Raw genomic sequence first — 230686 nt, forward strand, 5'->3', positions numbered from 1 at the left:
CGATCTCCATTCCGTAATCCGAGCCAAATGTCAGCCTTATCCGTTCGGTTATATTGCTGAGTCCAATCCCTTCACCACGCGTCTGTACTTGTCCACTATGTAGACGTTCTAGAAATTCAGCCGTCATTCCCGGTCCGTCATCTTCTACACTGATATAGAGCAGATCTTCTTCATGTCTCACTACAATACGAATATGGCACACGTTAACACTCGGCTCCAACGCATAATGAATCGCATTTTCGATCAGCGGTTGTAGCGTTAATTTGGGAATTAGTGCATCTTTAAGATCGTCAGGAATATCGACTTCAAAATGCAAACGTTCTTCAAAGCGCATCTGCTGAATCGTGACATAGCTATAAACAATATCAAGTTCGCGTCCTAACGGAATCAATTTTTCGCTCATATTGACAGAGCTTCGTAATAAAAAGCCTAACGCTTCGACCATTTCAGAGATTTTGGATTGTTTGTTGACTTTCGCCATCCAGTTAATCGATTCTAGGGTGTTATAGAGAAAATGAGGATTAATCTGTGCTTGTAGCGCTTTGAGTTCAGTTTCGCGAATAATCAATTGTTTGGCATAATTTTCATCAATCAATTCACTGATTCGCAGTAACATTCGGTTAAATGTGCGGTGCAGTAACCCTACTTCAGTCTGTGATCCTTCAAGCACAGGCCCGAGTGTTAATTCTTCCAGACGATCCAGATTGCCAGTCTCTACGGTTCTCATTTTCTGCAACAAGCGTTCCATCGGTCTTGTAATACTGCGCGATAATCGTGTGCCAAATGCCAGCCCTAGTAAAAAGATCGCAATAAATATAATCGTCACCAGACGCTTCATCCATGTTATTCGTTCAAACATCGGATCAAATGGCGTCATATGCAAGTATGTCCATCCGGTATATGGCGATTGAATACGAGCAGAGAAATAACCACCTTCCGGCAAATTCACTACACCATAAGGCTGATTACGACTCAATTCTTGATTGATCTCAGTTTCGCTAAATGACACCTTTTCAGGATAAACAATCTGTTGATGATCTGCGATCACAAGTGTACTTCCAGCAGACTGATGCACCTGTTTATCGACAATCCGGTCTATCCGAATCCGAATAATCACTGTACCTAGATTTTTGAGCGTGAAGGTTGATCCGGTAAAAGCCTTGAATTGACGAACTGCTAACAAAGAAGACTTGCCCCCGACATACCACGAATTGGCTCCATCATTCTGATCTGCTAATGTGGTTAGATCGGTTCGCAATTCAGCCGGTATCCCTTCTCGATTGCCTGCTGACATTACCTCACCTTCTTTGTCGATCACCATCATCGAATAGACAAAAGGCTCCGAACCTGCAAAAGCGATCAACCGATTGGTTAGCTTTTTGCGTAATACATTTTTTTGATACACTGAATTGGTCTGTTCCAGCTCTGTTAAGTAGCGTTGCAATTGTTCGTCGGTAACCACTTTAAATGATAAATGCTCCATATCTTTCAGTTGATTTTCAATACCAACAGAAGACATATTCAGTAATTCAGATGTCTTTTCGTACATTTGGCTATCATACGTTTCATACAGATTGCTTAATACCAATGCGTAAAAAGCAAAACTTCCTAACAACAATGCAGAGATCAGTAGCAACATTTTACGATGAATACCTAAATTATTGTAAGCGCTTTTAATTCTGGTAAACATAAGAATGGTTTCCACCTTTGCTACCCCGACGTATTTACATTTTCAATGATAACGTTTACATTTTTATTAATTAAATTCCAATTACTGTATGTTTATTATAGCGTGAATGATCTAAAATTTCAGTATATGTTTATAAATAGGTTCACAAATCTATTGATAGTATTAGCAAAAAAAGACATCCTTTAAGATAGAATGTCTTCTTTTATTGCTATATTTTCTATTGTCACTTGGTCATTATCATCGTTAATCGTTACTTATATTATGAATTCACTTCAATTATGATCTGACAAAAACAGCTTTCCAGCGGTCTACATATTGTACATCATAATCAAATGCTTGAGTGAGTACAGTTAAAGGTACATAGACTTTGCTTATTCCTTTAGTCGTTTGGACAAAAGCAGCATAATCGACAGACTGCGTAGCACCATTTACTTTTATTTTTGGACTATTTACAGGAATACTGATTTTGTTTTTGCCACTTTGGATCGTAGCTGTTTGTGAAGTATTAGACCAATTTACTGTAGCACCTAGAGCTGTTGTTACATCTCGCAACGTTACATACGTTTTGCCATTTCGAATAATAGGCTTATATGTTGTTGCTAACGGTTGCCCATTCGTTACAATGGCAGGTGTTGCAGAAGAGCTAGATTGTCCTTTGACAAATGGACTCAGGTAGCCTTTGCTTCCCCAGATCGTCTGTATAAATGTACGTGCTATCGCATCATATCCAGTCTGATTCGGATGGATATCTCCCTCAGCGATATGAGTCATCGCTAATTCTTTGCCCGGGAAGTCTTTGGAGATATGAGCTACACGTACATCATATCCTTTGGCTACATACGATTTCGCTGTTTGATCTACAATCTGGCTAAATTGATTTGCGACTGTATTAAGCCCTGCATATAATTTGGTGCCTACTTGAACAGGCATAGGTTGATATTGATCTGCAACCACGATAGTTGCTTTAGGATTGAGTGATGTGACTTGCTTCATAATATTGTCGATATTGATTTTGTACTTTGTTCCTACTTGATCTAGATTAAGACTGGAAATGTCTTGGGGTAATTCATTTAAAGAACCCAGCGCATTCAAAAAATCATTGCCACCAATCGTGACCGTAATTAGATCTGCTTGCGCAATATCTTTTTTCGCTTGAACTGTATCTAACGTATAGACTGCTCCTGGCAAATTGCTTTGGATATCTTTAGTCGTGATCGCTGTTCCTGCGGTGACTGCACTTAGATAATTATCCAGCCCTGTACTGGTAAGTCCAAGTATACTGTGATTATCTGATTGTACGGTTGCACGGAACAATCCTTGCTCTGCTACTCGTGGTGCAAAGCCATCGTAATGAGAAGCTTTTACACCTGGTTCGTATCCTGCTGTAAGCGAATCTCCTAAAAAGACCATATGTGAAAAAGCTCGCTTGGGATCTGGAGTCTGACTTGTGGTCGCTGCATGTACAGCTGAACTTCCTATACCTGCACTACTACTGACCAGAATAAACATAATCATGACAAAATACAGTATGCCTTTAGAATTGCTTTTCATTCACTGCTTCACCCTTTCTGTGTCTGTATATCTCTATCTAATTTGTTGGCGTATGCACACCAAAAAAGCTGTTATCTATTTTCCCTGGAGGGTGATAGATAACAGCTCTGTACCCTGTATCCTATAATCAACGAGACTCTGTATCATCTGTTGACTCTGGGCGCTTGATTTTGTTCATATACTCATCATAACGTCCATCAATTTCTTTTGCCATTTTGCGATACTGCTTAGTTTCTTCAGCGATTGGATCAAGTGTCGTCTGAATCCGAATCTCATACTTTGAAGGGATCATCCGTCGTTCTCTTGCTTCACGATCTTCTTCTTGCATCAGACCTTCTGTCAGACGCTCGGTCAATTCGCGTTCCAATTCTTCTGCTGATTTCTCAAATGAACTCATCGTGACTCACTCCTTTAACGATAATAATAGATTCGCCATAAGGACTTTATGCGTTATAGTATAACTTCTTTCTCTATCTTATGATTACCCAAAAAAGTAGAGATACTAATCGTAAGCTGAGCAATTGGTCGATGATCTATAGATTACTTTTGCGCAGGAATATGTTGTAAGCCTGCCTCATGTAATTCAGTCATTAATTCTTGATGAATATGACCGTTGGTTGCTAATACATTACGTACAGCTAGATGATAATCTTCACCTGAAATATCGCCAATACGTCCGCCGGATTCGGTCACTAACAGTGAACCTGCCGCCAGATCCCAAGCATTTAATCCAATTTCCCAATAAGCGCTAAGTCGTCCTGCTGCTACATAAGCTAAATGTAGAGCTGCTGAACCTCCATTACGAATACTGCGTACTTTCGGTACAATCGCATTCAGTCCACTCATATTCAGACGTAACGATTCACCACGATCTGCCGGGAATCCAGTAGCCACTAAGCTTTCACCCAGTGTAGCTTCTTGCGAGACTTTCATTAGATTACCATGCACATAAGCGCCTTTGCCTTTTTCAGCTACAAATAATTCATCATGAGAAGGATCATAGATCACACCAATAATCACTTCGCCTTTGTGTGCTAACGCAATCGAAACACAATAGTATGGGAAACCATGCACAAAGTTAGTCGTGCCATCGATAGGATCAACGATCCATACATATTCTGAATCTTTAACCGCATTGATTGCTTGAGCGGAAGCCGCCGCGCCTGCGCCTACACTTTCTTCGCCCAAAAATTCATCGTCCGGGCAGTACGTTAAGATCAATTTGCGAATCATTTGTTCTGCCCCTTTATCGACTTCTGTTACCAAATCTTGTGAAGATACTTTGGTGTTCAACTGTTTATAATCGCCTAGTTTGCTTTTGATCCATTCTCCCGTTTTGGAAGCTGCATTAATAGCTACTGCTACTTTGCTTTTTCCGCTCACTACATAAGGTACTTTTTGTTGTTCTTCCATCATTTCATTCCCCCTGATTTCTGGAATTGACATCTACCTACATTATATCATGAGAACACTTCGATACTTCCACCGTCTATGATCCGTACTCCATCGTTTTCATACATTGTCAAGTCACGCATCAATTGAAATAACGCATGGTCTTTGTGCTTCGCTTCCAGCATCACATCCAGATGAGAAGAAGTACGTGCAGCTACTCTTAGAAAATCAAGTAAAGGGCCCGCTTCTACACCGTCAGCATGACTTCGGCGATCGGTTTCACTTTTTGGACTAGAGGCATGGATTTTGGGTGGTAAATGTACACCTTCAGGCACATCGGTGCGTGCTAATGGAGATTCCCATGTTTTGGCGACTTCTTCCCACCAGTCTGAAGCAGGTTCTCCATGACAATTCACCATATGATGATGGATATCTAGTACCATCGGTAATCCAGTCTGTTGAGCGACTGCAAGCGTCTCACCGGTAGTATACGTTTTGTCATCATTTTCAAGCGTAATCCGGCACTGAATCTCTGCACTCAAGCGACCAAAATGTTCTACAAAACGTGCAGCAGACGTAGGCTTATCCCCATACGCACCGCCGATATGAATATTATTCTTCGAACGAGCATCCAGCCCCATCGCTTTGAGCATATTTACATGATATTGCAGATCACGAATTGACGAGATCAGCACTTCCGGTCTTGGTGTACTGAGCACTGTATAATGATCGGGATGAAACGATACTCGTAGATCATGTTTACGCACATACTCGCCGATCTCTGCAAATGGTTCTGCTAACGCTTCAAACGGATTCCAATCATGCAAATCAGTATGAGTCGCTAGCGGAATCAATTTGGATGAAAAGCGATACATCTGGATACCTTCTGCTACATTATGGCGTAATAAACGCAGTGTATTGTGTAAGTTGGTTGTTGCGATTTGTTCTAACGCACGCAATCCTGCTTCGCGATCTGGCAGTTTGCTAAATCTAGCCATAGTCATTGTTTTGGAAGGTGAAGAATCTGCGATTTCAAGTGACATCGCCACATAGCCGAATCGTACAATCATATATTTCAAGTGCCTCCTCTAGAGTAATATTCACTGGTGTATACAGAAGAAAAGCATTTGATGATGATAGGATTCTGTATGTGTATGATTAAACCGATTCTTGCTCTCCGAAAAACATTTCATGTGCAAGATCGGTCTGCACTCGTGCTTCTTCGTCTGTTAATTTGCGAACTAATTCCAATTCTACTGCGGTTACTTCCCGACCTTGAAAATTGATTTCAGCGATAGATGCTGTGATTTTCACAATTGCGATTGCTACATTTTTCGGTGTATAAGCGATAACTTTTTGTCCGGTTGGATAGACGCGAAATCCACTTTTGAGCATTTTGCCTTTGCCGTATTCTAAAAGTTCGAGCAGTTCTTGTTCGTTTTTGAATTTGCATACAGAGTTAAATTCGGTTTGAAATCCCATGGTCATTGCTCCTTTCGAGTAGGCGGTGGTTGAGGTGAGGTACGGACGCTTCGGGGATAGATGTTCTTCCCATCGCTGTTAAGATCGGATATCTAAATTAGACTACAAGCAGTCGATGTCCGAGTCTTAAATGCGACTTTCAGAACATTCTATCTCCTCCGCTAAAGGTACCTACACTTTTTCCACGCGGGTTTGTACATTTAATACCTTGAACACCTTTAGCACATTGATGATTGAAATGCTTTAATGTTTTGTTGTTTAGTATTTATGGTGTAGAGATAGTAAGGCTGGTGGAGATTTTAGAGATTTTCAAGACTTTAGAGAACTTAGGGACAAATTCATGATTTACTGGGGTAAATTAATGAATTTTTTGTAGGGTGTTTTATGATTAGTAATATAACGACAATATAAAAATGATTGAAATATATATCATTAGAGATAGGGCTTGGAGAATAATGTGATGAATAGTAAAAAGAATACTCTTTTATCTACATTATTCTATGTGTGAATCGCACTATCCATCTGGTCTAATGAGAATCGTTCTAGTCTAGACTATTCTCTTCCGTATTTCAGTTCATGGCGCTGGTTATAGCGATCTATACCTAAAGTGATCAATTGATCCAATAAATCTGGATAGGCTGTACCAGTTTCGCGCCATAGTAATGGGTACATGCTATATGCGGTAAAGCCTGGCATTGTGTTCACTTCGTTAATAAAGATTTCACCATCGCTACGACGTACAAAGAAGTCGGCACGACATAAGCCGTTTCCGTCTATTGCGCGGAATGCGCGGATAGCCAGTTCACGTAAGTTTTCAGCAAGTTCGCTATCAATTTCAGCAGGGATCACCATTTGAGATGTGCCGTCGATGTATTTTGCTTCATAGTCATAATAATCACTATTAGATACGACTTCGCCAGGAACCGAAGCTTGTGGTAATTCGTTACCAAGTACACCGACTTCGATTTCGCGTGCGTCTACAGCTTCTTCTACAACAACTTTCAAGTCATAGCGTAGTGCATAAGCAATCGCTGTTTCTAATTCAGCACGATCTTTAGCTTTGGAAATACCTACGCTTGAGCCCAAGTTAGCGGGTTTGACGAAACAAGGGTACCCTAAATTCGTTTCGATCGTTGTCAAAATATCGTATTGTTGTGTTTCCCATTCTTTTGAAATAAAAGTCTCATATTTGCATTGTGGCAAATGAGCTTGAGCGAATAACTTTTTCATAATCGCTTTATCCATACCTGTAGAAGAAGCAAGTACACCTGCACCAACATAAGGCATATCCATCATTTCAAAAAGTCCTTGAATCGTGCCATCTTCACCATATGTACCATGAAGAAGCGGGAACAATACGTCAATTTCACTAGTTTGTCCGCTTAATTTTTTCCAAAGAATACTCATCGCTTGTGAAGTAGCTTCTCCACCACCACGGATCTGTAGATCGCTTAATTGAGCAGGTGCTGCATGGTACGCGTCCCCCATATTCCAGCGTCCCTGAGGATCGATATAGATCGGTACTACGTTATATTTGTTATAATCGATTGCATTTAATACAGAAAATCCAGTCTGTAAAGAAACTTCGTGTTCACCAGATTTACCACCGTAAATCAAACCTACTGTTAATTTTGTTGCTGTCATGTCAGAACCCCCGTTAGTCATTGTACATATGAAAACATATTGATACATGCTATTGTAAATGATCGTTATTGTATAACCTGTATTCAGTATAAAGCTTGTACAAAAACACTGCAAAAAAACTTTGTCTGCTTATCTAATTTTGTAGTAAAGGACTGACTTCACTTTCTATTTGTATTAGAAAAAGGTAGTCGATAACAACTACCTTAAGTATAGTTATTTTCTTTGTGATGATCTTCTTTATTGAGATGACGGTGGTGTTGACTGAATCCGCTGATGCTCTTGTAGCTCATCTTCAATAAAACTAGCAATCATCGCTCGATATACATTTTCCGCAATAGTAGGATTTAGTTGGTGCTCTGTTGCCAGTTGGCGAACTTTGGTAATTATGGCTTCTACTCTAGCGGGTGCTTTCACTGCATCTATATCTTTTTTAAAAGAAGCGGCTTGGTTGACGTATTGACTACGCTCACTGATTAACTGGATGATCTGTTCATCTAATTGATCGATACTTTCTCTAACCTCAGCTAAATTCTGACACTCTCTCATCTCTGCTCAGCTCCTCTATTATGTACTTGATTGATTACTGTCTTCTATTATAAAGGTATTGCTCCTAATCCCCAATGTCTAAATAACAAAAAAACAGCTCAAACACTCAGCTGTTTTTTCGTATTTTATTGTAGACTTCATTAATGATTGATGACTGAATCTATTATTGGTAAATACCTGCTTTTTTCGAAGTCGCTTTGATTCCATTAGGATCATTCACAATAATATTTCCAGCAGTTGTTAAGCTACCTGCGGGGCCATTATTGAGATCAAGGTAAGACAGATCAGAGCTATTACCATACCATGACCATGCTAACCAACCGACTCCTTTTTGCTGACCGTATTTCATAATAGCATACTCATCTACATCTTCCCCTTGATGGAATCCACCAAATTCGCCGATGATCAGAGCAAGACCTTTATTGAGTACATTCTCCATATTGGCTTTTACAGTAGCATCGTCTTTACCTGCATACTGATACATGTGAATAGAGAATACGGTATTCTTTTTAGAATCGGCTGCTAAAACAGCTTGTCCGTAATCTACAATCGATTGTGGATATTGTCCCCAACCCGCAGCATCTACGATTAGTGTGTGATTAAGTCCTGCATTTCTCAATTTAGGAATAGCTTGTTTGTAGCCATTCGCCCAACCTTCACTGTTCCATGAGCCGTACCATTCATTAGCAATATTGATGATTACTCGGTCTTCTTTACCAATTAAAGCATCTTTGATACTGATCCAATAGTTCACAGCATTATTTAATTTGGCTACATCGTCGCTTCCTGTTGCATCATGCACTTCAAGGACAGCGATCATTTTATATTGATTGACTAGCGCCAGAATATTTTTTACAGAGTTGATATCGTCTTTGGTATATTGAGTTCCATCGGATAATACAATACGTACGGTGTTTGCACCTGTTTTGGCGATAGCTGGAATAGCGGCATTCAAATCATTTTTGAACCACGTATGAGAATGGTTAACCCCTCTCATGACAAAAGGCTTTCCTGTCGAATCATATAATTTGGTACCGCTTACATAAAATCCAGTAGCAGCAGACGATTTGGATACCCCAACTGTCACGAATACCATTATCATTGCTAGTACCATCATCAGGCTTTTTCTCAACACCATATTATTATTCCTCCTTTGTCATTTGAAAATCAGCTAACTGTTCGACATGTCCCTTGTAAATTATCATCAAACGTATTCAATTACAATATTTGTTTTAAATGTAAAAATAAAATTATTCATATAATACGTTCTTAATCTGATACCACCCTACTATCATCTAATAAAAAGGAAGTGAATTTTGTCATTTCACTCTTTATCAAAAGTAAATATTTAGTATTCATATAACTATATAGAAAAAAATTGAGTGTATAAAGTAACTCATTATGTTTATACGATTTGGATCAAATTTCTACTATTTAAGGAAGGATACAATTCAGAAAATTATTGCTTTACTTAAAAAGATATTATCGAACCACAATCAACTCCTTTTTAAGATTGTAATTGAATCAAATTTCTTCCAAAAAAATCTTTACTACCTATCATGTAAACGGTATACTTAATACAAGAGTTACTTTTTGAAATTGTGTTTCACTGTATGAAACTATAAAACTTTTTACCTTTCTTCATTTTGAATAATTCGATTTTAGTTGCTTAATAGTATAGAATAGTAATGAATTGAACCGTTTTCATTTCTAATTTTATCCAGCAAGCGTGTCAAGATCATTTGCCAAAATGTAGAGGATTTTTCCCTGTAACGCAAAATCCAAAAAGTAAGCCGTATTTTATTTGAGGAGGGGCATCTATGTCACCAAAAGATTCATTTTCTGTTGGCCGAGAACTGAAAGTGAGAGACCAGTCTTACCGTTATTACAGCCTTAATGCTTTAGCTGAAAAAGGTTATGAGCACATTTCCAAACTTCCTTTCTCGATTCGTGTGCTTCTTGAAGCTGCTGTTCGTCAATATGATGGACGTGCGATCACTGAAGAACATGTTAATCAACTTGCGAACTGGAGTGAAGGTCGCGAAGAGAAAGAAATTCCTTTTATCCCTGCACGTATCGTGCTTCAGGATTTTACCGGTGTACCTGTAGTTGTTGATTTAGCTGCTATGCGTGATTTTGTTAAAAAATCCGGTGGCGATCCAAAACAAATCAATCCGCTTGTACCGGTTGACCTTGTTATTGACCACTCCGTTATGGTAGACGCATTCGGTACGCCTGATGCACTTGAATATAATATGAATATTGAATTTGAACGTAACGAAGAGCGTTACCGTTTCTTGCGCTGGGCACAAACAGCATTTGATAATTTCCGTGCTGTTCCACCAGCTACAGGTATTGTTCACCAAGTTAACTTGGAGTATCTTGCTTCTGTAGCAGCTACTCGTACTGTTGATGGCGAACTACAAGTATTCCCTGATTCCTTAGTAGGTACAGATTCACATACTACAATGATCAACGGTCTTGGTGTTGTTGGTTGGGGTGTTGGTGGTATTGAAGCTGAAGCAGGTATGCTTGGACAACCGCTATACTTCGTTATGCCAGAAGTCGTTGGTTTCAAATTAACAGGTAGCTTGAGTGAAGGCGCAACAGCAACAGACTTAGCGCTTACGGTTACTCAAATGCTTCGTAAAAAAGGCGTAGTTGGTAAATTCGTAGAATTCTACGGTCCAGGCCTAAGCAATATCAGTCTAGCTGACCGTGCAACTGTAGCTAATATGGCTCCTGAGTACGGTGCAACTATCGGTTTCTTCCCTGTCGATGATGAGACGTTGTTCTATCTTCGCAATACAGGACGTGCTGATGAGCAAGTTGAATTGGTAGAAGCTTACTACAAAGCACAAAACATGTTCCGTACTGCAGAAACACCTGATCCAGTATTCTCTGATACGATTGAATTGGATCTAGCTTCTGTTGTACCGAGTCTTGCTGGACCAAAACGTCCACAGGATCGCATCGAACTGACTAATATGCAATCCAGCTATCAAAATGCAATACGTACTCCTGTAGATGCAGGTGGTTACGGATTGTCTGATGAGAAAATTGCTGAAAAAATCACAGTCAGTCATCCAAACGGTAAAACGACTCAAATGGGTGCAGGTGCAGTCGTTATCGCTGCAATTACCAGTTGTACAAATACATCTAACCCTAGCGTTATGCTTGGTGCTGGATTACTTGCGCAAAAAGCGGTTGCTCGTGGCTTGAAAGTACCTAGCTATGTGAAAACAAGCTTAACACCTGGTTCATTGATCGTTACCGAATATTTGCAAAAAGCTGGCGTAGACAAAGATCTTGAAGCGCTTGGTTTCTACTTAGCAGGCTATGGTTGTGCAACATGTATCGGTAACTCCGGTCCATTGCCAGACGAAGTAGGACAAGCTATTGCAGATAATGACTTAACCGTTGCTTCTGTATTGTCAGGTAACCGTAACTTTGAAGGACGTATTCATGCTCAAGTGAAAATGAACTATCTGGCTTCTCCTCCACTTGTTGTCGCTTACGCTCTTGCAGGAACGGTTGATATCGATCTACAAAATGATCCAATCGGTTATGATCCTACAGGCGAAGCAGTTTACTTGAAAGATATCTGGCCTACAGCGAAAGAAATTCGTGACGCTATCGGCTTATCCATTTCTCCAGAAATGTTCCGTAGCCGTTATGAGCATGTATTTACAGCGAACAAACGTTGGAATGAAATTCCTGTTCCAGAAGGTGAATTGTATGAGTGGGATGACAAATCAACTTATATCCAAAATCCACCATTCTTTGAAAAACTGGCTGATGGTATCAAAGATATCGAAGATATTCGCAGTGCACGCGTTCTTGCATTGCTTGGCGATTCGGTAACAACCGATCATATCTCACCAGCAGGTAACATTTCTCCTTCTTCACCAGCAGGCGAATACTTGAAAGAAAACGGTGTTGAGCGTAAAGACTTCAACTCTTATGGTTCCCGTCGTGGTAATCACCAAGTGATGATGCGCGGTACGTTCGCTAATATCCGTATTCGTAATCAGGTCGCTCCAGGTACAGAAGGTGGCGTAACCACATACCTTCCTACCAATGAAGTGATGTCGATTTATGATGCATCGATGCGTTATCAAGAAGAAGGCCAAAACTTGATCGTTATCGCAGGTAAAGAATACGGTACAGGTAGTTCTCGTGACTGGGCAGCAAAAGGTACATTCTTGCTAGGCGTCAAAGCGGTTATCGCTGAAAGCTTTGAACGTATTCACCGTAGTAACTTGGTAGGTATGGGCGTATTGCCACTACAATTCCAAGAAGGTTACGGTTGGAGCAGTATGGGACTTAAAGGTACCGAGACATTTGATATTGTAGGATTGAGCAACGATGTCAAACCTGGTCAACAAGTTACTGTCAAAGGTACTCGTGAAGATGGTACAACATTTGAATTCCAAGTAACCGCTCGTCTGGATAGTGCTGTAGACGTAGATTACTACCATAACAGTGGTATCTTGCAAACTGTACTTCGTCAAATGATGCAAAACACTAACAAAGGTGAAACAGTATAATTGATTAACCATTTCGCTTAGATCATAAAGTCATACAAAAAGAGGCTTCCCTAATGTGGGAGCCTCTTTTTTGTGTTATAAAAAACAGTGAACACCTTAGCAATCGGGCATTCACTGTTGGTTTAGTTAGATCATATCTTGGTCACGCTGTATATACTTTTAATATGAATAATTGAACGGTATATATCATTTGACCCAGTGTTAGATTTGTTATTTCTACGTTCTTACTGCTCTATTTATATCTATTTACTGCTCTATCTATCCATTATCTCAATTTAAAGCCCATCTCTTGCGCCGCTTGAATCAATACAGGCGCATACTCATGTAACTTGTCCATCGACAGACGGCTAACAGGGCCTGATAACGATAATGAAGCTCGCAATGCTCCTGTTCGATCAAAAATCGGTACAGCGACTGCTGCTGCTCCGGGTTCGCGTTCTTCATAACTGGTCGAATATCCGTTACGTTGTACCTCTGCGATCTGTTCACGATAATGTGTCACATCGACAGTTTTCGGCCAATCCGGACTATTCAACAACTCTTCTTGCTGTTCGCTACTGGAAAAAGCAACAAGGACTTTACTCGATGCGCCCACTGTCAAAGGCAATCTTGCTCCTACAGGCGCAACACGTCGCACAGCTTGGTTACTTTGCACCGCTTGAATCCGTAAGCGCTCGTCGCCATCTCGCAAGTATAGACTGATCGTTTCTCCCAATTGCTCGCGTAATTCTTCCATATCTGCAAGCAACAATAATCCAGGATCATCGTTTTGGGAAAGGTGGGTCGATAACTCCCAGATTTTGATACCCAGACGGTATTTATCTGTACTGCTATTGCGAATCACAAATCCTTTTTCTTCTAAAGTCGCTAACAACCGATGTACTGTACTTTTGTGTAATCCAATCTCGGTTGCAATCTCGGTGAGTCCAAGATCGCTCGTTCGGGTAAAACACAGTAATATGTCTAACGCACGTTCTACTGCTCGTACAGTTAACTTGCGATCTTCCATTGTTGTCGCCTCCGCATTTGAATCTATTCATACGCACACTGTCTAATTTTGTAAGTTTCATTGGATGAAACTTGGTTACATAAATTATATCGAAGCTAGCTCTAATCGTAAAGAGAAATACGTCGATAATAATGAAGAAGACATTGAGCTGACATTGACTTTGCTGTCATAGACTTTTACCATAAGTAGATAATGTCGAATCAAATCGGTTCATGGAACAATGGATGCTAGAACGAACAATACATTTTCACTTCTAGGAGGAGCAAGATGTCCACTACTTTGCAAGAAAATGCAAAGCCCCATTCATCTGAGCTAGAAGAGACACCTCCTGTAGTTTCACCAAGACAGATTCGAATAAAGCATGTTGTGGTAGCTTTCCTGTTATCCATAGTGTTTTTTTTCCTGTTTTGCTTTGTGGCACTGCATGCCTATATTGCTTGGGTGCTGTCTAATCCGACAGTAGCAAGTGTCTATTCTAATCCGATGCAGGCAAAAGGAATGGCGTACGAAGATATTACATTTCCAGCAGCAGATGATAGCCGGATGATGCAGGGCTGGTATATTCCAGCAGAACAAAAGTCGTCCAAAACGATTATTTTTAGTCATGGATATGGTGCGAATCGAGAAGAAACATGGATTCCTATGTACGATCTCGCTCACTACGCACACAAACTTAATTTTAATGTAGTCATGTTCGATTATGGATTTGCCGCCAAAACGAATAAAGAAGTCGCCACCGGTGGTAAAAAAGAATCTCAACAATTACTTGGAGCGATTCAACTTGCCAAGCAAAAAGGATCTCAAGAAATTGTAGTCTGGGGCTTTTCGATGGGAGCAGGTACAGCCTTACAAGCTGGACTCAAAACCAAAGATGTGACTGCAATGATTTTAGATAGTACATTCTTGTTAGAACCGGATACACTTTATTACAATATTCAGCAGCAGTTGGATCTTCCACGACATCCATCACTGGAAATTTTGGAGTTTCTACTGCCGATCGTTAATGGTACTAGCTTGAATCAGATTCCATATCAACAGGTGAAAAAGGAAGATTATCCGTTCCCTATTTTCTTTATTCATGGAACCAATGATGATAAAGCACCTTACCAGATTGCAGAACAACTTGCCGCAAATCAGACCAATCCGAATTCAGGAAGCTGGGTAATACAAGGAGCTCACCATGAGCTTGAATTCCGCGAACATCCGCGAGAATATTTGCGGAAAGTTTCAGATTTTCTGAGTAGTCTTAATCTAGCTGAAGAAGATGATGTCAATAATGAGCCTCTGTTAAATGATGGAGCCACAGATAACACTTCTTCGACTTCCAGTTCATCCACTTCTACTGGAAAGACTGCAACATCTTCTTCCAGTAGCAAAAGTACATCTGGTACAACATCTACTTCTAACGAGACTACAAGTAAATAATGGATCGGTATATCACAAACAGCACAATTCACCTTTAGCTAAGGGATGAATGGTGCTGTTTTTTATTATTGGTGCGGAGTGTGGTTTTACTTTAAGATTTCAAAGCCCGTCCTATCACCCATTCAAGCACACGCCACGGTACCCATTTGCGAGCCCAGATCATAATGTGAGAACCTTCACCAATAGCATACCTCAACTTAGGAGAACGTTTCTCTACAATACGGCCCACTAGATCAGCGACTTCTTGTGGATCAGGAGCCGATGATGCGGATTTGCGAGAGTAGCGTAATACAGCTTCTAAGCGAGATTGATAAGGTGAGTTAGGAACCGTATGGATATCTGCCAGCCCTTTTTCCCAAATAGAGGTGCGATAAGAACCAGGCTCGACCAGAACCACTTTCACATTAAAATCAGCCATCTCATGGCGCAAACTTTCACTGAATCCTTCGATCGCAAATTTGGAAGTGGCATAAGGGGCATATCCGGGAAAAGCAGACAGTCCGCTGACACTGCTCATATTAATAATATAGCCATCCTTTTGCTCACGCATGACAGGCAGAACAGCGCGGGTAACAGCAATCAGTCCAAATACATTCGTTTCCAGTTGCGCTCGCCAGGTCTCTATCGGGACATGCTCGATAAATCCGCCAACAGCATAACCTGCATTATTGACCAGAATATCGATCGTTCCGTATTGCGCCTGAATGTTCTCTATCGCTGTAGATATCGACACTGTATCAGTCACATCTAATTGCAAATAATGAATCCGGTCAGCAATTCCTTTTTGTTCTGCAATACGTGCCAGCTCTACGTTGCGTGTCAGATCACGCATAGTCGCAATAACGGTTATTCCTTTTTCCGCTAAGGATACCGCAATTAACAATCCAAATCCGCTAGATGTCCCTGTCACCAAAGCGATACGTTTGTGTTCCGATGACGCTTTTACTTGGTTGGACATGATACCCTCCTTTATCTACTCAAGCCTGAATACATATGACTTTATTCTAGAATGATCTTTTTTCGATATAGAAAAGGTTGTAGCGCTACTGACCTGCTACTCACAACTTCCACTTTCGCTCCACTCGCCGTAACTTTACGATCCCGGGCGTGAACTCATATGCTGTAAATGTAATCACTGGCGTGACGGCTTGTAAAGTATCGCAAATATGCTGAATACGATCGATTATTTGTGCTTCGACAGCTTCATCGTGTGCTACATAATCTTTGTTTCCAGTAAGACGATAACTTATTTCCAGTTGATGGCTGTCATACTGGATCACACGGTAATGTTCTATTGCTGGCGATGCGCCTATAATTGCTCTCGTAACAAGATCAGGAAATAGCGGTACTAATTCTTTGGTTGTCTGATGAGCAACGTAGATAATATCATCGTAACGTCCTTCTATTCGTTCGATTCGGAGCATTGGCGATCCACAAGGACAAGGCTCTACAGATTCGGTCAAAATATCATTTAAGCGATACCGAATAATCGGTTGCGATCTACGCGAGAAATCAGTCACAATCGGTACAAAGCGTCGGCTCTGCTCATCTAATATCTCCTTTTGAATATGTACAATATCTTCATTCAGATGCAGATGACCATACGCACAAGTCGCCGCTAGAAACCCTTCGGTACATTGATAGACCTGATGTACAGTCTGTGCGAATACAGACTCTATATATTCACGATCTAATGGATCAAGTACTTCTGCTACTGAAATTATTTTTTGTGGTTGGATCGTTAATAGACCAGCTGTCTTCTGCTCGGCTAACAAACGCAACATCGAAGCAGGTGCAATTAACAGACTTGGATGATAACTTTCCAGTTGCTGAATATGTTCTGATAGAGGCACCAATAGATCGAAATAGCGAAATTGCAGTTTGCCTTTTTGTACCGATTCATACAGATTGCTATTCGCTCTTAAAAAGAAAGCTATCTTTTGTTGTTGCCGAATACTACCGGGTAACAACTTGGCAAGCACTGTTCCTGTCCATTGTGCTTGTTCTTGTGGACTGACTAGAAATAACCCCCGATTACCGGATGTACCCGAGGACAGACCGATTGTCACCCCTTGTATAGTAGGCTCAAAATCTCGCGTCTGCTCAGCTTGATCGGCAATCTGCATCGCTTCCTCTTTTGTAATTCCAAGTGTATTCAATTGATTGAAATGTTCCATCATTATCGACTTATCAATCAGCGGAAAGTCTCTCCATTGATGATCAGGTACTCCCTGCCACCATTGACGATAAAAAGGAGATTGGTTACGGATATGGCGAATATGCTGGATGATTTTCTTTTCTTGCCAGTTCATCAACTTGGGTCTACTTGTCCACCCAGCTAAGCGGCGAGTGCGCCAATAATGATACAGTATCCGAAGCGTGTAGAGCAGTTCGCTCAGTCTTTTCATAACCATTGTCCTCCCCAATGCTGTAATACTTGATTACAGTGGCTAGGTACTATTCGAATAGATGGATATTCATTATGAAGCTGACGTAATTTGTTCAGATTGAGCATATAGTGCTGACGATCAGACATAATAATACTTGCTAACCTATGCGGTGGACGATTTTCGGTAAATGCTCTACTTGACCATACGGTATCTGCACAGAGCAAGTAATCTGCTGTCCCTGTCGATAACAGAATCCCGATCATTCCTTCTGCATGACCTGACAATTCAATCGCAATCAGACTTCTATCTCCCAGTAGATCATAACCTTGTTGCCAGGGGAAATTTGTCAAAGAAGGTGCTGTAGCCAAAGATGAATCGTTATGTAGGAGCGACGTTACAGGTAATGCTTCTGAGCGATGTAATATATGCGAGCGCTGAGCTAGATCATCCGGTAATAATCCCGCTAGAAAGCCTGCTTTGACAGCACGTATCTCACTCAAGTCTTTGACTGCTTGATACGATTCAGAAAGGTAGATAAATGTCGCTTGCGGAAAGTCTTTTGCTCCAGCAATATGATCTCCATGAAAATGCGACAAGATCACATACGCAATCTGATCACTACGTATGCCTTGTAGTTCTAACTGAGTTACTACTGAATCTGCTTGTTGGTATACGACAGGCGTAATATAACGATATAACGATTGCGGTAAGGTAGCTGTCTCTTCAAAAAAGCGCTCACTATATCCTGTATCGAACAAAATATAACCATGCTCTGGATGATGAATACAAGCAAACCCTGCTGGAAATGATACGGATCGTAACGAACCGCCACGCAACGTCAACCATTCAGGATGTGTACAATATCCTGCCGCCCCTATCCATAATCGAACTGCTGTCGAAGTGATCACTGTTTACACCACCAATCTGCAAATCGTTCTAACCCTTCATCTACACTGATATGTGGTACATAACCCAGTTGTTGCTGTGCTAACGAAATATCCAACGTATGCGGTACAGCTATAGAACCGACACTATAGCGAGTTAATGGAGGCTCACCCAATGCAGGGATAATTCGGTACACCATTTCCATCGTTCCAGCTACCGCATGAGCAACAGGATAAGGCACGCGACGAGTATGTAAAGGAATATCCAACCGTTGAAATAAACGGGTCAACAATTCGATAAAAGGAATCGGCTCCCCGTTGGATATATTATAAGCTTGACCCAGGGCACTTTCAGGAGCTTGTACACCTAATAACATCGCATCCACTACATTATCCACATATGTAAGATCAATCGGAGCACGTCCACCCTGCAACAAAGGTACACCGGATTGACGATTAGCTTCTAACAGACGTGGAAATAATGTCTGATCCATCGGTCCAAAAATAGCACGTGGACGAATCATCATCGATGGTAATCCTTGCTTCTGATACACCGTTTGTACAATCTGTTCCGCTAATAATTTGGTACTTGCATAATGATTTACTGCTTTTCGAGGGAGCGGATCAGACTCTCTAATCCCGTAATGAGCTTTGCCATCAAAATAGACACTTGGTGTAGAGACATGAATCAATCGCTCGACATCATGCTCAATACAACCATCTACAATATGTTGAGTCGCTTCTACATTACTTCGATAAAAAGAGGAATACGTGCCCCAGGGCGAAGACAGTGCTGCACAATGAAATACTACATGTTGCCCTTTACAAGCTTGTCTCGTCTGTTCTGCATCGCCTAGATCATAATAGTTCATCTGTACGCCCAGATGCTCTAAAGCTTGACCACGACTGCGATCTCGTCCTGTTCCGGTCACATCCCAGCCTAACTCTACCAATCGTCTTGCCATATGCCCGCCTAGAAATCCTGTAGCGCCGGTAATCAATGCTTTAGTCATAGGTTCTCCTTTCCGTTCCATTCGATATCATACGTTAAAGCTTCTGTAAGCGATATTCGCTGTGCGCGACTGGTAAGATATGCTTGCATAACGAGCCGAAATTGTTCCCCAAATGGCTTACGATCCTCTTTTTGATACACAACATCAGTCGCTTGTTGCAGACTTTTCCACCAATAGCGCCAGTCTTGTGTACTGCGATTGTATTTGAACCCTGCTACCCACATCGGTAATGTGAGAACTCTAGCTGTTCCAACATTCGGCATAATCACTTGTCCACGTTGTACACAAGAATCGGGATCGATGACTGCTTGTACCAATTGATCTTGTTGCTGAAATAGATGAATACCGCTTGTTGCTCGTGGATTACATTCAATTGGATATAATATACCTGTAGAATCTTCTTCTATAAAATCAAAGCTAATCTGACCGCTAAATGCTGAATTAGATGTCTGCTGATGATCGACGTGTAGATGATGCACAAATTGACAGACCCATATGTATGCTTGATCATGCTCTATCGCTTCGAAGTATACACTTGCTCCTGTACGTGATGTTCTATAGTCGCTTGTATAGGTTGCATGAGCGATAACGACTCCTTGATGAACGATGCTATACGTACAAATCGCTTTGCCTTTAATATACTGTTGAGCAATCCAGCGAGGTGAATCAACCTTTGTGTTTGTTTCTTTTATGTGTGTTGTTGTAGACAAGGTTGGTGCAGTAGATTGTTTATTTTGAGCGAAAATGCGTCTAGATTCCCACGGCATAATAACGTTAGATGCAAATCGTGAATAAACCGGCTTACGTACAAACGTATTGCCTGCTTGATCAGGTACAGCATAATCATAAGAATCTATAGATGGATCTTCTACTGAAAAAGTAATAGGCACAGCGAGATTACTAGACATCACCTGCTCGATAAATGTCCCTTTGTGATGCAGATGATGAAGTGTATCTATATTCGGTGTCAGTACAAGACAATAAGGCTGTAACCCTTCTAATCCTTCCGCAATATAGAAAATCTCCTCACACGTAGGTATAAGAAGATCGATCTGATACTGTATAATTAACTGCTTCAATGCAGTGAGATAAGCTTGCGGTTGTTGACGTGGTGGTGGCACTTGAAAGCTGGCTAGAACAGCCTCAGATACACGACACAGATGATAACGACTACTTTCAGCTACATAGACCTGATGACCGTTACGATGTAAAAGACGCGCCCATTCAAGCGCTACAGGAGCACGTCCACCTGTTATCAGTATCCGTTGTGGTGCTTGAGCTGACTCAGTATCAGTAATCAAGAACCATTCCTCCCAGTGATAGACCCGCGGCTGTTCCCATTAGTAATATACGATCTCCTCGCTGAATCCTGCCTTGCACAATCGCTTCATGAATCCCCATTGGAATCGAAGCAGCTATCGTATTACCATGATTGGGGGTAATATCGAGAAATTGCTGTTCATGGATGCCTAACTTTTTGCGTATCAGACGCATCGCCATAGCACTCCCCTGATGAGGAATCACCAATTTGAAATCTTCCATTTTGGTCTGGGATTGCTCCAAAATTTGATCGATAAAATCAGGCAATAAGCGTGATGCCATGCGGAATATTTTCTGTCCATCCATAAAAAATAAAAAAGGGTCTGCTAACTCCTTTTGCATATGAGCAGGTAATCGAGTTCCTCCGCCTTGAATTTCAGAATAACGTGCACCTTTGCTATACGTTTGAAGCGATGTATGTATAATCCCGGCAGACTCTTCTGACGTAGATGCACCAATAATGACTGCTGCTGCACCATCTCCGAATAACGCCGCACTTTCTTTTTCATTCCAATTAAGCCCTGCTGAAGCAATCTCTGTAGATACTAACAAAACATAACGATACCGTCCGGCGGCAACCAGATAGGACATAGTATCTAACCCTACTACAAAGCTAAGACATGTCGCATCAATATCAAAAGCAGGCACACCTGAATCTTCTTGTCCCATTGCTTGCTGAATAAATACCGCTGTACTCGGTAACGGTTGTTCTTTCGTTCCGCTTGTGCACACCAGACAATCGATATCTGCAAAAGTAAGACCAGCGGCATCCAGAGCATCTTGCGCTGCCTGTGCGCCCATCGTTGAAGCTGTCTCGCCTTCACTTACATAATGTCGCACGCCCACACCTGTAGCTTTATGAGTCCATCCTGCTTGTACGCCTAACTTCTGATCCAATTCCTCATCGGTTACTGTACGCTTGGGTAGATATTTTCCAGTACCTACTATTTTCACTTTACGAAGTTGCATTATAAACCTCTTTTCTAGTCCAACCTGTTGCTTGTTTGAGATTGTACTATCTTTGATTAGTTATCATATCTCTCTATCAAGTAAGCTTCCATCTGCTGAATCTCTTCTTTGGTAAATAGCTCTTGCTCATCTATCGTCTGAATCGACTGACCTTGACTTAATATATATTGTAATTGCTTTGTATACGATGCCACATCCGGTACCTGTGCTAATTCAGCCAGACTTCCCATCGTACCTTGCTGTACTACAGGATATCCTTTATCTTGCTCTCCGACTGCCTGATCATAAAAGCTTCGAATACCCGCTGATAATTCGTTTCCACTGCCTTCTACAATAATAAAAGCCGTAATAATATACGCTTTGGCTTGTCTACGCTGAGCAATTCCGCAGAATTTGCGTCCAGCAATACTGACATCATAATCTCCCGGGCAAAAAGCTCCTTCAATCTCTCCTACATACGACTGATCGTTCCATGGATCAACTGCTCTACTGATCCAATCCGCCATAAAGCGAAAATCACGATGAATACTAATATCACGCTTCGGATTAGGCAAAATAATTGATAAATTCACAATCCCTGGATGTAGTGGCACAGCCGCTCCACCGGAAGGACGTACACAGACCGATGTCCCTTTTTGACGGAATTGCTCCATCGCTTGGGTCGCATAGGTCAATCGCCGATCCCGTAGACCGATTGCCATTCCATCGGTATGTCTCCAGATATGAACTACAGGAGCATGCCCTTGTCCCACTTGACGACACATCAATTCTTCCCATGCTAACGGTGCTAATATTGACTCTCCTTGCTCTACCAATGGTCGCTCTACCCATACCGCATGTTCTAAACCTATCGGGCGATCTACTAATGTAGGGATAGCAAGTCGATGATGATTTTCTGCTGACACCATAATTCCTCCGCTTCATTTCGTCGATCCTGATGATTATATTATAACAGTTTATGTATGCTCTCCACATAAAAAAATGGCAGGAACGATGCCATTTGGCATAATCCCCACCATTTTTGAATGATCATTTAGTCTTTAATCAACGATAAAAACTCAGCACGTAATGGAGCGTCTGTACGGAATCCACCACGAACTGCGGAAGTGATTGTTTTGCTGCCCGGCTTTTTGACACCTCGTGCACACATGCATAGATGTTCGCCTTCAACCACAACCATAACGCCTGTAGGGTCAAGTACTTCAACCAATATATCAGCGATTTGCGAAGTAATACGTTCTTGTACTTGGAGACGACGACTTACTGCTTCGACCAGACGAGCGAATTTGCTCAAGCCAGCGATCTTGCCACTTGGCACATAACCAATATGAACTTTGCCGAAAAAAGGAGCCATATGATGTTCGCATTGGCTGTAGTACACAATGTCTTTTACGATAACCATTTCTTCATGATTTTCGTTAAACGTCACACCAAGCGCTTCTCTAGGATCTACGCTATAACCGGCAAAAATTTCTTCATACATACGAGTGACACGTGCAGGTGTATCAAGCAACCCTTCACGTTCTGTATCTTCTCCGATCAATTTCAAAATCTGACGGATATGGTCTTCAATCTGTGCGCGGTTCTCACCGACTTCAAGATTGGTATAATCTTTGATACCAGCCATAGTGACCTCCTTTTTCCATTACAAGGTCTTTATGGACCTAATCCCTGTGATACGGCTTACTATCTTCTACGTTTACCTGTATTGCCGCGACCCATAGGAGGCATTTTAGCTTTAGGCGCTTTGCCACCTTGTGTATTGTTTTTCATCATTTGTTGTGCTTGTTGCATCTGCTTACCATTCAGGTTGTAACCCATTTGCTTCGCCATTTTTTGCAAAGCTGCTGGATCGTTTTGCATTTTTTCCATCTGTTTGCGCAAATAATATGCACCAATAAAAAAGCCGCCAATCAGACCGACAATTAAAGTCACGATTGGAATGACCCAGTTTAACCACGTCATAACTGCCACCCCTGTAGATGAATTATAGTGTAAAGTTCCTTCTCAAAGGGTACACTACTCCCTTTACCATAAAAGGCAGGAACAGCATTTATCATAACATTTCCGTTATCGGCTTAGCAAACATTTTCAATCGTTATTTGCTACATCATTACAGCTTCAATAAATGTTGTTGTAGCATTGGCTAGATCAATTTCTTTCACATCCAGATCGCTGCCACTACCACTAACAATGCGTACAACCGGACGACCCGGTAATCCGCGATGCTGTCTTACAATCACACCGGTTTCTTTATTGGATAAGCGGACACCTGTACCATTAGGATATACCGAGATAATACGTGTAAATTCGACTAGCACATCATGATCCAACATCCGATCAGATTGAGCCATCATTTCTTCACATGCTTGATGTGGTAGCAATCCCTGCCCGCCATTTTCTTTGGACGTGATCAGATTATCATATATATTTGCTGTCGCTACGATTCGAGCATACATATGAATCTCTTCTTCATTCAGTCCGCGTGGCTTGCCTGTACCATCGATTCGTTCATGATGTTGAAGTGCAATATGAGCGATCATCAGATTGAATTCCCGTTTGGTTTTGATCCATTCGAATCCGCGCCAGGTATGATGATTTTTAGAATCGATATTCAGATCATCTTCAGCTACATTGGAAAATTTGCCTACATCATGCAATAGTGCACCTGTTGCCAAATCTTTCAATTGATGCTGATTCAATCCCATATTCATACCGATCATTGCTGATAATAAGCAGACATTCATCGCATGAACATACTGCACATTATCACGTGTTTTGATATCGGTTAATTGAATCTGGACTTCACGCATCCCGGTAATATCTTCAAGCAATTGTTCTATACTAAATCTAACTTTGTTAGGGCTCCATTCTTTGCCAGAACGAACAGCATCGAACGTATCACTCATTTCACGAATCATCATCTGTTTGGTTGCTTCACTGAGTACTTCTTCCATTTCTACATCTGCAAAGTTCTCATCTTGAATATACAACATAGTGACTCCGATACGATTGAGCGTATTGATCATATAGACGGTCAGTTGTACGCCAGCAGACAACAGAATCGCTCCATTGCCTGAATAGATCGCTTTCCCTAAATATTGCCCTGTCTCTACTTTATCGATGTTTACGTACCTCATGGGAAGTCTCCTTTACCGATATTAGGATATGAGCTCTATTTCATTAGAATAGTACAGGTTCAATATGATATCCTTCCAGACTGAGCAACCATTCTTTAAGTGGCAGACCACTACCATAGCCGACCATTTGTCCGTTCATTCCAATCACACGATGACATGGAATAATCAGCGGAATCGGATTGCGATTGTTAGCTCCGCCTACTGCTCGCACTGCTGTAGGATGACCGATCTGCTCTGCTATCCATTTATAAGAAACAACCTTTCCATAAGGGATAGTTAACAATCCTTCCCATACTGAACGTTGAAACGCTGTACCTTGTAAATCAAACGACAGATCAAACACCTGTCGCTTTTCAGCGAAATATTCGTTCAACTGCTCAACTGCTGTCTGTAAATGAAAAGGCGAGTGAATATACTGATGTTCTCCATACCAACGATTTGCCCAGACTTTCATCTTATCTTTATTATCGGCATAAGATTTAAAATCTAAACGACAGATCCCTTTTAGTGATGTAGTGATCGTAATTACACCTGTAGGCGCTTGAATTTCATCGTAGTATAAAGACAACACTAGACCATCTCTCCTTCCAATATTTCTTTAGCAGTAATCAAGCGTTCTGTCACTTCCGGGTCTACTTCTTTGATTAGCGCATGAGTAACAGCTTGTAACGCATCTTCGCCACCAATTCGGCTGAGTGCCCATGCGATAGTTCCTCTAAGCTCCGGTCTAGGATCACGATGCAGTAATTCTGTTAATTTGGGAACAGAGGATTTGTCACGGAAATTACCAAGTGCAATTACAACATTCCGTTGAATCGGCTTTTTGCCACGCCATGCGGCTGAGGTATCACCAAATTGTTCTTTGAATTCACGATTGCTCAGATCAAGCATCGGTAATAATAACGGTTTGGCTTTTTCTGGATCAGGACGAAGTTCTTCTTGATGGTTCCAGTTCTTGCCTTTATTTTTGGGACAAACGATCTGACAGGTATCACACCCGTACAATCGGTTGCCAATTTTGCGCATATGTTCATCCGACAACATTCCTTTGGTCTGTGTTAAAAAAGAAACGCAGATTTGTGAGTTCAATTGTCCGGGCCCCACCAGTGCTCCTGTTGGACAAGCATCGATACATTTGGTGCATGTACCACAATCTTCGGTTACCGGGGTATCCGGTGGAAAAGGAATATCGGTAATCATATCACCGAGGAATATCCATGAGCCCAATGTAGGCGAGATCACCGCACAATTTTTACCGTAAAAGCCGATCCCTGCACGCTGAGCGACTGCTCGATCTGATAGCACACCGGTGTCCACCATACTTTCGATGCGAGCTTCCGGTACTTTTTCACGAATAAAATCTTCTAACCGCTGCATCCGATCACGAAGCACATAATGGTAATCTTTTCCCCAAGCCGAACGTGCCATAATACCTCGATATTTTCCAGGTTCTGACTTTGGTGGATTTTCCATTTTGGAATGGTATGTGACAGAGATCGCTATAATCGACTTCGCTCCATCTAATGCTAAGCTGGGGTTAATGCGTTTCTCGATATCCGGTTCTTCAAATCCAGACTCATGCCCTTTACGACGATGCTCTTCCAGAACTCCTTTTAGATACAAAAAAGGATCGGCGGTCGTAAAGCCTACATCATCTATGCCCAGCGATGGCGCAGCCTGCTTGATTTCAAGCTTGAGCTGTTCCCATCTAGTTGTTGATTGTTGTAATACTTCTTGCTGCGTCATACACTGTCACCTCCTCTAGTACTCTCTATAACAGTGCCGTTTTGGATAACGGCCATATTACAAAATCTGCCCTTCCGACAATTTGCTTCAATGATATCGTACCAAAAATACGACTATCTTTGCTCATTCCTTGATGACGATTATCGCCCATAACATAATATTGCCCTTCCGGCACAATGATAGGTGCCCGATCTACATCGCCTATGACTGTATCAATATAAGGCTCCTGTTGCTTGATCTGATTGATATAGACTTCATGATTACGTATCTCAATACGATCTCCACCGATCGCTATTACTCGTTTCACTAATAATTTCGATGTAGGCTGTGCACTGAGTACCGGATCATGCAAAATAATCACATCTCCACGCGCAGGTGGATGAAATTTATAAATAAATTTATTGATAAACAACCGTTCTTGCTGAACAAGTGTAGGTTGCATCGATTGTCCTTTGACTGTTGAAATATTGAATACCCACATATTTAACATTCCGAGTATGATTAATGCCCAGACCATCGTCTTGAGCCATTCCCGCCAATACATAATACACCTCATTTAAAATCTTATCTTGTTCTATGTTTATTATACCTTACATTTTCCCTAAATATAGAAAAGCACATCTTTATTCCCATCCGTGTTTCGGAGGGCAAGATGTGCTCATATGTGGATATTACATAAAATTCTTCTCTCTAAGCTTTACGCATGAACAGCAACGATACTGAGTTTGTCAAAAGTCTTCAAGACTTTATTTTCTCCATATCCCATTGCTTCGTAAAGTGGTAATACAGCATTGTTGTGCTCATCGCCAGCGACCATAATTCCACTGACATTGCGTTGCTCAAAACGTTGTTCCATAGCTTTGACAAGTGCTGTACCTACACCTCTGCGTCTAACATCAGGATGTACAGCGATGCGGTAATAACAACCAAAATTCCGATCGATTGTACCGATTAACAGACCTACAATTTCTTCGCCTTGTTCCGCTACTACGATTAGCTCGGAATCCCATGATAATTGTGTGGCGAATGGTCCCATCGTGTTCTCGTAACATTCTTCAGATAAAGCTACCTTCAAAAGTTCTGTAACGAGACTCAAATCACTTAATTTAAAGGAACGAACATTCATACTCCAAACTCCCTTTTCATCAGCTTGATTAAGTACACCCTTATAAAAAAACAAAAAGAAGCACACTCGCTTATAGAAGCGATGCGTCCAACAGTAAAGGATTGTATAAAATCCTAATAATGCAAATAGACCAAAAGACAACAAAAAACTGCAAAAATGTGCAGAATATAACCTCACCGATAATTAAACCACATTTTTCGCCAGATTACACCATTTTTCTTTTGAAAGCGCTTAATTACTCTGTATTTCACCTATCGATTCCAACTTAAACATAATTTGGTAATCAAAGGATGTACAAACATATTTATAGATAAACGCTTATAAATATTCATACAAATTATTATCTCTCAAATTCAAGTTATATGCAGCACAAGATCTAGTATACCACTACCTAAGCAACCTAACTATACTTTTTGTCATATTTCGTGTATTTTCGACTCTTTTATAGATCATGATTGTAGGTTAGCAAAATAAAATAAATCGCTCTCAACCCGCTCCACATCAACTTTCTAAACATAAAAGTTGATTTAATCAAAAATATACGGTTTAATAAAGAGTGTAATATGTTTATTTACATAGGGAACGGTTTTTAGCAGTGATCAGTAAGTTGAATTATTTTTTCTTATTCTATCTGCTATCTTTCGTTTCTGAATTCTAAATTCTGGGAGGTATTTTACAATGGCATTCGAATTACCAGCATTACCGTACCCTAACAACGCTCTGGAACCACACATCGACGAACAAACGATGATGATTCACCATGACCGTCATCACAACACATATGTAACTAGTCTGAATACCGCTTTGGAAAGTGCTCCTGAATTGCAAGGCAAAAGCTTGGAAGAATTGATCAGCAACCTGGACAGCGTACCTGAAGGTATTCGTACAGCAGTTCGTAACCACGGTGGCGGACACTACAACCACAGTCTTTTCTGGGAAATTATCGGACCTGACGCTGGCGGCGCACCTACTGGTGATATCGCAGCAGCAATCGATAGCGAACTAGGTGGCTTTGAGAAATTCAAAGAAGACTTCGCTAAAGCAGCAACTACTCGTTTTGGTAGCGGTTGGGCTTGGCTAGTTGTTAAAGATGGCAAATTGGCAGTAACAAGTACTCCTAACCAAGATAGCCCGGTTATGGAAGGTGCTACTCCATTGCTTGGTATTGATGTATGGGAACATGCATACTACCTTAAATATCAAAACAAACGCCCTGACTACATTGCAGCTTTCTGGAATGTAATCAACTGGGATGCAGTTAACAAACGTTACGCTGCTGCAAAATAAGAATTTATCTTTTGACAATATAAGCATTTCAAAAAAAGACCTCTTGATTAGTATTAATCAATGAGGTCTTTTTTGATTTATATGATTTTCTTCTGCTTTTGAATACCGTTCATTAAAATAATACCTGCCAAAATCACCAGCAATCCTATAATCGTTCCTACTGTTATCTGTTCATTTAATAACAATACGCCCCATAAAATACCGAATAATGGCACTAAGAACGTCACACTCACCGTTTTGGTCGGACCTACACGTTCTACTAGATAAAAGTATAATAAATATCCTATCGAAGTTGATAATACCGCCAATCCCAATACCGCTAGTATCACGGTCAAAGAAATAGGCGCTGTCGGTACACTAACTACGCTAAACGGAATTAAAATAAGCCCTGCACTCAATTGCTGTCCAATTGATAAAGCAAGCGGAGGTGTACCGGTAAAAGTACGCTTAGTATAGACTCCACCAATACCATAAAATAAAGCCGCCATTAACGAAGCTCCAATAGATAACCAGACTTCTACAGTGAATGGAACTGAACTCCAACCCATCAGAATACATACACCTGTAAGCCCGACTAGAATACCGATTACTTTGCGAACTGATAACAATTCACCGAGCCAAAAGCGAGCAACAATTGCTGTAAATAGAGGTGTAGTGGCATTCAAGATCGCTGTTAATGACGCATTGAGATGAATCGCTGAATACGCGATCAAGACAAATGGAATCAATGCATTCAGTAAGCCTAACATCAGATATGATTTCCATTGGCTTTTGAAATGAGGAAGTTTGCGTACTATTAGTGCATAGATCAGCAATACGATCCCTGCAATCAATACCCGTAGATCAATAAGCCAGATCGGTCCTAATACAGGAGCCGCTACACGAATAAATAAAAAGGATGCTCCCCATAGTGCACCCAATAACAGTAAAGCACCTAACTCTTTGGGATTCATAATCTTGCGCCTCCATCTTCTCCAAAATATCACTTATCTCTCTGAGCACTATGTATTTCTTTTTCTACTTTTTACTCTTTGATAGAGAGATGTCTTTTTACTATAAAAGATCACTCATGATAAAACTTTCAATTTATTGCTATTCTATTCACAACAAAGATAGCGTACATATAGCCACTATATTGTACGCTATCTTTTGTTGTTATATGGATAGTCTACTCAATTCCTAATCATCAAGCTTAATAATAAGGCAGATCTTCTAGCAACTCGGTAAAAGAATCTCGAAAAGCAATAATCGACTTATCTTCTTCTAACCAGACCACAACTTCTCCGTAATGTTGAGGTTCAATGCGTAATAGAAAGCTATTCCCTCCAGGATCCGAAGCAAATGGAATACAGACTTCCTGCAATATATCCCACGCATACTGCATATCGATCATCGATTGCTCAATCGTTAGTGAACCATGTGTAATCGGCATAAATCCATGAATCAACGGAGCGTATTCTTCTCCATCTATAAATAACGTTTCTAAATAACCGCCATTATGTTGTAGATAAAAGTCTTTGAATGACTCTGGTAACGGATATTCTATCTTTTGAGCAAAAGTCTGCCATTCTTGCTCGGTTAACGATTGTTCACTTTCCTCTAACGATATCATGGCTATACCGCTCCTTTTTTTACTTGGCAAAATGCTGTTGCAGAATTTTGAGGAATAGATTGGGAAAAGCATAATTTTTCATATCTTCTGCTGTAATCCAGCGATAATCGTAAGCAAAAGCTTCTCCAACTAAAGTACTTGGAACCGCTTGATACACTTCAGGATGTTCAGCAACTGCATCTTGATGCTCTACAATCAATGTATCATCCAGCTGAAGTTGTTCTTTGATCTTCTGTAAGCTACCCGGTGTAGAACCTGATAATTTGAGTTCTAATGTAGCTTGTTCATATTCCAATGGATCGATATCTTTCAAAGCTCCTTGAGACGCTTCTAACGGCTGTGTCATAGAACTTGTATCATTCTCTGTATCTTGTGAATATTGCCCTGTAGCCTGCACTCCAGCTTCATGACAGCGGAATACACGCATCGTCCAATGGATATGGCTAAATGTATGCTCTTCGGTAATCCATGGTTCTAACGGTTGAATATCTACGCCTTCATTATGAATACCATTAGTCAAACGCTTCATCGCTTCTGCATCTGGCAAATTTGCACCTGCACCTGCTTTTTTGGAATCATCAGCAAGAATATGAGGCAATTCCCACATCCGTGCAAGTAATCCGGTAGCCGGGCGCTGGCGAATCAATACCTGACCTGCACGTTCGCCTGTACCTTCGATCAGAGCAAGCAAACGATGTTCAGGACGTGGTGGTTTGGATTTGGTTTTGATCGGCAAAATAAGTTCCATCCCATTCATTCGACCTTCGCAATGCTTCATAACCGGACAGGTTAGACAGCCAGGTGATTTGGGCGTACATACCATAGCACCTAATTCCATTAATGCCTGATTGAAATCAGAAGCACGTCCACGTGGAATTAACTCTTTGGCTAACACTTCCATTTTGACTCTGGTTGGTCCTTTGGCAATATCATCTTCCAAGCAGAAATATCTGGATAATACACGCATTACATTTCCATCAACTGCTGGAACAGGTACACCGTAAGCAATACTAAGTACTGCACCTGCTGTGTAAGGCCCTATTCCTTTGAGTGAAGATATTTCTTCCGGTGTATTCGGTACAATGCCTTCATGACGCTCTACTACTTGTTGCGCTGCTGCTTGTAGATTGCGTGCGCGCGAGTAATAACCGAGTCCTTCCCAGCTTTTGAGCACTTCTTCTTCCGGTGCAGTTGCTAATGCTTCTACCGTAGGAAATTTTTCAACAAAGCGAGTAAAATAAGGAATAACCGTATCGACACGCGTCTGTTGTAACATAATTTCAGATATCCAGATATGGTAAGGGTTACGGCTTCGTCTCCATGGTAAATCACGCTTATGCTCGTCGTACCATACTAACAATTCACGACTAAAATACGTTTTGGCTTCTTGCTGTAATGCTAGATTAGACATAATACTCTCCTTCAGTGATCGAATATCTTTTCGACCGGATATGATGTAGAATCGTGTTGTTCATCTGATGCAATATATTATTTAATGTATAAATTCTATTTTTTCAATCACCGCAAATGCAGAAGCAAGTTCTGTCTGATGAGAAATACTTACATGCATCTGGTAATATTCAGCTTGGTATTGCAATCCTAATCGCTCCCATGCTTGAGCTGATAAGGTTACAGTAGGCTTGCCTGAAGCATCCGGTACAATCTCGATATCAATAAAACTCAATATTGCGCCAATTCCACAGCCGAATGCTTTAGAAATAGCTTCTTTAAGAGCAAACCGACCAGCTACAAATTCATATAATTTGGCTCCTTTGGTCTGAGCAATCTCACGTTCAGCCGGTGTGAGAATACGATCGATAAATCTTTGCCCGTGTGAGCCATTCATAATCGTAGTCACCCGTTTGATTTCAAGAACATCGTGTCCTATACCATAAATCAAAATACGTACCTCCTGCACATTCTAATTTCGCATACTTCTATTGTACCATTGCTCACACTTTGACTGCCAAGCACTACTGTAAGATATTTTGCGAATACCAATCATTTTTAATCTATAGAGGTCGCGCTTTGAGTATCAAGCACTTTGGGTAAGTAGTATTTAGAAGGAGGTAATGATGATGTCTAATTCATTTACAATCCCCGGAGCAGACGGGGCAGTCATTCGTTGTACTCGCTACCCTGCTAAACATGAAGTACGAGCAGTCATAATCATCGCTCATGGGTATAAAGGATTCAAAGATTGGGGGATGTTCCCTTATGTTGCTCAGCAATTAAGCAGTATCGGCGATGTGATTACATTTAACTTTTCACATAACGGTATTGGCGAACAGCCAGAAGAATTTACCGAGCTTGAATTATTTGCTCATAATACGTATGGTTTTGAACTGGAAGATTTATCGAACGTGACGAATTATATAAAAGAACAACCTGAATATCAAGAATTGCCACTATTTGTGCTAGGACATAGTCGTGGAGGTGGAACCAGCCTTATTCATGCACTGGATCATCCAGATCAGATTGCAGGTGTATTATCATGGAATGGGATCAGTGATCTACCTAGCCTGTTCACTACTGAACAGAAAAAAGAAATGGTGACGACCGGTAGAAGCTATATTACGAATGCACGCACAGGTCAGCAGATGCCTCTGGATCGTAGCATTATTGATGATATCGAGCAACATCGTGAACAATACGATCTACTTCATCGTATCACTGAAGCGGCTTTGCCGATTATGCTCGTGCAAGGCACAGAAGATCATCCGCATCTTCTTGAAGGATCACAAGCTTTATTGAATGCCAATCCTTCGATTAATTATGTTGCTATTGAAGGTGGCAACCATATGTTTAATACGGTTCATCCTTTTGTTGATTCTTCTCCTCAACTGGATCAAGCCATCGAAGCAAGCAGTACATTTATTCGTAGCGTGATCGGTAGTCGGTTGGATTAATCTATATGAAACATCTGTATTTTCTATAATAAATCAAAATATAAACAGCGCTCTTTCAACCTTTTGCTACGGTTAAAAGAACGCTGTTTTTCGTGTGTATAAAAAAATTCGTAATTATGTTCGGGCTTGATAGTGTACCGATAGTGATTTAGATACCTGGAATCGGATCACGTTTGTGTGCAGTGCGTTTGTAATAACTTTCAAGACGCTCTGCTGCTACTGGGTCTATTGTTTTGCCTTCTAGATAGTCGCTGTTATCGTTATACGTAATACCTAATTCGTCTTCATCTGTCTGATCTTCCCATAATCCAGCAGAAGGAGCTTTATCCAGAATCGATTGTGGAACAGCCATATGTGTAGCTAACTGACGAACTTGACGTTTGTTTAGTGTACTTAGCGGCGTAATATCTACAGCGCCATCACCATATTTAGTGAAAAAGCCTGTGATTGCTTCAGAAGCATGATCGGTTCCTACTACTAACAAATTCAATTCATTTGCCAGTGCATATTGAGTGACCATACGTGTTCTTGCTTTGATATTTCCTTTAGCTTGTGGAGTGATTGGATCTTGGATATCGATACTAGGCAATACTTTATTCACTAGATCTGTAATCGCATCTACACCACTTTGTACATCAGTTTCGACAGTGTGCTCAAGCTTGAATGCTTCAGCAACTGCATAACTATCAGCGATATCTGATTGTTGTCCATAAGGTTGATATACACCAAGTGTCATGTATTTTTTACCTGTAGACTCGCTCAGTTCATCAGTCGCTTGTTTGCACAGACCCGCCGCAACAGCACTGTCAATTCCACCACTAATCGCAATCAGTAGACCTTGTGTACCTGATTTTTGAATATAGGATTTGAGAAAATCAACACGCTTGCGAATCTCTGCATCCGGTTCAATCGTTGGTTGAACGCGTAAATCATCAATAATTTGCTGTTGTATACTCATCTTCATTTCCACTCCTTTATTTATTCTGTACTACATGTTTACCCATTCCATTCTATTCATATCAGCGAAAAAAAACAAACGTCCCGCAATTTTCAGCTTTGCCGAAAAAAGCAGGACATTTGATGATGTTTATATAAACCATGCGGTTAGATTACAGGCAATATTTTTCAAATGCATCATTCAATGCATAAGCAATATCTTCTGCCGAGTTGTTTTCAATCTGGTGACGCTCGATAAAGTGGACTAATTCTCCATCTTTCATCAAAGCAATCGAAGGCGAAGACGGTGGGAACGGTGCGAAATATTCGCGTGCTTTAGCTGTTGCTTCTTTATCTTGTCCTGCAAATACCGTATACAAATGATCCGGTTTCAATTCATTTTGTAGGGCTTGAGCAACGCCTGGACGACATTGACCTGCTGCGCATCCGCATACTGAGTTCACGACAACCAGTGTTGTTCCTTTTTGATCAGGAAGATGTGCTTCTACTTCTTCTGGAGTACGAAGCTCCGTAATACCTAGTGTAGTAAGTTCATCCCGCATCGGTTGAACCATATCTCTCATATATTGATCAAAAGACATTGACATTGTTATTCACTCCTTACTTTTAATAAGCGTTAAGTTATATTATACAGTCATGTGTGATGAAAGCAAGAGACAGAATCGAATACTTGTTAAGACAATACTGTAAAGAAAGTTTTAAATAGGCTTTAATCGATCTGATCGTATGCAGAATCAAATGTAACGATAAAGGTTGTTTTGATCCCTTGTTGCGATTCCACCTGAATCCGTCCATGATGACGTTCGACAATACTCAAGCACAGCGATAATCCCAGACCAGTTCCTTTTGATTTGGTAGTATAAAAAGGCTCAAATAGCTTTTCTAACTTATCTGGAGAAATACCTGGCCCTGTGTCTTGAATACTCATCGTGACTTCATTGCCGTTACTGTGAGTCTCTATCGTTAACTCACCTTTATCCTCCATCGCTTCCATCCCATTACGTGCTAAATTCAGAATCAGTTGCTTGATTTCTTTTGAATTCAAATTCAATTCCGGAATATTAGCACCCTGTACGAATACAATACTTTGTCCGCGTAGATTCGCATCTGCCCATAATAACGGAAGCAACTCTTCTATAATAGAATGTAAATGAATCCTTTGCTTCTCTACTACACGATTTTGGGCTAATGATAAAAAATCGTTAATAATACTATTCGCTCGATCCAGTTCATCCATCACAATCACATAATAATGATCTAGAGAAGGAGGACTCTTTTCTTGCATCAACTGCAAAAATCCTCGAACGACCGCCATAGGATTGCGAATTTCATGTGTAATACTAGCCGCCATTTTGCCGACTAGACTTAATTGCTCTACATGATTCAGTTCATTGCGTAATTGCTCGATCTCTGTTGTATCCTGACTCAATATCACCACACCGGATAACTCTTCTGAAGGCGTAAATAGCGGTACAATATTGACATAAAATGAACCATACCCTAGACGAAGTAATTTGTTAATCGTTTCTTGTCCGGATTGTGCTGCCTTGATTAGTATAATGATCTCGTACAGACCTGGGGTAATATCTTCTTTTTTTAAATCTGTAAGATGTAAGCCAATCGCAGACTCTAATGTAAGATCAGGAATTGAACGTTTTATCAATTGCAGAGCACTTGCATTAATAGCCGTGATTCGTCCATCTTCATCTAAAGATGTAATAATTAAAGGAGCTACATTCATAATCTGACGTAACTTTTCAGCTTCAGTAATAAATTTATTCGATAAACGAAGCATTTGTCGGTTCAATTGCTTCTTCTCTATAATACGTTCAATCGCTTGCACGCAATAATCGCCTGCACCCAATGCTGCCAAAACAATCATCAATACCATAATCCAAAGTTCGGTATTCATTGGTTGTGTATTTTGATTTAACAACGAAACAATCATAGACATTACAGCACTCAACAAAATCAAGATCGCAACAAACAATCGTTTCGATTTTAAAGTAGCTGTGCGGAATCGTAGTGAAAAGATGCAGATAAAAGGAAACAACAATAAGCCTGTATCAATAAGTAACCCCGACCAATTCCAACGGTCATTAAATAAAAAATACATAATAATACCCAGACCTAGCAATACCATCCCTCGAAGAGGCCCTATATACATCACTCCTACAATCAATGAAACAACGCCCATATGAAGAGCGTACGGAGATGCACTATATATTGAGAAAAACCAACAGATCATTATACTGATGGCGAAAGAAAACACGACAACAGGAGAATACCCACGCCATGCTAATCGCCCATTATGCAAGGAATCGTAACCACTGCGTTCAATTACTCCCAAAAAGAAAAAAACAGCAGATCCTACAGCCAACATTTGCAGCAGAATTTCCTTGACGACAATGATAATGACGTGTCCCTCCTCTACAACTGTCCTATTTCGATTAAAGTATATCAGATACCATATTACAATATATAGTACCTTACTCTAAGATTTTGAAATCCTATACTCAATACCCTTGATGTCTACTATTATAAACAATAGTGCTACGTTAATTATTTTTGAATACTATTTATGAATTGTACCCCTTTCCTACACCCATTAGTGGTATATTGAAAAAGAACGATTCTTTTAGATTCAAAGGGTCGATTCCTATTTTTAATACAAAGGAAAGATATATGTTGATATACGATATTATAGTTATTGGTGGCGGTTCAGCCGGGTTGATGGCAAGCGTCGCAGCAAGTGAAGATGGTGCTCGGGTATTACTGGTTGATAAAGGAAATAAATTAGGACGCAAACTCGGTATTTCTGGTGGTGGACGTTGTAATGTCACTAACGCTAAAGAAATCGACGACTTGATCAAATACATTCCGGGTAACGGACGTTTTTTATACAGTGCTCTCGCTAATTTTAGCAACCGTGATATTATGAGCTTTTTTGAAAATATGGGTATTCAACTTAAAGAAGAAGATAACGGCAGAATGTTTCCCGTATCTGATAAAGCCAAAACTGTTGTTGATGCTCTGGTCAACAAAGTTCGTTCACAAGGAGTCGATATTCGCACCAATAGCCCTGTGGATGAAGTGCTATATGATCAAGGGCAAGTGGTTGGCGTACGGCTTCGTTCTGGTGAAGTATTTAAAAGTAAAGCAGTTATTATTGCAGTCGGTGGTAAGTCTGTACCTCAGACCGGTTCTGAAGGCGATGGTTATGCCTGGGCAGAACAAGCAGGTCATACGATTACTGACCTCTATCCTACTGAAGTTCCGATGACTTCACCAGAACCTTTTATTCAGAGCAAAGAATTACAAGGATTATCTTTACGTGATATCGGCTTAACCGTCTGGAATCCGAAGGGCAAAAAGTTGATCTATCATGATGGAGATATGATATTTACCCATTTCGGGATATCCGGCCCTACCGCTCTAAGATGTAGTCAATATGTGGTCAAAGCACTCAAAAAATTCCCGGTAACTTCGATTATGGTGACACTGGATTTATTTCCTGCTAAATCGGTAGATGAAGTATATCAAGAAACATTGGCGTTAGCAGAGACCGATTCCAAAAAAGCGATCAAAAATGTGCTCAAAGGCTATCTACCCGAGCGGATGATTCCTATTATTTTGAGCAAATCAGGATTAGCTGACGATATTACATTCTATAATATTCCTCGTCAATTATGGTTGGAGATGGCTAAATTAATCAAAGCATTTCCAATCGCTATGCATGGTACACTATCGATCAAAGAAGCTTTTGTAACAGGTGGCGGTGTCAATCTAAAAGAAGTTGATCCCAAAACGATGGAATCCAAACTGATGAATGGGCTATATTTTTGCGGTGAAGTGCTAGATATTCACGGCTATACCGGTGGATATAATATTACCGCTGCTTTTACAACAGGTTATAACGCAGGCAAAAGTGCAGCGCTTCAAGCTAGCTTTGTATAATCATTATATACTGCATTTGTAGATACACAAAAAGAAGCTTTTCCTATCATCAGGGAAAGCTTCTTTTCGATATTACGATAGCTATCTATTCATTCAGATAAGCATACAATCCTTCGGGATCATCCGTCTGAATCATATTAACACCGCGACCAATATGCCAACCCCATCCTTCAGATACGTCTACTCTCGAAATAATATCGGAATGCCCGCCACAGATCGAATCCCACATCGTATTCGTCCAGATTCGGCAACCATTTTGCTTGATTCGTTCTAGTACTTCTATAGAGATACGCTCATACTCTTCATATTCAAAACAAATCTCAAACGCTTGCGGATGTACCATAGCACAAATATAATCAATCTCATTGACCATCTCAGGGTTAGAATCATCAAGAATCTGCATATACAATGGCTGTTCTATTTTATTGTTTAGAAATGCGTATACTTCTTCTGGACTAGCTGTGCTTTTGAATAATGCTTGCGATACAGTACCTGTACGTTGTAACACTTCATATACTTGTTCACGATAATCCCAACATTTATCCAAATTAATCATGACTTTATTTTTGGTCAAAATTAAAATTTCTTCTAATGTAGGAATACTGTAATTGGTTAAAGGTTGATTAGTTCCACCTTGATACCGACGTAAGCGTAATTCGCGTAACTGTCGAAAAGTCATTTCACGAATAGCACCTGTTCCATTGGTCATTCGATCTACAGTCTCATCATGCATCAAAATTAAGACACCGTCTGATGTCTGTTGAACATCGATCTCTATCATATCTGCTCCAGCTACGATTGAATATTGAATCGCTGCTAATGAATTTTCAGGCGCTTGCTTCCAATTTCCTCGATGCACTGTCATCATCACACGACCATTATGATCCCAAAAACTAGACAAAATCTCTGTTAACGAAGATTCGAAAGGTTGTTTTCTCGGCGTAGCTGTATGATTTCCCATTTATTATCATTCCTCTATTGTTTTATTCGGTATGATGAATTACATCTGATCAAAATTGATGTCTGCGTTATAACTGATCTTTATACTGTAATCAATAAGAGTCAAAATCAGTAGATAATTGATCTCTTTTTGTGTAAATTCATTTTTTTGATTATAAACAGCTTATACACAAATTAGTACCAGATATTAAGGTTTTACACACAAGTTATCAACAGGTTGTGAACAGATTGAGGATAGATTTCAGTAAAATAATTCCACACTATACATCGAAAAATATAATTATGCAGATAAAATAGGGGATAGATTGTGGAAAACTACTGATTTAGAGCACTTTTGCTATATATTCTATTCTGATTTTGCATATATTGTCCGTAAATAACCTTTTTCTTTATTTATACACATAGTTATCAACAGTATTTATCCACTTATACACAGTTAACACACAGCAAACAATTCATAAAAAAATCACTTTTTACGTAAAATCAATGTTTCAAAAATCGTTATCCACAATTTATACCATCATTGCTCGTTTGATTGGAATTTAATATTTAAATTTAATATTTAAAAAGTCTACCATTGTGACAAATCGCATGTTTTTTCAAAAAAATTACACGTAAAATAGATTTATATCCAATCCATTAATTCATTTGATGAATATATTCCACATTAAAATGCCTAGAAAGGGTGAATTTATCATGATTAATATGTCCATGAATGATACTGAACAATCGATGCATCTTTACCGCGTTTTTGCTAAAGCTTTTAAAAGTTTGAGTGAACATGCTGTAGCAGGAAGCAAAATTGAAGGCTTCAACTCTACTGCTTTTGCTGTAATGGAAGTTCTTTATTTTAAAAGCGCCCAACCGATCCAACAAATTGGTGCTAAATTATTACTACAAAGTGGTAATGTTACTTATGTGATCGACAAGTTAGAACACAGCGGCTTGTTGCGTCGTCATCCTTGCCCTACCGATCGTCGCGTGATCTATGCTGAATTGACTGATGTAGGACGCGCTGTAATGGATGATATTTATCCAAAATACGAAGAACGTCTGAACTATGCGCTAAGCGGTCTGAATTTCCAAGAGAAAGAACAAATGATTTTCTTACTTAAAAAATTAGGTATGGAAGCAGAACGTTTGTCTCCTGCTATGCGTAAATAAGTAGCTTGTACGTGAGCGTACGAATTGCAAAAAGGATCATTCCCTATTTTCTCCATCTTGTTTTAGGAGAGAATGCGAAATGATCCTTTTTTGGGTTTTGTTTTTGGAAATGGGGGAGGGTGGGGTGGCGCTATGGAGAATTATCGTTCTTGTCGTCGCTGTTGTAAGCTGATCCCTTGAATAACCGCTTTGCGGTAGGGATTAGCTTACAAAGGCGAGCGCTTCGCTCTTTCAGAACGATAATTCCCCTCCGCTTCACATCGTGGGTAGTGGCATTTCAAGAAAAACATAGACCTTTGGGGCGGTGGGTACTGTAAAAAGATTTAAATATAATGCCTTTAAAGATTATGTTAGTTTTCTATACAATTAGAGATGCATATATCATCATATTTCAAATGATTATGTTGACCACTTTTGGCGGATGTCTTGGGCTTCTTGGGTCATTCGTTGGATGAGTTCAGAGACGGTGGGGATGTCTTTGATTAGGCCGATGACTTGTCCTGCCCAGGCGAATCCTTGTTCAGGTTGGTCGTCGTAGATCCAGCGTTTGTTGGCTTCTCCGCTGATATAGGATTTTAACGCTTCGTAGGTTGGTGTGACTTGTTCAACCTGTAGAATTTGATTGGTATAGTCAGTGCGTAATACTCTGGCTGGTGCTTTGATAGAGCGTTTGATAATAACGGTATCGGATGCGGCGCTATCGACCAGTGCTTTTTTGTATGAAGGTGAGGCATGGATACATTCGACTGTAGCGATAAAGCGTGTGCCCATTTCAATACCTTCTGCACCCAGCGCATGAGCTGCCATCCAGCCACGTCCGTCTCCGATTCCTCCTGAAGCAACTACCGGAATCTTCACAGCATCAACCACCTGAGGCACCAGTACCATAGTGCCGACATCATCAATACCTAGATGTCCGCCTCCTTCTTGTCCCACGACAATGACAGCGTCAGCGCCCAGTTGCTCGGCTTTTTGAGCTTGTCTAGGTGAAGAGACTAGCACTAATGTTTTGATGTCTGTTGGTCGTAACATCTCAAGCACCGGTGCCGGGTTACCCCCTGTAATGGTCACTACCGGTACTTGTTCATCAATAGCGACCTGCACTCGATCTTCATAGCCGAATCCATATTGTCCTATCGCAAAATTTACACCAAACGGCTTATCTGTTAAGGTGCGCAGACGACGAATATCTTCGCGTAACGCTTCGGCATCTGGCAGGCTCATCGCTGTGATCTGTCCTAGTCCTCCTGCATTGCAGACCGCAGCAGCTAGATCAGAATAACCTAGATACGCAAGTCCTCCTTCGATAATCGGATATTCGATTTGCAATAACTCTGTGATTCTTGTTTTCCAGTTCATGATAATCATCCTTTACAGTATGCGTCTATCTATTCATTATATTTAATAATAACAGACTTACCGCAAATACGATGGCGATACCGATCACTATATAATCAATAGATTGCAAGTGAAGTTGTCGATACGATGTTCTTCCTTTGCCATTTCCATAAGCACGTGCATCGATTGCATCGCTTAGATGTTCAGCACGTTGAACAATAGTAAATAGAAGCGGAACTAGAATAGGAATATACGCTAGTATGCGTTGTGGGAATCGCAGTGTTGTTATATCGTATCCTCTTGCTTTTTGAGCTAGCAAAATACGTTCCAATTCTTCTAGAATAGTCGGGATAAATCGAATAGCAATCACAATCATAAGCGAAAATTGCTCAACAGGTACGTTTAGCTTAGACAGTGGCGACATTAATTTCTGCAGACCATATGCCAGCGTCAAAGGTTGGGTAGTCAGCGTCAATATAGCCGCAAGTAAGATCAGTAAGACTATTCGCCATACAAACCGTCCTCCATTCTGTAACCCTTCTGTCGTAATCTCAAGCCATCCCCATGACCAGATGATATGCCCTTGTGTGAATAACAGATGATATGCAAACGTAAATAATAAAATGATCCATAACGGCTTCAATCCACGCCAAAACACCACAACCGGAATACGAGTTAAATATACTAATCCGATAACAAATACACTAGCAATCAGATAGCTAATCCCTGTATGCAGACTGATAAAACTCAGCATCAGTATCAACAAACTGATTAATTTGATTCGTGGATCTAAGCGATGAAATACCGAATGCGTCTCTATATATTGACCGATAAGCACCTGATTAGTCATAACTCTGTTCCTTTCGATGCCAGATCGGTAAGATGCGGGCGAAAATATCTTCTTCCCGACAACTATCTACCTCAATCTTCTGTCCATAACATTGTTCGATCAACTGAAGTAGCTGAATCGATTCTGGCAATATCAGTCCATGTTGTTCTAATAGATGCGACTGCTCAATCAACAAAGTAACCGGATCATACTGACCTATCAATACACCTTGATGCATCAATATAATCTCATCTGAATATTGAGCCACATCGTCCATATGATGCGATACCAGAATAAGTGTACGATTATTTTGCTGTTGCCATTGGTGCAAATACTGTAGCAACGTTGCTCGACCTATCGGATCAAGACCTGCGGTAGGTTCATCGACAATCAGCACTTGCGGATCCATCATCAAAATCGAAGCAAGCGCTACACGTCTTTTTTGACCGCCACTTAATTGAAAAGGAGCTAGCTCCAGAACATCTTCAGACAGACCGACTTGAGGCAAAATCTCTGCGATCTTTTGCTGAATATGCGAAGTCGACCATCCTTGCTGTCTTGGTGCAAAAGCTAATTCCCTAGCTACAGTAGTCTCAAATAATTGATGCTCCGGATATTGAAACACATAACCAATCTCTGGTCGGACTTGTAATCGTCCTCTGGCATCTCTTGATACCGATTGATAATCTATCAGATATTCTCCTTGAATAACAGGAATTAATCCTTTCAATACTTGCACCAGTGTGGACTTTCCTGCGCCTGTCTGTCCAATCACTGAAATCCATTTGCCCGCTTCAATCGTACAATGAATATCTCGTAGCGCATCCTGTTCCTGATAACGTACACTTACGTGTTGGAGTTGATAGACCATTGTCTACGAATCGCCTCTTTCCAATCTGTTGCCACAGGAGTTGTGAGTTGTAATTGACGGTGAACCTGGACAGCAAATGGAAGCTGTAATTGATAATCATTTACAGGTATCTCGTCAAAAAAAGAAACAGGTGCTCCATCAAATACCAATCGACCTTGATCGATCAGCAATACTCGCTGTGCTGTCAGTACTTCATCCATATGATGTGTAATATGAATAATCGTAATTCCTTGTTGATGGAGCTGATGCATAATCGCAAGTATCTGCTCTCTCCCCTGCGGATCAAGCATTGACGTTGCTTCATCGAAAATAATCATCTGTGGACGCATCGCTAATATCGCGGCGATCGCTACCCGTTGCTTTTGCCCTCCAGATAATTGATGAGGTTGTGCATCGATATAAGATTCCATCTGTACCGCTTGTAATGCTTCTTGTACACGAGGTTGCATCTCAGCGCGTGGTAACGCTATATTTTCTAAGCCAAATAACACTTCATCCATCACAGTTGTGGTGATAAATTGATCTTCTGGATTTTGAAAAATATAGCCGATCTGTTGCCTGATCTCTGCTAGTTCATCTGGCTTGGACGTATCCCATTCATTCCAATGTACAGTTCCCTGTTTTGGTACAACCAAGCCATCGATTAACTTGGCAATAGTCGACTTGCCACAGCCATTAGCCCCCACGATTGCTACAAATTCACCTTGCTGAATAGTCAAACTTATATCGTCGAGAACAGGTCGACCTTTTTTATAATAAAAATGAACATGATTCAATCTGAGCATAATTTCACTTCCTTAACGATTCGCCCTTGCTTCGATAGGACTAATTGCTTTTAATTGCCATACAATGATAGCGGCAATTACAGCTTTGATACAATCTCCTGGTAAAAAGGCTACACCTCCTACAAGCCCTGCCCATACAGAAGTATTCGTTATGAACGCCATAAAAGGAGCACCAATTACATTGATTAACAACACGCCAAAAACGATATGAATCACAATCATTTTCCATACTTTTAAACTTCCCCATACCTTTTCTGTTGCATAGCCGATACAAAAAGCCGCAATCGGCCAGCTTAATAGATAGCCACCCGTAGGCCCTACTAATACAGATAATCCTGCACGACCGCCCGGTAATACAGGTAGTCCGATAGCAACCAATACAAGAAATAGGATTAAACTAATACCGCTAATCTTTTTACCTAGAAATGCTCCAGCAATCATCACTCCAAGAGTCTGTACAGTAATTGGCACCGGAATAAATCCTAAAGGAATCGGTGGAACCAATGCTAATACGCTAATTAGTGCAGCAAATAAAGCCGCATATACCATTTCTTTTGTTGTCATTGTCTTACCTCCATCAATTGTTAACCACTTTATATAATTTAGGTTAACAATAAAAAGAAGTCAATTTCTTTTTTCTCCACATACTAAAAAGAGCGCTGGTATTCGCTTATATAGCGAAGATCAGCGCTCTTCTCAATATCATCATTTTATCGAATTGTATTACATGACTACAGAAGGTTCTTTATACGATTTGCGGCTACTGCTTTGCTTGGAAGAACCCGGAACGACTTCTCCGCACAATAACGATAACCGTTTACGAATCGCTTTTAACTCTTGAATCCCTGTACCTGTAATTATATATTCATCGCTACTGGAGGTCAGCATATTTTCCTGCACCAGATATTCTAGTTCTTGCTTAATCTCACGTTCGCCTACACGATAACCCCGATCTTCCAGAAACGGTTGCATATCATTGACTGTTAATTTTTCTTCATTGGAATGGTGAAGTAGATGAATACGAATAAACAAATTCTGTACTTCAGCGTGCATAAATTCCTCTCCTTCCGGTTAATAGATTCACGCTGTAATTACCCGTCGCCCTAGAAGCGGAAACAATTTCTGGGTTATTTATTTATCATTTACCTAATTGTTGTCATTAGGCACAATTTCGACTTTACTATTTGCAAATAAATACACCAGTTGTATACTGTTCTATAGGCTTTATGGTTGTAATCTATCGGAAAAAAGGTGAAACTTATGTTTGAAAATATAGCGTATAGCGGTACACGTGAAGAACAATATCAGACCGCTTTGAGTCAATTGCAAAGTCTTATTGCGGATGAGCCAGATCGTGTAGCTAACTTGGCAAATGCTTCTGCATTGTTAAAACAATGCTTAAATGATACCAACTGGGCAGGCTTTTATTTATATGATGGTACTGAATTAGTATTAGGGCCTTTTCAAGGATTGCCTGCTTGTATCCGCATCCCTTTAGGTAAAGGCGTATGTGGTACATCTGCTTCCGAACGTCGTACATTGCGTATAGCAGATGTTCATGAATTCCCTGGACATATTGCTTGCGATGCCGCTTCCAATAGTGAAATCGTGGTGCCTTTAGTAAAAGGCGATACTTTGATTGGTGTACTTGATATCGATAGCCCGCTTAAAGAACGCTTTGATGCACAAGACCAAGCATTTTTAGAACAATTTGCTGAAATATTGGTCAAAGCGCTATAATTCTATAGCATTTATGTTCGATGTTGTAAAAGATTAAAAAGTAGCTACTTTGATCTGATCAAGTAGCTACTTTTTTATGCGTTGTATCCATAATGTATATGAAAGGACGAATATTCATCTGATGAAATTTCTAATAGCTCTTCTTGTGATTGTAGCAGGTGTAAGTGCAGGATTGTATGCACAGCATCTTAATAAACAATCATCTGTATCTTATTCATACAGTGACAATGACTCAACGTTCGGTTACACTGAACCCCAAAAAGTATCTCACGAAGAAGAAGCACCTTTTTATCTCAAAAATAAAAATTTCACTTCTCTCTATACATACAAAAAGTTAAAAAACACCGATTTATTAATCGGTACTTCTCATATGCTGTCTACTTCTTTACCAGATGGCACAGGCACTGCTCAATTTCGAGGAGCTTTAATTACTTTGTTTGGTGTACCTATTTTGCAATCACAAAATGCTGAACAAGCCTACGATTATATTATTCAAGCTCAAGATGACAATGGACATCAATGGATACTTACCGCATATGAAGGGCCAAGTGGTCCTGCTATTGGTGGCGATTCAACAGATCGTACAATTTATCCTGTCGCTAAAGACTTATTACAAAAAATCGAATCTACACAACCTTCTTCTTTTGAAGAAAAAGTATATTATGAAGACTTTGGTAATACGATTGTGTATGGTTGTACACAAAACAAATGTTATTACAGCGAACATTCACAGAATAAATAATTGTATCCACATGTGGATAACTTTTTTCGAAAAGTTATCCCTATTTATCTTAATATTAAGATTATTTTCTTTTTTCTCTTGATTTATAACAAATATGTAGTATCATTATAAAAGTAAGTAACAAACATTTAGATATTCCAAGGAGGAACCACATTATGGCTTTAGACTTTTTCCAAGCACTTGAAAACAGACGTTCTATCTATGTAATCAGCAAAGAATCTCCAATCGCAGATAACCGAATTCAAGAAATCGTTGAAGAAGCAGTAAAATACACTCCATCTTCTTTTAACTCACAAAGCGCACGCGTAGTTGTATTGCTAGGCGAGCAACATGATAAATTATGGGATATCACAACAGAAACATTGCGTGGTATTGTAAATAACGAAGAAGCATTCCAAGGAACTGCTGACAAAATGAGCATGTTCAAAAACGGCTATGGTACAGTATTGTTCTTCGAAGATACAGATATTATCACTAATCTTCAAAATCAATTTGAAGCATACAAAGACAACTTCCCACTTTGGGGACATCATGCTAACGGTATGTTGCAATTGGTGATCTGGACAGCTCTTGAAGCAGAAGGTCTAGGCGCTACACTACAACATTACAATCCAGTAATTGATGAAGAAGTCAAATCTACTTGGAATATTCCAGCACAATGGCAATTAGTTGCACAAATGCCTTTCGGTAAACCTGCGGCTCCTGCTGGCGAGAAAACATTCCAACCGGTTGAAGAACGCGTTAAAGTATACAAATAAGATTGGCACTCTCACATAAAGTTAGGCGTAGATCTAACAGGCTAAATGTAAGTGCTAGCTTCTCAAAGCCCGGATTATTGGTTATGTACTTCTCAAAGCCATCCAGTAAGGGCATCTTACTTTCAGTGAAGTTCAATTATTAGTTACATGGATTTTTAAGATTAAAACTTTCGAAAACAAGAGTAAATCAGCAAAAAATGGTAGAATTAAATGTGCATATAAAATTATTAATTTTTCCGAAAGATTTAGTAGTCTCTTTTTCAATTGAAGTTTTATTACTTTATTGAATGGTGAAAATAACAAAAGCCCTAGATTTGCCTTTATTCTGGCGAACCTAGGGCTTTTTTCAAGGTATAAAAGATATAGTTATACTTCAATGAAAAAACTTAAACTATATTTTAATTTTTAATAAGACTATATTAAATTATCTATAAATTCATTGATTACACATGAATTTCTGCAACACAGTCATTACAGGAGACAGATTGTGTGAATTGATTGCCTTCCTCTTCAATAAAGCAGATACTCCCAAAAAATCAACGAGTTCCTCCTTCATCTTTGTGATAGAGTAAAGAAGCGTATGACCTAGAATTTTCACGCTTCAGAAAAGTTCATCGTTCCCGCGATCGTTTTTTTGTTGTACATAATAGCGTTGTTTCTTTTTTAATTAATTGAGCAAATTTCTACTTCTCGACAAGAGTGCGTCAAAAATGCCGAAAACCAAAACAATTAGTGAGGCAATTAAGACATAAAACGAAGGAAATATGGAATTAAATAGATACAGCGCAACCGCGATAACAACAAAACTTATTAAGATGATCCATGATTTTTCAGTGAAGAATCTGATTATTGTGGAGATGACGCCACCACCAATTAATATAAAGCAGTAGTTAACGGCTGCTATTATGAGGGTGTATATGATTGTCTCCTGAAGATTAAAGGGAACATCTGGATTTCTATTCATGGACATTAAAATCGCGACACTTACTACAGAAGAACAAAGAGTGACCAATAAGTAATGAACTACTAATCGATGCAAGAATAAAACCCCTTTAACAAAATTAAATGCAGTGCATTGTGTCATATCGATAGCTAACAAGAGTAAGATCCGCTACGTTTCAAATGAACTCTTATAAACAAATCGTCATTACTTAGATTGGTTTGAATCAAGAAGAGAAAAGCAGGCTAATGTTGCAACTGCGAAAAATGAATTATAGAAAATATCATCAAATGTAGACTGAATCTTTTCCAATTTGTCACCTCATTATCTTTACTGTATCATCTGGTACAAGGTATGAGCAATACTACTACTCTAGCTTTCATCCATAGTAATACGAGTCACCAAACAACATTGCTATGGCATAAGATTTCCCGAATCATAATCATTACATGTATCGTAAAAATTTACTTTTCCAATTAAATTTATATATTTAAATAGCGATGTGCTTTTGTTAATGTTATGCAAAATTGTTCTAAGAACAACAGCCATACGTTTAATTTCAGCATATTTTCCTTCATCGTATGAAAGTATAAAGTGTCCGTATAACTCTTCTTCTGACATCTCATGTTTAATTCAATCGAGTGATGAAACCTTTCGCAAAGCTGTTAGATCATCACGATCCATATGTATAACAAAAGCACCTCTTATCCGAAAACATTCCCAGTGACTTAGGGAAGGTTTTCACCGATAAGAGGTGCTTTTTAATTAGCGTTTATCTTCTACATAGATGCAATCAAGAGCAGTCCAATGAATAAATGAATTAACCTGAACTTGTATCTTGATATTGCAAGCTAACGCGCTTAACATTACCATCTGCATCCAGTTCCAATTGAACGGTTTTACCTGTCATATCCGCTGCACCAGCTTCTACATTTTCCTGGAAATCAGCCGCTTTGTTATAAGATACTTCTTTTTCACCTTTTTTGATCATAACGGTCTTCGTATCTTCACTTACATACGTTCCGATTGGATCTTTAGTAGTGTTGTCTGCATCGTTAGCTGCTGTAGCTAATTCTGCACTAACAGCGGATTGACTTTGATTATCAATTTTCACACTGATATCTTTGCCATCCATATTGTCTGGCAACGAATCGCCTTTTTCAAATGAACTTTTCTTCGGAATTACAACTTCATTACCGCTTACTTTGATCGTCAAATTATCTTCATTTTGACTGACAAATGTACCTACTACGTTAAAGTCAGCGTTCATATCTGATTTGTTTGGATCAGACGAATACTGTCTTAGATCCGCTAGATCAGATTGTTCGCTTGCATTTTTTTGGTCAGTAGTGCTGCTATCGGTCTGACCTGTATTTGGACCTTTATTTTCGGTCTGGTCTTGTGCAGCAGGTGTTGCATCCGGGTTGGAACATCCGGTTACTGCTCCTGCAATCAATAGACTGCCTAGTACAGTAAGTGTCGTATACTTAAATGATGTCATTGGAATGATGCCCCTCTCTTTGAGAACAATAGAATAACGATTCTGTATGCATCTTGCATTAGATGCTTTCGTTATCCTTTACCCCAAATACACAGGGTTCCAAACTATCAATCATTTACAATATTAAGCCTGCTATCATATCATGTCGAAATTGATCATACAACCTCTTTTTGTAACCCTTTTCATTTTTTCGATTTACCCTTTTCTAAAATCCAAATCGTAGCATAATGGTGATGGTTAATAGCATTATTGTGCAATAGAAAACGCAAAGAACCCCTTACAATAAAAAGAACAACAACACACTTAGCAAAATGTAAGCGCTACAAAAAAGAAACCGTTTAAAGCACAAAGGAGGAATATCACTTGGATACAGCCAAATCGATCCCTGCTGTACGTGTCAAAAATTCCAAACGTAAGCAATTCCGCAATAGCCGTGTGCTCCTGCTGATGTGCTTGCCAGCTATTGTATTCTTTTGTATTTTTGCTTACTTGCCGATGCCTGGATTATATCTGGCTTTTGTCAAATATAATTACACCGATGGAATATTCAGCAGTCCATTTGTCGGATGGGACAACTTTAAGTTTCTGATTATTACTGGCGATTTATGGCGACTTACTTTTAACACAGTGGCATACAATATAGCGTTTATTGTACTTGGTAATATTGCCCAGATCACCGTAGCTATTTTACTTAATGAAATTCGCAAAAAATGGTTCAAAAAGATATCGCAAACGCTGATGTTTTTACCTTATTTTATCTCGGCGGTTCTGATCGGGTTGCTAGCTTACAATATTTTGAGCTATGACTATGGACTATTAAATGGAATTTTGCGGTCTCTTCATCTTGATCCTGTCAAAGCATACTCTGAACCTCATCTATGGCCTTTTATTATTGTGATCACTTACTTATGGCAGACGACTGGATATGGCTCTATCGTTTATTTTGCCGCTATTATGGGGCTTGATAGTGAGATTGTAGAAGCTTCAGAGATTGACGGAGCGAATGCATTTCAACGGATTATCTATATTGTACTTCCATGGCTCAAACCTACCTTTATTATTCTTTTGCTGTTCTCACTAGGCGGCATTTTGAAAGGAAACTTCGGACTATTCTTCAACCTGGTTGGTGCGAACAATACTGCACTGTATGCAAGTACAGATATTATCGAAACGTATGTTTTCCGTTCGTTAATGACTAACTTCAACTTCTCTATGGGTAGTGCAGTTAGTCTGTATCAATCGGTATTTGGATTTGTGGTGGTAATAACTGCGAACTGGATTGTCAAAAAAGTATCGCCTGAAAATTCACTATTCTAGGAGGTGAACATCTATGGATATTCGTAATGAACCTAATCTAATCGGCGGTAATACGCCAAGACCTGCACGTATTCGTACTGACTACACCGAGATTATTATGAGTTGGTTTGGTTATATTTTTATCGGCTTATTTGCCATCTCGTGCCTACTTCCATTTTTACTCATTTTGGGAACCTCATTTACCAGTGAAGAAGCGGTGAAGAAGTTCGGCTTTAATATATGGCCTCATGAATTTAGTACATTTGCTTACCAGATCGTTTTTGAAAATCCCAAGCTGATTATCGGCTCTTATTTGGTCACAATGGGGATCACGATTGTTGGTACTGTAGTTGGTTTATTTATCGTAGCAATGACCGGTTATGCGCTACAGCGACCGGATTTCACATATCGTAATAAGATTTCATTTTTTATCTATTTTACGACGTTATTCTCCGGTGGATTGGTTCCATTTTATCTACTAATCACCCAATACTTAGATCTCAAAGACAGCTATCTTGCTGTACTCTTGCCTGGATTATTAACACCATTTCTAATCATTATGATGAAAAGTTTTGTCCGTTCGATTCCCCATGCGATTACAGAGTCTGCCAAGATTGATGGCGCTGGCGACTTTACAATCTTTTTACGTCTGATCTTGCCGATGACTACTCCGGCACTAGCGACGATTGGACTGTTTATTGCACTGGGTTACTGGAATGAATGGTACAACGCGATGTTATTCCTTTCGCCGGATATGGATTATCGTCCGCTGCAATTATTCCTGTATAACGTAGTGACCAGTGCTGACTTTATTCGTAACTCTGCGGCTTCTTCTAACGTAGCGATGAGCGATGTTCCACTGGAAACGATGAAAATGGCAACGGCTGTGGTAGCTACAGGGCCTGTGATTTTGTTTTACCCATTTGTGCAACGTTATTTTATCAAAGGGATTACCGTTGGTGCAGTCAAAGGCTGAGCGTATTCTACCCTTGATATCGCACAAGCAAGATACGCTTTTATTCTAAGGAGGTTAGCAGATGTCCAGATTTCGTAAATTAACGATTTCAGTATTGATTGCTGTTATGGTCATTAGTCTCGCAGCGTGTGGTGGAAAAAAAGAAAGCAGTAGTGCAGGCGGTGATACCTCTCAATTTGTAACGATCAGCTTCGTCGTACTTGGCGATAAGCCGAAGAACGGGCAATTTGAAAAAGTCATGGAAAAAGTCAATGCGATTATGAAAGAAAAGATCAATGCAGAACTGCAATGGAAATGGGTCGAATGGGCAGATTGGCAGACCAAATATAATCTGTTACTTGCATCCGGTGAACCTGTCGATCTTGTCACGATCGGAACGGACTGGTTAGATACATGGTCGAATGCACAACGGGGTGCTTTTTTACCATTAGATGATCTTCTTCCTAAATATGCTCCTCAGACATGGAAAGAGATTCCTCAAGAAGACTGGGCACAAAGTAAATATAATGGCAAAATCGTTCTGATTCCTGAAAACGATTACACACAATGGATCAATCATGGATTCTTCTATCGTGGGGACTGGGCGAAGCAAGCAGGAATTACAGAACCGATCAAAGATTGGAATACGATTGGCAAATACCTGCAATGGATCAAAGACAACAAACCAGATGTGATTCCTTATGATGTACAAGCAAGTACAAGTAACTTTGGTGGCTGGGTACAATCGTATACGCCGCATTTAGAGTTACCGATTTCTACAGGATATATGCCTATTTTCAATACCGAATCGTATGATGATCGCTATAAAGTCGTTAGCCCTGTATTTGAAGATACGTTCCTCGACTTTGCTAAAATGATGAAAGATTGGGCTGATAAAGGATACTGGCGTGAAGATGTACTGAATAACAAAAATGATGCACGTAACGCACTACGTGCAGGTCAGAACGGGATGGACAGTCATCATACACAGACATTCTCTGGACTCCGCGTGCAAATGGATAAAGATCAACCGGGTTCTGAATTGATGATGTATCCTTTCTCCCGTACAAGTAATAACTTACTGGAAATGCCGATCACGCATGGTGGTGTATCTCTAGGTGCACATAGCAAAAATCCTGAACGTGCATTGATGGCTTACGATCTGATTCGCAATAACAAAGAAATTTATCAGTTGATTAACTACGGTATGGAAGGCGTTCAATACGATATCAAAGACGGCAAACGTGTTCTTCCTGCCAACTACAACGAGACGAATGATTCGTTCTACTCTGACTTCTGGGCAGGACGTATGGACAAATTCGAGATTCCTAGTGATACCACATGGGACAAAATCGATACGATGTATAAAGAATACGACAAAATTAAAAAACCGTATCCATACGGACAATTCGTATTCGACAAAACAGCGATTGAGTCTGAATTAACAGCGATCTCTCAAGTTACAGGTGAAATGGGCCCTGCAATTTCTTACGGTAAAGCTGGCGACCCTACGCAAGCTGTACAAGAGTACCGCGATAAGCTCAAATTGGCGGGCTACGATAAAGTGATGGCTGAACTACAACGTCAATTAGATGCTTACAAAGCCCAGATGGATAGTACAGCTAATAAATAAAAATAAAACTAATTTGAAAACCAATATAAAAAAGCAGAAAACTCTAAATGATGTGTGTTAGAGTTTCCTGCTTTTTTTTCATTTTCGACAAGGTGTTACAAAACTTTATTCCTGGTTTATAAACTATCAGTGACTTATTATAGTACTAGCGACTTATTTTAAGAATAGATATCATTTATTCATGCGTTATTGTCGGCTTGTATGATATAAATAATGAGTCAGTTTTAATTTCTAGTATTTGGCTTTGCTTCAATTCATTGCTTTGCGTTGATGACTTGTCCGAAAGTTCCTGCCCAATTGCTAAAAGTTGTTGAGAAATTGTTCAGAAACAGCATGTATACTGTCAAAGCAGGTATTTACAAAAATGAAAGGAGCAACTCACACAAATAGCTTAATTTTAAAACTTACAGTAAGTCAACTATTGTGTCGTCAGACTCGCACGTTATTCATCATTAGATTGCAAGGGGATATTAGATGAAAAAAGCAAAACAAATAAGTGCATTTGTACTGTCACTGATACTTATGGTACACCTTCTTGTCGGTGCCACCAGTACAATCTATGCTGCCGATACGTCATCGTCATCAAGTACGGAATCTACAGATTCCTCACAAGTCGCTAATTCGGGTTCAACAGATACTACAAGTACCAATGATCAATCTACTGTACAGTCGGATACATACGCCCCGACGGATGGAAGTGGATCTGGTAATAGTGGATCGACAGGAGATCCAAGTACAACTCCACCCACTGACCCTACAACCCCTACTACACCGGAGCCTGCTCCAGTAGCTAACTCACAGAGTATCTTAACGAATGTCACTATTGTTGATGCTAACAATAACGTGATTGATATGGTCAAAAACCCTGATTATCAGATCGAAGCAGGCGCACCTGTAAGTCTGATCTATCAATGGGCTTTACCGGATGACGGATCGTACAAAGCAGGTTCTACGTATGAATTTGATATTCCTGCTGCTTTCAAATTGTACAACGATATCAATAATGTACCGTTAAGTTTTGATGGAGATTCTGTAGGTAGCTTCAATGTAACCAGTAAAGGTCATGTTACTATGACATTTAACAAATTCGTTGAAGAACATTCTCAAATTGGCGGTATGCTTCAGATCAATACAGAATTTAGCAAAGAGATTCTAAAAGGTAGTACAGAAATAGAGATTCCGTTCCCGATCAATGGTTCTGATAAAGTGATCGTTATAGTGATCAAACCTGAAAAAGGTGCGGCAATCAGTAAAAAAGGCGACGTTCAAAAAAATCAACAAGTCAACTGGACAGTTGATGTGAACACGAACCTCAAGCATATTCAAAATGGTGTATTAACTGACCCGATTCCTACAGGTCTTACACTTGATCCTAATTCTATTCATGTCTATAACTTAGATGTCAATGTAGACGGTAGTACAAAAGTCGGTCAAGAAATCACGTCTGGTTATCAATTAACAACCAATCCAGCGGATTTCAAAATTACATTTGCTCAAGATATTCGTTCTGCTTATCGTGTGACATACTCTACAGCAGTAGACAAAGGAACACAGACTAGCTACACGAATACAGCTACTTTGACAAGCAGTGTTGAATCAGTAAAAGCTAGCGCAACAGTTAGTGTAAAACGCGGTGAATTTTTGTCTAAAAATGTAGTTGGTTATGACGATAAGACTCGTACGATCTCATGGTCTATCAATTACAATATGAATGAACAGCCGATTACAAAAGCTAAAGCATTGCTTAAAGATCGCTTTAATGGCACACAACAGTTCCTTCAGAATACATTTAAAGTCGTTAATGTAACTACAGGTACTACAATGGTCGAAGGTACAGACTATACGTTAACTCCTGTAACGAACGACAAAGGAACCAATGGTTTTGATCTTCAATTTAATTCTGATATTACTTCTGGTTACACGATCACTTATCAGACACAAGCGACTGGACGTGTCTATACGGATGAGAAAGTAATCAACAAAGTAACTTCAGATGGAACAGGCGTACAAGCAGGTCAAAACTTGCAAAGTACGATTTTTGTTAAAACATTATCAGATGCAAATTATATTAGTAAAATTGCAACATGGAAATTAGTCGTCAATCGTGATGGATATACAATGTCTGATGTAGCGATCAACGATTATTTTACAAACGGTGGCTTAGAATTTTTACCATCTACACTGGTTGTTCGTACAGCTGATGGTGCTAAACTTCCAAAATCTGCGTATACCGTAACCACAAGCAATGCCAAGTCTGGTTTTGATATCAAATTTGCTCAAGACGTTAAGGAACAGTTAACGATCCAATATGGGACAACGTTCAATAACGATTGGAAAATAGATAAAACAAAACCTGAGTTCTACAATGGTGCTAAATTAACTTGGACAGAAAACGGTACACCTCGTTCTCAAACAACAGAAGCACGTTTCTGGCCAGATAATATGACTGTCAACAATGGCTCTAAAGAAGGCGTTTATAACGCAACAACGAAAGAGATCACTTGGACAATCAAAGCAAACTACAACAAAAAAGAACTACCTAATGCTGTGATTACAGATACACTTGAATCCGGTCAAACGTATGTACCTGGATCGCTAGAAGTGAATAATCTGAATTTGTTAGGCTGGTGGAATGGTACTTCTAAAGGATCGACTGTAGATTCTTCAGCATATACATTCACTGCTCCTACAGCACAGAATACGAATCAACTAAAAATTGCTTTTAATGACACAATCAACACACCTTACTGGATTACATTCAAAACAACGCTTGAGAATCAAGTGATTGATTCCAATATTCATAATGAAGCTGTACTTCGTAGCGGTAATGATTATTATCCGTGGGCAGCTGTTGTAGAGATTCCTAAAGGTGGCGAATATGTCTCCAAAACAGGTACACAAGATGGAGACAAAATCAATTGGACGGTTTACATTAACCGCGGTCAATCTTATGTAGAAAATGCCAAGATTGTAGATACTCCTACACCGAATCAAGTGTTATCCAGCAGTTCTTTCCATTTGTTTGCAGCGAATGTAGCTAGCAATGGTGGATTGTCTAAAGGAACTGAAATGGTAAAAGGAACCGACTACAAATTAGCATTCTTTGCAGGCGAAGCACCTCGTTTTGAATTAACGTTCATCAAACCGATCCGTTCTGCTTTTATTCTTGAATACTCAAGTATGATTACAGCAGCGGATAGAGAAGCAGTCAGCAACAGCGTAGCCTTTTCCGGTAACGGTATTACAAAAGGAACGGTTGCGACAGAACAAGAAATTGAAGTACGTACTTCTTCTGGTTCAGGTACAGGTTCAGGCGTAGTCGGCAAATTAGCAGTACAAAAAGTCGATAAAGACGATAAGAGCTTACCGCTAGAAGATGCTACGTTCAAATTACAAGATGTAGCTCAAAGCAAACCAGCAATCGAGTTAACAACAGATGCACAAGGACAAGTAATGTACACGAACCTGCTTTATGGTAAATATACATTACAAGAAATCAAAGCACCTGCTGGATATGTACTTGATCCTACAGTACATGATGTAACTATTGATTCTAGTACTTTGAAAAAAGGCAATATGTTGTCACTGACGATCACGAATGAGAAACAACCGGTCGTGATTCCACCAGTAACACAGCCACCAGTGGTAACACCACCGGGCGGCGGAGGTGGCGGAACACCGGAGACGCCTCCTACTACACCGACAACGCCTACAACACCAGATGGTACAACGCCAACGAATCCTGGGCAACCATCTAATAATGACGATGATGACGTGCCAGGTGGACGTGTAGAGCCTACACCGGATGACCCATTTGCTAATGTTCCAGTAAATGATGATCCGATTCCACAAGGTTCTGGAGAGCCTACACCAGATACACCGACACAACCATCACAACCAGGAAATGAACCATCGACTCCGGTAAGCAACAATCCAACACCGGATTCACCATCAGACCCAGAGGTTCCGATCAATGATGATCCGATCCCTCAAGGGAATGTACCGGTAACGCCGGACAAAGATATTCCGGTAAATGATGATCCAATTCCTAAAGGAACTGTACCATCGAATCCGTCTACTCCAACAAATACACCTGATGTGGATCGTTTGCCACAAACAGGCGAGTCTAGCAATATGCCTTTCTGGTTAGCTGGATCAGCATTGTTATTGTTTGGATTGATTATGAGACGTGTTCACCATAACAAACAGGCTCGTTCTAAATAAAAACGGATAGCCTTTGTTAGATAGATACACCAAAGCCCCTGTGCTAGAGCAGATCGATAATTACTATCGTCTCTGTTCTAAGCCACAGGGGCTTTTTTGTTGATTACGAAGTCAATATAATCGGTTGAAGTGTATGTCCCTGACGAAATGTCGAAGGATTGACACCAAAGTGCTCAGCAAATTTACGAGAAAAATAAGTCTGTGAATTAAAGCCTACTTCATAAGCGATTTCGTTAATATACTGCGGGGTAAAGCGCAACAAATATTCAGCTTGTTCTAGCCTCATACGAGTCACTGTATCGACGATCGTCTCTCCTGTCTCTGCTTTGTATAAATGTAGCAATCGTGATGGAGAAAGGCAGACACGCTGTGCCAGGTGCTCTATACGCAAGTCTTCTTTGTAGTGTTCCTGCAAGTATTGGATAATCTCTGTAATTCTCGAATCTGTACGATCTTCTTGAGGCTCATAATAGACTGTAATAGAAAGTAGAATTTCGCTAAGGGTGTGAAAAGAAAGTTCTTTATCGTATCTGCTTATAGGCTCTGTACAATATTCCAGTAGACGTTCAAAAGCATGTTGAACACGTGAAGCTAAAATAGAATGATCCATGTGGATATGTAGGCTAGGACAGAAATCTTGAATACTTTTGAGTAAAATAGACCATTGTGGATGAGCGGTAAAAGAGCAACAAATGCCTTCTAGTCGATGATTGGAAGGTTGACATACACTTTTTTGCATACCAGGCGGAATAATATCAATACTGCCTGCACGACATTCGAGACGGTGATCTTGATCATGGATCATCCCCTGACCGGACAATGTATAAAGAATAACCCATTTCTGTTGTACCTGTGGACGGTAGCAAGGCGATGGTCCAGCTAATAAATAACGATCAGCCGTTAATTCTGCATACATAGTGATACCCCTTTCCTTTGAATAATGAAGGAATACGTACCTGTCTTTTCATAAAATGTAAGCGCTTTATTTCGATGATATCTGAATTACTGTAGTCTGACAAGAGGGAAATTACGCATTCGGATATAAAAAAAGCGCAATCCTCTATATTAGGATTGCACTCTTTTACAAAGATATAGCTGCATTTACTCTTCCAAAAAATACGAAAGATCCGACATCGCAGTTGGATAACCGTAGATTGTTTTTTTCCACTCATCAATATTAAGATCGAATTGAATCGCTGTCGCAAAATGGTTAATCAAATCATCTGCTTCGCCGCTTAAAATATGAGCACCCAGCACTTTTCTAGCTTTCGTATCTATAATCACTTTGATACGGGTGTGCTTTTCGTTTGTTCGTTTGTAGGTGTACCATGATGAGGTGTCCATATCGTTAATTTTGATATGATCTCCTAACTTTTGCGCTTCTTCAGCCGTCAGACCGACCGATGCCAATTTGGGAATAGTAAATACAATACTTGGCATCACTTTGTAATCCGGTATTTGTACATTATGTTGAAGCAAATTCGTACGTACAGCTTGAGATTCCATACTTGCTATTGGTGTTAATGGTAATCCTTTGGTCGCAGCGACATCTCCGGCGGCATAGACACGTGGATTACTGGTACTTTGCAAATATTCGTTGACTGTAATCCCTTGTTTCTCTGAGGCGATATTGGCTTGATCTAGCTGAAGCTGATCGATATTCGCTACACGACCCGCACCATGCACCACCAATCCACATTCTATCTCTATAGATTGCTTTTGTTGATCCGAGTTCTGCGTCGCTTTTACTTTATACTGTTGATCTGCTAGTTGTGTGATAGATTCAATCTCGGTATTCAGATGAAATTGAATGCCTAATTCACGTGAACGCTCGACCAATTCATCGACCAGATCAGGATCGAATTTGCCCAACGGCTGATCTCCATGATGGACAATATGTACTTTTGCCCCTGCTCTCACAGCGATATGCGCAAATTCCATCGATATATAACCTCCACCTACAAATACAATAGTAGATGGCAATTGTTCTAAATTAAGAAAATCATCGCTATTGGCTAAATATTGCTCGCCTTCGATCGATAATGGAGCAGGCTTTGCCCCTGTAGCAATCAGAATATGTTTACCTGTAAGCTGCTCGTCTCCGACTTGAACTGTATCCTCGCTCACAAATGAAGCGAATCCATGAAAAGTATCTACTCCTGCTTCTTGTAACTTTTTCTCATGTGCTGGTGGAATCTCTTCTACAAATGTTTCTTTAAATGCCATCAGATCTGCCCAGTTAATCGTAGGCTGGTGTTGTATGCCTTTCCCTTGCATCCGTTCATTCCAATCAATAATCTCGGCCGCACCCACCAATACTTTCTTCGGATCACATCCACGAAGCGCACACGTGCCACCGTAAGCTCTAGAATCGATAATTGCTACCTTCCAGTCCTCCTTGCTACAAGCGGTGGCTACACCCGCTCCTGCGCTACCTGTGCCGATGACAATAAGATCGTATTGTTTGTTCATTTGTATTTCCTCCTTCATTCTATTGGTATATCCATATTCTTATACTCATTCTTATAGTCGATTAATGGAGTAGGTTCTCTTTACTACTTAAACCTTAATAGAAGATAGCAATCTACCATACGTTGTTAACGTTAATTATTATTTTTAAAATTTGACTAATTTGGTATTGGTTTTTTTTAATTTACGTGGTAAATTTTCAACATAATCATTTTATATACTGCCAGATGCTAAAAGAGATATTTTGCTTGGCAAAAATCATTTTTCATTAGACTGGTCGCGTTTTTACTGCCAAACGCTAAGGTAGATATTTTGCTTGGCAAAAATCATTTTTCATTAGACTGGTCGCGTTTTTGTTGCCAAACGCTAGAAAAAGGGGATTATTACAGATGAAGAGAAAACTCATGCTTACACTGGTGTTAACCGCTGTTTTGACAGGTTCCAATGTGATGTTTGCAAACGCTACCTTTGCGGCTACGGATGATGTTTTACCGGATGGCACGTATACGATGGATCTGGAAACGATGGCTTCTTCTTTTTCCGCTTCTTCATTAGAGGATCCTCCTGTAGCGGTAGATCAAGATACTTATGACGAGAGCGAAAGTGTAGAGAATCTTGACCCTGCTTTGGTGGAGGAAGCGACTCAATTTCTAGAGTATAGTGATCAGATGGCGCCATTACTGGAGTATGAGAAAAAAGCGTGGACAGCCTATTACAAAAATGATTATGTTAACAATACCAATCGCAAACAAGAATATGCACTGGTTACAAATACGATTATTCCAAACTATAAAAAATTCTTAACAGGTATCAAACAAATCAAACCGACTCATCCTGAATTAGCTAAAATGCATGCTAAGTATATCAAAGGCGCTACCCTTGAAATGGAAGGCTTCCTTTTGTTTCAAAAATATGTATCCAAAACCAAATTAAATGATGATATACTGGACAAGTCCAATGCTAAATTAGACGTAGGCGGCGATTTGTTACTTCAATTTGATAAAGAAATGGAAGCATATATTTCCAAATTTCTACCTGCACAATAAACCTTAGCATGTGACTATTCTAAAAATCGTACGCTATACACACTAAGGGGCTTTTATTACTCATGAACAAAAAGATTCTTGCTACCGCATTACTTGCTTTTCTACTGATTGGTACTTCTTTGATCCCTACAGCTTCTGTTTTTGCAGCAGAAGATACCGCTACTTCAACAGACAGTGAATGGATCACCGAGGACGATAATACCAATGTAGACGAAGATACGTATACAGATGAAGATATCGATCCTGCTCTATTAGAAGAATACGAGCAATTGTTGGATTATACAGATGATATCTCGGTATTAGCTGATTATGAGAACAAATCGGTAGACAAATTAAATACGTTTGATGGATTCGGTACTTCTAACCGTAAGCAAGCATACACTGCCCTTACTAATACTATTATTCCGAACTATACTTTGTTTTTAAAAGGTATGAAAAAGATCAAAACAAAAAATAAAGAACTCGCTTCAATGCAAAAAGTGTATACCAAAGGTGCTTCTCTAAACCTGCAAGGGATGAAGTTGGTCAAAAAAGGATTGTCTACTTCCAAAGTTAATTACACCTCTGTTCAAAAAGGAATTAACTTGATCGGACAAGGTGGCGATTTGGTTGAACAATTCAATGATAGATTTGCAAAGTATATTACTAAGTTTCAATAAATAAAAATAAAGCCTTCCTCTGAATCGATGAGGAGGGCTTTATTTTTATTCTACTTATACAGTAGGATTGTCTTTATTTAACTGAATAATCACTTCATACACTTGTCCCATACGTTGCCATTCTTCATCATCAGTAATATGATTCAAGAAAAATTCGTCTTCTTCCTCATCATACTCCACTCGTAAAATCGTACCATCTAACGGCGAAGGTTCTTTATGTAACAAAAGAGCATACGGAATCTGATCATACGTAAATGTTTTGACGATCATCATATCATGTTCATTACCTTGGTCATCCAAAATGAGAAACCCTTTTTGAAATGCTTCGTCTTCTAGCAATCCAAGATCATCGCGGAATTGCCCTAGTTCGATCGGAAAGTTGTTGTGGTTACTCATCATTATTCTCTCCTCAAATATACAGATATTGTAATGTCACACCGCCATGTTAGCATCAACCAGACTCAGCGTCAATCCAACAGATTAGATTACAATTCCATTTGTTGCAAAATCATCACAGCAGCACCCACAGCCACTGCTCTTTCTTGCAATACTCCTTTAGAAAAGATCGGCTGGTAACTGTTATCATACCCTACTTTTTTGCGAGCAACTGCTATCGCCTGTTCATAATAAGAAGGATCGGCATTGATCAATGCACCACCGAGAATTACTTTCTCGGGCAATAAAATATTAATCAGATTAGCAAGCCCGATCCCCATATAACTAGCAGACCTCGCAAACAATTCTTGTAAAAACACATTGCCTTGATTCAGACCTGTAATTAAGGTATCAAAATGAATCTGCTCCGGTGTTAACTCTTGCGCCGCTTCCCAGATATCCATACCTAACTTCACCCGTTGTCTGACTTGCTGTTCCAGCGCTTGTACCGAAGCAAAAGCTTCCAGTGCGCCATAATTTCCTTGATCGTGTAATTTTTCTCCATCAGTCTGAATAATCATCTGGCCAATCGAGCCTTCACGATCAACAGCACCTCGCACTAATTGTCCGCCAGACATCATCGCAGAACGAATCCCTGCGCCCACATTTACAAATAACATATGTTGCATATTCTCATCTCGCACTGCCCAATGTTCGCCTATAAGTGCTGTATTGGCTCCATTTTCAAGCACTGCTGTTAATCCAGTACGCTCGTTAATCATCTGGCAGATCGCTACATCTTTCCAACCTGTCGCTGGAAAATAAACAGGATTCAAGATCATTCCTTTTGCTCGATCTAAAGGCCCTACTGCTCCTATCCCTATACCAATCATCTGACTTAACGTTAACTGATAATCATTGAGCATCCAATCGATTCGTTCTTCTACATAATCCACCAGACGCTCGGGAGTCATCTGTTCATCCATAAACCAGCGATACGACACAATCGTATTCATTTGCAGATCATATAATCCCAATACCGAATAGACTCGTGAAATCTCCAATCCTATAATATAGCGGTGCGTAGGATTGATACGATACAATGTAGGTCGTCGTCCGCCTGTAGATTGCCCTTGTCCGGATTCACTGATCCACCCTTCTCGTGTCAGTTCATCTAGAATACGATTCAGACTACTACTCGTAATATCCATTTCTTGCAGCAACTCTGTTTTGGAAATATGATCTTGTGTAGCTATCCGGTCATAGACTTGCCGTTTGACCACTTTCATCGGAAATTGAAATGTATTCATACGTTCTTCCTTTCTCTAGCATATAGCAGTATACATGCGACAACATTGGATCATAAAGAAGTTGCAAAGCACACCGTTTATACCGCTCTGACTCCGCTTCAAGGTTAAAATCTGCCTTCATTGTAACGTGTAACGACCACCTTGACCACTTTTTATCAATGAGAAAAAAAGAAGATGAATACACTTATTTCATAGCTTATTTTTCATTTATAAGCAAACGTTTTAAGGATGATCAGAAACATTTACAAGATCAGCTTCCAAAGTTTATTTCAAAATGATTAAAAGATGATATACTGGTAACTAAGAGTGGAGTGAACGTGATGAAAACTTATTGGACTGAAACCCTTCAGTTAAAAATACATTTACTATGGAATTTGTTTTGGATCTTTTTCAAAATTGGCCCTGCTACATTTGGCGGAGGCTATGCGATGATTCCAATATTAGAACGAGAAGTTGTACAGAAACGAAAATGGATAGATGGTCAGGAAATGAGCGATTTATTATCGATTGCAGGTTCTGCACCCGGCGGTGTAGGGGTGAATGCTTCAACTTTTCTCGGATATCGGATGGGGAAAATTCCTGGTGCTATCGCTGCTGTACTCGGTATTACATTACCTACCTTTTTTATCGTATTTGCACTCAGTGCTTTTTATTCTGTGTTTCAGGATCAACCGAAAGTGCAAGCTGCTTTTCAAGGAATACATGGTGCTGTAATCGGGTTGATTGCTGTTGCCGCTTATCGGATGGGGAAAAATGCATTATTTGATCGCTCTACGATTGTAGTAGCTACAGGAGCATTGATTACTCTTTTGATTACAGGCTTGAATCCGATCTTTATGATTTTATTTGGACTAGGTATCGGTATCTTAATTATTCAAGCCAAAAAGAAATTAGGATTAACTGCCCGTACTGAAAAAGCAACTCATGATCATATCCCACCTACGATTGAATATTATATCTAAGGGGGAGATATCATGATATTATGGCAATTATTTTTAAGCTTTTTGAAAATCGGCTTTAGCTCATTTGGCGGAGGTTATGCAGTTATTCCGATGATCCAGTATGAATGTAGTCGATATGGATGGCTAACTGACGAACAATTTCAAAGCACTGTTTCACTCGCAGGCATGTCCCCGGGGCCGATTGCTACTAATAGTGCGACCTTAATCGGTTATGAGACTGCTGGCTTAACAGGTGCTATTGTCGCTACAAGCGGGATTGTGCTTCCTTCGCTGATTGTAGTGATTATATTAGCAGCATTCTTTTACCGAATTCATTCGAATATATGGGTACAATCGTCTTTCTACGGATTACGCCCGATTATTACCGGATTGATTGCTTATGCAGCGATCCATTTTGGTCTGTCTAACCATGCAGATGTGATTATGAGCTGGACTACAATTGCTACATTATTGATCGGTATTGCAGCATTCTGGGCGATTGTCCGATACAAGCTTCATCCATTAATGGTGATAGCCGGTTCAGCCGTCATAGGCATTGTGTTATTTTAGTGTTACCTCTTTGTGCTTTATTTCTGGTATGATACCTTTATAAATGGATTTTTATAGAAAAAAAGGTACAAAGGAGACTTTATTGTCTATGAAAAAGCAATCGTTGTTGGTGATCATGATGATAGTGTTATTTACGTGTATTCCTGTGTTTCACTCGCCAGCGACGATACATGCAGCAACCAATACAACTATAACGAATGGTAGCCCTTCTGCACCTGAACCTGGTTATGTAGAAGATGATACGTATAATGAAGTTGCACCTGAATTACAGCAGGCTTTTGACGATTATGTAGATTACTATAATCAATATAAAGAATGGGTTCCTTACGAGACCAAAGCTGCTACTATTCTAAATAAGTACAAAAAAGTACTCGCATCTACGCGCAAACAAGCTTATAGCGAAATGACGACTATTGCGATCCCGAGTTACAAAAAATTTCTAAGTGGAATCAAACAAATCAAGCCTAACAATACAGACCTTGCCGCTATGCACGCCCAATTTATTAAAGGAACAACTCTTCAATTAGAAGGAATGATCCTTTTTCAAAAATACGTTTCCAAACTAAATCCAGACCCCACTATTATCAAAAAAGCGAATGTAAAATTCACTCAAGGTCAGCTATTGATTAGTGAATTTAATGAAAAAATCGCTTTGTACAATGCTCAATTTTCACAATAAATCGCTTCGTTCAGCAAAATATCATTTAGCATTTTAGATAATGAACGATAGCAAAAAAGGGTGTAGCTACGATCAGCCGCACCCTTTTTATTATATTTTGTATAGTAATTCTATTCGGTATCTACATAAGATCTCCAATAATGTTGTTGTTCAAATCCAAGTAGTCTTTTTACTTTGGTATTGCTCACTAAAGTCTCATATTCATCCAGTTCTTTTTTCAAAGGCACATTCGGATAATAAGCAGCTAGCAACTCTTTGGTTGGTTTGTCAGAAGAAACATCATTTGCGGCAATATTCATTACCTGAAATCCTAATCCATCGGTTTCAACAGCCAACCTACATGCTAGCGCTAGATCACGAGTATCAATATAGCTCCAAGTAATCCGTTTACGCTGAATAGGCTCGGCGAAATAAGCAGGGAAATCAGCATATTTGGAAGGATCTATTACATTGGCTATCCGAAAACAATAGATATCTATACCTGTGCGGGTCTGAAAAGCTTTGGCTGTGACTTCATTCACCACTTTGGATGTAGCATAGCTATCCATCGGATTAATATTGTAATCTTCATCGAGCGGGAAATAATCAGGATCACGATGCTCGTCTGCAAAACAAGTTCCGTACGTCGTTTCGCTGGAAGCTAAAATGACTTTAGGAATATTGTATTTGGTTGCGGCATCCAATATATTGTACGTACTCATCACATTGATACGATACACTTCGTTGTCTGGATATGTGTGAATTTGAGGAATTGCTGCTAGATGCACAATGGCATCGATCGGTTGCGGTGCTATCGATTCATGGTAACTTTTATCAATCGTAGGACTGGCTAGCGCATTGAATACTTGCCCTGCATCTGTAAGGTCTGTAATCAGTGTCCGTACATGCGGATGATCCAAAGGAACTTTGTCTAAATTGAGTACTTCGTATCCTTGCTCAAATAATTCTTGTACTACCCATTTACCAGCGAGTCCACTACCACCTGTGACAATTACTCTTTTGACCATGTGTACACTTCCTTTTCCTTAACAAGATAGCCAAGCACGATATCGAACACTTTAACTTGTTACAATGTTTAGCAGTGCGCTAAATGTTCATTCTTTATATGTTAACCGTTTCCAATGTATACCAAGCAATTAAATTTGCTTATATTCACTATATACACTAGAATATGCTTGCTAACTTTCTAAAAGAAAGAGTGCAAAGTGACGATACAAATAGTAACAGGAACTGACAAAATCAACCTATGTTATAATGAGTCTTCTCAAATATATTAGCGAAAGGGGATTATATAGTAACGTGAAAGCTCGATTGTTATGGATAGTAACGCTCACCTTTTTGATCGTACAAAGTATGGTATTGGTTGTACCTCTTCCATCTACTCATGCAGCCACTTCTTCTGAATATGGTTATGATGATAGCCAAGTTCCTGCCAAATACAAGCAGGCGTATCATGACTACGTGGATTATGACGATCAATTGGAACCACTGCAAGAATATGAACAAATTGCTCTAACTATTTTTAAAGAAAATAAAAAATTCAAAGCTTCAGATCATCGTTCTTCTTATGTAGAGATTACAGGTATTGCTCTTCCAAACTATAAAAAGTTTGTTAAAGGGGTACAAAAAGTCTATACACCCAACAAAGACTTGGCTCGTATGCACAAAATATATGTAAAAGGTGCTAACTATCAACTACAAGGTATGCTTCTTTTCCAAAAATATTTATCCACCAAGAAATTAGATCCTAGCATATCCAAAAAAGCAAATACTCAATTAGCGATTGCCAACAAATTACTTACACAGTTCCATAAAGAAATGAATGCGTACACTGCGAAATTTTCATATTGATTGAATGCTATTCTAGTCCAAAGACCACTTAATCTATAAGTGGTCTTTTGGTCATAATCAAATCGGTTTGCTGTTCATCCCCCATATAGAACGAATGTTGACCGGTTAGCTCGAAACCTAGCTTTTGATAAAATAAGATGGCATTGTCGTTCTTTTCCCATACTCCTAGCCACATCTGCTGTTTGTTCATCTCCTTCGCAATCTGAAGGGCTTGCTGAAAAAGATGCTTCCCTACTCCATGCTTTTGAAATGATTGCTTGATATAAATGCGTTCGATCTCCAGACTGTCCTCGCTCATCTTTTCAGACTGTGCTTGATCGGTATTGATCTTGAGATAACCAGCAAGTTCATTATTCACATAAGCGAAAAAGAACTGTGAATACGGATTGTTTAATTCTGTTTCTAACTGTAGACGATTGAATGCTTTCTCCAAATAATGATCTATATGTTCAGGTGAATTCTGTTCTCGAAATGTTTCATTAAAGGTGTCATAGCTGATTTCCTGTAATTGTTGTACATCTTCTAACGTACACTGTCTTATTATAATATTCATATCGTTTGTGTACTCCTTTCACCATGATTCATAATTTCGTTTATTGCCTTTTTTGACAAAAGTCCAATCTTTTTCTACATTTTTTCTTACCTTTTGTAGAAGCTCGAATAGTAGGTCATTCTCTTGCTCTGATAATCCTTCCAATGCCATTAGATTAGAATAATCATTTTCTTTTTTGATCACAGGATAAATCTGTTCTCCTTTCACTGTAGGAAAAAGCTTTTTGATTTTTTTGTTATGCGGATCTTCTTTTTTTTGCACAAATCCATTCTCTTCTAAATTTTTGATTGCACGCGCAGCAGTGGTACGATCGACTTTGATCATTTCAGCTAATTTTTCTTGAATAATCCCAGGATTTTCATAGATACGCACCAGATACAAATATTGACCTTTGGTGAGTGCATACTCTTTAAATTCAATATTGCTAATGCTATCTAACGCTCTAGCGATCATTCCGATTTCTCGAAGAATTTCTTTCATAATAATCTCCTTTTATTTTTTGTTGTAAATGCAACAATTATTCTTTTTTAAATATATATTATTCATGTTGTATTTGCAACAAAAAACCACTCCATTCACTATAGAATGAGGTGGTTTTTTGGAGCACGTTTATGTTTTGGATATTGTTGAATCTAAGATCATACTTATATTTACGCTAACTATACTGTTATTTTCTGGTGACGGTATATCCTTTTTTCTCAAGCAAGTGAATAATACCATCGTTACCTAGATAATGAGCCGCACCGACAACGATAAAGTATTTCTGGTTACCACCACTTTTTAAATAGCCATCAATTTTTTGCGCCATTCCAATATTGCGATCAACCAGCATTGCTTTATTATATTCTTCATTACCAGCTGTACTGTTTGTTAATTCTAGCAATTTTTTCTCATCGCCTGTTTTCCACATTTCTGCGGCTTCATCTGTATTTTCATTCAGATCGGCTTGATTAGGATTGTCCAGATCATACAGTGTCGAATATAACATTTGTTCTTGTAATTCATCAGAGAAGTTATTGAGCATCATAAGCTGAGAATCTTGTGATTCCAATTCCATCACTGTGATTTTGCGTTCTACAGCTTTTTGGATAAAGTGTAGATCAATCCCATCTGCTGATTTGTATTCTGGATCGCTTGGAGCAAAAGAACTTACAATCATTTCTGCAACCCATGGTTTGAAATGATCTAATGCATCGCGTTTCCAATCATTCGCTAGAAGTGCTTTACCTAATTTGGCATACGTATACGTAGATAGATGATCTTGCAGTCTGCTTCCATCTTTGTACTCACCGATTTCCAAAACACGTTGTTGCATCGCTTCATCCGATATCTGTGTAATGTCTACTTCTACGCCAAGATAATTAGCTTCTGCGAAAGCTTGCTCATATTCTTTGCGTAGCGGATAAAAACTTTCATTGGCAATATGTATCGAACCGACCAAGTACACGGTATTTCCGTTATTTTGTACTTCCCACATAAATCCACGACCACCTGTATCGGCAGTTTCTGTAGATGGTGCAGGTGTTGGTGTTATCGTACTGCTAGGGTCTGGAGTCACTACTGGTGGTGCTGTATTCTCTGTAGGAGCAACCGTTGTATCTACTGGAGGAGTATTTTCTTCTACAGGAAGAGTAGGTGTAGCAGGAGGTGAAGTCAACTGAATCGTACGTGTTTTGGCATTCCAAATCACAGTATATCCAGTTAATTCAGCAAAGGTACGAATAGGCACATATGCAGTACCATTGATTTTAGCCAGTTTGCTTTTAACAGTTACACTTTTACCATTGGCTACAACGGTAATGCTATCTTTGGATACGTTGGACAATTGAATCTTCATCGCTTGCAATGTTGAACGAAGTGGAACCATTGTCACTTTCTGCTGAACTGTAGGCGCTATTCCTTTACTGTACTGAACCTTCTGATCGTTCACTTTCAAGATTAATGGCTGTGAAGCTGTCGCTGCCATCGCAGGTGAAGCTGTCGCAAGTAATCCTGCTGCCAAAACAAGCGAAAGCATTTTTTTGTGCCAATTTTTCATTATATAACTCCCTCTGAATGTGTAATGTTCATCCAAAGCCAAACGTGTCCTTTTAAATATTGCATAATCCTCTTTCAAGTACAATACATTATTTCTTTATATTTATACTTTATTACAAATAAAGGGATACCTATAGCAAAAGCACCCATACAAGATGGGATAATCATCTTATACGAGTGCTTCTTTATATACATATCAGTTCATCTATCCGTTAACTTTGGAAGGTGCAAATACATGCTTAATCTCAGGGAATTTGGCATATAATATTAAACTACGTGTAGCGAAAATAACAGCAATGCCGACCCACAATATCCACTGAATACGATGATACCCTGTTGCGAACTCTCCGAAAGCAAATCCTAATGCGATTCGAGTCAATATAAAGCTTGCCCATGTGATCAATGTAATCGTAGTGCCTTGAACATACACAATATGATTCTGAATATATACTTTGCTGTGCCATGCCTGAATCGTTCCAGCGATCAAAGCGGCTACGACCACTAAGATACACTCGATCCACTGGGTTACAGGCACCTGTTGCCGGGGAAATGTCTGATACACTTCATACAAAGCAATCAATGGTAACACAATAAAAAATAATTTTTTGACCGGTTTGGGACGCAATTGATGTAAAACAATCCAGACGATCATCCCAATCACAAGTAATGTTGTAACTATATTAGAATACATATATTGACCTCCTTAGAATGTGGTTATACCTTTATTCTAAAGATTCAACAGTATGTATACGTCTACTTGCAGATTGATCTTTGAGCATCCATTGATCTATCTAGCGATATACATCAACATCAATTACTTGACCAATCCTTGGCGTATCGCTAGCACAACAGCTTGTGTCCGATCTTCCACATTTAACTTTTGAAAAATACGATGAGCATGCGTTTTGACAGTGCCATGTGAAATGTGTAGCGCCAGTGCAATCTCTGAATTACGCTTGCCATACGCCATTTGTTGTAACACAATTAACTCCTGATCGGTTAACGGTTCGATCAGTTCATACTTCGCGGGAGTTGATAGCGGTGCTGGTTCTGCCTTTTTAAGTGCTTCAGCGAGTGCTTTGCTTGCTAGCGGTGTTTTGTACAATGCTTCTCCTTTATACACTGCACGAATCCCTGCCAGTAATTCTTGAGTATCTGCGTCTTTGAGTAGAAATCCGGTAGCCCCTGCGCGAATGCCTTCCTTAATATAATCTTGTACATCAAAAGTAGTCAACAATACAATTTTCATATCAGGCAATACACGTAAAATCTGTTCTGTTGCTTCTAGACCAGAGCATTCAGGCATCTGAATATCCATCAATACCATATCAGGCTGTTGCTCTAATGTAACTTCTAACGCTTGATGTCCATTACTGGCTTCACCAACACATTCCATATCCGATTGAGCATTAATAATATACTGTAATCCTTGACGTACAATCGGCTGATCATCGACAAGCACGATTCGAATGTTAGATGGAACACTCATGATTATTTCTCCTTATGATGGGGTTGGATTTCCGATAGGGATTACAGCTTGAATAGACAAACCATGAGGTAACACAGGCTCAAACTGACAGGTTCCACCCTGTTGCTCACAGCGTTCTTTCATATTTTTTAATCCATAGCCTATCTTCAATGAATCTGTAGCGGTATAGACACCATTATCTGAAATACGCAAATACACGTTATGGTCTTTCTCCTGAATATGTACAGAAGCGGTATCTGCTTGTGCATGACGAAGCACATTGGTTAATGATTCTTGGAGCACCCGGTACAAGACAATACTGGTCTGAATCGACCATTCGGTAATTGGAGAATCTTCTACAAAGGTAAGCTTGAGTGCCGAGCGTTGCCCCGTCTGCGTGATCAATCCTTTCAAAGCGACCAATCCTAAGCCCATCTCATCATTCGACCATTCTTTGACGGCTATACGTACTTCTGTCAGCGCCTGACGAGCAATCGAGATCAGTTGCTTGATACGCTCTGGCATATGCTCTGGTTCTGTCGATTGCATAATCTCCAAAGCCTGTAATTGAATAATCAGCGATGTCAGTTGATGCCCTAATCCATCATGTATTTCTCGTGCCAGACGGGTTCGTTCTTCCAATGCCGCATAACGTACTGAATGCGCGCTTGCTTCTTGCAGTTCTAGATGAGCTTCTTGTAGCTCTCGATGAGCTTGATCCAATTGATCGAGATGTGATTTTGTTAAAGCATGTGCATTTTGACGTATCTGAGAACTACGTACGACTAGAAAAATACCAATAATCGCTAGCAAACTACCAAAAGAAAAAGCGTATACTAATGCAATCACAGTAATCGTTACTAGACTAACGATGATAGTCACATACCGATAATCTCGATTAATAAATATACTCAAAAACAACAATGGCCATAATAGGCTTGAATTCACAGACCCGTATTGATAATGAAGATATAACGCTGTGCTGATAATAATGATCGAAAGAATAATATAGATCGTTCGACTACGCCATATTTTCGGAACCCAAATAATCATTATATACAGAAATAAGATCAATAATGTGCCATACTGATTCACTGCTCCATAACTTACATATTCGTTATAACTGGTAATCATCAGTGAGATCGTTCCAAATATACGGATCAGATATCTATACGTTTTTTCCTGTTCAATACCCATATGTCTCCCCCACTGCTCTGTACGATTTTATTTATTGTAGAACAATAGGCAAAGATATACATCTACTTGACGGTCGATATTGAGGAAAAGCTGTATATCTGTAGATAGATGCTAATCAACTCAACAATCTACTATCTATTCATTCTGTTATACCCATGTTATAACATGAGATGATTTTTACATTGTTTATTCTTGTTCTGCCTCTTCTTGTGTTAATAGATATTCAAAAAAGTTACCAAATGTATCCCACGTATCCGGTGCTATCTGAAAAGAGCGATCATGTAGTTGATGTACATCTATACTATCGCACCAGATCACTGCTGGAGTCTGTGCTGTATCCAGCACGATCATACTTCCCGCAGGCTCTGCTAGAAATAGCAAAGAATGAGGAAACTGAATATCTTTTCGCAATCGAAGCGTTTCTTCTATTATATTGGGTGTATAGTGATCATAACTAAATATAGAAATACCTCCAATCAATCCTCCATTAAAAAATGAAGCGATCTTTTTAAAATCGTCAGGTAATTGCAACTGTAATTGCTGTTCCATCTTAGCTATTACTTGTGGTGTGATCACATCATCTGGAAATAGTAGATCATACCGTTTTTTGATCGACTGTATAGTGTTCATCTCTGCATCGCTCCTTGCTATGTAAATCTACAATTATTGTATTCTATGTATTCATCCAAATGATACAAATTTCACTCTCTCACCTAGCTAATTGGAGCCATACCGATGAAATAGCACTCTTTTCTATTTTGTTGTTGATTCTCGCTATCATTTAAGCAATACTAAACTCATTATCATTCTAGGGGGCGTTGCTATTGGTAACTATAATGATCTGGACAGAAACGAGAAGGATAACGTCTATTCGTCCATAAACTACGTATTTCCGACTCTTAGAGGATAAACAAAGTTATGCCAACGTATACGATTAGTAAAATGACTGATTTTTCAGATCAGCAAATTGATCAAATTCGATTATTAGAACAAATATGTGCACTTTCTGACGCATCAGACTTACGGGTTGGTGTAGAAAGTTTGAAAGCAATACATGGAGACGAGGCTTTTCTGTGCTATAACGAAGATCAGCTTATCGGTTTTCTAAGCTGGTATACTTCAGACAGGATTGAAGCTAATATCAATGCTATGGTTCATCCAGAGTTCCGTCGTAATGGTATTTTTAGAAATCTATTGAACCATGCAGTTGCAGATATGCATCTTGTAAATATACAACATTGTCTTTTTAGAGTTCCTTCTAACTCACAATCAGGTATCGATTGTATAGGGCATATTGACGCTGATTTTAGTCATTCTCAATTCTCGATGACTTTTAATTCTATACAAGATAGGATGCCCTACTACAATCATCTTACTATAAGAGTTGCCAACAAAAAGGATACTGCCTTTCTTATCTACTGTTTTGCGCAAGCTTTTGAAGATTCAGAGTCCTGGACTAAGGAGTATCTGGAGAGCACAAGTCAAGAGCCTAGCCGATTAACTTATCTGGTTCTACACCAATCCAATCCTGTCGGAATGATTCGAGTCAATACCATTCAAGCTCATACCGCGGTTATACATGATTTCTGTGTACTTCCTACAGAGCAAGGTAAAGGCTATGGTCGAGATATTCTTGCTCAACTGATTACTTTATTACAAGATCAACAATACACTCAGATTCGCTTAAGTGTAGTCACAGCAAATCGACATGTATTACGTCTTTACACGTCTGTCGGATTTGAAATTTCCGCTGAATTTCATTATTATTCACTGCCACTTCTTTCAATAAATCATTAAAAATAAGCAGATCTATATATTAAAAAGCTCTTTAGTCTATAAAGTACTAAAGAGCTTTTTGATGATCTATTTTAAAGTAATAAGACAGTCCAACGACTTTGAGTATAAGACAAATCTTTCCTTGTTATCACTAAAACTTAAGAATGTGTGGGCGTTGCAGATATCGCTTTATCTTTTCCCCATGTACGAGGATTAGTGGTATCAGCAATACCCTCCGTAAGAATAGCCTGATATTGAATCGTTTTTTGTTCCAAATGGGCTACTCGCTTTTGTGCTTCTTGTAGTTGGATCAAAGCCACTTCTTTGTATTCCATCATCATTTCATTGCGCTGAGGAATAGTCGCATCTCCTTCTAAGCAAAGGTCAACGTATAATTTGATCGTTTCAATCGGCATTCCTGTCTGCTTGAGACATCTTGCTCCATACAACCAGTTAATCGATTCTTCATCAAATAACCGAATATTATTTTTGTTACGTTGGACACTAGGCACTAATCCTTTATCCGTGTAAAAGCGTACAGCATGTTCGGTAAGTCCTGTCATCAGAGCAGCTTCTTTTACAGTAAGCATCGCCATATCCACCTTTCCAAATTCATTATAGAGAATCGCTTGACTTCGTGTAGCACGAAGGGAATAAGCTCATTATACTGCAAACACATCACAAGCAGAATCTATATTCACGCGTTATGTATATAGAAGTGATCATTTGCTATTTCAAATACAAAACCAGTACAGGAGGAATAATTATGCAAACTGTCACATTGAATAATGGTGTTACTATGCCCATCTTAGGCTTTGGTGTCTATCAGATTCCAGATGCAGAAGAATGTGAAAATGCTGTCTATGAAGCATTACAGATTGGATATCGTTTGATTGATACAGCGGCTGGCTATATGAACGAAGAAGCAGTAGGACGTGCTATCAAGCGTAGTAGTGTGCCCCGCGAAGAAATATTTATTACGACCAAGCTGTGGATTCAAGATGCTGGCTACGAGAGTGCCAAAGCCGCTTTTGCCAAGTCTTTACACAAACTTCAAGTCGACTATCTAGATCTATATCTAATTCATCAGCCATTTGGTGATTATTATGGAGCTTGGCGAGCGATGGAAGAACTCTATAAAGAAGGGAAAATCAAAGCGATCGGTGTTAGCAACTTTTTGCCTGATCGCTTAATGGATCTGATCGTGCATAATGATATCGTACCTGCGATCAATCAAGTGGAAACCCATCCTTTTCATCAACAGATCGATAACGCTACTTTTATGCAAGAACAAGGTGTACAGATCCAATCGTGGGGGCCTTTTGCAGAAGGACGTAACCAGATGTTTAGTAACGAATTGCTAACTTCTATTGCTGACAAACATAACAAATCAGTCGCCCAAGTCATATTACGCTGGCTTGTTCAACGCGATGTTGTCGTAATTCCCAAGTCTGTACGTCGAGAACGTCTTGCTGAGAACTTTGATATTTTCGACTTTGAGCTAAGTGTAGAAGATATGGAGCAGATTGCTACTCTGGATACAGAAGAAAGTCTTTTCTTATCCTATCTTGATCCCGAAACCGCTAAGATGCTCGGTAACTTGAGAGTGGAATTGTAATGTAAATAAAATATAGCTATACTTTTACAACAATATAGACTTCGATTACTTTTACCTAGAAAAGAACACCAGCATAGCAGTCTGGTGTTCTTTTTTTCGCTTTGGTTATTCTATTTTTTTAGTAGGATGTATGACATTTATAGTATCAAAATTCCTATTACAATTAACGATTAACCTAATGATCTGGCATGCTTTATTTAGATATTATACTTTCTGCTGGATACTCAATAACTGTTCAAAAGCTTTTATATTTGTATCAAATGTAGGCACTGTTTGAGATTCTTCGGCAGATTTGACTTGTGCTATAACCAAATCGTTAAAAGGTGTTGGGATGCCAGTGCCTTCTGCCATTGTTGGAACAACGCCATTAATATAATCGATTTCTGTTTTACGTTTTTTCTCCAGATCCTGAAGCATACTTGCTCTTAGCAATCTGGATGGTTCCATCACTACTCTAAAGGTTTGGATACGTTCAGGGATATCATTTTCGCTGTTTAATTCCAAAGATTCTATATCAAATCCACCCATTTTAGCAAAAGCGACACCATTGGCGTGTCCAACTTTTATCGTCTCATCGGCGATATGAACGGCACTAACAATACCAACTTCATGATCAAGAATAGATCCATATTCTCCGTTTAATGCTGCCGATAAACCACTGAATGCATTGTTAATCAGTAATTTGGACCACTTTGTTCCAACTAAGTTATCGGAAATATGTGTTCCGCCTACAAGATCTAACACAGATTTGATCTGTTGGATTCTTTCTGTCGTTTCACCGTTTAATTCTCCAATTTGAAAAGCGTACTCTTTAAACTGGTTATACTCGGTGGTAAGTTGAGATACGCCGGGTTCGATAAAAGTAGCTCCAAATTCAACAGAACCTGCTATAACACGTTTTTCCCCAACGATAGAAGCCACGTTGTTTTCAGGTATACCATTTTGCAAAGAACAGACAACACTATCTTCTTTTAAAAAAGGAAGCAACTCTTGCAGAACAGCGTCGTTATATAATTGTTTGGTTAACAGTAAGACTAAATCGTACTTCCCTGACTTGTTTTCAGGGATGATAGCTTTCACTTTAGCCTGAAATTCTGTCGTTCCGATGACTTTAGCACCTACTTGATTGAGAGTATCTACATGTTCTTGATATGAATCAATTAACTCAACATCTATTCCTCCAGCAGCAAGATATGCTCCAACGATAGTTCCTAATGAACCTGCTCCTAAAACTGCAATTCTCATTTCAAAATCTCCCTTATTTTTCTTCTAGGTAATTATATACAGGTTGTGCAGCATTCAACGTTAAATCCGTCAGAATATGAGATGCTGAAACAACTTCTAATACAGGCAAGTCTGCAAGTGGGGCTAGTGCATGTTCAAATAATTGCAGTCTAGCCGGCCCACTCCAAGCCCCTTTCACATCTATATTCGTTATCTGTGTTCGTACCAAATCGCAAATCTTCAAATCTCCATTGTAATCTGTAGCAATCTTAACCATAAAAGTAGGTCGACAAATTTCATTTTTAGCAATTTCTTTATCCATCTCAACATGCTTATATCCCATCGTAGCAGTAGCTACACGAAGTGAACCGTAATCCAACGTACCTACTAACGTATCTGAATCGACATAAAGCTTCGGTGCACCTAACTTCTTAGGATACGCAGTCAGTTCTCGACCACTTGCAATCGCTGGAAAGTTGTCGACGTACATCGAATGCGTATAATCTCCATCTTCCCCATTAAATCGGACAGGAATCACTTGTCCAGCTTCAGTATAAGCCCCTAATCCCGATACGTCTGGCATCCACATCACTTCGAATTTGACCAGAGGATCGCCGATCATTTCAAGAGGTTCTGGTACTGCTGCTCGTAAAGCTTTTGCATCTGTGCGGTAAACAATATTCAGATATTCACGATTAACAAATTTATAAGGTGGCATAGGGTAAGCGGGTGCGGTTAATGGTGTGTTAAGATTTTGGGCAATATTATTTATATCTATTCTCATAATGCACCTTCCTTTTACTCATATTTTTTATATTTGTTTGCTTATCGTTAGTCTTTGATCATCTATCTTCTATAATCTTCTATAATCATCTTACATCTATATTTACATATAATCTAATATATAATAATGTATATATACATTTATCCCAATAAATAAGCGAGGTGTATCTATGGAATTGCTCCAGCTCAAATACTTTCAGACTGTTGCTTATACAGAACACATTTCTAAAGCAGCCCAACAATTAAATATCGCACAGCCTTCTTTAAGCCTTACGATCAAAAGACTTGAAGACGAATTAGGAACTAATCTATTTGATCGGAAAGGCAGAAATATTCAACTAAGTTCATCTGGGAAAATTCTTCTAAAGCATGTAAACCGGATTTTTATAGAGATTGAAAATGCACAAATAGAAATTCTATCTCAGGAACATCACATTGCTAACACTATCAAAATATCTATTTCCAATCCAAGATTCCTAACTGGTCTAATCAGTGAACATATTAACCACTTTCCTACATCAAAAATTCTTCAGTCAATTGGAGTGAAAAGCGAAATATTAACAAGTTTAAAAAAAGGAGAGATAGATTTAGGAATAACCGGACATCCAATTCAAGATGAGGAGCTAGAAAGTTGTTTACTGGTCGATGAAGATATTGTTCTTGTGCTACCTTCCAACCACCGATTGACAGGCAAACATGAAATTTCGTTAAGTCATGTCGCCGATGAACCGTTTATCACTTTAGCTAATAATGTAGAGTATAGTGATTTCACGACTTCTCTTTGTGAGCAAGCTGGCTTTATCCCCAATATTGCATTTGAGGTAGACTCCCATTTGCTGGTCGAAATTATCAAGCTTGATCAAGGTGTCGCTTTACTTCCTATTTCCGTGTGTAGAACACTGGGGTTAAATTATGTACAAGTGACAGATGATTCTACGACCTATCCAGTAAGCTTATCTTGGGTAAAACATAAAACGTTATCCTCTTCAGCAAGAGACTTTCGCGACTTTATTATGTCGTACTATGAAGATAATTATAAAATGTTTAAAGTTTATTAAAGATTTGCATATTTGTTACTAATCATACGAATCACTACTGATACTTCAATACTTTCATTTTGCGACAATGATTGATAATACACTTTGCGAAAATTATAATGGGACTTAAAGTTAACTTTAAGTCTGGAGGAAGATCAATGTATACTATTGGAGAAGTTCAAGCATTATTTGGTATCAACGCCTCTACTATTCGCTATTATGAAAAAGAAGGAATTTTGCTTGCTATAGCACGCAATGATATAGGACGACGCATATATTCTAAAGAACAAATCGAGTGGTTAAAGCTTGTTATTGCGATGAAAGAAACTGGTATGAGTCTAAAAGATATAAAAAGCTATATTGATTTAATTGTGGTTGGAGATGATACGCTACTTGAAAGACGCGAATTTTTAGTAGACCACAAACAAAAAGTAGAAGAACATCTCAAGCAAATTCATCAAAACTTAGAAAAAATCATTCAAAAAATAACGTATTATGATCTTAAAGTACTTAATAAAGATTATTTTCAATAACGATTTGACATAAAGCTTCCTTTAAGATGTATTCTCAATCTATACCACTTAAAGGAGTGAAGGAAATTGATATCTAGTCAAAAAGTTATTTTTATTACAGGAAGTTCAAGTGGTTTTGGACGTTCTATTACTGAAAAAGCATTAGCTGAAGGCTATAATGTTGTCGCAACAGCTAGAAATACAGATACACTAAAAAGCTTAGCAGAACAATATACATCTAACATTCTTGTTCTTGAATTGGACGTAACGAACCCGGAACAAATCAAACAAGCTGTAGCTACTGCTGTAGACCATTTTGGAAAAATTGATGTGTTAATTAATAATGCAGGTATCGGCTATTTTGCTTCTGTGGAAGAAAGTATCGAAGAACAAACACGTAAAATGTTCGAAATTAACTTCTGGGGACTTATGAACGCTACAAATGCGGTACTCCCTTTTATGCGGAACCAACAATCAGGTCATATCATTAATTTATCTTCGATCGGTGGGCTCACTTCGTTCCCAACTCTTGGTTACTATCATGCTACTAAGTATGCTGTTGAAGGGATCTCAGAAAGTCTTGCTCAAGAAGTTAGTCCATTTCATATTCATGTTACACTTATCGAGCCCAGTTCTTTCCGAACAGACTGGGGTGGTCGCTCCTCGGTCAAAACCAAACCAACTATTTCGGCTTATCAAGAAACCCTGAGTCCGATGTTGGATCATATGGAACAAGCAAACGGTCAAGAACCCGGTGATCCTGAAAAAGCAGCAATAGCTATTTTAAAAGTAATTGAGTCGGATAATCCTCCACTTCGCCTTCTCTTAGGAAAAGCAGCATATCAAGCAGCTACTCATAAATTCACTAATTTACTTCAAACGATTGAAGATTGGAAAGAGACAACGATAAATGCAGATTTTGCAGAATAAATAATTATTAATATTAGAGTATCAATGTAGGATAGAAAACAAAAAGGGATAGTCATGATGACTATCCCTTTTTTGGCATATTTGATTTATTTGGCTGTAATCGTCTCACCCTGTACAGGTTTACTTCCATCTTGCCACTTGATCTGAATCGCTTTGGACTTGAACAGATCAGCCCCATCAGACACCTGATAATGTAAATGCGCTTCGCTGGAATTACCCGAGTTCCCAACCAATCCTAGCTTATCGCCAGTCTTGACCATATCCCCAACTTTCACCAATGCCGATCCTTTTTTCATATGACCGATTACGCTGTATTCACCATTGCTATGCGCAATAACTATCTCGTTACCCGCAGGCACTTTCGGGTTCATTTTACCTACAGGCTCGTTATCTGGAATATTACTTAATACCGATACCACTTTACCGTCAGCAGGTGCATATAGCGGTTGTCCAAAAGCATAATAGCTTTCATTTTTGAGTGGATCACCTTTGTAAGAGTATCCATCTTTGCGCTGGATAAAGTCATACGCATAACGCTGACTTTCGTACTCATAATGGTAATTGATCAACGCATTATTCCCACCCCAGAACACAAACCAGTCGCCTTTGAATGGAAACGCATATTCATTTTTGGTGGTAACTTTATCGGTTGTAGGTGTAGGCGTTAAAGCTTTGGCTTGTAGCCCTAGAATTGTCCCCTGCTGGTCTATTGTTAGGTTAAGCCCTATATTTCCTGAATCACTAACCCATGAACGCACATCTGCATCGTTGATCTCCATATCTGCGGCTTTATTAAATGCTTTGACAGATTGAAGAGATGCTTCAGCTGAACTAACAAAATCTTTTTCAGAGATTTGCTTTTTGAAATTATCGCTAAATTGAGCATATACTTCTTTATAGTGGCCTTCTAGCAAGGCAGTTGGAACTTCTTCTGCTGTAAGCTTAGCTGTTGGCGTAGTCGGTTGCTCTGTAGCTGTAGTTGGAGTCGTTGTATCCACTGTTGTGGCTGGTTGAGCTGTATTTGTACCATTACAAGCTGTAATCGCCACTGTGAGTGCTCCAAGCGCTAATGCCCATTTACTGTAATGCATCCATGTTACGTTATTGTTTTTTTTCATATTATTGCACCTCTTACTTACTAAATTTTATAAGATTTCATTGCTTTGCGTAGTTCTTTCAAGCTTGGACGTTTTCCATACATCAATACACCAGTGCGATAGATTTTGGCAGATAACCAGCCGAAGAACAGGATAGATACCAGTAAAATACCAATAGATATCGCGATTTCCCAGATTGGCATTGAGCCAAGCCCAATTCGTACAATAGATGTTGTCGGCGAGAAAAACGGAATATAAGAAGAGATACGCATTAATAACGAATCTGAATTGGAGATACTAAATATTCCGATATAAAATGCAGCCAATGTTAACATCGTAATCGGAGAGATCGCTTGTCCCAAATCTTCTGTACGACTTACGATCGATCCAATCGCCGCGAACAATGTCGCATACAAGAAGTAACCTAACACATAATACAACAATCCAAATCCAACAATATTCAAAGATAGATTACTAACATGCAGATCAAATTTAGCCAGCACTTCTTGATAATAGGGTAGAGATAAGTTAACTGCGATCACGATACCGTATGAAGCAATCTGCGTGAGTCCAACTAAAAAAACACCGATAATCTTACCGAACATCTGGGTCAGTGGAGATAGACTGGAAATTAATATTTCCATTACCCGCGAACTTTTCTCTGCTGTAATCTCGGATGCAATCATATTGCCTGTAATCGTCAATGAGAAGAAGAACAGCACCATAAGTAAATAGACCAGAATATAATTCTCAGTGTTAGACTTGATTGGATTTTCTTTTTTAGAATCGGCATTGCCATTAAGATCATCTGGAGAAGTATGATTTACTGTGACCGGTGTACCGATCTGTTCTAACTGTGTATTAGTCAACTTCCCTGCGGCAATATATTGTACTTTGGCTGTTTGTGTAGCCGTCTGTAATAGACTTTGAATAACAACATCATTTTTTTCACTCACATACGTAACGGCAGGGAACGCTGGATCGCCTTGAGACGGCTTTTGTAATAATAAATATCCGCCAATCTTGCCATCTTCTACTTGCTTCCGCAAAGTGGCTTCGGATTCCAATTGATCTTGCCATTGTAGCTTTGTATCCTGCAAGTCACTACTTGCATTCATCATTGGATTGTCTGTAGAAGACTTGGCTTGTTGTTGCTTTTGCGCAGCTTGCTGAATCTGAGTAGCAATCTCATCATAATTACTGCTTGCGATAGCAATCTTCAGATTATCTTCCCCGTTGTTACCTGAAAATAACTGAATAAAATACGGAATATTGAGTCCAATTAGTAATAACACAGCAAGTGATAATGTCGTCCAACGAAATGATTTGTTTTTGACTTTATTACGATAGGTAAAGCTAATTACATGCCCTAGCTTATTCATTATTGCCCACCACCTTAATAAAGATTTCGTTTAATGTTGGTTCTTTGATCTCGAACTGTTCTACACTTCCCTGTTGCATCGCTAATTGTAAAATCTGTTGTGTCGCTTCTTCTTCATTGATATGAATCAGATAACGACCATTTTCATCTTGTGGTTCTACATTGGTAACGCCTGTTATCTCTTGTAGACCGACAAGTGGATGTGCTGTACGCAAAACAACTTTTTCGCGCGGATACGTATGTTTAATTTCTCTTAAATTGCCTTGTAGTACCGGCTTGGAGCGACGTAGTATCGTCATATTACGGCATAGTTCTTCTACATGTTCCATCCGGTGAGTTGAAAATAAGATTGCTGTTCCTTCATCTCGCAATTCTTGAATGACTTCTTTGAGCATTTCCACATTCACCGGATCAAGTCCACTAAATGCTTCATCTAAAATAAGAATACTGGGATGATGAATAACCGCAGCGATAAAGCCCATTTTCTGCTGATTCCCTTTGGAAAGTTCTTCGATCCGTTTATCCAAATATTCCATCGCATCAAAACGTTCCAACCACTTTTTAAGACTTTGTACTGCATCTTTGTGAGTCATACCACGTAATTGTCCGAGATAGACTAACTGATCACTAATTTTAATTTTAGGATACAATCCACGTTCTTCTGGAAGATAGCCCATTTTGTGTTGTAACTCTGTCCGGTAGGGCCTGCCATCATACAAAATTTCACCTTCGTCTGGATAAATCAGTCCGAGTACCATGCGCATTGTTGTCGTTTTACCCGCTCCATTTGCTCCTAGTAAGCCGTAAATCTCTCCTGCTTCTACTTCTAAGGACAAGTTGTCTACCGCTGTTGTCCCTGCATAATGTTTGATAATTTGATTCAATACCAATGGTTTCATCGCTTGATCGCTCCTTTAAGATATTTTGCTGACGCAAAATCATTTTTTCTTTGGACTTGGGTCGCGCTTTTGGTTCCAAGCGCTTATCGTAAGATATTTTGCTAAAGCAAAAATCATTTTTTTATTTTACTTTGGTCGCGCTTTTGGTTCCAAGCGCTACGCCAATAGTATAACAAGTCTTCCCATTCTAGCCCTCTGGTCTGGGTAGGGATTCCGTTTTCAGCGGCGGTAGCTTCTAGTTGTAGAGCATCTGTGGTGATGATGCGTACAGATAGATCGGATTGTACTTCCCATGCGATAATACCATCGCAGTCGCGCAAGTTATGGATTACGTCGGTATCGCCTGCGCCGGCATTGATCCATATTTCTTTCCATTGTTGATAAAGTGTATCTTTTTCTTCAATTCCGTAGATAATACCGTCATTCATCAGCATGACATAATCGGCAAGTCGTTCTACTTCTTCCATCCGGTGAGTTGTAATGAGGATACTAAGATCACTGGTATCCATAAGTTGGTGCAATGTACGGATCATATCTTTCCAGGCAAACGGGTCTAGCCCGGAAGAAGGTTCATCCATCAGTAGCAAGTCCGGTGTAGTCGCAATAGCTGCGGCAAATTCAAACTTTTGTCGTTGCCCTTTGGAGACTTTGCTTAGATGGGTATTGGATGGTACTTGAAATTCAATCAACAACTGTTCAAACTTTTTTTGATTCCATTTAGGATACCAATGAGAACGGAAGCGAGCGGCTTCTAACGCTGTCATTCGATTTTCTTCAATCGACGAATGTTCTGATACATAAGCGATCCGCTGCCGAATATGAAGAGGTAACTCATCTTTCTCGGATTGACCGAACCATGTCATCCATCCTTGATCTGGATAAATCGTCTGCATCATCAGATTTAATAAGGTACTTTTTCCTGCTCCATTTTCACCGACAAGAACAGTAATATATCCTTGAGGTAATTCAAAATTAATCGGGCCAATCGTATGTTGACCTCGTGTTTTGTAGACTTCGTGTAATGAAATGACTGATTGTTCCTGCATAGCTGTTTCCTCCTTAGCTATATAATAGGCTTATCATTCAATAGTGTTGTTATGTTGTAAAATGTTGTTGTAATAACTCTGCAAACAATTGTTGCAATTGCTGTTGATCCCAGCCTAGAGCAGCACTTTTCTGAATAGCTTCATTCATAATTTTACGTACATTCTCTTCACTCATCTGAGTAAGTTGCCCTTGTTCGACTTTCATCACAAATGTTCCTGTTCCTTGACGTGTGCGTAACCATCCTTCGTTCTCCAAGTCTTGATAGACGCGTCGAATCGTAATCACACTACATTTCAGATCGGCGGCAAATTCACGAATAGAGGGTAATAATGTACCTTCTTGTAATGTTCCTCCAATAATGAGAGAACGTAATTGATTCTCCACCTGCCGATATAATGGCTCAGCACTATCTTCATTGATCTGCACAGGTATCTTCATACCTCTACCCCTCCTAACCGTTCCACTCTCAAATACATTATCTTAGACCAAATCTCTATGCCGTAATGTACGCCGAATGCCATAAATAGATAACGTCATACACACTATACCGACTCCAATAGCACTCCACATCAGCGGTGACGCTAATCTATATTTCATCGCTACTAATAAAAAGTTATTTGTGATATTCCAATCTAACCAGACACTCCCGATCGACAAGAGAATCAGTACAAAAATAGTGACAAACGTAAATTTGATATACTTTTTACCGGAAAGACTAAATTCAAAATATAAATAAAAACTCATTAATGCTACACAAAAGCCAGCCCAAGTGAGCGCAAAAGCAATATAAGAAACAAATGAAATATCTACTTCAAAACGAATTCTCATAATATACAAAATAGAGAAAAACAATGTCCAATTATATAAAAAGATAAGCGCCATCTGCTGAACTCTTCCCCATATAATCGCTGTTGAAGAAACAGGTAAAATACGAAGATAGACTAAATTTTTGGTGTAAGTATCTTCTTTTTGCAAATTAAACGCTCGTCTAGAAAAATCAGTTCCTAACAACGGTGCACAGATCAGCATAATAAAATCAGTTGTACTGGATTGTAAAAAGTGATTTTTCCCAGCCAGTGTACCTGTATAAAAAAGTAAACCTAATACTCCGCCCATATAAAGTACAAAGATCGTAGACCAGACAAACATCATCCGATTGTTCGAAAAATCTTTACGAGCTAATATCCAGCCAGACTTGAAATTCTCGCTCATCAATATACCCTCCATTCAGTGTGTATACTGTATATATCTATATACACAGTATACATTGTATATATACACTGTCAATAGATTTGGAGATATTCCTTTTTTTATTTTGGAGAGATGATGATTTATGTTATTAAAAAATCATCGATTTACGTTGTTATACGATTTTAAATATAAATTCCATCTCACAAAAGCACAAAAAAAGTCCTCTGGCGGTCAGTCGCCAAAGGACGGTATGTCTTGCTTTCATTAAATTACGAAAATAATCATCACATTCATTGTTCAGTTGTTACATAAAATTATAATCATTACATTTTCAATAATCGTCGCATGTGCTTACATACGTAATCAAGAGACGGACGAATCTAACTTAACAAGTTCATCCTCGACAAGAAGCGTGAGTTCTTCTTCGTATCCCCCGGTTATGTGATACTTGCGAACATATTCCTTAACAAATTTCTTTGGATCCTTAGGCCGAAAAATGCGTGTCATTTCCCGTAGACTTTCCTTGACTTCGTTGTGTCCTTTAGTTGCCATGGAATTCCCTCCCAAAACGTGCCTTGTTTTTGAGAACGCCGAAAAGATCCTTTGGTGTGTTTGTAGTTAGATATGAAGTTGTATCTCATCTGTGATCTTTTAGCACTTTCTGCGGGCATCTGACATATTACATACCCTTTAAGAGAAATGCTGAATCAATCCGGCTGAATGCTCTTATCTTCTTAGTACAAGGCTGATGTACCCGCATATGGTATATCCCTGCGCATGTGAGCGCCTCTCTAGTGTGTTGGTCGCTGTTAGCAACGTGTTCAACGCCAACCCTTATCTAAGCACCTTATTATTTTATAATATCATACTTTTTAAGATTATAGCACTTTTGTTTGTTAAAAAAAGGTACGAAATAGGTTAATTTTTTGGCGAATCTTTGTTGGATATATTGCGTATATGATATGTAATTCCGTTGCTTGGTCACTGTAGTCAAAAAGGTTGTCTCTAAAAGGATTGTACAGGGTAAACAATAAGAGAACGTTGCTTTTTCTTTTCTATTTGCTATAGTCATCCAGCCCATATTGGATTATCTATAACCGCTCGTGCTATGCTCAAGTTCAGGCAACCTATAGAAGCAGCTTTTTATGGAAATAGAATACATTTGGCTTAGAAAGGAATTTTCGTATGCCGCACAATTCGTCTTCGATTCTAATCGTATATGCAAGCTATGGTCATGGACATTATCAAGCTGCCAAATCGTTGCAAGCTAGTCTGTTAGAACGTGGTGTTCCACATGTAACATTACTGGATGTGATGGCTGAATCTCATCCATGGATCAACAAAATAACCCAGTTTATTTATATGCAAAGCTTCACTACGATTCCTCATTTATATGGATGGGTGTATTATAATACCCGCAAAATGAAAGCCACTTCGTTATTTGGCAAAGCACTTCATTCATTGGGAATACGAAGCTTGCAAGCTGTGTTGGAGCAGGAACAACCTGATCTGGTGATTCATACGTTTCCACAATTGGTGTTGCCTACTATGAAAAAGCGCTGGCAACTAACGATGCCACTTGTCAATATACTAACCGATTATGATCTACATGGACGCTGGCTTCATCCTCATATCGATCATTACTATGTATCTTCTACCGATATGAAGCAAGATATGTTAGCTCAGGGTGTACCACCAGAGCGGATTAGCGTTTCAGGTATTCCTTTACGTGCTGACTTCGATCGGAATCTATTCACAGCCCAGCATCCAGTAACAGACGTACCTGATCGCAAGCAACTTCGTATTCAAGCTGGATTAATACCTGAACACAAAACAGTTCTATTGCTTGCCGGTGCTTATGGGGTACTCAAAAATGTTCGTGAAGTGTGTGACCAACTTGCTGAGCGTACAGATACACAAGTGATAGTAATTTGCGGTAAAAATGAATCTTTGTTACAAGAGTTAGCTAGTCACTATAGCGAACATCCTGCGTTTACGATTATAGGTTTTACAGATCGGATGAGTGAATGGATGATGATGAGTGATTGTGTAATCACCAAGCCTGGCGGGGTGACGGTGGCTGAATGTATTCATTGTGAATTACCTCTTTTTCTACTCAAGCCTGTACCGGGACAAGAATTAGCCAATGCGCTGTATTTGCAATCGTATCAAGCTGCTGAAGTATGCGACTCTTCTTCTGCTCTAGCTAAACGGCTTATGACAGCACTGGATCAACCAGAAATTCTACAACATATGCAGACACAGCTACGAACTCTTCAGACTCCTCAAGCCGCAAGCTATATTGCAGATGATCTGATTGAACGCTATCTGTCTCAAGCACACGCTGCTCAGTTACGATCTGTATCGCTCAAGCCTAATTTACAAACCACTATAAATTAGACTTCAATGGAGCGATCCAGCGCACTGTAGAGCTAACACATAATACAAACTATCTATTTCTATTCCATAAAGCAATACCATCATGACTGTGAATCTATCAAGGTGTGTCTACAAATTGAACCTGTCCGTTATCTAATGAGCGGATTCGCACCAGCGATTCTAACCGATATCCTTCATCGATCAACAATTGCGCTCCTGGTTGGAACGACTTTTCGATCACGATGCCGATTCCTACTACTTCTGCTCCTGCTTGTTTGACTATACGGGCAAGTCCAGAAGCGGCTTCTCCGTTCGCTAGAAAGTCATCAATAATAAGTACCCGGTCACCTGGCTTGATAAATTTTTTGGAGACGGTGATATCATTGCTCTGCTTTTTGGTATACGAATATACGGTTTCTACAAAGATATCTTCAGTAAGAGTCAGTGACTTTTGTTTACGTGCAAATATCAATGGCACACCAAACTCTAATGCTGTCATAATGCCGGGAGCGATTCCTGAAGACTCAATAGTCAGAATAGTCGTTACACCGGTATCTGCGAATAATTGCGTAAATGCTTTACCGATTTCTTTCATTAATAGCGGATCCATCTGATGATTCAGAAAGGAATCTACTTTCAGAACCTGCCCTTCCAAAACGATACCTTCATTGATTACTTTTTGACGAAGCAATTCCATTATTGTATTCCTCCTTGAGTAAATATAACGAATAGGATCAAGCTAAAGTATCTAAACTATATCATGTCTGCTTCGCTTCTACCTGTAAGATGTTCTTCAATATTAATTAATTTATTTTTAATAATTTATGTTATTTGTCCAAATACCATAGTAAAAAATAATAAAGTAATGGTATAGTAGGACTATATAACTATTATTCATTTATATGTAAAGTAAGTTCATAATATTTTTCTAAATTCCGATATATAAAGTGATCCATACTACCTTATTTTTACGTACATTTTTTATATACAATTTTTGGTTATTGAGTAAATAAATAACTAAGTAGTTAAGTTATATGTTGTATACTTAGATTTTACATAAAACAGCATATGCAATTTTACCTAATCAGTATATATACTAAGATATATATCCCATAGACTCCACTCTTTATAATTTATCTACTAAATTAGTATATAGCCGTATAACAACGCATATCGTCGAAATAGGGAGTATGATTGATATTATAAGCTAGTTAGGAATTGTATTTATATAGGCAATAATAACTTCACATGATATAATATGTATTATTGTCTGCGGCTTTTTTCCTAACTGTAACAGCATCCAAGTCGCACACATTTTAGGTTATTTAGGGGGTTTTTGTATTGTTCGCCAAACGCCTCAAACTACTTCGCAAAAGGCGAAATATGTCGATGAAGGAAGTTGCAGATCATGTAGGAGTAGCCAAAAGCACGTATGCAGGCTACGAGTCCGGATACAGACAACCCACTTTGGAAACGATCCAATCTATCGCTAAAAAATTGAGTACTACTTCTGATTATTTACTCGGTTTGACCGAAGAATTTGATCCTGCTCAACAAAATACGAATGCACGCGAATTTTTAAATTATACTCAACTTCATTGGGACGGTGTTCCTTTAGAAGAAGAAGATCTTCAATTGATTCGTCAATTGTTAGAGCGTGTTGTCAGAGATCGTTCCCATACACAGTGAAATTTCCATTCTATTTCTCTTGATTAGCGCCGATTGAGCGTGCTGATAATCAACTACGATATACACCTGAAGCTCTTTTATTTGCTAGTGATGATCGATAGATGTTCTGATCCTCATATCTGAATACAACAGCAAAAAAACCGACACTGAAGTTGATCTTCAGCGTCGGTTTTTGCTATAGGTTAGAATCTTTGATTATGATTGAGTTGCGATAAAGCTATCACGAAGCAATGCTGGACGACCCATAGAATGGTAATCGAAGCCTGTTTCTTTGACACGTTTAGCGCTATATACATTACGTCCATCAACAAGTACGGATTGGTTCATAACAGCTTCGACTTCTTTAAGATCGATATTGACGAACTCGCCCCACTCGGTTAACAAGCAGACTGCATCGCAACCACGAGCCGCTTCTAGCGCACTCTCTGCAAAAGTAATAGACTCATGATCATATTCACGACGGAAGTTTTCTGCTGCTACTGGATCAAATACTTGTGGTTTGGCACCGAATTCTACTAATTTCGGTACGATCTCCAAGGATGGTGCTTCACGAATATCATCTGTATCTGGTTTGAACGCTAGACCCCAGACAGCGATTTTTTTACCTTGCAATGTACCTAATGCTTCTAACAACTTATCAACGATTCCCCAGCGTTGTGCTTGGTTGACTTCAACTACAGATTTGAGTAATTTAAAGTCATACTCTACATTACCTGCGATTTGGATCAAAGCATGAGTATCTTTCGGGAAGCAAGAACCACCATAACCGATACCCGCATTCAAGAATGAAGGTCCGATACGACGATCTAATCCCATCCCTTTAGCTACTTCGTCAACATCTGCGCCTACTTTGTCACAGATATTAGCAATTTCGTTGATAAATGAAATCTTTGTTGCAAGGAACGCATTCGATGCGTATTTGATCATTTCTGCACTACGGATATCGGTTACAACTAGATTTTCTGTTAATGGACGGTGCAATTCAAGTAGCAAGTCTGCTGCTTGTTGTGTCTGTACACCCAATACCAGACGATCTGGATTAAATGCATCTTTAACCGCAGAACCTTCACGTAAAAATTCTGGAATCGAAGCTGTATCAAAAGGTTGATCTGTCAAAGAAGCAATAATGCTGTTTACGCGCTCATTGGTTCCAACAGGTACTGTACTTTTCACAGCGACAACCGTGTACCCTTTCATAGAAAGAGCAATTTCACGAGCTGCTGCTTCGATATATTGTAGATCGGCTTCACCGGAAGGAAGTGGTGGAGTACCTACTGCAATAATCACGAGATCCGATTCGGATACCGGTCCACTCAAGTCCGTTGTAAATGTTAATCGTCCTGCTTCTACATTCTTCATCATCATTTCTTGAAGACCTGGTTCGTAGATCGGGATGCCACCGCTTTGCAATGTTTCGATCTTAGAAGCAATTTTGTCCACACAACGCACGTTGTTTCCTATTTCTGAAAAGCAGACACCTGATACCAAACCTACATAACCTGTACCTATTACAGTAATATTCATCATTACCACTCCTGTTCCTTATTTGTAATTTTATATTTCAAAACAGATTGAGTATGTTATTCCAAAACCTCTATTCATCTATCCCGTAGTTCAACCGATATAGTATTTATAAGAAATTGATTCATTTGTCAGATTGACAGATTCAATCTAGTACGGATTCAATCTATGATTGGACAAATATTTTTCAATCTCATTCTATATTTGGAGGCTGACCATTATGAGATATCAAACTAATCCAACATTTGCAAAAGGATGCCTATGGGGCACTGCAATTTCACTATTATTATGGGGTGCTATCGTCTGGATCGTTATGCACTAAGTTCAGACTACTTTTACATGATGTAAAAGATTCTGAATATAATCAGCAATCTCTATCAGAGTTGAGCTGGATACATGATGATCAGTGCTTGACACTTTGCTTGGTGGCGAATGCTCAAGCTCATCTATCCGATCCTCAGCCGCAAATGTAAGTTGCTGAATCTCTTCCCATGACATCAAGTACAAAGGATGATCGACAGGAACAGCTGCAATCGTATGACGATCTTCATAAAAGTGACTGCGATTAAGCAAAATGAGTGGCTTTGCTAACTCGATCGCTTCACAGACGGTGCCCCATCCTGGCTTGGTTATCACCAGATTGGCGGCAGCTACATAATTCTGTGATTCGGTATATTGATCAGGAATCTGCAAGACATTGGGATGGTCAATATCCATATTGGAAGATACGATAAATACGCAATCTTCACTATCCCACAGTTCCATCGTTGACCAATGATCTACCTGTATACTACGACCTAAGCCAAAAAAGATAATTTTGCGTTTTCCAGTCGGATCTAATACTGTGCGAATACGTTCGACTTCCTGAAGATCAGGCTGTCTGCAAAAGAATCCAGTATCTATCCGGCATTTGCGTCCCCATTGTGGTTCAGCACAACCGGCTAGACTGATAAAATGATCCATCTGCGCGTATGCTTCGCGTAGCTGATTCAGATCTGACTTGTCCAACATATCTTGATAAGCGGTGTACCATGTAAAGTTGGAAATACCTAACGACTCTACACCTGCACGCTGTGCTGCAACGAATGGAATCGGTGAAATATCACTAATAACCAGTTGTGCTTGCACATTTTCTAAAAATTGCTGTTCTTGGGTAACTCTTTCTTCAAACAACGACATATCGAGGTTATATTGTTGTCTAAGGCCTTGTATATCTGCTGCTATCGAATCATTGTGTAACACATAACCCGTATCCGAGAATATGCTTCTGAATTCGATATGGTGATCTTGATGAATCGATGACATCATTTGTGATTGCAACGAATCTATTAAAAACGGTAATGCTTTGCCACAATTCACGATTAAGCGGATAGGTGCATCTTGATGTCGCTCTAATATCGTGCGGATAATCGCGATACTTCGAGTCGCATGTCCATATCCATAATCTGAAATGTAATAACAAATGGTGATCAAATCTTCATGCAGTTTTGTTCGATCTCTTCCCATGAATGGAATAGCTCCACAATTTGATCGTTCTGCGCATTGAAGCCCGTTTGGACAACGATCACTTCTAGATCCTTCACTGCACGGATACTATGAAGTGCTTTGACTGGAATATGCAGTACGTTCCCTGCTCTTACCCGCATCATGTTACCGTTTAGCACAAATTCACCTTCGCCTTTAACGACTGTCCATACTTCTTCACGATCGGTATGAGACTGATAACTCAGGTTCTTACCTTCTTGCAGACCGATACGCTTCGTTAGTACACAGCGTCCGTCTTCATACTTCTGATCATCCAATACAACAACCCAGCCCCATTGACGCTCTTCATACATAGGACCTTGATCAAAATTCACTAATTCTTTCAGACGTGGACTGGATGCTTTATCTGATACCAGAATACCGTCCGGGCTAACAGCAACAACAACATCTTTCATACCTAAAATCGTGACAGGTACGTTCGTTTCGTTCACCAGATGTGTATTTTCACAATCTTCACTGATAATACCGCGTCCGATTTGTACGCTGCTCATTTCCTCGGTCAATGTATTCCATGTACCTAAGTCTTTCCAGTAGCCGGTATATGGAAGAGCAATAATGTTATTCGCTTGCTCGACAACTTCATAGTCAAAACTGATTTTTGGTAAACGATCATATTGTTTAAGGAATTGCTCGTATTGAATAGGCAATCCTTTTTCTTCAAGTAAGCTAATCAGATAGCCTAGTTTGAAAGCAAACACACCACAGTTCCACAGTGCATTTTCAGCAATTAATTGTTCTGCATATTCTTCGGTCGGTTTTTCTTGGAAACGACTTACTTTGCGTAGACCGGTTTCTGTTGTTTCACCTGACGGAATAATATATCCGTATTTAGAAGAAGGATAGGTTGGTTCTACACCGATTAGTGCGATATCCGCATCAGATTCTTGTAGTGCCATTTCCATACTTTTTACAGTGTCAAAAAACATATTGTCTACATAAGGATCGACCGGCAAAATCGTAATGACTTCATCCAAGCTGACACCTTCCATAGAATATAGATAGGTTGCTGCAAGTGCTATAGCAGGAAACGTATCTCTTCGTTCTGGCTCAATAATAAGGGGTACATCAGCACCGACTTGACTCCGCATAATCTCGACTTGAGATTGACCAGTTGCGATAAGGCTAGACTCGCTTAATCCACAAGCATCCAATTGATTCCATACACGCTGAACCATCGATACCAGTTCACCTTTTTCATTTTCCAGTACTCTCAAAAATTGTTTTGATCTTGCATCGTTAGACAGAGGCCACAAACGCTTACCTGAACCTCCAGATAAAAGGATAAGTTTCACTCCAATCCCTCCCATTTCTTTTTTAGTATGTTACGGATGGTTGGTCGTTCCGACTATATTTATCTTGATTCAGAAACCATAGTTGTTGACGGGGACTGTGTCGCCATGGATAACAATAGCTGACGATATTTTTCCAGCGATACATCGCGGCGTAAATATTTTTCCAGATAATCCCGTCCATTCTGACCGATCGCTTGAATTTCTTCAGCATCCATCTCGTACAGACGACGAAGTTGAATCGCAATATCCTCATAATTTTGAGGTTCTGCTACCAGTCCACAAGCTCCTTCGACAATAAGGCGATGTGCTTCACTACCTGATTCAAGAACACCAAGCACTGCTTTACCAGCCGCCATCACGCCGTAGATTTTACTTGGAACGGAGACCCCTTTGATGCCTTTCTGATTCACGACCAGATGAACATCAGCAGCATTAAGCGAATATTTCAAATCCTCTTTCGGTTGGAAAGGGAGAAAACACACTTGACCGGATTGTTCGAGTCCATGTTGTGCTGCATATTCCTGCATCTTTTTCTTCACCGCACCTTCTCCGATAAAAGCAAAGACCAGATTTTTGCAATCTTTTAGACCCGGTATAATCGTCATTAGATTTTCCAGATCATAATACAGACCCAGATTACCGGAATACATCACCACGAATTTGTCTTGCCAGCCATGATCGGCAATAAACTTGGCAACTCGTGGATGATTTTTGTCCAACGGAACGATTTCTTCTTCATTCGTCCAGTTGTTAATGACGGTATTTTCGATATGCTTGCGTCCACCAAAGCGGTTAACCAACGTCTCCTGCATATCTTTACCAACAGTAATGATATGATCTGCCATCGAGCAATTGATATTATCGATCGCACGAGCCACATTGAAGATCCATTGACGCTTGGTGTACCCAACAGCTTCTGCTTGCTCAGGATTGAAATCTTGAATATTGTAGATATGTTTGGAACGTTTGAATAATTTGCCTATCGTACCGATCAGTCCACCTAATACCGGCGGTGTAGAGATCGTGTAGATAAAGTCTGTATTTTTTTGCTTCAATAACAAGTAAGTCGCATAGAAGAAGTATGTGGAAATATACTTGATCCGGCTGAACTTACTTTGCTTATCGACCTCAGGAAGACGAATACGAATCACTTTAATATTTTCAAGGTGATCGGTAATATAGCGACCTTTCGGTGCGGCTTCGCCTCCATAACCTGGAGGACATTCAGCAATAACTGTAATATCAAAGTCATGTTGTAAGTACAGACATAACTCGGTTAATAATTGTCCCGTTGATGCATAGTCGGGATAAAAGTAGTTAATGACAAAAACTATTTTTGGTTTCACACTCATCCCTCTTTTGTCTATAGGACTCATTTGATTTACTTGATACGGTGTACTTGAGCAATCGAAGCCACTGAATTTTCTTTGGTCACTTCTTCAGGAAAACGATACTTGTGAAAAGCAGCCGGAAAACCGATATGCACTTCATTTGCTGGAATGTCTTTGAAAATCGTACTGCGTGCTCCTGCAACACCTAATTCGTGAATCGTTACGCCTGGATAGACAAATACGTCGCTTGCTACCCATGCGCCATCTTTTATCGTAATCGGCTTTGTAATCAATCCAAACGTTGGATCGTTCAGCTTATGACTTCCTGTACACAGATAGGAATTCTGGGAAATGACACAATGACTACCGATCACAATCTCATCTAGACTGTAAAATTCAACATTGTCTCCGATCCATGAATACTCACCGATCGTAACTTTCCATGGATACGTAAATTTAGCCGATGGACGAACATGAACACCGAGTCCAAGCTTCGCTCCAAAGCTGTTGAGAAGAAATCTTCTCCAGTTGTACATGTTATGCAGGGAGAAGCGGAATAATGTTCCTTGTACAAACCACCAGAGTAGACAATATAGCCCTGATCTTCCGCGCGAATACTCCGCTTGCGAATATTGATCCAGTCTAATATTTACCATCTTCATCCCTCCTTCCCGCTTATTTCATTGAAGTGGATTCTGAATAAACCACTTTTTCTTGCGTACCTCCGTTGATTGCACGATTGAGCACTTTGTCTAACTTGTCAGCAACGACTTTATGCGAACAATCACTGATTAACCATTGCATCGCACGAGCTGGATATAGGCTGTATTGTGCTGGATGACGCAAAATTTCGTTAATCGCTGCGGCTAATTCTTGTGCATTATCATTGCCATAGGTTACAAACATATTCTGATTAATCAGATTGATATCGGATACGCCAGAAGTTAGAACCAATTTGCCATATTTGATATATTCGACCACTTTAGAAGGGAACGAACATTCACTGAATAGAATCTTTTCACGCTGTGTATTTACAAATAAATCTGCTTGCTCCATCAATGCCGCATAGTCGTTATCATCCAGAAAACCATGGAATGTGATATTGATACGTGCATTAGACTGGCTCGCGATAAACTGTTTTACTTTTTCTTCTAACGGACCATAGCCTGTAATATCTAATTGAATCATGCGCTCGGTGTTCACGTGGGGGAGCGCTTCAAGCAGAATTTCAATACCACGGTCGTAATCGAGTCGTCCAGAGTACACCATACGGAATGGCCGATCAGCAGTACCTAGATTCACTTCCTGCACAGGCTTGAGCTTCGCAGGATGAACTGTACCTCCACGAACCACTGTATAGTTGTCGGTGCGAATTCTTTTCTTGAGTACAGAAGTAACAAGTACAGCACCATCTAACAATTTGTTGGCAAATTTCTCTACCATTACGGTTAGCTTTTTGTAGTACTTATTCGTTTCTGTTACAGCGTAGATCCCATCTTCATACTCAACGATAAGCGGCACACGATACAGCATTTTGAACAACATCGCTGGTAACGCTGTTTCTAGACGATAGTTGTAGAAAATCACAGCACGTGATTCTCCTTTATGCGCCCGATTCCAACGAACCAGTTGAAAAAAGGTCGTAAACAGTGTCAAAAACAGACTGATAAATTTCGCATCCACCGTTGCCGGATAAATGACTTCACTTCGATGTCCAATCGAATAACGATCTGCGCTAAAAAAACGAAATGTATTCTTTTTGAGTAGCAATGGTGAGATAACCGTAATCTGGTTATCTCCTTCCTCCAACGCATGCAAGATACAGTCAATTTTTTTATTGCCTGCCGTATGTTTTGAGCTATATCCCCTTTTCTGGTGCAATTGCTCGTCCACGTAAGGGGCTACGTAAGCGATTGACTTCGTTTCCATGGAGTTGTTCACCACTCTTTAATTTTTGTTCTGAAGCTTTTATATCGAAAAACATTAACATAACGAACAATGGCTGAAAGATCATATTTTCAGTAGAAAAGACTATGATCAGTGCAATAAAGATCAGTATGCTTTGAAACACACTGCCGATTGCTCGCTGTAATCTTGAATAATAGTAGATCAACATAATCAGTAGTAATGGTAAGCCAAATTGATAACCAAAGGTCAGTAATGAATTTGAAGAATCACCTATTCCATACCGTTCCATCAGTACGCTATTGTTCTGGAAGCCCCAACCGACGAGCGGTTTCTCGATCATTAGCTCCAGATTCGATGTCGTATCCAGTGATCGGCGATCAAATGATTGATTGCCATCCTGAAACTTATCTGCAATAACACCACTTTGACTTTCAAAATAAATCAGCGGAATTAACAGCAATAACGGAATAATAAGTTGCGTCATTTGCTTGCGTTTACCGCTACGGATAAGATAAGCGAAGTAGATCAATCCGCAGATCATATATCCGGAAGTGGACATCGTTGTGAGTAATGTACCGGTAACGAGAATCAATTTCCATTTGGGCAGCTTCCGGTTGGTGAACAGCATCAGGAAAATGCCCAAATTCAGAAAGACTTGAAAAGCACCAGGTTCCCAGAAGATCCCCTGATTTCGTGACATATTCCAATTCCCATATACATAAAATGGTGTGATTCGATAAACACCATTCCATACATCGACTGTGGGGAATGTCGATCTTACAAATTCAGGGCTAACTACACCCAGAGCATAGAACGGTAAGCTTAGCAAAGCCAACGCGACGATAATCCACTGATAACTTTTACCAGCTTGCTGGATATCCAGACGATTGATAATCATAAAAATCGCTAGAATTTTGAGGATCAATCCACCATAGCCGCCCACATTATCGCGATACAGTAACATGTTGAATAAGATGAAAGCTAAGATCACCATTAAAGTCAAAAAGTGCTTGGGTTCAATCCGCTTCGGAAAGTAGAACACTACCGCTGTTGCGAACAGAATCATAATAAAGAGGGAATAATATAATTTGCCGAATAATACAGAACCCGACGTAATGACAATAAGTACCATCGTAATAAAGATGATGAGCTTATTTTTGACGGTAATATCTATTTTTGGCGACAAACTCTGTGCATTCAGCATATTATTCCACTCCTTCCAAGTGCTTAATGACTTTAGCCGGTACTCCAGCAGCGATGCAATTGGGTGGAATCGAGCTTGCGACAATACTGCCTGCTCCAATCACACTATTGCGACCGATTGTTACTCCTTTGAGTACAGTCGCATTTGCACCAACCCATACATTATCTTCAATGACTATATCGGCTTTGCCCACATCCAGTGGATTTTTGTTGAATCGACGATTTTCCGGCTTGATCGGATGAAAATCGGTATCACTGATCTGTACATTGACACCTAGCATCACTTGATTACCAATACTGACGCGAGACACTGCACAGATACTTGCTCCGCTAATCCCTACATCATCGCCAATTTCAATCACAGCACCTTCTGCAAGGGTACGAATCACTGTACGATGATTGAGTCCGATCGGGTTGCTATAATCGGATGAGCACAAAATAGCGTTATGTCCGATCTGAATCGAGCTTCCCTTTTCTCGATCCACAATCGGCATGCCTACAGCGATCAAGTTGTTGCCAAATGTGATCTGCTGTTCTTTTAGCATTCTCCGGGTGAAGACGGTAGAACACTTTTTAGCTACTTTGCGTTTGAAGCGTATAAAGCTTGTGATCATACGGTTTCTCTAACGAAGAATCGGTTATAGAAATCAAATGTCCGCTTGGTGTTTTTACGCGCATCGAAGTTCTCTTCTGCAAAAGCTAATGCATTTTGAGAAAGCTTCTCGTATAATGCTTTGTCTGTACCGATTTTAACCATATAATCTTCCATCGCTTGATGATTACCATCCTCGAACAGGAATCCTGTTTTGTTATGAAGAATCAGTTCATTCGGTCCACCAATATTGGTAGCGATCGCTGGTTTCTTCATTGAGGCTGCTTCAATAATACTGCGTGAAAAGTGAGGTTCTACAAACGGGCACATCATGACATTACTTGCGGCAATTAACTGCGGTACATCGTCACGGAAAGCCAGTGTAATGATCTGATCATTTCCTTTAGCTTCTGCCATAACTTTGTCTTCGTATGCATTATTTTTATTAAAGTAAAATCCACCAACGATCAACTTGAAGTTCGGATGACCTTTGCTGATTTTGTTAAATGACTTCACCAGATCCAATACTCCATTCCCTGTTACCACACGACCAATGTACAAAAAGACGATATCGTCATCGTCTATACCGAGTTCCCTGCGAACAGGAGTCCCGTTTACATCTGGATTGTAGGTTCCAAAGTCCACGAAGTTGTATACGACTTCTAATTCTTTACCATTGCTATCAACCGTCTCGGAATCGAACTGATCGATCGAGATATACCCATCCACGTATTTGTGATTCATTCGTTTTAAAATATTTCCTGCGAATGAGTTGAGTAGCGGTTCGCGTACATGGCAGACTACTTTAGTATCAGGAGATACTTTTTTGACTGCTTTAGCGACTTGGAACAGACATGTGCTGTTCAAGTGAACGATATCCGGTTTGTATTTACGGATATATTTTTTAGCTTGAAAATACGTAGGTAGTGCTCCAATCAGATTACGAATAAACAGTTTCGGTCTCATTCCTGATACTGTTGATCCGTGGAAAGGAAACATGCCTTTAGCGACTTCTACCGGTAATCCACCGGATTCCAGCAATTTTACAGCCGGGCCGTTGCGAATTGTCAGTACATGACCATCAAATTTTGTCTTATCCAGATGACTAATGAGATAAGTCAGACTTTTCGGTGCTCCGCCCATGAATCCTGAATGATGGACATATAGTACTTTTTTCATCAGCTCTTACCTCCTTATGTCTGTGATTAAAATGCTTTGAAATGATCAGCTTGTAGTGATTACGAGTGACACCGCTACGGTAATTCAATTGTTCTACCGATCGCTGTTAAGATCGGATATTTTGAAATACTGCTTGTCGCAGTTTATATCCGAATCTTAAAGGCGAACGCTTCGCTTCTAACGAACAATTCAATTTCCTTCGCTCTGACGCTCGTTGCTCACTACGCTGCCATTTCAAAAATGATTTGTAAGCAAGATATAATATCGGCCTGCATGGTATAGACAGACCTTGTTAATGTAGAGATTAGTTATTGGTTCTAACTTCACGTTTTTTGCCAGGTCTAAGTTTGTTGAAGATGGCAGTGAATGGAGAGATTAGTGTTTTGGACATCATGATGCCGGATACGCGGGTTTCTTTGAATAAGAAAGTAAAGGCGTAACTGGATACGATAAATGCCACGACTGTTCCCATCGCTGCACCGACTCCACCGAATAGTGGGATCAGAATCAAGTTAATTCCGACTTTGGCGACAGCGCCCATGACCTGACTGATCAGTTCGAAGCGATACAATCCTTCGCTAATGATCCATTTATTCAACGCTGCTCTCATAAAGACGAACAAACATGCCCAGACGTGAATAACTAGAATACTGATAGCGCCTGTGTATTCTTGACCATACAAGATGGAAATTACCGGTTTGGCCATAAATGTCACGACGATACAGATAGCAAGTGCGAACCAGAACAGCATGTTATACAGCTTTTGCAGTTCGGCTTTGTAAATATCAGGGCCGAGTTGCTTATTTTTGATCATACTCGGAAAGTACGATGCCGCGACTACGGTTGGTATGACGTACCATACTTCGGAAAGTCTGGCGGCAACCGCGTATACTCCAACGGCTGTCTCATTGATCATATAATTCAGCATAACCTGATCAATTTTGAGATAGATAATCGTGGATATTCCGGCTACGATCAAAGGCCAGGAACTATTCATCAATCGTTTACCAAGCGGCCAGTTAAATGACCATTTGGTGAACTGGATTTTGTTTCCCTGTGTGAATAGTAGGAAAAGAAATCCAAGAATCAGCTCCAGTGCATAAGAAACAGCGAACCAGATCAATGGTGCATGCATAACCACAAGCAATACTTTCATAATGGTTGTTAAAGCAAACGCAGCACCTTTGGCATAGACAGCATATTTGGCTTCCACGACTGAATCAAACCACTGGGAAATAACATCCAGCGGTTGAAACAGAAGGTTAGCGGCAATAATGACCATACTCCACTGCACGACTGGATCTTGTCCCGGCAGTGTAAAAGCAGCGACAACAGTTATTGCAAAAGCAATCAATCCACTGAACAGTCGTAATAAGGAGACTGTTCCGAGAATTTCGGTTTTATTATCAGGATCTTGCACCAGTTCTTTGACGATAATATTAGCAAGTCCTAACGGAACAACTGCACCAATAATCGTTACAAAAGCAATCGCGAAATTATATTGCCCAAATTGCTCGGGACCCAGATAACGCGCTATCCAGATACTGGTGATCATGTTGATCGCAAGTCGTCCGAACTTGTCCATGATCTGCCAGTTGGTATTGAAAAAGATTTTGCGTTTCTCTGGCGTCATCGAAAATTTCTTTCGCATTTTGGCGATCGGGTTAGCCATGTGGTTATCATCTCACTTCATCATTTTGCAAAAGTCCGTGGCAGTAAGTTACCCCTTAACTGATCTTTTCCTAATGGTGTAGAAGGAATCGATTAATATACAGGTACTTCTACTGGTCTTCCCGCATGACGTTTAAGATCGGCATCCACCATATTAGCTACCAATTGTTTGAAACCAACTTCCAATTCCCAGCCTAATTCTTGTTTTGCTTTTGTGCAATCACCAAGCAACAAGTCTACTTCTGCTGGACGAACAAACTTCTCATCAATTACTACATAGTCTCTCCAGTTTAGACCCACATGATCAAAAGCAACTTGTACTAGCTCTTCAACCGTATGCATTTCACCTGTAGAGATAACGAAATCGTCCGGTGTATCTTGTTGAAGCATCAACCACATTGCTTTCACATAGTCACCTGCAAATCCCCAGTCACGTTGAGAATCAAGATTACCTAGACGAAGCTCTGTTGCCAGACCCAATTTGATCTGTGCTACACCATCAGTGACTTTACGAGTTACGAATTCAAGACCACGACGTGGTGATTCGTGATTGAACAAGATACCGGAGCAAGCGAACATATTGAAGCTTTCACGATAGTTGACTGTGATCCAGTGTCCATATAATTTAGCTACGCCGTAAGGGCTACGCGGATAGAAAGGTGTTGTCTCTACTTGTGGAATAGCTTGTACTTTACCAAACATTTCACTACTGGATGCTTGGTAGAAACGAGCATCTGGCTTAGCGATGCGTACCGCTTCTAGCATGTTTGTTACAGCTAGTGCTGTTAATTGACCTGTTGCGATCGGTTGTGGCCAAGAAGCTGCTACGAATGATTGTGCTGCTAGGTTGTATACTTCATCAGGGTTAGAGATGCGTACCGCTTCGATCAATGAAGCCAAATCTGTCAAATCACCAGAGATCCATTCGATTTTATCTTGGATATGAGCGACATTCTCGTAGTTCGGTGTACTTGTTCTACGACGAAGTCCAAATACTTGATATCCTTTTTCTAAAAGCAGTTCCGCCAAGTACGATCCATCTTGTCCTGTTACTCCAGTAATTAGTGCTCTTTTCATAGTTAATTCCCTCCACAGTATGTTTTTATTTTTTTGATATTCATTTGTTTATAGAAAAACTACTTATTGATTAACAGCAACGCTATTACGGAAATCAGCATAGACTGCGCGGATACCTTCTTCCAAAGGAATACTTGCTTTCCAGCCTAGTGCATTAATTTTAGTTGTATCGACTAATTTACGTGGCGTACCATCAGGTACACTTGAGTTAAATACAAGGTCACCTTCATAACCAACAATGTTTTTGATCATCAATGCCAGGTCTTTGATGGCGATATCTTCACCAACACCGACGTTCACGATTTGGTTATCTTCGTAGTTGTCCATTAAGAACAAGCACGCATCTGCAAGATCATCCGCATGTAAGAATTCACGTTTTGGTGTTCCTGTGCCCCAGATTTCAACCGTTGGGCTGTTGTTTTCTTTTGCTTCATGAATTTTGCGTACCAATGCTGGCAATACATGAGATGATTTAAGATCAAAGTTATCATTTGGGCCATACATATTCGTAGGCATTGCTGAGATAAATCGTGAACCGTATTGACGGTTGTAAGATTCACACATTTTGATACCTGCGATTTTAGCGATAGCATAAGGTTCGTTTGTTGGTTCCAATTCGCCAGTAAGAAGATATTCTTCTTTTAGCGGTTGTGGAGCGAACTTCGGATAGATACAAGTTGATCCTAAGAACAACAGTTTCTTCACTCCATTAAAGTGAGCTGCATCGATTACATTCGTCTGAATCAATAAATTGTCACGAATAAAATCAGCAGGGAAATCGTTGTTAGCCGCAATACCGCCTACTTTTGCTGCGGCTAGGAATACATAATCAATCTTTTCTTGTTCGAAAAAGCGATACACATCGTCTAATTTACGCAAGTCCAATTCAGAACTACTGCGATAGATTAAGTTATTGTATCCTTCTTTTTCTAGAGCTCTCAGGATTGCAGATCCAACCAATCCTTTATGACCAGCCACATAGATTTTGGCATCTTTATTCATTAATGTGTCACCTCGTCCTTATCTTATGATGTTATTCTCAAAACGCGTCTTTAGAACCGAAAAGGACTCTAACTGTTTTGAAAAGGATATATATGTCGAACATGATTCCTCTTTTCTCAATATATTTCAGGTCTAGATCAACCATTTCTTCAAAGCTTAATTCGTTACGTCCACTTACCTGCCATAATCCGGTACATCCCGGTATAACACTTAGACGCAATTTGTCACGTTTGGTATATTCTTCGACTTCTCTTGGCAATGGAGGACGTGGTCCAACCAGACTCATATCACCGCGCAGGACATTCCACAATTGTGGAAGTTCATCAATACTCGTTTTGCGGATAAAGCGACCGATACGAGTAATACGTGGATCGTCTTTCATTTTGAACATCGCACCCTGGATTTCATTCTTTTCTAAAAGTTCTTTGAGCCGTTCTTCAGCGTCAGAGACCATAGATCTGAATTTGTACATCCTAAATGGCTGCTCATCTTTACCGATCCGTGTCTGATAGAAAAATACTTTCCCTTTAGAGTCCTCAAGTTTGATCAAAATGCCAAGTACAATGAAGAGCGGTGACAACACAATCAGACCGAGCAATGAGCAAAAGATATCCAACATGCGTTTCATCAGTACATAAAAACGTAATCTAGCTGACGTTTTCCCTACATGTCTTGCATAAAATTCGCTATAGTTCGCCCAGGCTTCCGCTTCACTCCCTTGTCTTGGAGTCATTAGCTATCACCTCTTACCACGAGCAACTCTTCTTGCAGTAACTCTCTTTCCAATGTTTCTTTAAGAGAACGCAATAAAGGTGCTTTCAGGTCTTCGTTTCGTAAAGCAAATTCAATCGTTGTTTGAATAAAGCCTAATTTTTCACCTACATCATAACGTGTACCCTGGAAGTCATAAGCGAATACTTGTTGCAATTCATTCAATCGTTGGATCGCATCTGTCAGTTGAATTTCTCCACCTGCACCTACTTCTTGCTCCCCGAGGAACTCAAAGATTTCCGGTGTAAGTACATAACGTCCCATGATTGCTAGATTAGATGGTGCTTGACCTGCTGGCGGTTTTTCTACAAATTGGCGAACTTGATGCAACCGACCAAATTGTTCCGACGGATCAATAATTCCATATCGATGTGTCTGATCTTCAGCAACCGTTTGTACACCGATGACTGATTTCTCAGTGAGCTCATATTGTTCGATTAATTGACGTGTACAAGGTGTGTCCGATTGGACAATATCATCACCCAATAACACTGCAAATGGTTCGTCTCCAATAAAATTACGTGCACACCAGACAGCATGCCCTAATCCTTTTGGCTCTTTCTGCCGAATATAATGTATATCGACTTTAGAAGACTTCTGAACTTCGTCCAGCAAATCCAATTTGCCTTTTTCTAAAAGAGTCGCTTCCAATTCAAAAGCATTGTCAAAATGATCTTCAATTGCGCGTTTACCTTTACCGGTTACGATAATAATGTCTTCAATACCCGAAGCGATGGCTTCTTCAACGATATATTGGATCGTTGGTTTGTCTACGATCGGCAGCATTTCTTTCGGCATAGCTTTGGTTGCTGGCAAAAAGCGTGTGCCTAGCCCCGCCGCGGGAATGATAGCTTTACGAACCTTCTTCATAAAATCACGCCCTATCCTGTTTTTTTGTGTGGTTTACAATCATGCTGGCCAAGTTGCAGGTATGTAAGCATTCCGACCTTAACCTTTTCATAGAAGGTAAGATCGATGCTTATGAGCCTTCTGTTACGATGAGAATTCTGAAGACAGGAGTTATATTCTCTCCAATGGTTTTTTACTATAACGCATATCTTCAGCCTATTCACATTCCGGCTCTGTAACATTATACGAATCCGGGCATTCAACCCGTCCTCACCATCATACCCTTGACGATAAACGTCTAAGGCTACTTCTGTAGCCCACAGCATGACCGAGTATCTCCAGTGATATGGGTGCAGGAGACATTACCCCAAGCTTGACCTATATAGTTGAAAGTTAGTTATTGCTCTTCATGATACGCTGTTGTTAATGTTTTGCGGCTCGCTTGATTCAGTACAGCTCCTAATACATGAGCACCTACAAATTCAAGACTAGCTGTTGCTTTGACAATATCTTTACGACTGGCTCCACCTGCTTTGATCACCATAACAACACCCTCACATAGCGGCGTCGCTACCTGTGCATCGGTAAATGGTAACAAAGGGGGGGTATCCAAAATGACAAGATCGTATTCTGACTTCACTTCGTCCATCAAAGCTTCCATTCGCTTCGACCCTAGAATCTCAGAAGGATTCGGCGGTACAGCACCGGAAGTCATAACACTTAGATTCAATGTGCGAGTCGATTGAATCGCTTTGGATAGATCATCTTTATCAAACAACACATTCGATAACCCTACATTGTTTGAAATGTTGAAAATGCGGTGCATTGCCGGGTTGCGTAAGTCTCCATCAATAATAAGAACACTACGTCCTGTCTCTGCATAAGCAATCGCTAGATTAGCGACAGTAGTACTTTTACCTTCGCCCAATGTTGCAGAAGTGACGATAATGCTTTTCACTTTGGCATCCAATCGGGAAAAATCAATATTAGTACGCAGACCTTTATAAGATTCTGCGATCAATGACTTTGGATTTTCTTTGGTAATTAACGGCCATTTAAGTGTGGTTGGCACGTTCTCCACCTCCTGTAAACGGCTTAGCTGGCACTCTTTCTTTTGCCGTCATGTCTTCTTCTTTCATTTTGGCGATCACTCCAAGCACAGGCATTCCGAGAACATCGCGGATATCTTCCTCGCTTTTGATCGAATCGTCCATATACTCCAGTAAAAAGGCAATCGCAATACCTACAACCACTGACAATACCAATGCGATTAATACAAATAACATCGGGCTTGTTGTAATCGGCGGTGTAGAAACACTAGGGTCTGCTTTGTCCAAAATAATAATGTTATCAAAATTCATCAGTGTTGGAATTTCACGTTGGAATACCGCTGCAATCGCATTTACTTTTTTAGCAGCATTCTCATAAGAGGTATCCACTACTGAGACTGACATGACTTGTGTTTCATTCACTGCATTTACGCTAACTTGATTGATCAACTGTGAAGCATTGGCATTCAAATCTGGATACTCTTTTACCACTTTGTTCATAATGGCAGGCGTTTTAATAATTTCTTTGTACGTTTTGATTAACTGAATATTAGAGTTGATCGCTCCGATATTAGCTGTCGTACTGTCATCACCTGCTGTTGGGCTGCTGTTTACAACCAATTTGGCTGTAGCACTGTATTGCGGGCTATTTGTCATATAAGCGTACACGCCTGTTCCGACCGTAATCACCACAATAATTAAAAGTACCAACCACAATCGCTTTTTAATAATATTAAAATATTGTTTAATCTCCACAATCCTACCTCCAATTACGTATAAGTTGAGTTGATCTCAAGGCTACGAACCTGTTGGATCACTCTTTACTTGTAGATTGAATGACTTTTCGCACTCCTCCTATTTTGAAAATATCCCCTTATGATTACTTTCAAAAAACGAACCAACCAAGTTGTAGCACAATCAGTTACAGTTTGTCATTTATTTATTACAAATTTGTAACATAGTTTGAATAAGAAATAACGGCGTTCACATAATGCCTACGATTACGAGAGATTGCCGTCTATTGTGACTGGGTTGGAATCGTTAGAGTATCACAACTCTGTCCATAAATCTAATTGTGTGTTCTGCATAGTAGGAAACATCTTAGGTGCCGAGGTTGGCAAATGTCGTAACTTCTTCATCAGCCACATGATCCGGGTACACCTGATAGGGATTTAACGGAGTTTGAAAAAAGGTTTGTGTATGAAGTGGTTGTTTAGCTGCCCATTGAGTAGAAATCGCTGTCCATTCACTTTGACTTGTCTCCAACACTTCTTCGTTAACGGATGCCCTTGATTCTATATGATTCTTTTCTTGAAGCGGACCGTCAATCAATCGAATTAGCATAAATACTTCTTGAGGCGTACCCTCCATATCAATACCTTTAAAACTGATTTTCATTACGTGCCCACCTCTCCTAAAATTGTTTGTATGATTTCATTAGTTTAATAGTTAAGATTCTAAAATATTACATTTGTGTAATATGATTTCCAATCCAAAAGTTATTCGTTTTGAATAACTCCTGCGCTCATTATAATGCGTTCTGAAAATTTTGTAAACCTCTTTCAATTGCAAATTTTCTTACATTTTACTTTTTTAGGCAATTTAGATGTCCTGTTTTGTAATAAATCCTTCCAGTGTACCACCATTATTCATATGTTTTACAAGATCGTCCGCACTGGATTTCAAACCAGATTGTTTGAAAAGCAAGTCCACTAACACAGCAACATTCACTCCGTGATGGGTATTTGTTTGTAAAGGACGATACATTTTATCTTCATAAATGCCATACTGATGGGATATTTCTTCAGGTAATGGAGAAGTCGCCATCTCTAACCATTCATTTACATCAAAATCTTTATTTCCTTCTTTTTCCTGCTTGAGCGATGGATCTACGGAAAGTTTATGAAAGAAAGTTTTAACACCATTCCGTTTTTGCATCCACTGTTCATTAAGCACGTTCTGGTTTCTCACAATTAATTCCCTCCTGTTAATCCTGTCTCTTTTTATTCGTTTCGAATAATTATAAAATAGGTTACCTGAAAATCATGTCGAAATCTAGTATAAAAATAAAACTTTATTTATTTAAATTTCGACTTTCTATCTCTTTTGAACTGAGCAAAAAGAAACACTAAATGTCGGATGACTATACCTAAGTCTCACTTTATTTGTTTTCACTAACCAAATTGAGTCTTATTATCTAGTCCTCTATTAAATAATGAATAATTCATTTAACAATTCAAATTTTAGGTTTATCGCCTATTATCTGCTTTACATTAATTAATTTAGGATGTTAATTGTGTAGTCATGACATTATTCCATTTATTACTCATTATCGCTTATGTTAAAATTATATTGTTTAAAAGGCATAATGGAGCATTACCCCAAAGTAATGTATTTTATTCAAATATGATAAAAGAGAGGAGTTAAGAACTATGGGCTTAGTGAAAGAATTTAAAGAGTTTGCGGTACGTGGAAATGTGATTGATTTAGCCGTAGGGGTTATTATTGGAGCCGCTTTTGGTAAGATTGTAACGTCTCTCGTTAATGATATCATCATGCCTCCAATCGGGAAATTGCTCGGAGGTACTAATTTTTCCAATTTATTCTGGGACTTGGATAGAACATTCAGCGGTTCTACGGTAGTGTACCCTTCTCTTGCAGACGCTGAAAAGGCAGGAGCGTCTGTGATCGCATACGGACAATTCATCAATACGGTGATCGATTTCTTAATCGTTGCGCTATGTGTGTTTCTTCTGATCAAAGGTATTAATATGATGAAACGTAAAGAACATGAAAAACCTGCACCAGAGAAAACAACACGTGAATGTCCTTACTGTATGACTGAAATTTCGATCAAAGCAAGCCGTTGTCCTCAATGTACATCTGAGCTACATAAGGCACCTGCGTGAATACGCACAAAAAACCTCTTTCCGCATCTATGGAAAGAGGTTTTTTTAAAGAATCAGAACATATTGCAACCTTGTAATCATTTTTCTGCTCCCTCTGTATCACTACTCGTTTTAAATAGGACGATTAGAGGTAGGCAGCAAGTTGGACAGTATTCCTTTTAAATCCCGATCTTCTGTAAACTTTTTGTTGCCTGTATCTAATTCTTTGATACGAATATACTGAAAAGAAGCAGGCGATTGGGTAGGCACAAATCGTAAAGAGTCTCCTCGATCTACAGTTACTTCATATTTCATATCTTTAAACATACCTTCAAGCTGTTCGTTTGTTGGCACTTTGTCATCATCTACGAATACAAGACCTCGTAACGACTTCACTTCATGGTCATGAACAACATCAAATTTTACAATACATTCCATTGTTTCTCATCCTCTCCGAATAATAGTATTTCTTCTCTGTAAGAACTCTACTATTATAATAGTAGAAAGTCGTTTTTTTTACGTTGCCAAAACAACTTATAATTCAATAATAGAACAAATATGACTTGTTTGAATATGAAATATTTAACTTTGAAGGGAAGTGTCACGAAATGGTAACAACTGAATGGCTCGATATTTATGATGAACAAGATCAACATCTAGGCACCTGTGAACGCTCTGAAGTTCATCGGCTAGGTCACTGGCATCATACGTTTCATTGCTGGTTAATACGAGATACCTCAGAAGGGCGCCAATTGGTCTTTCAACAACGTCATCCTGACAAAGATACATTTCCAGATATGTATGATATTACAGCAGCAGGTCATTTATCTGCTGGAGAGACTTTTATCGAAGCCGCTCGTGAAATACAAGAAGAATTAGGGGTTCCGCTACATTATGAGCAATTAACTCATCTACTTGATGTACGTGATGAGACGATTGGCAGTACGCGGCATGGAGCATTTATCGATCGTGAAGTTAGCAGTGTATTCGGTGCATTCAGTCCGTACGAACTTCAACAGTATCAATTACAAGTGGATGAAGTGTCTGGTATTTTTGAAGCTCCTTTACAAGCTATGATTGAATTATATCAAGGTACACGCGATAAAGTGATGGCTTCTGGGGTCTATACGACAGATTCTACACCAATGATTCACAAGCTCACAGTTCAGCGTGAACAATTTGTTCCTCATGAAGGCAATTATTGTATCGATGTTTTCCAGAAGCTACTCACTCTTTAATCTGTTTCTTTCTGTACAAAGCCAGGCATATATTTACTCAAAATCTGTTCATATCCTTCTCCATAGCGCCGAACTAACTCAGCACCCAGGTCATTTTCAAGTTCAAATAGAATAATTTCCTGGGCAAAATGCTGAAGTAACAATTCCACCATCAGTGGATGTTCGGTAACAATGGCTTGGGCAGGCAATTCATCGCCTCTCATCCCTACAATACACCAACGCCGATCGACCACTAACCAGAACTTGCGCCCGCCTTGTTGACTTGCTGTTAACGGTAGCATGCCTGAAAATTTGCCATCTTCTTCGCCTTCAAAAGACCATAAGACTCGTACACCACGTTGCTCTGCTCGCTCTAATCCTTGCCTTGACCATTTGGCTTCTTCCCGCCATATTCCAGCTACAATCTCTTCGCTTGCTTTATCCAACTCACGATTTAATGTCTCAATGACTTTACGTTCTCCTTCTACTATAAAAAAAGACGGTTGTTCATGAGTTTCACTAGGCATATGTTGTTCTAAATACGATAAAGATTCACCCACCTGACCTGAGATCATGTGGGTAAATTCTTTGATAGGCATCATGGTGTAACGAGCAGGCTCCCCTGGAGTCAACTGAAGCACACCCCGGGATACCAGACGTTGCAATGTAGCATATACATTAGATCTGGATACACCCAGTCGCTTAGCGACTTCATAACCGGATTGTGTACCTTGCTGAGTCAGACTTACCATCACTTTGGCTTCCAATTCTGTAAACCCGAGATGGCGTAAATGATTAAGCAATTGTTCCATCAGGTTCGTCATCCTTCCCGAGTGGTCTTCAAACGATCGATGTTGATGTATTGAAGATAAGCATATTCATTATCATTCAAGCAATAATCAGTAGATTACAACTGCTCTGCTCCACAGTTAGGGCACCATTTGGAACCTTTTTGCAAAGCACTTCCACATACCTGACAACTGAACATATCTGTGCCGAGTTCAGGCTCCATATCTTCTTCTACCATAGTAGGTGTAGGTGTGACTGGCGTAGCAGTTGCCGCAGCAGGAATGACCGGCTTATGTGCGGGTTCTGCTGGCAACTCTTCTTTTTCTAATTTTACTTTAGATTCCGGTTGCCCTGGAAAATCTTCTTCATCTACATTGTCATCTACGCCTAGATTTTCTTTCCATGAGCGTACAAGACGATCCAATTCTTCCTGACGTTCATGCTCTTCACGTAGACGCTCTGCACGACGCGATTCTTCTTCGTCTACAGGAACATCTTGCAACTCTTCGTCTTCTTCATCCAGTTCTTGTTCATACTGAGTTGGATACACGATAGGTGAATTGCGTTCATCATCAGGATCATCACCAAATCCTTGTTCACGTTTGACGGTGACTGGCAACTTTTCCATTTTGCGTCCACAATTCGGACAGAAATTAGCTTCCAATGAGACAACGGTTCCACATTCGCAGACGCGTTCATTTTTGAGAACAGCAATTTTAGCGTGTACTTCATCAATCTCTTCCATTAACAGATCACATGCTTTGCATAAATCAGTCATCTCTTCTTCAGCAATGGACATGTCTCCGGCACGGTACCCTTCGTAAAATACTTGACCCATCCGCAAATAATGAACCTCGATTTCGCGTTCAATATCTGTCACATGACCGTTTAACCGGTTAATCTCTACTGCATTCTGTGCACGCTCGGTCGCTTTACCTGCGCCACTTTTGAGCCGTTGCAACAAATTCATGACTGTTCTCCTCCTCTAATTCACACCATTTATATATAGATCATACATAAATAGTCGTTACCGTTTCATTGAATTTTTCATATGAATATACTCAGGGTACTACTTCAACTGCTATCTATCCATTATAATAGAAGGATATGTATAGCAGTACCCGGATACGGGTTGCTTCTATCATACCAAATTTCTGCTGTACTTGAAAAAGATAAGCCGGAAAGGAAGATTTATCTGTTGAAAGACACCCTATGGCAAGATTACCCACGACCTCAAGGTATTCAACCGCATACAACTGTTCCGGCTGCCGAAAGCGCACCTCGTGATACCAGTATAACTCTTATTTCGGATGAAGAGGGAGATGCTTCGTTTTTCCGTGCTCTGGAAAGTCAGGGTATTCTACTTAATGCTCCGCAAATTGAAGCGGTAAGGCATGGCACAGGTCCACTTTTGGCATTGGCTGGAGCAGGCTGTGGCAAGACTACTGTATTGACTGCTCGTGCAGGATACTTATTATCTGTACGTAACATAGATCCACGTCAGATTTTGTTAGTGACTTTTACCACCAAAGCCGCTGCTGAAATGAAATCAAGAATAGCCGCATTGCCCGGCATTTCTGCCGCCAAAGCGCGTGCTGTCGAAGCTCGCACCTTTCATTCTTTCGGTCTGTTGATGCTGAGACGATATGGCAATCTTACAGAAGAAATCTTTGGAGATGCGCGTGCTCAACATGCCGTTTTGCAACGATTACGACGAGAGATCGGTTCGACCAGTACCACTCCACCGGAGACATTGTTAGCCACGCTATCTGCGATGAAGCTAGACGGCGGATCAGCAGAGGATCTACCTAAAGATACGCCTGAAGAGCGAGATCGTTGCGCTTTACTTTGTCGTTATGAAGAATGGAAGCAAGAATATCGCCGTATAGACTTTGATGATATCTTACTACGTACCGATAAATTGCTAGATGATCCGCATACGTTAGCGATATTACAGGAACGTTTTCAATATATTATGGTGGATGAGTTTCAAGATAGCAATCGACTGCAATATGGCATGGTTCGCAAAATCGCAGATGCTCATCGTAATTTAATGGTCGTAGGTGATGATGATCAGACGATCTATTCATTTAACGGAGCCAAGCAAGAATACATTTTGAACTTTCCGCAAGAATATCCGGGAACTAAGATTATTGCGCTGGATATTAATTATCGTAGCCATCCACAGATTCTAGGTCTGGGTACACATATTGTGACGCATAATACCGCACGCCATCATAAAATATTAAAAGCAGGCGTAGCCGCAGGTCAAGCACCACGTTATTTGCGTCCCGCTCATGCGGATGCCGAAGCCGATCAAGTGGTACAACGATTGTTAGAACAACAAACGCAAGGTATTCCGCTCGGCGATATCGCTCTACTTCACCGGACAATCAGTGGTACGCGGGCGATTGCAGAGCGATTGTTGATGGAAGATATTCCATTTATTCAATATGGGGAAGCTCCTGTATTTTATGATCATGCACTGATTCGCCCGATTATGGATCATTTGCGCTTAGCGATTAAGCCGCGTCGTATGGATGCATTACCTGGTGTCATTGGCCCATTATACATTTCAAGAGATGCCGGTATGGATCATATTATGATGAAAGAACAACAGCAATCGAAGAAATATCCACTGATTCATCTTTATCATTGGGATCGGCTCAAATCGTTTCAACGTCAACAGGTGAAAGATCGAATCGTTTTTCTCAAAAAGATCAAAGAAATGAAGCCACTTTATGCGATTCAAGAAATTCGGCGTGTATTTTATGATAAATTCGCCAGTGCAGACTTTAGTGGCCCGGCAACCCGTCACAAAGATACGATCCGTGAAACACTGGATGAATTGGAAAGTGCTGCTGGCAAATTTGCTACTGTAGAAGAAATGGTCAAATTCGCAGATGAATTGTCGATGAAACGAGAAAAAATGACCGAACTACTCAAACAAGAATCACCTCAAGGTGTGCATCTAATGACGATTCATCGTGCTAAAGGATTGGAATTTCCTTGTGTGTATCTACTTGGAGCTTCAGAAGGCATTTTACCGCATGAAGCGGCTTTGCAAGACTTTGCTCCTGAAGATGTACGAGCTGCGCAAAATATGAAAGGCCCTGATAAAGAAGGGGTCTTGATGAAAGCAGCTCTGGAAGAAGAACGCCGTATTGCTTATGTTGCAGTAACACGAGCCAAGCAAGAACTATATGTCTCTTCTCCAGCTATGCATCATGGCAAAACAGTGGCTCCGTCACGCTTTTTAATCGAAGCTTTTAAATCATAAAGTTGACTATTGCTAATGTCACAAATTTTGTTTACCTTTTCAACCCATGTACAATAGAAGCAGAGGTGACTGGTATGAGTGAAATAGACAAGATTATTTCGTTAAATCTAAACAATCTGGATTTATCCAAACTTAAAGAAATTAGTGAACATGCAGATACACTCAAGCAATTTGAAGAGTGGAAAAAGCTACCGATTCTATATGAACTGGCTTTGGAAGAATTACAGAACAAAATCAAATTGATTCAAGCTGAATGGGAATTAACCGATGGATTCAGCCCGATCGAACATATCAAAACCCGTCTTAAAGATCCTAAAAGTATGATCGAAAAGCTAGTTCGTAAAGGACTCGATACAACGGTTGATAATATTTTTGAACATATTCATGATATTGCAGGAATGCGTATTGTGTGTGCTTTTGTACAAGATATTTACCGGATGTTCAATCATCTACAGCAACGGGAAGATATTAAGATTATCGAAATCAAAGATTATATCGCTAATCCCAAGTCCAATGGATACCAAAGTCTACATGTGATTGTAGCGGTTCCACTGGTATTGATGGAAGGAAAACGCTGGGTCAAAGTGGAGATTCAAATGCGTACACTGGCGATGGACTTCTGGGCGAGTCTGGAACATATTATTTTCTATAAGTATGACAAACAGGTACCTGCACATATCGTACATGAACTGACCGAAGCCGCCAAAGCCGCAGATGAATTGGATCTCAAAATGCTGAATCTGCGTAAAGAAGTCTTATCGTTAGACGATTCAGTGACTCCACCACCGCCTTATGTACGCAAAGAATCGACCAATTGATCTGATCTTCTAGATACTGTTTTCTTTATTTACAATATCTCTATAACGCAAAAAGCATGCGATCTCCATCCTATGATGAGAAACGCATGCTTTTTGATTTATATTAGGAGGCGACAGCTTCGAATGTAATCTGACTGACTTTCATTGTTCCTTCATCCCACCGATAATGTAAAATAGCAGTGCCTACTGCTTCACCATCGGCTAATTGAGCCGCCACTTCTGCTGTTAATGTCTGATCTTCACCTACATGATAATCAATAATATTACCGAATTGTGGTAACTCATTCCGATCGGTAGGGTCTAAAGGTATTTCTACCGCAGGTTGATCTGCCACATTGGCGTTGACCAGAGATTTGCCAGACTTATGCACAACAGAAAAAGAAACATGAGCTTTGGTATATGCCAGTGCATCTTCCACTGCTACTTCTGTCTGCTGTTTTGGTTCAATCACATGGGCTTCGGATATGTATACCCCTGTTCCATAGCCTTTTGTCGTGATTACAATAATCTCTGCTTGCCCGTCTCCATTCAAATCTTGTTCATGAATCATCGGTTCATAACCCGGGTTGCTTACTGTCTCCCAGTCATAATGTTGCGCTTGCTCGCCTTGACCATCATCAATCGCTATATTGTGATAGAGCCCATCTTTTTCCTCACTCGCATAGAGACTGATCTTGCCTTCTTGAACCAATGGCGCAACTGACGCTTCAACAGATGGAGTCGACTTCTGAATCGATGCGCCTGGGTTAAACGCACATCCGGTCGCTTCCAACAGTAAAATAGTAGCAAATACCGTCATTTTCCGCCGATGGTTCATAGCTTCCCTCCTTTATTTCTGAATCTGATCTTCGTCAAAATATTCTTCAAGCGTTAGATTTTTAGCTGTTACATCTTCCGCTAATTCTTTACCAATATAACGAATATGCCATGGTTCCCATGTATAGCCGGTAATCGCATCTGCACCTTTTTTGTAGCGGATCACGAATCCGTACTCTGCTGCATGTTTGGCTAACCATTTGCCTTCTGCGGTTGCTCCGAAAGACTGCTCCAGACCATAACCGATACCCGGGCCTGATACGTCAATCGCTAGACCAGTCTGGTGTTCACTTGTTCCTGGCTTCGCACTCACACGATCGGTATAAGCTTGACCTTTGGTCGCTACGTTATTATTGTAGATCGTCACCTGACGCTTATATGAACGGTAACCAGACACAGCTCTTAGATCAAGCCCTGCTTTTTTGGATGCAGCAAATAGTTTTTCTAATGCGCCTGCGGCTTCTTTACGCATATGACTTTTTTCTAATACACCATCATAAGAGAACGCTACTTTGGGTACTACCAAATCTGGCGGAATATACCCATCTGGTAATGACCGCTTTTTGTTCACAATCACAGTCATCGACTCGGGGTTGGTAATCACCATTTTACCGTTCATCTTTTTAATAGTCGATTGAAGTGAACTGTCTTCACGCTGTTGTAGTAATGTATCACCTGTGCTATTTGTCGTGCTTGCTGTTGTTGCATTTGCACTGGTTGTGCCTGTTGTCTGTGCTGATGAAGATGGTGTCTGGGTAGTTGCATTAGATGTATTGCTTGCCGATGTTGGAGCTGTCGTAGCTGATTGCTCTGCACTTGCTCCACAACCTGCCAATAGTACTCCTGATAACAGCACACTGGCTGGAATAATCATATTCCACTGCACACGTAGTGGCTTTTTGGTATTCATTCTAAAACTCCTTTATTTTGCAAAATGACTCCGCATCATACGTTCTGCCACTTGTTTACGAACTTCTTGATAACCTGTACTTGCTCCTTGAACGCCTGGTAATAATGCTTCGATATCTGGTAATTGTAACTCTTTATTTTCGACAAATGGAATTAATTTTTTGGCAGTGGCACCTTCTAGTTGTTTGTTCCATTGTTTGTTGGATTTATTCAAATATGCTTCTACTTCTGCCAGACCTTCTCCGGGTTGATGCAATGTTCCAGCGGTAGCCGCTTCTGCCAGTAAACTGCCTAGATTAGGTTCATCGGAAAAAGATTGTCCTGCCATTGTCCCGTCTTCTATAGCAAATTCACTTTGAGCTTGAGCCGATACTTGCTGTCCCCAGATATGGAAAATATCTTTAGATAATACTTGTGGACTCCACCCTGCCAGTTCCCATGCAAGCAATGGGTTAGCCGATAATCGTTCACCAGAGTAATCGATTAGAGCTTGCACTTGAGAACTTTGTTGCTCTAATGAACTCTCCACTTGATGCACAGGTAGATCGATAGTAGAAGACGATTGGTCTTTGAAATAAGGCGTATACAGCAGTAAATCTTCTCCAGCTCCAGACCATTCATGTACATCTTGAAGCACATGTTTGGGCATAAGCTCAATCTCTTTGGCTGTTGTTGAAGAAGGAGACTCCATATTCAGCAATAGATACATACTCCATGCTGAAGCACTTAACGATTGAAGCATTTTTTGCTTTTCTTCTTCAGCAGGAAGATCGATATGCAATATCACTTTCGACTCTGCTGTAGGTTTGGCTGTAGCTGGATACACATCAGCCTGAATCTGCCCTGTATCAACTTGCCAGTTGCTTACTGTCCATTCTGTAGTACTCATTCGTCAGCTCCCCATTCCGCAGATTGAAGAGATACCAGTTGCTTCAATTCTTCGTCTGACATTTCGGTTAGCCATTGTTCGCCTGTACCGATTACTTGTTCTGCCAATGTTTTTTTACTTTCTATCAATTCATCAATACGCTCTTCTAGTGTACCCTGACAGATCAACTTATGCACCTGTACATTACGACGCTGTCCGATACGGAATACACGATCTGTCGCTTGATTCTCTACGGCAGGATTCCACCAACGATCATAGTGAATAACATGATTCGCTCGTGTTAGATTTAACCCGACTCCACCTGCTTTGAGAGATAGTACAAATAACGGTGGCCCTTGATCATTTTGAAAAGCATCGATCATTTCGTCACGCAATACTTTGCTGACTCCACCATGTAAAAAGAACGGTTCTTGTCCGTAATGCTTACTCAAGCGTGCAGTTAGTAATTCACCCATTTCAACATACTGGGTAAAGACCAGCGCAGATTCTCCGCTATCTCGAATCATATCGAGTAGTTCGATCAATCGTGCCATTTTACCGGAACGCTCTTGCTTGGACGTATCTGGCTTACCATTGCTAGCTACCAGATGAGGATGATCGCAAATCTGCTTCAATTTGGTCAATGAAGACAGTACGATTCCTTTACGTGTAATGCCGCCACTGCTTCCCATCCGTCCTAACATTTCAGATACAACACTTTGATACAGACCTGCTTGTTCAACTGTCATATAACAATACGATTTCAATTCAATCTTATCCGGTAGATCACGGCGAATATCAGGATCACTTTTGAGACGACGCAACATAAATGGAGCAACTAATTTGCGCAATGTCTGTAAGCGACTCTCCATTTCGACTCCAGACGCATTATACGTCTGACGGAAAGAAGAAGAGGTACCCAGATAACCCGGATTCAAGAATTGGAATATCGACCATAACTCACTTAGACGATTTTCTACAGGTGTCCCTGTCATCGCTATTCGGTGAGGTGCATTAAGTTTCATTACACTTTGCGCTTGTTTGGTACGGTAATTTTTAATATATTGTGCTTCGTCTAATACGATCGAAGCCCAGTGGACTTCACGTAAATCTTCACCATCTCGTCCTGCTAGATGATACGTAGTTAGTACGATATCATGTGATCTAGCTTCCTGAAGAAACTCTTCGCCACGCGGACGACGACTGCCATGATGAATATATAGATTCATTTCAGGAGCAAATCGTTCTAACTCACGTTGCCAGTTCCCGAGTAAAGATGTCGGGCATACGATTAAACGTGGACCTGCGGCAGGTTGATCGAGCATACAAGTAATCACCTGTACTGTTTTACCAAGTCCCATATCATCCGCCAGACAAGCTCCGAATCCTAGATCACGCATAGCGGCAAGCCACTGGAATCCTCGTTCTTGATAAGGACGCAGTGTACCATGTAGACCTTCAGGCACTTCACGCACTGGAATATCACGCCAGGCATTACCTTCCATCAGACCATTAAGTAATGATCCGGTCTCGATCTCAAAAATATGCAGACCATTCCATGAATTTTCATCTTCATCCGCATAGATATGCATCAATTCATTAAATGAAATTTCGCCTTCTTCATGACGACGGATAAAGCGTAACACCTGACGAATCTCGGTCAGATCGACTTCGATCCATCCACCATCGAAAGGAATCAAAGGCACACCGTTTTTAGCGATTTCTGCGAGTTCGGCGGCTGTTAATGTTTTGCCATCTAGCACAGCTTCCGGTTCAAAAGCCACCATCTGATTCATGCCCAGACGGGATGTTTCTTCAGGGCCACGACTGCTGTCTTGCGGTGTTTTGAGTTTTAATTTGACTCCGCTACGGCGCTTACCTTCTCTTGTCCAACGTGAAGGAATCTGTACAGCTACACCGGATTTGCGCAATCGAGGCACATCTTCTTTGAGAAACGTATATACATCCGCCGCTTCCATATATCCACCTTCAGGGCTGGACACTTCTAAAAATGAAGCGACAATCGGTGAGCGTTCTGCGGCTTGACCGAGCTGAATCAAAATATGCTGTTGCACATTTTCATACGTACGACCACGCACGACTAGCTCTGCATCTCCATGTTTCCATAATACACCGACAGGTATCAAAATAGCTGCGTCAGATTCATCATCTGCCCAGAAAGACATACGCCATTCTTGAGTATTTGAGTACATCGCTTGTTCCGCAGGAGTAGCATCTGCTGAGACTGGTGGTTCTAATCGCACGACCAGACGCAATTCTCCTTTGCGTTCTTCTACATTTTCCACTTCTGGAACAGGGACTGCTGCTCCATTATGTTCACGAATCTGTTGAGCCAGTTCAGCCATATCATCGGCAGTTCCTTGTACTGCTAGATCGCCTGTAGCATCGAACATCGAATTCCACCATAGATGAGCTTGAGGTGAAGTGCCCCGGCGGTATGCCGCCATATAAGCTCTAAATTTCCCGTAACCTGCATCCCGGAACATACGCCGAATCTCAGCATCCATCACTGCTACTAAAAATGAGTGAAGAACATCTGCGCGCGCTTGTGCAGGACGATCCGGTTCTGAAGCAGGAAATAATGACAATGCCGATAATCCTATCATCGGAATAGCATCTGCTAATTTGACAAACATTTCACGGTCTTCCCCTTGTAAAAGAGGTTTCCATGTTCCATGTAATGTAGCTTGAGCACTACGGCGACCTGTTCCTGCAATCACTGTACTATCCGGCAAAATTTTACCTTCACGCAACAGCTTTTGAGCAAATTGAACAGCTTTGTGCCAGTAGCGCATCTCTCCGCCTGGTGTAATGCCTTGACGTGCTAATAATGCTTCATCCCAATTGAGTAGCAAATCATACGCTTGCTCAGGGGACAGAGCTAACCCTTCTACCATTCGGCCTGGCAGACGCTTACTTCTACCTGCACGACGTGTAGGTGCTTCTTTCGCATTCGTATTTCCCGAAGGACCAAACTTCAATTCAGCCAGACGTAATCCAGACTGTGCAAAAGGTTTGCGACCAATAGGCATTTCCAGACGACGCATGACTTTCATCCAAGCATCGACCTTAGGTTCAGACATTTCACCGGAAAAACAAAAAAATACGTCTCCGATCCATATTCCATATAACGGTTGATCCATCTTTGTCTCCCGTCCATCTCAGTTACGTTTTCATAATAAGTGCTTATCTATACCAGCACGACTAAGTTTAATGAGAAAAATGATTTGAGCACCAAAATTCTGACAAACAGCAATAATCTTTGTCAGAGTAGGTATCTTATCTATTATAAGGGTGGATGTCCGAAAATTCCAGATTTCCAACTAAAAAGACTGAGATTCATTTTAAAAATCTTAAAATTGCAATCTAGAACATCAAATTATCCACTATACAATCAAGTTCATTCCAAAAAGCTTTTAAAGTAGCAAAGCTTCTGAAGCTAAAATAAATGAGTGCTCAGTGAATTGCTGAATCAAAATGAAGACAAACCAAAAACACACGAATTACGCTCCATAGCGTATCCGTGTGTTTCTCTTTTAGACCTGAACATATTATTTTTGGGTACATTTTATCGTTGTTATGTTACATGGTATTGCAGAACAGGCGCTTCCCGCTCACCGCCTACTATATCGACAAGTGCTTGAAACAAATTAGGCGGATACTCTGCAATCCGGTGACATAGATATAGATACCACTCCTGCCCATAGGTTAAATAAATACGTACAGGGTAACCTTGCTCGCGTAACTTCACGCACAGTTCTGGACGAATCCCATACAATAGCTCTAGCTCAACTGAAGCCGCTTCTTTGGAGTCATATTGCAATAATCGAGTGATTAGCGCTTCATCATGCGTGGCAATAGAAATATGACAGCCCCGCTGTACAGCTAACTCGAATAGCTCTTCATACCGCTGATCTAGCTCTGCTGAACGTGAAAGTGCAATCGTATCTGGCTCCTCGTATGCTCCTTTAACAATCCGTACACGTGTATCTTTAGCTAGCACATCTAATGCATCGCTTGATGTCCGATTCAGCTGTGCTTGTAACGTAATACCGATCAGCGGATAGATTGCTACCGCTTGGCGATAGACCTCCAAGATCGACTCCGTTTTTGCCGACTCTTCCATGCTAATAAATAGCTCAATCGTATACCTCTGCGATAACTCTCCTAACTCTAGGAGATGGCGAAGCGCTAGCTCACGATCTACAAGCAGACCAATATGCGACAGGTCAAACGAGACACGTCCACGCACTCCCTGCTGCCCCATCTCAAGGATTAATCCGATAAGCTCTTGTTGTGCCTGCTGACAGGCTGCGACCGATAATGTATTTTCACCGATGTATTCTAGCGATATCGCATAACCATAGTCTATCAGCTGATTAGCCACCTCTAACGCTTGCGACCGCTCTTCTCCTGTCACATAACGTGCTGCTGCACGCTGTAGTAGGGCATAGCTAGACGGATTATGCTCTATATATCCTTTAATATCTGGACGACGTGCAATCGCCTTTAGCGCCGCGGATGCTTGTGTAGCAAGTCGCTGCTCACGCTCTCTCATTTGATCCATCATTCATCACTCCTCTTCCCTATACACTAGCGAAAAGGAAAAGAGAATTATTGTACAAAATTGCTATGTAGCTACTTTTCTATACAAACCTTATACTTTAAGTTCACAAGTCAAACCATAACTAGCTTTACTACAATGCACCTCACCCTAAGTAACCGAAACTTTATATTTTCGCGGTGTAACTCCAACGACACGCGTAAACATCCGGGTAAAATGACTCTGATCATAAAATCCGGCTTCTGTTGCTACCTCTACAATAGGACGCTGGCGATGTAGCTCTGTTTTGGCATAATTAATACGCAACAGATTTTGGTAGACGTGTGGTGGTACGTGTTGCCACTGTTTAAACAGTCTAATCAAGTGAAACCGGCTAATGGAAGTGACCTGCTCCAACTCTTCTAACAGGATCGGACGATGGAAGTTCGCATGTAAATACTCCTGTACAATCCCAACATATTTGCGGTCAGCTGGTGAGGTCATGCTTTGGTGCTCCAGATCGCCATGCTCACTACGCGTAAGTTGCTGTAGCAATCCAATCAATGCCGTTTCAGTTTCAAGTGGTTCATTCCCATTCATTAGTGAGTTCATCGTCTGCTGCATCTGTATGGTACAATCTTGATTTTTCTGTGTGGATAGCAAATAAGGAATATCAATCTGTGCCAATTCCTGCTGTTCCATACCTTCTAGCCATTTCGGATCAATAAAAAGCATATCATAGCTCCATTTCAGTCCTTGCTTCGGATGACAAGCATGTAGCATATGCGGAGGAAAACTAATCATACGACCTGCTTCTACTTCCCACAGCTTACCATCACACCATGCCTCCGTATGCCCATGATGAATCAGACCGATTGAATATTCCTCATGAAAATGTCGATGATAGGTTAGTTCATCCGCATAGCAACGCTTACCTTCTACAAAGGGAAGCTGGAGATTGCGATAAAAAGATACATCCGCCATGAACTCCTCTCCTCTCATCTGTTTATTTACTTCTAGTATAAAAAAAGGATAGACACAGGCAATTATGCCCTGCTAATCTTTACTTGGATATTAGCCTATGTTATTCTTCGTTGTTATTGTAGCTCGTTTAAATGTACTATATTACATCTTTATCTAACATAATGGTACATGAAAATAGAAAAATCTCCACTGTACACCTAATGTAACGTATAGATTCATGATGTGATTAAATCAGTCATGCTTTATGCAAAACAAGATAAACGTCCAATAAAATCAAACTTACAGTGGAACAATCGTGAATTCAAAGGTCATATTCTTTTTAGACGGAATTTGGTACTCGTCATGGGTCGGAGCACTCTGGCTATCTACGTTATCAGCTATATTATGCTGATAATAAGCTATCTATAAAATAGGAGTATAGAAAGAGAGGTTATTATGCGAAAAAGACTTGAAGTGATTGCGACTACTCCAGAAGATGCGATGATTGCAGAGCAAGCAGGTGCAGATCGGATCGAACTGATCGCCGCTCAACAAGAAGGTGGACTCACACCGAGTCTAGGAATCATCGAATATATTACTGAAACGGTACATATTCCGGTTAATGTGATGGTGCGTCCTCATAGTCGTCATTTTCGATATGATCATGCGGAACTAAACAGTATGATGCGAGATATTCGTCATATCTCCCGTACAGGTGCAGCAGCGATAGTAACCGGGGTTCTGACGGAGGATGGACAGATTGATACGAACGCTTTAGAACGATTGCTGGATGCAGCAGATGGCAAGCCTTTTACGTTCCATCGTGCGTTTGACGAATTGGATGATCTGGAGCGCGGTCTGGATATGTTGTCACGCTATCCTCAGATTACTCATATTTTAACGTCTGGTGGTCAACCTTCTGTGCTACAAGCTGTTGATCAGATGATTGCCCTGAATCGCTTAGCTACACAGTACCCGATACAATTGATTGCTGGAGCAGGATTAACTTTGCAGAGTCTGGCTGATTTTGTTACAAATACTTCGATACAAGAAGTTCATTTGGGTAGTGCTGTACGTATCCATAGCGATATCAATCTTGCTCTTGATCCTGTACGTATCGCCCAAGCACAGCAATTATTACAAGCTAGCATTTAACATCGCAATCCGAGCCGCTCCTACCATGCCTGCATGATTACCTAGTTGTGCAGGCATCAATAATACCGGTCTACCACCTAATTCTTGAATACGCTGAAGCAATAATTCCCACCACGTTCCACGTGTAACAATGATGCCACCACCGATAATAATCGCTTGTGGATCAAAGATTTGATCCATATTAATAATCGTATTTGCAAGATCATTAATCCAACCATCTAATACAAAAAGTGCTTCTGTTGTGCCTTGTTTCGCTTCTCTCATCAACGTATACGCATTCCAGCCCGGTACATATTCATCTGCGCGCCGATGTAGAGCTGTTCCTGATATATACTGTTCTACACATCCTTTTTTACCGCAATTACAAGGCAGACCGCCCGGATGCAGAATCATATGCCCTAATTCACCTGCGCCTCCATACTGACCGGAGATCACTTCACCATAATGAACAAGTGCACCGCCAACTCCTGTTCCTATCGTTAACATTATCGAAGATTGCACATGAGAAGCCGCACCAATCCAGTCTTCTCCTGCCGCCGCTGCATGAGCATCATTAACAATCCATGTCGGTAGTCCTGTTGAAGCTGTAACTAATTCAGCCAAGCGCATACCTTTCCAACCCGGCAAATTATCTGTCGCATCAATTACAATTCCGCTTTCTCGATCGATTCGACCCGCAGAGCCTATACCGATACCATGAATCGTAATAAAGCGTTGTTTGACACTATCATAAACAATACTTTTTAATTCATTAGCGATATACAATACTCGTCCTAAAATAAATTCAGCACCTTGTTCTGCTTGCGTAGGCAATTCCATACGTTCTATCATCTGCCCTTGCTCATTCACCAAGGCACCTTTGATGCCAGTACCTCCTATATCTATCCCTATCCAGCATGATTGCATGTGTTCATCTCCGTTTTTTTTAGATTTCTATGTAGTTGTATACTATAAAATAAATGTCTTTTCAGGTCATTTTAGTCTGTTGGTTTTTCTTTATCTGGATATGCACTATTTTTCAATCCATTTTTAGAGTTATCATCATTATCGTCTTTTCAGCAAAAATAATGAGTAAAAATTAAGATATTGTCTATCTATCATAACATTAAAAAAAGGTCACTTCCTTCACCAATCTCTGTGAAAGAAATGACCTTTTTTTAGACTTTTAGAACCAATTCATTTTGCTCTGTATCAGATACTTGAATCAAAATATCTCCACTATCTTCATCCATACTCCAACCTGATTTTCCTTCAGCAAGATCGTCTAGCGAAATACGCTCTAATCCTACAATCTCTGTCGGTTGAAACTCCGGTTGCCGCAGTGTAAAACGTAACTGATCACGAACAGCTACATACTGTCTATTGGCATAACGAATCGACAATCGTAATTCATCCTGTCCACCACATGCACGAATGTCAAGTTTCGAATGATTGCCATTTTCATAAGCAAATGTCTCTCCATCATCTTCATACAGGCTATACTCTGCTGTAAATGAGGCATCTGCAACAGCACCATAGATATGGAAAGTAATGGATTCATCTGCCTGATCGCCTGTGTATTGACGTAGCGATCCTTCAACTACAATCGAACCTGCACGAATAAACATCGGCAATACATCTAGCGGAGCATCCACCAGAATATGTCTGCCACCTTCGTGACGCTCGCCTGTCCAATAATCATGCCATGTTCCTTCAGGTAAATACACTGCGCGACAATACGTATCCGGTCGGTAAATCGGAGCAATCAACACGTCTGACCCAACTAAAAATTGATCGCAAAGATTAGTAACCTGCGGATCGCGTGGATATTCTAGAATCAATGGACGAATGATCGGCATTCCTGTCTGCGCGGCTTCATGGAACAGATTATATAAATGGGGTAACCAGCGGTAACGCAGTCCGATATATTCTCGTAAAATGCTTTCCGTCTGCTCGCCAAACGACCACGGTTCTTGACGTGCTGTACCAAGCGATGAGTGATTACGACAATACGGGAAAAAGGCTCCCATCTGTGTCCAACGTACAAGCAATTGATCTGAAGTATGATGGGCAAATCCACCGATATCCGGCCCGGCAAAAGGTAACCCTGACAATCCCATATTGAGTACCATTGGAATCGCCATCGCCATATGCTCCCAGAAACTGCGATTATCGCCTGTCCAGATTGCCGCATACCGCTGAATTCCTGAATAACCTGCACGTGTCAAAATAAAAGGACGACGTCCATTCATATTGTTTTTCATACCTTCATACGTTGCTTTGGACATCAGTAATCCATACAAATTATGCAATTCTTCATGCGTCATCGGTTTACCATTATTTTTATGAATAACATCCAGATCCATTGTTTTGAGTGTATTAAATACAGCAGGTTCGTTCATATCGTTCCAGATGCCTTCAATACCAAGCGATGTATAATAATCGTGCAGTTGTCCCCACCACTCTGCTGTTCTATTATCGGTAAAATCAGGAAAAGCACTGGTTCCTGGCCATACATCTCCGAAATAAATATCCCCTTCTAAGTAACGACAGAAATGATCTTCCTGCACCCCTTCACGATAGACCGGATATTTAGGATCTTTTTTCACTCCGGGATCGACAATCGGCACAATACGGATACCCATTTCTTTTAGTTCTGCGATCATTTCTTTCGGATTCGGAAAACGAATTTTATCAAATGTAAATACACGATAGCCTTCCATGTAGTGAATATCCAGATAGATCACATCACATGGAATTTGCTTTTCCCGAAAATCACGAGCTAACTGCATCACTTCACTCTGATTCATATAGCTATAACGAGATTGATGATATCCAAGCGCCCATTTAGGAGGCAACGAAATCCGTCCAGTCATCGATGTATAACGACGAACTACATCTTTCAATTCCGGTCCATAAATAAAATAAATATCATACTGCCCTGTAGAACATCCAACCGTATAGGCTACTCCATGTGAACGCATATCAAAGTCAGAACGTCCCGGATTGTCTAGAAATATGCCGTATGTCGTCTCCCCTTGCATATGCAATAGTAAGGGAATCGATTCATATAGCGCTTCGATCTCTGGCATATGAGGAGCATAGACATCGGTATTCCACATCGTATAGCGCTCCCCACGTTTATCCAAAAAGCTAGATTTCTCACCTAATCCGTAAAAATGAGAACCTTCCTGCATATTGAACAAGCCATTGATCGCACCCCGAGGGCTCCAACTGACGGTTTCTTGACGTGCAATTTCGTTTCCATTTTTATCTAACACTGTTAGTGCAAACGTTTGCCTATTGAGCAAAACTTGAATAAGCGATGTTGTAAAAACCAGGTTTTCTTCATTTTCTTCGACTTCAGGTTGTGATGTTTCACTGCGAGGTAATACAGCTATTGTTGTTGATAGATCAGGATATTCTCCTTGAAATACTTTAAAGCGAAATTCTCCCTCAGACAAAAAAATCAGTGCGGCATGACTACGTTCTCCGTAACAAAGATAAGCTCCATTATGTTCTTGCCAGCGAATCATATGTCCAAATGAGTTCCATGTTTCTTGTACAACAGGTAATCCTGCCTTGTCCGGGTGTATCGCTTCGCTTGTATCTTCCATTCTACTGTTCCCCTCCGCTGTTGGATGTTGGTAGACATGTAATAGCTTTGATGTAGATCAGGCTTGTATCTATTGCTCGCTTCGCCTGATCTACCCAAAGATATATTCATGTCAGACTATCTTAATTGCAAATTAACCCATTCTGCTTGCATTTGTTCCAGCATTTCATCTCTGGTCAATTCTCCAGCGATATAAGCTTGAATTGTACTGCCGTAATCTTTGGTTAATCCTGTTGCAAATCGTGGGAATACCCATTGGAGCGTTTTGCCTGCTTCATTGTATTTCACAATATCTGAACCGATAGGGCCTAGCTGTTTATCGGTCGTTGGAATACTTTTGAAAGCAGGTATAAATTTAAATTCGTCAGTGATATAGTGTTTTCCTGTATCTGAAGTCACTAACCAATTTAAAAATTCTTTTGCTTCTGCTTTGACTGGTGAATTTTTGTTCACGACCCAGTTGTTCGGCACGCTTACAAATAGACGATCATTCTCTTGTTTGTCATTATTGATCGGAATCGGCATTAGACCAATATTCATATTTGGCTTAATTCCATCGATCTGTACTTGTGTCCAGTTCCCTTGTTGCATCATGGCTGCTTTGCCATTGGCAAACAACGTCACCTGTGTATTGTAATCAGTAGTTAACGGATTATTATTTCCGTATTTTACCATAAGATCAACCAGATTCAACCAATCTGTAAATTTCTCATTTCCCGGTATTTGCGCTGTACCTGCATCCAATTGTTGCAAGAATTGTACCGGATCTTTCTGATGAGCAAATGGAATATTGGAATTATGATTACCCAGTACCCACCACTCTTGGAATGCATTTGAGAATGGAATATAACCAGCGGCTTTGAGTTTTTCGCAGACTGCTTGTAATTCTTCTAACGTAGTAGGTAACTGTTTAATGCCTACTTTATCAAAAATATCTTTGTTATAAATAAATCCATATCCTTCTAAACCAATCGGCTGTCCATAAATGTGTCCATCCCGACTAATCGATTCTTTCGCTCCATCGACTAGATCGCTTACCCACGGCTGATCCGACAAATCTTCCATATATTCAAACCAGAGATTCATTTCTTCATAGCCGCCATTGCTGAAAATATCAGGTTCATCACCTGAAGCGAATTTGGCTTTGAGCGAAGCCGCATAATCACTACCACCACCGACAGACTGAATATCTAACTTCACGCCCGGATGAGTTTTCTCGTATTCTACTTTTAATTTGGCAAGAGCGCCGGATATCTCTACTTTATATTGATAAATATGAATCGTCTTGGTTCCACTTGCATCTTCTGTATTCTGATTGCCACAACCGGATAATACGGTCGCTAATCCGAAGAGCAAAGTCAGTGGTAGTAAAAGTATTTTTTTCATACTTCAATCCTCCTGTTTTGCTTATTTCAATTCTGTCTCTATTTCATATTGGATATTCATTTAGGCGCTATAAATATTAACCTTTAACAGATCCTGAAGTGATACCTTCGATAATATACCGCTGCATAAACAGGAAGAAAATAATAATCGGTGTAATACCAAGCACTAGCGCAGGCAATGCCATATCCCATTGCTTCGTATATTGACCGAAAAAGCTGTATGTTGCGATCGGAATTGTACGTAATTCAGGGCTGGATAAGATAAGAGAAGGCAATAGATAATCGTTCCAGATCCATAATGTATTCAAAATAATAACCGTTACAAACATCGGTTGCATTAACGGACACACGATACGGAAAAAGACTCCATAACGAGAAGAACCATCTACACGAGCCGCTTGTTCGATTTCAAGAGGAACCGTTTTGACAAATCCGTGGAAAAGAAACACAGATAAAGGTGCACCAAATCCAAGATAACTTACGATCAATCCATACATACTATTATTAAGACGATATTTGCTCGCCATTTCCATTAACGGCAACATAATCGATTGGAAAGGAATAACCATCGCAGCTACAAAAACAAAAAACAAGATGCGATTAAATAATGATGGATGACGTACCATCTGATAAGCAGCCATCGAACTGATTAATACTAATAATAGATTGCTGACAATCGTCACAATCAATGAATTTTTAAGCGCTGTAGGGAAATCGATAGCTGTCCATGCTTTGGCATAATTGCTCCACAAATACGCTTGAGGCAAGCCTGCTGAATTGGACAAAATATCGGCAAAAGATTTCACTGAATTGACCAGTAGAAAGTAAAAAGGAATCAAGAAAATCAAGCCGACAATCACAACAATAATTTCGAGAATCAGTGTACGAACACCGTATCGTTTTTGAATATCCATTATAGTTCAACCTCCCTACTTTTCGTCAGACGTACCTGCACACTGGTAATCAATGCCACAATGACGAAGAAAATAACAGCTTTTGCTGTACCCAATCCTAGACGGTTATTGGTAAAAGCTTCATTGTAAATATCCAGTGCTACCGATTCAGTGGCTTTGAACGGTCCACCATTGGTTAACGCTAAGTTAAGATCGAACATTTTGAACGCCCATGAGATCGCTAAGAACAAGCAGATCGTAATCGCAGGCATAATTAATGGGAAAATAATATGACGCACTACTTGCCAGCGTGTAGCTCCATCAATCTCTGCCGATTCCAAAACATCTTTCGGTACATTGTTTAACGAAGATATGTAAATAACCATCAAATAACCTGCAGTTTGCCAGACAAAGACGATAACGATACCCCAGAATGAAGTCGCGCGATCACCTAACCAGGGAAGATTAAATAAAGATAACCCTGTAGCTTCACCGACAGCGGCGAAACCTTTGATAAAAATAAACTGCCAGATAAATCCGAGCAACAATCCACCGATCATATTCGGCATAAAGAAAATTGTACGCATCAGATTACGTGTAAATAGTGGCTTCGTCAAAATATAAGCTAAAGCAAACCCTATAACATTGGTAATAATAATGCCTACTACTGTAAAGCGAACGGTAAACCAAAACGCATTACGAAAATCAGGATCTTTGGTAACGATATGTGTGTAATTGCTAAATCCAACCCAGTTGATTGTTTTTGAAATACCATTCCAATCTGTAAATGAATAATACAGACCCAAAATAAATGGAATAATCACAATTAGTGCAAAAAACAAAGTGGCGGGCCCTACAAAAATAATCTGTTGAATCCATTGTGATGCTTTTTTACCGACCATATTCAGTGTCCTCCTTCAAGTCCCTTTTATCAGATGAAACAATCAACATATTGTTATATACCCAAGCTTTGACAAATTGATGACTGTTTTAACAATATTCCTATTCACAAAATGATAACGCTATCATTTTTACGCTTTTTCAATATGATATTTTAGCACCAACATGCTTCTACTATTACAGTGTTCGAAATAGTGATTGCTGTGTAACTACGCTTTGAAATGGGTATATAGTTAAAGCATTCTGTATACTGAATGTCAGCTTTACATATGATCTCAAAAAATAAGGAGGGACTCCTATTGTCCAAACTCAATACGTACAAATGGCTGAATGTAGTAGCTATTGCGGCGGTATTGGTGATGAATTATCTAGCAGCCACCCTACCACTATTCGGTAGAGGTACAGGTGAAATTTCGGATATGTTCGAAATTCTATTAACACCTGCTAGTTATGCATTTTCCATATGGTCTGTGATCTATCTATTGTTAGTAGGCTTTGTGATTTATCAATTCCGCAATTCTTCTGAAAGTAACGAAGGGATCGAAGCGGTTGGAATCTGGTTAATCATCAATTCATTATGTAATATTATCTGGTTGTTCTTCTGGCATTCGTTGTTAACAGAAATTGCGACAGTGATTATTGTTCTGTTATTATTAACCACGATTGTATTGTATGTACGCACAAGAAGAATTGTTCGTCCATCGGTCGCTCAGATTATTCTGGTCAAATTACCGTTCAGTATTTACATGGGTTGGGTATCGGTTGCTACCATTTTGAATATCGGGATTGTGTTACACAAAAATGATTGGTCTGGTTTTGGACTTTCACCGACTGTCTGGTCAGTCATTGGACTAATCGCCGGTGCATTGATTGCTCTTGTGATTGGATATCGCTATCGTGACAGTATTTATCCGCTTGTTTTTGTATGGGCGTACAGCGCGATTGCTTTCAAACATCAAGATTCCCATGGTACTTGGTTAACCGCTATTATTTTAGCAGTAGTGTTGTTTATTTATGCGATTATTATTTTCTTTGTTCGCAATCGAACGCGAGATTAATAGAATTGTCATTTTGTCTTTATAGGCAGAGCCCTTTCTTTTATCAAAGAGAGGGCTCTTGTTGAATTATGCATTTTTATATTAAGTTATATTTTTTTATTATCAAAAAAAAGACATTCTCATCCAACGAGAACGTCTTTTTTAGGTTACACTGAATTATTTTTTCAAAGCGATAACTTCGATCTCAACCAAAGCATCTTTCGGTAGACGAGCGACTTGCACAGCACTACGCGCAGGATAAGGTTCTTTGAAAAATTGACCGTAGATTTCGTTCATAGCTGCGAAATCATTCATGTCTTGTAGAAAGACTGTTGTTTTCACTACTTGATCCAGACTGCTTCCTGCTGCATCCAGAACAGCCGTTACATTTTCAAGAGCGACACGTGCTTGTTCTTGCACGCCTTCTGCTAATTCTCCACTTACAGGATCAAGTCCCAATTGACCCGATGCAAAAATAAACATCCCTGTATCAATCGCTTGTGAATAAGGGCCAAGTGCTCCAGGAGCACGATCGGTAGAAATCGGTTGCTTGCTCATTCGTAATAACCTCTTTTCCTAAAAGTAGTATATGTCTGACATCATTTTAAGCGTGCAGACTGACGTTTGGCAATCCTCACTACAAAGTTAATCTAGTCTAAAGCGCTACAGGTTAGCTCAGATCATCTTTGCAACAGATCAGGTTGCGTCCAAGTTAACCACTATACTCGCTGGTTACAACTGTTGCGGACTTGGATTTTTTAATACTTTGCGTCCTATCGTTACCGCTAGAACTAACAATAAGACCCCGACAGCCGTCTGAAATCCAAATACTTGTACCCATCTAGGTAAAGGTTCGATCCACTCAAAGATTTTTCCTCCGACCAATGGCCCGATAAAAGAAGTGAGCCCTGTAATTGCCGAATAGACAGCGATAAACATCGGACGATCATTTTTGGGTGTATCTCCTATAATAAAATTGAACGATAGCTGATTAAATCCACCTACTCCGATCCCAAGTAACATATGAATAATAAGCAGTGCTAACACGACCGGAATAATTGCATTTAGACTCCATGCGATACAAGAAGCTGCAATAAAAGGTAGCGTCCAATATAGCAATGTTTTGTTACTAAAGCGTGCATTCATATTGCCCCAGAAATAAAAGCTGATCATCATAAATATTGTCTGTACGACAGTCATCGTTGACGTAATCGAGTAACTGACATGCAATACTTCCAACATCACATACGAGTATAACGGCACTACCAAAGTCTGCAACAATAACCAGAAGGCTAGAAACCATGTTGCTTTCATAAATAAACGATCATAGAGTGGCTTGCGTAACATCGGTACAAACTTCGTCTCTGCTGATCGCTCAAAAGGCGCATCTGGATAAAATAGAAAAATAACCACATTCATCACAACACAGATCCATACAATAATATACAAAATCAGAAAGCCTTGCCCGCCCGGATACTTATCAAGCAAAAAGCCTCCTACAAATAAAGTGATACTTCCTAACGCATTCAAGATCGTATTGCGAATCCCAAAATATCTACCCCGCAATCGTCCAGGAACAATATCTCCGATTAACGAAGCCCATACGACACCGATCACGGCATTGGCTACGAATGCTGAAATATATAATACGATAAAAGCAGGAACCCAGAGTTCTTTGGTAAAAATAAAGGGAACTAATCCGGTGGCTCCCCATAATACGCGATGCAGAAATACAGATAAAATCAATACCCATTTCCGCTTATGTAAACGTTGGATCAAAAAAGCAACGATCACCTGTCCAACATTTACAAGTGTAGTCAATGCGATTACTAATCCGATTTGTCCTGCGGTTGCTCCAAGATACAATAAAAAACCTGTTAAAAAAGGGCCGCTTAATAATGTGGAAAAGATTGTAGCTGGAATTCCTTCGGTTGTAGCGATTCGTAAATGATTGCGATACATCGAATATCTTCGTTTCTGCAAATTCAAACGGTTGAGTCCAAGAGCACGTCTTCGTTTGATAAGTATCCTCTCCTTTGTACATTACAAAAGATGACTTTGATTACATAAACTTTAGAATGAATTAGGTTTGTTTACCCTCTCTGACGATAACCAAACGTTAACCGCGCTCTTTTTTGGAACATGTATCCGCATTCATTGCAGTACTTATCTAGCTTTGCAACATTATTAATCTTTTCAAAAAAATCGTCGATGAGCATCATAGTAATGCGGAATAGTTATGAAGCTCATCGGTAGCTCGTATACAGGATCATTCTACAGATGGAGGTCGTAGCAGTGGAAGATACAGTGAAAATATACTGCCTTCATGCTCTCGGCTCTCCATACTCAGATATCCCCCTAACATAGTGGCTAGATCTCTACTGATCGACAATCCTAGACCTGTACCTCCATAACGACGAGTAATCGAACTATCCGCTTGTTCAAAAGCTTCAAAAATCACTTGATGTTGAGAAGGAGCAATACCTATCCCTGTATCCTGAACAGAGAATACGATCCATTCACTCTGATCTTCACTATTCCAATGTTTGTGTATACGCATAGTGACACTGCCTTTTTGAGTAAATTTAAAAGCATTGGTCAGCAGATTACGTAAAATCTGTTGGATTCGCTGAGCATCTGAAAAAATCGTTTCTGGAACATGAGAATCTTGTACAGTGGCAAATGTAATGCCTTTTTTCTGAGCAGTAATCTCAAAATGCATACGCAATACTTCTACTAATTCCCACAATCGTACTTCTTCATACGTAATTTCAAGTTTACCGGCTTCTACTTTGGATAGATCGAGCACATCATTGATCAATTCCAGCAAGTCTAAGCCGGATTGATAGATCATCTGGCTGTACAGAACCGTTTCTTCTTCTGTACGTTGATCTTCTTTGTCAGCCATCATCTGTGCCAGATTAATAATGCTATTGAGCGGTGTCCGTAATTCATGAGACATGTTTGCCAAAAATTCAGATTTGTATTGAGACACTAACAACAATTGCTTTGCTCGTTCTTCCAACACAAATTGAGTCTGTTGCAGTTCCTCGGTCTGTTGATACAATAATTCATTGGCATGTTCAAGTTGTAACATTCGTTGGCGTTCGGTATGAAAATCACGCAAAATAAAAACAAATACACCGCTCATTAAGATAGACATCGGTAAGGTAAACGGCATAATTTCAAATACATAGATACGTATTGGCACAACACCCAGTACAGCAATATCAAACGTATTGATTATATTGACGACAAGCACTGTTATAATCGCTTTGATATGAAGTTTGACTGTACTATTGCGCATCCAGATATTCAGAACTGCACAGACCGCTCCCAGAATAGATAGATTCAATACGCCTACAAAAGCCGCCATATCGATGCCAAACGTTAAACGGGTTAATCCAATGCCGACACCGACTAACATAATCACAATAGGTCTAGAATAGACAGCCGCCGCAACAATCAGAGGTAGAAAACGAAGATCAAAAATAACGTTTTCACTTAATCGAAAGCCAAAAAAGCAACTTGCCCAACCAGCAAAAATTAATAAAAAGATCGAACTCACATATTTGATACGTGCCGAAAAACGGATAAGTGCATATTTATAAATAATATTTGCCACATATGCAATGGTGACCATCATCCCCGCATTCATCAGGAAATTCTTTATGAACCCCATATGATCACTCCTGCTTTTAATGTAAAATAAAGTAAAATATATATCACATATTCCAATTTAAATTGTAGCATAGGTACTTCGTTTATTCCTCTTTTATAACCTTTCTCAATTCTGTTATGATGGATATATCTCAATATCAGGAGGTTTTTATTCGCTATGAAATTTCGCGTATCGGCGGTACAATATCGCCTTCACACCATATCTTCTTTTGAAGAATTTGCTGCTCAAGTCACTCATTATGTGAAGACTGCGCAAGAATTTGAAGTAGACTTTATTCTTTTTCCTGAATTTTTTACCACTCAATTGTTATCGATTGGTGATGAACATGGACAAGCACTAGGTATTGAGAGATTGCCTGATTTTACTGAAGCTTATGTGCAATTATTTCAACAACTGGCTCAGGAAACAGGTACTCATATTATCGGCGGAACCCATGTGATCGAAAAAGCAGGAAAATTATACAATACAGCTCATTTATTTTATCCAGATGGACGGGTCGCTGTACAACCCAAACTTCATATTACGCCAACCGAAGTGACAGAATGGAATATGTCAGCAGGCGATGGCTTAACTGTATTTGAAACAGATAAAGGAACGATTGCTCTGTTAACCTGTTATGATATTGAATTCCCTGAAATTGTGCGTATGGCAAAAGCAAAAGGTGCAGATGTGATTTTCTGTCCGTCTTGTACCGATGACCGTCATGGCTTCCATCGTGTTCGTTACACCAGTCATGCTCGTGCTGTCGAGAATCAAGTCTATGTAGTTACAACGGGTACAGTCGGTTCTTTGCCAACAGTAGACTTTATGCGTGGCAACTTCGGACAAGCGGCTGTAATTACGCCGAATGATGTTCCTTTTCCACCACGTGGTATTCTGGTGGAAGGCGAGATCAATGATGATATGATCGTGACCGCTGACCTTGATCTGGAGCTGTTATATCAAGTCCGTGAAAAAGGTTCTGTCACTACATGGCGTGATCGGCGTACAGATTTGTATACCGATTGGTCTTAACATATGACGATGAATGAAGGTACTCTTCCATCATATTATAAATCATGTTATGTATTCCATAACCGCACCCCATATCCTGCTATTGTCCGGTCATATACACAAAAAGATTTTGAACATTTAATAGAGATTCAGCGTGCTGCTTTTCCACCGCCTTATCCTTCTGAGCTATGGTGGAATACCGAGCAACTGCATGAACATATAACACGCTTTCCTCAAGGTGCACTTTGTATTGAAATTGATGGTGTGCTAGCAGGTTCAATGACTTCATTATTGATTGATTTCGACCCTAATCATCCACAACACACCTGGGAAGAAGTCACAGATAACGGGTATATTCGCAATCATCAACCGACAGGAGATACATTGTACGTTGCCGATTTATGTGTACATCCTCATTATCGGCAATGGGGGCTTGGTAAATTACTCATGCAGTCCATGTATGAAGTCGTCACAGCGATGGGGCTTACACGATTACTAGGTGCAGGTCGTATGCCCGGTTATCATCAGGTCGCTCAGGACTATACACCAGAGCAGTATGTAGAAGCGATCACGCAAGGAACATTGTATGATCCTGTAATATCATTTCTGCTCCGCTGTGGACGAACACCGCTCACGATTATCGAACATTATTTAGACGATGAAGAATCGCTCCATTATGCTGTGTTGATGGAATGGCAGAATCCGCTCCTAATTACACGTAACTTGAAAGGATGACTATACTGATGGAATTTGTACGTATTACGAATATTGAAGATCCTTTATTTGCAGATATGCATGGTTTGATGGGACGTATTTTCCCGGCAGAAGAAGTATTATCGTTTGATCTTTGGAAAGAACCGTTAGAAGATCCGGGTATTCGTGTGTTTGTAGCTGTACATGAAGGCAAAGTCGTTGGGGCTACCGAGTATCGTTATTACGAAGATGATAATGTGGCGATGACTGACTTTACGATTATCGGTGAACCCGGTCTAGGTATCGGAGCTTTTCTAGCTAATCAACGTCAAGCTGATCTACAACAAGTCGCTAGCGAAGCAGGCAAAGAATTATTCGGGATGTTCGCTGAAATCTACGATCCTTACCGTATCGAACATCATGAATTCGGTGGCATCAAACCAATGGACCCTTTTGTCCGTCGTGAAGTTCTGTCTCATCTGGGTTATCGCAAACTAGACTTCCCTTATATTCACCCATCATGGAACAACGATGGCGAAGCTGTATCTGAACTCGATTTCTGCTTTCTAGCTTATGATCCAACGACCACATCTCTACCTGGATCACTAATCGAAAAGTTCCTACGTCGCTATTACGCCGTTCTCGCTCAAAAACCAGAAGCATGGGAACAAATGGTTACCCAAGTCGGTCAACGCTCCCAAGTTGCCCTACTTCCACTCTAAATCTATTTATAAAAAAATAAAAAAGCTGATGCAAAGCGGTCCATTCTCCCCCTTTGTCATCAGCTTTTTACTTTTCATATGTAGTATTTTATACGTAATATTTTCAAATATAATATATCTTAATTTTATTCCTACTTAAAAGTAAACCATCCCTTGATTCTATCCGTACATAAATTATAACTCTTTCTATTACACAGACTATATCCTAATATCTTTTTAAATATTATTTCTGTACAAATTCATACTTATTATATATTGTTCTATATCCCTTACCAAACTCATTCCTTGACTCACCCTGCCACTCCCACAGCGGCAGAGCCGCAAGAAAATCATTACTGTATGCTCCAGCACGTAGTGAGCGAAGAGAAGGGGAATCTTCTGAAAGTCGCTGGTGAACGGTGATCCCCACCGCATAGCGGTTATTCAAGGGATCATCGTTCACCAGCGACGCCAAGAAGATCCCCTTCTCGCAGCGCCTCACCACGCGCCCCCCAGCATCCCAATCATTTTCCCATTACAAATGAATAAGGCGATTGTGATATCCCCGATTAAGGATATTACAATCGCCCTTTATGTTATGTGCCATCTATGTCGTTGTTAGTCACATGCAAGACCAATTCTACGATACTTTGACCATTCTGGCAAGTCTAAATTGCAAAATTATAAATGTACAGCTTATAACAACGTGTTATTAGCATCATTTTCGTAATGTCGTTTGCTCCACGTATTGTACTCTTCTTCAGCCGCTTCTTTACTATGACCGTAACGTTCTTGCAATTTCCCGATAAACTTCTCTTTTTCACCGTTGATCACATCTAGATCATCATCGGTCAATTTACCCCACTGCTTTTTCGCTTCACCTTTAAATTGCGTCCATTTACCTTTGATAATATCATCATTCATTGTTATTCGCTCCTTTATCATTTTGGGTTGGATCAACATTGATAGGTATAGATATGCCGATCAGATGCTGATACTGACTTATTTGACTCAAAGCACATCCATATGAAAATTGTGGTACAATAAAATAAATAGATAGCCTACCTAAATAAAAAGATAATATTCACTTGCTTGTTGAGCCTGTAGCGTTTATTATCCATACTCAAGGCATACAACCTGTTGAAGGATTAATATATAAGCTATCCTACGTTGTATTTAACCTGACCTTTTACTTCTGAATCGTTAGGGTAGTGTAAGGAGTTAGAGGTTAAATGATAGTATGAAGTATTGAATTTATTATAGGCGATTAGGTGGTATAACGAAGTTATGAGAAACATTTGGAATATTTATAAAAGTGATTGGAAAAACATTTTCGGTGTATCTACAGGTATTTTGTTAGTCATTGCGATTATGTTATTACCTTCGGTATACGCGTGGTTTAACCTCAAAGCGATGTGGGACCCCTACAGCAATACGTCAGGTATCAAAATTGCCATCACTTCTCAAGATAAAGGAACCACAATTGAAGGAAAAGAGATTAATGTCGGTGATCAAGTACTAGAGAATCTGAAAAAGAACACAACATTAGGTTGGACATTTGTAGATGAAGATACCGCTAGACATGGTGTCGATACAGGCGAATATTACGCCAGCCTACTTATTCCATCTGACTTTTCCAAAAAAATTGGTAGTATTCTAACCGATAATCCGGTAAAGCCTAAAATTATCTATACTGTAAACGAAAAAATCAGTGCAGTTGCGCCCAAAATTACTGATAAAGGTGCTACTACGATTACACAACAGATCAGCGATGAATTTGTAGAAACTGCCAGTGAAGCAGTGCTTACCAAAATGCAAGACGCTGGAATCAAATTCGAAGAAGAACTTCCAACGATTCGCAATATTGAAAATAAAATTTTGACAGTAGAAGCACGCTTACCAGAGATTGATGAATTTGCGGATAAAGCTTTAGAGCTAGAGAAAAAGCTTCCACAAATCGATGCCCAAGCACAAAAAATTGTCGCTTTGCAAAAACGAATTCCTGAGATCGAAGCCGCCGGTAATATGATTCTCAAAGTAGAAGATAATCTGCCGAAGATCAAAGAAGCAGGCAATCAGATTTTATTGTTACAAAAACGACTACCCGAAATTCAAGCCGCCGCAGATAAAGTGAGCGAACTTGATAAAAACTTTTACAAAGTAGAAGATGCACTCAACCAAGCGATTGAGGATGCTGACAAATTATCCGGTATTATTACAGCTGCTCAAGAAGCATTGCCAAAAGTAAAAGAAATTACAGATATCAGCGCTGATTTTACCAATCGAGTTAATACTTTTTTAGATGAAAATGATGGTGCTTTTGATTCAGTGGCACCGATTATTCGTCAAAATCTAGTTCTGTTACAACAAACAGCCGATGCGACTACTCAATTAGTCGATGCAATTCAAGGCGCAGATATTGATCCGCAAGCGGCTCTGGATGCTCTCTCATTTCTAGATACACGCTTATCTCGTGCTGTCGGTATTATCGAGCGCACTACCGATCTATTAACGCGTCTTAATAATGTATTGCCGAACCATCCGCTGGATAATCCAATCAGTCGACTCAATACGGTACATGACAAATTTGAACGTCAATTGGAACTGGTACGCAGTATTCAGCAAGCGATCACCAATGGTCAACAACCTGCTGAAGATATTTTGAACAATCTTCGTCAATTGTCTACAGATGCTAGCGATACATTAGGGGATATCATCTCAATCTATGATAGTCAGATCGTACCTGATATTAATCAAGGGCTGGACAATCTTAGAACCGTAGCCAAAGATGCAGCAAGTGTGTTGCAGACGGCTCAGCAAAAGTTACCCGATGTTGAAGCGGTGCTAAATGATGCTCAGAGCGGAGTACAGTTCGGTCAAGAAGAATTGAAACAATTGCAGACTGATCTTCCGAGTATTGAGAAAAAATTACATGAGGCTAATCAATTATTACAAAGCAAAATGGCCGAGTTCACCAAGCTTATTAATAATGCGGCTGACTTTGTAAATAACGATCTGCCCGGTATTGAAACGAAAGTTCATGATGCCGCCGATTTTGTACGTAACGATCTACCCAAAGCAGAAAAAGAGTTAGATAAAATTACAGATTTGATCCAAAATAAATTACCAGAAGCCGAAAATGCGGTGCATAAAGTAGGCGATTTTATACGTGATGATCTACCGGGACTTGAAAAATCGGTGCACAGTGCAGCCAATAAAGTCAGACTGCTCAAAAATAGTGATAGCGAGCTGTCCCAAATTATCAAATGGTTAAAAGGAGATATTCAGCAAGAAAGTGACTTTTTATCAAGTCCAGTACAGCTAGAAGAAAATCGCACTTATCCGATTCCTAACTATGGTTCAGCGATGTCGCCATTTTACACCACCCTTTCCATCTGGGTAGGCGCAATGTTATTAGTATCTATGTTCAAAGTCGAAGTCGAAGATATAGAAAAACGTTACCGTCCGTATCAGATTTATTTTGGTCGAATGTTTACCTTTATGACGATCGGTATGATACAAGCGCTTATTATTTCGCTTGGAGATATCTTTATATTAGGTGCATATGTTGTCGATAAAGTCTGGTTTGTCGGATTAAGTATATTGATCAGTATGGTTTTTGTAACACTAACCTATACACTCGTATCGGTATTCGGCAATATCGGTAAAGGACTGGCTATCATTTTGCTTGTACTGCAATTTTCAAGTTCAGGTGGTACATTCCCTGTCAGTATGACCAGTACTTTTTTCCAAGCATTACATCCATGGTTCCCATTCACCTACGCTGTAGAAGTGCTACGTGAAGCAGTCGGCGGGATGCTGATGGAGACAGTGTATCGAGATGTACTGTATCTGATCGGATTTATGATATTGTTTATGCTATTTGCAGTTGTATTCAAAAAACCATTAGGACCACTAACTGAAAAAATGGCAGAAAAAGCGAAAAAAACAAAACTAATTCCTTAAGCGTTTAGCACTATAAACGCGACTTCTTCTACTTCAATCAACAATGATTTTTGCACAGCAAAATATCTTACATCCAGCGCTTGGCACCATAAGCGCGATTTCTTCTACTCTAATCAACCATGATTTTTGCATAGCAAAATATCTTACATCCAGCGCTTGGCACCATAAGCGCAACTTTTTCCACTTCTATCCAACATGATCTCAATCCTCACCCAACCAAAAAAAGAGCCGATCCCTTAGGAGATCAGCTCTTTTTTCTTACGATAACTATCAATAAAAATCGAAGCAAATTGCGGGTCCCACTGAGTTCCCCGTCCTTCTTCCAAAATCATAATCGCTTTTTCGGAAGGCATTCCTTTACGATAAGGTCGGTTCGATGTCATCGCATCATACGCATCCGCTACAGCAATAATCCGTCCGAATAACGGAATATCTTCACCTTGTAACCCGTCAGGATAGCCTTTGCCATCATAACGCTCATGATGAGAACGTACACCTGGCAAATACGGTTGCATCGCATCTTTTGGTTCGACCTGTTGTAAAATACTTTCACCTAGAGCCGGATGTTTTTTGATCTGATCAAATTCTTCATCTGTCAGCTTACCGTCTTTGAGCAATACCGAATCTGTAATTCCGATCTTACCGATATCATGAAGCAAAGCTGTTTTGCGTAAGCGATCCAATTCATACGTATTTAGACCAGCATTTTCACCAATAATGACAGCATATTCAGCTACACGTAACGAATGCCCGGCTGTATAGGGATCACGCGCATCCAGCGCCGCCGCTAATGTAGCAAAATAACTATCCTGCAATTGAGCACTACGACGATCACGCAATTGTAATCCTTTGATCATATGATTAAATCCTGAAATCAATAGCGAAAAGTCATCTGAATAATAATCTTCCGCTTCTCCGCTAAAATCACCGTTTTTGACATGTTCCATCTCGCTGTACAGATTACGAATAGGATGCTCTACATCTCTTGCCAATAACTGTGCTCCAACAATACTAAAAGCGATACTGACTAGAATAACAGCACCTGCCCAGCTCCAATATTCGCCACTTTGCATGCCTGTCATTTCTTGCAAGCGTATCTGCGCCGCCAGACTAAATAACACTAATGGAAACACACCGATCAAAAAAATACTCCATTGAAATTTACGACGAACCGATACATGAACTTGCCCTAATTCCAAAATATCTTTGCCATACAGACGATGCAGACGTTCTTTCATCAGGATCAACATCGGACGAATCGCGGAAGCTGTTAGAAAAAATTCAATAAAAGCGTGCATACTCGCTACCATTAATGCTCCTGCGCCGCCGATCCACAAATAGTAGGTGGGTAACGTAATCCAACCTTTTCCCATACAAATAATCATCAGTATCAATGCCGGCACAGTTAATCCTAAAAAATGCGGCAACATAATGCGATACACTGATAGCTTGGGAAATTTATGTAGTTGGATATAAGCGCGTTTGATCATTTCTTCTGTTGGAAAATCAATCACACATGCTTCACGAATCCTACGGATATGATGTCTAAATACAATACTTTCAAGCCCTAACATCACGACAAACGAAAACATCATAATGCCAACCATTCTTATATTTTGTAAGAGTGGTGCATCAACCGTTGTTAAAACAAATAATCCGCCAACGACAGCGACTGCAATCACCGATCCGATAATATAATTCAATAAAATTTGCTTGAGGAACGTTCGATATGACTTCAAAGTAGTCTCCTCTTTTCCTAAATACGTCACTTGATAAACTAGCAATTGATTCTTACTTTATTTATTTCGGTTCTACCTGTTTAAAAGTTGATGTTTTTATAAAGATGATTTCGTTTATATATAAAAGCTTAATATATAACTATAGATATATTTTACGATAAAAAGGGGCTTGCCTATGCATACAACAGAAATGACCAGTAATTTGATCTTACTTCTTGGAAGCCTTCTACTGATTGGCGTGCTTTCTACCAAATTTTCTTCTCGTTTCGGGATGCCTGCACTTGTGTTTTTTATACTAGCTGGTATGGGACTCGGACGTTTTATTTATTATGATAATGCTTTTATCACTCAATGGTTCGGGGTATTAGCACTTGTCATTATTTTGTTTGAAGGCGGGATGCAGACAAGGATGGATATGGTAAAGCCTGTGATTCGTCCTGCTTTATCTCTGGCTACAATAGGTGTATTGCTAACTACTTTTATTATCGGTTATTTTGCTCATTTGATTTTAGGGGTAAGTCTTACCGAAGGATTATTATTTGGAGCGATTGTAGGCTCGACCGATGCAGCAGCCGTTTTCTCTGTGCTTGGCAGTAAAAATGTCAGCAAGAAAATTACGTCTACGCTGGAAGCTGAATCTGGTAGTAACGATCCGATGGCGGTATTTTTAACGATTATGTTTATCGAATTAATTCAAGATCCTTCGATTAGCATTTGGAGCAAAATCTTTTCATTTTTCTGGGAAATGGGTTTTGGACTGGTACTCGGTATTATTTGCGGTAAGCTTGCGGTAATGCTGATTAACAAAATTAATTTTGAGACAGCGAGTTTATATCCAGTACTGGCGATTTCAGCCGCACTTTTTACATACGGGGTAAGTTCACTCACTCATGCTAGCGGTTTTTTGGGTGTATATGTGATGGCTCTAGTGATGGGGAATTCTGATCTAACGTATCGACGTTCTATTTTACAGTTCAATCAGGGTTTTGGCTGGATTATGCAAATATTAATGTTTGTATTACTCGGTCTGCTCGTCTTCCCTTCACAATTACCTGCTGTAGCATGGCAAGGGATTATTTTATCGGTCTTATTGATTCTAGTAGCCAGACCTCTTGGGGTATATGCCAGTCTATTGATTAGTAAATTTTCATTTCGTGAAAAAACACTGGTAGCATGGGCAGGGCTTCGCGGAGCTGTTCCGATTGTACTGGCAACGTATCCGCTATTAGCAGGTGTGCCTAATGGACATTTATTTTTTAATGTGGTCTTTTTTATCGTTCTGTCTTCTGCTCTTATTCAAGGAACGACCATATCATCGCTCGCAGAAAAATTAGGTTTAACTGAAAATATACCGGATCAACAACCTTCGATTATTGAACTTGTAGCGACCGGTCGTACCACTTCAGAGATTAGCCATCTTACTCTGGATAAGCGAAGTTGTATGATCAATCGAGAAATTCAAGATATCCATTTACCTCAAAGTGTATTGATCACTGCATTGATTCGTAATGAAGAAATACTGACACCACGCGGCAATACTGTGTTGCTAGCAGGTGATAAAGTGTATCTACTCGGGCCCAAAGCCAAACGTGAAGATATTCGCAAATTATTTACAGGTGAGATCGATCCTACGTCTCCACCTCTTACATGATGTAGCCAAATTCTTTTCTGTTGCCTATACACAAAACAAGCGCTCTTCCAATAATGGGAGGGCGCTTGTTATAGGTGTACATATATGATCGAACACGAGATGAAAGTAAACTGGTTACCCCTGAATCTCTGCTGCCAGAATAACAGGTCCTCTTGGTTGATCCCCTTTTTCATCCGGTTCAAGTGTAATCGCAATGGTGTCATAATTTTCTGGTTTGAATGTATAATACATCGCTCCTGTTCCGTCTTGAGTAAGGAACGTTCCTGCACTTTGCTTCACATCACCTTTAATCAACCAGACTTGAAACGCTTGTTTACCTTTTAGCTTGGGTAAGTTATCTGCTTGAACAAGTAAATGGGTTCCCTTATCATCAATAACAATTGATGCGAGTCCCTGCGCAACAATATCGGCTGTAGCTGGATTCAGCTTCACTGCTTCATCTACTTTAAGCCCTTGTGTAGGCATAGAAACAGTCGCTAATTTTCCTTGTAGACTATTCACCTGCGTACTTGAAATAGCTAATTGTTGCTGTAAACTGTCAATCTCCCCGCGTAAATTAGAAGCATATACTCCTATAATAACAGCAGCAGCGGCAACAAATGTAGTAGCAATGCGCCAGAATCTGCCTTTGTTTTTATCTTTTGTCCATGCTTTATCTTCTTGCGCACTGTATACGACTGCTGGCTTCACAATAGACTCATCCGATGATTTTTCCACTTCTATAGGAGTGGTTCCCCGATCATCTGATATCGTCTGTTCTGTATGGCTAGGTGTAAGTATATGACTCAACACACGATTCTTCATACCTTTTGGTGGCGCAACGTCTTCAACGGCGAATGGCAAAATGTCCATCACCTCCCGAAGTTCTTCAACCGCCAGACGGCATTGTTCATCTTCTTTCATGTATGCTTCGAACTGTGCTTGTTCTTCTGGATCCAAACCGCCCAGTACATACATTTCAATCATATCGTTTAGTTCATTTTTATTATATTGATTATCATTATTCATAAATAGTTTTCCCCCCTCACCGCTCCAGCAAGCTTCTTGTGAAGCTGCCTTATGGCAAGTCTTACTCTGCTCTTGACGGTTCCTAGCGGAATACTATATCGCTCGGAGACTTCATGCTGAGTCAATCCTTGAAAATATATAGATTCAATCACTTGCTTCTGATCTTCTCTCAATTCATCCATTGCTTCTTTAATACGCTGCCGCTCCCAGTTCAGCGTCACTTGCTCTTCGGTATTGGCCTTCATATCAGGTATACCACGAAGTGTTTCATCTTTAGTAGGGTCAACAGGTGCCCGCGATGATTTGCGTCGTAACATATCTACAGCGATATTACGCGTAATCGTAAACATCCATGTAGATAGTTTCCCCTGGCTTTGATCGTAACGCTCTGCATGATTCCATACACGCAGAAATAATTCTTGTACTACTTCTTCTGCTGCCATCGTGTCTTGTACAATCCGATAGGCGAACGAATACACTGCCCGTTCATAACGGTCATATATGCATTCAAGTGCTTCGGCATCTTTTTGGGAAATCCGTCGCATAAGTTCTCTGTCTTCTGCTATATCGTTCATCCAAGGGCTCCTTTCCTGTTCCCTTATATTATAACCTTCGCAAGAAAATTTGCTATGGATGACTTTTTAAAAAATATTATTGCTTCTCTGCTTTATTTACATTAAAAGTTTATTTTTGGAAATTTGGTTCAAGTCTAAGTGAATAGCTTATTAAATTAGAGTAAGCAGTTTAGTTGTTACATTTTTAAGAAATGCGTCACAAAGGGGTTACAATTCAGTTAAACATTTTTAATTTTTTTCAGGAAAGATGATCCACTGCTCTAAAGTAAGCGTATTCTTCTATGAAGTACCTGTTTGATGAACACAATGTAACTGATCCCAAATTACCTAAGGAGAGTGGAAACATGTACAAGTCTGTTCTATCTAAGATTGGTATTCTGCTAATGGCAGTTGTATTGATCTTACCAACAACAGCAGGAGCTGCCGCTGCAACAACTAAAGGCGCTAAAGCTGATCTTCGTTCAGCATTGGGGCAAGTTCTTGGAGAACATGCGTTGCTAGCTATTATTGCAATGCAAAAAGGAATTGATGGCAAAGCTGATTTCGATCAAGCTGCCGCTGCTCTAAATGCTAATACAGATGATTTGAGTGCTGCTGTTGCTTCCGTATATGGTAATGAAGCTGGCGCTGCTTTCAAAACGATCTGGGCTTCGCATATCGGATATTTCGTGGATTATGTAAAAGCAACCGCTGCAAACGATAGCGCTGCTAAACAAAAAGCGAAAGACGAATTAGCAGAATATAAAGTAACACAAGCCAAGTTCTTTGCAGACGCAAATCCTAATTTGCCACAAGCTGCACTAGAAGCAGGACTGGAAGAACATATCAATATGCTGTTGACTGCATTTGATGCTTATGTAGCTAAAGATTATACAAAAGCATATACAACAGCAGATGAAGCTTACAAACATATGTTTATGTTTGGTGATACATTAAGCGCTGCAATTGTAAAACAATATCCTGACAAATTTACAACAGATATGTCTACAATGGGAGCTTCTGACTTGCGCTCTGCTCTAGGTATCATCTTGGGCGAGCATGCAACATTAGCTGCGTGGGCAATGCAAAAAGGAGTTGACGGTGCTCCTGATTTTGAACAAGCCGCTGCTCTACTTAACAAAAACACAGATGATTTGAGTGCTGCTGTTGCTTCTGTATATGGTAACGAAGCTGGCGCTGCTTTCAAAACAATCTGGGCTTCTCATATTGGATACTTTGTAGATTATGTAAAAGCAACAGCTGCTGGCGATGCAACAGCGAAGAAAAAAGCAGTTGATGAATTAGCAGAATACAAAGTAAAACAAGCGAAATTCTTCGCAGATGCTAACCCTAACTTGCCTCAAGCTGCTCTTGAATCTGGGCTTGCAGAACATATCGGAATGTTGCTTAAAGCATTCGATTCTTATGTAGCTAAAGATTACACAACAGCTTATTCTGAAGAACGTATGGCTTATCACCACATGTTTGGATTTGGAGACATTTTGAGTGAAGCAATCGTTATGCAATACCCTGCCAAATTCGGCGGTACTGCAACTCCGACTCCTACAACACCAACTACACCATCTATGCCGAACATGCCTAATATGCCAGCTACACCACCAACAACACCTTCTACAGGTGGAGGGAATGGTACTAGCGCTGATACCAGCCCTGAATTGAAAACAAAAGTAATTCAATTTACACCTGGTAGCAAAATGTATATGGTAAATGGCGTATCGATGACTATGAGCACTAAAGCTACAGTATACAATGGTAAAACATATGTGCCATTGCGTTACCTTGCAGCTAATGCAAATATGAAAGTATTCTACACTAAAGAAACAGCTACAACTTGGTTGGATACAGGTATCCAACGTTACGAGTTCTGGGTGAATTCTAAAGTATACAAAGTAGACAACATGCGTAAAGGCATGAACGATATGGTTATCTCTCGTAACGGACAGACTTTAATCCCTGTACGTTGGTTTGCAGATAACTTTGAATGGAACATGAGTGTAAATAATAATACGATCACGATTAGCAAAACGTATTAATATCTCGTTTGCTAGGTAGCATCATATTTCATATTTATACTTCATGATTGTCCACATGGCGACACCTTGTGCAGATTCAATGCGCAAGGTGTTGTTTTTATGAATTGTTAGCTGATGTATACAAGATTTTATCTTTAATTTTTGTATTCCCTGCTAAATATTACTCTATTGTCATTTTTTTTAATTATTAGCTGATTAGTAATCGGTAAATTGGTTTATAAGTTAGTAAGAGAGCAAAAAATATATCTATTAGACGAAGGAGCACTACACATGAAATTAAACAAATTGCTAGCACCTGTACTTGGATTATCCCTATTGTTACCAGCTGCTGGAGCATTCGCAGCAACACCTACAACAGCAGATATGAGTCCTGAATTAAAAACAAAAGTAATTCAATTTACAATGGGAAGTAAAATGTACATGGTAAACGGCGCTTCAATGTCTATGCCAATGGCTCCTGTTGTATATAAAGGAACTACATATGTACCATTGCGTTACCTTGCAATGAATGCAAACATGAAAGTATCTTACAACAAAGAAACATCTACAACTTGGTTGGATACAGGTATCCAACGTTATGAGTTCTGGGTTAACTCTAAAGTATACAAAGTAGACAACATGCGTAAAGGTTTGAACGATATGGTTATCTCTCGTAACGGACAAACACTTGTACCTGTACGTTGGTTCGTAGACAACTTCGAGTGGGACATGAACGTAAGTAACGGCATGATCACAATCAACAAAACTTATTAATCTACTAAGTCTAACGTAGATCATATATACAAAAAGAACATTCTAGATCATAGAGTGTTCTTTTTCTTTTGTAAAATATACAGTCTATGGTCTAAAAGTTAATTCTTGCTTTTTATCTGAAATAAGCGTATAATAATTACTGTTATTGTTTAACCCTCGGTTTTATCCTTCGCATTCTTTTTTCGGTATGCTGCCGGAATCATCTCAAATTTCCTTTATGATTAAAACCCAAGAAATTTGAAGTTTGCCGATTCACACTGGCGCGGTCATCGGAGCCGCAAGGACAAGAGAGAGGTAGGGCTTTTGTTGTTTTGGACTCAACTGTTACTTAGATGTAATACAGAGCGAACCAAAACCGTCCCCGTCCATTTCCAAATTCGGGGTTACGGGTTAAAAATAGCTGCAGTCAGCAGCCATATTATCATCAGATTGGGCAGATTATAGTAATCGTGCTCCTACGAAGTGTATTTTGTATACGCGGCAACTTTGAATATAATGATTTATCACATATTTCTGATATTTTTTACACATATGGCTTTTCGGTTGCAATCAACCGGCATAACCTTTGGATATTATGCCCACACATCCCCGGGAACTTCTACACCTGTTTACAGGTGAGGTTCCCGGGGATTTCTATGTCTTATTCAGATTGGAGTATGATCGATGTCTAAGCATCATTTGCGTTATGTATTGTTATTATGTTTATGTTTTACTGCTGGATTAGTAGATGTGATAGGCTATTTGCGGCTAGAGCATGTATTTACAGCAAATATGACAGGAAATATTGTAGTGCTCGGTATGTCACTCGGTCGCTTGCACGATCTGGCGATTGCACGTGTACTTACAGCACTTGTTGGATTCGTCATCGGCAATATGATCGCCGCAATCATTATCGGAAGCGATAAGTCTCCTTCGCTCTGGTACTATCGTGTGACTACAGCATTAATCGTGGAATGGGGCTTATTATGTACCTTTGCTCTACTCGCTTATCTTCCTTTGACAGAAACGCTTGTATTTGTATGTCTGGGTAGTTTGAGTATGGCGATGGGGATTCAGACCACTGCAGCTAGACGATTAGGTATAGCAGGTATTTCTACAACTGTACTTACCAATAATCTGGTCAATGCTGTAGAAGATATGGTCGCTCATGTACGTCAACTGTTGTCTGGTCATCCACAGTCGACCAGTCGATTATTATCAACTGAATCCCGGTTACGCATTTTGGGAATTGTTTTGTATGCCTGTGGTGCCATCGTAGCGACTGTGTTAGAACGGCATACCCCTCTTTTGCTTAGCTGGATTCCTGTGAGTCTAGTAACGATCGTTATTGTGATTGCCCTTTGGAAATACTCCAAATCAGACACCACTCCATCTACACAGAAAGTATAATTTTTTATCAAAACAAAAAAAGAGACCTCAACGGTCGCAGCCGCTGAGGTCAAGGTATAGTAATTCAAAAGGGGTTATTACAGTCATTATAATAGGTACATCTTAATATTACCTTAGGCGAACCTGAAAGAAACATTAATTTTTCAATTTTAGGTATCTTGCTTTATAATGTCTTCCAAAAAAAAGGAACTCCACGGTCGCAGTCCATGGAGTTCAGTAATGCTTATATATTCAAAAGGGGTATGTCATTACTATAACCGCTGTATCTTAAAAGTTTATGAAATGCACCTAAAAATCGCATTAAAATTCATTTTTTCTATTTTTTTAAGATTGTAGCTTTTGATTCACTGAATCTAACTTATATTGTGCTGATGTTGGATGATCCCGTCGATCATCAATTTTGATCGATGTGGATACACGCCCTGCTCCCTCTTGAAAAGGAGATTCATGCAATGCCAGAATCGCTCTCATCACATCTCCAATCTCACCTTCAATAATCGTACTCATCGGTGTTAATTGTGTCTGTACACCTGTCTGCTCACTTAATACCCGTTGCATCTGCGCTACATAACTACTAATACTGGTACTTCCTGTTCCTAACGGAATAACGGTCACTTCAGCAATAGCCATTTTTGTATCCTCCTTTAATAAATTACACTCGTCTATTATATAGTTTACCCATTCTGAGGTTTGATGCATGTTTATCATCATTGTGATCGTTCATATATGACTACATACCCCTACTTATCCAAAAGGTAAAGAGACAATTATCACTTACATAATCAATATATTGATATAAATTAATAAAGTGTTAACTAGATATAGATAATAATTGAAATAACGAATTATTTTAGGAATGTGATGATCTGTAGATAGACTTCACTTGATCGATATGTAATCTCTGCTACCCGACACCAGTTGTCTTTATGATGTCGGGTTTTGCTTTATCTGTGAGTTGGATTTTTATTTATATTCTAACGAGAGGAAGTGTGATTGATGTCTATTTTGACTCCACATACTAAATCAGCTTACATAACACCTCCTATATCATCCGAACTGCAATCGGTACTCGATATGGGCGAACATATTATTGAAGGTGAACACGAATCCGCACGTGAAAATGCTAATCTGAATGGAGCAAGCTTTTCTGGAAAAATGAGTCGGTTGGGTAGTGAGTATGCGAAATGGTATACCAAACGCCAACTGTTACCTCAACCAATCGCTGAAGCAGTTGCCCAAAATCGTATCTATATTCACGATCTGGATCATTATGCTGTCGGTACCACGAACTGTATCTTTATTCCGTTTGATAAATTATTGCGCGATGGATTCAGTAGTGGCAACGGTAGTCTACGCACACCTAATTCGATTATGACTGCTATGGCGCAAGTGGCGATTATTTTTCAATGTCAGCAAAATTCGCAGTATGGCGGTGTAGCAGCGAATAAGCTTGATTATGATCTTGCTCCTTATGTAACCAAATCATTTCGCAAGCATCTACGCAAAGGATTCCGCTATTTTCAAGAAGAAAGCGAAATGGTTGAAATGATCGTTCAGAATGCAGTCATGGATGATCAAGTGTTAGCTACTGATTATCCGCGTGCATATCAGTATGCTCTTGAAGAAACCAAAGTCGAGACACTGCAAGCGGCAGAAAGTCTTATCCATAATCTTAATACAATGTCCAGTCGTGGTGGCGGACAGATTCCATTTACCAGCATTAACTATGGCACATGTACATCGACAGAAGGACGATTAATTGTGCAATGTCTACTCTCTGCAACTGTACGTGGATTAGGTCATGGAGAAACACCGATTTTCCCTATTCAGATTTTCAAATGTAAACAAGGGGTGAATCAACAAGCTGGTGAAGTTAACTATGATTTATTTTTACAAGCGATCGATTGTTCAGCTCGTCGTCTTTATCCTAATTTTGCAAATCTGGATGCTCCAATCAATCGAGAACATGAAATTCCAGGTCAACCGGATACTGAATTTGCAACGATGGGTTGTCGTACACGTGTAATGGCAGATCGATTCGGACGCAATCATCTGTCTGGCAAAGGCAATCTTTCTTTTAATACGATTAATCTTGTGAAATTAGGCATCGATTATGGAATCACCGGACAACGATCGGTTGCCGATGAGCAAGGGTTTTATCGAGAACTTGATGAATGTATTGAACTTGCGGCTCAAGGACTATTGCATCGTTACCGTCTTCAAGCATCTCAACCTGCCAAAGCGTCTGACTTTATGATGCGTGAAGGGGTATGGGAAGGTGGCGATCTACTTGCACCTGACGATCGTGTAGAAGACTGTATTAAGCATGGTTCATTATCAATTGGCTTTATCGGGCTAGCGGAATGTATGAAAGCTTTGTACGGCAAACATCACGGGGAAAATGATATGGTGTATGAGCAAGCACTCTCACTGATTGCTTATATGAGAACAGCTTGTGATGCGCTTAGCGAAAAATATAATCTTAATTTTTCATTAATGGCTACGCCAGCAGAAGGATTATCCGGCAAATTCGTTAACATAGATCGTGAATATTATGGTTCGATTGAAGGAGTAACTGATCGCGAGTATTATACCAATTCTTTTCATATCCCTGTCTATTATTCGATTACAGCCGCTCGCAAAATCCAGCTAGAAGCACCTTTTCACCATTATTGTAATGCAGGAGCCATTTCATATATAGAACTAGACGGTAACGCTCGTCACAATGTCAAAGCCATGTACCAGATTATTCAGTATGCGCTGGCTCAACAGATCAGCTATTTTAGTATTAATCATCCGATTGATCGGTGTACTGGTTGTGGACATGAAGGCATTATCGGAAGTCATTGCCCTGCGTGTGGTATCTCTGAATTAGAAGTACCTATCGCCCGTTTGCGCCGTGTCACAGGATATCTGACCGGTGATTATCAGACTCGATTTAATCCTGCCAAGCAAGCTGAAGTGCGGGATCGGTTGAAACATTCACGATGAATATCTGCGGTTATATTCCCGAGTCGGTCAATGAAGGCGATGGATTACGAGCTGTTATTTTTATCAGTGGTTGTAGCCATGGTTGCAGTGGTTGTTTTAGCAGACACACCTGGTCGTTTCAAGCAGGCGAACGATTCACAGACAAGCTACAGCAACAACTGATAGACGAAATGAAGCAAAATCCTTTGTTAGACGGATTAACGATAGCTGGAGGAGACCCTTTCTTCTCCGCTATCGAAGTGTCTGCTTTTGTTCAACAAGTGCGTCAGCAGATTCCTGATTTCTCAATCTGGATCTATAGCGGATACACATGGGAACAATTAATTCATTCTTCAGTAGAGGGTGCGGTTTCTTTGCTACATCTATGCGATGTACTGATCGATGGCAGATTTATAGAGCAACAACGCGATGTTTCTTTGCGTTACCGGGGAAGTCGTAATCAGCGAATTATTGATATTCAGCAAAGCATAATACAGAACAAACCTATTTTATGTCAATCCAGTGATATGAACGATAATAATGCTGATATCAACGCTATGACTACATTAACATAATTGACTTATTTTCTTAAATTGCTTATGATTTGTTTAGCAAGATAATGGTTAAGTAAGAATTGTAAGAGATTTACTAACCACATAACTCTATATTCCTGTTAAAGGGGAGTAGCTGTACAGGCAAAGTCGTCATTACGGGATTTATCCCCGGTTTTGCTTGGCAATGATAAACATTGTTAGCGAGACCTTTACCATGTTTTGGTGAAGACTCGTTATTTTTCGGGAGACCTTTACCAATCATGGTAAAGGTCTTTTTTATATACTAACGCACAAAAAAACGAGATTTAGGGAGGCAATTCTATGGATGTAGCATTGTTATTGGAGTACGGATGGGTATTACTTGTACTGATCGTACTGGAAGGTCTGCTCGCAGCAGATAACGCTTTGGTACTCGCAATTATGGTTAAGCATTTACCTGAAGAAGAACGTAAAAGAGCATTGTTCTATGGATTATTCGGTGCATTCGTTTTCAGGCTAGGTTCATTATTTATTATTTCGTTCCTTGTCGATGTATGGCAGGTTCAAGCGATTGGTGCATTGTACCTTCTGTATATCGCGTTCAATCATATTATTCGTAAAATTATTTCCCATCGTTCCAAAATTGATCAAGCTGCTGAAGAACCAGGGCCAGACGGTAAGCCTAAAAAGCAATCTGGTTTCTGGATGACGGTATTCAAAGTCGAAGTTGCTGATATTGCTTTTGCTGTCGATTCTATTTTAGCGGCTGTTGCTCTAGCTGTAGCATTGCCTGCAAGTGGATTGCCTGCGATCGGCGGTATGGATGGCGGACACTTTATCGTTATCTTCTTGGGTGGATTTATCGGTCTAATCATTATGCGTTTTGCCGCTTCTTATTTCGTGAAATTGTTGCAAAGTCGTCCAGGTCTAGAAGTTGCTGCGTTTGTTATCGTAGGTTGGGTAGGTGTGAAGCTTGCGGTTATCACTCTTGCGCATCCAGCACTAGGTGTATTGCCTGAGCATTTCCCTGAAAATACGATCTGGAAATTATCGTTCTATATTGTGCTTGTAGCGATCGCTGTCTGCGGTTGGTTGTTATCAAGCAAAGTAGAAGTCAAAGACGAAGACAATGCTGTACGTGAAGTCGAAAAAGAGATTAAAGAAGATCTATAATTAACCTATGCATGAATGGTTAATAGGTCTGATCGAAGGATTCAAAAGTCTGGGCTATGTTGGCATTGCATTAGCCCTGACCTTCGAATTCATCCCGGCAGAGTTGGTTCTTCCACTCACCGGCTTCTGGATCTATGAAGGTGATTTCAATATGATTCTGGTAATTCTAGCAGGTACGATCGGTGGTGTAACCGGTCCATTAACATTATATGCACTGGGTCGTTATGGAGGCAGACCGTTAGTTCTGCGCTTCGGTAAATACTTTTTAGTTCGGGAAAAAGAAATCGTCAAAGCCGAACAGTTTTTTGAAAAGTATGGTAGCGGTGTTGCTTTCTTCGGCAGATTTATCCCCGGTGTACGTACCGCAGTATCGATTCCTTGCGGGATGGCAAATATGAATGTCTGGAAATTCAGTATTTATACATTTGCAGCTATGTTACCGATCACCAGTCTGTATGTATATCTAGGCTATAAGTTAGGCCCTCGCTGGGAAGAAGTCGGTCCACTCGCTTCTCAATATTTAACACCTGTAGCGATTGTGATTCTTGTTGTTCTAGCGGCATGGATCGGTTGGAAGTGGTTAAGTGCTCGCCGAAAAAAAGCGAATACTTCCTCTACTGAACGTGATGCTGAATAAATAATATATTAAGAAAGCGTCTGTTGAATCTCGAAATGTATCTTATTTCGATGATCTACAGGCGCTTTTTTTGTATGCATGCTCCAACGATAGAAATGGGTCATGCAGATATTTCAGAAAATGTATAGACTGGCAAAAGCAGTCCCGCACAAGATTGTGGTATTTATAAATCGCTATTTTGAAAAAAGCCTTTATAGACAAGGTTTATATCCTCTACAGCCAGCAAATAGATGTATATATTTTGGACGATGTATTTTTTACAATTGAATTGTTATCCACTTATTTACATAATTTATTTACAAAAAATTGAAAAATAGTATTAATAATTGTAATTTATAAGACGACATAGTAAGTATAAACGCTTATTTTGCATAAATACGAAAATAAGCTGCTTTTAAAATTTGATCGATGTAATTGATAATCAAATTACATATCGATATGGAGTGGATAAAATGAGAATAGGTGCTAATTTTCAAACATTTACTAAATTAATTGCTGCTTTTATCTTAGTGGCATTAATTGTAGCGGCTATCGGTTTGTATGGTTTGAATAATCAGAATCGGATGAACGAAAGTGTAAACGGTTTGTACAATAACAATCTAGTATCCATGCAAGCCTTATCTGCTGCCGAGTTGTCTTTGCAAAAAATGCGTGTCGCTTCACGAGATATTGCTTTAACCGCAGATGATGTTGCGAAGAAAAAAGTTGTAGATTCTATTCCTGACCTTATTACCGCTGTTCAACAAAACATGTCCCAGTACAGCAACACCCCGTTATCTGATCAAGAAAGAAACGAATTGCAAAACTTCAATAAATTCTGGGCAAATTATAACGATGTCTACAGCCAAGCTGTGAATCTAGCAGAGAACTCAACGCCAGCCGAATTTCAGACGTATGTTCAAAATAGTGTCGTTCCGGCAGGTACAGATATGTATGATAGTATTGCCAAATTGAACCAAATCAATGAGCAAACTGCAGATGCGGCTAACAATAATGCCAAAGCCATTTTTGCAAGTGCTAAGTTCTGGACGACTTTATGGATTGTTGTGGCGTTCTTATTCTGTATTTTATTAGGAACGATCATTTCTCGGATGATCAGTGTGCCATTAAAACAGATTAGTCGCTTGCTTAAACAAGTAGCAGCCGGTGATCTACGTGAACAATCCAACCTGACTGGTAAAGATGAAATCGGACAATTAGCGATTGCTGCTAATGATATGACTAACCGTCTAAATGGTCTAATTGCAGATATTATTGAATCTGCTCAAAGTGTAGCGGCTACTTCGGAAGAAATTTCGGCAAGTACAGAAGAAATTGCTGGAAGCAGTGCTAATCAATCGCAATCAGCTCAATCGATCGCTCAATTGTTTAAAGATATGTCTATAGCTATTGATGATGTGGCTCGCAGTGCAGAACAAGCGGCTGAACTTTCTAATACTACCGTAGAAAAAGCACAACATGGTGGTCAAATTGTGGATCAAGGTACACAAGCGATTCAAGAAGTGACTCAGCAAATGTCCAAACTTGAAAATGATTCTACTCGTATCGGCGATATTATCGAAGTGATTGATGAAATTGCTGATCAGACTAATCTGCTTGCTCTCAATGCAGCGATAGAAGCTGCTCGTGCCGGTGAACAAGGCCTTGGCTTCGCTGTAGTCGCTGATGAAGTACGTAAGCTAGCAGAACGTAGTAGCGCTGCGACTAAAGAAATTACAGGCATTATTCGCTCTATGCAGACCAATATGAAACACAGTATTGAAGCGGTAAATAGCAATGCAGAACACTCTGTACTAACCAGCAACGCTTTTGAAGATATTGTGCATCGTGTCAGTGATTCTTCACTCAAAATCAATGGTATTGCCGCAGCTAGTGAACAACAAAGTGCCCAATCTGTCGATGTGATGCATTCTGTTAATGAAATTGCAGCCGCTACAGAAGAAGTAGCATCTGCTTGTGAACAAACAGCTTCTTCTTCGCAGACACTGGCTCATTTGGCAGATCAACTTCATTCATCTGTCAATACGTTCAAAATTTAATTTGTAATGTAGGTTAGTCGGTAAATAACAAAAAAATTGGAGGTCCTACTTATGATCAGATCGTCCGACCAATATATTGAATGTATGGCTGATAATCAACGGATCGCTCTTCCTATTCATGGGGTACAGGAAATTATCCGTTTTGAGTTATTTACCCCTACCCCACAATCCGATCCGCAAGTATTAGGAACAATTAGTTGGTATGGAAATACATTGCCTGTGGTTCGTTTGCAGACCAATCAGGCAACCAACCATACTAATGAACGTGCACAAACATCAGCTACAGCACGCATTTTAATATTACGCCAGCATAATCAAGCTATCTTAGGCTTATATGTAGATCGAGTATGCAGAATCGCAACATATCCTCAACATCTATGGATAGCTACGTCTACATACCCTTGGATTACACGTTGTGTAGAAGAAGACTACACGCATATTTCATTATTGGATATTCATTGCTTGAATCATACATTCGGTCTTACAACGACTCGATAAGATCACCTGCAAGTAAAGAAGCAGGATTGCCTGTACGTTGATACGCGGCAACTTCACCAGCATGACCATGTAAATGCACACCAAATGTGGCGGCTTGTATGCCGCTTAATCCTTGAGCTAGCAATCCTACGATGATACCTGTTAACGCATCTCCAGACCCGCCTGTAGCCATTCCCGGGTGTCCGGTAGTATTTACGAATACTTGTCCTTCTGGCGAAGCAATAACCGTTCTAGCGCCTTTGAGCACTAACGTAATATGATGCTTCATTGCAAATTCACGAGCTATGCCGATTCGGTCACGCTGTACTTCCGGTGTAGAGATGCCTGCTAATCTAGCCATCTCTCCCGGATGTGGAGTCAGGACAGTATCGGCTTTTCGCTGTTGCCATGTAGATAATCCATCTGCTTCAGCAATCATATTCAGACCATCTGCATCTAACACAAGCGGTTGGTCGGTTTGCTCCCATAGCGTCTGCAACCATGCTCCATCCTGTTCAAATCGACCTAGTCCTGGCCCTATCGCTAATACATCACATTTTTCTGCCAATGTTAAAATCGATGTTGCGCTTTTATATTCCCATTTCCCTTCTGCTCCTTCTACCGCAGGAGCAAGCATTAATTCAGGTACATGCCCTGCAATATGGGGTAACAATGCTTGCGGAAGCGCCCATGTCACCAGTCCGCTACCGATACGTAATGCGGCTCGGGACGCAAGTAACCCTGCCCCACTCATATTCATACTGCCACCTATAATAAGTACATGTCCGTAGGTTCCTTTATGTCCATCTACTGCTCGAGCACGTTCAGGATCGACTTCCAAAACATCCTCCAACACTTGCTCTGTGACCAAATGAGTATCCACTGCTAGCTTTTGAGCAGTAAACCGAGGAATACCAATATTACGCACAACCACATCGCCTGCTACTCCTGCTCCCGGATATTGCACTAATCCACGTTTGAGAAACGCAAGGCTTACAGTTAATGATGCTTGAATACAGTTATCTGCTACTTCGCCTGTATCTGCATTTAGTCCACTTGGAATATCTGCTGCGATGATTGGCTTACCACTGCAATTCGCCACATGGATGATGGCATCATACGGTGCACGTGGTTCTCCTTGACTCCCTGTACCCAAAAGCGCATCCACAATTCCTGTATACCCTTGCCAGCGGGATTCAGTCTCCCATTGTTCACTCCAGATATCCGATACAATACCAGAATATTGCGCTGCATCACGCTGGGTCGCTGCATCACCTGTTAATTCTGCCGGATCTTGAGCATATAGCACCGTCACTTGAATACCCGCATCTTGAAGATAGCGAGCAACGACTAATCCATCGCCTCCATTGTTTCCTTTGCCGACAAGAATAAGCCAGTGTTGCTTATGATCTTGAACGTTCCATGTATAGTCGTTACGAATCTGTCCTACTTTTGACAGACTTTTGCCAAAAGGGATATCCGCTTGTTCTTGCTTGGAAGTATTATTCCAATGAATCACTTCTTCAGCGATAGCTTTGCCAGCACTCTCCATCAGAGATAAAGCAGGTATTCCTAATTTCTGAATCGTATGTTGATCCAAATCACGCATTTCTTGTGCGGTCACAATATACATTATCTATTCGCTCCTCTATAGCTCAACGCGATAACGTTTGGCTTTATTGATTTACTTTTGCAATCTATTTACTATGTATTAACCGTATTTGGCGCATAACAAAAACACCGCCTACCTAGACGGTGTTTTGATCAAGTATAGTAACAGCTCTATACCGTTTAATATGCGACTGTAAAACGAGTGCGTGTAAATAATGGATCAGCTACTTCATCAAATAAAGCTGCTGCATAATCTTCTACCGAGATGCGACTTGCTCCATCATCATCTGTGATCAGGCGATTGGTTCCGATACGGAAATTACCTGTCCGTTTGCCCGGTTCGATCCAACTTGCCGGACTGATATACGTCCAATCCAGATCACTCTGGCTATAAATTTCGTAAGCATCGACATGAGCTTGTGCCAGCGGTCTAATTTCTGCTGGAAAATCAGGTGTATCCATCAAGCGCACACCCGGTTCTACTTCCAGACTTCCTGCACCACCAACGACTAGAAGACGCTGTACTCCTGCTCTTTTCATCCCTTCTACAATAGCACTCGCCGCTTCTGTTAGTTCGCCTTCATTTCCAAATTGAGGGCCATACGCGTTGATCACTACATCATGTCCTGAGACAACCGCTTCTACACTAATTGGATCAAGTACATTTAAGCTTATACCTTGTAGACGTTCTGTATTTTTATCGATTTTGGAAGAATCACGAGTAGCTGCTGTGATCTCATATTTACGTCGTAGTCCTTCTTGTACAAGGCGTTGTCCGATCGTTCCGGTTGCGCCAATAATAGCTATTTTCATTTGTGGTTCCATCCTTTCCGTCATGAGCGGTCTTTTCTTTTACATACCCGACTCAGCCGATGATGATTCAGTATTAGTTCTGGATCGCTTGACGAACCTGTTCCATTTCCTGCAAATCAGTTGTCACCTGCTTGAGTGTAATCTTTTCTAGCTCATGTTCCATAGCTCTCTGTGCCCGTTGAAATACGGTTTCAAGTTCTGCTTGAATATTACGTCCAATATCGCAATTGGGATTCGGATTCTCGTGAATAGCAAACAGCTCATCTTTGGCATCATTTTGTGCTGCACGATAAATATCCAACAATGTAATTTCAGACGCAGGACGTGTCATTTGCGCTCCAGCTACTCCTGGCTGAGTACGAACAATACCTGCTTTGGCTAATTGACTAATCATCCGCCGGATCACAACAGGATTGGTATTCACACTTGAAGCAATCCATTCTGAAGTGATATGTCCATCACTTGCATCCAATAATGACAATGTGTGAATAGCCACAGCAAAACGGCTATTATATGCCATACATGTACACCCCTTCTTTATCTTTTTATAATCATTTGATCAAGTTATATGAGACTCATCTATATAAGAATGATTTTTGTGAAAAATAAAACCAGCACTACACTTCAAAAAGCATCTTATTTCAAGCACTTATATACTATAGTATACATCAAAGAGTTATACTTCTAAAAGAAAGTTACTCTGTTGTACAAAGAATTATTGTCAGGACACTTATTCTGTAATAACCATTTTGGTTAAGGATAAGATGTACGCACAAAAAACGATATATGCAAGTACGGATGATAGCTAAAGGAGTGAATCTGTTGGATTGGTCTATGTTACTGCGTTCTCATGCTCTCGGATTATATATGGTCGGGATGATAGGACTGTTGGCTTTTGCAGTTGTGTATGGATTTACAGCCAAGCAACGTAAATATAGAGATGATGAACGTATGCGCCGGATTCAAAATAGCCTCGATCGATTAACCCGGGCAGCCGGAGAAGTCTATCCAGCTATTATGAACAAAAATCATAGTGCTCATACAAATCAAACTGCTTTCCCTGTTCCTGCTGAAAGTGTACTGGCTTGCAAAGCCGCTACGTATGCTTCTGATGAATTGTTAGAGCGAATTGATCAGTATATGGAAGAACGAGATCGCAAAAGTCTGGTGTTACTTTATCGTACGTTAGATAGTGATATTCGCCGCTTAACTCGTGAGCGCAAAATGGTACTTGCTCGTGGTGAACATCCACGCTGGGGATTATTGTTATGGCTAACGATTCGACCAGCTATCCCTTTTATGGTTATTATTGCAGAATCATTATTACTATGGAATCTATGGCATGATCTATCTACCGCTATGTCTGTGCAACCTTCTTCTGTAGCATTATTTGCTATTTTGCGCTTTATCTCTTGCACAGGAGCTTTGATTGTACTGTATGCTGTTATTACGGCTGATTTTCGTGAAAATGCGCGCAGACTGGTATTTATTTGGTTAGCTTTGTTGATTAGCGGATTATGCTTTATACATATATTCAGTCTTCAAGCCGCTCCTTATCTACTGATTGCCCAGATCCTTATTTTTGTGACCGGATTCCGTTTTACCCGGGAACCCAAGCGCAAAGAACGTCCTTTTGTAGGCGAATACGAGTAAGATTGTTATCCCAAGCAAAAACACTTCAGTTATAGAGCAGATACAGTCTGCTTATACTGAAGTGTTTTTGATTATAAAGTATGATTTATAGCGTATTGATTGCTAGTGATGGTATAACGTCAATCAATCGTTTATTGTACACCAGGTTCTGGTTGTTCAGCCATTACACATACTGGACGACTCAGTGTTAATTCATTGCCTGTGATCAACAATTTACCCGTATCCGCTTCAATCGCAAATTGTACAATATTGTTGCTATCCTGATTGCTGACGAGAATATATCCACCCGGTACGACAGCAACATTACGCGGCGTTTCCCCTTTGACAGGTACCCATTCGATAGGCGTTAATGCACCGGACATTTCATCGATATTATAATGCACCAGACTGTTATGCCCACGATTTGAAGCATAGACAAAGCGTCCACATGGAGAGATACGAATATCTCCGCCTGTATTTTCACCTGTAAAGTCTTCTGGCAATGTGGATACATGACCAATAATCTCTAATTGACCATCTTCCGGATTACGACCATATGCTGTCACAGTACTATTTAGCTCATTGATTCCATAAGCTAATTGTCCGTTAGGATGGAAAATTAAATGACGGGGACCTGATTCTGCTGGCAGTTCAGTAGCCCCTTCTTCTGTTAATGTCCCATTATCTTCTAAGCGATATGTAAATACCTTATCCAACCCTAGATCAGATACATACACATGATGATTATCCAAAGAAGCCACAGCGGAATGTGGATGTGGCGCATCTTGACGATCTGGATTAGTGCCACTTCCGGTATGTTTGACTTCACCTGTCATTTCAGCCAAAGCGCCTTGATCCCCTACAGCAAACACATTAACATTAGCACCTGTATAATTCGATGCTACTAAATGCTTACCATCTGGAGTCAATTGCACATAACAAGGAGCGCCTCCACCTGTAGACTTGCGATCTAACAAATGAAGTTCACGCGTTTCTGGATTGATTGTATACGTTAAAATTTCACCTTCATCTTTTTCACTAGCGGCATATAATGCAGTGCTATCTGTCGATAATGCAAGATACGAAGGATTTTCAATACCTTTGATCCCACCCACCAGACGCAATTCACCTGTATCTGTATTCATTACTGCGGTCTGAATACCTACTTCTTCTTCACTTGCATACGTACCGATATAGAACCAGACTTCATTTTCAAAAACAGACATGATTATATCCCCTTTCAGATCATCAACTGGATAAAGACTTCCTCTATCTTATAACGACCCCGAGAAGGGATTGAATCATTTATCTAGCAATTCGCCGGAAAATCAGCTTTAATAGCGGTGGCACAGCAAGAAAAATAAACAATGTTCGAAATAACTGATAACAGCTTACGGTCGCGATATCTGCACCTACTTCATGTGCAATAATACTCATCTGATCCATACCGCCCGGCGCCATACTCAACATTGCTGTAGCTGGAGATACGTGGTGCCATTTCATCAATATAAAAGCAAGTATGCATGCAAATAGCAACAGTACAATCCCACTGCCGATTGCTAGACCAATCATCTGTATTTTGTTAGTTAACAGTTCAGGCTTGAGCATAAGACCGATAGAACTACCGATCAACAATTGAGCGATATCTAACATCGCAGAAGGTAACGCTGGTGCAGAGATACCAGCAAATTGAATCATCGCAGTAGTGATCATCGGTAACAAAATAAAGGCGGTTGGAAAATGAATCTTTTTCCCGAGTAGCGCCATACCTGTACATGCTATAGCAAATAAAAAGATATTGGGAAACAGCCCACTCCAACTGGCTGTTGAATGTTCTAACGCCTGTGTCACCATATCCATATCCACACCGAAAATAGGGCTAAATATCAATAATGGCACAAAAATAATAATCATCATTAAGCGAGAAACCTGAAGAAAAGTAACGACTGTGATATCGATTCCTTTCACTTCTTCGGCTAGAACTACCATCTGGGTCAAGCCACCTGGAATGCTTCCTAACAAGACAGTAGGAAAAGAAACACCTGAAATTTTGAAAATGATATACGCTGTGAGCAAAGCAAATAAAATCAGCAATGTAGTTAAGCCGATCATAGAAGGCAATTGTCCGCCAATCTGTTGCAAGGTAGCCGCAGTCAATGATAATCCAATCGAATAACCGACAATAATCATACCTGCATTACGCGCTGCTCCCGGCCATAGCGGTGGCATCGAAGGCCATAATTTAGAACCGATGAAAATAATAATCATCGGTCCTAGTAACCATGGAATAGGTAAATGAGCCACTTTAAATAACAATCCACCGATCAAAGCAAGTGCCAGTGTATACAACCATCTGATCCACGGCTTGGGCTTAATCACGAAGGATTCACTAACTCGTTAAGTCGTTGTTGAATATCTCCTTTAAACAATCCACCATGATAACAAACGATCGCTTCGATCGGAAGCTTCTGAAAAGCTCGCAAAGAATTTGTCGCTTGTTCCATATCTAATGTAAATGATGGATTTGGACCATGTAATTCACCATTTTCTACAATCAGAGCATCTGCAGCGATAAGTGTTTTACTAGCGATATCATAAAAGCTAGTATGCCCTGGCGTATGTCCCGGTGTATGTATTACTTGTAGTCCTTCACCAAAAGGCAGAACTTCATTTCCTTGTAATACATGGTTCACATGATCAGGTGTATCGGTTGAAAATACGCTACGAAACGATTTTTGGATCGATTCTGGAAATTGTTTTAACATGGAATTAATTCGTTCAGGATTCGCTTTGGAAAAAAGTTCTGTACCGTTAATAGCACCTACATTTTGCGCTTGAGTATACACATCTAACGTACCTGAAGCAGCTTCTAAAAATTGTGGAAAACTTCCAATATGATCAAGATCATCATGAGTCAAAATCACCGATTGAACAGGATAAGCTGGATCGATCTGCTCGATAATTTTGTCGTAACAACCAGGAACTCCAGTATCAAACAATACAGCTTGATTGTCTGCATAGATAACGACAGGATGAATCACCATTTCATGTTCACCCATCGGTACTTTAATTTCTAACATTTCGATATGATCTGCAATTTTCATAAATAACCCAGAGCCTTCAATAAGAACTCTGGTTCACCTCCTTATGGTATATAAATCATAAAAGTCACTGCTTCTTATATCCAACCATTATAGTCCGTTCTCAAACAGCATATATTCGGTTACGCCCTTGATGCTTCGCTTCATATAAAGCTTCATCCACTTTATCGAGCATCAGATTAGACTTTGTATCTGGAAAAGTAGCTACACCGATAGAGACAGTAATTGCTAATAAACGATTATTCGGCAATACAAATTCATTTTGTTCGATCAAGACACGTAACTTTTCAGCGATATGGATAGCATGATCACGAGTACATGAGTTCAAAATAATAATAAACTCTTCGCCACCTTTACGAGCGCAGATATCCCCGGAGCGTACAAAATCTTGAAGCAATTCTCCGATTTGAGACAATACCGCATCTCCGCTACTATGTCCGTACGTATCGTTAATCGCTTTGAAATGATCGATATCTAGCATCAATAACGACATGTTTTTTTGATGAGCCTTGGCATAATTCAGTGTTTCTTCAAATAAAGCTTCAAAAGCACGAGGGTTATGCAATCCTGTTAGATGATCTCGATTAGCCAACTCTTTGAGTAATACAAATAAATGATTGGAACGTGTAAGATACACAAGGATAATATACGTAAATAATCCGCCTACCAAAAATACAATTAAAATCGTAATAAATTGCCAGAATATACGGGTCTGTAATGTAAAATAAAACAAAATAGAAGGCAAAATCATCGAGCAACAAATAATGATCAACCAGCGGCTCAAAGATACCCGATAATCTCCTTTAAGCAAAAAGGAAGATAAAATCCAGGCAATCATAACAATACTTGCTCCTACAACTAATACGTCTATATTACCATATTCAAAAAACAAAACGCGACCTGAGATAATAATCAAAGTTGCAATCAGACCGGCTACACTACCTACCGTATAGACAGCTCCGATAACTGCAAGTGCTCTCAAGTCAATCAGTATATGACTTTCAGGTAAATGAAATCCCCATAAAATAAGAACCAGACCAAATAATCCATACGTTATACCTGCTAGGCTGATAAACAGTCGTTTACGATTTTCAAATTTATTACGAATTTTATTTAAAAGCAAATTGCCTAAAAATAAAAAGGTTGATGTTAATGTTAAATTGTTAATTAAGTCAATCGCCATAAGATTTACTTTCACATCCTATTACATTTCTTTTATGCCCTCTCTTATATTTCGACATATAGCGCCAAAAAGTTCACAGTAGCGAGCCAAATTTAACGCTATTTGGATATTTAATTGATAAATATAGAAAAAGCCTGGCAATCAATCGCCAGGCAGAACATATAAATAGGATTTTTTTTAATTTAGAATGAGTTTTTGATAATAGCTTCACTTAAATCAAAACGTCCAGAAGCATAAGCAGGTTTAGCTGCTTTACCTACACTGATTAAGATGGTAGGAATATAACGAGCCGGTACATTGAAATGTTCTACAAATTTATTTTTATCGAATCCACCCATAGCACAAGTGTCATAACCAAGTGCTTTTGCTGCAAGCATTAAGTTCATCGCCGCAAAAGAAGAATTGATATTCGCGCTATCGCGTGCTACTTCTGCACTTTGATAAGCTCCATTAATTTGACCTACTAATGAATCACGAATTTCTTGAGTCATTGCGCCTGCTTCAACAGCTCCATCATAGATTGTTCCTGCATTTTTGTTCGCTTCTAGATCACCTAGAATAGCGACTACAAAAGAACTATCTGCTACTTGAGATTGGTTGTAAGCGATTGGCAACAATTCTTGTTTTTTCGCTTGATCATCAATCACAAGGAATTTCCAGTGTTGTAGGTTCCAAGCAGAAGGAGCATCATTAGCAGCTTGCATAATCGTATCTATATCTTCTTGTGGAATTTGGTATCCTTTTTCGTACGACTTTACAGAATGGCGTTGCTCAATAACCTGAATAGTTTCTGGCTTAATTGCATTAGACATGGGTGTATTCTCCTTTTGGATGAGGGTTTATAAAACATATCAACTAACATAATTTCATTTTTGAATTAAGTAATATTTAGTAACTATCTATATAATTCATTGTTATTGTAATAGATATACTAACAGCTTGTCAACATATGTTAAATAGTATGAAATAGGCTCTTTACTTTAGTAAAATTAAATAAGCTCTCATCCAAAATCTTTTGTAGGATCTAAGGATTTTTGATGTAGAGCTTATACTATATTTAGTTATTTTTGTAACGTGTCTGCCCAGTTTTTGACCCATTGCAGTAAACGGATATCTTGACCTTTGCCTGCAATAATAGATAAGCCTATAGGTGCTCCTTGTAAAGTAGCTACAGGAATAGTGATCTGTGGCAGACCGGATAGACCAGCAATACACGATAATTGCATCGTTTGAGAACGACGACGTTCATTCGCTTCTCCTTGAATATCCAATGAAGGGGCTGAACTTGTCGCTGTTGGCAAAACAAGTAATTGATGAGTGTCTAACAATTGATGCAGACGCTCACTAACTTGCTGTTTGAGAGCAAAAGAATGTTGATTCTCTTCTGCACGCAAAGTCGAAGCCCAATCAAACCGATCTGCTATATCTTTGCCAAATACAGGCTGTGCTGTTTGAATCCATTCTTCATGTTCTTGCCAGATCTCTAACGCTTGAATCGTGCGGAAAGCGGTCATCCATGCAGATAATCCTTCAGGAGCAATTTCTGTCCATGATGTGCGACCGTTAGTGATTGTCATATGATAGGTGATCTGCTCCAACGATTTTTGCAAAGCCTCACGTGTCTCCGGTTCTGCCAGAGCCCATGCTTCTTCTGGAAAATAAATATGATCAAATGCAGACTGCTCTGCCTCTTCTTCTGAATCATGGATCAATACTTTGCCGACTTCTAATAACACATCGGCAGAATTAGCCATCCATCCCACTGTATCAAACCCCGGTGCAAGTGGAATCACTCCATCAATAGGAACCAGACCATGCGTAGGACGCATTCCATAAATGCCACAATACGACGAAGGAATACGCACCGAACCCCCTGTATCTGTGCCGATAGCGAAATCTCGCAGTCCAGCTGCTACTGCTACAGCAGAACCGCTCGATGATCCTCCTGGAATACGATCTGTCGCTTGTGGATTCGTAGGAGTGCCATAATGTATATTTTGTCCATTCAAACTGTACATCAACTCATCGGTATGAGTCGTTCCTTGAAGCATAGCTCCTGCTTCGAGCAATCGCTGGATCGCCGATGCAGTCTGCGTTGCAGGTGAATGAGTACGTAACCAATCTGGATTACCTGCGCTAGAAGTATGACCTGCAAGTGCAAATACATCTTTGACTCCGAACGTCCATCCCGATAATGGCCCTTGTACCGCTAGAGGCGAAGATGAAGTCATCGTCAATTGTTCATTCATAAAGGCATTCCATGTTGATCCCATATCTATTCCTCCTACCGATAACATTTCTGTATATCACTACATCACCGCGTAAGCTTTGTGTAAGTGAATTTTGATTTTTATGTTGAAAACGATTTTTAATCATTATATATTTAAACATATCGTAAATGAAAGAGTTATTTTTTGATCAAAATGAAATAAAATAAACGATAGATATTACATACAAGGAGGCACACTTATTTATGAACCACCACCGTTCTACATCCGATAATCAACCAGTTGATATTGATGAGATCGATCGCAAAATCATTACGATTTTGAATAAAAATGGGCGCATCTCCTATACGGATCTTGCTAAAGATATTGGGTTATCTCGTGTAGCTGTGCAAGCACGAATTAATGCGTTAATCGAAAATGAAGTGATCGAACGATTCACTGCTGTGATTAATCCCGCCAAAATTGGGATTACGGTTTCTGCCTTTTTTAATGTAGAAGTAGAGCCCAAACATCTACAAGAAACGGCTGATCAATTAGCAGAAGAACCTTTTGTAACCAGTCTTTATCATATGACAGGTCCGAGCAAATTGCATATGCATGGATTATTTATGGACAATCAAGAAATGGAATCGTTTCTTAAAGACAAATTATACAATATGCCTGGTATTATGAGCGTGGACTGTCAAGTGTTGATCACCCGTTACAAAAGCCGGATGGGAATGAGGTTGTAATACATGAGTACTGAACCAACAACACCTTCAGAGCATAGCTCAACTGCTCCTTCTTATCATAAAGCTACTTATCGTGAATTATCATGGGCCATGGTGCGTACCGGTATTCTCGGTTATGGCGGAGGGCCTTCGGTTATGCCACTGTTCCGCTATGAAGCAGTTACTCGCTATCGCTGGTTAAGTGATGATGAATTCGGTGAAATTCTGGCGCTTGGTAATGCACTTCCCGGGCCGATTGCGACCAAGATGGCGGCATACCTGGGTTATCGTGGCAAAGGAGTCCTAGGCGCTATTCTAGCAGTCATCGCTCATATTCTCCCTTCTTGCCTGGCGATGATCGTCTTGTTATCTGCGGTGTCTTACTTGAGCCATTCCAAAATCATTCAAGGAATGATTGCCGCTGTAGTGCCTGTCATTGCTGTTATGCTAGGTGTTATGGCGTATGAATTTGGTGAAAAAGCTGTAAAAGGGCTAGGAATCAAAGTAGGAATTGGACTGTTTATCGTTGCTTTTATTTTACTGCAACTGTTGAGCGTTCATGCCGCTATAGTGATTGCATTATTTTTAGCATATGGAGCAGTTCATTTCAAATTTGTACAATGGTTAAAAGATCGACGTAATCCACCTAATCCGCCTGTGAAGAAAACCGAAGGCGGTGAGTCTTAATGCATACGTTCACGATTGAATGGATCGAATGGTTGCGGTTATTCTGGGGGTTCTTTCTAGCCAATGTACTCGGTTATGGTGGTGGCCCTGCTTCTATTCCGTTGATGTACAACGAGATTGTCACTCATTATCACTGGTTAGACGATAAGACATTTTCGAATGTGCTAGCACTTGGGAATACACTTCCTGGGCCGATTGCAACCAAGATTGCGGCATTTGTTGGTTATGATGTATCTGGGATAGGCGGTATATTTATTGCGTTATTCGCAACAATCGTGCCTTCTGCGGTTGCATTGATTTTACTGCTTAATCTATTGCAAAAATACCGTACTTCTCCTGTAGTCAAAGGATTAACATTACTCGTTCAGCCTGTTATCGCTGTAATGATGGCTGTACTGACATGGCAATTAACAGCAGGTTCTTTTGTTTCTATCGGAATCTGGCAAAGTCTTGGTATTGCTGTCGTCGCCTTCTGGGCGATGCAAATTCGTAAAATCCACCCTGCCTTTGTGATTCTGGCGGCATTTGTCTATGGCGCATTGGTACTTCCGAACTTTATTTGATAGCTCCCCAACCATATTTAATGTGCAAAAAAACGACTATATCTTATCTACAGTCGTTTTTGTATACCTATTTATATTATTAATCTGCAATATTACTGTTATCACTTACTCCGCTGATACTACCTGCTTTGCCTTGTACCGGTGAACCGTCGCCATTACTTGCAAATTGAAAAGCATAGCCGTAATTTGTATTCGCTTTGAATTGTTGCAATTGATCCGCTGTTAGATAAGCACCTACATACGTGTAATCTACTTTTTGCAAATTCCCTTCATATGTCCATGCTTTAGCAAAATCAATATCATAATTCAATCCTTGTAGACGTTTTACTTCTGCTTGTACTTCTTTGCTATTAGTATCTAAAGGAGTTCCATTTGAGAATAGATCGATCGCTACAAAATACTTCACATCTTGTCCTGCATGTTGATCCAAAGCCATTTTTACTGTTCGAACATATAGTTTTTCTCCGTTAGTTGGTGTGGCATAACTTTCAGATACCATACTTCCATTGTTCGGCTGAGTCACAGGATTAGACCCTTTTTCTTCATGTGGCAATACATCAATCGTAGTTTGTTGGCCTTTCATTTTATCCTGTGCACTTTTGTTCAGATAGTCTAATGCATCATAAAGAATAACGGCTGCTTCTGCACGTGTGATTTCTTTTTGCGGGTACAAGTTTTTGCTGCTATCCAGCTTCACGATACCAAGTGCAATCGCTAATTGAGAGGAATCCAACATAGCAGGGTCTAATTTGTCGATATCTTTGATATCCGGTGTAATCACATCAATAGCTGGCATTTTTCCTACTGTTTGTAGTGCTGTCATCACATAATCGATGTATTGTTCGCGTGTAATCTTTGTTGTAGGATTAACAGATTTAGGAATATCTACACCGTTTTTATACGCATCACGAAAAGCATCGGTATACCATGCATTGTCTTTAACAGATGGGAATACTGTAGATAACTTTTGATTATCTTTCAAAGCAATTACGCCTGTTTTGGCATCTAGCTTGAATCCTTTTACGATAAACTGAATCGCTTGTGCCTGTGTTAAAGAGGATTGCGGAGCAAATGCTGTATCACTTAATCCATTCAAAATTTGTTGGTCATGTAATTTCACAATTTTTTCTTGCCCGTTTACCCCTTTCAAATCTTGAAACGATGATGTTGTAGCAGCAAAAGATACACTTCCTAGCGATATTGATAAAATAGATGCAGATAAGATTGAAGTTACGATTTTTTTGTTCATTTTGTTTGTTTTGTTATTCATGGTAATTCCTCCTCGAATGTTTGAATCATAATGGCTTACACTATAAAAGACGACGTTTAGCAGATCAGGTTATTTTTGATTTCAATTATTTTTTAAAATTCATATCGATACCTTGATCAGCAGATACAGGCGATCCATCTCCATTGGTGGCAAAGTGGAATACATATCCATATTGAGTATTGATAGCAAAGTTTTTCAATTGATCGGCTGTAAAGTAGCCAGCGATATACGAATAATTTACTTTTTGTTGATTGCCTTGATATGTCCATGCTGTAGCATAACCAACGTTATAATTCAGCGCTGTCAGACGTTCTAACTCGGCTTGAGCTTGTGGACTGTTGTACTCTACAGGGTTCATATTGGCAAATAAGTCGATCGCTACAAAATACTTCACATCTTGTCCGGCGTACTTGGTTAATGCTTGTTGTACTCCTGCATCATAGACTTTGCTTCCATTGGCTGGTGCAACCGTACTGCCTGACAAGACATCACTTGGAACCCCTTCTATATTTTGAATAACGGTTCCAGATGCAGTGTAGATCTGACTTTGTTCATTCCATACACTGGTAGCCATAAAGGCGATAATAACAGCCGCCGCGGCAAAAGCAACAGCGCTAGACCATTTCAGCCAATAGGTAGATTTCGGTTGACGGCGTGCTTCATATCGAGTCAATAACTCATCGTCAATCTGACCGATAGCACGATACAGTTGTTCACTATTCATAGATAGATTCCTTCCTCCATAAGATAAGCTTTGAGTTTGGTACGTGTTCGAAACAGACTGGCTTTGACATTGTTTTCTTTCATAGCAAATTGCTCTGCGATCTCTGCTTGTGACTGACTATACCAATACCTGGCTAAAAATAAATTGCACTCCCGTTCAGGTAACGTATGCAGAAATCGATTGATCGTTTGACTCAAATCTTTTTCCAAAATAGCTTGTTCCACATCATGTTCGGAAGGAATACAATCATCCAGTTCACCTAAAATAATAGTCATTTCGCCACCACGCTTTTGAGCTTTTTTGGCTTTGAATTTATCAAGTGAAAGATTTCTGGTGATTCTGCCTACAAAAAAAGACAGCTTATTCGGTCGTTGCGGAGGGATCGCGTTCCATGTACGAAGCCATGTATCATTGACACATTCTTCCGCATCTTCAGAATCACTTAAAATGTTATAAGAGATCGTATAGCAATATCTTCCGTACTGACGGGAAGATTCGGTTATAGCTGATTCGTTACGTGTCATAAACAGTTCTACAATTTCGTTATCCTCCACCTGTATGCTCTCCTTTGTTATAAATAAGCCCTTCACTTATACAGACGATAAATAAAGGGTCAGGTTATTTTTGAATATAAAAAAATATTATTAATTTCTTACTCCTTACAAATGTAATATAATTCCAGTCAAAATAAAATTCATTTTGCTAATTGGTATCTGATTCTAGTGTTGCTATTTATATGTAACTATTTTCTTTTTACTGTAAAAAGAAGGATAATTCTGTCTTGTAGCGAATGCTACCGTTAGGCTTACGATGCCAAATTAAAAGTACAGGAGGGATTATTTTTGAAAAAAAGCAAGTCGCTTGGCGTAATTGTTGCTATGACGGGGTGTCTGTTGTTATCGCCATCGACAGGATGGGCAGCAGAAGCAGTGGATTCAGATATCCAAACGATTATTGAAGGCACAGACACCCATTGGGATAGCCATTTGATCGAAAAAAGCCTATACAGCCCTTACGCCGTAGTGGCTACTCAGTTGGGCGCTCAAGCCACATGGAATGCTGAAAAAAATGTCTTAACATTGACCAAAGGAAGTACTACATTCACGTTACATGAAGAATCTGCATCTGCTACTACCACCTCACCAGCGCATCATACACTACAGCTTGTAGGGGATAATGTACTGGTTCCTGTACGTGCGGTTTTCGAAGCTTTTGATTACAAAGTGGTCTATACTCCTGCTACTCGCTCTGTAAATATACAATCAGCGTCTACAGAGACCAGCAATCCTAACCCTAGTGTCACTTCAGACACTTACCGATCCGTATCGATTCTGGCAGACCTTGATCCAAGCACAGCGACAGGGCTACGGATTGAAGGCGTGATTGCTAATGAAGATAACCAAGTGTTTACTGTTGAAATGGGTAGTAAAAAGTTATATCGCATCGCCGCAGATACCGGGCAGATCGATACATTGACTGAACTGCCACGTTCAGGTACAGGTATGGCGTTAGATACTGAAGGTAATCTGTATATTGCAAGCGGAGGCGAAGAAGGGCTTATTTATAGAATCAATGAAGAAGATTTATCCAGTGCTGCTTTTGATTCATCTAAAGTGGAAACGTATGCGAGTGGTGTGCCCGGAGCGAACGGATTAGCTTTTGATCGTAGTGGTAATCTATATGTCAGTGGCGGAGCGAACGGAGCGATCTACAAAGTATCTTCTAATGGACAAGTAAGTACGTATGCAAGTGGTATCTTGCCTACACGAGAAGAGCAAAAAATCGTAGTGAATGGTATTGCTTTTGGCACTGATGGGCAATTATATGTTAGTAATACCAGTTCTGGAGAAGTAAATCGCTTTGCAATCAACAATGATGGTTCTTTAGGTGAGCGCCAACTTGTTGCTCAAAGCCCGCTATTATATGGAGCAGACGGCTTGAACTTTGGCCCTGATGGAGCGATCTATGTAGCGGCTAATGAACGTAATGCTATCGTACGTGTAAGCCTGAATGGACAGGTAAGCGATATCGCTAGCAATAATAACAATGGGCCTTTAGAATTCCCTGCTAGTCTTCATTTTGTAGGAAATACATTATATATTAGTAATTTTGATCAACCACGTGGAATCAATAATCCGAATGATCCCGGTATCGGCGCTTCGATTGCAACGATTGATTTCAGTCAATAATCTGGTTCTGGATCATATAACAAATACAAGCCTAACTGCTTATTCAATAGGAGCAGTTAGGCTTGTATGATGTTGCAATCGTACATGATATATGGTTATACGATAAGTATCTACAGACTATTTAGTCTGTAATATTGTCATTATAGTATTCAATAATATCTTTACGGCGAATAATGCCGAGGAATATTCCTTTGGTATCTGTCACAGGTACAAAATTCTGATCTGCGGCGAGCGATAACATATCTTCCATTGCGGCTGTAATAATAACACTTTCATTGCGAACATGCTTTTGAATATCATAGACAGGAATCTCACGCATTTTTTCAAAATCAAGATTGCATGTATTTTTGAGTTTCCATAATAAGTCCCCTTCAGAAAGAGTACCTACATATCGTCCAGATTCATCGATAATCGGCAATGCTGTATAAAAATGACTTTCTAATATTTCTAATGCTTCAAACATCGAGATTGTCGAAGGAATATAAGCGACTTGTTCTTTCGGCAGTAAAAAAGAAGAGATTTGCATCTGCTGTAGACACTCCTTTGGCTATAAATTGTGATGTATATCTATTAAAACATACATATGACTAGATGTGAAAGCGATTGCAGGTTGAGATTTTGTAACTATTTGATGAGATTGAAGCAGTCATTCTGTTTATTTATACTATAATAGACACGACAAAATGACACCCGAGCTATACTCAAGCTCTAGAAATGAGGTTCTTGTTATCATAATCTATCATGCCAATCAAATTATAGAAAAGATCACAGCACTACTTCAGAAAACAACGATCTATGATCAACAGCACCATATGAAATGGGTACGTGCTCCTTTTTTTGATCAAGAGCGATTTGAACTTTCTCCGTATGTTCAGATTACAGACGAAGGATATGTATTACAAATGTACGAACGCAATGTGCAAATGCTCAACAAACTTACGACCGATGTAGATGATGTAGTGTACTGGATTTTGGAAGATACGATTCAACTGATTCTACATACCGATCGATTACAGCGTCAACAGGATTCTTCTTATACAGCTACAGATGAAATATCTATTGCAGAACAAGCCAATCAAGCCTTTTCTGAAATAGGTGGAATCTATGAACAATGGCATCATCAACATCGTCGCAGTACATTAGAGACGCCGTAGATACATCATAATCACTACTAGAACAGTGGATAGCACGCAAAAGGATCTTGTCTCTACAAGATCCTTTTTTGGCTAACACCAAACAACGTTAGATCGTTTGCTGATCTTTGCTCATAGTAGGTACAAGAGATTTGTGATCGATAGGAGAAGAAAGTGTGATTAACGTGGTGTATGAACCGTGGCTGGTAATGCAATTTTCGAACGGTTCCAAATCCATAATAGATGAGGTCACCACTTTGATCAAATAATTGTAATCTCCACTAACTCGATGACATTCTACGATCTGAGCCGTCTCCTGACAAAACTGAACAAACGATATTCCATCATTCGCGCGGAATAAATAATACGCTGTTGTCAATTTGCCAATCTTATCCGGTGCAACTATGGCTCTATATTGCTGAATCACTCCACTCTCTTCCATCCGACGTACTCGTTCCGTTACTGCCGGTTGAGACAGCCCTACTTCTTTCCCTAGTTCGGTCATTGAAATACGTGCTTGGGTTTGTAGACAGAGTAGAATATGTTGATCCACCTGATCCATGAATGTTCACTCCTTTAATTTCAAGGTTATATCGCTAAATAAATTTAAATCATGATGCATTTAAGCGAAATAAATCGGTTGTTATATGTAGTATTGCGATAATATCATATAAAATGAATAGAGTAAATCATAACTATAAATAGCTCATAACAAAAACACCTTCATACTTCAGTCGCTGTAGATCTACTTCATCATGTTCAGTCGACGTTACAAGCAGAAGGTGTTTGTATCATTTACAGATTACTCTTGAGGCGGGGTATCTTCTTTAATCCAATCCACTTGAATAAAATCTTCATTAAGTTGTAATTCAGCTTCGCCAAGTCCATTTTTTTGCAAAGTTGTTTTGACAGTATCTTCATTTTGCATCGCTACAACCAATCCTGTACTTTTCGTATCACTATGGATTAAGTTCATCCCTAACTCTAACAACCGTTCTACACTAAATGGCTTTTGTAAATAGCGCTCATTCGATGTCTCGGCATAATTGTCCGGTTGATCTAATGCTGATGAGATAATCACAGGCACATGACGATACGCTTTGTCATTTTTGAGCGCTTGAATAAAGTCCCATCCATTTTGCGAACCATGTAGCTGTACATCCACCAGACACAATAAAGGCGGTTGCTGACTATACTCCAGAGCAAGCAATGCTTCTTCTGCGGTATCCATACGCAAAATTTCGTAATTTTGTTCTTCAAACGTAGCCCCAATCAGACGAGCTAGATTTTCATCGTCTTCCAGTACCACAATTTTGTCATCCAGTGCACGCAGATGGAATTTAGGCAATTTAATATAGAATGTACTGCCTTGACCTAATATAGAGTCGAAATACACTTCTCCGCCTAAGTCTTCTACGATTTCTTTGACAATCGCAAGCCCTAAGCCTGTGCCACCGATCTGACGACGATCTGAATTGTCTACACGATAAAATTTACCAAACATATGAGGCTTGGATTCTTCCGGTATACCCAGACCATAATCTTGGACTGCCGCAATCCAGTGCGTATCTCCATCCACTAAGCGAACATCGACACGTTCTTGCCCCGGTGAATACTTAATCGCATTACTAATCAAATTATGCATAACCTGTGTAATCCGATCACTGTCTGCGCGTACCAGACATACTCCTTCAGGTACATCAATTCCAATCGTATATCCTTGTTTGTTATCCCATTGTTTGGCTACACTTTGCACAATCGGATTCAGATCAAACGGAACCAGTGTATAATTTTGCTTGCCTGATTCCATCCGTTGGAGATCCAGAAAATCACTGATTAGATTGGATAAGCGATTAGCTTCTCCATGTATCGTTTCCATATATTTTTTCGCTTTTTCCGGTTTGACTTCACGATGAAGTAGTATCTCTACAAATCCCAGAATACTTGCCAGCGGAGTTCGTAGTTCATGCGAGACAATACTTACAAATTCATTTTTCAATTGATCCGCTTGTTCTTCTTCGGTACGGTCGCGGAATACAAATAGATGATAATTTTCTAAATTCATACCTTTGATCATATTCATATACATTTCCATATAATAAATAGATCCGTCACGTCCTTGGAGAGAGAACTGCGTTTTCCACTCTTTGCTTTCTTCAGTCAGCAACTGCTGAATCTGCTCGCTCAACATTGTGTGTTCTACTGTATGATGATCCAGATATTCTGTGAGTGAGGTAATATTAGCTCCTGTGATCAGTTCTGGATTCACACGACTTACCTGTTGATTGCAAAATGAAATCGTCCCTTGTGGATCGCAAAGTACCAAGCCTTCATGCAGAGAATCGATAATTTGCTGAATCGTATCCCGTTGTTGCTTGAGCATCCGTTTTTCCAGTTCCAATTCTGTATTAAGTTCTTCCAGACGAACACTTTGCTTGCGCCGCTCTTCACTTGCGAGTTGCGCTTGATATGCCAGTCCAAATTGTCCGATTAATCCTTCTGTCATCAATTTATCTTTGATATGCACCATTAGACTACCGTACGTTGTAAACAGCACAAACCCAAGCACATTCATTTCTTCATTAAAAATAGGATAATAATGATCGTCTGCACGTTCATATCCTTGATGAACTCCTTTTTCTTCGGTGCTGAGAGTACGGCTACGAACAATAGGAGACTTTTCTTCTAATACTTGTAATGCGGGCCCAAATAAATGATCAATAGCTTCTCCATGTATCGTATGTGGCCATCCAATCGAATACATCATGCGTGACGAAGCAGGGTTGCCAATCTCATCTTGAATAACAAGCATTAGAGCATCATGACGTGTCGCTTGCATCAACGCACGCAGACTGCTTTCTAAAAAGTCATTCATCTGCGCAAAACCGGTTAGCTTTTCTTGATACGAATTGATCCATTGTAACTGTGTCTCACGCTCGGTCAACCGTTCCAAGATCGTTTCCTGCTCTTGTTGTTGCATCATAATTTCTTCATTCTGAGCTTCCAACTCGTCGTGTTGTTCTCCCATTTGGCGCAGACTTTCTTCCAGTTCTTGATGGCGTTCTTTCAACTGATCACTCATATGATTAATACCAGCAACAAGCCCACCAATCTCGTCCTGCGAAAAGGTATTTTCTAAATGAATATATTCCCCTTTACTTATCCGCTCTACTGCTTGCTCCATCTGGGCGATCGGATGAATAATCGATTTGCGTAAATAACGAATCAATATAACAGCAGTTCCCAGTCCTAACAAAATCAACACCAACGGTACAAACAGGATCAAAGAATTGATACGTTTACTTTTGGCAATCAGATCGTTCACTTCTTGGCGTTCAATCTGCATTAACCGATCTAACTCGCTATTGACCGATTGCACCAGAGAAGTAGTGATCGTCTGTGAAATACGATTGATTTCAGTTTGATTATTTTGCTGTTTGAGTGCTTGCATCACTGGAAAATAGCTAAAGTATTCTGTGCTTTTGCGTGATAATTCATCCAGACGTGAATCTTCGGTCTGAGCTTTTTTAAATGTATCCAAACGCTTTACAAATTGATCGCGACTTGTCTCGGCTTCCAATAAAAATTCATTGCGATCATAAGCCAGATATGCCCGAAAATCAGACACTGCTGTACGATAATCTTCATCCATATCTTGAATCTGATTTTGCTGATTAAGATGTGTATTAATATCATTGGTAATATCTGCGGTCTGTTGCTTAAAAAACCATTCGACAGCAAAAATGATAATGCCAAACACCAAAAAAAGAACAATCGTCCATAAAGCGACCCGGCGTGCCAGACCCCCGCGGGCTGGATTCATTATTCATCGCCTCCACTGGCTGACAGTAATTCTTCGGCTGCATCCATCAATTGTAGCGGGCTAAATGGCTTGGACATATATAGAGATACTCCTGCTTGCTCCGCACGAATCCGATCTTTCTCCTGTGCTTTGGCTGTCAGTAAAATAACAGGCTTCTTCGCATTGACTCCGCCACTTTGACGTAACCATTCGCATACTTCGATCCCTGTAGCTTCAGGCATCATATAATCCAAAATAACAAGGTCAAAAGGGTGACTGGATAGTTTGTCTTGAGCTTGCTTACCATCTTCTGCTTCGATCACATTGTACCCTTCATCTTCCAACGTTTCTTGTAGCAAAAATCGTAAAGCTGGTTCATCTTCTGCGATTAAAATTTGATATGTTGTCATTTCACTGTATTCCCCTTTGGTGTAACAGATTATCGAACATGATACAGATCTGCCGAGCGAGTATACTTTGATTTATCTTCTCTACATTTTACTATATTTTACTATTTCGACAAAACAGCTTTTTATTGTTGTAGGTCTTTCACACTATAAGTAAAATTTTAACAAAATAGACCACTTTACAGACTTTGATAACAACGATCACGACTGGTAATATGATATAATGAAAGCGTAATTCCATTTTAATTGCAGAAGAGGGGTTTGACCTTTATTATGCTACAATTTAGTCCCTCATTTTTACAGATCGGATCAACTGTAGGTCTGTTAGTGATTGCGATAACCGCTATTCTGGTACGTTCTCGTACTAATCACAGACCGGTCAATGCCAAAAAAATTCTGATCCCGCCTATGGGAATGAGTACTGGTTTTTTTATGTTTGTTGTGGCTGATTTTCGGGTGTCCTGGATATGGGCTTTAGGCGCTTTTTTAGCCGGATGGTTTATTTTTTCGTATCCGTTAATTCGCGGTACCAAGTTTGAACGATCTGGTACAGATATCGTTGTGCAACGCTCCAAAAGTTTTCTGTTTATTTTAATTGGTCTATTAATGATCCGTTTACTGTTACACCGATTTATCGAGCAGTATATTTCGATTCCACAAACAGCAGGCGTGTTTTTTATTCTGGCTTTTGGCACACTATTACATTGGAGAATATCGATGTACCGTCAATATCGCAAAATGACATCAGATTCTGCTATTCCGTTGTCTAAATAATCTATATCAACACATAAAAAACCGACTTCTACAAAATAGAAGCCGGTTTTTTGATATATTTATATATTGTTTTGCAGATTGTATTATTTTATAGATGATCTAGTATATGATTAATCAGTCACTTTAACCAATTGTTTACCTAGATTTTCACCGCTAAATAATCCGATAAAGGCTTGCGGTGTATTTTCAAAACCTTCTATTACATTTTCGCGATATTTCAGCTTGCCTTCTTTTACCCAGCTACCCATTTCTTTCAATCCTTCGGCTGCGTCAGCTGCATAATCACCAACTAAGAATCCTTTAAGCAATACTGTCCGTTTGAGCAAAGTAGGTTGGATACGTGGGCCGATATCTGGTTTCTCATTGTTATATAGAGAAATCTGTCCGCATAATGGAATACGTGCATTGGTATTAAGTAGATCAATAACAGCATCCGAGATTTCACCACCGACATTATCAAAATAAATATCGACACCATCTGGGCAAGCTTCTTCCAATGCTTCACGCACAGGCTTCTCGTCTTTATAGTTAATTACAGCATCAAATCCAAGTTCATCTAATAGATAGCGGTTTTTCTCCTCTGAACCTGAGATACCTACTACACGACAACCTTTGATTTTACCAATCTGTCCTACTAACATCCCTACAGCACCACCTGCACCGGAGACAACTAGCGTCTCGCCTGGTTGTGGATTACCGATACGAAGTGTACCAAAGTAAGCAGTAAGTCCAGGCATACCTAGTACACCGACAGCTGTAGAGATTGGAGCCAGTTCTGGATCGACTTTGCGACAAGTGTCTGCATCGACAACAGCATATCGCTGCCATCCCCATCCACCGACTACAATATCGCCTTCTTGATAACGAGAATCGTTACTTTGCAACACTTTACCGATAGAACCGCCACTAACAGGTTCATTTAGAGCATAAGAAGCAGCATAAGACTTCGCTTCACTCATTCGTCCTCTCATATAAGGATCGACTGATATATATAACGTCTGAATTTGCAATTGACCTTCTTTAGCGTCCTCTAGTGGTTGCTGATCGATCGTAAAGTTTTCTGCAGTTGGCACACCTTTTGGACGGCTTGCCAGTAGAATACGTTCATTTTGAATAGTAGACATTATTTATTCCTCCTTGTTTTGCTTACTATTTGTTATTACCCTTAAACGACTATTGTATCGCGTATTCACACTTTTATCACATTCTATTCATTTCAAATAAATATTAAGTTAAGTTTCATGACACATCTGTTAATAAGAAGCAAAATAAAGTACTATTATAAGTGATCATGAATAGTTAATTGACATTGAAATGCACTTTAGTTGTATTTTATTAAATATAGATCAGCCAATATTACATTGTATATGAAAAAGAGCAGGAGGTTAGCTATGCGTAGAAAATCAAGAAAAGTGGCTATCGTAGGCGCTGGAATGGTAGGAGCAGGTTGTGCGTATTCGATGATTAATCAATCTATCGGTGATGAGATTATGATGATCGGACGTACTCATGAACGTGCAGTAGCCCAAGCATTGGATTTGTCACATTGTATGGAATTCACCTCTCACCGTACCAAAGTCTATGCAGGTACATTGCAAGATTGTGGAGATATGGATATTGTGATTATTACTGCCGGAGCTAATCCGATACCCGGGCAAAATAACCGGATGAATATTTTGCATGAGACTGCCGCGATTGCTCGCGAAATTACAGAACCAATTGTCGCGAGTGGATTTAACGGTGTATTTATTGTCGCGGCTAACCCTGTAGATGTGATTACTCATCTCGTATGGCAAATTTCAGGCTTTCCACGTGAACGTGTGATCGGAACAGGTACATCGATCGATTCTTCTCGCCTCAAAACGCTACTTTCTGATGTGTTTTCGATCGATCCACGCAGTGTACATGGATATGCACTTGGAGAACATGGAGAATCTCAATTTGTCGCATGGTCACATGTTACGATTGGCGGTAAGCCGTTATTGCATATTTTGGATCAACATACCGCTCGTTTTCCTGATCTGAATCTGGATGATATCGCTCGCAAAACCAAAGATGCAGGCTGGGAGATTTTTACCCGCAAAGGCAATACACAATTCGGTATCGGCAATGCGCTTGCATATATCGCCCGTTCGATTCTTAATGATGAACAACGGATTATTGCTGTTTCTTCTATATTAGAAGGAGAATACGGACAATATGATGTCTGTGCAGGTGTACCTGCCATTATCGGTGGCGAAGGCATCAAAGAAATTATCGAACTTCAACTGACTGCGGAAGAGCAGACCAAATTTGAATACTCTTGTCAGCAGATTCGTAATGGTATTGAAGCTGTTCTACCAGTGATCATTCCTAATAGCGATGTTGTCTAAAATGTCGTCTAAGTCATAACAAACTAATCTGCTCACTCTAAATCGTTATCAACTACCCATATCAAAAAAAGAGCTATACTTCTGAATAATCAGATCGTATAGCTCTTTTGCTGGTATTAGATATTCATTTATACAGCTATATTACATATTCTTTCTTCTTACTCTCCCGAACTCGACGCTGCATCCCACTCTAGACTTTCCAGAAATCGATATACATCTTCAAATACCAGATCATGTTGCTTGTCCATCGTCAGAATATGACCGGATTGGTCATACCATTTCAGCTCCTTGATCGGCATAGTCAGATCTTCATAAATAATCCGGGCACTCTCTAGATAAAGGTCTTCATCAAGCTCACCCTGCATAATCATGGTCGGTGCAGAGATACGCTTTACCTGACTAGCGGTAGAGGATATTAGTTTACGTAATTGATCCAGACTGTGCAGAGGTTCTTCAGCTAGCTCTATCAGTTCCTTCTCAATCTGTGTCTCTTCTTTGCCTTCGATAGACTTGAACCAGCGGGCATATTCCAGTACCCGTCTGAGAATATCTTCATTGTCTTTTTCACGTATAGGTGCACACATCGAGACGATAGCTTTGGCAGGAAATAGAGTACCCAGTCGCAGGGAGAATACACCGCCCAGTGATACACCAACTACAGCGATCTCTTCATACCCTTCCTGCTCTAGATATTCATAACCGTCTACAGCACTTTTCCACCATTCCGAAGGTTTGGTGTGTAGCAGTTCTTCTGGAGTACTGCCGTGTCCTTTATACAGCGGGCCATGACAGGTATACCCTCTATCATTCAGGAAACGTCCCAGTTTGCGGACATGCAGTGTATTGCCAGTATATCCATGTAGCAGTAGAGCAGCCCTTGCTCCTCCGCGATATGTAAATGACTGAGGGGGAACCAGTTTCATCTGATCATCTCTCCAATTCTATTTTCTCTATATTATAAACAGAATGACTGCTCTAAAAGCAGAACCAGAAGTAAGAATACCATATTTACTATCAGTAGCCTAATCCGCAGTATACAGATCAGAAGTCCTCGTCAATGTTAGTTATCCTACTTCTGGAGAGAGATTACTGTCTTATTCTGTTACTGCGATATCATCGGAATAAGTCACTATATAGTCTGCTTCATCAATCCATGTACCTGTTACAAAGTTCCTTCCGCGGACTTGTACATGATGCTCATAAATATCCACCTCGTATCCTTCGCTTCCTTCCAGATATTCATCCTCATCCGTCCACAGATAAGCGACCGAAGAAGCATTGAACATCGTAGGTAGCTTGCCTTGTCCATCATACATAGTATGCGGTGCTCCCAACTGCCAGTGCGTATGTCCGGTAAACAAAATCACATGTGGATATGCAGATAATATATGGCGTAGCAGCTCATCTTGATCTACCCCGTACCAGCCCTGCTGTTCCAATGAACCCGCCACCGTATTGATCAAAGGCTGATGCAGAAACAGAAAGATCGGTCGCTCCTGTGAAGACTGTTCTGCCAGCTTGCGATCAAGCCAATCCAACTGTTCCTGCGTCAAATGACAGTCTTTGGACAACGGCTTTTCGGTGCCGATAAAAATGAAGTGATAACCACCGATCCAATGATCATGATAAGAACCGTCTGTGTCTGTAGCTTCATTAAAATTACCAATCCTCCGCTGCCACAGTTGCTGCGAAGCTATATCCTTTTTTTCTGGCAGAGAAGATTCAGCACCTATTTGCGCCTGATATTGCTCCCATAATTCCAGCAGTTGCTTCCCCTTCAATCCGGTCAATTCCTGCGGTGCTTCTTCCCAAATAAAATCGCCCACATCATGATTTCCCATCGTAAAAAAGAAAGGGGGTAGCTGATCACAATACTTTTCCCATATCCGGTGCATTTCCCAGTATTCTGCTTCCAGACCGTGATCGGTCACATCTCCTACATGCATAACGCCGAGACTATCGCCGCCGCGCCGAGCAATATCTGCCAGTGCCCTGTCCCAGTGAAGATTGTGAATATGTTGCGGATCTTCTGTCACATGCGTATCTGTAATGACCTGAAAGCTAGCCAGCCGTTGTCCGAAATTATGGTTGGCTGGCTGTACAGCAGGATTATTTTCCAAAGGCTTCATTGTGCATCACTCCATTTCAATCCGATAATTCCAACAATAATCAGTACTATCCAGCAGACCGATGCTGTTCTTAGACGCTCTCCAAAAAAGTAATATCCAGCAATACTGATCAATGTAATTCCCACACCAGACCAGATCGCATAAGCAATGCTAATCGGCATATAACGTACTGCATAATTCAACAGGGTAAAGCTAGCTCCGTAACAGACAAACATTAATACCGACGGCACAATACGACTGAACCCATCCGACATTTTCATCATAATCGTACCGGTTAACTCCAGCACAATCGCCAGCAGAAGCAGAATCCAGCCTGCATTGCCTGTCATTCCTGTACTCCTTCATGCTCAAGCAACTGGGTAAAGGAGAAAATAACAGCGTCCGCAGACTGACTAGCTACACCTGTACCTATACCGATCGCGATTGCACAGTCCGCTGCTCTAGCCATCTGCATATCGCCATTCGTATCGCCAATCACTGCTGTCTGATCCGGTGTAATACCGAGTTCCTCGCAGGCTAGTAGTATCATATCGGCAAATGGCTTGCCTTGCAATACGCGATCATTGCCCACAATTACTTCAAAATAATCTACCATGCCCATCCATTCCAGATGCTTGCGGGCACTGTCTGTATCATCTGCGGTTACCACGCCAAGCCGTATTCCTTTTTCCCTGCACTGATCCAGAAATTCTCTTACTCCTAGTAGCGGATATGCCGGTCTAGCATGCTCCATAGCCAGATTGGCTTCTTGGATACAACCATGTACGATTGCTTTGGATACCGCCCATGATAATCCGGCACGATAGCCATGCCAGATCAGTACAGCATATACTTCGTCCATCGTACCCATCGCCAGCGGTCCACGAGCATCATAATCGATCATGTGTCCCTGCTCGTCATGTATCGTTCCCCAAATATGAGGAATATCCTCCTGACTGATCGAACAACCATGGTCTGCCAGCCGAAAATGAAACAATCTTATCACTTTGTCAGTCCAGAATCCCCACATACGATTAAAATCAAGTAGTGTACCATCCTTGTCCAGCAACACTGCCTTTATAGATTCAGATTCAAGATTCCAGAGTCGATTATGGATAGAAGCGAGCAGATTCGGTTGCTCTCTTATTGCTCTTATCGATTCTGCGGTTTCTGTGGATTTTGTAGTTTCTCTGCTTACTTCTGCCATGTGTGCATGTCCCTTTCCTGCGTGTAACTGAAGACAGTGCACAGCATTACGCAGCTGCACACTGTCTTTGTTTATTTACTGTAAAATTCAGTAGGAGAACTTTGGAGAAAACATGATCCTGTCAAAGAAATCTGTATATTATTGCTAACATTATTGTATTCTTATCGTCAGTCTGCCTGTTGGCTCAGCGCTTCAGTTCAACAATGCTATTAGCGGCTATTCACCCGATCCAGCTCCTGCTGGGCTTTGACTTTGGCTTCTTGCAGTGCCTGCGTAGCTGGTACATTATTGATCTCTACCTGATCAGCAGCTACTTTGAGTGCATCATTGATTTTGCCACCTGTTGGGTCTTGAAATGGTGCCGATGCATGGGAAGCCTGCTTCAGCGGGACTTCGATCTGTGGATTTTTTTGACTGAATGCTTTGAACTCTGGATCTTGCAGTGCTGATTGACGTACCGCAATATATCCGGTATTCATTGACCATTGTGCTGTATTGGATGCTTTGGAGAAGTAAGTCAGCCATTTGAAGGCTGCTTGCTGTTGCTCTGGACTTGCTTTGGCAGGAATACCTGCCATAATCGCATTCGCAACTGGCTTGCCTTCACCTTTTCCTTCCCAACCCGGCTGTTCCATCGCACCGACAATTTTGAAGTCCAGATCTCCCTGATCTCCACTGGATCCGGTATAACCTGCTGCTTTGTTTTTCATCACATCATCAATCGTTTTGTACCAGTATTCCCATCCCTGTCCACCAGAGTGGATCGTCATGATCTGGTCTTCATGAATCCATTTGCGGAACATGTCCCATGTCTCGATCCATTCCGGTGAATCGATCATAACCGTTTTACCATCATCACTGATTATTTGGCCGCCTTTACTCAGCACAGCATCGATCATATTGTCACTGCCCCACATCGGTTCCCAGCCGTAGAAGATCGTTTTTCCATTTTCTTTTTTGGTCATTTTGGCAGCCGCTGATGCCAGAGATTCCCAGGTAGTCAGACTGGCTGGATCTATTCCGTTAGCTTTGAGCGTATCTTTGCGGTAATACATGATCTGGGTTGTACCGTACATAGGCAGGAAATACTGCTTGCTATCCACCTGTCCTTGCGTTAGAAACGTCTGTACAAAATCGTCTTTCTTAAAATCAGGATCGGTTGCAATAAATTGATCCATCGGTGCATAATAGCCTTTTTTCGCCCACTCTACATTAGAGCTGAGCACAGCGGCAGGCACCTGACCGGAAGCAATAGCTGCTTGTAACTTTTGTTCGGTCTCATCATAGTCTGCCTGTACGATTCCTTTGACGACAACATCCTTTTGTGAAGCATTGAATGCATCGATCGTTTTCTTCATATTATCGCCCAGCTTACCACCGAGTCCGTACCAGAATTCGATCTCTACCGGTCCATTGGATGAAGCGGTAGAGCCTGCTGCACTGGTTGCACTGTTGCTTGGTGATCCGCAAGCTGTAGTTAGCAGGAAGCTAGAGATGACCATTAACGGTAGAACAGATTTCCATTTCAGCAAGGAACGACGCTTGGCTGTACGGCGATGCTCTGTCAGCGATTCCGGATGTATACTAGAGTCAGACTTGTGATCGTTTCTCTCTGCGTGATAACTGTTATTGAGGATGTTGTTAACAGGTTTTTTGACGATCTCTTTTCCGAATAAACGAAATGATTTCATAGTCGTAATCCCTTCTCATATGTAAAATGATTGCCTGTTGTAAAGCATTTTTCAAACTGATCTTGTCTGGTTACATGCAACTGTAATAGCCAATCTGTATGTTTCACAGATTGCTTTTAGTTTTTGTTTACTCCTGCCGACATATTTACACTTTGCATAATCGTTTTCTGAGTAAATAAAAACAGAATCAACAGTGGAGCAATAGTGAACGCACTGGCAGCCATAATTTGCGGCCATTTCAGACCATAGGCTCCCCCTTCCACAAAGAAACTGCGTAGTCCAGCCGATACTAGCTGAAGATCAGGACTCTTGGTAATAAGCATTGGCCAGAAATAATTATTGTACTGCTCGATAAACGTAATCAGCACCATTACTGCAAACGTAGAACGCGCCAGCGGTGTGATGATCGTCCATAGAATCCGGAAATGAGAAGCACCATCAAGCTGCCCTGCCTCTACCAGTTCGTGGGAAATCTGCATAAAGGCTTGCCGGATCAGGAAAATCGAGAATACACTGACACAGTTGGACAGAATCAATCCGGTATAACTGTCCAGTAGCTGTAACTTGCTCAATACCAGATAGCTGGGCAAGTATACGGCTGTACTCGGAATCATATAACCGAGCAGTACGACACCGGTGAACAGCACTTTGAGCCGAAAGCGCATATGAGTCAGCGCATAAGCCATCATGCTGGAATTGATGATCTGTAGCAGAGATATCGCTGCGCCCACGCCGATACTGTTCAGAATATAGCGGGCAAATGGAGCCGCATGCCATGCATCTATATAGTTGCTCCATAGAAACGTCTCCGGCCAAAATGTCGGCGGAAAGCGGAAAATCTCATCATTGGTCTTGAATCCGCTCATCACCATCCAATAAAATGGAAAAGCCATCATCAGACTAATTATAGTCAGTAGCACATAGCGCACTAGCTGGCCTGTATTCCAGCGATAACGAGTCACAGTTATAGGATCGTTGCTTTTGCCTGCTGTTCGCTGACTGTGTGACGCAGATTCATGCCGATCCGGAGTGATTGGCGGATAGGATGTCTCCTTTTTTTCTGCTCGTGTCATATTCACTGGTAATGCACCATCTTTCGCCCGATCAGGAAAGAACATCCCGACAACAGCACACAGATTAGAATAATTACTACAGCCACAGAAGAAGCCTCCCCTACATTAAATGCCTCAAAAGCAGATTGATAATACAGATACAGCAGTGTACGCGTTGAACCTGCCGGCCCGCCTTGTGTCATTACATTGATCTGATCATAAGCTTGCAGAGACTGAATCGTTAGGATCACTGCAAGGAAAAAGGTTGTTGGCGAGATCAGTGGCAAGGTAATATGCCGGAAACTTCTCCATGCACCAGCTCCATCTATTGAAGCTGCTTCCAGCAGATCCGATGGAAGATTACGCAAAGCCACCAGATAGAAGATCATCGCCCAGCCGACCGATTTCCACAGCGTAACGATCAGGATAGCTATAAGTGCCCAGTGCGAATCTTGTAGCCAGCCGATTCCTGCTATACCAAACCAGCTCAGTACATGGTTCGCATAACCTACATCTGGCTGAAAAATCCATGACCAGACAATAGATACAGCGACAGTCGGCGTTACCCATGGAGAGAAAATAAAAGCACGGTATATGCCTGACGTACGAAGTTTGCTGTTCATCAGCAAAGCCAGTAGCAAGCCGCCTACCATAATCGGAATAACACTGCCTAGTCCAAACAATGCTGTTACTTTCAGCGCCTGATAAAATTCGGGATTGGTCAGCAGGTACCGATAATTATCCAGTCCGACAAACAGCTTGTCCGGACTCATAAAATCCCAGTCCGTAAAGCTCAGATAAAATATGTATCCAAGAGGGCCTAGCCAGAATACCAGTAGCGGAATCACAGCCGGCATAGTAAACAGCAATGCCTCGGCCTCTCGGAATATTCTCGTTTTCAATACATCCACTCCTGTGTTCAATTTTTCTTTAATTGTTGTCTTCATTTGTTCTTTTTCGTGTTATTATATGTTCTGTACAAAAAATATTGTACAATCAAATTCACATTGATGAGTTATCACAGTGTAAAAACATTGGTGATTCATGTAAAATTTATTAATTTCACCGGAAATAAATTACATATTATGAGGTGACATAATGGAAAAGGAAATAAATGAGATATCCAGCGAACCCTCCCGTTCCAGACAGCAAGAGCTTCGCGCAGACATGATTGAGGCGATTGCTCAGACGATGGATCTGTATGGAGTGAATCATTCCTTCGGTCAGTTATATGGCGTTATGTACTTTGAAGATCGTCCAATGACCCTTGAAGAGATGAAAAACGATATGAATATGAGTAAAAGCAATATGAGTTATGCTGTCCGCTCTCTAATGGAGTCACGCATGATCAACAAGCTGGACGAGAAGCGCGACCGCAAAGATCAATATCAAGCAGAAACCGATTATTTTCGTACATTCCAGAACTTTTTTGGTAGTCGATTGCAACGGGAGATCGATGTAATGACCGCTTCTATGGAAGAAGTTATTCCCAAGCTATCGGAAATCATCCTTTCCCGGCATACAACAGCCGAAGAAAGGGAAAGCTGTCTTCGTGATCTGCATAAGTTGCAACATGCTCAGCAGTATTATAAATGGCTACAACATTTTGTAAGCGAACTGCAAGCAGGTTCTTATTTCCCATCTTCTACTCAGCCACAAAATGAGTAATCCAGTAGATCGGTAATAAAATAGTATTGAAGCTATTCTACCTGTGATCATTGCTAAAACGATACTATCTAAGATGTTGGCTAGTTTATAACCAATCTATCTGCTTACTCCATATCGTTATACATTTCATATACCAAAAAAAGAGCTATACTTCTGAATAATCAGATCGTATAGCTCTTTTGCTTGTATTGCATATTTATCTATTTGTATTCTGTTTGTTATTTTACAGTCAATACCGGACAGTTCGCATGCTGGATCACTTTGTGACTGACACTACCGAGAAATAATTCAGACATTTTACTCATTCCTCTAGTTCCCATCACGATTAGATCGTAATTTTGGCTATTCGCTAAGTCACAAATAATCGTCGCTGGTTCACCTGTCTGGTAATTAATATCATACTGAATACCTGTAGGATCAAGTACCTGACGATAAGGTTCTGTCATTTCATGCCCTTCTTCATTTAACTTAGCATCAACATCAATGCCTAGCGGTGGTTCAGCAACCATCATCACTGGATTGACATGAACTGCTGTAAGTGAAGGTTGGCTCGATAAAGCTTGAATCAATTCGATCGCTTTTTGCAACGCTCGATCTGCGTGCTCTGATCCGTCTACAGCTACTAATATTTTACGAAATACGGAACCGGTCGGCATCTGTTCTTGTGATTGAATATTGGTCATGATTATCCTCTTCCTTCTATTATATAGAATCAAACATTAGATATAGAACCTAAGATTAGTGAGCATGAGATACATCAATATCACGTAAGTGACGACGACGTACAATCAATACCAATACACCGATAAATACCATTAATGCACCAAAGTAAAATGGCATCTGTGCATTGTACCATTCAGATAATTTACCTGCTAACCACGGAGAAGCCGCACCACCTAAGAAACGAACAAAGCTATATGAAGCCGAAGCAACCGAACGTTCTACAGGAGCCGATTCCATAACAGCCGTTGTAATCAACGTATTGTTAATTCCTAAGAAAATACCTGCGACAATAACAGCCACAATAACAGTTGTTGGTGAACCCATAAATGTACCGATACCCATTGCTAACAAATCCAGTGTAAATAGGGTTAACATTACACCCATCGAAGCAGCAAGGTTAAAGCGACTTTGCAATTTAGGGGCTACAAATACAGAAGTAAAAGCAAGCAAGATTCCCCATCCAAAGAATACATAACCAAGTCCATGTTCATCCAAGCCCATGACATAAGGAGAATAAGCCATCAATGTAAAGAAACCAAAGTTATATAAGAAAGCGACAATCGCTAATGTTTTGAGTGCTGGATAGCTAAGTGCTTTGAACGGATCAGCAAGTGAACTGCGTTTAGCTGGTTTTGGAATTTTCGGTAAAACGAATAAAATAAATAAGAAACCAATAACCATCAATACACTAACACCGAAGAAAGGACCTCTCCAAGAGATTGAACCCAATTCTCCACCAAGCAAAGGACCGACTGAAATACCTAGTCCAAGTGCTGCTTCATACAAAATAATCGCTTTGGCTGTACCTGATGTCGATAAGCCCACAATTGCCGATAACGCTGTTGCAATAAATAGCGCATTACCTAATCCCCATCCACCGCGGAAACCAACGATTTGAGCAATCGTATCAGATGCTCCACCTAATGCTGAGAATGCAATAATCAGCAAAATACCACTTAATAATGTCCATTTAACCCCGATCCGACTGGATACAAAACCTGTGATTAACATCGCAAGACCGGTAACCAGATTATAACTGGTGAATAGTAACGATACCTGACTTTTACTTGCATGTAATTGATTAGCGATTGCTGGCAAAATAGGGTCAACTAAACCCAGACCCATAAATGAGATCACACAAGCAAAAGCAACAGCCCAGACTGCTTTAGGTTGAGAAAACAACCCGCCACGTTCAGGCAGTTCTTTTAAAGTTGATGTTTTGGTACTCATATTGATGTATTCCTCCTTGGAAACCATTAATTTAATTTAGCTAATCCTTCTTGAATCCGTTGACGCAATAATTCTGCATCGGCTTTGAACGCATAGATACGGTTTAACTTCTCATCCACCATATGTAGCTGTTGATCTAACGTCTTATTCATTTCGATCAATTGCTGACGACGTTCTTCTTCATCCGTAGTGTTGCGGTATTGCTCGCGCTGATCATTGAGCATCTCGGTTACTTTGACATAATGCTGTAATTCTTGAAGCGAGAAGCCTAGCACATCGCGAGCATTGATAATTTTTTTGAGCCGATCAATATCTGTCTGACTGTATAACCTTGTTCCACCATCACTACGCTGAGGAGAAACAAGCCCAATCTCTTCATAATAGCGAAGTGTACGCTTCGTTAAGTTACAGGCAGTAGCGACTTCATCAATCTTGTAGAGAGTCATCTGTCATCCCTCACTTTGTTTGTACTCATATATCTTTTATATAAAAATAATTACATATAAGTTATGTAACTATAATACTACTATCTCACGTTAACGTCAATGTTATATATCAAATTTATATGTATTTTTTGTTATATATTTTAAAAAGGGAAATCTGTTAGCTAATCTTTATTACGTATCTTATTTTCAAAATTCATTATCATTCAAATTTGTGGATATATTAGATTATTTCGTTTCATTTCAGTATCCTTTTGTGTATACTAGGAATATAAAGAAAGCCTACAGTGGTGGTACACTGTAGGCTGGATCGACAAAACAGGTAGTAAGCAAGACGATGCTACACTGTCAAACAGTATAAGAAAAACCGCCGAATAAGACTTCTACCTCTTAGTCCCGGCGGTTTTTCTTGTGTTTTGCTTTCTTCCAGATTCCGATAACTTTGTTTAATCCAACCATTAAGCTGGTTAACTTGATACCTACATCTAAAAGAATAAGCAATACCTCCAAGTATGACATGGCTTCACCCCCTTTCGGGTTGCATCGCCATATCATTTACCACCGGTACTTTGTCTTTCCTATGATATTGTAGCATATGTAGTACATTAAAATAACTTAAATACGTATAATTAATTTTGGAGATTGAAATATAAAAAAGCGACTCTATAATATAGAGTCGCTTTTATTTTACCAAGCGCTAGATTATTGTTTTTTCTCTACAGCGTGTCCGCCAAATTCGTTACGTAGAGCTGCAACAACTTTACCTGTAAATGTATCGTTGTCTAGAGAACGGTAACGCATTAATAGAGACAATGCGATAACTGGAGTCGCCATTTGTAGATCCATAGCTTCTTCTACTGTCCATTTACCTTCACCAGAAGAATGCATGATTCCTTGAATTTCTTCCAAGTTACCATCTTTTGCAAATGCGTTTTCTGTCAATTCCATTAACCATGAACGAATAACAGAACCATTGTTCCATACGCGTGCTACTTTTTCGTAGTTGAAATCGTACGGGCTTTTCTCTAATACTTCAAATCCTTCACCAATTGCAGCCATCATACCGTATTCGATACCGTTATGAACCATTTTCAAGTAATGACCACTACCTGATTCGCCTGCATACAAGAAGCCATTTTCAACAGAAGTATCGCGGAATACCGGTTCAACTACATCCCAAGCTTCTTTGTCGCCACCAACCATATAACAAGCACCGTTACGAGCACCACTCATACCACCTGAAGTACCTGCATCCATGTAACGAATACCTTTTAATTTCAATTCGTTATAACGACGGATCGATTCTTTATAGTGGGAGTTACCTGCTTCGATCACGATATCATTTTCATTTAACAATGGAGCGATCTCGCCTAGTACGGAATCAACAACACCATGAGGAACCATGATCCATAAGATACGTGGAGATTCTAAGTTAGATACCACTTCTGCTAATGTATATGCTGGTGTTGCACCAAGATCAGCGATTTCTTTTACTGCTTCTTTGTTCAAATCAAATGCAACAACCTCGTGGTTGTGATCCATTAAGTTTTGTCCAAGGTTCATACCCATTTTTCCTAATCCAACTAATCCGATTTTCATTGTGTAACCCTCCGTGTCTTTTTTGTAAAAGTAGTTGTTACTCACTATCCATAAGTCTTTTCTCTATTGATCTATATCTACAAAGCCAAATTTTAGCTTTAGATCACATGTAGAATACGCTCTGTAAAACATATACCAGAGCGTATTACCCATTTTATGGTATCTGTTAAACGACTGCTACAGGAGCAGAAGCTTGAACAGGTTGATCTTTTAACCATTGGAATCCTTCAACAGCAAGCAATTCATTAGAAGCTTCAGGACCATACGTACCTGCTGCATAATGATGAATCGGCAAATCGTTATCAGCAAATGCTTCTAGGATCGGTTGTACCCACTGCCAGGACAATTCAACTTCATCCCAGTGAGCGAAGAATGTAGCATCTCCACGTAGTGCATCATAGATTAACAATTCGTAAGCTTCAGGCTCATTGTCTGATCCTACTTTAAATTCAGCTGTCATTGGCTCAAGACGACCAGTGATGACATTTTTATGATTTAATTGTAGCGTGATTTTTTGATCTGGATTAATGCTGATCACCAACATATTCGGTTGAGCATCACAAGCTACACAGATATCTTCATTTTTCATTACATCTTTAAATTCAATTACGATACGAGTTGATTTCTCTTTCATACGTTTTCCGGTACGAATATAGAAAGGAACCCCTTGCCAAGAGAAATCGTCTACCCATACACGAGCAGCGATAAATGTATCTGTCATCGAACCTGGAGTGATTCCTGGCTCATCTTGATAAGAAGCTAATGCTTTACCATTGCTTTCACCAGCACTATATTGAGCACGTACGATATGTTTGTGCGCATCTTCTTTAGAAATGGAGCGTAAAGACTGAGCGATATGTTTTTTGTGAGAGCGTACATCGTCTACGGTATGACCAGCAGGCAATGTCATTGCAGTCATCATCAACACTTGCAACATATGGTTTTGCATCATATCACGAATCGCACCTGTGTGATCGTAATATCCTGCACGTTCTTCAACACCCACTGTTTCTGCTGCTGTAATCTGTACATTAGCAATATGACGGTTGTTCCAAAGTGCTTGAATCGCTGGATTGGTAGAAGCTAAAGATTCCAAATTTTGCACCATTGGTTTGCCCAAATAGTGATCGATACGGAAAATTTCTTCTTCTGCAAATGTTTTGCTTAATTGTTCATTCAACTGACGAGCAGAAGAAAGATCATGTCCAAATGGTTTTTCGATGATTAGACGTTTCCAACCTGTTGTTGTTCCAAGTCCGCTATCTTTGATATTAGTAGCAATCACTTCAAAGAATTCAGGAGCGACTGACATATAGAACATACGATTTTGCGGAATATTTAATTCAGCTTCACGAGTTTCAACGATTTTGAGCAGTTCTTGATAACCTGCTGTATCATCAACATTTAAGATATGGTAACGAATCGAGCGAAGAAAAGCATCTACAGATTCGCGATTTTCTGGTTTGTTACGTGAAAATTCTTCTAACGCCTGTTCTACGTAAGTTTGGAATGTAGAATCATTGAACGATTTTCTTCCTAAACCAATTACCGAAAAAGCTTCAGGCATTTTGCTATCTACAAACAAGTTATACAAAGCAGGGAAAATTTTACGTTTTGCTAAATCCCCTGTTGAGCCGAACAATACAAAAGTCATTGCTTCCATTCGTTTCTCCTCCAAAGTACCCTACTCCAACACAGTTTCTATTTTATCGTGCGGGTATATTTTATCTACGTGACATGTGGTGTTTTCATTCTTGCTGAAAAGATACGGTTGATATAGCAACTATATCGCCAAAAAATAAACGAGCATTTTTCATTATGTACGACTTTACATAAAAGAAGTCGTTGCATATCCAAATCTCGCTTTAAAGTCAATCCGTCGTTGTGTCTCTTTTGTGACAGACACTGTTTACAAAATCCACAATAGACCTTGTGTCGAACAATGTCAAGGATAAAAATGAAAGTTTCAGAATGAACATTACTTATTCCGTCAATTTATTATCGGTATTTTGCCGCTACTTGTGAATAGCTTCGTTGACAATAACGGTTACAAGTGATAGGCTATTTTTGCACAAAAGGTTGCTATAACAACTAAAACAGTAGGTGAATGATATGCCTTATGACGTAGAAAAGAGTTATACCGTATTGATTCGTGATGTCCATCTAGCGATCTCCGGTCATATTAAAAATAAATTATCCCCATTTAACCTGGCACCCGAGCAAAATTTTATTATGATGCTGTTATGGAAAAAAGATGGCATTACGCAAAATGAAATTGGCGAGCGCTTAGGAAAAGACAAAACCAATATTACGCGCATGATCTCTAATTTAGAAAATAAAGGTTTTGTCCGTAAAATTACATGTACTGATGATCGACGTTGCTTCAAAATTTATCTTACTCCCGCAGGTGCGCAACTTGAAAATGAAGTCTGCCCTGTGATGGAAGAAGTCGGGCAAGAACTGGTAGATGGCATTTCAGCAGAAGAACTGGTTCTACTGCGTCGTCTGCTTACCAAAGTTCGTGATAACGCAAGCACTACGACTGTCGCTAACGATTCAGCAATCACACCACAATCGATAGTTACAGCTCCTCTATAACTGGGAGCTAAATGAATACGGCTGGTAAATCCTCTTTTCACTTCAAAGAGCAGGATTTGCCTTTTTGGTCTGTCTGCTACTTCTCCTCTTCTACATACATACGAATAATCTGAATCGGTCCGCGTGAATTAAGTTCCATCATTTGCTCGGTCATTTTCTCCGGTGTATACGGCATATCATTGTCTAGCCACCAATAAATGACTCCTACATACGCTGATCCAATATAACTAGCGATCACATCTTTATGGACAAATAACTTATCATCGTCAAACCGCGAAAACTTTTGCTCATAAAAAGTAGTGATATACCGCTTCATATACTGGATAAAATTCATACTCGCTTTGCGTTCAAACATCACCCGAAAAAACTCTTTGTATTTGATCACATACTCAAAAATCCTTTTTGCAATATAACGTTGTAGATCGTCTATTGAAGGATTAATAATGGATGCTTCTTTGGCATCGCCAAACAGTTCGCCCAAAATCTCATCTGTAGTTGTATATAATAAATGATCTTTTGTTTCATAATGCAGGTAAAATGTTTTACGGTTTAAGGTGGCAAGATCGGTAATATCTTGAATTGTGATTTGAGCATACGGTTTGCGATCCATCAGATCGATTAACGCATCTTGTAATAAACGGCGTGTACGTCGCACGCGTGGATCTAATTTTTGCTCAGGCATATACGCTTCCCCTTCTCTTCTAATTATCATTGGATAATAAGTAATGCTTCCAACATGTTGCATCTTGTTAACCCTATATACCCACTTTATAGACAAGTGCCGCTTTAGCCACATCTAAAGAAAGTTTGGTTATTGTAACTATAGGATCAATAGCGTATAATTCAATTTAACACAATTTAATATGAAAATTTATTCATATCTATCAAGCCGAATTGGTTTGTTTATTATAAAAACAGATATCAAAGGAGTTTTACACATGACAACAGCACATGAGTTAGTTCAACAACAACGACAATTTTTTAATACAGGTAACACCAAAGATGTTACTTTCCGTATTCAAGCACTGAATCGTCTTAAAAAAGCAATCGAGAAATTTCATCAACCGATTTTGGATGCTTTGAAAAGTGACCTTAACAAATCAGAGCCTGAAGCATTCGGTTCTGAAATTCGTATCGTTTTAGGCGAAATCGACTTTACGTTAGAACATTTAGAGCAATGGGCAGCACCACGTGAAGTACCTACTGCTTCTATTTTGCCAGATTCGTCTAGCTTTATTCATCCAGAACCTTATGGTGTTGCTTTGATCATTGCGCCTTGGAACTATCCTTTCCAATTAGCATTTGGTCCATTGGTTGGTGCGATGGCAGCCGGTAATAGTGCAGTGATCAAACCTTCTGAATTAACACCTGCGGTATCTAAAGTCACTGCTGAATTGATCGCAGATACATTCCCTAGCGAGTATATTGCTGTTATGGAAGGCGAAGTAGAGACTAGCACAGCACTACTCAAAGAAAAATTCGACTATATCTTCTTCACAGGTAGCACAGGCGTAGGTAAAGTGGTGATGAGAGCGGCAGCAGAGCATTTAACACCAGTTACATTAGAATTGGGCGGTAAAAGTCCAAGTATCGTGCACAAAGATGCAAATCTACAAATCGCTGCTCAACGTCTAGCTCGTGGTAAATTCTTAAATGCAGGACAAACTTGTGTAGCACCTGATTATCTATTGGTACATGAAGATGTACGTGAAGAGTTTATTTCTTTATTACAAGCAGAAATCAATGATAAATATACAGAAAATGCAACTCAAAATCCAAACTTCCCGCATATCGTTAATCAACGTAATTTTGATCGACTAGCGAAATTTTTGGAAGATGGCGAGTTCTTAATCGGTGGTCGCTCGATTCGTGAGCAATTGGTTATTGAACCTACATTACTAGGCAATGTCGATTGGAGTTCACCAGTCATGCAAGAAGAAATCTTCGGACCGATCTTGCCAGTTATTGAATACAATGATCTAACTCCTATTTTAGACGAAATCACAAATCGCCCTAAACCACTGGCTCTATACTTGTTCACCAATGATGAAGAAGTACAAGATCAAGTATTCAACACTGTATCTTTCGGTGGCGGTTGTGTTAACGAAACATTATCTCATATGACTTCACACTACCTACCTTTCGGCGGTGTTGGTGATAGCGGTATGGGTTCTTATCACGGACAACAAAGCTTTGAACTATTCTCTCATCACAAAAGTATCCTAAAACGTAATTCTTAATACACTACAGTTACAATGACTATTATTTTGAGATCGTTTATTTTCAACTAAAACAGAATAAAAAGTAATCCTCACAATAGCCAAAGTGATCTTCGTTATAACGGTACATGTTCCTTAGCCATGAACATGACCAGAAGATACTTTGGCTTTTTTCTATATACTTTTTGCTCTATACGTTTTTTCGTATATTGAATTCATTCCCCTTTTCTTCACTTTGTTTTCTGTCTCCTCTACGTACAGAGCGAAGGGAACGGAGTTGTTCTGAAAGTCGCCTTTGAAGTCAGATATCGACCACTCAAACGGTCATTTCAGATATCTGATTTCACCAGCGACGGCAAGAACAACGCCGTTAACGTAGCGTTTTCACTTACTTTATACACACTGATTGGTTGTATGTGGCTTTCTCCTCATTTCACATTACACTGGTTATTGAGTCCTCTATTGGGTAAGTTTATAATTATATGTATACATTTACTTATGGATGGAGTGAAAGCAATGAGTAATTCAACTAATGTAGAAATGAACACCATCGATCAAATCAAACAACGTATTTTAGATGCTAAGCATAATCGCCTTACTCATACTGATTTTGATATTCATGCAGAATTGGAGAACGTATTACAAGATATCGGACTTTCTTCTGCAGATAGTGGCGGAGAGATTTCATTTACAGGGAAAGATCCGATTGTACCTAGCGTATTGCGTCTAGCTAGTTCAGCAGGGATCGGAATGGTTGCCAAATCGGTTGCTGCTGCTAATCTGTGGCGACTACGTGGAGGTAAAGGACAAGATATCTCACTCGATTTACGTAAAATTTTACATCGCTTATCTCCTTTTTATGATCGCAAATGGGAGAAACTCAATGGATATTCACCTGCTAGCCCTTCTGATCCTAGTCAAGCGCTCAAATTTGGCTTTTATGAAACCAAAGATCATCGCTGGGTGATGCCACTTGAACCTTATCCTAAGCTCAAAATCAATACACTTAAATTATTAGATTGTTCAGATACACCAGAAGCTGTCGCTAAAGCGATCTCTACATGGAATGCCAAAGATTTGGAAGATGCTGCTGCTAAAGTAGGTATCGTAATGCCGATGGCACGTACGGTAGAAGAATTTATGGAAGAACCTACATTCGCTGATGTTGCCAAATTACCCCTTATACAAATTGAAAAAATCGGTGAAAGTGATCCAGAACCGTTGTCGCAAGGTGTCTCTTCTCCACTTGAAGGTGTACGCGCATTAGGAATGGGGCATGTGATTGCAGGTGCAGGTATCGGACGAGCACTGGCTTTACAAGGAGCAGATGTACTCAATATCTGGCGACCATCCGATTGGGAAGTAGACACTACTTATTACACATCTAGTGTCGGTATGCGCTCTTCTACATTAGAAATAGGCGAACCGCAAGGTCATGCCAAAATGCAAACATTGTTACAAGACGCTGATATCTTTTTTGCGAATCGTAGACCTTCTTATCTGAATCGATTTGAACTGGATCCAGAGCAATGTGCTAGTGTAAGACCGGGTATTATTCATGTATCTGTCTCGCTTCATGGCGAAGAAGGAGTCTGGGCAGATCGAGTTGGATTCGATCAGACCGCAGGAACGGTTACAGGGGTTATGTGTCTTGAAGGAACACCGGAGAAACCACAACTACCCGCTATTCTAGTCGTAAATGACTATATTATCTCATGGCTAGCGGCGGCTGGCGCAATGGCGGCTCTTGCAAGACGTGCAGAAGAAGGCGGTAGCTATAAAGTACACATTTCGCTTAGTCGTGTATCGTTATGGTTAATGTCGATGGGTATTTTTGATAAAGATTATGCGTATGCAACAGCAGGTTCGTCGGATGAGCATCTGTATCTTGATCCTGACTTATTTACAGCAGAAACGGTATGCGGAGATTATCAAGGAGTGACCGACCAAGTGCAAATGTCTGAGACACCGGGACATTACAATACTGTACTTGTTCCACGAGGATCTAATCGCCCAGAGTGGTTACCCAAAAATCTTTAAACTTCTCTGTTCATTCCTATATTCTATACAAATGATATAGAAGTATCCTGATATAAATAGTGATGACTACTTTAAAATAACTTCTGATCTTCAGCCATTGGGTTACGATAATAAGCTTAAATATCGCTTGTTATTGTAACCTTTTTTGCCTTTAACTAAATTCTGTCAAACGATTTACAATCATGTGCTTATGAAGACGCTATATAATTGGTTCCTACAATTCTTTTTAGGGTATAAATCGATAGACCATACGCAGTCTAATACATATCTTATGTAGGAGGAACATCTATGTTAATCGAAGCTGTCTATCATCGTCCCAAGCTGAATTGGGGTTATCCTTATGATCGTGAAACGATTCATTTACGTCTACGCACCAAAAAGCAGGATGTGAAAGAAGTCTGGGCTCTTGCTGGTGATAAATACATGTGGGAAAAATCCAAAGAACGCGTACAGATGCATGTTTTTGCAACAGATGATCTGTTCGATTATTGGGAATGTGAAGTAGTTCCTCCTTTCCGCCGTATCAAATACGGATTCCTTCTCAAAAACGATGATGAAGAAATTTGGATGGACGAAGATAAATTTGGTAAAGAAGAACCGAAAATGGATCGTTTATTCGATATTCCATTTATCAATCCAGTCGATGTATTCACACCACCAGCATGGGTCAAAGATGCTGTCTTTTATCAAATTTTTCCGGAACGATTCGCTAATGGAGATCCTTCGATTAATCCGAAAGACACATTGCCATGGGGCGAAAAGCCAGAATGGTTTAACTTTTTCGGGGGCGATCTGCAAGGGATTATTGATCATTTAGATCATTTGACCGATCTTGGGATCAATGCGATTTATATGACGCCTATTTTCAAAGCAACCACTAATCATAAATATGATACCGAAGATTATATGGAACTTGATCCTCATTTCGGAGATAAAGAAACATTGAAGAAATTAATTACAACGTGCCATGACAAAGGGATTCGCGTGATGTTTGATGCTGTATTTAATCATTCTGGCAAAACATTTGCTCCATTTGTCGATGTACAAGAAAAAGGCGAAAAATCTAAATATAAAGACTGGTTCCATGTACGTAAATTCCCTCTAGCTGTAGAAGACGGTATTCCAACATATGATACGTTTGATTTTGAGCCACTAATGCCGAAGTTGAATACGGAAAATCCAGAAGTAAAAGAGTATCTACTCAATGTAGCTAAGTACTGGGTTGAAGAATTTGGCATCGATGGTTGGCGCTTAGATGTTGCTGATGAAGTGGATCATCATTTCTGGCGTGAATTCCGTCAAGCTGTGAAAAGTATCAATCCAGACGTCTATATTTTGGGCGAAATCTGGCATGAATCTTCTCCGTGGTTACAAGGCGATCAATTCGATGCTGTAATGAATTATCCGTTCAAAAATGCGGTAACTGACTTCTTTGTCGAAGATACAACAGATGCGTTAACATTTGCTCACGCGATTGGTACACAGATGTCACGCTACCCTCGTCAGGTAACGGAAGTATCTTTTAACCTGTTAGATAGTCATGATACTGCACGCGCATTGACGCTTGCTAAAGGTAACAAAGATCGTCTCAAATTAGCGGTAACTTTCCAGATGACATATAGCGGTACTCCTTGTATTTATTATGGAGACGAATTTGGCATGGAAGGCGAAAACGATCCAGATTGCCGTCGTTGTATGGTCTGGGATGAAAAAGATCAAGACTTAGAATTGTTTGCTTTTTATCAACAATTAATCAGTCTGCGCAAACAATATCCTGCTCTACGTCAAGGTACATTTAAGTTCTTACATGCCAAAGAAGGCAATAACGGACTGATCTATGAGCGTTCTGATGATGAAGACACATTTGTGATTGCGATGAACAGCTCTTCTGAGCCGGTAACGGTTAGCATTGATGTAGAAACATCCAAGTGGGAAAACATGTTAGATCAGACTACACTTCAAGTTGAAAATGGTCGTCTGGAAGAAAAATTACCTACTTTTGCTTTTGTTATTTTGAGAGCTGTTCAATAACAAAATCTATTTATATAGAAGATAAATCTCTCTCGAAGCCTGCTTTCTTTATAGAAAGTAGGTTTTTTTATTGTTTTTTTAGTATGTAATCATTTTTCTCCTCTCGCTTATAATGCATATCATTTATCATTTTAAAGTATTCCTTCGCTCACACTTTAGATAGAAGTAATGCTCTTTTTTTGCAATAAAATATGTAATATTGAAATTTATATTAAGTATTGAGAATAAGGTTCCGATATTCAAAGAGACAAACTTTTTTTTACATTTTATTCAAATGTTTCAACAAGTATTATTTAGGTTTATGTTTATACATTATTTAGTATTTGGTTCTAATGATTTATCACTTTTTGTCGAATTATTTTTGAACGTAAGTAAGACTTTATACACCCTTTTTTTCAAAACAGTAGTTGGATTTATCCTTTTTTATTATTTGTTTTGGACTGCTGATTTACTCCCTCTTTACCTTTGTCCCTTATACACAAAGGACAAATCGTATCATCTTTCAATTGATATCTTCACGTTAAAACCTTAAACTTTGAAGTATTCACTACTAGTTCTTATTTCTTAGCCCTATGTTTATGATATCGTTTTCAATCGGACTTTGGAAAGGAGGATATCGATTTTGGAGAAGCTGACCGCTCGCCTCACAATGATGCTACAGTTTCTGGTTGCCTCTCATGGTGACTATATTACAATCAGGGACTTGTCCGATCATCTAGATGTGAGTGAGAAAACGGTCAAGCGTGAATTGCCGAGCGTTGAAGACTGGTTACATCAAAGACAGCTAACCCTGATTCGCAAACCGGGTACAGGGCTTGCACTGGAAGGTAGTCCGGAACATCTGGCTATCGTACAACAAGAACTGGAAGAACAGACACCTAAGAAAGACTACACCCGTGAAGAAAGGCATTACTTCATTATTAGTGAACTTCTACTTTCCAAAGAACCGATTAAGTTATACACCTTTGCTTCACAGTTCAAAGTCACAGAAGGCACGCTCAGTAATGATCTGGATCGTATCGAACAATGGCTTCAAGCTTTTGAGATTACATTGATTCGTAGACCCGGACTTGGTGTCTATATTGAAGGAACTGAAAGTAGTATCCGTTCTGCACTGGTACATCTGCTATATGAAAGTGTAGACGAATACCAATTGAATCATCTGGTACGTGACCGTTTCCCTACAGAAGAACAACCTGGACGCGTACAATTCCATATCCGCAACCGCCTGCTGAATCTGGTTGATGATGGAATGATGAACCAGCTTCAGCAGTACTTGAGTGATCTGGAACGTGAAATGCATATGAAATTGACCGATAGCGCGTATATCGGGCTGGCTGTTCATCTAGCGCTGGCGATAGAACGTATTCGAAGAGGGCAACGCATCACGATTGCTCCTCGCATACTGGATGAGCTTAAGCAACTAAATGAATTTGAGACTGCACGTACACTCGCGATCAAGTTAGAACAGTCTTTTGATATTGTGATTCCTGAAGATGAGATGGGTTATATCACTATGCATCTCAAAGGCGCTGAAACAAGACTTAGCGTCGAATCTGATCCGTATTATGAGCACGTTAGCTTTGAACTGGTCAAGCTTGCCCGGGATGTACTGAAAATGGCCGAAAGTGAAACCGGATTCGAACTCAAAGGAAACAGTAAATTGTTCGCAGGCTTTATTAATCATCTTGGACCTGCGGTAGAGCGACTACGATTAGGATTAGATATTCGTAATCCCCTACTCGCACAGATCAAAGAACAATATGGCCCTACGTTCGAAATCGCTCGCAAGTGTTCGACTTTACTGGCTCAATTTACAGGCAAAGAAGTACCGGAAGCAGAGATTGGTTATATGGCTATGCATATCGGTGCTATGTCTGAATATGCTGCTGCTCAGAAAAAACCATTTAAAGCATTAATCGCTTGTGCTAGTGGGATGGGAACATCCAGTTTGCTGTCTGTTCGAGTCAAACGTGAATTTCCAGCATTACAAATTATTGATGTGGTTTCTTCTTCAGAAGCTGTTCGTTTAGAAAAGCGTGCCGATATTATTATCTCTACCGTAGAAGTAGATAGCCTCATTCCAACTGTACGAGTATCACCCTTACTTTCATCAGAAGACATTATCGATATTCGTAAAACCTTATCTCAGCTAGATACTTCTAAGCATACACAACATGTACAACAACAATCGCTTGATCCGAGTGTACGCTTAACCGAAACATTGAACACTCATAAAGAAACACTGACTGGCATCTTAGATTTAACACAAGGGTTAGTGATAAGAGATGGATACACTTCCACTTCTGTAAGTGACTTGATCCACCACATTGCAACGACTTTTACTGCTTCTACAGAAAGAGCACATGTATTAGAACAAGAACTGCATGAACGTGAGCGATTAGGAGAAACTGTCCTTTCGCAAGATGGATTGATTTTGTTACACTGTCGTTCGTCTGTCGTGCCCAAGCTTTTTCTAGGTGTGATGCGATTTGCCCATCCAATATCAGCCGCTTCTCAATCGGTTGATCTGTATGCAGCGATCGTCTTGCTTGCTCCCAAAGACAGCAGTAAGTCTTATCTGGAAGCAGTTAACGAAGTCAGTAAATCATTGATCGACCGTCCTGGATTTGTGACTAGAGTCGTATCGGGTAGTGCCGCCGAATTAACGGCTGAGATTTCTAGCTTAATGAAAGATTTGTATACTCGCAAAATCGAACAATATATGATGGAGGTCGAACAATTATGAGTTCTGTGCAGACAGCTACAAAAGAAAGAAAAAGTGCTCGTGATCGCGTACAAGGTTTTGGACGCTTTCTAAGTGCTATGATCATGCCGAATATCGGTGCCTTTATCGCTTGGGGTCTACTCACTGCTTTATTTATTCCAACAGGTTACTGGCCTAATGTTGAATTAGCAACAATGGTTGATCCAATGATCAAATATTTGCTTCCTTTATTGATTGCTTATACAGGTGGTAAAGTCGTTGCTGGTCATCGTGGTGGTGTGCTCGGAGCAATCGCCGCTATGGGTGTTATCGTCGGTGCTGAAATTCCAATGTTTATCGGTGCAATGATTATGGGTCCACTTGGTGGATATGTGATCAAACAGTTCGATAAATTGATCGAAGGTAAAGTAAAAACTGGTTTTGAAATGTTGGTTAACAATTTCTCTGCTGGTATTATCGGTATGTTACTTGCGATTCTAGGCTTTGTCGGTATCGGTCCATTGGTACAAGCATTTACTTTGCTAGTAGAATCAGGTGTTAACTTCTTGGTTGCTCATAATCTTTTACCATTGGTTTCGATCTTTGTAGAACCAGGTAAAATTTTATTCTTAAATAATGCAATTAACCACGGTATCTTTACACCACTAGGTGCGCAACAATCTCTAGAAACTGGTAAATCTATTTTCTATCTTTTAGAAGCGAATCCAGGGCCGGGTCTTGGTGTATTGTTGGCTTACTGGATCTTTGGTAAAGGTACAATTAAAGGTTCTGCTCCAGGTGCAATCATTATTCAATTCTTTGGTGGTATTCATGAAGTATACTTCCCTTATGTATTGATGCGTCCAATCTTGTTTGTTGCTGTTATTCTTGGCGGTATGGCTGGCGTATTTACAAATAGTATCCTAGGTAGTGGTCTAACCAGTGCTGCTTCTCCAGGTAGTATTTTTGCAATCTTAGGTCTAGCACCAAAAGGTGGTCATCTGGTTGTATTAGCAGGTGTGGCCGCAGCAGCCATTGTCTCCTTCATTTTCTCAGCGATCTTCTTACGCAAAGCTCCAAGCGATGAAGATTTGGAAAAAGCTCAAGCCGCTTCCAAAAACATGAAGTCTGGCGGTAACGCTGGTGGTCCTGCTTTGACATCTGCTAACGATCTTCAAACAGGTGAAGTTCGCAAAATCGTATTTGCTTGTGATGCAGGTATGGGTTCAAGTGCTATGGGTGCTTCTTCTTTCCGCAAAAAAGTACAACAAGCAGGTCTACCGATCAATGTAACCAATACAGCGATTGATGCGATTCCTTCTGATGCAGATATCGTCGTGACTCAACAAAATCTAACAAGCCGTGCTAAAGGTAAAGCACCAAATGCACAGCATGTATCGATTGATAACTTTATTAACAATCCGATCTATGATGATATGATTGAACGTTTAAAAGCAGCTACAGCAGGTAGCCCTGACTCTTCTATTCCAGATAATGCTGCTGGTGTGAAACAAGAAGTCAGTGATGTATTGAGTCACAATGCACCACATGTGGTACAAGATACAACAACGTCTAACGCAGGTTCTACCATTTTGCGTAAAGAAAATATTGTATTAGGTCTTGCTAGCACATCGAAAGAAGATGCGATTAACAAAGCAGGCGAAATGCTAGCTGCTGCTGGTTATGTCAAACATGATTATATTGCAGCGATGCATGAGCGTGAAAAAGTAGCTTCTACTTACATCGGTAACGGTGTAGCGATTCCTCATGGTGTCGGTGAAGCGAAAAAACAAATTCAAACATCCGGTATTGTTGTTCTACAGTATCCAAATGGTGTGGAATTTGAAGGCGGTACTGCTTATCTTGTGATCGGTATTGCTGGTGCAGGTGGAGAACATCTTCAAATCCTGACTAAGATTGCTGAAACGATTGAAGATGAAGCGACTGTACAACATCTAGCTAAAGTCACAGATGCTGAAGAAATCTATCGCACATTCTCAATCTAATCCTATAGTTATTCCGGTTGAATCAGCAGCGATCTCGTTGCTGATTTAACCTGTTTATATCTACTTTTGCTTATATAAGCTACACATTAAGGATGGCTTCTGGTTATATACAGAAGGAAATCCTACAAATACTTACGGAGGTGCAATATTATGAAAAAAGCGATTCAATTTGGTGCAGGAAATATCGGTCGTGGATTTATCGGAGCTTTATTATCTAATGCAGGTTATCACGTGGTTTTTGCAGATATTAACGAACAAATGATTAATGAACTGAATGAGAAAAAAAGTTACCAGATTCATATTCTTGATCTGGAAAAAAGCGTAGAAACGATTACCAACGTATCTGGTTGTCTTTCTAATGGTACAGACATTATTGATGAGATTGCTAGTGCAGACATCATTACAACCGCAGTAGGGCCAAATGTACTCAAATTTATTGCGCCTACGATTGCACAAGGCATCGAAGCTAGACGTACAGCAGGCGGTGGTTCACTGAATATTATCGCTTGTGAAAATATGGTTGGTGCCACAAGTCATCTACAAGAGCAAGTACTGACTCATCTTTCAGAAGAAGGTAAAGCCTATGCTGAGCAAAATGTCGGCTTTGCCAATTGTTCTGTCGACCGTATCGTCCCTCCTTTCCAGGGTGACAGCATTCTAGATGTAGGTGTAGAAGCCTTCCACGAATGGATTGTAGAAGAGCCTAAACTTAAAGGTGGTACACCTGAAATTGATGGTATGAAGCTTACAGACAATCTGGTTGCTTATGTACAACGTAAACTGTTCACACTGAATACAGGTCATGCTATTACAGCCTATATCGGTTTCTTGAAAGGTCTAGAAACGATTGACCAAAGTATTCAAGATGAAGGTGTACGTGCGATTGTACGTCCAGCGATGGAAGAAAGTGGCGCAGCTCTTGTACAAAAACATGGCTTCGATGCAGGCGAACATGCCAAATATATCGACAAAATCGAAACTCGCTTTAAAAATCCATATATTCGTGATGAAGTGATTCGTGTAGGACGCGAACCTTTACGCAAATTAGGACAAGCTGATCGTCTGGTAGGCCCTGTAAAAATGGCAACTGAATTTGATCTCGGACGCGATCATTTGCTCAAAGGAATTGCTGCTGCATTCCACTATGACAATACAGCTGATCCTCAATCTGCTGAACTACAAGGACGTATTCAAGCCGAAGGCTTTGGCCCTGTCGTCAGCGATGTAACAGGATTTGCCAAAGACAGCGAAGACTATAATAAAGTCATCACTGCTTATGAAGAGTTAAAATCTCTAAAAGGTTAATAAAATTAGTAAAGTTTTACAAGTAAAAAGATATTCAAAAGAGCCCTTAATTCGAAGTGTAGTTTATAACACTTTAGAATAAGGGCTCTTTCAGTATATCTACAATATGATTAGCCTAATTGCAGACTAGTAGGCGATTGAGACGGTTTGCCAAACAAGTATCCCTGGGCTAATTCAATCCCGATACTACGGCAAAAGTCGTACTCTTCGCGCCGTTCTACTCCTTCTGCTAACACAGTTGAACCATGTTTTTGCGAACGCTGCAAAATATGAATAATTTTTTGCTGTTTCTCAGCAGAGATATCACAATGATCGATTAAGCTACGATCGATTTTGACATAATCGGGTTGCAGATGATCGATTAATTCGGGCTTGGAATATCCTGAACCTACATCATCCAAAGCAACAGATATCCCATTACTGCGATACACATCAAAAATATTTTGTAACTTAGGCATTTCAACAATATTTTCGGTTTCAACGACTTCAAATACAAAATCTTTAGGATTTAAATGAAGACGTTCAATAGCGGCAAACGTATGACTCAAACAATACTGCGGATTGTAAATAGAAGATGGTAAAAAGTTAATAAAACGTTTGATACCTGGTTGTAAATATTGCGCACTCGTCTCAATCGCTGAAATACGAGCTGCCCGATCCAAAAATGAGTGTAACCCTGTCTGATGCGCAATATCGAATAAGCGATATGGCTGAAATGTAGGGCCATCTATAATCGGACGAAGCAAAAATTCATAAGCAATGACTTGCTCATGTTGATTCACAATCGGTTGCATATGGCTTGTAAATTGCTTTTGTCGAATAATTTCAACAACATCGTCATGCTGTAGTCGATTAACAAATACAGACAATGGCAACCATACTGGCTCTCCGCCAATATCGTCTGAACCTAACAAACCTACAGATACACAAGATGTAATTTCTTCAGGTAAACTTCGTACCCAGTGCATGATATCAAGCATCTGTTCTCTTGATTGATATGAAATAGAGCAAATATCTTCCATGATATACGTATCATAAGACTGTTGTCGAATTAGATTTTCAAGAGAAGAAGAAAGCGGTCGCAAGGACACTGTTCCTTGGTCTTCTATCGGCTGAACATAACTGCAACCGCTACAATTCATAGAGATCCTCCTTAATATTAAAACAAAAACGTAGTATAAACGTGAAAATTAATCGGGTTTAAATAGAGTTGCTTTACTTTTCATTTCTCATATTATAACATCCTCAATCAAGATCACATTAGGCGTTCAGTATATTATCGGCTTTATTTTAATATTTTTGAATACGACAAAAACTGCAATAATTACTATTGCAGTCTTTGAAGTTGATACATTCATCATCCACTCTAGTTACGTTGCTATTAGCTAGCAGGAATCTCGATGGAATCTCCAACTTGAAGCTTCGTTGGATCTGTAATTTTATTGTATTTAGCAAGTTCTTCCCATGTTACGCCATATTTCAGACTAATACGGTACAGATTATCACCTTTTTTGATAATATAGGTTTTCTCATCTGTAGGTTTAGCTGGCTTATCAACAGCTGGTTTTGTCGGTTTAGGTGCTGGAACCGGCTTCGTTGTTGGTTTGGTAGGCTTCGCTGGTGTTACTGGTTTGGCAGGTGTTACGGCTGGCTTGCTACCTGCTGCTGCGCTAGAAAGATTAATTGAATATTTAGCAAAACCATCTGCTGCTTCTCCTACATAAGCAATTGGATCTGCTCCTGCAACTGCTTTGGCACTAGACAATGCATCTTTTGCTTTTGGAGAAGTGTTAAATGTTACTGTTGGGTTGCCTTTGATTGGTGCAAGTGACCAGTTGCCATCAGCAGCCGGATTGATTGTTTTGTTTTCACGAATATAATCGATAATTACTTGACGGTTCTCGTCTGGTGCAGCCAGAATAATACGTTTGCCATCTGGATTCGCCAATTTGGACGAAGAAGCGCGGTAGTTATTTGTAGCTACTACGAATTTTTGTTCAGGATCGATAGCTTTACCGTTAAATTGCAAGTTCACAATACGGTTAGAAGATGCGTTTAGAACAGCACCTTTTGCATCGTATTTCGGTGGTTGTGTGACATCAATTTGGTAAGTAACTCCATCGATAACATCAAAGTTATACGTTGGGAAGTCCATATTGATTAACGCTTGCTCGCCCGATTTGGCTGGATCGATTTGATTGAATTGTCCTGCTGACCATTCCAACCAGTTTTTCACTTCTGCTCCATTAACAAGCACAGCATGGACTGTATTTGGATATACATAAAGGTCAGATACATTTTTGATAGCTATCGTGCCTGCTGGAATATCTGTGTAATAACTTGCTCCTGAACGTCCACCTGCTTTGAATGGAGCTCCTGCAGAAAGAATAGGTAAGTTCTCATATTCTGTCCCTTGAAGTTGTTTCTCCAAGTACCATTTTTGAGCGTTGGTTACGATTTGGATCGATGGATCATCTTCTACCAGTGCAAAGTAACTGGTGATACGAGCAGTAGATTCACCAACAGGTCCACGAATATATCCTAGCGTTTCTTCGTGTTCTTTGTATACAGAATCGACTACACCTTGATCTGCATCAACCAATGCTTTTTTGGTAGCAGTATCATAGATTGGACGAGCTTCTACTTTAGAATCAGAGACTGTCCATTTGTCGCCTTGTTGTTTTAGTTCAAGATCAATAATTCCCAGGTGATCGCCCCAGAAACCTGGCTCTACTGAAGGAACGCCATTAATTGTTCCTTTTTCTAGATCTACGCCTGTTTTACCAGCGAAATCAGCACTAGGGAATACTTTGTGTGCATGTCCGAACATAATCGCATCGATACCTGGCACTTTGCTCAAATACAACACGGAGTTTTCCATCAATTCAGTCTGAGGAATATCTTCAAAGCCAGAATGTGGCACTGCAATAATAATATCTGCGCCTTCTGCTTTCATTTGTGGAATAAATTTGTTCGCTGTTTCAACGATATCTTTAGCAACCACTTTCCCCGACAAGTTTGCGCTATCCCATTGCATTACTTGTGGTGGTACGAAGCCGATAACACCTACTTTAATCGTATGTTTAGCTCCACTTTCATCAGTGACTTCTTTATCCAAAATCAAATAAGGAGTAAAGTAGTTTTTCTCACCTGAACCTGTGCCATCATCTGTATAAATATTAGCATTCACATAAGGGAAGTTAGCGCCTTTGAGAGCGTTACCCAAGAAATCCAGACCATAGTTAAATTCATGGTTACCAATATTTCCTGCATCATAACCCAATTGGTTCATCGCTTTGTAGACAGGGTGAACTTCGCCTGCTTTTAAAGGATCAACTTTGGCTACATAGTCACCTAGCGGATTACCTTGTAATAGATCACCATTATCGATCAATACACTGTTTTTGGCTTCTGCACGCGCATTTTTGATCAATGTTGCTGTTTTGGCATATCCATATTGATCTGTCGCTGCATCTGAATAATAATCATAGTTCATTACGTTCACATGAATATCTGTTGTCTCCAACAAACGTAATTTTACGGTAGATTCAGAAGAAGTGGCTTCGGCTGCAAAAGCAGGAACTGCCGACACTGCAAACAATTGCAGAGCTGCGATGACAGTAATTGCTTTTTTAAATGTTTTGTTTCCCAAGTTCAAAATAAAAAACCCCTCCCAAATATATTCGCATTTGCTTGACCTTTTACTATTTATCTCTATGCCCTATATGTATAACAGCATGAACAAGCAGTGACAATCTACTTAACATGCTGATTTTAAAAAAATCATATTAGAAATTATGATTTAGAGTAGGCAGATAAATAGTAAAAAGGCTACCAAAAGAAACGCATGATAGAATTGTATACTATCAGCTGATATATTTGAAGGGTTATTAGTTCTATTTTTTATGAAAATAAGATTTATTTTGCGAAAAATTCTATAATTTACATGATTGTGTCATGTTTCTTTTCATAAATAATAACTCATTGAGATTAAGGAGTTAAAAAATTAGTATTTCGATCTTTATATTGAAAATACATATCTAAAATTCGATCTAATTGTTCTGATTGGTCTAACACACGATAATCGCGCATCCCATGTTCTTCTGCCATCTGGTTCAATATGCGGCGTTCCTGCTCAATCTGTTGTTCTATTTGTTTTAAGTTCAAGGAAACCACCTCCAGTATATTTCCTTATATCTTGCTATCAATGAGACTTTCATTTTATTCCATCATCGTCATTTTACAGGTTAGTCTATAAAATATTTCTATATACCTTTTTATACCTTATTTGAGTATACCTTATCAAGTTCCTCAAGTACCTATTTTATCCTTTTTATGGAAAAATAAAGACGAAAAAACTCGGAATTTGAATTTTGCATTCATTTCTCTTGTTTCGCAAATTTCAAATTCCGAGTCATTTATGTGATAACTGCTATCTTAAACAATTAAAGTTGTATCAGATTACGCAGTCCACGTTTTTTTGTTACCATCTTGATCTGTATATTCAATCGTTTGTGGTTTGATATCTAGGATCACATAATCAGGATCTTCTGGACCGGAGAACCATTCTTTAAATTCTTCTTTCCAGACACGTTTTTTCAATTCGTCGTCTGTAGATACAGCACTTACACCTTCGATTTCAACGACTTGATTAGTGCCGCCTTTTTCATAACCCAACAATACATAACAGTTCGGATTTTTTTCTAACTCTTCGACTTTATGTGTTTTGCGGTTTGTCGCGAGATGAATATTCAAGCCTTCGTTATATAGCGCCATGTAGCGTACTTTAGGTTTGTCGTTTTCTACTGTACCTAGTGCACAAAATGGATTACCTTCTAATGCAGTTAATATCGCTTGTTCTTCAGCTGTTTTACTCATGATCAATCTCCTCCTGTATATAAACGTATGGGTGTATTCAATATCTATGTCTATGTATATCTATTCGATACGTATAGAAGAATATTGAATGGAACTTTTGTTAGTTACAAACTTCCGTATATGTAAATACCCTTAGCCAGCGAGACTGAACCGAAATACACTGTCTTTTGCTGATGACACCGCATTCTCTTTACTGGACAGTTGATACCCTCTGGTCTATAATTACAATGTAAAAAAACCGCATATGTACAGGGGAGCTAGTTGCAACTGGCTGAGAGTGTATTGTGATAAATACAGACCCTTATACCTGATCTGGATAATGCCAGCGTAGGAAAGTAACAAGTCGTTATATGCTGTACTCTAGCTTATAATTGCACCTATGTCGTCCCGATGGGGGCGTTTTTTTTATGCCTTTTATCCAGTACTACAGGATTGACTATTTGAGCTAGAAGAAAGAAGGATGACGGTAATGAGAACTCAAAAAAGGTGGCGTCAAAGCTTACCGTGGTTAATGGTAGGTTTATTGTGGATCACCACTGCATGTGGTTCAGCAACAAGTACAAGCAATACAGCCAATCAGGCAGGATCAACATCTGCACTTAAAGATGTGAAAGTCGTGCTCGACTGGACACCAAATACAAATCATACTGGCTTATATGTTGCCCAAGCACTGGGCTATTATAAAGAAGCAGGATTAAACGTCGAAATTATTGCTCCCGGTCAAGGTGGAGCAGATACCATGGTCGCTTCTGGTGAAGTGCCTTTTGGAATCAGTTATCAAGAAAGTGTGACTCAAGCGCGTGTACAAGGAGTGCCTTTAGTGTCACTCGCGGCAGTTATCCAGCATAATACATCTGGCTTTGCCGCTCCTACAGATCGCGGAATCAAAAGCCCTAAAGATATGGAAGGCAAATCCTACGGTGCATGGGGATCGCCTGTTGAAGAAGCGGTTATGAAATCAATTATGGATACCGACGGTGGCGATGTTAGCAAAGTCAAAAGTGTTAATATCGGTAATGCGGATTATTTTACAGCTGTACAAAAAGGAATCGATTTTGCATGGATATTCTATGGATGGACAGGAATTGAAGCAGAACTTCGCGGACAACCATTAGATATGTTATATGTAAAAGATTATTCAGATCAATTAGATTATTATACGCCTGTTATCGTAACCAATGAGAAGCAGATCGCTACCGATCCTGCACTGGTGAAATCATTTATGGCGGCAACCAGTAAAGGATATGAATATGCAATCGCTCATCCTGATGAATCAGCAGATATATTGCTCAAAGCAGTACCCGATCTTGATCCTGCACTGGTCAAAGCTAGCCAAAAATGGTTATCTCCACGTTATCAAGATGATGCCAAACGCTGGGGCGAGCAAAAACAATCGGTCTGGGAAGGTTATGCCGATTGGATGTTCAAGCAGAAATTGTTAGACAAACCGTTAGATGCAACCAAAGCGTATACAAACGATTATTTACCTGAAGCCACCAAATCATAAATAGAACATAAGGAGATGACTACTATGGCACACACCCTTTTAAGTATTCAGGTTATTCCCAAAACTCAAGCTGGTGAGAACTCTTACGATTATGTCGACCGGGCAATAGAAGTGATTCAAGCCTCCGGTGTGAAATATGAAGTGCATCCACTTGAGACCACGATGGAAGGCGAACTTAGCGAATTGTTAGAAGTGGTTCGTCAAATGCACGAAGCGTTAGTGGAAAAAGGAAGCCCCAGTATTATTTCTCAGATCAAAATTGCTCATAGTCCAACCGGAATCAGTATGGATGGATTAACCGAGAAGTACCGCTAATGTCTACGATGAATACATGGTGGAACAGGCTATGGCCGCCCCTCGGGGCGGTTGTTTTATTACTGATTATCTGGCAACTGGCAACCAGTCTATTCCATATTGAGACATGGATTCTTCCTAGCCCTGCATTGATTGGACATGAAGCATGGAGTGAGAAAGACCGACTGGGCTTGCACACATGGGCGACGTTAAAATTGACACTATCCGGCTTTAGTATAGGTGTTGCTTTTGGATTACTGGTCGCAGGCGTGCTTCATTATATTCCTTTTCTACGTTCAGCATTATATCCATTATTGATCTTGAGTCAAAATATCCCTACGATTGCTCTGGGACCGCTACTCGTTATCTGGTTCGGATTTGGGATATTGTCCAAATTAATTGTGATTATTCTGGTTTGCTTTTTCCCGGTGACCATTGCGGCGCTGAGCGGACTGGCTACTACCGATCGTATAATGCTTAATTATATGCAAATGATCGGCGCTTCTAAAAATCAAATCTTTTGGAAATTAGAATTACCTTTTAGCTTACCTTCGATCTTTTCTGGAGTTAAAATTGCTGCAACGTATAGTGTGATGGGCGCTATTATCGCTGAATGGATTAGCAGTAGTGAAGGGATTGGCTATTATATGATGTTGCAAAAATCAGCTTTTCGCACCGACCATATGTTTTTAGCGATACTGGTAGTTGTAGTGATCAGTCTTATGTTATTTATGCTAATTAATATGATTGAAAAATGGTGTGTTCGCTGGCATCACCCTGCACAACATCGTGCTGTCAAAGGAGGTTCTAAAGATGTCGCTAAATAAACCTCAACATACAACTTTATCGGTGAACAACTCTATTCCACTGTTAGCATTACAAGGGATCGGCAAATCTTTTACACAGGGCAAGCAATCGTTACATGTGCTGCAAGACATTTCGCTGTATGTAGAGCAAGGTGAATTTGTATCGATTATCGGCCCTTCTGGTTCCGGTAAAAGTACCCTTTTGCAAATGATCGGTGGCGTAGTGCTTCCCGATCAAGGACAAGTCCTTTTGGATGGACAAAATATAACCGGTCGTAAAGGATTGAGCGGTTATATGCCACAGCAACCTGCTCTAATGCCCTGGCGTACGATTGAAGATAATGTTATTTTGGCGCGCGAAGTAGCAGGATTACCACGCAAAGAATCGCTAGAATTAGCCAGACAATGGCTGGATAAAGTTGGACTGGGTGGTTTTGCATCATCTTATCCTCATACATTATCTGGCGGGATGCAACAGCGGGTTGCGTTTTTAAGAGCTTTGCTAGGACCTCGTGATCTTCTATGTCTGGATGAGCCTTTTAGTGCGTTAGATGCTTTTACACGCAGTGAGATGCAATCATGGTTGTTGAACATTTGGGAAGAAAATAGACGCTCGGTTATTTTTGTCACTCATCATATTGAAGAAGCATTACTACTTTCAGATCGAATCTATGTGCTATCTCGTCGTCCTGCTACTGTACTGCATAATATTGTAGTTCCTTTTCCTCGTCCAAGGCGAGAAGAGATTACCGATGATCCGCAATTTATTGCTCTACGCAGACAATTGATGAATGCAATGCGTGATACGCATGAAGGTGATCAATCATGAAGCCCGTCTATGCTCCGGCTCCGCTTATCGATAGCCATATCCATCTGGATCAATATCAAGATCAACAGATTGAGCGAATCATTCAATCGCTTCCAGAACATCATATCCAGTCGCTAATTACAGTCTCGATGAATCTACCTTCCTGTCAGCGTAATGAGAAGCTGGCTCAACAACACCCGTCTATCGTTCGTCCCGCTTATGGATATCATCCAGAACAGCCTTTACCCGGCTCGCAGGAGCTTGAGACGTTATTGTTATGGATAAAGCAACGTATCGATAATATAGTAGCGATTGGTGAGATTGGATTGCCATATTACTTGCGACAAGAAGCAGAAGAACGTGGCGACCAATTAGATGAACAAGGATATATCGATGTATTGTCTGCTTTGCTACAACTTGCTGCTGCTTATGACAAGCCTGTTATTTTACATGCTGTCTATGAAGATGCAGAGATCGCCTGTGATCTTTTAGAACAATATGGTATCACTCAGGCTCATTTTCACTGGTTCAAAGGATATCCTGCTACGATTGATCGTATGATAGCCAAAGGTTATTATATTTCGTTCACGCCAGATATTCAGTATGAACCGGAAATTCAGCAATTGGCTATACTATATCCTACTCATCTGGTGATGGCTGAAACGGACGGCCCGTGGCCATTTGAAGGTTCTTTTGCCGGACAAATGACTCATCCGTCTATGACTGCTACTGTCTGTTCTGAATGGGCTAAGATTCAGCAGATATCAGAGCAAGAAGCTCGCCACTTGATCTATCAAAATACATTATCATTTTACACACCAAATCAGGCACAGCGTCTCTAATACGAACGCTGTGCCTGATGTATGTTGTACTATTCTATAATGATAGACCTTTATTGTTGTTGCTTTTGATTTTGATTGTATAGCCTTTGGGGATGTTCCCAATCAGAAAGCCATACTAGAATAACAGATAACAACTGCTCCACATTCATCGGTTTACTAATATAATCAGATGCTCCTGCTTCTATACATAATTCACGATCATCTTTCATTGCTTTAGCGGTAAGTGCAATAATCGGTAGGTTTTTCCACTTTTCTTCCATCCGAATCCAGCGCATCGCTTCATACCCATCCATAATCGGCATCATCATATCCATCAATACAATATCTGCGGATTCAGCATTTAATAAAGCAATCGCTTCTTCCCCATTCTGTGCACTGCGTACATGCATACCTTTACCTTTGAGCACACCTTCTAACGCAAAAATGTTACGTAAATCATCATCAACGACAAGCACAGACTTACCTTGCAATCGTGCTAATGAATCTTGTTGTTCTTCTTGATCCATCCATGTTAAAGGTAATGGCTTGGTAACAGGCTGTCCTTCTTCATTGATAGCAAGTGAAGGTAGATACAACGTAAATGTACTGCCTTTACCTAATTCACTTTGAACAGTAACATATCCTCCTAGTAATTTGGAGAACTCACGACAGATTGATAATCCTAGACCTGTTCCACCATATTGACGCTCTGTGGTTCCATCTTCTTGTTGAAAAGCTTCAAAGATCAGATTTTGCTTATCTTCTTTGATTCCTATTCCTGTATCTGTAACTGAGATCGCTAGCATATAATCCATTTGTTCTGGAACATTATATCCTTTAGCAACCATCGAATCGTCTGCTAGACCAATATTGATCGCCACTGAACCTTTACTGGTGAATTTAAAAGCATTGGATAACAGATTTTTAAGAATCTGCTGTAATCGTTTCTCATCGGTATAAAATACATTAGGAACATTCTCAGCAATATAAGATTGAAATTCGATCCCTTTTTGCTCGGCAATTTTTGCAAAACTATAGCCCATCACTTCAGGTAGATCATAGACGGATACAGAATCACGTTGTACTTCAACCATACCTGCTTCGACTTTAGACAAATCCAAAATATCATCTATCAGATTAAGCAAATCTTGACCGGAATGATGAATCACTTCGCCAAAATGAGGCGTATCATCTTCTTCATGAGTTTTGTCTTTTTCGCTAATCAATTGAGACAGAATTAAAATACTATTGAGCGGTGTACGTAATTCATGAGACATATTGGCTAAAAACTCCGACTTGTACTGCGAGCTACGGCTCAATTCTTCTGAATACAATTGAAGTTCTTTTTGCGCAATTTGTAATTCTTCTGTTTTGATCTCTGAATAGTGATTACGTTCACGAAGTTGCTCGTTCGTTGCCTGAAGTTCTTCTTGTTGTGCTTGTAGTTCTTCTTGTTGAGACTGTAATTCTTCTGTTAATGTCTGTGCTTCACGCAGTAACCGATCTACCTGCATCCGATTATCTACATTATTCACAACCACTCCAAATGTAGACGCTACATGCTCAATTAACTTTTGCTGTTTGTCTGAAAATCCATAAATAGAACCTAATTCAATCACAACCACTGTTCGATTTTCAAATAAAATCGGCAATAGCATAATCTGCTTCAGTGGAATAGAGGTAGCTCCTGTCTGAATACGAATAGGATGATCTGATGGAGATTCCATCAACATAATCGTTTGTTCTACGGCTGCCTGTCCAACGACCCCTTCACCGAATTGAAATTGGCGCATGGCATCTGGCATCGCATGATACGTAGAATAAGAGGCTTTGTGCATCAGCATAGGAATCCCATTCTTTTCTTCGCAAAAATAGAAAATGCCATACGCTGAATCTACGATAGGAGTAAGTTCACGAATAAAACGATTTGCCAGATCATCGATTTCATTAATGTTCTGATATACTGTTCCCATTTTGGCTAATTGCGTCTGAATCCAATTGCTTTCTTCGATCTGTTCGTTAAATTCACGAGCTTTTCGATTATGATCTTCTAAAGCACCAGACATTTTATTAAATGCGACTGCAATATTGCCGATTTCATCACCAGTGACAACTTGTAGACGTGGCAAATGTTCCGCTGTATTAAAATCCATTTCTTCCATTACCGTTGTGACTTGCTTTAGTTGACGGGTGGTTTTCTTTATCGTCCATACCGCAATCGTAATCCCAAGAATAATAAGAATCGCAGATAAGACTACAACAACTACGCCCCTGCCTGCAAAAGATCCATTTTGAGATATCATAAATTCGATAGCCATAAAAAGAATAGCCACTATTAACACACTAACAAAACCAAAAATTTGCTGATTTTTGTAGTTCATTCGTTCGATAATCTTCCTCTCTGTTGTACGCGCTTAGTGGGAAAATAGAAAGATAATATTCATATATCAAGAATACGCTATATTTGCTTTCTTGTCTTGATTACATTGAAGTTTTTGCTAAATTTTGTTTGTTTATGAAAGTGTTCGTATTTTGTGTGAATAACCTTGACGTTCATTTTATTCTGATATACGATGTGCAGTGCTTCAAACAGCGTTATTTTCGTTAATAATAACCATTATTACTCAGGAAGAAGGAACAGTATATATGTCCAAAGCAACCAATCGTTCTATGGTCACTATAGGTTTGCTTGCAGCCTTATTTATCGGTGCCCTCGATTCAACTGTAGTCAGTACAGCATCACCACGTATTATCTCTTCACTTGGAGGATTAAGCCTGATTAGTTGGATCTTCTCTATCTATACATTAACGACTTGTATCGCTACACCAATCTTTGGTAAGCTAGGCGATTTGTTCGGTCGTAAATCGATTTTCGCTATTGGACTGGGTGTATTTGTGCTCGGTTCTATTATGTGTGGATTCGCTAACTCGATGACCGAATTGATCTGGTATCGGGCTATTCAAGGGATTGGAGCAGGTGCGCTCACACCGGTTACATTTACAATTGTAGGCGATCTTTATCCTGGTAAAGAACGTGCTAAAGTACAAGGACTCTTCTCATCTGTATGGTCTGTAGCCGGATTGTTTGGACCACTGGTAGGCGGTTACTTTGTCGATTATATCTCATGGCGCTGGATTTTCTTTATTAATCTGCCTGTAGGGATTATAGCGATTTTGTTTATCTTTATTTACTTTCATGAATCGTTTGAGAAAAAGCAAAAATCGATCGATTATGCAGGTGCAATTACGTTTACGATCGGAATGACTGCTTTGTTGTTAGCTCTTTTGACAGGTGGAGAAGAATACGCCTGGGGTTCACCTATGATTATCGGTTTATTTGTTGTTACAATTATTTTTATGGTTTTATTTTTGCAAATAGAAAAACGTGCGGCTGAACCGATGTTACCTTTATCGTTATTTCAATCCCGCATTTTATCGATTCCCTATGTGCTTGGATTCTCTACCCGTTGGATGGTGATGGGTGTAACAGTTTACTGTGCGCTCTGGATTCAAGATGTATTCGGCTATAGTGCTACCAGTGCTGGACTGGCTCTTATGCCGATGTCTATTGCTTGGCCTGTGGCTTCTACTTTAGCCGGACGCTGGATGTACAAAGTAGGCGCCAAGCTACTGATTGTGCTTGGATCTGCATTTGTAGTAGGCGGTAGTCTATGGCTTGCTCTGATGCATGCTCAGTCGTCTTATGGAGTGATTGTAGGTTCATTGATTCTGATCGGACTGGGTATGGGCTTTATCGTGACTCCTTCACTTGTTGTGATTCAAGGTGCTGTTGGCTTCCAGATGCGTAGTGTAGCTACATCGACCAATACGTTAATGAACTCACTGGGACAGACGATTAGTGTAGCTGTATTCGGGATGGTGTTCAATGCGATTGTGACGACAGGGACTGCATCGCAACTAGCTTCCGGGATTCACTATGTATTTATATTAATGTTTGCGGTATCTGTTTTGAATCTAATTATTGCATTATTCTTACCATCCAGTCAGCAGTTATTCAGTGCGATTCGAGAACATGAAGCACCTACAGGTGCTAGACCTCAAGGTCAGACTTCTACTTCACCTGCACTGGAACGTAGCTAATCAACACGATATAATCGAAGAGTCTCACCCTACACTATCTATAGGAGTGTGAGCTTGATCATGATAGATTGGGAAAAATGGAAAGAGCTTGAATGGAAACTATTCAAGTTCTGGATTTCTATTCCGCGTATTTTACGTATATCTATTATTCCGTTGATTCTTGTGATTATTTCTATTCTAGGTTGGGTCAAAATCTTTTCAGAATAATATACAAAAAAACCGTTATCAGCTCTTCTTACGAAGATCATAGGATAACGGTTTTTTGTATACTATTTTTTAGTGCTATGATGATGGTTTTGAATTAACGTTTGTTGAAGCCTTTGCGTTCTAAGAACGATTTTAATTGCATACGTGAAGGAGCGGTCATTTTTTCAGCCATCAGTGCAGACCATGGCGCTGTTTTGGCTCCGCCGGTACGCTCAGACAAATAGCGAACCATCGTATCATCGTATTCTTTCATCGCTTCTAATGTAGTATCTGCTTGATACGACTCACGATGCAAAACAGCTTTCTGTGGTAAACGTGGACGAATACCTGGCTCTTGATTCGGATAACCAAGACACATACCGTATACAGGATACACATGGTCAGGCAAATTCAAGAATTCAGAGACTTCTTCAATATGGTTACGAATTCCACCAATATACACAACGCCAAGACCCAAAGATTCAGCGGCTACTGTAGCATTTTGTGCAGCTAATGTTACATCAACAGTAGCGACAATAAAGTTCTCAGCGGCATCACCATAAGATTCTGCGTCAGGCATATGTTGTTGAACGGCATTTTCCAGACGATACATATCCGCACACCACACTAAAAATACAGGGCATTGCTCGATATAAGGTTGGTTGCCTGCTAATACAGACAATTTGGACTTACGCTCTGGATCTGTAACTGCAATCACACTGTATGCTTGCACATTGCTAGAACTAGATGCCATTTGTCCAGCAGCAATAATCGCTTCTAACTGTTCTTCGGTTACCGGATCAGGTTTATAGCTACGAATCGAACGGTGTTTCATCAATAAAGAAATGGTATCATTCATAAATAAGAACACTCCTGTCTACTAATCATTTATAACTAACTGACTATATATAACTATTATCATATTAATTATACGTTAATGCAAGTCTATTACAATTTAATTCGTTGTAAGCGTAGCGCATTTAATACAACTGATACTGAACTAAATGCCATTGCTGCTCCTGCTAACCATGGTGCTAACAAACCTATCGCTGCAATCGGAATCCCTATCACATTGTAAGCAAGTGCCCAGAATAGATTTTGCCGAATATTGCGGATTGTACGTCGACTGAGCATAATCGCGTCTGCAATTCCATTCAGATCACCGCGCATCAAGGTGATATCTGCGGCTTCTATCGCTACATCGGCTCCTGTACCGATCGCAATCCCTGTATTGGCTGTAGCCAGAGCAGGCGCATCATTGATACCGTCACCGACCATAGCTACGATTCGACCTTGTTGTTGCAAACGGCTAATTTCAGTTGCTTTGCCTTCAGGAAGTACACCTGCTAATACTTGGTCTACACCTGTCTGCGCAGCGATCGCTTGAGCAGTACGTTCATTATCACCTGTAATCATAATGACATGTAAGCCCATCTGCTTGAGACGAGCAATCGCCGCTTGTGATGTTTCTTTGACCGTATCGGCTACAGCAATCCAACCTGCATATTGTCCATTGATTGCAGTTAACATCACTGTTTTACCCTGCTGTTCTACCTGTTGAATCTCTGCTTCCAGATCATGTACATCAATCTGTTGAGATTGTAACAATTGACGGGTTCCGATCCATAACGATTGTGCGCCGATCGTAGCATGGATACCCTTACCAGGTATCGCTTCAAAAGTATCTACTGATTCTGCTTGTAATCCGCGTTCTTTGATACCTTGTACGATAGCTTTGGCAAGTGGATGTTCAGAAGCCGATTCTGCTCCTGCTACCCATTGCAACCATTGCTGTTCAGACATCTCTTGACTATTGTTCGCAAATTGAATATCAGTCACAACCGGTTCGCCGCGTGTAATCGTACCTGTTTTGTCTAATACAACCGTATCTACTTTATGTGCGGCTTCTAAATGCTCTCCGCCTTTAAATAAAATACCGTATTCCGCAGCCCGACCAGAGCCTGCCATAATCGATGTCGGTGTCGCAAGCCCTAATGCACAAGGACAAGCAATCACTAGAACAGCAATCGCTTTTTCTAGTGCCCCACTAAAATTACCTGGAGCCACACCCCAGAACCAGATAGCAAAAGTGACTAAAGCGATCCCGACCACAATCGGTACAAAAATACCTGAGATGACATCTGCTAGACGCTGGATCGGTGCTTTGGAGACTTGCGCTTCTTCAACGACACGAATAATTTGCGATAGTGCTGTCTCTTTACCGATATGCACCGCTCGAAATTTAAGTCGTCCATTCTGATTAATAGTTGCTCCAATGACCTGATCGCCGACCGTTTTTTCAACAGGTAGACTTTCGCCGGTTAGCATCGATTCGTCGATAGAAGAATGACCTTCTACCACTTCGCCATCCACCGGAATTTTTTCACCCGGTTTGACGATAAGGAGATGTCCCACCTGTACATCATCTACAGGAATCTCTACTTCTTCCCCATCACGATCGATTCGGGCTGTTAATGCGCGCAACCCCATAAGACTCCGTATCGCTTCAGAAGAACGCCCTTTAGCACGATATTCAAACCATTTGCCTAACAAAATTAATGTAATTAAAATAGAACTGACTTCAAAATATAATTCAACACTCGTTCCCGGTACAATCAGTGAACGAATCATTAGAAATAAACTATAAAAATAAGCAGCCGATGTCCCTAGTGCTACCAGTACATCCATATTGGCGCTTCCACTACGCAATGCTTTGTAGGCTCCTACATAAAAAGCACCACCAATCACAAACTGAACCGGTGTTGCCAGAATTAACTGTACCCACGGATTCATTAACAACATCGGTACACCAATCCATGAAGTGACGCTAAAATGACCTACCATCGCCCATAATAAAGGTAATGATAAAATCGCAGACGCTATCAATTTCCATTTACGTATCGTTGCCTCGTGTTCTCGGCGTTGTTGAATACCTTCTTCTTTTTTCGGTGAAGCGGTATATCCTAGCTTTTCTACTTTGCGGATAATATCTGTCGTTTCTAGTGTACCCGGTGTGTATTGTACTCTAGCTGTCTCCAATGCCAAATTCACATTGACCGCAGACACACCATCCATACGCTTAATCCCTTTTTCGATCCGAGTAGCACAAGCGGCGCAAGTCATTCCTGAAATATCCAAGTCGACAGTTTCTTTGAGCGACTGGTAACCTAATTGTTCGATTTTTTGTTCAACCTGTTCTTTATTAATCGCAGACGGTTCATAAGTGACAGAAGCACGTTCAAGCGCTAGATTTACATTCACTTCTTCAACACCATCTAGACGACGTAATCCTTTTTCGATACGTGTAGCACAAGCAGCACAGGTCATTCCACCAATCTGTAACGTTAATTGTTTGGTCTGACCTGAGGCCGGTGTAGGTGCTGAAGATTGGGGATCACTGATATTACTATTAGACGATACACTCATCACAATAACCTCCTTTTGAATACTATTGATATCACTTATATACCCCTATAGGGTATTTATATTTTCAAAAAAAGTTGCCCTGAGCATCACTAAGGGCAACACATTTACTTTATTTACAATAATTCTACAGTTCCATTGGAGTGATCGAATGATCTGATCATACGAAATAAGGATATCTTAACGATTAACCGCCTGTAGAAACTACATCATACCCTTGCTCTTCGATAGCGTCGGTCAATTTCATAATATCGACTTGATCTGCATCATATTCAATATCCACAGATTTGGCTTCCAAATTCACTTTACCTTTTGCACCGATCTCTTGAAGTGCTCCTTCTACCGCTTGAACACAGTGGTTGCAAGACATACCTTCTACTTCTAATTTAATATTTGCCATGATTATATCCTCCTTTGATTATGATCGTTATATTATTTCAATAATTTATTAATCGTGATAAGTAGCTCGTCAATCACTTCATTTTCCCCTGCTTCGATACGCTCGACCACACAACTCTTCATATGGCCTTCTAACAGCAATCTACCGACAGAGTTCAGAGCAGATTGAGCGGCTGCAATCTGATTCAGCACATCATCGCAATAAGTGTCTTTCTCAATCATGCCTTTGATTCCTCGAATCTGTCCTTCAACACGATTAAGGCGACGGATCATATTGCTTTTCATCTCATCTGAATGATGACTACGACGAACCTCTCCCGGGCTATGATCGCAAGATTGATGATGCTCATGAAGTGAATCTTCTGTATTCAGATGATCTACCTTCTCCATAAAGTATCCCCCTTGATCGTTTATAATTACATCTTAACATACCCCCATAGGGTATTCAAGTTTGAATTTATATGTATATAGCATTTAATGGATCAGGCTTCCAAGCTACAGCACA

At 40.1% G+C, this 230686-nt stretch carries 211 protein-coding genes, 1 pseudogene and 1 riboswitch (1 of these 213 running past the window's edge); of the genes and pseudogenes, 69 read left to right on the forward strand and 143 right to left on the reverse strand.

Features of this window, described 5'->3' with window-relative positions; genetic code table 11:
* The 9 genes from PQ460_RS20805 to PQ460_RS20845 form a co-directional block, all read right to left on the reverse strand.
* Positions 1 to 1690 carry the 5' portion of a sensor histidine kinase gene (locus tag PQ460_RS20805; protein ID WP_273614792.1) on the reverse strand. It extends 74 nt beyond the left edge of the window, so 1690 of the gene's 1764 nt are visible here — the first part of the coding sequence; the start codon lies at positions 1688 to 1690; its stop codon lies off the left edge, out of view.
* Positions 1691 to 1966: 276 nt separating this feature from the next.
* On the reverse strand, positions 1967 to 3241 hold the full coding sequence (locus tag PQ460_RS20810) for an SGNH/GDSL hydrolase family protein (RefSeq protein WP_274171038.1): 1275 nt from the start codon (positions 3239 to 3241) through the stop codon (positions 1967 to 1969).
* A gap of 127 nt (positions 3242 to 3368) precedes the next feature.
* The gene (locus PQ460_RS20815; protein WP_273614790.1) at positions 3369 to 3638 is read right to left on the reverse strand and encodes a hypothetical protein; all 270 of its coding nucleotides are present in this window, start codon (positions 3636 to 3638) and stop codon (positions 3369 to 3371) included.
* A 143-nt stretch (positions 3639 to 3781) separates the two neighbouring features.
* Positions 3782 to 4654 carry an inositol monophosphatase family protein gene (locus tag PQ460_RS20820; protein ID WP_273614789.1) on the reverse strand — a complete coding sequence of 291 codons (873 nt, stop codon included), beginning with the start codon at positions 4652 to 4654 and terminating at the stop codon, positions 3782 to 3784.
* A gap of 47 nt (positions 4655 to 4701) precedes the next feature.
* Positions 4702 to 5703, reverse strand: a complete 1002-nt coding sequence (uvsE, locus tag PQ460_RS20825; RefSeq protein WP_274171039.1) for a UV DNA damage repair endonuclease UvsE — start codon at positions 5701 to 5703, stop codon at positions 4702 to 4704.
* Positions 5704 to 5791: 88 nt separating this feature from the next.
* Positions 5792 to 6115: a hypothetical protein gene (locus PQ460_RS20830; RefSeq protein WP_274171040.1), complete on the reverse strand. Its 324-nt coding sequence runs from the start codon at positions 6113 to 6115 to the stop codon at positions 5792 to 5794.
* Between the two features lie 552 nt (positions 6116 to 6667).
* Positions 6668 to 7759 carry a D-alanine--D-alanine ligase gene (locus tag PQ460_RS20835; protein ID WP_274171041.1) on the reverse strand — a complete coding sequence of 364 codons (1092 nt, stop codon included), beginning with the start codon at positions 7757 to 7759 and terminating at the stop codon, positions 6668 to 6670.
* Between the two features lie 237 nt (positions 7760 to 7996).
* Positions 7997 to 8305, reverse strand: coding sequence for a chorismate mutase (locus tag PQ460_RS20840; protein WP_273614785.1), 309 nt, complete (start codon positions 8303 to 8305; stop codon positions 7997 to 7999).
* A 163-nt stretch (positions 8306 to 8468) separates the two neighbouring features.
* Positions 8469 to 9443 carry a glycoside hydrolase family 5 protein gene (locus PQ460_RS20845; protein WP_274171042.1) on the reverse strand — a complete coding sequence of 325 codons (975 nt, stop codon included), beginning with the start codon at positions 9441 to 9443 and terminating at the stop codon, positions 8469 to 8471.
* Between the two features lie 682 nt (positions 9444 to 10125).
* On the opposite strand from PQ460_RS20845, the gene acnA reads away from it, so the two are divergent.
* A complete protein-coding gene (gene acnA, locus PQ460_RS20850; RefSeq protein WP_273614783.1) occupies positions 10126 to 12855 on the forward strand; it encodes an aconitate hydratase AcnA in 2730 nt (909 codons plus the stop codon).
* 265 nt (positions 12856 to 13120) lie between these two features.
* Here the strand turns inward: acnA and PQ460_RS20855 are convergent, their stop codons facing one another.
* Positions 13121 to 13864: an IclR family transcriptional regulator gene (locus PQ460_RS20855; protein ID WP_273614782.1), complete on the reverse strand. Its 744-nt coding sequence runs from the start codon at positions 13862 to 13864 to the stop codon at positions 13121 to 13123.
* Between the two features lie 267 nt (positions 13865 to 14131).
* Here PQ460_RS20855 and PQ460_RS20860 point away from each other — a divergent pair, with 267 nt between their 5' ends.
* Positions 14132 to 15289 (forward strand): alpha/beta hydrolase, encoded by a 1158-nt coding sequence (locus PQ460_RS20860; RefSeq protein WP_274171043.1) that lies wholly within the window; start codon positions 14132 to 14134, stop codon positions 15287 to 15289.
* A gap of 91 nt (positions 15290 to 15380) precedes the next feature.
* Here PQ460_RS20860 and PQ460_RS20865 read toward each other — a convergent pair whose 3' ends face one another.
* The 13 genes and pseudogenes from PQ460_RS20865 to PQ460_RS20925 all read right to left on the reverse strand — a co-directional run bounded on the left by PQ460_RS20865 (position 15381) and on the right by PQ460_RS20925 (position 27877).
* Complete coding sequence (locus PQ460_RS20865) at positions 15381 to 16247, reverse strand: SDR family oxidoreductase (RefSeq protein ID WP_274171044.1); 867 nt, start codon at positions 16245 to 16247, stop codon at positions 15381 to 15383.
* Between the two features lie 100 nt (positions 16248 to 16347).
* Complete coding sequence (locus tag PQ460_RS20870; RefSeq protein WP_274171045.1) at positions 16348 to 17697, reverse strand: F390 synthetase-related protein; 1350 nt, start codon at positions 17695 to 17697, stop codon at positions 16348 to 16350.
* A complete protein-coding gene (locus PQ460_RS20875) occupies positions 17694 to 18587 on the reverse strand; it encodes an MBL fold metallo-hydrolase (RefSeq protein WP_274171046.1) in 894 nt (297 codons plus the stop codon). The genes PQ460_RS20870 and PQ460_RS20875 overlap by 4 nt, the downstream gene beginning before the upstream one ends.
* The gene (locus PQ460_RS20880; RefSeq protein ID WP_274171047.1) at positions 18584 to 19576 is read right to left on the reverse strand and encodes an NAD-dependent epimerase/dehydratase family protein; all 993 of its coding nucleotides are present in this window, start codon (positions 19574 to 19576) and stop codon (positions 18584 to 18586) included. Before PQ460_RS20880 ends, PQ460_RS20875 begins: the two co-directional genes overlap by 4 nt.
* The gene (locus tag PQ460_RS20885; protein ID WP_274171048.1) at positions 19573 to 20877 is read right to left on the reverse strand and encodes an ATP-grasp domain-containing protein; all 1305 of its coding nucleotides are present in this window, start codon (positions 20875 to 20877) and stop codon (positions 19573 to 19575) included. Before PQ460_RS20885 ends, PQ460_RS20880 begins: the two co-directional genes overlap by 4 nt.
* Positions 20867 to 21865: a beta-ketoacyl-ACP synthase III gene (locus tag PQ460_RS20890; protein ID WP_273614775.1), complete on the reverse strand. Its 999-nt coding sequence runs from the start codon at positions 21863 to 21865 to the stop codon at positions 20867 to 20869. Before PQ460_RS20890 ends, PQ460_RS20885 begins: the two co-directional genes overlap by 11 nt.
* A 56-nt stretch (positions 21866 to 21921) precedes the next feature.
* The gene (locus PQ460_RS20895) at positions 21922 to 22773 is read right to left on the reverse strand and encodes a lipoate--protein ligase family protein (protein ID WP_443147175.1); all 852 of its coding nucleotides are present in this window, start codon (positions 22771 to 22773) and stop codon (positions 21922 to 21924) included.
* Between the two features lie 125 nt (positions 22774 to 22898).
* Entirely contained in the window at positions 22899 to 23492 is a 594-nt protein-coding gene (gene folE / locus PQ460_RS20900) for a GTP cyclohydrolase I FolE (protein WP_273614774.1), read from the reverse strand.
* 59 nt (positions 23493 to 23551) lie between these two features.
* Positions 23552 to 23830: a YneF family protein gene (locus tag PQ460_RS20905; RefSeq protein WP_204826593.1), complete on the reverse strand. Its 279-nt coding sequence runs from the start codon at positions 23828 to 23830 to the stop codon at positions 23552 to 23554.
* 140 nt (positions 23831 to 23970) lie between these two features.
* Entirely contained in the window at positions 23971 to 25005 is a 1035-nt protein-coding gene (locus tag PQ460_RS20910; protein ID WP_274171049.1) for an HD-GYP domain-containing protein, read from the reverse strand.
* A gap of 43 nt (positions 25006 to 25048) precedes the next feature.
* Positions 25049 to 26751: pseudogene (gene queG / locus PQ460_RS20915) on the reverse strand (tRNA epoxyqueuosine(34) reductase QueG).
* Positions 26752 to 26776: 25 nt separating this feature from the next.
* Positions 26777 to 27295, reverse strand: a complete 519-nt coding sequence (lepB, locus tag PQ460_RS20920; RefSeq protein WP_274171051.1) for a signal peptidase I — start codon at positions 27293 to 27295, stop codon at positions 26777 to 26779.
* 153 nt (positions 27296 to 27448) lie between these two features.
* Positions 27449 to 27877, reverse strand: a complete 429-nt coding sequence (locus PQ460_RS20925; protein ID WP_273614771.1) for a GNAT family N-acetyltransferase — start codon at positions 27875 to 27877, stop codon at positions 27449 to 27451.
* Positions 27878 to 28555: 678 nt separating this feature from the next.
* On the opposite strand from PQ460_RS20925, the gene PQ460_RS20930 reads away from it, so the two are divergent.
* Positions 28556 to 29164, forward strand: coding sequence for a superoxide dismutase (locus PQ460_RS20930; RefSeq protein ID WP_273614770.1), 609 nt, complete (start codon positions 28556 to 28558; stop codon positions 29162 to 29164).
* A gap of 77 nt (positions 29165 to 29241) precedes the next feature.
* Here the strand turns inward: PQ460_RS20930 and PQ460_RS20935 are convergent, their stop codons facing one another.
* The 4 genes from PQ460_RS20935 to acpS all read right to left on the reverse strand — a co-directional run bounded on the left by PQ460_RS20935 (position 29242) and on the right by acpS (position 32676).
* A complete protein-coding gene (locus PQ460_RS20935; RefSeq protein WP_273614769.1) occupies positions 29242 to 30117 on the reverse strand; it encodes a DMT family transporter in 876 nt (291 codons plus the stop codon).
* A gap of 239 nt (positions 30118 to 30356) precedes the next feature.
* The gene (locus tag PQ460_RS20940) at positions 30357 to 30776 is read right to left on the reverse strand and encodes an SMI1/KNR4 family protein (protein WP_273614768.1); all 420 of its coding nucleotides are present in this window, start codon (positions 30774 to 30776) and stop codon (positions 30357 to 30359) included.
* Positions 30777 to 30795: 19 nt separating this feature from the next.
* Positions 30796 to 32187, reverse strand: coding sequence for an A/G-specific adenine glycosylase (mutY, locus tag PQ460_RS20945; protein WP_274171052.1), 1392 nt, complete (start codon positions 32185 to 32187; stop codon positions 30796 to 30798).
* Between the two features lie 81 nt (positions 32188 to 32268).
* Entirely contained in the window at positions 32269 to 32676 is a 408-nt protein-coding gene (gene acpS, locus PQ460_RS20950) for a holo-ACP synthase (RefSeq protein WP_274171053.1), read from the reverse strand.
* A 178-nt stretch (positions 32677 to 32854) separates the two neighbouring features.
* On the opposite strand from acpS, the gene PQ460_RS20955 reads away from it, so the two are divergent.
* Positions 32855 to 33685: an alpha/beta hydrolase family protein gene (locus tag PQ460_RS20955; protein WP_273614765.1), complete on the forward strand. Its 831-nt coding sequence runs from the start codon at positions 32855 to 32857 to the stop codon at positions 33683 to 33685.
* Positions 33686 to 33833: 148 nt separating this feature from the next.
* On the opposite strand, the gene nadE is transcribed toward PQ460_RS20955, so the two are convergent.
* The 3 genes from nadE to PQ460_RS20970 form a co-directional block, all read right to left on the reverse strand.
* On the reverse strand, positions 33834 to 34643 hold the full coding sequence (gene nadE / locus PQ460_RS20960) for an ammonia-dependent NAD(+) synthetase (RefSeq protein ID WP_137224941.1): 810 nt from the start codon (positions 34641 to 34643) through the stop codon (positions 33834 to 33836).
* Positions 34644 to 34794: 151 nt separating this feature from the next.
* Positions 34795 to 35229: a BrxA/BrxB family bacilliredoxin gene (locus tag PQ460_RS20965; RefSeq protein WP_069329441.1), complete on the reverse strand. Its 435-nt coding sequence runs from the start codon at positions 35227 to 35229 to the stop codon at positions 34795 to 34797.
* A 122-nt stretch (positions 35230 to 35351) separates the two neighbouring features.
* Positions 35352 to 37025 carry a two-component system sensor histidine kinase NtrB gene (locus PQ460_RS20970; RefSeq protein WP_274171054.1) on the reverse strand — a complete coding sequence of 558 codons (1674 nt, stop codon included), beginning with the start codon at positions 37023 to 37025 and terminating at the stop codon, positions 35352 to 35354.
* Positions 37026 to 37330: 305 nt separating this feature from the next.
* On the opposite strand from PQ460_RS20970, the gene PQ460_RS20975 reads away from it, so the two are divergent.
* Positions 37331 to 38599 carry a BaiN/RdsA family NAD(P)/FAD-dependent oxidoreductase gene (locus PQ460_RS20975; protein ID WP_273616222.1) on the forward strand — a complete coding sequence of 423 codons (1269 nt, stop codon included), beginning with the start codon at positions 37331 to 37333 and terminating at the stop codon, positions 38597 to 38599.
* 85 nt (positions 38600 to 38684) lie between these two features.
* On the opposite strand, the gene PQ460_RS20980 is transcribed toward PQ460_RS20975, so the two are convergent.
* Positions 38685 to 39560, reverse strand: coding sequence for a glycerophosphodiester phosphodiesterase family protein (locus PQ460_RS20980; protein ID WP_274171055.1), 876 nt, complete (start codon positions 39558 to 39560; stop codon positions 38685 to 38687).
* Between the two features lie 695 nt (positions 39561 to 40255).
* Between PQ460_RS20980 and PQ460_RS20985 the strand changes: the two genes are divergently transcribed.
* Positions 40256 to 40723, forward strand: coding sequence for a MarR family winged helix-turn-helix transcriptional regulator (locus tag PQ460_RS20985; protein WP_273614762.1), 468 nt, complete (start codon positions 40256 to 40258; stop codon positions 40721 to 40723).
* Positions 40724 to 41122: 399 nt separating this feature from the next.
* Here PQ460_RS20985 and PQ460_RS20990 read toward each other — a convergent pair whose 3' ends face one another.
* The 6 genes from PQ460_RS20990 to PQ460_RS21015 form a co-directional block, all read right to left on the reverse strand.
* Positions 41123 to 42082: an NAD(P)H-dependent flavin oxidoreductase gene (locus tag PQ460_RS20990; RefSeq protein WP_274171056.1), complete on the reverse strand. Its 960-nt coding sequence runs from the start codon at positions 42080 to 42082 to the stop codon at positions 41123 to 41125.
* Positions 42083 to 42107: 25 nt separating this feature from the next.
* On the reverse strand, positions 42108 to 42911 hold the full coding sequence (locus PQ460_RS20995; RefSeq protein ID WP_273614760.1) for an energy-coupling factor transporter transmembrane component T family protein: 804 nt from the start codon (positions 42909 to 42911) through the stop codon (positions 42108 to 42110).
* Entirely contained in the window at positions 42904 to 43761 is an 858-nt protein-coding gene (locus tag PQ460_RS21000) for an ATP-binding cassette domain-containing protein (RefSeq protein WP_274171057.1), read from the reverse strand. Before PQ460_RS21000 ends, PQ460_RS20995 begins: the two co-directional genes overlap by 8 nt.
* Positions 43737 to 44546, reverse strand: a complete 810-nt coding sequence (locus tag PQ460_RS21005; RefSeq protein WP_274171058.1) for an energy-coupling factor transporter ATPase — start codon at positions 44544 to 44546, stop codon at positions 43737 to 43739. Before PQ460_RS21005 ends, PQ460_RS21000 begins: the two co-directional genes overlap by 25 nt.
* Before the next feature lie 12 nt (positions 44547 to 44558).
* A complete protein-coding gene (locus PQ460_RS21010; protein WP_273614757.1) occupies positions 44559 to 45110 on the reverse strand; it encodes a biotin transporter BioY in 552 nt (183 codons plus the stop codon).
* Positions 45111 to 45269: 159 nt separating this feature from the next.
* The gene (locus tag PQ460_RS21015; RefSeq protein ID WP_273614753.1) at positions 45270 to 45599 is read right to left on the reverse strand and encodes a hypothetical protein; all 330 of its coding nucleotides are present in this window, start codon (positions 45597 to 45599) and stop codon (positions 45270 to 45272) included.
* Positions 45600 to 45806: 207 nt separating this feature from the next.
* Here PQ460_RS21015 and PQ460_RS21020 point away from each other — a divergent pair, with 207 nt between their 5' ends.
* From PQ460_RS21020 to PQ460_RS21030, 3 genes are all read left to right on the forward strand, one after another.
* Positions 45807 to 46286 carry a GAF domain-containing protein gene (locus tag PQ460_RS21020; protein ID WP_274171059.1) on the forward strand — a complete coding sequence of 160 codons (480 nt, stop codon included), beginning with the start codon at positions 45807 to 45809 and terminating at the stop codon, positions 46284 to 46286.
* Between the two features lie 121 nt (positions 46287 to 46407).
* On the forward strand, positions 46408 to 47028 hold the full coding sequence (locus PQ460_RS21025) for a hypothetical protein (RefSeq protein ID WP_274171060.1): 621 nt from the start codon (positions 46408 to 46410) through the stop codon (positions 47026 to 47028).
* A gap of 155 nt (positions 47029 to 47183) precedes the next feature.
* Complete coding sequence (locus tag PQ460_RS21030; RefSeq protein WP_273614750.1) at positions 47184 to 47786, forward strand: nitroreductase family protein; 603 nt, start codon at positions 47184 to 47186, stop codon at positions 47784 to 47786.
* 1354 nt (positions 47787 to 49140) lie between these two features.
* Here the strand turns inward: PQ460_RS21030 and PQ460_RS21035 are convergent.
* Entirely contained in the window at positions 49141 to 49347 is a 207-nt protein-coding gene (locus tag PQ460_RS21035) for a hypothetical protein (protein WP_274171061.1), read from the reverse strand.
* 199 nt (positions 49348 to 49546) lie between these two features.
* The gene (locus PQ460_RS21040; protein ID WP_273614749.1) at positions 49547 to 50227 is read right to left on the reverse strand and encodes a hypothetical protein; all 681 of its coding nucleotides are present in this window, start codon (positions 50225 to 50227) and stop codon (positions 49547 to 49549) included.
* A 447-nt stretch (positions 50228 to 50674) separates the two neighbouring features.
* On the opposite strand from PQ460_RS21040, the gene PQ460_RS21045 reads away from it, so the two are divergent.
* From PQ460_RS21045 to PQ460_RS21060, 4 genes are all read left to right on the forward strand, one after another.
* Complete coding sequence (locus PQ460_RS21045) at positions 50675 to 51544, forward strand: ABC transporter permease (protein WP_373462061.1); 870 nt, start codon at positions 50675 to 50677, stop codon at positions 51542 to 51544.
* A 97-nt stretch (positions 51545 to 51641) separates the two neighbouring features.
* On the forward strand, positions 51642 to 52499 hold the full coding sequence (locus PQ460_RS21050) for a carbohydrate ABC transporter permease (protein WP_379282256.1): 858 nt from the start codon (positions 51642 to 51644) through the stop codon (positions 52497 to 52499).
* A gap of 61 nt (positions 52500 to 52560) precedes the next feature.
* Positions 52561 to 54111, forward strand: a complete 1551-nt coding sequence (locus PQ460_RS21055; RefSeq protein ID WP_273614746.1) for a DUF3502 domain-containing protein — start codon at positions 52561 to 52563, stop codon at positions 54109 to 54111.
* Between the two features lie 474 nt (positions 54112 to 54585).
* Entirely contained in the window at positions 54586 to 58335 is a 3750-nt protein-coding gene (locus tag PQ460_RS21060) for a collagen binding domain-containing protein (RefSeq protein WP_274171063.1), read from the forward strand.
* A 103-nt stretch (positions 58336 to 58438) separates the two neighbouring features.
* Here the strand turns inward: PQ460_RS21060 and PQ460_RS21065 are convergent, their stop codons facing one another.
* Positions 58439 to 59251 (reverse strand): helix-turn-helix domain-containing protein, encoded by an 813-nt coding sequence (locus PQ460_RS21065; RefSeq protein ID WP_274171064.1) that lies wholly within the window; start codon positions 59249 to 59251, stop codon positions 58439 to 58441.
* A 185-nt stretch (positions 59252 to 59436) separates the two neighbouring features.
* Positions 59437 to 60807, reverse strand: a complete 1371-nt coding sequence (locus PQ460_RS21070; protein ID WP_274171065.1) for a dihydrolipoyl dehydrogenase family protein — start codon at positions 60805 to 60807, stop codon at positions 59437 to 59439.
* A gap of 386 nt (positions 60808 to 61193) precedes the next feature.
* Between PQ460_RS21070 and PQ460_RS21075 the strand changes: the two genes are divergently transcribed.
* On the forward strand, positions 61194 to 61850 hold the full coding sequence (locus tag PQ460_RS21075) for a hypothetical protein (protein ID WP_274171066.1): 657 nt from the start codon (positions 61194 to 61196) through the stop codon (positions 61848 to 61850).
* Positions 61851 to 61912: 62 nt separating this feature from the next.
* A complete protein-coding gene (locus PQ460_RS21080; RefSeq protein WP_274171067.1) occupies positions 61913 to 62509 on the forward strand; it encodes a hypothetical protein in 597 nt (198 codons plus the stop codon).
* Positions 62510 to 62563: 54 nt separating this feature from the next.
* Here PQ460_RS21080 and PQ460_RS21085 read toward each other — a convergent pair whose 3' ends face one another.
* Together PQ460_RS21085 and PQ460_RS21090 are read right to left on the reverse strand one after the other, a co-directional pair.
* The gene (locus PQ460_RS21085) at positions 62564 to 62905 is read right to left on the reverse strand and encodes a DUF1292 domain-containing protein (RefSeq protein ID WP_274171068.1); all 342 of its coding nucleotides are present in this window, start codon (positions 62903 to 62905) and stop codon (positions 62564 to 62566) included.
* An 89-nt stretch (positions 62906 to 62994) separates the two neighbouring features.
* Positions 62995 to 64194, reverse strand: a complete 1200-nt coding sequence (locus PQ460_RS21090) for an ROK family transcriptional regulator (protein ID WP_274171069.1) — start codon at positions 64192 to 64194, stop codon at positions 62995 to 62997.
* Between the two features lie 320 nt (positions 64195 to 64514).
* Here PQ460_RS21090 and PQ460_RS21095 point away from each other — a divergent pair, with 320 nt between their 5' ends.
* The 3 genes from PQ460_RS21095 (at position 64515) to PQ460_RS21105 (ending at position 66384) form a co-directional block, all read left to right on the forward strand.
* Complete coding sequence (locus PQ460_RS21095) at positions 64515 to 65156, forward strand: chromate transporter (protein WP_273614738.1); 642 nt, start codon at positions 64515 to 64517, stop codon at positions 65154 to 65156.
* Between the two features lie 12 nt (positions 65157 to 65168).
* Positions 65169 to 65705 (forward strand): chromate transporter, encoded by a 537-nt coding sequence (locus PQ460_RS21100; protein ID WP_274171070.1) that lies wholly within the window; start codon positions 65169 to 65171, stop codon positions 65703 to 65705.
* A gap of 88 nt (positions 65706 to 65793) precedes the next feature.
* A complete protein-coding gene (locus tag PQ460_RS21105; protein ID WP_274171071.1) occupies positions 65794 to 66384 on the forward strand; it encodes a hypothetical protein in 591 nt (196 codons plus the stop codon).
* A gap of 110 nt (positions 66385 to 66494) precedes the next feature.
* Here PQ460_RS21105 and PQ460_RS21110 read toward each other — a convergent pair whose 3' ends face one another.
* Positions 66495 to 67391, reverse strand: a complete 897-nt coding sequence (locus PQ460_RS21110) for an NAD-dependent epimerase/dehydratase family protein (protein WP_274171072.1) — start codon at positions 67389 to 67391, stop codon at positions 66495 to 66497.
* 292 nt (positions 67392 to 67683) lie between these two features.
* Between PQ460_RS21110 and PQ460_RS21115 the strand changes: the two genes are divergently transcribed.
* Positions 67684 to 68235: a hypothetical protein gene (locus PQ460_RS21115; RefSeq protein ID WP_274171073.1), complete on the forward strand. Its 552-nt coding sequence runs from the start codon at positions 67684 to 67686 to the stop codon at positions 68233 to 68235.
* A gap of 28 nt (positions 68236 to 68263) precedes the next feature.
* Here PQ460_RS21115 and PQ460_RS21120 read toward each other — a convergent pair whose 3' ends face one another.
* The 7 genes from PQ460_RS21120 to PQ460_RS21150 form a co-directional block, all read right to left on the reverse strand.
* Positions 68264 to 68788, reverse strand: a complete 525-nt coding sequence (locus PQ460_RS21120) for a spermidine/spermine N(1)-acetyltransferase (protein WP_274171074.1) — start codon at positions 68786 to 68788, stop codon at positions 68264 to 68266.
* Positions 68789 to 68806: 18 nt separating this feature from the next.
* Positions 68807 to 69268 carry a MarR family winged helix-turn-helix transcriptional regulator gene (locus tag PQ460_RS21125; RefSeq protein ID WP_274171075.1) on the reverse strand — a complete coding sequence of 154 codons (462 nt, stop codon included), beginning with the start codon at positions 69266 to 69268 and terminating at the stop codon, positions 68807 to 68809.
* 187 nt (positions 69269 to 69455) lie between these two features.
* On the reverse strand, positions 69456 to 70826 hold the full coding sequence (locus PQ460_RS21130; RefSeq protein ID WP_274171076.1) for a TraB/GumN family protein: 1371 nt from the start codon (positions 70824 to 70826) through the stop codon (positions 69456 to 69458).
* Between the two features lie 204 nt (positions 70827 to 71030).
* A complete protein-coding gene (locus PQ460_RS21135) occupies positions 71031 to 71516 on the reverse strand; it encodes a hypothetical protein (protein WP_274171077.1) in 486 nt (161 codons plus the stop codon).
* Between the two features lie 123 nt (positions 71517 to 71639).
* A complete protein-coding gene (locus tag PQ460_RS21140; RefSeq protein WP_274171078.1) occupies positions 71640 to 72314 on the reverse strand; it encodes a response regulator transcription factor in 675 nt (224 codons plus the stop codon).
* Between the two features lie 12 nt (positions 72315 to 72326).
* A complete protein-coding gene (locus PQ460_RS21145) occupies positions 72327 to 73490 on the reverse strand; it encodes a sensor histidine kinase (protein WP_274171079.1) in 1164 nt (387 codons plus the stop codon).
* Positions 73491 to 73676: 186 nt separating this feature from the next.
* A complete protein-coding gene (locus PQ460_RS21150) occupies positions 73677 to 74120 on the reverse strand; it encodes an SMI1/KNR4 family protein (protein ID WP_274171080.1) in 444 nt (147 codons plus the stop codon).
* A 288-nt stretch (positions 74121 to 74408) separates the two neighbouring features.
* On the opposite strand from PQ460_RS21150, the gene PQ460_RS21155 reads away from it, so the two are divergent.
* Positions 74409 to 75287, forward strand: coding sequence for a GNAT family N-acetyltransferase (locus tag PQ460_RS21155; RefSeq protein WP_274171081.1), 879 nt, complete (start codon positions 74409 to 74411; stop codon positions 75285 to 75287).
* A 137-nt stretch (positions 75288 to 75424) separates the two neighbouring features.
* Here the strand turns inward: PQ460_RS21155 and PQ460_RS21160 are convergent, their stop codons facing one another.
* Positions 75425 to 75856, reverse strand: a complete 432-nt coding sequence (locus tag PQ460_RS21160; RefSeq protein ID WP_273614725.1) for a MerR family transcriptional regulator — start codon at positions 75854 to 75856, stop codon at positions 75425 to 75427.
* 176 nt (positions 75857 to 76032) lie between these two features.
* Here PQ460_RS21160 and PQ460_RS21165 point away from each other — a divergent pair, with 176 nt between their 5' ends.
* Complete coding sequence (locus PQ460_RS21165; RefSeq protein WP_274171082.1) at positions 76033 to 76884, forward strand: aldo/keto reductase; 852 nt, start codon at positions 76033 to 76035, stop codon at positions 76882 to 76884.
* Positions 76885 to 77088: 204 nt separating this feature from the next.
* Here PQ460_RS21165 and PQ460_RS21170 read toward each other — a convergent pair whose 3' ends face one another.
* On the reverse strand, positions 77089 to 78129 hold the full coding sequence (locus PQ460_RS21170) for a ketopantoate reductase family protein (protein WP_274171083.1): 1041 nt from the start codon (positions 78127 to 78129) through the stop codon (positions 77089 to 77091).
* Between the two features lie 13 nt (positions 78130 to 78142).
* A complete protein-coding gene (locus PQ460_RS21175) occupies positions 78143 to 78892 on the reverse strand; it encodes an acetoacetate decarboxylase (protein ID WP_274171084.1) in 750 nt (249 codons plus the stop codon).
* 169 nt (positions 78893 to 79061) lie between these two features.
* Between PQ460_RS21175 and PQ460_RS21180 the strand changes: the two genes are divergently transcribed.
* The 3 genes from PQ460_RS21180 (at position 79062) to PQ460_RS21190 (ending at position 81370) form a co-directional block, all read left to right on the forward strand.
* Positions 79062 to 79949 carry a LysR family transcriptional regulator gene (locus tag PQ460_RS21180; protein WP_273614721.1) on the forward strand — a complete coding sequence of 296 codons (888 nt, stop codon included), beginning with the start codon at positions 79062 to 79064 and terminating at the stop codon, positions 79947 to 79949.
* Positions 79950 to 80086: 137 nt separating this feature from the next.
* On the forward strand, positions 80087 to 80461 hold the full coding sequence (locus tag PQ460_RS21185) for a MerR family transcriptional regulator (RefSeq protein WP_273614720.1): 375 nt from the start codon (positions 80087 to 80089) through the stop codon (positions 80459 to 80461).
* A gap of 66 nt (positions 80462 to 80527) precedes the next feature.
* A complete protein-coding gene (locus tag PQ460_RS21190; RefSeq protein ID WP_274171085.1) occupies positions 80528 to 81370 on the forward strand; it encodes an oxidoreductase in 843 nt (280 codons plus the stop codon).
* Positions 81371 to 81456: 86 nt separating this feature from the next.
* On the opposite strand, the gene PQ460_RS21195 is transcribed toward PQ460_RS21190, so the two are convergent.
* The 7 genes from PQ460_RS21195 to PQ460_RS21225 all read right to left on the reverse strand — a co-directional run bounded on the left by PQ460_RS21195 (position 81457) and on the right by PQ460_RS21225 (position 87537).
* The gene (locus PQ460_RS21195; RefSeq protein ID WP_274171086.1) at positions 81457 to 82488 is read right to left on the reverse strand and encodes a peptidoglycan DD-metalloendopeptidase family protein; all 1032 of its coding nucleotides are present in this window, start codon (positions 82486 to 82488) and stop codon (positions 81457 to 81459) included.
* Between the two features lie 20 nt (positions 82489 to 82508).
* Complete coding sequence (locus PQ460_RS21200) at positions 82509 to 83849, reverse strand: ABC transporter permease (protein ID WP_274171087.1); 1341 nt, start codon at positions 83847 to 83849, stop codon at positions 82509 to 82511.
* Complete coding sequence (locus tag PQ460_RS21205; RefSeq protein ID WP_274171088.1) at positions 83842 to 84747, reverse strand: ABC transporter ATP-binding protein; 906 nt, start codon at positions 84745 to 84747, stop codon at positions 83842 to 83844. Before PQ460_RS21205 ends, PQ460_RS21200 begins: the two co-directional genes overlap by 8 nt.
* A 113-nt stretch (positions 84748 to 84860) precedes the next feature.
* Positions 84861 to 85793, reverse strand: a complete 933-nt coding sequence (locus tag PQ460_RS21210) for an ATP-binding cassette domain-containing protein (RefSeq protein WP_274171089.1) — start codon at positions 85791 to 85793, stop codon at positions 84861 to 84863.
* A gap of 49 nt (positions 85794 to 85842) precedes the next feature.
* Entirely contained in the window at positions 85843 to 86232 is a 390-nt protein-coding gene (locus PQ460_RS21215) for a GntR family transcriptional regulator (protein WP_274171090.1), read from the reverse strand.
* Positions 86233 to 86274: 42 nt separating this feature from the next.
* Positions 86275 to 87006 carry a hypothetical protein gene (locus PQ460_RS21220; RefSeq protein WP_274171091.1) on the reverse strand — a complete coding sequence of 244 codons (732 nt, stop codon included), beginning with the start codon at positions 87004 to 87006 and terminating at the stop codon, positions 86275 to 86277.
* A 342-nt stretch (positions 87007 to 87348) separates the two neighbouring features.
* Positions 87349 to 87537, reverse strand: coding sequence for a hypothetical protein (locus PQ460_RS21225; RefSeq protein ID WP_069329489.1), 189 nt, complete (start codon positions 87535 to 87537; stop codon positions 87349 to 87351).
* A 633-nt stretch (positions 87538 to 88170) separates the two neighbouring features.
* On the opposite strand from PQ460_RS21225, the gene PQ460_RS21230 reads away from it, so the two are divergent.
* Complete coding sequence (locus tag PQ460_RS21230; RefSeq protein WP_274171092.1) at positions 88171 to 89385, forward strand: MGDG synthase family glycosyltransferase; 1215 nt, start codon at positions 88171 to 88173, stop codon at positions 89383 to 89385.
* A gap of 97 nt (positions 89386 to 89482) precedes the next feature.
* Here the strand turns inward: PQ460_RS21230 and PQ460_RS21235 are convergent, their stop codons facing one another.
* A complete protein-coding gene (locus PQ460_RS21235; protein ID WP_273614706.1) occupies positions 89483 to 90061 on the reverse strand; it encodes a xanthine phosphoribosyltransferase in 579 nt (192 codons plus the stop codon).
* A gap of 644 nt (positions 90062 to 90705) precedes the next feature.
* On the opposite strand from PQ460_RS21235, the gene PQ460_RS21240 reads away from it, so the two are divergent.
* Positions 90706 to 91053, forward strand: a complete 348-nt coding sequence (locus tag PQ460_RS21240; RefSeq protein WP_204826536.1) for a helix-turn-helix domain-containing protein — start codon at positions 90706 to 90708, stop codon at positions 91051 to 91053.
* Between the two features lie 195 nt (positions 91054 to 91248).
* On the opposite strand, the gene PQ460_RS21245 is transcribed toward PQ460_RS21240, so the two are convergent.
* From PQ460_RS21245 to PQ460_RS21330, 18 genes are all read right to left on the reverse strand, one after another.
* Positions 91249 to 92577: a UDP-glucose dehydrogenase family protein gene (locus tag PQ460_RS21245; protein WP_274171093.1), complete on the reverse strand. Its 1329-nt coding sequence runs from the start codon at positions 92575 to 92577 to the stop codon at positions 91249 to 91251.
* A 321-nt stretch (positions 92578 to 92898) separates the two neighbouring features.
* On the reverse strand, positions 92899 to 94080 hold the full coding sequence (locus PQ460_RS21250) for a glycosyltransferase family protein (protein WP_274171094.1): 1182 nt from the start codon (positions 94078 to 94080) through the stop codon (positions 92899 to 92901).
* Positions 94044 to 95411 (reverse strand): sugar phosphate nucleotidyltransferase, encoded by a 1368-nt coding sequence (locus PQ460_RS21255; protein ID WP_273614703.1) that lies wholly within the window; start codon positions 95409 to 95411, stop codon positions 94044 to 94046. The genes PQ460_RS21250 and PQ460_RS21255 overlap by 37 nt, the downstream gene beginning before the upstream one ends.
* A 59-nt stretch (positions 95412 to 95470) precedes the next feature.
* Complete coding sequence (locus tag PQ460_RS21260; protein ID WP_273614702.1) at positions 95471 to 96757, reverse strand: glycosyltransferase family 4 protein; 1287 nt, start codon at positions 96755 to 96757, stop codon at positions 95471 to 95473.
* Between the two features lie 35 nt (positions 96758 to 96792).
* Positions 96793 to 97398, reverse strand: coding sequence for a putative colanic acid biosynthesis acetyltransferase (locus tag PQ460_RS21265; protein ID WP_273614701.1), 606 nt, complete (start codon positions 97396 to 97398; stop codon positions 96793 to 96795).
* Between the two features lie 19 nt (positions 97399 to 97417).
* Positions 97418 to 98671 (reverse strand): glycosyltransferase, encoded by a 1254-nt coding sequence (locus tag PQ460_RS21270; protein ID WP_273614700.1) that lies wholly within the window; start codon positions 98669 to 98671, stop codon positions 97418 to 97420.
* Positions 98601 to 99854, reverse strand: coding sequence for a hypothetical protein (locus tag PQ460_RS21275; protein WP_274171095.1), 1254 nt, complete (start codon positions 99852 to 99854; stop codon positions 98601 to 98603). The genes PQ460_RS21270 and PQ460_RS21275 overlap by 71 nt, the downstream gene beginning before the upstream one ends.
* A 1-nt stretch (position 99855) precedes the next feature.
* Complete coding sequence (locus PQ460_RS21280) at positions 99856 to 100398, reverse strand: DapH/DapD/GlmU-related protein (RefSeq protein WP_274171096.1); 543 nt, start codon at positions 100396 to 100398, stop codon at positions 99856 to 99858.
* 65 nt (positions 100399 to 100463) lie between these two features.
* Positions 100464 to 101624 (reverse strand): glycosyltransferase family 4 protein, encoded by a 1161-nt coding sequence (locus PQ460_RS21285; protein ID WP_274171097.1) that lies wholly within the window; start codon positions 101622 to 101624, stop codon positions 100464 to 100466.
* Positions 101625 to 101928: 304 nt separating this feature from the next.
* Positions 101929 to 103296, reverse strand: coding sequence for a flippase (locus tag PQ460_RS21290; RefSeq protein ID WP_273614696.1), 1368 nt, complete (start codon positions 103294 to 103296; stop codon positions 101929 to 101931).
* Between the two features lie 92 nt (positions 103297 to 103388).
* On the reverse strand, positions 103389 to 104372 hold the full coding sequence (gene gmd, locus PQ460_RS21295; RefSeq protein ID WP_273614695.1) for a GDP-mannose 4,6-dehydratase: 984 nt from the start codon (positions 104370 to 104372) through the stop codon (positions 103389 to 103391).
* A 63-nt stretch (positions 104373 to 104435) separates the two neighbouring features.
* Positions 104436 to 105374, reverse strand: coding sequence for a GDP-L-fucose synthase family protein (locus tag PQ460_RS21300; RefSeq protein ID WP_204826524.1), 939 nt, complete (start codon positions 105372 to 105374; stop codon positions 104436 to 104438).
* 37 nt (positions 105375 to 105411) lie between these two features.
* On the reverse strand, positions 105412 to 106107 hold the full coding sequence (locus PQ460_RS21305; RefSeq protein WP_273614694.1) for a sugar transferase: 696 nt from the start codon (positions 106105 to 106107) through the stop codon (positions 105412 to 105414).
* On the reverse strand, positions 106107 to 107015 hold the full coding sequence (gene galU / locus PQ460_RS21310) for a UTP--glucose-1-phosphate uridylyltransferase GalU (RefSeq protein ID WP_069329505.1): 909 nt from the start codon (positions 107013 to 107015) through the stop codon (positions 106107 to 106109). The genes PQ460_RS21305 and galU overlap by 1 nt, the downstream gene beginning before the upstream one ends.
* Positions 107016 to 107391: 376 nt before the next feature.
* Positions 107392 to 108066, reverse strand: coding sequence for a CpsD/CapB family tyrosine-protein kinase (locus PQ460_RS21315; protein ID WP_273614693.1), 675 nt, complete (start codon positions 108064 to 108066; stop codon positions 107392 to 107394).
* Positions 108050 to 108799: a YveK family protein gene (locus tag PQ460_RS21320; protein ID WP_273614692.1), complete on the reverse strand. Its 750-nt coding sequence runs from the start codon at positions 108797 to 108799 to the stop codon at positions 108050 to 108052. The genes PQ460_RS21315 and PQ460_RS21320 overlap by 17 nt, the downstream gene beginning before the upstream one ends.
* A gap of 345 nt (positions 108800 to 109144) precedes the next feature.
* Entirely contained in the window at positions 109145 to 109414 is a 270-nt protein-coding gene (locus tag PQ460_RS21325) for a hypothetical protein (protein WP_274171098.1), read from the reverse strand.
* A 231-nt stretch (positions 109415 to 109645) separates the two neighbouring features.
* On the reverse strand, positions 109646 to 110014 hold the full coding sequence (locus PQ460_RS21330) for a hypothetical protein (protein WP_273614690.1): 369 nt from the start codon (positions 110012 to 110014) through the stop codon (positions 109646 to 109648).
* A gap of 461 nt (positions 110015 to 110475) precedes the next feature.
* Here PQ460_RS21330 and mscL point away from each other — a divergent pair, with 461 nt between their 5' ends.
* A complete protein-coding gene (gene mscL / locus PQ460_RS21335) occupies positions 110476 to 110952 on the forward strand; it encodes a large conductance mechanosensitive channel protein MscL (protein WP_273614689.1) in 477 nt (158 codons plus the stop codon).
* Between the two features lie 111 nt (positions 110953 to 111063).
* Here the strand turns inward: mscL and PQ460_RS21340 are convergent, their stop codons facing one another.
* Complete coding sequence (locus PQ460_RS21340) at positions 111064 to 111369, reverse strand: hypothetical protein (protein WP_273614688.1); 306 nt, start codon at positions 111367 to 111369, stop codon at positions 111064 to 111066.
* Between the two features lie 170 nt (positions 111370 to 111539).
* Between PQ460_RS21340 and PQ460_RS21345 the strand changes: the two genes are divergently transcribed.
* On the forward strand, positions 111540 to 112169 hold the full coding sequence (locus PQ460_RS21345; protein ID WP_274171099.1) for an NUDIX hydrolase: 630 nt from the start codon (positions 111540 to 111542) through the stop codon (positions 112167 to 112169).
* On the opposite strand, the gene PQ460_RS21350 is transcribed toward PQ460_RS21345, so the two are convergent.
* Positions 112166 to 112960, reverse strand: a complete 795-nt coding sequence (locus PQ460_RS21350) for a TrmB family transcriptional regulator (protein WP_274171100.1) — start codon at positions 112958 to 112960, stop codon at positions 112166 to 112168. The two genes, PQ460_RS21345 and PQ460_RS21350, sit on opposite strands and share 4 nt — an antisense overlap.
* A gap of 95 nt (positions 112961 to 113055) precedes the next feature.
* Positions 113056 to 113907, reverse strand: a complete 852-nt coding sequence (locus tag PQ460_RS21355) for a zinc ribbon domain-containing protein (protein ID WP_274171101.1) — start codon at positions 113905 to 113907, stop codon at positions 113056 to 113058.
* Between the two features lie 228 nt (positions 113908 to 114135).
* Between PQ460_RS21355 and PQ460_RS21360 the strand changes: the two genes are divergently transcribed.
* Positions 114136 to 116217: an ATP-dependent helicase gene (locus tag PQ460_RS21360; protein ID WP_274171102.1), complete on the forward strand. Its 2082-nt coding sequence runs from the start codon at positions 114136 to 114138 to the stop codon at positions 116215 to 116217.
* Between the two features lie 74 nt (positions 116218 to 116291).
* Positions 116292 to 117035, forward strand: a complete 744-nt coding sequence (locus PQ460_RS21365; protein ID WP_273614683.1) for a GTP pyrophosphokinase — start codon at positions 116292 to 116294, stop codon at positions 117033 to 117035.
* Positions 117036 to 117138: 103 nt separating this feature from the next.
* On the opposite strand, the gene PQ460_RS21370 is transcribed toward PQ460_RS21365, so the two are convergent.
* The 6 genes from PQ460_RS21370 to PQ460_RS21395 all read right to left on the reverse strand — a co-directional run bounded on the left by PQ460_RS21370 (position 117139) and on the right by PQ460_RS21395 (position 125176).
* Positions 117139 to 117852: a hypothetical protein gene (locus PQ460_RS21370; RefSeq protein WP_274171103.1), complete on the reverse strand. Its 714-nt coding sequence runs from the start codon at positions 117850 to 117852 to the stop codon at positions 117139 to 117141.
* Positions 117853 to 117864: 12 nt separating this feature from the next.
* Positions 117865 to 118761, reverse strand: coding sequence for a M15 family metallopeptidase (locus PQ460_RS21375; RefSeq protein WP_274171104.1), 897 nt, complete (start codon positions 118759 to 118761; stop codon positions 117865 to 117867).
* 12 nt (positions 118762 to 118773) lie between these two features.
* Positions 118774 to 119649 carry a hypothetical protein gene (locus tag PQ460_RS21380; RefSeq protein WP_274171105.1) on the reverse strand — a complete coding sequence of 292 codons (876 nt, stop codon included), beginning with the start codon at positions 119647 to 119649 and terminating at the stop codon, positions 118774 to 118776.
* Positions 119646 to 122792, reverse strand: coding sequence for a DEAD/DEAH box helicase (locus PQ460_RS21385; protein ID WP_274171106.1), 3147 nt, complete (start codon positions 122790 to 122792; stop codon positions 119646 to 119648). The genes PQ460_RS21380 and PQ460_RS21385 overlap by 4 nt, the downstream gene beginning before the upstream one ends.
* Before the next feature lie 434 nt (positions 122793 to 123226).
* Positions 123227 to 124216, reverse strand: a complete 990-nt coding sequence (locus PQ460_RS21390; protein ID WP_274171107.1) for a proline dehydrogenase family protein — start codon at positions 124214 to 124216, stop codon at positions 123227 to 123229.
* Positions 124217 to 124363: 147 nt separating this feature from the next.
* Positions 124364 to 125176: an AraC family transcriptional regulator gene (locus tag PQ460_RS21395; protein ID WP_274171108.1), complete on the reverse strand. Its 813-nt coding sequence runs from the start codon at positions 125174 to 125176 to the stop codon at positions 124364 to 124366.
* A gap of 435 nt (positions 125177 to 125611) precedes the next feature.
* Here PQ460_RS21395 and PQ460_RS21400 point away from each other — a divergent pair, with 435 nt between their 5' ends.
* Positions 125612 to 126310 carry a copper homeostasis protein CutC gene (locus PQ460_RS21400; RefSeq protein ID WP_274171109.1) on the forward strand — a complete coding sequence of 233 codons (699 nt, stop codon included), beginning with the start codon at positions 125612 to 125614 and terminating at the stop codon, positions 126308 to 126310.
* On the opposite strand, the gene PQ460_RS21405 is transcribed toward PQ460_RS21400, so the two are convergent.
* From PQ460_RS21405 to PQ460_RS21425, 5 genes are all read right to left on the reverse strand, one after another.
* Complete coding sequence (locus PQ460_RS21405) at positions 126293 to 127216, reverse strand: ROK family protein (protein WP_274171110.1); 924 nt, start codon at positions 127214 to 127216, stop codon at positions 126293 to 126295. The genes PQ460_RS21400 and PQ460_RS21405 overlap by 18 nt on opposite strands.
* Before the next feature lie 251 nt (positions 127217 to 127467).
* On the reverse strand, positions 127468 to 129906 hold the full coding sequence (locus PQ460_RS21410) for a glycoside hydrolase family 31 protein (RefSeq protein ID WP_274171111.1): 2439 nt from the start codon (positions 129904 to 129906) through the stop codon (positions 127468 to 127470).
* A 116-nt stretch (positions 129907 to 130022) separates the two neighbouring features.
* Complete coding sequence (locus PQ460_RS21415) at positions 130023 to 131291, reverse strand: ABC transporter substrate-binding protein (protein WP_274171112.1); 1269 nt, start codon at positions 131289 to 131291, stop codon at positions 130023 to 130025.
* A gap of 76 nt (positions 131292 to 131367) precedes the next feature.
* Entirely contained in the window at positions 131368 to 132204 is an 837-nt protein-coding gene (locus tag PQ460_RS21420; protein WP_273614672.1) for a carbohydrate ABC transporter permease, read from the reverse strand.
* Positions 132204 to 133085, reverse strand: coding sequence for a carbohydrate ABC transporter permease (locus PQ460_RS21425; protein WP_273614671.1), 882 nt, complete (start codon positions 133083 to 133085; stop codon positions 132204 to 132206). The genes PQ460_RS21420 and PQ460_RS21425 overlap by 1 nt, the downstream gene beginning before the upstream one ends.
* 297 nt (positions 133086 to 133382) lie before the next feature.
* On the opposite strand from PQ460_RS21425, the gene PQ460_RS21430 reads away from it, so the two are divergent.
* A complete protein-coding gene (locus PQ460_RS21430) occupies positions 133383 to 134141 on the forward strand; it encodes a tryptophan-rich sensory protein (protein WP_274171113.1) in 759 nt (252 codons plus the stop codon).
* Positions 134142 to 134297: 156 nt separating this feature from the next.
* Here the strand turns inward: PQ460_RS21430 and PQ460_RS21435 are convergent, their stop codons facing one another.
* The 3 genes from PQ460_RS21435 to PQ460_RS21445 form a co-directional block, all read right to left on the reverse strand.
* Positions 134298 to 134678 (reverse strand): RidA family protein, encoded by a 381-nt coding sequence (locus PQ460_RS21435; RefSeq protein ID WP_273614669.1) that lies wholly within the window; start codon positions 134676 to 134678, stop codon positions 134298 to 134300.
* 174 nt (positions 134679 to 134852) lie between these two features.
* The gene (locus PQ460_RS21440; protein ID WP_274172986.1) at positions 134853 to 136082 is read right to left on the reverse strand and encodes an MFS transporter; all 1230 of its coding nucleotides are present in this window, start codon (positions 136080 to 136082) and stop codon (positions 134853 to 134855) included.
* A 307-nt stretch (positions 136083 to 136389) separates the two neighbouring features.
* Positions 136390 to 137802, reverse strand: coding sequence for a sensor histidine kinase (locus PQ460_RS21445; RefSeq protein WP_443147176.1), 1413 nt, complete (start codon positions 137800 to 137802; stop codon positions 136390 to 136392).
* A gap of 156 nt (positions 137803 to 137958) precedes the next feature.
* Between PQ460_RS21445 and PQ460_RS21450 the strand changes: the two genes are divergently transcribed.
* The 3 genes from PQ460_RS21450 to PQ460_RS21460 are packed head-to-tail and all read left to right on the forward strand — an operon-like array spanning position 137959 to position 140210.
* The gene (locus PQ460_RS21450; protein ID WP_273614667.1) at positions 137959 to 138816 is read left to right on the forward strand and encodes a carbon-nitrogen hydrolase family protein; all 858 of its coding nucleotides are present in this window, start codon (positions 137959 to 137961) and stop codon (positions 138814 to 138816) included.
* Between the two features lie 3 nt (positions 138817 to 138819).
* Positions 138820 to 139530, forward strand: coding sequence for a GNAT family N-acetyltransferase (locus tag PQ460_RS21455; protein ID WP_443147177.1), 711 nt, complete (start codon positions 138820 to 138822; stop codon positions 139528 to 139530).
* 8 nt (positions 139531 to 139538) lie between these two features.
* On the forward strand, positions 139539 to 140210 hold the full coding sequence (locus PQ460_RS21460; RefSeq protein WP_274171115.1) for a GNAT family N-acetyltransferase: 672 nt from the start codon (positions 139539 to 139541) through the stop codon (positions 140208 to 140210).
* A gap of 223 nt (positions 140211 to 140433) precedes the next feature.
* Here PQ460_RS21460 and PQ460_RS21465 read toward each other — a convergent pair whose 3' ends face one another.
* Together PQ460_RS21465 and PQ460_RS21470 are read right to left on the reverse strand one after the other, a co-directional pair.
* On the reverse strand, positions 140434 to 140664 hold the full coding sequence (locus PQ460_RS21465; RefSeq protein ID WP_274171116.1) for a hypothetical protein: 231 nt from the start codon (positions 140662 to 140664) through the stop codon (positions 140434 to 140436).
* Positions 140665 to 140885: 221 nt separating this feature from the next.
* Positions 140886 to 141113, reverse strand: coding sequence for a CsbD family protein (locus tag PQ460_RS21470; protein ID WP_204826491.1), 228 nt, complete (start codon positions 141111 to 141113; stop codon positions 140886 to 140888).
* Positions 141114 to 141476: 363 nt separating this feature from the next.
* On the opposite strand from PQ460_RS21470, the gene PQ460_RS21475 reads away from it, so the two are divergent.
* Positions 141477 to 144155 (forward strand): YhgE/Pip domain-containing protein, encoded by a 2679-nt coding sequence (locus tag PQ460_RS21475; RefSeq protein WP_274171117.1) that lies wholly within the window; start codon positions 141477 to 141479, stop codon positions 144153 to 144155.
* A gap of 236 nt (positions 144156 to 144391) precedes the next feature.
* On the opposite strand, the gene PQ460_RS21480 is transcribed toward PQ460_RS21475, so the two are convergent.
* Entirely contained in the window at positions 144392 to 145894 is a 1503-nt protein-coding gene (locus PQ460_RS21480) for an HD-GYP domain-containing protein (protein ID WP_274171118.1), read from the reverse strand.
* 175 nt (positions 145895 to 146069) lie between these two features.
* Here PQ460_RS21480 and PQ460_RS21485 point away from each other — a divergent pair, with 175 nt between their 5' ends.
* Complete coding sequence (locus PQ460_RS21485) at positions 146070 to 147545, forward strand: potassium/proton antiporter (protein ID WP_274171119.1); 1476 nt, start codon at positions 146070 to 146072, stop codon at positions 147543 to 147545.
* Positions 147546 to 147659: 114 nt separating this feature from the next.
* Here the strand turns inward: PQ460_RS21485 and PQ460_RS21490 are convergent, their stop codons facing one another.
* The gene (locus PQ460_RS21490; protein WP_274171120.1) at positions 147660 to 148553 is read right to left on the reverse strand and encodes an anti-sigma factor domain-containing protein; all 894 of its coding nucleotides are present in this window, start codon (positions 148551 to 148553) and stop codon (positions 147660 to 147662) included.
* Positions 148550 to 149128, reverse strand: coding sequence for an RNA polymerase sigma factor (locus PQ460_RS21495; protein WP_273614661.1), 579 nt, complete (start codon positions 149126 to 149128; stop codon positions 148550 to 148552). The genes PQ460_RS21490 and PQ460_RS21495 overlap by 4 nt, the downstream gene beginning before the upstream one ends.
* Positions 149129 to 149472: 344 nt before the next feature.
* Here PQ460_RS21495 and PQ460_RS21500 point away from each other — a divergent pair, with 344 nt between their 5' ends.
* The 3 genes from PQ460_RS21500 to PQ460_RS21510 all read left to right on the forward strand — a co-directional run bounded on the left by PQ460_RS21500 (position 149473) and on the right by PQ460_RS21510 (position 153303).
* A complete protein-coding gene (locus tag PQ460_RS21500) occupies positions 149473 to 151161 on the forward strand; it encodes a copper amine oxidase N-terminal domain-containing protein (protein ID WP_274171121.1) in 1689 nt (562 codons plus the stop codon).
* Between the two features lie 270 nt (positions 151162 to 151431).
* The gene (locus PQ460_RS21505; RefSeq protein ID WP_273614659.1) at positions 151432 to 151914 is read left to right on the forward strand and encodes a copper amine oxidase N-terminal domain-containing protein; all 483 of its coding nucleotides are present in this window, start codon (positions 151432 to 151434) and stop codon (positions 151912 to 151914) included.
* Positions 151915 to 152577: 663 nt separating this feature from the next.
* On the forward strand, positions 152578 to 153303 hold the full coding sequence (locus PQ460_RS21510; RefSeq protein WP_274171122.1) for a YoaK family protein: 726 nt from the start codon (positions 152578 to 152580) through the stop codon (positions 153301 to 153303).
* Positions 153304 to 153627: 324 nt separating this feature from the next.
* Here the strand turns inward: PQ460_RS21510 and PQ460_RS21515 are convergent, their stop codons facing one another.
* Entirely contained in the window at positions 153628 to 153933 is a 306-nt protein-coding gene (locus PQ460_RS21515; protein WP_274171123.1) for an MTH1187 family thiamine-binding protein, read from the reverse strand.
* A gap of 366 nt (positions 153934 to 154299) precedes the next feature.
* On the opposite strand from PQ460_RS21515, the gene PQ460_RS21520 reads away from it, so the two are divergent.
* The 6 genes from PQ460_RS21520 to PQ460_RS21545 all read left to right on the forward strand — a co-directional run bounded on the left by PQ460_RS21520 (position 154300) and on the right by PQ460_RS21545 (position 161153).
* The gene (locus PQ460_RS21520) at positions 154300 to 156294 is read left to right on the forward strand and encodes an anaerobic ribonucleoside triphosphate reductase (RefSeq protein WP_274171124.1); all 1995 of its coding nucleotides are present in this window, start codon (positions 154300 to 154302) and stop codon (positions 156292 to 156294) included.
* Positions 156291 to 156848, forward strand: a complete 558-nt coding sequence (gene nrdG, locus PQ460_RS21525; protein WP_274171125.1) for an anaerobic ribonucleoside-triphosphate reductase activating protein — start codon at positions 156291 to 156293, stop codon at positions 156846 to 156848. Before PQ460_RS21520 ends, nrdG begins: the two co-directional genes overlap by 4 nt.
* Before the next feature lie 300 nt (positions 156849 to 157148).
* Positions 157149 to 157979 (forward strand): TerC family protein, encoded by an 831-nt coding sequence (locus PQ460_RS21530; protein WP_204826480.1) that lies wholly within the window; start codon positions 157149 to 157151, stop codon positions 157977 to 157979.
* Between the two features lie 7 nt (positions 157980 to 157986).
* Positions 157987 to 158616 carry a DedA family protein gene (locus PQ460_RS21535; RefSeq protein WP_273614654.1) on the forward strand — a complete coding sequence of 210 codons (630 nt, stop codon included), beginning with the start codon at positions 157987 to 157989 and terminating at the stop codon, positions 158614 to 158616.
* 452 nt (positions 158617 to 159068) lie between these two features.
* Positions 159069 to 160655, forward strand: coding sequence for a methyl-accepting chemotaxis protein (locus PQ460_RS21540; RefSeq protein ID WP_274172988.1), 1587 nt, complete (start codon positions 159069 to 159071; stop codon positions 160653 to 160655).
* A 51-nt stretch (positions 160656 to 160706) separates the two neighbouring features.
* Entirely contained in the window at positions 160707 to 161153 is a 447-nt protein-coding gene (locus PQ460_RS21545; RefSeq protein ID WP_274171126.1) for a chemotaxis protein CheW, read from the forward strand.
* On the opposite strand, the gene PQ460_RS21550 is transcribed toward PQ460_RS21545, so the two are convergent.
* The 3 genes from PQ460_RS21550 to PQ460_RS21560 all read right to left on the reverse strand — a co-directional run bounded on the left by PQ460_RS21550 (position 161137) and on the right by PQ460_RS21560 (position 164076).
* Positions 161137 to 162765: an NAD(P)H-hydrate dehydratase gene (locus PQ460_RS21550; protein WP_274171127.1), complete on the reverse strand. Its 1629-nt coding sequence runs from the start codon at positions 162763 to 162765 to the stop codon at positions 161137 to 161139. The genes PQ460_RS21545 and PQ460_RS21550 overlap by 17 nt on opposite strands.
* Positions 162766 to 162923: 158 nt before the next feature.
* Positions 162924 to 163556 carry an NAD(P)-dependent oxidoreductase gene (locus tag PQ460_RS21555; protein ID WP_273614650.1) on the reverse strand — a complete coding sequence of 211 codons (633 nt, stop codon included), beginning with the start codon at positions 163554 to 163556 and terminating at the stop codon, positions 162924 to 162926.
* A 73-nt stretch (positions 163557 to 163629) separates the two neighbouring features.
* Complete coding sequence (locus tag PQ460_RS21560) at positions 163630 to 164076, reverse strand: Rrf2 family transcriptional regulator (protein WP_273614649.1); 447 nt, start codon at positions 164074 to 164076, stop codon at positions 163630 to 163632.
* 266 nt (positions 164077 to 164342) lie between these two features.
* Here PQ460_RS21560 and PQ460_RS21565 point away from each other — a divergent pair, with 266 nt between their 5' ends.
* The gene (locus PQ460_RS21565) at positions 164343 to 165209 is read left to right on the forward strand and encodes a hypothetical protein (RefSeq protein ID WP_274171128.1); all 867 of its coding nucleotides are present in this window, start codon (positions 164343 to 164345) and stop codon (positions 165207 to 165209) included.
* Between the two features lie 131 nt (positions 165210 to 165340).
* Here PQ460_RS21565 and PQ460_RS21570 read toward each other — a convergent pair whose 3' ends face one another.
* The 6 genes from PQ460_RS21570 to PQ460_RS21595 form a co-directional block, all read right to left on the reverse strand.
* On the reverse strand, positions 165341 to 166414 hold the full coding sequence (locus PQ460_RS21570; protein ID WP_274171129.1) for a lactonase family protein: 1074 nt from the start codon (positions 166412 to 166414) through the stop codon (positions 165341 to 165343).
* Between the two features lie 79 nt (positions 166415 to 166493).
* Positions 166494 to 167567: an AbrB family transcriptional regulator gene (locus tag PQ460_RS21575; RefSeq protein ID WP_273614646.1), complete on the reverse strand. Its 1074-nt coding sequence runs from the start codon at positions 167565 to 167567 to the stop codon at positions 166494 to 166496.
* Positions 167564 to 168292 (reverse strand): MBL fold metallo-hydrolase, encoded by a 729-nt coding sequence (locus PQ460_RS21580; protein ID WP_274171130.1) that lies wholly within the window; start codon positions 168290 to 168292, stop codon positions 167564 to 167566. The genes PQ460_RS21575 and PQ460_RS21580 overlap by 4 nt, the downstream gene beginning before the upstream one ends.
* Positions 168293 to 168392: 100 nt before the next feature.
* Positions 168393 to 169487 carry a GGDEF domain-containing protein gene (locus tag PQ460_RS21585; RefSeq protein WP_274171131.1) on the reverse strand — a complete coding sequence of 365 codons (1095 nt, stop codon included), beginning with the start codon at positions 169485 to 169487 and terminating at the stop codon, positions 168393 to 168395.
* Positions 169488 to 169654: 167 nt separating this feature from the next.
* Positions 169655 to 170284 (reverse strand): nitroreductase family protein, encoded by a 630-nt coding sequence (locus PQ460_RS21590; RefSeq protein ID WP_273614643.1) that lies wholly within the window; start codon positions 170282 to 170284, stop codon positions 169655 to 169657.
* A 249-nt stretch (positions 170285 to 170533) separates the two neighbouring features.
* Complete coding sequence (locus PQ460_RS21595; RefSeq protein WP_274171132.1) at positions 170534 to 171745, reverse strand: amidase; 1212 nt, start codon at positions 171743 to 171745, stop codon at positions 170534 to 170536.
* A 200-nt stretch (positions 171746 to 171945) separates the two neighbouring features.
* Here PQ460_RS21595 and PQ460_RS21600 point away from each other — a divergent pair, with 200 nt between their 5' ends.
* From PQ460_RS21600 to PQ460_RS21610, 3 genes are all read left to right on the forward strand, one after another.
* On the forward strand, positions 171946 to 172431 hold the full coding sequence (locus PQ460_RS21600; RefSeq protein WP_273614641.1) for a chromate efflux transcriptional regulator ChrS: 486 nt from the start codon (positions 171946 to 171948) through the stop codon (positions 172429 to 172431).
* Positions 172432 to 172521: 90 nt separating this feature from the next.
* On the forward strand, positions 172522 to 173097 hold the full coding sequence (locus PQ460_RS21605; protein ID WP_274172989.1) for a chromate efflux transporter ChrB: 576 nt from the start codon (positions 172522 to 172524) through the stop codon (positions 173095 to 173097).
* Positions 173097 to 173660 carry a chromate efflux transporter ChrA gene (locus PQ460_RS21610; RefSeq protein WP_274171133.1) on the forward strand — a complete coding sequence of 188 codons (564 nt, stop codon included), beginning with the start codon at positions 173097 to 173099 and terminating at the stop codon, positions 173658 to 173660. The genes PQ460_RS21605 and PQ460_RS21610 overlap by 1 nt, the downstream gene beginning before the upstream one ends.
* 79 nt (positions 173661 to 173739) lie before the next feature.
* Here PQ460_RS21610 and PQ460_RS21615 read toward each other — a convergent pair whose 3' ends face one another.
* From PQ460_RS21615 to PQ460_RS21625, 3 genes are all read right to left on the reverse strand, one after another.
* Positions 173740 to 174930: an S-layer homology domain-containing protein gene (locus tag PQ460_RS21615; protein ID WP_274171134.1), complete on the reverse strand. Its 1191-nt coding sequence runs from the start codon at positions 174928 to 174930 to the stop codon at positions 173740 to 173742.
* A gap of 85 nt (positions 174931 to 175015) precedes the next feature.
* Entirely contained in the window at positions 175016 to 175654 is a 639-nt protein-coding gene (locus PQ460_RS21620; protein ID WP_274171135.1) for a hypothetical protein, read from the reverse strand.
* Positions 175651 to 176208 carry an RNA polymerase sigma factor gene (locus tag PQ460_RS21625; protein WP_274171136.1) on the reverse strand — a complete coding sequence of 186 codons (558 nt, stop codon included), beginning with the start codon at positions 176206 to 176208 and terminating at the stop codon, positions 175651 to 175653. The genes PQ460_RS21620 and PQ460_RS21625 overlap by 4 nt, the downstream gene beginning before the upstream one ends.
* Before the next feature lie 288 nt (positions 176209 to 176496).
* On the opposite strand from PQ460_RS21625, the gene PQ460_RS21630 reads away from it, so the two are divergent.
* Positions 176497 to 177843, forward strand: a complete 1347-nt coding sequence (locus tag PQ460_RS21630; RefSeq protein WP_274171137.1) for an SMP-30/gluconolactonase/LRE family protein — start codon at positions 176497 to 176499, stop codon at positions 177841 to 177843.
* A 121-nt stretch (positions 177844 to 177964) separates the two neighbouring features.
* Here the strand turns inward: PQ460_RS21630 and PQ460_RS21635 are convergent, their stop codons facing one another.
* Positions 177965 to 178369 carry a CBS domain-containing protein gene (locus tag PQ460_RS21635; protein WP_273614634.1) on the reverse strand — a complete coding sequence of 135 codons (405 nt, stop codon included), beginning with the start codon at positions 178367 to 178369 and terminating at the stop codon, positions 177965 to 177967.
* A 157-nt stretch (positions 178370 to 178526) separates the two neighbouring features.
* Between PQ460_RS21635 and PQ460_RS21640 the strand changes: the two genes are divergently transcribed.
* Positions 178527 to 178997 carry an Imm63 family immunity protein gene (locus PQ460_RS21640; RefSeq protein ID WP_274171138.1) on the forward strand — a complete coding sequence of 157 codons (471 nt, stop codon included), beginning with the start codon at positions 178527 to 178529 and terminating at the stop codon, positions 178995 to 178997.
* A gap of 88 nt (positions 178998 to 179085) precedes the next feature.
* Here the strand turns inward: PQ460_RS21640 and PQ460_RS21645 are convergent, their stop codons facing one another.
* The 3 genes from PQ460_RS21645 to PQ460_RS21655 all read right to left on the reverse strand — a co-directional run bounded on the left by PQ460_RS21645 (position 179086) and on the right by PQ460_RS21655 (position 183188).
* Positions 179086 to 179538, reverse strand: a complete 453-nt coding sequence (locus PQ460_RS21645) for an Lrp/AsnC family transcriptional regulator (RefSeq protein ID WP_273614632.1) — start codon at positions 179536 to 179538, stop codon at positions 179086 to 179088.
* Between the two features lie 240 nt (positions 179539 to 179778).
* Positions 179779 to 182799, reverse strand: a complete 3021-nt coding sequence (locus PQ460_RS21650) for an ATP-binding protein (RefSeq protein ID WP_274171139.1) — start codon at positions 182797 to 182799, stop codon at positions 179779 to 179781.
* Positions 182799 to 183188, reverse strand: coding sequence for a response regulator transcription factor (locus tag PQ460_RS21655; RefSeq protein WP_273614630.1), 390 nt, complete (start codon positions 183186 to 183188; stop codon positions 182799 to 182801). Before PQ460_RS21655 ends, PQ460_RS21650 begins: the two co-directional genes overlap by 1 nt.
* Before the next feature lie 270 nt (positions 183189 to 183458).
* On the opposite strand from PQ460_RS21655, the gene PQ460_RS21660 reads away from it, so the two are divergent.
* Entirely contained in the window at positions 183459 to 183959 is a 501-nt protein-coding gene (locus PQ460_RS21660) for a CcdC family protein (RefSeq protein ID WP_273614629.1), read from the forward strand.
* Between the two features lie 110 nt (positions 183960 to 184069).
* Here PQ460_RS21660 and PQ460_RS21665 read toward each other — a convergent pair whose 3' ends face one another.
* Positions 184070 to 185083, reverse strand: a complete 1014-nt coding sequence (locus PQ460_RS21665; protein ID WP_273614628.1) for an NADP-dependent oxidoreductase — start codon at positions 185081 to 185083, stop codon at positions 184070 to 184072.
* Positions 185084 to 185350: 267 nt separating this feature from the next.
* Here PQ460_RS21665 and PQ460_RS21670 point away from each other — a divergent pair, with 267 nt between their 5' ends.
* On the forward strand, positions 185351 to 186331 hold the full coding sequence (locus PQ460_RS21670) for an L-lactate dehydrogenase (RefSeq protein WP_274171140.1): 981 nt from the start codon (positions 185351 to 185353) through the stop codon (positions 186329 to 186331).
* 158 nt (positions 186332 to 186489) lie between these two features.
* On the opposite strand, the gene PQ460_RS21675 is transcribed toward PQ460_RS21670, so the two are convergent.
* From PQ460_RS21675 to PQ460_RS21705, 7 genes are all read right to left on the reverse strand, one after another.
* Positions 186490 to 187254, reverse strand: coding sequence for an alpha/beta hydrolase (locus PQ460_RS21675; protein WP_273614626.1), 765 nt, complete (start codon positions 187252 to 187254; stop codon positions 186490 to 186492).
* A 171-nt stretch (positions 187255 to 187425) separates the two neighbouring features.
* Positions 187426 to 188460, reverse strand: coding sequence for a metallophosphoesterase family protein (locus PQ460_RS21680; protein ID WP_274171141.1), 1035 nt, complete (start codon positions 188458 to 188460; stop codon positions 187426 to 187428).
* Entirely contained in the window at positions 188457 to 188789 is a 333-nt protein-coding gene (locus PQ460_RS21685) for a DMT family transporter (protein ID WP_274171142.1), read from the reverse strand. Before PQ460_RS21685 ends, PQ460_RS21680 begins: the two co-directional genes overlap by 4 nt.
* A complete protein-coding gene (locus PQ460_RS21690) occupies positions 188786 to 189646 on the reverse strand; it encodes an HAD family hydrolase (RefSeq protein ID WP_274171143.1) in 861 nt (286 codons plus the stop codon). Before PQ460_RS21690 ends, PQ460_RS21685 begins: the two co-directional genes overlap by 4 nt.
* A 209-nt stretch (positions 189647 to 189855) precedes the next feature.
* Positions 189856 to 191148: an ABC transporter substrate-binding protein gene (locus PQ460_RS21695; protein ID WP_274172990.1), complete on the reverse strand. Its 1293-nt coding sequence runs from the start codon at positions 191146 to 191148 to the stop codon at positions 189856 to 189858.
* A 305-nt stretch (positions 191149 to 191453) separates the two neighbouring features.
* Positions 191454 to 192233, reverse strand: coding sequence for a carbohydrate ABC transporter permease (locus PQ460_RS21700; protein WP_274172991.1), 780 nt, complete (start codon positions 192231 to 192233; stop codon positions 191454 to 191456).
* Positions 192234 to 192412: 179 nt separating this feature from the next.
* Positions 192413 to 193246 carry a carbohydrate ABC transporter permease gene (locus tag PQ460_RS21705; protein ID WP_443147223.1) on the reverse strand — a complete coding sequence of 278 codons (834 nt, stop codon included), beginning with the start codon at positions 193244 to 193246 and terminating at the stop codon, positions 192413 to 192415.
* Positions 193247 to 193487: 241 nt separating this feature from the next.
* Between PQ460_RS21705 and PQ460_RS21710 the strand changes: the two genes are divergently transcribed.
* Complete coding sequence (locus PQ460_RS21710; RefSeq protein ID WP_274171145.1) at positions 193488 to 194057, forward strand: GbsR/MarR family transcriptional regulator; 570 nt, start codon at positions 193488 to 193490, stop codon at positions 194055 to 194057.
* A 218-nt stretch (positions 194058 to 194275) separates the two neighbouring features.
* On the opposite strand, the gene PQ460_RS21715 is transcribed toward PQ460_RS21710, so the two are convergent.
* The 6 genes from PQ460_RS21715 to zwf form a co-directional block, all read right to left on the reverse strand.
* Entirely contained in the window at positions 194276 to 194740 is a 465-nt protein-coding gene (locus tag PQ460_RS21715) for a universal stress protein (protein ID WP_274171146.1), read from the reverse strand.
* Positions 194741 to 194795: 55 nt separating this feature from the next.
* Positions 194796 to 196010, reverse strand: coding sequence for an MFS transporter (locus PQ460_RS21720; RefSeq protein ID WP_273614624.1), 1215 nt, complete (start codon positions 196008 to 196010; stop codon positions 194796 to 194798).
* Positions 196011 to 196036: 26 nt separating this feature from the next.
* Complete coding sequence (locus PQ460_RS21725) at positions 196037 to 196456, reverse strand: MerR family transcriptional regulator (RefSeq protein ID WP_273614623.1); 420 nt, start codon at positions 196454 to 196456, stop codon at positions 196037 to 196039.
* Positions 196457 to 196843: 387 nt separating this feature from the next.
* A complete protein-coding gene (locus tag PQ460_RS21730; protein WP_274171147.1) occupies positions 196844 to 196972 on the reverse strand; it encodes a hypothetical protein in 129 nt (42 codons plus the stop codon).
* Between the two features lie 183 nt (positions 196973 to 197155).
* The gene (gene gnd, locus PQ460_RS21735; RefSeq protein ID WP_069329580.1) at positions 197156 to 198052 is read right to left on the reverse strand and encodes a phosphogluconate dehydrogenase (NAD(+)-dependent, decarboxylating); all 897 of its coding nucleotides are present in this window, start codon (positions 198050 to 198052) and stop codon (positions 197156 to 197158) included.
* A 166-nt stretch (positions 198053 to 198218) separates the two neighbouring features.
* On the reverse strand, positions 198219 to 199715 hold the full coding sequence (gene zwf, locus PQ460_RS21740; protein ID WP_274171148.1) for a glucose-6-phosphate dehydrogenase: 1497 nt from the start codon (positions 199713 to 199715) through the stop codon (positions 198219 to 198221).
* Positions 199716 to 200164: 449 nt separating this feature from the next.
* On the opposite strand from zwf, the gene PQ460_RS21745 reads away from it, so the two are divergent.
* On the forward strand, positions 200165 to 200650 hold the full coding sequence (locus PQ460_RS21745) for a MarR family winged helix-turn-helix transcriptional regulator (RefSeq protein ID WP_273614621.1): 486 nt from the start codon (positions 200165 to 200167) through the stop codon (positions 200648 to 200650).
* A gap of 76 nt (positions 200651 to 200726) precedes the next feature.
* Here PQ460_RS21745 and PQ460_RS21750 read toward each other — a convergent pair whose 3' ends face one another.
* Entirely contained in the window at positions 200727 to 201332 is a 606-nt protein-coding gene (locus PQ460_RS21750) for a TetR/AcrR family transcriptional regulator (RefSeq protein ID WP_273614620.1), read from the reverse strand.
* 256 nt (positions 201333 to 201588) lie between these two features.
* Here PQ460_RS21750 and PQ460_RS21755 point away from each other — a divergent pair, with 256 nt between their 5' ends.
* The 6 genes from PQ460_RS21755 (at position 201589) to PQ460_RS21780 (ending at position 212958) form a co-directional block, all read left to right on the forward strand.
* Positions 201589 to 202890 carry an aldehyde dehydrogenase gene (locus tag PQ460_RS21755; protein WP_274171149.1) on the forward strand — a complete coding sequence of 434 codons (1302 nt, stop codon included), beginning with the start codon at positions 201589 to 201591 and terminating at the stop codon, positions 202888 to 202890.
* Between the two features lie 495 nt (positions 202891 to 203385).
* Positions 203386 to 204909, forward strand: a complete 1524-nt coding sequence (locus PQ460_RS21760) for a CoA transferase (RefSeq protein ID WP_274171150.1) — start codon at positions 203386 to 203388, stop codon at positions 204907 to 204909.
* 288 nt (positions 204910 to 205197) lie between these two features.
* Positions 205198 to 206940: an alpha-glycosidase gene (locus PQ460_RS21765; RefSeq protein ID WP_274171151.1), complete on the forward strand. Its 1743-nt coding sequence runs from the start codon at positions 205198 to 205200 to the stop codon at positions 206938 to 206940.
* A 622-nt stretch (positions 206941 to 207562) separates the two neighbouring features.
* Positions 207563 to 209689, forward strand: coding sequence for a BglG family transcription antiterminator (locus tag PQ460_RS21770; RefSeq protein ID WP_274171152.1), 2127 nt, complete (start codon positions 207563 to 207565; stop codon positions 209687 to 209689).
* Positions 209686 to 211653 carry a PTS mannitol transporter subunit IICBA gene (locus PQ460_RS21775; RefSeq protein WP_274171153.1) on the forward strand — a complete coding sequence of 656 codons (1968 nt, stop codon included), beginning with the start codon at positions 209686 to 209688 and terminating at the stop codon, positions 211651 to 211653. The genes PQ460_RS21770 and PQ460_RS21775 overlap by 4 nt, the downstream gene beginning before the upstream one ends.
* 150 nt (positions 211654 to 211803) lie before the next feature.
* A complete protein-coding gene (locus PQ460_RS21780; protein WP_274171154.1) occupies positions 211804 to 212958 on the forward strand; it encodes a mannitol-1-phosphate 5-dehydrogenase in 1155 nt (384 codons plus the stop codon).
* A gap of 110 nt (positions 212959 to 213068) precedes the next feature.
* Here PQ460_RS21780 and PQ460_RS21785 read toward each other — a convergent pair whose 3' ends face one another.
* The 4 genes from PQ460_RS21785 to PQ460_RS21800 form a co-directional block, all read right to left on the reverse strand.
* A complete protein-coding gene (locus tag PQ460_RS21785; RefSeq protein ID WP_274171155.1) occupies positions 213069 to 214100 on the reverse strand; it encodes an EAL domain-containing protein in 1032 nt (343 codons plus the stop codon).
* Positions 214101 to 214339: 239 nt separating this feature from the next.
* A complete protein-coding gene (locus tag PQ460_RS21790; RefSeq protein ID WP_443147178.1) occupies positions 214340 to 216616 on the reverse strand; it encodes a bifunctional 2',3'-cyclic-nucleotide 2'-phosphodiesterase/3'-nucleotidase in 2277 nt (758 codons plus the stop codon).
* 332 nt (positions 216617 to 216948) lie between these two features.
* Positions 216949 to 217125 carry an aspartyl-phosphate phosphatase Spo0E family protein gene (locus tag PQ460_RS21795; RefSeq protein WP_204826437.1) on the reverse strand — a complete coding sequence of 59 codons (177 nt, stop codon included), beginning with the start codon at positions 217123 to 217125 and terminating at the stop codon, positions 216949 to 216951.
* A gap of 294 nt (positions 217126 to 217419) precedes the next feature.
* Entirely contained in the window at positions 217420 to 217836 is a 417-nt protein-coding gene (locus PQ460_RS21800) for a pyridoxamine 5'-phosphate oxidase family protein (protein ID WP_204826436.1), read from the reverse strand.
* A 240-nt stretch (positions 217837 to 218076) separates the two neighbouring features.
* A riboswitch (TPP riboswitch) is annotated at positions 218077 to 218188 on the forward strand.
* 117 nt (positions 218189 to 218305) lie between these two features.
* Here PQ460_RS21800 and PQ460_RS21805 point away from each other — a divergent pair.
* Genes PQ460_RS21805 through PQ460_RS21825 form a run of 5 tightly spaced genes read left to right on the forward strand, consistent with a single transcriptional unit; the run spans position 218306 to position 222093 of the window.
* Positions 218306 to 219343: an ABC transporter substrate-binding protein gene (locus tag PQ460_RS21805; RefSeq protein WP_274171156.1), complete on the forward strand. Its 1038-nt coding sequence runs from the start codon at positions 218306 to 218308 to the stop codon at positions 219341 to 219343.
* A 24-nt stretch (positions 219344 to 219367) separates the two neighbouring features.
* Positions 219368 to 219658 (forward strand): MTH1187 family thiamine-binding protein, encoded by a 291-nt coding sequence (locus tag PQ460_RS21810; protein ID WP_273614607.1) that lies wholly within the window; start codon positions 219368 to 219370, stop codon positions 219656 to 219658.
* An 8-nt stretch (positions 219659 to 219666) separates the two neighbouring features.
* Complete coding sequence (locus PQ460_RS21815) at positions 219667 to 220464, forward strand: ABC transporter permease (protein WP_274172993.1); 798 nt, start codon at positions 219667 to 219669, stop codon at positions 220462 to 220464.
* Positions 220451 to 221272, forward strand: coding sequence for an ABC transporter ATP-binding protein (locus PQ460_RS21820; protein WP_274171157.1), 822 nt, complete (start codon positions 220451 to 220453; stop codon positions 221270 to 221272). The genes PQ460_RS21815 and PQ460_RS21820 overlap by 14 nt, the downstream gene beginning before the upstream one ends.
* Positions 221269 to 222093 carry a TatD family hydrolase gene (locus tag PQ460_RS21825; protein ID WP_274171158.1) on the forward strand — a complete coding sequence of 275 codons (825 nt, stop codon included), beginning with the start codon at positions 221269 to 221271 and terminating at the stop codon, positions 222091 to 222093. Before PQ460_RS21820 ends, PQ460_RS21825 begins: the two co-directional genes overlap by 4 nt.
* Positions 222094 to 222143: 50 nt before the next feature.
* Here the strand turns inward: PQ460_RS21825 and PQ460_RS21830 are convergent, their stop codons facing one another.
* The gene (locus PQ460_RS21830) at positions 222144 to 224453 is read right to left on the reverse strand and encodes a response regulator (RefSeq protein ID WP_274171159.1); all 2310 of its coding nucleotides are present in this window, start codon (positions 224451 to 224453) and stop codon (positions 222144 to 222146) included.
* Positions 224454 to 224718: 265 nt separating this feature from the next.
* On the opposite strand from PQ460_RS21830, the gene PQ460_RS21835 reads away from it, so the two are divergent.
* Both PQ460_RS21835 and PQ460_RS21840 read left to right on the forward strand, forming a co-directional pair.
* Positions 224719 to 226173: an MDR family MFS transporter gene (locus tag PQ460_RS21835; protein WP_274171160.1), complete on the forward strand. Its 1455-nt coding sequence runs from the start codon at positions 224719 to 224721 to the stop codon at positions 226171 to 226173.
* Positions 226174 to 226233: 60 nt separating this feature from the next.
* Positions 226234 to 226380, forward strand: coding sequence for a hypothetical protein (locus PQ460_RS21840; protein ID WP_274171161.1), 147 nt, complete (start codon positions 226234 to 226236; stop codon positions 226378 to 226380).
* 94 nt (positions 226381 to 226474) lie between these two features.
* Here PQ460_RS21840 and nfsA read toward each other — a convergent pair whose 3' ends face one another.
* From nfsA to PQ460_RS21860, 4 genes are all read right to left on the reverse strand, one after another.
* Entirely contained in the window at positions 226475 to 227218 is a 744-nt protein-coding gene (gene nfsA, locus PQ460_RS21845) for an oxygen-insensitive NADPH nitroreductase (protein ID WP_273614602.1), read from the reverse strand.
* A gap of 89 nt (positions 227219 to 227307) precedes the next feature.
* Positions 227308 to 229785, reverse strand: coding sequence for a heavy metal translocating P-type ATPase (locus tag PQ460_RS21850; protein ID WP_443147179.1), 2478 nt, complete (start codon positions 229783 to 229785; stop codon positions 227308 to 227310).
* Between the two features lie 184 nt (positions 229786 to 229969).
* Entirely contained in the window at positions 229970 to 230182 is a 213-nt protein-coding gene (locus PQ460_RS21855) for a copper ion binding protein (RefSeq protein ID WP_204826427.1), read from the reverse strand.
* A gap of 32 nt (positions 230183 to 230214) precedes the next feature.
* Complete coding sequence (locus PQ460_RS21860; protein WP_274171162.1) at positions 230215 to 230571, reverse strand: metal-sensitive transcriptional regulator; 357 nt, start codon at positions 230569 to 230571, stop codon at positions 230215 to 230217.
* Positions 230572 to 230686 lie beyond the last annotated feature (115 nt).

It is taken from the genome of Paenibacillus sp. KACC 21273, from assembly GCF_028736095.1.
GTDB lineage: Bacteria > Bacillota > Bacilli > Paenibacillales > Paenibacillaceae > Saccharibacillus > Saccharibacillus kyungheensis.

Bases quoted from the DNA above. Each gene is read 5' to 3' on its own strand.
- PQ460_RS21725 (WP_273614623.1), bottom strand. From the start codon at position 196,456: ATGACTCTCTACAAGATTGATGAAGTCGCTACTGCCTGTAACTTAACG.
- PQ460_RS21270 (WP_273614700.1), bottom strand. From the start codon at position 98,671: ATGGAAACGAAGTCAATCGCTTACGTAGCCCCTTACGTGGACGAGCAA.
- PQ460_RS21680 (WP_274171141.1), bottom strand. From the start codon at position 188,460: ATGAAGCCTTTGGAAAATAATCCTGCTGTACAGCCAGCCAACCATAAT.
- PQ460_RS21635 (WP_273614634.1), bottom strand. From the start codon at position 178,369: ATGCAAATCTCTTCTTTTTTACTGCCGAAAGAACAAGTCGCTTATATT.
- PQ460_RS21400 (WP_274171109.1), top strand. From the start codon at position 125,612: ATGCGAAAAAGACTTGAAGTGATTGCGACTACTCCAGAAGATGCGATG.
- uvsE (WP_274171039.1), bottom strand. From the start codon at position 5,703: ATGATTGTACGATTCGGCTATGTGGCGATGTCACTTGAAATCGCAGAT.
- PQ460_RS21060 (WP_274171063.1), top strand. From the start codon at position 54,586: ATGAAAAAAGCAAAACAAATAAGTGCATTTGTACTGTCACTGATACTT.
- PQ460_RS21365 (WP_273614683.1), top strand. From the start codon at position 116,292: ATGAGTGAAATAGACAAGATTATTTCGTTAAATCTAAACAATCTGGAT.
- PQ460_RS21860 (WP_274171162.1), bottom strand. From the start codon at position 230,571: ATGGAGAAGGTAGATCATCTGAATACAGAAGATTCACTTCATGAGCAT.
- PQ460_RS21640 (WP_274171138.1), top strand. From the start codon at position 178,527: ATGACACCCGAGCTATACTCAAGCTCTAGAAATGAGGTTCTTGTTATC.
- PQ460_RS21825 (WP_274171158.1), top strand. From the start codon at position 221,269: ATGAAGCCCGTCTATGCTCCGGCTCCGCTTATCGATAGCCATATCCAT.
- PQ460_RS21520 (WP_274171124.1), top strand. From the start codon at position 154,300: ATGTCTATTTTGACTCCACATACTAAATCAGCTTACATAACACCTCCT.
- PQ460_RS21065 (WP_274171064.1), bottom strand. From the start codon at position 59,251: ATGTATGCAGAATTAACGGCTGATCGTTATTTATTAGCTGGACCATCG.
- PQ460_RS21165 (WP_274171082.1), top strand. From the start codon at position 76,033: ATGCAAACTGTCACATTGAATAATGGTGTTACTATGCCCATCTTAGGC.
- PQ460_RS21780 (WP_274171154.1), top strand. From the start codon at position 211,804: ATGAAAAAAGCGATTCAATTTGGTGCAGGAAATATCGGTCGTGGATTT.
- PQ460_RS21435 (WP_273614669.1), bottom strand. From the start codon at position 134,678: ATGAGCAAGCAACCGATTTCTACCGATCGTGCTCCTGGAGCACTTGGC.
- PQ460_RS20940 (WP_273614768.1), bottom strand. From the start codon at position 30,776: ATGATATCGTTAGAGGAAAGTGAACAATCGTTAACCGAGCAAGAATGG.
- PQ460_RS21100 (WP_274171070.1), top strand. From the start codon at position 65,169: ATGATATTATGGCAATTATTTTTAAGCTTTTTGAAAATCGGCTTTAGC.
- PQ460_RS21565 (WP_274171128.1), top strand. From the start codon at position 164,343: ATGCAAGTACGGATGATAGCTAAAGGAGTGAATCTGTTGGATTGGTCT.
- PQ460_RS21715 (WP_274171146.1), bottom strand. From the start codon at position 194,740: ATGACCAATATTCAATCACAAGAACAGATGCCGACCGGTTCCGTATTT.
- PQ460_RS21745 (WP_273614621.1), top strand. From the start codon at position 200,165: ATGCCTTATGACGTAGAAAAGAGTTATACCGTATTGATTCGTGATGTC.
- mscL (WP_273614689.1), top strand. From the start codon at position 110,476: ATGGGCTTAGTGAAAGAATTTAAAGAGTTTGCGGTACGTGGAAATGTG.
- gmd (WP_273614695.1), bottom strand. From the start codon at position 104,372: ATGAAAAGAGCACTAATTACTGGAGTAACAGGACAAGATGGATCGTAC.
- folE (WP_273614774.1), bottom strand. From the start codon at position 23,492: ATGGCTGGTATCAAAGATTATACCAATCTTGAAGTCGGTGAGAACCGC.
- PQ460_RS21475 (WP_274171117.1), top strand. From the start codon at position 141,477: ATGAGAAACATTTGGAATATTTATAAAAGTGATTGGAAAAACATTTTC.
- galU (WP_069329505.1), bottom strand. From the start codon at position 107,015: ATGAAGAAGGTTCGTAAAGCTATCATTCCCGCGGCGGGGCTAGGCACA.
- PQ460_RS20840 (WP_273614785.1), bottom strand. From the start codon at position 8,305: ATGAGAGAGTGTCAGAATTTAGCTGAGGTTAGAGAAAGTATCGATCAA.
- PQ460_RS21660 (WP_273614629.1), top strand. From the start codon at position 183,459: ATGCTACAATTTAGTCCCTCATTTTTACAGATCGGATCAACTGTAGGT.
- nrdG (WP_274171125.1), top strand. From the start codon at position 156,291: ATGAATATCTGCGGTTATATTCCCGAGTCGGTCAATGAAGGCGATGGA.
- mutY (WP_274171052.1), bottom strand. From the start codon at position 32,187: ATGTCTAATCTAGCATTACAGCAAGAAGCCAAAACGTATTTTAGTCGT.
- PQ460_RS21015 (WP_273614753.1), bottom strand. From the start codon at position 45,599: ATGCACGCTGAAGTACAGAATTTGTTTATTCGTATTCATCTACTTCAC.
- PQ460_RS21540 (WP_274172988.1), top strand. From the start codon at position 159,069: ATGAGAATAGGTGCTAATTTTCAAACATTTACTAAATTAATTGCTGCT.
- PQ460_RS20980 (WP_274171055.1), bottom strand. From the start codon at position 39,560: ATGGGAAATCATACAGCTACGCCGAGAAAACAACCTTTCGAATCTTCG.
- PQ460_RS21265 (WP_273614701.1), bottom strand. From the start codon at position 97,398: ATGGTAAATATTAGACTGGATCAATATTCGCAAGCGGAGTATTCGCGC.
- PQ460_RS21620 (WP_274171135.1), bottom strand. From the start codon at position 175,654: ATGAATAGTGAACAACTGTATCGTGCTATCGGTCAGATTGACGATGAG.
- PQ460_RS21760 (WP_274171150.1), top strand. From the start codon at position 203,386: ATGAGTAATTCAACTAATGTAGAAATGAACACCATCGATCAAATCAAA.
- PQ460_RS21075 (WP_274171066.1), top strand. From the start codon at position 61,194: ATGAAGAGAAAACTCATGCTTACACTGGTGTTAACCGCTGTTTTGACA.
- zwf (WP_274171148.1), bottom strand. From the start codon at position 199,715: ATGGAAGCAATGACTTTTGTATTGTTCGGCTCAACAGGGGATTTAGCA.
- PQ460_RS20860 (WP_274171043.1), top strand. From the start codon at position 14,132: ATGTCCACTACTTTGCAAGAAAATGCAAAGCCCCATTCATCTGAGCTA.
- PQ460_RS21510 (WP_274171122.1), top strand. From the start codon at position 152,578: ATGTCTAAGCATCATTTGCGTTATGTATTGTTATTATGTTTATGTTTT.
- PQ460_RS20830 (WP_274171040.1), bottom strand. From the start codon at position 6,115: ATGGGATTTCAAACCGAATTTAACTCTGTATGCAAATTCAAAAACGAA.
- PQ460_RS21040 (WP_273614749.1), bottom strand. From the start codon at position 50,227: ATGACATCATTTAAGTATACGACACTTACTGTACTAGGCAGTCTATTG.
- PQ460_RS21095 (WP_273614738.1), top strand. From the start codon at position 64,515: ATGAAAACTTATTGGACTGAAACCCTTCAGTTAAAAATACATTTACTA.
- PQ460_RS21590 (WP_273614643.1), bottom strand. From the start codon at position 170,284: ATGTCTAATGCAATTAAGCCAGAAACTATTCAGGTTATTGAGCAACGC.
- PQ460_RS21370 (WP_274171103.1), bottom strand. From the start codon at position 117,852: ATGAACCATCGGCGGAAAATGACGGTATTTGCTACTATTTTACTGTTG.
- PQ460_RS21675 (WP_273614626.1), bottom strand. From the start codon at position 187,254: ATGAAACTGGTTCCCCCTCAGTCATTTACATATCGCGGAGGAGCAAGG.
- PQ460_RS21345 (WP_274171099.1), top strand. From the start codon at position 111,540: ATGGTAACAACTGAATGGCTCGATATTTATGATGAACAAGATCAACAT.
- PQ460_RS21355 (WP_274171101.1), bottom strand. From the start codon at position 113,907: ATGAATTTGTTGCAACGGCTCAAAAGTGGCGCAGGTAAAGCGACCGAG.
- PQ460_RS21700 (WP_274172991.1), bottom strand. From the start codon at position 192,233: ATGATGGCTTTTCCATTTTATTGGATGGTGATGAGCGGATTCAAGACC.
- PQ460_RS21220 (WP_274171091.1), bottom strand. From the start codon at position 87,006: ATGAGCGAGAATTTCAAGTCTGGCTGGATATTAGCTCGTAAAGATTTT.
- PQ460_RS20855 (WP_273614782.1), bottom strand. From the start codon at position 13,864: ATGGAAGATCGCAAGTTAACTGTACGAGCAGTAGAACGTGCGTTAGAC.
- PQ460_RS21145 (WP_274171079.1), bottom strand. From the start codon at position 73,490: ATGGGTATTGAACAGGAAAAAACGTATAGATATCTGATCCGTATATTT.
- PQ460_RS21000 (WP_274171057.1), bottom strand. From the start codon at position 43,761: ATGGTCTATCAACTCCAACACGTAAGTGTACGTTATCAGGAACAGGAT.
- PQ460_RS21130 (WP_274171076.1), bottom strand. From the start codon at position 70,826: ATGAAAAATTGGCACAAAAAAATGCTTTCGCTTGTTTTGGCAGCAGGA.
- PQ460_RS20935 (WP_273614769.1), bottom strand. From the start codon at position 30,117: ATGAATCCCAAAGAGTTAGGTGCTTTACTGTTATTGGGTGCACTATGG.
- PQ460_RS21440 (WP_274172986.1), bottom strand. From the start codon at position 136,082: ATGTATCGCAATCATTTACGAATCGCTACAACCGAAGGAATTCCAGCT.
- PQ460_RS21085 (WP_274171068.1), bottom strand. From the start codon at position 62,905: ATGAGTAACCACAACAACTTTCCGATCGAACTAGGGCAATTCCGCGAT.
- PQ460_RS21810 (WP_273614607.1), top strand. From the start codon at position 219,368: ATGGCACACACCCTTTTAAGTATTCAGGTTATTCCCAAAACTCAAGCT.
- PQ460_RS21685 (WP_274171142.1), bottom strand. From the start codon at position 188,789: ATGACAGGCAATGCAGGCTGGATTCTGCTTCTGCTGGCGATTGTGCTG.
- PQ460_RS21560 (WP_273614649.1), bottom strand. From the start codon at position 164,076: ATGGCATATAATAGCCGTTTTGCTGTGGCTATTCACACATTGTCATTA.
- PQ460_RS21530 (WP_204826480.1), top strand. From the start codon at position 157,149: ATGGATGTAGCATTGTTATTGGAGTACGGATGGGTATTACTTGTACTG.
- PQ460_RS21055 (WP_273614746.1), top strand. From the start codon at position 52,561: ATGTCCAGATTTCGTAAATTAACGATTTCAGTATTGATTGCTGTTATG.
- PQ460_RS21820 (WP_274171157.1), top strand. From the start codon at position 220,451: ATGTCGCTAAATAAACCTCAACATACAACTTTATCGGTGAACAACTCT.
- PQ460_RS21035 (WP_274171061.1), bottom strand. From the start codon at position 49,347: ATGTCAGAAGAAGAGTTATACGGACACTTTATACTTTCATACGATGAA.
- PQ460_RS21245 (WP_274171093.1), bottom strand. From the start codon at position 92,577: ATGAATATTACTGTAATAGGTACAGGTTATGTAGGTTTGGTATCAGGT.
- PQ460_RS21210 (WP_274171089.1), bottom strand. From the start codon at position 85,793: ATGCAGGAACAATCAGTCATTTCATTACACGAAGTCTACAAAACACGA.
- acnA (WP_273614783.1), top strand. From the start codon at position 10,126: ATGTCACCAAAAGATTCATTTTCTGTTGGCCGAGAACTGAAAGTGAGA.
- PQ460_RS20910 (WP_274171049.1), bottom strand. From the start codon at position 25,005: ATGAGGTACGTAAACATCGATAAAGTAGAGACAGGGCAATATTTAGGG.
- PQ460_RS21665 (WP_273614628.1), bottom strand. From the start codon at position 185,083: ATGTCTACTATTCAAAATGAACGTATTCTACTGGCAAGCCGTCCAAAA.
- lepB (WP_274171051.1), bottom strand. From the start codon at position 27,295: ATGTATTGGCGGGAATGGCTCAAGACGATGGTCTGGGCATTAATCATA.
- PQ460_RS21595 (WP_274171132.1), bottom strand. From the start codon at position 171,745: ATGGGATCAACATGGAATGCCTTTATGAATGAACAATTGACGATGACT.
- PQ460_RS21135 (WP_274171077.1), bottom strand. From the start codon at position 71,516: ATGTATTCTAATATAGTTACAACATTACTTGTGATTGGGATGATCGTC.
- PQ460_RS21215 (WP_274171090.1), bottom strand. From the start codon at position 86,232: ATGAAGATACCTGTGCAGATCAATGAAGATAGTGCTGAGCCATTATAT.
- PQ460_RS20895 (WP_443147175.1), bottom strand. From the start codon at position 22,773: ATGGTGTCAGCAGAAAATCATCATCGACTTGCTATCCCTACATTAGTA.
- PQ460_RS21340 (WP_273614688.1), bottom strand. From the start codon at position 111,369: ATGGAATGTATTGTAAAATTTGATGTTGTTCATGACCATGAAGTGAAG.
- PQ460_RS20985 (WP_273614762.1), top strand. From the start codon at position 40,256: ATGATTAATATGTCCATGAATGATACTGAACAATCGATGCATCTTTAC.
- PQ460_RS21250 (WP_274171094.1), bottom strand. From the start codon at position 94,080: ATGGGAAGAGATCGAACAAAACTGCATGAAGATTTGATCACCATTTGT.
- PQ460_RS21195 (WP_274171086.1), bottom strand. From the start codon at position 82,488: ATGAAAAAAAACAATAACGTAACATGGATGCATTACAGTAAATGGGCA.
- PQ460_RS21050 (WP_379282256.1), top strand. From the start codon at position 51,642: ATGAGTTGGTTTGGTTATATTTTTATCGGCTTATTTGCCATCTCGTGC.
- PQ460_RS20845 (WP_274171042.1), bottom strand. From the start codon at position 9,443: ATGGTGTTGAGAAAAAGCCTGATGATGGTACTAGCAATGATAATGGTA.
- PQ460_RS21105 (WP_274171071.1), top strand. From the start codon at position 65,794: ATGAAAAAGCAATCGTTGTTGGTGATCATGATGATAGTGTTATTTACG.
- PQ460_RS20995 (WP_273614760.1), bottom strand. From the start codon at position 42,911: ATGACTAATCAGGTGCTTATCGGTCAATATATAGAGACGCATTCGGTA.
- PQ460_RS21650 (WP_274171139.1), bottom strand. From the start codon at position 182,799: ATGAATCCAGCCCGCGGGGGTCTGGCACGCCGGGTCGCTTTATGGACG.
- PQ460_RS20955 (WP_273614765.1), top strand. From the start codon at position 32,855: ATGTCTAATTCATTTACAATCCCCGGAGCAGACGGGGCAGTCATTCGT.
- PQ460_RS20815 (WP_273614790.1), bottom strand. From the start codon at position 3,638: ATGAGTTCATTTGAGAAATCAGCAGAAGAATTGGAACGCGAATTGACC.
- PQ460_RS21495 (WP_273614661.1), bottom strand. From the start codon at position 149,128: ATGAACGATATAGCAGAAGACAGAGAACTTATGCGACGGATTTCCCAA.
- PQ460_RS21275 (WP_274171095.1), bottom strand. From the start codon at position 99,854: ATGCTGAATGCACAGAGTTTGTCGCCAAAAATAGATATTACCGTCAAA.
- PQ460_RS21420 (WP_273614672.1), bottom strand. From the start codon at position 132,204: ATGGATATTCAAAAACGATACGGTGTTCGTACACTGATTCTCGAAATT.
- PQ460_RS21200 (WP_274171087.1), bottom strand. From the start codon at position 83,849: ATGAATAAGCTAGGGCATGTAATTAGCTTTACCTATCGTAATAAAGTC.
- PQ460_RS21285 (WP_274171097.1), bottom strand. From the start codon at position 101,624: ATGAAAAAAGTACTATATGTCCATCATTCAGGATTCATGGGCGGAGCA.
- PQ460_RS21180 (WP_273614721.1), top strand. From the start codon at position 79,062: ATGGAATTGCTCCAGCTCAAATACTTTCAGACTGTTGCTTATACAGAA.
- PQ460_RS21280 (WP_274171096.1), bottom strand. From the start codon at position 100,398: ATGCTAAAAGAACAGCAGATCACATTTGGCAACAACTTGATCGCTGTA.
- PQ460_RS20810 (WP_274171038.1), bottom strand. From the start codon at position 3,241: ATGAAAAGCAATTCTAAAGGCATACTGTATTTTGTCATGATTATGTTT.
- PQ460_RS21140 (WP_274171078.1), bottom strand. From the start codon at position 72,314: ATGAGTGTTCCATCTAACATTCGAATCGTGCTTGTCGATGATCAGCCG.
- PQ460_RS21615 (WP_274171134.1), bottom strand. From the start codon at position 174,930: ATGAATAACAAAACAAACAAAATGAACAAAAAAATCGTAACTTCAATC.
- PQ460_RS20865 (WP_274171044.1), bottom strand. From the start codon at position 16,247: ATGTCCAACCAAGTAAAAGCGTCATCGGAACACAAACGTATCGCTTTG.
- PQ460_RS21550 (WP_274171127.1), bottom strand. From the start codon at position 162,765: ATGTATATTGTGACCGCACAAGAAATGCGTGATTTGGATCAACATACG.
- PQ460_RS21350 (WP_274171100.1), bottom strand. From the start codon at position 112,960: ATGGAACAATTGCTTAATCATTTACGCCATCTCGGGTTTACAGAATTG.
- PQ460_RS21090 (WP_274171069.1), bottom strand. From the start codon at position 64,194: ATGAATACATTTCAATTTCCGATGAAAGTGGTCAAACGGCAAGTCTAT.
- PQ460_RS21580 (WP_274171130.1), bottom strand. From the start codon at position 168,292: ATGAAAATTGCAGATCATATCGAAATGTTAGAAATTAAAGTACCGATG.
- PQ460_RS21380 (WP_274171105.1), bottom strand. From the start codon at position 119,649: ATGAGTACTACAGAATGGACAGTAAGCAACTGGCAAGTTGATACAGGG.
- PQ460_RS21390 (WP_274171107.1), bottom strand. From the start codon at position 124,216: ATGGATCAAATGAGAGAGCGTGAGCAGCGACTTGCTACACAAGCATCC.
- PQ460_RS21485 (WP_274171119.1), top strand. From the start codon at position 146,070: ATGCATACAACAGAAATGACCAGTAATTTGATCTTACTTCTTGGAAGC.
- PQ460_RS21610 (WP_274171133.1), top strand. From the start codon at position 173,097: ATGCATACGTTCACGATTGAATGGATCGAATGGTTGCGGTTATTCTGG.
- PQ460_RS21515 (WP_274171123.1), bottom strand. From the start codon at position 153,933: ATGGCTATTGCTGAAGTGACCGTTATTCCGTTAGGAACAGGAAGTACC.
- PQ460_RS21045 (WP_373462061.1), top strand. From the start codon at position 50,675: ATGTGCTTGCCAGCTATTGTATTCTTTTGTATTTTTGCTTACTTGCCG.
- PQ460_RS21535 (WP_273614654.1), top strand. From the start codon at position 157,987: ATGCATGAATGGTTAATAGGTCTGATCGAAGGATTCAAAAGTCTGGGC.
- PQ460_RS21505 (WP_273614659.1), top strand. From the start codon at position 151,432: ATGAAATTAAACAAATTGCTAGCACCTGTACTTGGATTATCCCTATTG.
- PQ460_RS21170 (WP_274171083.1), bottom strand. From the start codon at position 78,129: ATGAGAATTGCAGTTTTAGGAGCAGGTTCATTAGGAACTATCGTTGGA.
- PQ460_RS21070 (WP_274171065.1), bottom strand. From the start codon at position 60,807: ATGAACAAACAATACGATCTTATTGTCATCGGCACAGGTAGCGCAGGA.
- PQ460_RS20990 (WP_274171056.1), bottom strand. From the start codon at position 42,082: ATGAACTGGAAAACAAGAATCACAGAGTTATTGCAAATCGAATATCCG.
- PQ460_RS21305 (WP_273614694.1), bottom strand. From the start codon at position 106,107: ATGACTCCAAGACAAGGGAGTGAAGCGGAAGCCTGGGCGAACTATAGC.
- PQ460_RS21835 (WP_274171160.1), top strand. From the start codon at position 224,719: ATGTCCAAAGCAACCAATCGTTCTATGGTCACTATAGGTTTGCTTGCA.
- PQ460_RS21655 (WP_273614630.1), bottom strand. From the start codon at position 183,188: ATGACAACATATCAAATTTTAATCGCAGAAGATGAACCAGCTTTACGA.
- PQ460_RS21235 (WP_273614706.1), bottom strand. From the start codon at position 90,061: ATGGAATTGCTTCGTCAAAAAGTAATCAATGAAGGTATCGTTTTGGAA.
- PQ460_RS20965 (WP_069329441.1), bottom strand. From the start codon at position 35,229: ATGTCAATGTCTTTTGATCAATATATGAGAGATATGGTTCAACCGATG.
- PQ460_RS21600 (WP_273614641.1), top strand. From the start codon at position 171,946: ATGAACCACCACCGTTCTACATCCGATAATCAACCAGTTGATATTGAT.
- PQ460_RS20930 (WP_273614770.1), top strand. From the start codon at position 28,556: ATGGCATTCGAATTACCAGCATTACCGTACCCTAACAACGCTCTGGAA.
- PQ460_RS21395 (WP_274171108.1), bottom strand. From the start codon at position 125,176: ATGGCGGATGTATCTTTTTATCGCAATCTCCAGCTTCCCTTTGTAGAA.
- PQ460_RS21160 (WP_273614725.1), bottom strand. From the start codon at position 75,856: ATGCTTACTGTAAAAGAAGCTGCTCTGATGACAGGACTTACCGAACAT.
- PQ460_RS20905 (WP_204826593.1), bottom strand. From the start codon at position 23,830: ATGACGTGGTTAAACTGGGTCATTCCAATCGTGACTTTAATTGTCGGT.
- PQ460_RS21185 (WP_273614720.1), top strand. From the start codon at position 80,087: ATGTATACTATTGGAGAAGTTCAAGCATTATTTGGTATCAACGCCTCT.
- PQ460_RS21460 (WP_274171115.1), top strand. From the start codon at position 139,539: ATGGAATTTGTACGTATTACGAATATTGAAGATCCTTTATTTGCAGAT.
- PQ460_RS21415 (WP_274171112.1), bottom strand. From the start codon at position 131,291: ATGAAAAAAATACTTTTACTACCACTGACTTTGCTCTTCGGATTAGCG.
- PQ460_RS21690 (WP_274171143.1), bottom strand. From the start codon at position 189,646: ATGGCAGAAGTAAGCAGAGAAACTACAAAATCCACAGAAACCGCAGAA.
- PQ460_RS21570 (WP_274171129.1), bottom strand. From the start codon at position 166,414: ATGTCTGTTTTTGAAAATGAAGTCTGGTTCTATATCGGTACGTATGCA.
- PQ460_RS21500 (WP_274171121.1), top strand. From the start codon at position 149,473: ATGTACAAGTCTGTTCTATCTAAGATTGGTATTCTGCTAATGGCAGTT.
- PQ460_RS21765 (WP_274171151.1), top strand. From the start codon at position 205,198: ATGTTAATCGAAGCTGTCTATCATCGTCCCAAGCTGAATTGGGGTTAT.
- PQ460_RS21020 (WP_274171059.1), top strand. From the start codon at position 45,807: ATGTTTGAAAATATAGCGTATAGCGGTACACGTGAAGAACAATATCAG.
- PQ460_RS21855 (WP_204826427.1), bottom strand. From the start codon at position 230,182: ATGGCAAATATTAAATTAGAAGTAGAAGGTATGTCTTGCAACCACTGT.
- PQ460_RS20835 (WP_274171041.1), bottom strand. From the start codon at position 7,759: ATGACAGCAACAAAATTAACAGTAGGTTTGATTTACGGTGGTAAATCT.
- PQ460_RS21005 (WP_274171058.1), bottom strand. From the start codon at position 44,546: ATGCTCAGATTGAATCATGTTCATTTTTATTATAAAAAAGGTCGACCT.
- PQ460_RS21205 (WP_274171088.1), bottom strand. From the start codon at position 84,747: ATGAAACCATTGGTATTGAATCAAATTATCAAACATTATGCAGGGACA.
- PQ460_RS21670 (WP_274171140.1), top strand. From the start codon at position 185,351: ATGCGTAGAAAATCAAGAAAAGTGGCTATCGTAGGCGCTGGAATGGTA.
- PQ460_RS21730 (WP_274171147.1), bottom strand. From the start codon at position 196,972: ATGTCATACTTGGAGGTATTGCTTATTCTTTTAGATGTAGGTATCAAG.
- PQ460_RS21230 (WP_274171092.1), top strand. From the start codon at position 88,171: ATGCCGCACAATTCGTCTTCGATTCTAATCGTATATGCAAGCTATGGT.
- PQ460_RS21545 (WP_274171126.1), top strand. From the start codon at position 160,707: ATGATCAGATCGTCCGACCAATATATTGAATGTATGGCTGATAATCAA.
- PQ460_RS21705 (WP_443147223.1), bottom strand. From the start codon at position 193,246: ATGCCGGCTGTGATTCCGCTACTGGTATTCTGGCTAGGCCCTCTTGGA.
- PQ460_RS21110 (WP_274171072.1), bottom strand. From the start codon at position 67,391: ATGGTCAAAAGAGTAATTGTCACAGGTGGTAGTGGACTCGCTGGTAAA.
- PQ460_RS21490 (WP_274171120.1), bottom strand. From the start codon at position 148,553: ATGAATAATGATAATCAATATAATAAAAATGAACTAAACGATATGATT.
- PQ460_RS21120 (WP_274171074.1), bottom strand. From the start codon at position 68,788: ATGAATATTATAATAAGACAGTGTACGTTAGAAGATGTACAACAATTA.
- PQ460_RS21605 (WP_274172989.1), top strand. From the start codon at position 172,522: ATGGTGCGTACCGGTATTCTCGGTTATGGCGGAGGGCCTTCGGTTATG.
- PQ460_RS21840 (WP_274171161.1), top strand. From the start codon at position 226,234: ATGATAGATTGGGAAAAATGGAAAGAGCTTGAATGGAAACTATTCAAG.
- PQ460_RS21695 (WP_274172990.1), bottom strand. From the start codon at position 191,148: ATGGTCATCTCTAGCTTCCTGCTAACTACAGCTTGCGGATCACCAAGC.
- PQ460_RS21385 (WP_274171106.1), bottom strand. From the start codon at position 122,792: ATGGATCAACCGTTATATGGAATATGGATCGGAGACGTATTTTTTTGT.
- PQ460_RS21470 (WP_204826491.1), bottom strand. From the start codon at position 141,113: ATGAATGATGATATTATCAAAGGTAAATGGACGCAATTTAAAGGTGAA.
- PQ460_RS21450 (WP_273614667.1), top strand. From the start codon at position 137,959: ATGAAATTTCGCGTATCGGCGGTACAATATCGCCTTCACACCATATCT.
- PQ460_RS21410 (WP_274171111.1), bottom strand. From the start codon at position 129,906: ATGGAAGATACAAGCGAAGCGATACACCCGGACAAGGCAGGATTACCT.
- PQ460_RS20890 (WP_273614775.1), bottom strand. From the start codon at position 21,865: ATGCAACTTCGTAAAGTGAAAATAGTAGGTACTGGAAAATATCTACCC.
- PQ460_RS21175 (WP_274171084.1), bottom strand. From the start codon at position 78,892: ATGAGAATAGATATAAATAATATTGCCCAAAATCTTAACACACCATTA.
- PQ460_RS21455 (WP_443147177.1), top strand. From the start codon at position 138,820: ATGACGATGAATGAAGGTACTCTTCCATCATATTATAAATCATGTTAT.
- PQ460_RS21155 (WP_274171081.1), top strand. From the start codon at position 74,409: ATGCCAACGTATACGATTAGTAAAATGACTGATTTTTCAGATCAGCAA.
- PQ460_RS21030 (WP_273614750.1), top strand. From the start codon at position 47,184: ATGGCTTTAGACTTTTTCCAAGCACTTGAAAACAGACGTTCTATCTAT.
- PQ460_RS21785 (WP_274171155.1), bottom strand. From the start codon at position 214,100: ATGAATTGTAGCGGTTGCAGTTATGTTCAGCCGATAGAAGACCAAGGA.
- PQ460_RS21815 (WP_274172993.1), top strand. From the start codon at position 219,667: ATGAATACATGGTGGAACAGGCTATGGCCGCCCCTCGGGGCGGTTGTT.
- PQ460_RS20870 (WP_274171045.1), bottom strand. From the start codon at position 17,697: ATGAAAAGACTGAGCGAACTGCTCTACACGCTTCGGATACTGTATCAT.
- PQ460_RS21300 (WP_204826524.1), bottom strand. From the start codon at position 105,374: ATGAATAAAGATGCCAAAATCTATGTGGCTGGTCATAAAGGATTGGTT.
- PQ460_RS21775 (WP_274171153.1), top strand. From the start codon at position 209,686: ATGAGTTCTGTGCAGACAGCTACAAAAGAAAGAAAAAGTGCTCGTGAT.
- PQ460_RS21755 (WP_274171149.1), top strand. From the start codon at position 201,589: ATGACAACAGCACATGAGTTAGTTCAACAACAACGACAATTTTTTAAT.
- PQ460_RS21805 (WP_274171156.1), top strand. From the start codon at position 218,306: ATGAGAACTCAAAAAAGGTGGCGTCAAAGCTTACCGTGGTTAATGGTA.
- PQ460_RS21080 (WP_274171067.1), top strand. From the start codon at position 61,913: ATGAACAAAAAGATTCTTGCTACCGCATTACTTGCTTTTCTACTGATT.
- PQ460_RS21010 (WP_273614757.1), bottom strand. From the start codon at position 45,110: ATGACAACAAAAGAAATGGTATATGCGGCTTTATTTGCTGCACTAATT.
- PQ460_RS21325 (WP_274171098.1), bottom strand. From the start codon at position 109,414: ATGGAGGGTACGCCTCAAGAAGTATTTATGCTAATTCGATTGATTGAC.
- PQ460_RS20880 (WP_274171047.1), bottom strand. From the start codon at position 19,576: ATGACTAAAGCATTGATTACCGGCGCTACAGGATTTCTAGGCGGGCAT.
- PQ460_RS21375 (WP_274171104.1), bottom strand. From the start codon at position 118,761: ATGAATACCAAAAAGCCACTACGTGTGCAGTGGAATATGATTATTCCA.
- PQ460_RS21750 (WP_273614620.1), bottom strand. From the start codon at position 201,332: ATGCCTGAGCAAAAATTAGATCCACGCGTGCGACGTACACGCCGTTTA.
- nfsA (WP_273614602.1), bottom strand. From the start codon at position 227,218: ATGAATGATACCATTTCTTTATTGATGAAACACCGTTCGATTCGTAGC.
- PQ460_RS21710 (WP_274171145.1), top strand. From the start codon at position 193,488: ATGGAAAAGGAAATAAATGAGATATCCAGCGAACCCTCCCGTTCCAGA.
- PQ460_RS21830 (WP_274171159.1), bottom strand. From the start codon at position 224,453: ATGAACTACAAAAATCAGCAAATTTTTGGTTTTGTTAGTGTGTTAATA.
- PQ460_RS20970 (WP_274171054.1), bottom strand. From the start codon at position 37,025: ATGTTGGCTGTAGGATCTGCTGTTTTTTTCTTTTTGGGAGTAATTGAA.
- PQ460_RS21225 (WP_069329489.1), bottom strand. From the start codon at position 87,537: ATGGCAACTAAAGGACACAACGAAGTCAAGGAAAGTCTACGGGAAATG.
- PQ460_RS21645 (WP_273614632.1), bottom strand. From the start codon at position 179,538: ATGGATCAGGTGGATCAACATATTCTACTCTGTCTACAAACCCAAGCA.
- PQ460_RS21720 (WP_273614624.1), bottom strand. From the start codon at position 196,010: ATGAGTACCAAAACATCAACTTTAAAAGAACTGCCTGAACGTGGCGGG.
- PQ460_RS21405 (WP_274171110.1), bottom strand. From the start codon at position 127,216: ATGCAATCATGCTGGATAGGGATAGATATAGGAGGTACTGGCATCAAA.
- PQ460_RS20820 (WP_273614789.1), bottom strand. From the start codon at position 4,654: ATGGAAGAACAACAAAAAGTACCTTATGTAGTGAGCGGAAAAAGCAAA.
- PQ460_RS21800 (WP_204826436.1), bottom strand. From the start codon at position 217,836: ATGAGTAAAACAGCTGAAGAACAAGCGATATTAACTGCATTAGAAGGT.
- gnd (WP_069329580.1), bottom strand. From the start codon at position 198,052: ATGAAAATCGGATTAGTTGGATTAGGAAAAATGGGTATGAACCTTGGA.
- PQ460_RS21150 (WP_274171080.1), bottom strand. From the start codon at position 74,120: ATGAACACTATACAGTCGATCAAAAAACGGTATGATCTACTATTTCCA.
- PQ460_RS21445 (WP_443147176.1), bottom strand. From the start codon at position 137,802: ATGGGGTTCATAAAGAATTTCCTGATGAATGCGGGGATGATGGTCACC.
- PQ460_RS21425 (WP_273614671.1), bottom strand. From the start codon at position 133,085: ATGGTCGGTAAAAAAGCATCACAATGGATTCAACAGATTATTTTTGTA.
- PQ460_RS21850 (WP_443147179.1), bottom strand. From the start codon at position 229,785: ATGAGTGTATCGTCTAATAGTAATATCAGTGATCCCCAATCTTCAGCA.
- PQ460_RS20925 (WP_273614771.1), bottom strand. From the start codon at position 27,877: ATGAATGTTCGTTCCTTTAAATTAAGTGATTTGAGTCTCGTTACAGAA.
- PQ460_RS21555 (WP_273614650.1), bottom strand. From the start codon at position 163,556: ATGAAAATAGCTATTATTGGCGCAACCGGAACGATCGGACAACGCCTT.
- PQ460_RS21025 (WP_274171060.1), top strand. From the start codon at position 46,408: ATGAAATTTCTAATAGCTCTTCTTGTGATTGTAGCAGGTGTAAGTGCA.
- nadE (WP_137224941.1), bottom strand. From the start codon at position 34,643: ATGAGTATACAACAGCAAATTATTGATGATTTACGCGTTCAACCAACG.
- PQ460_RS21125 (WP_274171075.1), bottom strand. From the start codon at position 69,268: ATGAAAGAAATTCTTCGAGAAATCGGAATGATCGCTAGAGCGTTAGAT.
- PQ460_RS21290 (WP_273614696.1), bottom strand. From the start codon at position 103,296: ATGGCTAACCCGATCGCCAAAATGCGAAAGAAATTTTCGATGACGCCA.